The sequence below is a fragment of the Nonomuraea sp. GTA35 genome (genome assembly GCF_041950525.1).
Classification (GTDB): domain Bacteria; phylum Actinomycetota; class Actinomycetes; order Streptosporangiales; family Streptosporangiaceae; genus Nonomuraea.
The window spans coordinates 340,193-567,037 of record NZ_JBGNUV010000001.1 but is presented as its reverse complement, the minus strand read 5'-3'; the positions used below and the strand labels follow the sequence as shown (position 1 = coordinate 567,037).

202 protein-coding genes and 1 pseudogene (2 of these 203 only partly in view) are annotated in these 226,845 nt (G+C 73.3%); 110 read left to right on the top strand and 93 right to left on the bottom strand.

Annotated elements, in window-relative coordinates; translation table 11 throughout:
• The 4 genes from ACBJ32_RS02500 to ACBJ32_RS02485 all read left to right on the top strand — a co-directional run.
• On the top strand, positions 1–495 hold the 3' portion of the coding sequence (locus ACBJ32_RS02500) for an aldo/keto reductase (protein WP_375125209.1). Its footprint begins 480 nt before the window's first position; only the last 495 of its 975 coding nucleotides appear in the window; its start codon lies off the left edge, out of view; the stop codon is at positions 493–495.
• An 11-nt stretch (positions 496–506) separates the two neighbouring features.
• Complete coding sequence (locus ACBJ32_RS02495; protein ID WP_375125208.1) at positions 507–1,355, top strand: aldo/keto reductase; 849 nt, start codon at positions 507–509, stop codon at positions 1,353–1,355.
• 38 nt (positions 1,356–1,393) lie between these two features.
• Entirely contained in the window at positions 1,394–2,380 is a 987-nt protein-coding gene (locus tag ACBJ32_RS02490; protein ID WP_375125207.1) for an aldo/keto reductase, read from the top strand.
• Positions 2,381–2,551: 171 nt separating this feature from the next.
• A complete protein-coding gene (locus ACBJ32_RS02485; RefSeq protein WP_375125206.1) occupies positions 2,552–3,115 on the top strand; it encodes a DJ-1/PfpI family protein in 564 nt (187 codons plus the stop codon).
• Between the two features lie 95 nt (positions 3,116–3,210).
• Here the strand turns inward: ACBJ32_RS02485 and ACBJ32_RS02480 are convergent, their stop codons facing one another.
• Positions 3,211–3,936: an alpha/beta fold hydrolase gene (locus ACBJ32_RS02480; protein WP_375125205.1), complete on the bottom strand. Its 726-nt coding sequence runs from the start codon at positions 3,934–3,936 to the stop codon at positions 3,211–3,213.
• Positions 3,937–4,345: 409 nt separating this feature from the next.
• Between ACBJ32_RS02480 and ACBJ32_RS02475 the strand changes: the two genes are divergently transcribed.
• The 3 genes from ACBJ32_RS02475 to ACBJ32_RS02465 all read left to right on the top strand — a co-directional run bounded on the left by ACBJ32_RS02475 (position 4,346) and on the right by ACBJ32_RS02465 (position 9,916).
• The gene (locus ACBJ32_RS02475; protein ID WP_375125204.1) at positions 4,346–7,183 is read left to right on the top strand and encodes a BTAD domain-containing putative transcriptional regulator; all 2,838 of its coding nucleotides are present in this window, start codon (positions 4,346–4,348) and stop codon (positions 7,181–7,183) included.
• A gap of 146 nt (positions 7,184–7,329) precedes the next feature.
• Positions 7,330–8,349 carry a helix-turn-helix domain-containing protein gene (locus ACBJ32_RS02470; protein WP_375125203.1) on the top strand — a complete coding sequence of 340 codons (1,020 nt, stop codon included), beginning with the start codon at positions 7,330–7,332 and terminating at the stop codon, positions 8,347–8,349.
• Between the two features lie 613 nt (positions 8,350–8,962).
• Positions 8,963–9,916 carry an alpha/beta hydrolase gene (locus tag ACBJ32_RS02465; protein ID WP_375125202.1) on the top strand — a complete coding sequence of 318 codons (954 nt, stop codon included), beginning with the start codon at positions 8,963–8,965 and terminating at the stop codon, positions 9,914–9,916.
• A 102-nt stretch (positions 9,917–10,018) separates the two neighbouring features.
• Here the strand turns inward: ACBJ32_RS02465 and ACBJ32_RS02460 are convergent, their stop codons facing one another.
• Positions 10,019–10,864: a helix-turn-helix transcriptional regulator gene (locus tag ACBJ32_RS02460; protein WP_375125201.1), complete on the bottom strand. Its 846-nt coding sequence runs from the start codon at positions 10,862–10,864 to the stop codon at positions 10,019–10,021.
• Positions 10,865–10,952: 88 nt separating this feature from the next.
• Here ACBJ32_RS02460 and ACBJ32_RS02455 point away from each other — a divergent pair, with 88 nt between their 5' ends.
• Both ACBJ32_RS02455 and ACBJ32_RS02450 read left to right on the top strand, forming a co-directional pair.
• A complete protein-coding gene (locus tag ACBJ32_RS02455) occupies positions 10,953–11,726 on the top strand; it encodes an SDR family NAD(P)-dependent oxidoreductase (protein ID WP_375125200.1) in 774 nt (257 codons plus the stop codon).
• Between the two features lie 242 nt (positions 11,727–11,968).
• Positions 11,969–12,841 carry an aldo/keto reductase gene (locus ACBJ32_RS02450; RefSeq protein ID WP_375125199.1) on the top strand — a complete coding sequence of 291 codons (873 nt, stop codon included), beginning with the start codon at positions 11,969–11,971 and terminating at the stop codon, positions 12,839–12,841.
• A gap of 51 nt (positions 12,842–12,892) precedes the next feature.
• On the opposite strand, the gene ACBJ32_RS02445 is transcribed toward ACBJ32_RS02450, so the two are convergent.
• Positions 12,893–14,098 carry a serine/threonine-protein kinase gene (locus ACBJ32_RS02445; protein ID WP_375125198.1) on the bottom strand — a complete coding sequence of 402 codons (1,206 nt, stop codon included), beginning with the start codon at positions 14,096–14,098 and terminating at the stop codon, positions 12,893–12,895.
• Positions 14,099–14,321: 223 nt separating this feature from the next.
• Here ACBJ32_RS02445 and ACBJ32_RS02440 point away from each other — a divergent pair, with 223 nt between their 5' ends.
• The 5 genes from ACBJ32_RS02440 (at position 14,322) to ACBJ32_RS02420 (ending at position 18,204) form a co-directional block, all read left to right on the top strand.
• Positions 14,322–14,591 carry a winged helix-turn-helix transcriptional regulator gene (locus tag ACBJ32_RS02440; RefSeq protein ID WP_375125197.1) on the top strand — a complete coding sequence of 90 codons (270 nt, stop codon included), beginning with the start codon at positions 14,322–14,324 and terminating at the stop codon, positions 14,589–14,591.
• 422 nt (positions 14,592–15,013) lie between these two features.
• Complete coding sequence (locus ACBJ32_RS02435) at positions 15,014–15,577, top strand: NAD(P)H-dependent oxidoreductase (RefSeq protein ID WP_357883538.1); 564 nt, start codon at positions 15,014–15,016, stop codon at positions 15,575–15,577.
• A 129-nt stretch (positions 15,578–15,706) separates the two neighbouring features.
• Positions 15,707–16,783 (top strand): LLM class flavin-dependent oxidoreductase, encoded by a 1,077-nt coding sequence (locus ACBJ32_RS02430; RefSeq protein ID WP_375125196.1) that lies wholly within the window; start codon positions 15,707–15,709, stop codon positions 16,781–16,783.
• On the top strand, positions 16,780–17,475 hold the full coding sequence (locus ACBJ32_RS02425) for an NADPH-dependent F420 reductase (protein WP_375125195.1): 696 nt from the start codon (positions 16,780–16,782) through the stop codon (positions 17,473–17,475). The genes ACBJ32_RS02430 and ACBJ32_RS02425 overlap by 4 nt, the downstream gene beginning before the upstream one ends.
• A 42-nt stretch (positions 17,476–17,517) precedes the next feature.
• The gene (locus tag ACBJ32_RS02420) at positions 17,518–18,204 is read left to right on the top strand and encodes an SDR family oxidoreductase (protein WP_375125194.1); all 687 of its coding nucleotides are present in this window, start codon (positions 17,518–17,520) and stop codon (positions 18,202–18,204) included.
• Between the two features lie 30 nt (positions 18,205–18,234).
• Here the strand turns inward: ACBJ32_RS02420 and ACBJ32_RS02415 are convergent, their stop codons facing one another.
• Positions 18,235–18,822, bottom strand: a complete 588-nt coding sequence (locus tag ACBJ32_RS02415) for a TetR/AcrR family transcriptional regulator (RefSeq protein WP_375125193.1) — start codon at positions 18,820–18,822, stop codon at positions 18,235–18,237.
• Between the two features lie 169 nt (positions 18,823–18,991).
• On the opposite strand from ACBJ32_RS02415, the gene ACBJ32_RS02410 reads away from it, so the two are divergent.
• The 3 genes from ACBJ32_RS02410 (at position 18,992) to ACBJ32_RS02400 (ending at position 20,900) form a co-directional block, all read left to right on the top strand.
• Positions 18,992–19,621 carry a cysteine hydrolase gene (locus tag ACBJ32_RS02410; RefSeq protein ID WP_375125192.1) on the top strand — a complete coding sequence of 210 codons (630 nt, stop codon included), beginning with the start codon at positions 18,992–18,994 and terminating at the stop codon, positions 19,619–19,621.
• A gap of 183 nt (positions 19,622–19,804) precedes the next feature.
• Complete coding sequence (locus ACBJ32_RS02405; protein WP_375125191.1) at positions 19,805–20,602, top strand: MBL fold metallo-hydrolase; 798 nt, start codon at positions 19,805–19,807, stop codon at positions 20,600–20,602.
• A 157-nt stretch (positions 20,603–20,759) separates the two neighbouring features.
• Positions 20,760–20,900, top strand: a complete 141-nt coding sequence (locus ACBJ32_RS02400; protein WP_375125190.1) for a DUF664 domain-containing protein — start codon at positions 20,760–20,762, stop codon at positions 20,898–20,900.
• A gap of 76 nt (positions 20,901–20,976) precedes the next feature.
• Here ACBJ32_RS02400 and ACBJ32_RS02395 read toward each other — a convergent pair whose 3' ends face one another.
• A complete protein-coding gene (locus tag ACBJ32_RS02395; protein WP_375125189.1) occupies positions 20,977–21,471 on the bottom strand; it encodes a phospholipase A2 in 495 nt (164 codons plus the stop codon).
• A 197-nt stretch (positions 21,472–21,668) separates the two neighbouring features.
• Here ACBJ32_RS02395 and ACBJ32_RS02390 point away from each other — a divergent pair, with 197 nt between their 5' ends.
• Complete coding sequence (locus tag ACBJ32_RS02390; RefSeq protein WP_375125188.1) at positions 21,669–22,283, top strand: TetR/AcrR family transcriptional regulator; 615 nt, start codon at positions 21,669–21,671, stop codon at positions 22,281–22,283.
• Complete coding sequence (locus ACBJ32_RS02385) at positions 22,280–23,461, top strand: MFS transporter (RefSeq protein WP_375125187.1); 1,182 nt, start codon at positions 22,280–22,282, stop codon at positions 23,459–23,461. Before ACBJ32_RS02390 ends, ACBJ32_RS02385 begins: the two co-directional genes overlap by 4 nt.
• Here the strand turns inward: ACBJ32_RS02385 and ACBJ32_RS02380 are convergent.
• Entirely contained in the window at positions 23,448–24,176 is a 729-nt protein-coding gene (locus ACBJ32_RS02380) for a MerR family transcriptional regulator (protein WP_375125186.1), read from the bottom strand. The two genes, ACBJ32_RS02385 and ACBJ32_RS02380, sit on opposite strands and share 14 nt — an antisense overlap.
• Before the next feature lie 303 nt (positions 24,177–24,479).
• On the opposite strand from ACBJ32_RS02380, the gene ACBJ32_RS02375 reads away from it, so the two are divergent.
• From ACBJ32_RS02375 to ACBJ32_RS02335, 9 genes are all read left to right on the top strand, one after another.
• Positions 24,480–25,835 (top strand): extracellular solute-binding protein, encoded by a 1,356-nt coding sequence (locus ACBJ32_RS02375; RefSeq protein WP_375125185.1) that lies wholly within the window; start codon positions 24,480–24,482, stop codon positions 25,833–25,835.
• Positions 25,835–26,776, top strand: coding sequence for a carbohydrate ABC transporter permease (locus tag ACBJ32_RS02370; protein WP_375125184.1), 942 nt, complete (start codon positions 25,835–25,837; stop codon positions 26,774–26,776). The genes ACBJ32_RS02375 and ACBJ32_RS02370 overlap by 1 nt, the downstream gene beginning before the upstream one ends.
• Positions 26,773–27,600, top strand: a complete 828-nt coding sequence (locus ACBJ32_RS02365) for a carbohydrate ABC transporter permease (RefSeq protein WP_375125183.1) — start codon at positions 26,773–26,775, stop codon at positions 27,598–27,600. Before ACBJ32_RS02370 ends, ACBJ32_RS02365 begins: the two co-directional genes overlap by 4 nt.
• Positions 27,597–28,859: a 6-phospho-beta-glucosidase gene (locus ACBJ32_RS02360; protein WP_375125182.1), complete on the top strand. Its 1,263-nt coding sequence runs from the start codon at positions 27,597–27,599 to the stop codon at positions 28,857–28,859. Before ACBJ32_RS02365 ends, ACBJ32_RS02360 begins: the two co-directional genes overlap by 4 nt.
• The gene (locus tag ACBJ32_RS02355; protein ID WP_375125181.1) at positions 28,856–29,824 is read left to right on the top strand and encodes an N-acetylglucosamine kinase; all 969 of its coding nucleotides are present in this window, start codon (positions 28,856–28,858) and stop codon (positions 29,822–29,824) included. The genes ACBJ32_RS02360 and ACBJ32_RS02355 overlap by 4 nt, the downstream gene beginning before the upstream one ends.
• Entirely contained in the window at positions 29,821–31,677 is a 1,857-nt protein-coding gene (locus ACBJ32_RS02350; RefSeq protein ID WP_375125180.1) for a glycoside hydrolase family 9 protein, read from the top strand. The genes ACBJ32_RS02355 and ACBJ32_RS02350 overlap by 4 nt, the downstream gene beginning before the upstream one ends.
• Before the next feature lie 21 nt (positions 31,678–31,698).
• Positions 31,699–32,970: an ROK family protein gene (locus tag ACBJ32_RS02345; RefSeq protein WP_375125179.1), complete on the top strand. Its 1,272-nt coding sequence runs from the start codon at positions 31,699–31,701 to the stop codon at positions 32,968–32,970.
• A gap of 112 nt (positions 32,971–33,082) precedes the next feature.
• A complete protein-coding gene (locus ACBJ32_RS02340) occupies positions 33,083–33,829 on the top strand; it encodes a hypothetical protein (protein ID WP_375125178.1) in 747 nt (248 codons plus the stop codon).
• A 144-nt stretch (positions 33,830–33,973) separates the two neighbouring features.
• Positions 33,974–36,268 carry a protein kinase gene (locus ACBJ32_RS02335; RefSeq protein ID WP_375125177.1) on the top strand — a complete coding sequence of 765 codons (2,295 nt, stop codon included), beginning with the start codon at positions 33,974–33,976 and terminating at the stop codon, positions 36,266–36,268.
• A gap of 28 nt (positions 36,269–36,296) precedes the next feature.
• Here the strand turns inward: ACBJ32_RS02335 and ACBJ32_RS02330 are convergent, their stop codons facing one another.
• The 10 genes from ACBJ32_RS02330 to ACBJ32_RS02285 all read right to left on the bottom strand — a co-directional run bounded on the left by ACBJ32_RS02330 (position 36,297) and on the right by ACBJ32_RS02285 (position 51,344).
• Positions 36,297–37,412, bottom strand: coding sequence for a hypothetical protein (locus ACBJ32_RS02330; protein ID WP_375125176.1), 1,116 nt, complete (start codon positions 37,410–37,412; stop codon positions 36,297–36,299).
• Positions 37,413–37,509: 97 nt separating this feature from the next.
• The gene (locus ACBJ32_RS02325) at positions 37,510–38,637 is read right to left on the bottom strand and encodes a sensor histidine kinase (RefSeq protein ID WP_375125175.1); all 1,128 of its coding nucleotides are present in this window, start codon (positions 38,635–38,637) and stop codon (positions 37,510–37,512) included.
• A 196-nt stretch (positions 38,638–38,833) separates the two neighbouring features.
• On the bottom strand, positions 38,834–39,106 hold the full coding sequence (locus tag ACBJ32_RS02320) for a hypothetical protein (protein WP_375125174.1): 273 nt from the start codon (positions 39,104–39,106) through the stop codon (positions 38,834–38,836).
• Positions 39,107–39,513: 407 nt separating this feature from the next.
• Positions 39,514–41,433: a molybdopterin biosynthesis protein gene (locus ACBJ32_RS02315; RefSeq protein WP_375125173.1), complete on the bottom strand. Its 1,920-nt coding sequence runs from the start codon at positions 41,431–41,433 to the stop codon at positions 39,514–39,516.
• A gap of 67 nt (positions 41,434–41,500) precedes the next feature.
• Positions 41,501–42,721 carry a gephyrin-like molybdotransferase Glp gene (glp, locus tag ACBJ32_RS02310; protein ID WP_375125172.1) on the bottom strand — a complete coding sequence of 407 codons (1,221 nt, stop codon included), beginning with the start codon at positions 42,719–42,721 and terminating at the stop codon, positions 41,501–41,503.
• The gene (locus tag ACBJ32_RS02305) at positions 42,718–44,463 is read right to left on the bottom strand and encodes an NAD(P)H-dependent oxidoreductase subunit E (RefSeq protein WP_375125171.1); all 1,746 of its coding nucleotides are present in this window, start codon (positions 44,461–44,463) and stop codon (positions 42,718–42,720) included. The genes glp and ACBJ32_RS02305 overlap by 4 nt, the downstream gene beginning before the upstream one ends.
• A complete protein-coding gene (gene fdhF, locus ACBJ32_RS02300) occupies positions 44,460–47,381 on the bottom strand; it encodes a formate dehydrogenase subunit alpha (RefSeq protein WP_375125170.1) in 2,922 nt (973 codons plus the stop codon). Before fdhF ends, ACBJ32_RS02305 begins: the two co-directional genes overlap by 4 nt.
• Positions 47,382–47,475: 94 nt before the next feature.
• Positions 47,476–49,278 carry an aldehyde ferredoxin oxidoreductase family protein gene (locus ACBJ32_RS02295; protein WP_375125169.1) on the bottom strand — a complete coding sequence of 601 codons (1,803 nt, stop codon included), beginning with the start codon at positions 49,276–49,278 and terminating at the stop codon, positions 47,476–47,478.
• 30 nt (positions 49,279–49,308) lie between these two features.
• Complete coding sequence (locus tag ACBJ32_RS02290) at positions 49,309–50,154, bottom strand: NTP transferase domain-containing protein (protein ID WP_375125168.1); 846 nt, start codon at positions 50,152–50,154, stop codon at positions 49,309–49,311.
• An 83-nt stretch (positions 50,155–50,237) separates the two neighbouring features.
• Positions 50,238–51,344, bottom strand: coding sequence for an NAD(P)/FAD-dependent oxidoreductase (locus tag ACBJ32_RS02285; protein ID WP_375125167.1), 1,107 nt, complete (start codon positions 51,342–51,344; stop codon positions 50,238–50,240).
• Between the two features lie 209 nt (positions 51,345–51,553).
• On the opposite strand from ACBJ32_RS02285, the gene ACBJ32_RS02280 reads away from it, so the two are divergent.
• Positions 51,554–52,822 carry a cytochrome P450 gene (locus ACBJ32_RS02280; RefSeq protein WP_375125166.1) on the top strand — a complete coding sequence of 423 codons (1,269 nt, stop codon included), beginning with the start codon at positions 51,554–51,556 and terminating at the stop codon, positions 52,820–52,822.
• 5 nt (positions 52,823–52,827) lie between these two features.
• Here the strand turns inward: ACBJ32_RS02280 and ACBJ32_RS02275 are convergent, their stop codons facing one another.
• Positions 52,828–53,445 (bottom strand): TetR/AcrR family transcriptional regulator, encoded by a 618-nt coding sequence (locus tag ACBJ32_RS02275; protein ID WP_375125165.1) that lies wholly within the window; start codon positions 53,443–53,445, stop codon positions 52,828–52,830.
• A 297-nt stretch (positions 53,446–53,742) separates the two neighbouring features.
• On the opposite strand from ACBJ32_RS02275, the gene ACBJ32_RS02270 reads away from it, so the two are divergent.
• Positions 53,743–54,513 carry a siderophore-interacting protein gene (locus ACBJ32_RS02270; protein WP_375125957.1) on the top strand — a complete coding sequence of 257 codons (771 nt, stop codon included), beginning with the start codon at positions 53,743–53,745 and terminating at the stop codon, positions 54,511–54,513.
• A 64-nt stretch (positions 54,514–54,577) separates the two neighbouring features.
• Positions 54,578–55,408 carry a helix-turn-helix transcriptional regulator gene (locus ACBJ32_RS02265; protein WP_375125164.1) on the top strand — a complete coding sequence of 277 codons (831 nt, stop codon included), beginning with the start codon at positions 54,578–54,580 and terminating at the stop codon, positions 55,406–55,408.
• A gap of 6 nt (positions 55,409–55,414) precedes the next feature.
• On the opposite strand, the gene ACBJ32_RS02260 is transcribed toward ACBJ32_RS02265, so the two are convergent.
• A complete protein-coding gene (locus ACBJ32_RS02260; protein ID WP_375125163.1) occupies positions 55,415–56,323 on the bottom strand; it encodes an NADP-dependent oxidoreductase in 909 nt (302 codons plus the stop codon).
• Between the two features lie 118 nt (positions 56,324–56,441).
• On the bottom strand, positions 56,442–57,047 hold the full coding sequence (locus tag ACBJ32_RS02255; RefSeq protein WP_375125162.1) for a TetR/AcrR family transcriptional regulator: 606 nt from the start codon (positions 57,045–57,047) through the stop codon (positions 56,442–56,444).
• A 64-nt stretch (positions 57,048–57,111) separates the two neighbouring features.
• On the opposite strand from ACBJ32_RS02255, the gene ACBJ32_RS02250 reads away from it, so the two are divergent.
• Positions 57,112–57,519 (top strand): RidA family protein, encoded by a 408-nt coding sequence (locus ACBJ32_RS02250; protein WP_375125161.1) that lies wholly within the window; start codon positions 57,112–57,114, stop codon positions 57,517–57,519.
• 107 nt (positions 57,520–57,626) lie between these two features.
• On the opposite strand, the gene ACBJ32_RS02245 is transcribed toward ACBJ32_RS02250, so the two are convergent.
• Together ACBJ32_RS02245 and ACBJ32_RS02240 are read right to left on the bottom strand one after the other, a co-directional pair.
• Positions 57,627–58,808 (bottom strand): thiopeptide maturation pyridine synthase, encoded by a 1,182-nt coding sequence (locus ACBJ32_RS02245; protein ID WP_375125160.1) that lies wholly within the window; start codon positions 58,806–58,808, stop codon positions 57,627–57,629.
• Positions 58,796–59,839 (bottom strand): lantibiotic dehydratase C-terminal domain-containing protein, encoded by a 1,044-nt coding sequence (locus tag ACBJ32_RS02240; RefSeq protein WP_375125956.1) that lies wholly within the window; start codon positions 59,837–59,839, stop codon positions 58,796–58,798. The genes ACBJ32_RS02245 and ACBJ32_RS02240 overlap by 13 nt, the downstream gene beginning before the upstream one ends.
• A gap of 33 nt (positions 59,840–59,872) precedes the next feature.
• Between ACBJ32_RS02240 and ACBJ32_RS02235 the strand changes: the two genes are divergently transcribed.
• On the top strand, positions 59,873–60,190 hold the full coding sequence (locus ACBJ32_RS02235; protein ID WP_375125159.1) for a hypothetical protein: 318 nt from the start codon (positions 59,873–59,875) through the stop codon (positions 60,188–60,190).
• Here ACBJ32_RS02235 and ACBJ32_RS02230 read toward each other — a convergent pair.
• From ACBJ32_RS02230 to ACBJ32_RS02200, 7 genes are all read right to left on the bottom strand, one after another.
• The gene (locus ACBJ32_RS02230; RefSeq protein ID WP_375125158.1) at positions 60,109–62,895 is read right to left on the bottom strand and encodes a lantibiotic dehydratase; all 2,787 of its coding nucleotides are present in this window, start codon (positions 62,893–62,895) and stop codon (positions 60,109–60,111) included. The two genes, ACBJ32_RS02235 and ACBJ32_RS02230, sit on opposite strands and share 82 nt — an antisense overlap.
• Before the next feature lie 118 nt (positions 62,896–63,013).
• On the bottom strand, positions 63,014–63,193 hold the full coding sequence (locus tag ACBJ32_RS02225) for a hypothetical protein (RefSeq protein ID WP_185103968.1): 180 nt from the start codon (positions 63,191–63,193) through the stop codon (positions 63,014–63,016).
• Between the two features lie 45 nt (positions 63,194–63,238).
• Positions 63,239–65,167 carry a nitroreductase family protein gene (locus tag ACBJ32_RS02220; RefSeq protein WP_375125157.1) on the bottom strand — a complete coding sequence of 643 codons (1,929 nt, stop codon included), beginning with the start codon at positions 65,165–65,167 and terminating at the stop codon, positions 63,239–63,241.
• 33 nt (positions 65,168–65,200) lie between these two features.
• Complete coding sequence (locus ACBJ32_RS02215) at positions 65,201–67,168, bottom strand: TOMM precursor leader peptide-binding protein (protein ID WP_375125156.1); 1,968 nt, start codon at positions 67,166–67,168, stop codon at positions 65,201–65,203.
• Positions 67,161–69,257 carry a hypothetical protein gene (locus ACBJ32_RS02210; protein WP_375125155.1) on the bottom strand — a complete coding sequence of 699 codons (2,097 nt, stop codon included), beginning with the start codon at positions 69,255–69,257 and terminating at the stop codon, positions 67,161–67,163. The genes ACBJ32_RS02215 and ACBJ32_RS02210 overlap by 8 nt, the downstream gene beginning before the upstream one ends.
• Before the next feature lie 239 nt (positions 69,258–69,496).
• Positions 69,497–71,173 (bottom strand): multicopper oxidase domain-containing protein, encoded by a 1,677-nt coding sequence (locus tag ACBJ32_RS02205; protein WP_375125154.1) that lies wholly within the window; start codon positions 71,171–71,173, stop codon positions 69,497–69,499.
• The gene (locus ACBJ32_RS02200) at positions 71,157–71,624 is read right to left on the bottom strand and encodes a hypothetical protein (RefSeq protein ID WP_375125153.1); all 468 of its coding nucleotides are present in this window, start codon (positions 71,622–71,624) and stop codon (positions 71,157–71,159) included. Before ACBJ32_RS02200 ends, ACBJ32_RS02205 begins: the two co-directional genes overlap by 17 nt.
• 108 nt (positions 71,625–71,732) lie before the next feature.
• On the opposite strand from ACBJ32_RS02200, the gene ACBJ32_RS02195 reads away from it, so the two are divergent.
• On the top strand, positions 71,733–72,644 hold the full coding sequence (locus tag ACBJ32_RS02195) for a LysR family transcriptional regulator (protein WP_375125152.1): 912 nt from the start codon (positions 71,733–71,735) through the stop codon (positions 72,642–72,644).
• Positions 72,645–72,735: 91 nt separating this feature from the next.
• Here ACBJ32_RS02195 and ACBJ32_RS02190 read toward each other — a convergent pair whose 3' ends face one another.
• Positions 72,736–72,933 carry a hypothetical protein gene (locus ACBJ32_RS02190; protein WP_375125151.1) on the bottom strand — a complete coding sequence of 66 codons (198 nt, stop codon included), beginning with the start codon at positions 72,931–72,933 and terminating at the stop codon, positions 72,736–72,738.
• Positions 72,934–73,008: 75 nt separating this feature from the next.
• On the opposite strand from ACBJ32_RS02190, the gene ACBJ32_RS02185 reads away from it, so the two are divergent.
• Both ACBJ32_RS02185 and ACBJ32_RS02180 read left to right on the top strand, forming a co-directional pair.
• Complete coding sequence (locus tag ACBJ32_RS02185) at positions 73,009–73,368, top strand: hypothetical protein (protein ID WP_375125150.1); 360 nt, start codon at positions 73,009–73,011, stop codon at positions 73,366–73,368.
• A gap of 545 nt (positions 73,369–73,913) precedes the next feature.
• Entirely contained in the window at positions 73,914–77,249 is a 3,336-nt protein-coding gene (locus ACBJ32_RS02180; protein ID WP_375125149.1) for a family 16 glycoside hydrolase, read from the top strand.
• 82 nt (positions 77,250–77,331) lie between these two features.
• Here the strand turns inward: ACBJ32_RS02180 and ACBJ32_RS02175 are convergent, their stop codons facing one another.
• Entirely contained in the window at positions 77,332–78,753 is a 1,422-nt protein-coding gene (locus ACBJ32_RS02175; RefSeq protein WP_375125148.1) for a pyridoxal phosphate-dependent decarboxylase family protein, read from the bottom strand.
• 106 nt (positions 78,754–78,859) lie between these two features.
• Complete coding sequence (locus ACBJ32_RS02170; RefSeq protein ID WP_375125147.1) at positions 78,860–79,642, bottom strand: SDR family NAD(P)-dependent oxidoreductase; 783 nt, start codon at positions 79,640–79,642, stop codon at positions 78,860–78,862.
• 86 nt (positions 79,643–79,728) lie between these two features.
• Here ACBJ32_RS02170 and ACBJ32_RS02165 point away from each other — a divergent pair, with 86 nt between their 5' ends.
• On the top strand, positions 79,729–79,905 hold the full coding sequence (locus ACBJ32_RS02165; protein WP_375125146.1) for a hypothetical protein: 177 nt from the start codon (positions 79,729–79,731) through the stop codon (positions 79,903–79,905).
• Positions 79,902–80,396 carry a hypothetical protein gene (locus tag ACBJ32_RS02160; protein WP_375125145.1) on the top strand — a complete coding sequence of 165 codons (495 nt, stop codon included), beginning with the start codon at positions 79,902–79,904 and terminating at the stop codon, positions 80,394–80,396. The genes ACBJ32_RS02165 and ACBJ32_RS02160 overlap by 4 nt, the downstream gene beginning before the upstream one ends.
• Before the next feature lie 81 nt (positions 80,397–80,477).
• Here ACBJ32_RS02160 and sigJ read toward each other — a convergent pair whose 3' ends face one another.
• Together sigJ and ACBJ32_RS02150 are read right to left on the bottom strand one after the other, a co-directional pair.
• A complete protein-coding gene (gene sigJ, locus ACBJ32_RS02155; protein WP_375125144.1) occupies positions 80,478–81,440 on the bottom strand; it encodes an RNA polymerase sigma factor SigJ in 963 nt (320 codons plus the stop codon).
• A gap of 43 nt (positions 81,441–81,483) precedes the next feature.
• The gene (locus ACBJ32_RS02150) at positions 81,484–82,227 is read right to left on the bottom strand and encodes an SDR family NAD(P)-dependent oxidoreductase (protein WP_375125143.1); all 744 of its coding nucleotides are present in this window, start codon (positions 82,225–82,227) and stop codon (positions 81,484–81,486) included.
• Positions 82,228–82,369: 142 nt separating this feature from the next.
• On the opposite strand from ACBJ32_RS02150, the gene ACBJ32_RS02145 reads away from it, so the two are divergent.
• The gene (locus ACBJ32_RS02145) at positions 82,370–82,552 is read left to right on the top strand and encodes a hypothetical protein (protein ID WP_375125142.1); all 183 of its coding nucleotides are present in this window, start codon (positions 82,370–82,372) and stop codon (positions 82,550–82,552) included.
• 193 nt (positions 82,553–82,745) lie between these two features.
• On the opposite strand, the gene ACBJ32_RS02140 is transcribed toward ACBJ32_RS02145, so the two are convergent.
• The 4 genes from ACBJ32_RS02140 to ACBJ32_RS02125 are packed head-to-tail and all read right to left on the bottom strand — an operon-like array spanning position 82,746 to position 86,789.
• Complete coding sequence (locus ACBJ32_RS02140; protein WP_375125141.1) at positions 82,746–83,963, bottom strand: MFS transporter; 1,218 nt, start codon at positions 83,961–83,963, stop codon at positions 82,746–82,748.
• Positions 83,960–84,940 (bottom strand): ABC transporter substrate-binding protein, encoded by a 981-nt coding sequence (locus ACBJ32_RS02135; RefSeq protein WP_375125140.1) that lies wholly within the window; start codon positions 84,938–84,940, stop codon positions 83,960–83,962. The genes ACBJ32_RS02140 and ACBJ32_RS02135 overlap by 4 nt, the downstream gene beginning before the upstream one ends.
• The gene (locus ACBJ32_RS02130; RefSeq protein WP_375125139.1) at positions 84,937–85,734 is read right to left on the bottom strand and encodes an ABC transporter ATP-binding protein; all 798 of its coding nucleotides are present in this window, start codon (positions 85,732–85,734) and stop codon (positions 84,937–84,939) included. Before ACBJ32_RS02130 ends, ACBJ32_RS02135 begins: the two co-directional genes overlap by 4 nt.
• Positions 85,734–86,789 (bottom strand): FecCD family ABC transporter permease, encoded by a 1,056-nt coding sequence (locus tag ACBJ32_RS02125; RefSeq protein WP_375125955.1) that lies wholly within the window; start codon positions 86,787–86,789, stop codon positions 85,734–85,736. Before ACBJ32_RS02125 ends, ACBJ32_RS02130 begins: the two co-directional genes overlap by 1 nt.
• Before the next feature lie 138 nt (positions 86,790–86,927).
• Between ACBJ32_RS02125 and ACBJ32_RS02120 the strand changes: the two genes are divergently transcribed.
• Genes ACBJ32_RS02120 through ACBJ32_RS02110 form a run of 3 tightly spaced genes read left to right on the top strand, consistent with a single transcriptional unit; the run spans position 86,928 to position 90,225 of the window.
• A complete protein-coding gene (locus ACBJ32_RS02120) occupies positions 86,928–88,475 on the top strand; it encodes an ABC transporter substrate-binding protein (protein WP_375125138.1) in 1,548 nt (515 codons plus the stop codon).
• Positions 88,472–89,434 carry an ABC transporter permease gene (locus ACBJ32_RS02115; RefSeq protein ID WP_375125137.1) on the top strand — a complete coding sequence of 321 codons (963 nt, stop codon included), beginning with the start codon at positions 88,472–88,474 and terminating at the stop codon, positions 89,432–89,434. The genes ACBJ32_RS02120 and ACBJ32_RS02115 overlap by 4 nt, the downstream gene beginning before the upstream one ends.
• On the top strand, positions 89,431–90,225 hold the full coding sequence (locus ACBJ32_RS02110) for an ABC transporter permease (RefSeq protein ID WP_375125136.1): 795 nt from the start codon (positions 89,431–89,433) through the stop codon (positions 90,223–90,225). Before ACBJ32_RS02115 ends, ACBJ32_RS02110 begins: the two co-directional genes overlap by 4 nt.
• A gap of 4 nt (positions 90,226–90,229) precedes the next feature.
• Here the strand turns inward: ACBJ32_RS02110 and ACBJ32_RS02105 are convergent, their stop codons facing one another.
• Entirely contained in the window at positions 90,230–90,883 is a 654-nt protein-coding gene (locus ACBJ32_RS02105) for a TetR/AcrR family transcriptional regulator (RefSeq protein ID WP_375125135.1), read from the bottom strand.
• Between the two features lie 109 nt (positions 90,884–90,992).
• Here ACBJ32_RS02105 and ACBJ32_RS02100 point away from each other — a divergent pair, with 109 nt between their 5' ends.
• Positions 90,993–91,733 carry an SDR family NAD(P)-dependent oxidoreductase gene (locus ACBJ32_RS02100; protein ID WP_375125134.1) on the top strand — a complete coding sequence of 247 codons (741 nt, stop codon included), beginning with the start codon at positions 90,993–90,995 and terminating at the stop codon, positions 91,731–91,733.
• Positions 91,734–91,846: 113 nt separating this feature from the next.
• Positions 91,847–93,667, top strand: a complete 1,821-nt coding sequence (locus ACBJ32_RS02095; RefSeq protein WP_375125133.1) for a protein kinase — start codon at positions 91,847–91,849, stop codon at positions 93,665–93,667.
• Positions 93,668–93,676: 9 nt separating this feature from the next.
• On the opposite strand, the gene ACBJ32_RS02090 is transcribed toward ACBJ32_RS02095, so the two are convergent.
• Complete coding sequence (locus ACBJ32_RS02090) at positions 93,677–95,095, bottom strand: PLP-dependent aminotransferase family protein (protein WP_375125132.1); 1,419 nt, start codon at positions 95,093–95,095, stop codon at positions 93,677–93,679.
• A gap of 47 nt (positions 95,096–95,142) precedes the next feature.
• Between ACBJ32_RS02090 and ACBJ32_RS02085 the strand changes: the two genes are divergently transcribed.
• From ACBJ32_RS02085 to ACBJ32_RS02075, 3 genes are all read left to right on the top strand, one after another.
• Positions 95,143–96,447 carry an FAD-binding oxidoreductase gene (locus ACBJ32_RS02085; RefSeq protein ID WP_375125131.1) on the top strand — a complete coding sequence of 435 codons (1,305 nt, stop codon included), beginning with the start codon at positions 95,143–95,145 and terminating at the stop codon, positions 96,445–96,447.
• 172 nt (positions 96,448–96,619) lie between these two features.
• Entirely contained in the window at positions 96,620–99,592 is a 2,973-nt protein-coding gene (locus tag ACBJ32_RS02080; protein ID WP_375125130.1) for a BTAD domain-containing putative transcriptional regulator, read from the top strand.
• Between the two features lie 35 nt (positions 99,593–99,627).
• Entirely contained in the window at positions 99,628–100,824 is a 1,197-nt protein-coding gene (locus tag ACBJ32_RS02075) for an FAD-dependent monooxygenase (protein WP_375125129.1), read from the top strand.
• On the opposite strand, the gene ACBJ32_RS02070 is transcribed toward ACBJ32_RS02075, so the two are convergent.
• Entirely contained in the window at positions 100,817–101,482 is a 666-nt protein-coding gene (locus ACBJ32_RS02070) for a class I SAM-dependent methyltransferase (RefSeq protein WP_375125128.1), read from the bottom strand. The genes ACBJ32_RS02075 and ACBJ32_RS02070 overlap by 8 nt on opposite strands.
• A gap of 62 nt (positions 101,483–101,544) precedes the next feature.
• Here ACBJ32_RS02070 and ACBJ32_RS02065 point away from each other — a divergent pair, with 62 nt between their 5' ends.
• The 5 genes from ACBJ32_RS02065 to ACBJ32_RS02045 all read left to right on the top strand — a co-directional run bounded on the left by ACBJ32_RS02065 (position 101,545) and on the right by ACBJ32_RS02045 (position 105,021).
• On the top strand, positions 101,545–102,093 hold the full coding sequence (locus ACBJ32_RS02065; protein ID WP_375125127.1) for an NAD-dependent epimerase/dehydratase family protein: 549 nt from the start codon (positions 101,545–101,547) through the stop codon (positions 102,091–102,093).
• A 158-nt stretch (positions 102,094–102,251) separates the two neighbouring features.
• On the top strand, positions 102,252–103,232 hold the full coding sequence (locus ACBJ32_RS02060) for a patatin family protein (protein ID WP_375125126.1): 981 nt from the start codon (positions 102,252–102,254) through the stop codon (positions 103,230–103,232).
• A gap of 33 nt (positions 103,233–103,265) precedes the next feature.
• Positions 103,266–104,057, top strand: coding sequence for an SDR family NAD(P)-dependent oxidoreductase (locus ACBJ32_RS02055; RefSeq protein WP_375125125.1), 792 nt, complete (start codon positions 103,266–103,268; stop codon positions 104,055–104,057).
• On the top strand, positions 104,054–104,632 hold the full coding sequence (locus ACBJ32_RS02050) for a TetR/AcrR family transcriptional regulator (protein WP_375125124.1): 579 nt from the start codon (positions 104,054–104,056) through the stop codon (positions 104,630–104,632). Before ACBJ32_RS02055 ends, ACBJ32_RS02050 begins: the two co-directional genes overlap by 4 nt.
• Before the next feature lie 131 nt (positions 104,633–104,763).
• Positions 104,764–105,021 carry a hypothetical protein gene (locus tag ACBJ32_RS02045; protein WP_375125123.1) on the top strand — a complete coding sequence of 86 codons (258 nt, stop codon included), beginning with the start codon at positions 104,764–104,766 and terminating at the stop codon, positions 105,019–105,021.
• Between the two features lie 152 nt (positions 105,022–105,173).
• Here the strand turns inward: ACBJ32_RS02045 and ACBJ32_RS02040 are convergent, their stop codons facing one another.
• Complete coding sequence (locus tag ACBJ32_RS02040; protein ID WP_375125122.1) at positions 105,174–106,931, bottom strand: MFS transporter; 1,758 nt, start codon at positions 106,929–106,931, stop codon at positions 105,174–105,176.
• Between the two features lie 302 nt (positions 106,932–107,233).
• Between ACBJ32_RS02040 and rsgA the strand changes: the two genes are divergently transcribed.
• Both rsgA and ACBJ32_RS02030 read left to right on the top strand, forming a co-directional pair.
• Positions 107,234–108,316 (top strand): ribosome small subunit-dependent GTPase A, encoded by a 1,083-nt coding sequence (gene rsgA, locus ACBJ32_RS02035; RefSeq protein WP_375125121.1) that lies wholly within the window; start codon positions 107,234–107,236, stop codon positions 108,314–108,316.
• A gap of 121 nt (positions 108,317–108,437) precedes the next feature.
• On the top strand, positions 108,438–108,950 hold the full coding sequence (locus ACBJ32_RS02030) for a GNAT family N-acetyltransferase (RefSeq protein ID WP_375125120.1): 513 nt from the start codon (positions 108,438–108,440) through the stop codon (positions 108,948–108,950).
• A gap of 176 nt (positions 108,951–109,126) precedes the next feature.
• Here the strand turns inward: ACBJ32_RS02030 and ACBJ32_RS02025 are convergent, their stop codons facing one another.
• The 7 genes from ACBJ32_RS02025 to ACBJ32_RS01995 form a co-directional block, all read right to left on the bottom strand.
• The gene (locus ACBJ32_RS02025) at positions 109,127–109,987 is read right to left on the bottom strand and encodes a siderophore-interacting protein (protein ID WP_375125119.1); all 861 of its coding nucleotides are present in this window, start codon (positions 109,985–109,987) and stop codon (positions 109,127–109,129) included.
• A 29-nt stretch (positions 109,988–110,016) separates the two neighbouring features.
• Positions 110,017–111,456, bottom strand: coding sequence for an ATP-binding protein (locus ACBJ32_RS02020; protein ID WP_375125118.1), 1,440 nt, complete (start codon positions 111,454–111,456; stop codon positions 110,017–110,019).
• Positions 111,457–111,470: 14 nt separating this feature from the next.
• Positions 111,471–112,154 carry a response regulator transcription factor gene (locus ACBJ32_RS02015; protein WP_185103927.1) on the bottom strand — a complete coding sequence of 228 codons (684 nt, stop codon included), beginning with the start codon at positions 112,152–112,154 and terminating at the stop codon, positions 111,471–111,473.
• Positions 112,151–112,759 (bottom strand): hypothetical protein, encoded by a 609-nt coding sequence (locus ACBJ32_RS02010; RefSeq protein ID WP_375125117.1) that lies wholly within the window; start codon positions 112,757–112,759, stop codon positions 112,151–112,153. Before ACBJ32_RS02010 ends, ACBJ32_RS02015 begins: the two co-directional genes overlap by 4 nt.
• A gap of 221 nt (positions 112,760–112,980) precedes the next feature.
• A complete protein-coding gene (locus ACBJ32_RS02005) occupies positions 112,981–114,255 on the bottom strand; it encodes an acyltransferase family protein (protein ID WP_375125116.1) in 1,275 nt (424 codons plus the stop codon).
• The gene (locus ACBJ32_RS02000; protein ID WP_375125115.1) at positions 114,255–115,019 is read right to left on the bottom strand and encodes an SGNH hydrolase domain-containing protein; all 765 of its coding nucleotides are present in this window, start codon (positions 115,017–115,019) and stop codon (positions 114,255–114,257) included. Before ACBJ32_RS02000 ends, ACBJ32_RS02005 begins: the two co-directional genes overlap by 1 nt.
• Before the next feature lie 121 nt (positions 115,020–115,140).
• Positions 115,141–115,842 carry a GntR family transcriptional regulator gene (locus ACBJ32_RS01995; RefSeq protein WP_375125114.1) on the bottom strand — a complete coding sequence of 234 codons (702 nt, stop codon included), beginning with the start codon at positions 115,840–115,842 and terminating at the stop codon, positions 115,141–115,143.
• A gap of 291 nt (positions 115,843–116,133) precedes the next feature.
• Between ACBJ32_RS01995 and ACBJ32_RS01990 the strand changes: the two are divergent.
• The 6 genes and pseudogenes from ACBJ32_RS01990 to ACBJ32_RS01965 all read left to right on the top strand — a co-directional run.
• A pseudogene (locus ACBJ32_RS01990) lies at positions 116,134–116,631 on the top strand (protein kinase); the annotation flags it as partial.
• A 14-nt stretch (positions 116,632–116,645) separates the two neighbouring features.
• Complete coding sequence (locus ACBJ32_RS01985; RefSeq protein WP_375125113.1) at positions 116,646–117,218, top strand: dienelactone hydrolase family protein; 573 nt, start codon at positions 116,646–116,648, stop codon at positions 117,216–117,218.
• A gap of 105 nt (positions 117,219–117,323) precedes the next feature.
• Positions 117,324–118,409 carry a hypothetical protein gene (locus ACBJ32_RS01980; protein WP_375125112.1) on the top strand — a complete coding sequence of 362 codons (1,086 nt, stop codon included), beginning with the start codon at positions 117,324–117,326 and terminating at the stop codon, positions 118,407–118,409.
• 24 nt (positions 118,410–118,433) lie between these two features.
• Positions 118,434–119,393: a sensor histidine kinase gene (locus ACBJ32_RS01975; RefSeq protein ID WP_375125111.1), complete on the top strand. Its 960-nt coding sequence runs from the start codon at positions 118,434–118,436 to the stop codon at positions 119,391–119,393.
• A 28-nt stretch (positions 119,394–119,421) separates the two neighbouring features.
• Entirely contained in the window at positions 119,422–120,048 is a 627-nt protein-coding gene (locus ACBJ32_RS01970; RefSeq protein ID WP_357883804.1) for a response regulator transcription factor, read from the top strand.
• 35 nt (positions 120,049–120,083) lie between these two features.
• The gene (locus ACBJ32_RS01965) at positions 120,084–120,293 is read left to right on the top strand and encodes a hypothetical protein (protein ID WP_375125110.1); all 210 of its coding nucleotides are present in this window, start codon (positions 120,084–120,086) and stop codon (positions 120,291–120,293) included.
• Between the two features lie 6 nt (positions 120,294–120,299).
• Here ACBJ32_RS01965 and ACBJ32_RS01960 read toward each other — a convergent pair whose 3' ends face one another.
• The gene (locus ACBJ32_RS01960; RefSeq protein WP_375125109.1) at positions 120,300–121,301 is read right to left on the bottom strand and encodes a hypothetical protein; all 1,002 of its coding nucleotides are present in this window, start codon (positions 121,299–121,301) and stop codon (positions 120,300–120,302) included.
• Between the two features lie 144 nt (positions 121,302–121,445).
• On the opposite strand from ACBJ32_RS01960, the gene ACBJ32_RS01955 reads away from it, so the two are divergent.
• Genes ACBJ32_RS01955 through ACBJ32_RS01930 form a run of 6 tightly spaced genes read left to right on the top strand, consistent with a single transcriptional unit; the run spans position 121,446 to position 126,118 of the window.
• Entirely contained in the window at positions 121,446–122,033 is a 588-nt protein-coding gene (locus tag ACBJ32_RS01955) for a helix-turn-helix domain-containing protein (RefSeq protein WP_357883810.1), read from the top strand.
• A 13-nt stretch (positions 122,034–122,046) separates the two neighbouring features.
• Positions 122,047–123,237: a cytochrome P450 gene (locus ACBJ32_RS01950; protein ID WP_375125108.1), complete on the top strand. Its 1,191-nt coding sequence runs from the start codon at positions 122,047–122,049 to the stop codon at positions 123,235–123,237.
• Positions 123,238–123,250: 13 nt separating this feature from the next.
• Positions 123,251–124,027: an SDR family oxidoreductase gene (locus ACBJ32_RS01945; RefSeq protein ID WP_375125107.1), complete on the top strand. Its 777-nt coding sequence runs from the start codon at positions 123,251–123,253 to the stop codon at positions 124,025–124,027.
• Positions 124,024–125,361 (top strand): cytochrome P450, encoded by a 1,338-nt coding sequence (locus tag ACBJ32_RS01940; RefSeq protein WP_375125106.1) that lies wholly within the window; start codon positions 124,024–124,026, stop codon positions 125,359–125,361. Before ACBJ32_RS01945 ends, ACBJ32_RS01940 begins: the two co-directional genes overlap by 4 nt.
• Positions 125,358–125,549 (top strand): ferredoxin, encoded by a 192-nt coding sequence (locus ACBJ32_RS01935; RefSeq protein WP_357883822.1) that lies wholly within the window; start codon positions 125,358–125,360, stop codon positions 125,547–125,549. Before ACBJ32_RS01940 ends, ACBJ32_RS01935 begins: the two co-directional genes overlap by 4 nt.
• Before the next feature lie 2 nt (positions 125,550–125,551).
• Positions 125,552–126,118 carry a YybH family protein gene (locus ACBJ32_RS01930; protein ID WP_375125105.1) on the top strand — a complete coding sequence of 189 codons (567 nt, stop codon included), beginning with the start codon at positions 125,552–125,554 and terminating at the stop codon, positions 126,116–126,118.
• Here the strand turns inward: ACBJ32_RS01930 and hemC are convergent.
• The 3 genes from hemC to ACBJ32_RS01915 are packed head-to-tail and all read right to left on the bottom strand — an operon-like array spanning position 126,115 to position 128,168.
• A complete protein-coding gene (gene hemC, locus ACBJ32_RS01925; RefSeq protein ID WP_375125104.1) occupies positions 126,115–127,050 on the bottom strand; it encodes a hydroxymethylbilane synthase in 936 nt (311 codons plus the stop codon). The genes ACBJ32_RS01930 and hemC overlap by 4 nt on opposite strands.
• 49 nt (positions 127,051–127,099) lie before the next feature.
• A complete protein-coding gene (locus ACBJ32_RS01920) occupies positions 127,100–127,444 on the bottom strand; it encodes a VOC family protein (RefSeq protein ID WP_375125103.1) in 345 nt (114 codons plus the stop codon).
• 22 nt (positions 127,445–127,466) lie between these two features.
• Positions 127,467–128,168 carry a hypothetical protein gene (locus ACBJ32_RS01915; RefSeq protein ID WP_375125102.1) on the bottom strand — a complete coding sequence of 234 codons (702 nt, stop codon included), beginning with the start codon at positions 128,166–128,168 and terminating at the stop codon, positions 127,467–127,469.
• A gap of 55 nt (positions 128,169–128,223) precedes the next feature.
• Between ACBJ32_RS01915 and ACBJ32_RS01910 the strand changes: the two genes are divergently transcribed.
• The 4 genes from ACBJ32_RS01910 to ACBJ32_RS01895 are packed head-to-tail and all read left to right on the top strand — an operon-like array spanning position 128,224 to position 131,643.
• Positions 128,224–129,711 carry an aldehyde dehydrogenase gene (locus tag ACBJ32_RS01910; protein WP_375125101.1) on the top strand — a complete coding sequence of 496 codons (1,488 nt, stop codon included), beginning with the start codon at positions 128,224–128,226 and terminating at the stop codon, positions 129,709–129,711.
• Positions 129,708–130,445, top strand: coding sequence for an SDR family oxidoreductase (locus tag ACBJ32_RS01905; RefSeq protein ID WP_375125100.1), 738 nt, complete (start codon positions 129,708–129,710; stop codon positions 130,443–130,445). The genes ACBJ32_RS01910 and ACBJ32_RS01905 overlap by 4 nt, the downstream gene beginning before the upstream one ends.
• On the top strand, positions 130,442–131,272 hold the full coding sequence (locus ACBJ32_RS01900; protein WP_375125099.1) for an NAD(P)-dependent oxidoreductase: 831 nt from the start codon (positions 130,442–130,444) through the stop codon (positions 131,270–131,272). The genes ACBJ32_RS01905 and ACBJ32_RS01900 overlap by 4 nt, the downstream gene beginning before the upstream one ends.
• Positions 131,269–131,643: a carboxymuconolactone decarboxylase family protein gene (locus ACBJ32_RS01895; protein ID WP_375125098.1), complete on the top strand. Its 375-nt coding sequence runs from the start codon at positions 131,269–131,271 to the stop codon at positions 131,641–131,643. Before ACBJ32_RS01900 ends, ACBJ32_RS01895 begins: the two co-directional genes overlap by 4 nt.
• Here the strand turns inward: ACBJ32_RS01895 and ACBJ32_RS01890 are convergent.
• Both ACBJ32_RS01890 and ACBJ32_RS01885 read right to left on the bottom strand, forming a co-directional pair.
• Positions 131,630–132,865 carry an erythromycin esterase family protein gene (locus ACBJ32_RS01890; protein ID WP_375125097.1) on the bottom strand — a complete coding sequence of 412 codons (1,236 nt, stop codon included), beginning with the start codon at positions 132,863–132,865 and terminating at the stop codon, positions 131,630–131,632. The genes ACBJ32_RS01895 and ACBJ32_RS01890 overlap by 14 nt on opposite strands.
• 241 nt (positions 132,866–133,106) lie before the next feature.
• Positions 133,107–134,030, bottom strand: a complete 924-nt coding sequence (locus tag ACBJ32_RS01885; RefSeq protein ID WP_375125096.1) for a PaaX family transcriptional regulator C-terminal domain-containing protein — start codon at positions 134,028–134,030, stop codon at positions 133,107–133,109.
• Positions 134,031–134,785: 755 nt separating this feature from the next.
• Between ACBJ32_RS01885 and ACBJ32_RS01880 the strand changes: the two genes are divergently transcribed.
• The 8 genes from ACBJ32_RS01880 (at position 134,786) to ACBJ32_RS01845 (ending at position 143,547) form a co-directional block, all read left to right on the top strand.
• Positions 134,786–136,525, top strand: coding sequence for an ABC transporter family substrate-binding protein (locus tag ACBJ32_RS01880; protein ID WP_375125095.1), 1,740 nt, complete (start codon positions 134,786–134,788; stop codon positions 136,523–136,525).
• A gap of 96 nt (positions 136,526–136,621) precedes the next feature.
• Positions 136,622–138,130, top strand: a complete 1,509-nt coding sequence (locus ACBJ32_RS01875) for an ABC transporter permease (protein WP_375125094.1) — start codon at positions 136,622–136,624, stop codon at positions 138,128–138,130.
• A 32-nt stretch (positions 138,131–138,162) separates the two neighbouring features.
• Positions 138,163–139,131, top strand: a complete 969-nt coding sequence (locus ACBJ32_RS01870) for an ABC transporter permease (protein ID WP_375125093.1) — start codon at positions 138,163–138,165, stop codon at positions 139,129–139,131.
• A 1-nt stretch (position 139,132) separates the two neighbouring features.
• Positions 139,133–140,179: an ABC transporter ATP-binding protein gene (locus ACBJ32_RS01865; RefSeq protein WP_375125092.1), complete on the top strand. Its 1,047-nt coding sequence runs from the start codon at positions 139,133–139,135 to the stop codon at positions 140,177–140,179.
• The gene (locus ACBJ32_RS01860) at positions 140,176–141,183 is read left to right on the top strand and encodes an ABC transporter ATP-binding protein (protein ID WP_375125091.1); all 1,008 of its coding nucleotides are present in this window, start codon (positions 140,176–140,178) and stop codon (positions 141,181–141,183) included. The genes ACBJ32_RS01865 and ACBJ32_RS01860 overlap by 4 nt, the downstream gene beginning before the upstream one ends.
• 145 nt (positions 141,184–141,328) lie before the next feature.
• A complete protein-coding gene (locus ACBJ32_RS01855; protein WP_375125090.1) occupies positions 141,329–141,553 on the top strand; it encodes a hypothetical protein in 225 nt (74 codons plus the stop codon).
• 64 nt (positions 141,554–141,617) lie between these two features.
• Positions 141,618–142,433 carry a hypothetical protein gene (locus ACBJ32_RS01850; RefSeq protein ID WP_375125089.1) on the top strand — a complete coding sequence of 272 codons (816 nt, stop codon included), beginning with the start codon at positions 141,618–141,620 and terminating at the stop codon, positions 142,431–142,433.
• Positions 142,434–142,674: 241 nt separating this feature from the next.
• On the top strand, positions 142,675–143,547 hold the full coding sequence (locus tag ACBJ32_RS01845) for a M23 family metallopeptidase (protein WP_375125088.1): 873 nt from the start codon (positions 142,675–142,677) through the stop codon (positions 143,545–143,547).
• Here ACBJ32_RS01845 and ACBJ32_RS01840 read toward each other — a convergent pair.
• The 6 genes from ACBJ32_RS01840 to ACBJ32_RS01815 are packed head-to-tail and all read right to left on the bottom strand — an operon-like array spanning position 143,544 to position 149,386.
• Positions 143,544–144,482 (bottom strand): fumarylacetoacetate hydrolase family protein, encoded by a 939-nt coding sequence (locus ACBJ32_RS01840; protein ID WP_375125087.1) that lies wholly within the window; start codon positions 144,480–144,482, stop codon positions 143,544–143,546. The two genes, ACBJ32_RS01845 and ACBJ32_RS01840, sit on opposite strands and share 4 nt — an antisense overlap.
• On the bottom strand, positions 144,482–145,414 hold the full coding sequence (locus ACBJ32_RS01835) for a VOC family protein (protein ID WP_375125086.1): 933 nt from the start codon (positions 145,412–145,414) through the stop codon (positions 144,482–144,484). The genes ACBJ32_RS01840 and ACBJ32_RS01835 overlap by 1 nt, the downstream gene beginning before the upstream one ends.
• Positions 145,411–146,394 (bottom strand): amidohydrolase family protein, encoded by a 984-nt coding sequence (locus ACBJ32_RS01830; RefSeq protein WP_375125085.1) that lies wholly within the window; start codon positions 146,392–146,394, stop codon positions 145,411–145,413. Before ACBJ32_RS01830 ends, ACBJ32_RS01835 begins: the two co-directional genes overlap by 4 nt.
• Positions 146,391–147,503 carry an FAD-dependent monooxygenase gene (locus ACBJ32_RS01825; protein WP_375125084.1) on the bottom strand — a complete coding sequence of 371 codons (1,113 nt, stop codon included), beginning with the start codon at positions 147,501–147,503 and terminating at the stop codon, positions 146,391–146,393. The genes ACBJ32_RS01830 and ACBJ32_RS01825 overlap by 4 nt, the downstream gene beginning before the upstream one ends.
• A gap of 7 nt (positions 147,504–147,510) precedes the next feature.
• Positions 147,511–148,449, bottom strand: a complete 939-nt coding sequence (locus tag ACBJ32_RS01820) for a cyclase family protein (RefSeq protein WP_375125083.1) — start codon at positions 148,447–148,449, stop codon at positions 147,511–147,513.
• Positions 148,439–149,386: a fumarylacetoacetate hydrolase family protein gene (locus ACBJ32_RS01815; RefSeq protein WP_375125082.1), complete on the bottom strand. Its 948-nt coding sequence runs from the start codon at positions 149,384–149,386 to the stop codon at positions 148,439–148,441. Before ACBJ32_RS01815 ends, ACBJ32_RS01820 begins: the two co-directional genes overlap by 11 nt.
• An 87-nt stretch (positions 149,387–149,473) precedes the next feature.
• Here ACBJ32_RS01815 and ACBJ32_RS01810 point away from each other — a divergent pair, with 87 nt between their 5' ends.
• Positions 149,474–150,394 (top strand): LysR family transcriptional regulator, encoded by a 921-nt coding sequence (locus ACBJ32_RS01810; protein ID WP_375125081.1) that lies wholly within the window; start codon positions 149,474–149,476, stop codon positions 150,392–150,394.
• A gap of 10 nt (positions 150,395–150,404) precedes the next feature.
• Here the strand turns inward: ACBJ32_RS01810 and ACBJ32_RS01805 are convergent, their stop codons facing one another.
• Together ACBJ32_RS01805 and paaZ are read right to left on the bottom strand one after the other, a co-directional pair.
• Positions 150,405–151,196 carry an enoyl-CoA hydratase/isomerase family protein gene (locus tag ACBJ32_RS01805; protein ID WP_375125080.1) on the bottom strand — a complete coding sequence of 264 codons (792 nt, stop codon included), beginning with the start codon at positions 151,194–151,196 and terminating at the stop codon, positions 150,405–150,407.
• A complete protein-coding gene (gene paaZ / locus ACBJ32_RS01800; RefSeq protein ID WP_375125079.1) occupies positions 151,193–153,232 on the bottom strand; it encodes a phenylacetic acid degradation bifunctional protein PaaZ in 2,040 nt (679 codons plus the stop codon). The genes ACBJ32_RS01805 and paaZ overlap by 4 nt, the downstream gene beginning before the upstream one ends.
• 104 nt (positions 153,233–153,336) lie before the next feature.
• On the opposite strand from paaZ, the gene paaA reads away from it, so the two are divergent.
• The 8 genes from paaA to ACBJ32_RS01760 all read left to right on the top strand — a co-directional run bounded on the left by paaA (position 153,337) and on the right by ACBJ32_RS01760 (position 160,480).
• Positions 153,337–154,425 carry a 1,2-phenylacetyl-CoA epoxidase subunit PaaA gene (paaA, locus tag ACBJ32_RS01795; RefSeq protein ID WP_375125078.1) on the top strand — a complete coding sequence of 363 codons (1,089 nt, stop codon included), beginning with the start codon at positions 153,337–153,339 and terminating at the stop codon, positions 154,423–154,425.
• Positions 154,422–154,715, top strand: coding sequence for a 1,2-phenylacetyl-CoA epoxidase subunit PaaB (gene paaB, locus ACBJ32_RS01790; RefSeq protein WP_253742402.1), 294 nt, complete (start codon positions 154,422–154,424; stop codon positions 154,713–154,715). The genes paaA and paaB overlap by 4 nt, the downstream gene beginning before the upstream one ends.
• A gap of 17 nt (positions 154,716–154,732) precedes the next feature.
• Positions 154,733–155,650, top strand: coding sequence for a 1,2-phenylacetyl-CoA epoxidase subunit PaaC (paaC, locus tag ACBJ32_RS01785; RefSeq protein WP_357883911.1), 918 nt, complete (start codon positions 154,733–154,735; stop codon positions 155,648–155,650).
• A gap of 254 nt (positions 155,651–155,904) precedes the next feature.
• The gene (gene paaD / locus ACBJ32_RS01780; RefSeq protein ID WP_375125954.1) at positions 155,905–156,381 is read left to right on the top strand and encodes a 1,2-phenylacetyl-CoA epoxidase subunit PaaD; all 477 of its coding nucleotides are present in this window, start codon (positions 155,905–155,907) and stop codon (positions 156,379–156,381) included.
• 3 nt (positions 156,382–156,384) lie between these two features.
• Positions 156,385–157,467 (top strand): 1,2-phenylacetyl-CoA epoxidase subunit PaaE, encoded by a 1,083-nt coding sequence (gene paaE / locus ACBJ32_RS01775; protein WP_375125077.1) that lies wholly within the window; start codon positions 156,385–156,387, stop codon positions 157,465–157,467.
• Positions 157,468–157,617: 150 nt separating this feature from the next.
• Positions 157,618–158,826, top strand: coding sequence for a thiolase family protein (locus tag ACBJ32_RS01770; RefSeq protein ID WP_375125076.1), 1,209 nt, complete (start codon positions 157,618–157,620; stop codon positions 158,824–158,826).
• Positions 158,823–159,635, top strand: coding sequence for an enoyl-CoA hydratase/isomerase family protein (locus ACBJ32_RS01765; RefSeq protein ID WP_375125075.1), 813 nt, complete (start codon positions 158,823–158,825; stop codon positions 159,633–159,635). The genes ACBJ32_RS01770 and ACBJ32_RS01765 overlap by 4 nt, the downstream gene beginning before the upstream one ends.
• Positions 159,632–160,480, top strand: coding sequence for a 3-hydroxyacyl-CoA dehydrogenase family protein (locus ACBJ32_RS01760; RefSeq protein WP_375125074.1), 849 nt, complete (start codon positions 159,632–159,634; stop codon positions 160,478–160,480). Before ACBJ32_RS01765 ends, ACBJ32_RS01760 begins: the two co-directional genes overlap by 4 nt.
• Positions 160,481–160,498: 18 nt before the next feature.
• Here ACBJ32_RS01760 and ACBJ32_RS01755 read toward each other — a convergent pair whose 3' ends face one another.
• The 3 genes from ACBJ32_RS01755 to ACBJ32_RS01745 form a co-directional block, all read right to left on the bottom strand.
• The gene (locus tag ACBJ32_RS01755) at positions 160,499–161,128 is read right to left on the bottom strand and encodes a TetR/AcrR family transcriptional regulator (RefSeq protein WP_357883925.1); all 630 of its coding nucleotides are present in this window, start codon (positions 161,126–161,128) and stop codon (positions 160,499–160,501) included.
• A gap of 55 nt (positions 161,129–161,183) precedes the next feature.
• Positions 161,184–161,495, bottom strand: coding sequence for a hypothetical protein (locus ACBJ32_RS01750; RefSeq protein ID WP_375125073.1), 312 nt, complete (start codon positions 161,493–161,495; stop codon positions 161,184–161,186).
• Between the two features lie 110 nt (positions 161,496–161,605).
• Positions 161,606–164,122, bottom strand: coding sequence for a CBM35 domain-containing protein (locus tag ACBJ32_RS01745; protein WP_375125072.1), 2,517 nt, complete (start codon positions 164,120–164,122; stop codon positions 161,606–161,608).
• Positions 164,123–164,410: 288 nt separating this feature from the next.
• Here ACBJ32_RS01745 and ACBJ32_RS01740 point away from each other — a divergent pair, with 288 nt between their 5' ends.
• Entirely contained in the window at positions 164,411–166,666 is a 2,256-nt protein-coding gene (locus ACBJ32_RS01740) for an esterase-like activity of phytase family protein (RefSeq protein WP_375125071.1), read from the top strand.
• Here ACBJ32_RS01740 and ACBJ32_RS01735 read toward each other — a convergent pair.
• The 3 genes from ACBJ32_RS01735 to ACBJ32_RS01725 all read right to left on the bottom strand — a co-directional run bounded on the left by ACBJ32_RS01735 (position 166,638) and on the right by ACBJ32_RS01725 (position 171,792).
• On the bottom strand, positions 166,638–168,101 hold the full coding sequence (locus ACBJ32_RS01735; RefSeq protein WP_375125070.1) for a hypothetical protein: 1,464 nt from the start codon (positions 168,099–168,101) through the stop codon (positions 166,638–166,640). The genes ACBJ32_RS01740 and ACBJ32_RS01735 overlap by 29 nt on opposite strands.
• A gap of 179 nt (positions 168,102–168,280) precedes the next feature.
• Positions 168,281–169,555: a glycosyltransferase gene (locus ACBJ32_RS01730; RefSeq protein ID WP_375125069.1), complete on the bottom strand. Its 1,275-nt coding sequence runs from the start codon at positions 169,553–169,555 to the stop codon at positions 168,281–168,283.
• A complete protein-coding gene (locus tag ACBJ32_RS01725; RefSeq protein WP_375125953.1) occupies positions 169,552–171,792 on the bottom strand; it encodes a glycoside hydrolase domain-containing protein in 2,241 nt (746 codons plus the stop codon). Before ACBJ32_RS01725 ends, ACBJ32_RS01730 begins: the two co-directional genes overlap by 4 nt.
• Positions 171,793–172,014: 222 nt before the next feature.
• Here ACBJ32_RS01725 and ACBJ32_RS01720 point away from each other — a divergent pair, with 222 nt between their 5' ends.
• From ACBJ32_RS01720 to ACBJ32_RS01710, 3 genes are all read left to right on the top strand, one after another.
• A complete protein-coding gene (locus ACBJ32_RS01720; protein ID WP_375125068.1) occupies positions 172,015–173,484 on the top strand; it encodes an AMP-binding protein in 1,470 nt (489 codons plus the stop codon).
• 82 nt (positions 173,485–173,566) lie between these two features.
• Positions 173,567–174,169, top strand: a complete 603-nt coding sequence (locus ACBJ32_RS01715) for a TetR/AcrR family transcriptional regulator (RefSeq protein ID WP_375125067.1) — start codon at positions 173,567–173,569, stop codon at positions 174,167–174,169.
• A complete protein-coding gene (locus tag ACBJ32_RS01710) occupies positions 174,162–175,433 on the top strand; it encodes a glycosyltransferase (RefSeq protein ID WP_375125066.1) in 1,272 nt (423 codons plus the stop codon). The genes ACBJ32_RS01715 and ACBJ32_RS01710 overlap by 8 nt, the downstream gene beginning before the upstream one ends.
• Positions 175,434–175,441: 8 nt before the next feature.
• Here ACBJ32_RS01710 and ACBJ32_RS01705 read toward each other — a convergent pair whose 3' ends face one another.
• Positions 175,442–176,119, bottom strand: coding sequence for a S1 family peptidase (locus tag ACBJ32_RS01705; protein ID WP_375125065.1), 678 nt, complete (start codon positions 176,117–176,119; stop codon positions 175,442–175,444).
• A gap of 117 nt (positions 176,120–176,236) precedes the next feature.
• On the opposite strand from ACBJ32_RS01705, the gene ACBJ32_RS01700 reads away from it, so the two are divergent.
• A complete protein-coding gene (locus tag ACBJ32_RS01700; RefSeq protein WP_375125064.1) occupies positions 176,237–177,511 on the top strand; it encodes a PP2C family protein-serine/threonine phosphatase in 1,275 nt (424 codons plus the stop codon).
• 55 nt (positions 177,512–177,566) lie between these two features.
• On the opposite strand, the gene ACBJ32_RS01695 is transcribed toward ACBJ32_RS01700, so the two are convergent.
• The 5 genes from ACBJ32_RS01695 to ACBJ32_RS01675 are packed head-to-tail and all read right to left on the bottom strand — an operon-like array spanning position 177,567 to position 185,105.
• Positions 177,567–178,337 (bottom strand): ABC transporter permease, encoded by a 771-nt coding sequence (locus ACBJ32_RS01695; RefSeq protein ID WP_375125063.1) that lies wholly within the window; start codon positions 178,335–178,337, stop codon positions 177,567–177,569.
• 48 nt (positions 178,338–178,385) lie between these two features.
• Positions 178,386–182,084 (bottom strand): hypothetical protein, encoded by a 3,699-nt coding sequence (locus tag ACBJ32_RS01690; RefSeq protein ID WP_375125062.1) that lies wholly within the window; start codon positions 182,082–182,084, stop codon positions 178,386–178,388.
• Positions 182,081–182,893: a carbohydrate ABC transporter permease gene (locus tag ACBJ32_RS01685; protein ID WP_357883958.1), complete on the bottom strand. Its 813-nt coding sequence runs from the start codon at positions 182,891–182,893 to the stop codon at positions 182,081–182,083. Before ACBJ32_RS01685 ends, ACBJ32_RS01690 begins: the two co-directional genes overlap by 4 nt.
• The gene (locus tag ACBJ32_RS01680) at positions 182,890–183,801 is read right to left on the bottom strand and encodes a carbohydrate ABC transporter permease (RefSeq protein ID WP_375125061.1); all 912 of its coding nucleotides are present in this window, start codon (positions 183,799–183,801) and stop codon (positions 182,890–182,892) included. The genes ACBJ32_RS01685 and ACBJ32_RS01680 overlap by 4 nt, the downstream gene beginning before the upstream one ends.
• Positions 183,798–185,105, bottom strand: coding sequence for an extracellular solute-binding protein (locus ACBJ32_RS01675; RefSeq protein ID WP_375125060.1), 1,308 nt, complete (start codon positions 185,103–185,105; stop codon positions 183,798–183,800). The genes ACBJ32_RS01680 and ACBJ32_RS01675 overlap by 4 nt, the downstream gene beginning before the upstream one ends.
• A gap of 205 nt (positions 185,106–185,310) precedes the next feature.
• Here ACBJ32_RS01675 and ACBJ32_RS01670 point away from each other — a divergent pair, with 205 nt between their 5' ends.
• The 5 genes from ACBJ32_RS01670 to ACBJ32_RS01650 all read left to right on the top strand — a co-directional run bounded on the left by ACBJ32_RS01670 (position 185,311) and on the right by ACBJ32_RS01650 (position 190,677).
• On the top strand, positions 185,311–186,096 hold the full coding sequence (locus ACBJ32_RS01670; protein WP_375125059.1) for a DeoR/GlpR family DNA-binding transcription regulator: 786 nt from the start codon (positions 185,311–185,313) through the stop codon (positions 186,094–186,096).
• A gap of 92 nt (positions 186,097–186,188) precedes the next feature.
• A complete protein-coding gene (locus tag ACBJ32_RS01665; RefSeq protein WP_357883970.1) occupies positions 186,189–187,760 on the top strand; it encodes an alkaline phosphatase D family protein in 1,572 nt (523 codons plus the stop codon).
• A 13-nt stretch (positions 187,761–187,773) separates the two neighbouring features.
• Positions 187,774–188,664, top strand: a complete 891-nt coding sequence (locus ACBJ32_RS01660; protein WP_375125058.1) for a discoidin domain-containing protein — start codon at positions 187,774–187,776, stop codon at positions 188,662–188,664.
• Positions 188,665–188,683: 19 nt separating this feature from the next.
• Positions 188,684–190,108, top strand: coding sequence for an L-fucose/L-arabinose isomerase family protein (locus ACBJ32_RS01655; protein ID WP_357883974.1), 1,425 nt, complete (start codon positions 188,684–188,686; stop codon positions 190,106–190,108).
• A 77-nt stretch (positions 190,109–190,185) separates the two neighbouring features.
• Positions 190,186–190,677: a carboxymuconolactone decarboxylase family protein gene (locus tag ACBJ32_RS01650; RefSeq protein ID WP_357883976.1), complete on the top strand. Its 492-nt coding sequence runs from the start codon at positions 190,186–190,188 to the stop codon at positions 190,675–190,677.
• 87 nt (positions 190,678–190,764) lie between these two features.
• On the opposite strand, the gene ACBJ32_RS01645 is transcribed toward ACBJ32_RS01650, so the two are convergent.
• Positions 190,765–192,378: an ADP-ribosyltransferase domain-containing protein gene (locus tag ACBJ32_RS01645; protein WP_375125057.1), complete on the bottom strand. Its 1,614-nt coding sequence runs from the start codon at positions 192,376–192,378 to the stop codon at positions 190,765–190,767.
• 178 nt (positions 192,379–192,556) lie between these two features.
• On the opposite strand from ACBJ32_RS01645, the gene ACBJ32_RS01640 reads away from it, so the two are divergent.
• Positions 192,557–193,228 (top strand): macro domain-containing protein, encoded by a 672-nt coding sequence (locus ACBJ32_RS01640; RefSeq protein ID WP_357883980.1) that lies wholly within the window; start codon positions 192,557–192,559, stop codon positions 193,226–193,228.
• 41 nt (positions 193,229–193,269) lie between these two features.
• Here ACBJ32_RS01640 and ACBJ32_RS01635 read toward each other — a convergent pair whose 3' ends face one another.
• Both ACBJ32_RS01635 and ACBJ32_RS01630 read right to left on the bottom strand, forming a co-directional pair.
• The gene (locus tag ACBJ32_RS01635) at positions 193,270–194,109 is read right to left on the bottom strand and encodes a BTAD domain-containing putative transcriptional regulator (RefSeq protein ID WP_375125056.1); all 840 of its coding nucleotides are present in this window, start codon (positions 194,107–194,109) and stop codon (positions 193,270–193,272) included.
• Positions 194,110–194,186: 77 nt separating this feature from the next.
• Entirely contained in the window at positions 194,187–195,146 is a 960-nt protein-coding gene (locus tag ACBJ32_RS01630) for a hypothetical protein (protein WP_375125055.1), read from the bottom strand.
• Between the two features lie 160 nt (positions 195,147–195,306).
• Between ACBJ32_RS01630 and ACBJ32_RS01625 the strand changes: the two genes are divergently transcribed.
• On the top strand, positions 195,307–196,263 hold the full coding sequence (locus ACBJ32_RS01625) for a GlxA family transcriptional regulator (protein ID WP_375125054.1): 957 nt from the start codon (positions 195,307–195,309) through the stop codon (positions 196,261–196,263).
• A 42-nt stretch (positions 196,264–196,305) separates the two neighbouring features.
• Here ACBJ32_RS01625 and ACBJ32_RS01620 read toward each other — a convergent pair whose 3' ends face one another.
• The 4 genes from ACBJ32_RS01620 to ACBJ32_RS01605 form a co-directional block, all read right to left on the bottom strand.
• Positions 196,306–199,629: a CARDB domain-containing protein gene (locus tag ACBJ32_RS01620; RefSeq protein WP_375125053.1), complete on the bottom strand. Its 3,324-nt coding sequence runs from the start codon at positions 199,627–199,629 to the stop codon at positions 196,306–196,308.
• A 268-nt stretch (positions 199,630–199,897) separates the two neighbouring features.
• On the bottom strand, positions 199,898–201,334 hold the full coding sequence (locus tag ACBJ32_RS01615; protein WP_357896381.1) for a serine/threonine-protein kinase: 1,437 nt from the start codon (positions 201,332–201,334) through the stop codon (positions 199,898–199,900).
• A 156-nt stretch (positions 201,335–201,490) separates the two neighbouring features.
• Positions 201,491–204,943, bottom strand: coding sequence for a DNA-directed RNA polymerase subunit beta (gene rpoB, locus ACBJ32_RS01610; protein WP_375125052.1), 3,453 nt, complete (start codon positions 204,941–204,943; stop codon positions 201,491–201,493).
• A 101-nt stretch (positions 204,944–205,044) separates the two neighbouring features.
• A complete protein-coding gene (locus tag ACBJ32_RS01605; protein WP_375125051.1) occupies positions 205,045–205,236 on the bottom strand; it encodes a hypothetical protein in 192 nt (63 codons plus the stop codon).
• Between the two features lie 50 nt (positions 205,237–205,286).
• Here ACBJ32_RS01605 and ACBJ32_RS01600 point away from each other — a divergent pair, with 50 nt between their 5' ends.
• The 6 genes from ACBJ32_RS01600 to ACBJ32_RS01575 all read left to right on the top strand — a co-directional run bounded on the left by ACBJ32_RS01600 (position 205,287) and on the right by ACBJ32_RS01575 (position 210,162).
• Positions 205,287–205,433: a hypothetical protein gene (locus ACBJ32_RS01600; protein ID WP_375125050.1), complete on the top strand. Its 147-nt coding sequence runs from the start codon at positions 205,287–205,289 to the stop codon at positions 205,431–205,433.
• A 142-nt stretch (positions 205,434–205,575) separates the two neighbouring features.
• Entirely contained in the window at positions 205,576–206,586 is a 1,011-nt protein-coding gene (locus ACBJ32_RS01595; protein WP_375125049.1) for an ABC transporter substrate-binding protein, read from the top strand.
• The gene (locus ACBJ32_RS01590; protein ID WP_357886885.1) at positions 206,583–207,680 is read left to right on the top strand and encodes an iron ABC transporter permease; all 1,098 of its coding nucleotides are present in this window, start codon (positions 206,583–206,585) and stop codon (positions 207,678–207,680) included. Before ACBJ32_RS01595 ends, ACBJ32_RS01590 begins: the two co-directional genes overlap by 4 nt.
• Positions 207,677–208,432, top strand: a complete 756-nt coding sequence (locus ACBJ32_RS01585) for an ABC transporter ATP-binding protein (RefSeq protein ID WP_375125048.1) — start codon at positions 207,677–207,679, stop codon at positions 208,430–208,432. The genes ACBJ32_RS01590 and ACBJ32_RS01585 overlap by 4 nt, the downstream gene beginning before the upstream one ends.
• Before the next feature lie 54 nt (positions 208,433–208,486).
• A complete protein-coding gene (locus ACBJ32_RS01580; RefSeq protein ID WP_375125047.1) occupies positions 208,487–209,152 on the top strand; it encodes a hypothetical protein in 666 nt (221 codons plus the stop codon).
• Entirely contained in the window at positions 209,149–210,162 is a 1,014-nt protein-coding gene (locus ACBJ32_RS01575; protein ID WP_375125046.1) for a P1 family peptidase, read from the top strand. Before ACBJ32_RS01580 ends, ACBJ32_RS01575 begins: the two co-directional genes overlap by 4 nt.
• 79 nt (positions 210,163–210,241) lie before the next feature.
• Here the strand turns inward: ACBJ32_RS01575 and ACBJ32_RS01570 are convergent, their stop codons facing one another.
• Positions 210,242–211,057 carry a TIGR02452 family protein gene (locus ACBJ32_RS01570; RefSeq protein WP_375125045.1) on the bottom strand — a complete coding sequence of 272 codons (816 nt, stop codon included), beginning with the start codon at positions 211,055–211,057 and terminating at the stop codon, positions 210,242–210,244.
• 165 nt (positions 211,058–211,222) lie between these two features.
• Between ACBJ32_RS01570 and mqo the strand changes: the two genes are divergently transcribed.
• Together mqo and ACBJ32_RS01560 are read left to right on the top strand one after the other, a co-directional pair.
• Positions 211,223–212,710 carry a malate dehydrogenase (quinone) gene (gene mqo, locus ACBJ32_RS01565; RefSeq protein ID WP_375125044.1) on the top strand — a complete coding sequence of 496 codons (1,488 nt, stop codon included), beginning with the start codon at positions 211,223–211,225 and terminating at the stop codon, positions 212,708–212,710.
• Complete coding sequence (locus tag ACBJ32_RS01560) at positions 212,703–213,383, top strand: FadR/GntR family transcriptional regulator (protein ID WP_375125043.1); 681 nt, start codon at positions 212,703–212,705, stop codon at positions 213,381–213,383. Before mqo ends, ACBJ32_RS01560 begins: the two co-directional genes overlap by 8 nt.
• Before the next feature lie 15 nt (positions 213,384–213,398).
• Here ACBJ32_RS01560 and ACBJ32_RS01555 read toward each other — a convergent pair whose 3' ends face one another.
• Entirely contained in the window at positions 213,399–214,619 is a 1,221-nt protein-coding gene (locus ACBJ32_RS01555) for a benzoate/H(+) symporter BenE family transporter (RefSeq protein ID WP_375125042.1), read from the bottom strand.
• A 138-nt stretch (positions 214,620–214,757) separates the two neighbouring features.
• Between ACBJ32_RS01555 and ACBJ32_RS01550 the strand changes: the two genes are divergently transcribed.
• Positions 214,758–215,219 carry a GNAT family N-acetyltransferase gene (locus ACBJ32_RS01550; RefSeq protein ID WP_375125041.1) on the top strand — a complete coding sequence of 154 codons (462 nt, stop codon included), beginning with the start codon at positions 214,758–214,760 and terminating at the stop codon, positions 215,217–215,219.
• Positions 215,220–215,305: 86 nt separating this feature from the next.
• Here ACBJ32_RS01550 and ACBJ32_RS01545 read toward each other — a convergent pair whose 3' ends face one another.
• Positions 215,306–216,757, bottom strand: coding sequence for a Gfo/Idh/MocA family protein (locus tag ACBJ32_RS01545; RefSeq protein WP_375125040.1), 1,452 nt, complete (start codon positions 216,755–216,757; stop codon positions 215,306–215,308).
• A gap of 235 nt (positions 216,758–216,992) precedes the next feature.
• On the opposite strand from ACBJ32_RS01545, the gene ACBJ32_RS01540 reads away from it, so the two are divergent.
• Positions 216,993–218,009, top strand: coding sequence for a LacI family DNA-binding transcriptional regulator (locus tag ACBJ32_RS01540; RefSeq protein ID WP_357886913.1), 1,017 nt, complete (start codon positions 216,993–216,995; stop codon positions 218,007–218,009).
• A gap of 15 nt (positions 218,010–218,024) precedes the next feature.
• On the opposite strand, the gene ACBJ32_RS01535 is transcribed toward ACBJ32_RS01540, so the two are convergent.
• Positions 218,025–219,086 (bottom strand): hypothetical protein, encoded by a 1,062-nt coding sequence (locus ACBJ32_RS01535; protein ID WP_375125039.1) that lies wholly within the window; start codon positions 219,084–219,086, stop codon positions 218,025–218,027.
• Between the two features lie 39 nt (positions 219,087–219,125).
• On the opposite strand from ACBJ32_RS01535, the gene ACBJ32_RS01530 reads away from it, so the two are divergent.
• Positions 219,126–219,383 (top strand): hypothetical protein, encoded by a 258-nt coding sequence (locus ACBJ32_RS01530; protein WP_375125038.1) that lies wholly within the window; start codon positions 219,126–219,128, stop codon positions 219,381–219,383.
• Between the two features lie 79 nt (positions 219,384–219,462).
• Here ACBJ32_RS01530 and ACBJ32_RS01525 read toward each other — a convergent pair whose 3' ends face one another.
• The 8 genes from ACBJ32_RS01525 to ACBJ32_RS01490 form a co-directional block, all read right to left on the bottom strand.
• Positions 219,463–219,933, bottom strand: coding sequence for a DoxX family protein (locus tag ACBJ32_RS01525; RefSeq protein WP_357886919.1), 471 nt, complete (start codon positions 219,931–219,933; stop codon positions 219,463–219,465).
• Between the two features lie 208 nt (positions 219,934–220,141).
• A complete protein-coding gene (locus tag ACBJ32_RS01520) occupies positions 220,142–221,587 on the bottom strand; it encodes a glycoside hydrolase family 28 protein (protein ID WP_375125037.1) in 1,446 nt (481 codons plus the stop codon).
• 258 nt (positions 221,588–221,845) lie between these two features.
• A complete protein-coding gene (locus ACBJ32_RS01515) occupies positions 221,846–222,421 on the bottom strand; it encodes an alkylhydroperoxidase domain protein (protein ID WP_375125036.1) in 576 nt (191 codons plus the stop codon).
• Positions 222,418–223,005 carry a CMD domain protein gene (locus ACBJ32_RS01510; RefSeq protein WP_375125035.1) on the bottom strand — a complete coding sequence of 196 codons (588 nt, stop codon included), beginning with the start codon at positions 223,003–223,005 and terminating at the stop codon, positions 222,418–222,420. The genes ACBJ32_RS01515 and ACBJ32_RS01510 overlap by 4 nt, the downstream gene beginning before the upstream one ends.
• A complete protein-coding gene (locus ACBJ32_RS01505) occupies positions 223,002–224,006 on the bottom strand; it encodes a putative FMN-dependent luciferase-like monooxygenase (protein ID WP_375125034.1) in 1,005 nt (334 codons plus the stop codon). The genes ACBJ32_RS01510 and ACBJ32_RS01505 overlap by 4 nt, the downstream gene beginning before the upstream one ends.
• Complete coding sequence (locus ACBJ32_RS01500) at positions 224,003–225,550, bottom strand: dipeptide ABC transporter ATP-binding protein (RefSeq protein WP_375125033.1); 1,548 nt, start codon at positions 225,548–225,550, stop codon at positions 224,003–224,005. Before ACBJ32_RS01500 ends, ACBJ32_RS01505 begins: the two co-directional genes overlap by 4 nt.
• Positions 225,547–226,419: an ABC transporter permease gene (locus ACBJ32_RS01495; RefSeq protein WP_375125032.1), complete on the bottom strand. Its 873-nt coding sequence runs from the start codon at positions 226,417–226,419 to the stop codon at positions 225,547–225,549. Before ACBJ32_RS01495 ends, ACBJ32_RS01500 begins: the two co-directional genes overlap by 4 nt.
• Positions 226,416–226,845 carry the 3' end of an ABC transporter permease gene (locus ACBJ32_RS01490; protein ID WP_375125031.1) on the bottom strand. The gene runs 503 nt beyond the window's last position, so only the last 430 of its 933 coding nucleotides appear in the window; the start codon falls outside the window, past its right edge; its stop codon occupies positions 226,416–226,418. Before ACBJ32_RS01490 ends, ACBJ32_RS01495 begins: the two co-directional genes overlap by 4 nt.

Genomic DNA, 226,845 nt, shown 5'->3' with positions numbered 1-226,845 from the left:
ATCCGCCGCGCGCACGCCGTCCACCCGATCACCGCGCTGCAGTCGGAGTACTCGCTGTGGACCCGCGACCAGGAGCAGGTGCTGCCGCTGCTGCGCGAGCTGGGCATCGGGCTCGTCGCCTACTCCCCGCTCGGCCACGGCTTCCTCACCGGGAAGATCCGCTCCGAGAGCGACTTCGGCCCCGACGACTTCCGCGCCACCAACCCCCGCTTCACCGGCGAGAACTTCCAGCGCAACCTCGCCCTCGCCGACGAGGTGCAGGCCATCGCCGCCGAGGCCGGCGCCACGCCCGCGCAGGTCGCGATCGCCTGGCTGCTCAGCAAGGGCGACGACATCGCCCCCATCCCGGGCACCAAGCGGGTCTCGCGCCTGGAGGAGAACGCCGCCGCCGACGGCCTCGTCCTGACCGCCGGGCAGCTCGCCAAGCTCGACAGCCTGCCCCCGGCCGCCGGCGGCCACCACAACGAGGCCCAGATGCAGATGATCGAACGATGAACGGAGCCTCCATGCGGACCGTCACCCTGAACAACGGCGTCGAGATGCCCATCCTCGGCTTCGGCGTCTACCAGATCCCGCCCGAGCAGACCGAACAGGCCGTCACCGAAGCGCTCCAGGCCGGCTACCGGCTGCTCGACACCGCCGCCGCGTACCGCAACGAGGAAGCCGTCGGCCGGGCGATCAAGGGCAGCGGCATCCCGCGCGAGGAGCTGTTCGTCACCACCAAGCTGTGGGTCTCCGACGCCGGGGAGGACAGCGCCCGGCGCGCCTTCGACACCTCGCTGACCAGGCTCGGCCTGGACTACCTCGACCTGTACCTGATCCACCAGCCCTACGGCGACGTCTACGGCTCGTGGCGGGCGATGGAGAGGCTCAACCGTGAGGGTCGCGCCCGCGCCATCGGGGTGTCCAACTTCTACCCCGACCGGCTCGTCGATCTCATCGACCACAACGAGATCACGCCCGCCGTCAACCAGATCGAGACCCACCCGTTCTTCCAGCGCACCGCCGACCAGCAGGTCATGGTCGAGCGCGGGGTGCAGATCGAGTCGTGGGGTCCGTTCGCCGAGGGCCGCAACAACCTCTTCACCGACCCGGTCCTGAGCGACATCGCGCAGGCGCACGGCAAGTCGGTGCCGCAGGTCGTGCTGCGCTGGCTCATCCAGCGCGACGTCGTCGTGATCCCCAAGTCGGTCCGCGCCGACCGGATGGCCGAGAACTTCGACGTCTTCGACTTCCAGCTCACCGACGACCAGCTGAGCCGCATCGCCGGCCTGGACACCGGAGCCTCGCTGTTCCTCGACCACCGCGACCCGGTCGTAGCAGGCCAGCTCGGCAACTTCCGCCTCACGGACTGACCGGGCGGCGGCCACTCATTCCCACTCAGGAGGCAGCAGTGCACGTCAGGACGCTGGGACAGGGCCTGCAGGTGTCAGCCATCGGGCTGGGCTGCATGGGCATGTCGCAGAGCTACGGCCCGAACCCCGGCACCCGCCAGGACATGATCGGCGTGATCCGATCCGCCCTGGACGCCGGGGTGACCTTCCTCGACACCGCCGAGGTCTACGGCCCCTACGACAATGAGGAACTCGTGGGTGAGGCCATCGCCCCGATCCGGGACCAGGTGCAGCTCGCCACGAAGTTCGGCTGGGACATCCGCGACGGCAAGCCCATCGGCCTCGACTCCCGGCCCGAGCAGATCCGCAAGGTCGCCGACGCCTCCTTGCGGCGTCTGCGTACCGACGTGATCGACCTGTTCTACCAGCACCGCGTGGACCCGGACGTGCCCATCGAGGACGTGGCCGGCGCGGTGGGCGAGTTGGTGCGGGCCGGCAAGGTCAGGCACTTCGGCCTGTCCGAGGCGTCGGCCGCCACGATCCGCAAGGCCCACGCCGTGCACCCGGTTACCGCGGTGCAGTCGGAGTACTCGCTGTGGACCCGCGACCCCGAACCCGAGGTGCTGCCCACCTGCGCGGAGCTGGGCATCGGCTTCGTCCCGTTCAGCCCGCTCGGCAAGGGATTCCTGACCGGCACGGTCGCCTCGGGCACCTCCTTCGCCGAGGGGGACATCCGGGCCACGATCCCGCGCTTCGACGCCGAGCACCTGCCCGCCAACCAGGCCCTGGTTGATCACATACGCGCCTTGGCCGAGGCCAAGGGCGCCACACCCGGCCAGATCGCCCTGGCCTGGCTGCTGGCCCAGCAGCCCTGGATCGCGCCGATCCCCGGCACCCGCCGCCTGTCCCGCCTCCAGGAGAACGCCGCCGCCACCGTGGTGGGGCTGTCCGCCGACGAACGAGCGGACTTGGACGCCCTGGCGGCCCGCGTCGGCGTGGCCGGAGACCGGTACGGCGAGGCCCACATGAGGATGGTCGGCCGCTGACCTGCCGGACGATGGTCAAGGGTCCGTCTCATCGGTACGTCGTGGGCGAGGCGGAGAAGGCACGCGCGCTCGCGGAAGGCTGGACCCGTCAGAAGGTCGCCTTCTCCGGAGGGGTCTGCCATTCCCGTCCCGGGCGAACTAAGATCCATCGTGGGAGAACAGGAGTGAGTCATGGCCCGAGTGCTTGTTCTGACCGGCGACGCGGCGGAAGAGCTGGACTCCATGTACCCCGTCTTCCGGCTCCGGGAAGGGGGCCATGAGGCGATCGTGGCCGCCCCCACCACGCGTGCGGTGAAGCTGGTGGTGCACGACTTCGAGCCCGGCTGGGACGCCTACACGGAGAAGCCCGGCCATCAGCTGCCGGTGGATCTCGCGTTCGCCGACGTGCGCCCCGATGACTACCAGGCGCTGGTGATCCCGGGCGGGCGCGCGCCGGAGTACATCCGCACCGATCCCGACGTCGCCCGTATCGTGCGCCACTTCTTCGAGCACGGCCTGCCGGTGGGCACGATCTGTCACGGCCCGCAGGTGCCGGCCGCGCTCGGTCTGCTGCGCGGCCGTACCACGGCGGCGTTCCCGCCGTTGCGGGCCGACATGGAGATGGCCGGCGCGACCTTCGTGGACGCCCCCGACGTGGTGGACGGCGCGATGGTCTCCTGCCGTGGCTGGCCGGACCTGCCTGAATGGTCGCGGGCCTTCATGCGCGTGCTGGAGGGCGTGAAGGTGCCGTTGTGAGGTGGGCGGATGCCGGCGGGCGGCGATCGTGCGTGCCGCGATCGCCGGCCATCGGCTGGGTGTGATGCCGGCCGAGGCCGGGTGCGGCGGGCGGATCAGTGGGCGGTGGCCCGGACGGCGTCGAGGATCAGTTCGGCGACCCGTTCGGGATGAGCGAGCATCACGAGGTGCGAGGAGTCGACGTCGACGGTCGTCATGCCGGCTCGTTCGTAGCCGTAACGCTCGACGTCGGGGTTGATGGTGCGGTCGGCCGTGGCGACCAGGCCCCAGGACGGCTTGGTCTTCCAGGCCGCCGCGGGGGCCTTCTCGCTGAAGGCCCGCGCAGCCAGCGGGCGCTGGGAGACGGCGAGGACAGCGGCGAGGCCGGGGTCGACGCCGGCGGCGAAGACCGCAGGGAACCTGTCGATCTGGACCGACACGTCGGTTCCGGTCTCCGTGGAGCCCTCGATCGGGAACGGGGTGTGGACGAGCGCGCCGGCAAGGTCGGAGTCGGGGAAGCGGCCCTGCAGCTCGCCCAGGCTCTCGCCTTCCTCCAGGGCGTAGCCGGCCAGGAAGACCAGCGCCTTGACGTTGTCCTCCGTTCCGGCGACCGTGATGATCGCGCCGCCGTAGGAGTGGCCGACCAGGATCACCGGACCGGGCACCTGCCGGACGAACGAGGCGATGTAGGCGGAGTCGCCGAGCAGGCTGCGGTTGGGAACGGCAGGGGCCAGCACGTCGAGGCCGCGGGCGATCAGTTGGGGGATGACGCGGGCGAAGCTGGACGCGTCGGCGAACGCGCCGTGGACCAGGACGACGGTGGGGCTGTCAGGACGGGACATGGCACAACTCTCTCTGTGTGTCGAGGTGATTGGATCGGCCGGTGCCGGCCGGGGATCAAGGTTCGCTGCCGCTGGCGCGGACGGCTGCGCTCGGGCCGGCTCGTACGGGTAAGGAGTGCGATGCTGGTTCGCCTGGGTGGCGGACGCTTCGGCCGGTGCCGCGCTGGGCGTCACGCGGCCGTGAGGTACGACGCGCGGGACACGGGGATCGGGGGGGGAACACCACGGCCTGAACGAACAGTAGGGGTGATCGGGGAAGGTGTCTTGCCTGCCAGCGCCCTACTTCTGGCCTGTCAGTGCCTGGGCGGCGCCGGCGGGCGGCAAACCCGCGCCGACCTTCTGTTATGCGCGGTTGTACCCTGTGGTGCGGTGTCCGGGAGGCGGTGGCCGTATCGCAGGGCGGGGTGGTATGGAGCGGTCCAGTCGTGGCCTTCGTTTCGCGGTGCTCGGGCCCGTGCGGGCCTGGCGGAACGGGGCGGAACTAGAGCTCGGGCCGCCACAACAGCGGGCCTTGCTGGCGCTGCTGCTCGCAGGCTCGGGCAGGGCGGTGACCGTTGAGGAGATCGTGGACGTGCTCTGGCGCGACGATCCCCCGGCCAGTGCGGTCAACATCGCGCAGCGCTACGTCGGCAAACTGCGCAGGCTGCTCGACCCGGGGTTGCCGCCGCGTTCGGAGGGGACTCTCCTGGTGCGCAGCGGGGGCGGATACCGGCTGGAGACGTCGTCGGCCGAGGTGGACCTGCTGGTGTTCCGGAACGGTGTGGAGCGAGCCCTGGGCGCGGACGCGGCGGGAGACCCCGAGCTGCGCGTGCGCCTGCTGATGGAGGCGCTCGGCCTGTGGCGGGGGCCGGTGGCGGCCAACGTGGAGGCGGACGTCCGCATCCATCCGATGTTCGTCGCGCTGGAGCGGGAGTACGTGAGCGCGGTGCGCCAGGCGGCGGACCTGGCCCTGCGTGCCGGAGTGGCGGAGCGAGCGCTGGTGGTGGTGCAGCGGGCGGCCGAGGCGTACCCGCTGGACGAGTCGCTGCAGGCCAGGCTGATCCGGATACTCGCCGCCACCGGCCAGCAGGCGGCCGCGTTCGCCGTCTTCCACACCCTGCGTGACCGGCTCGTGGAGGAGCTGGGGGTCGATCCGGGTGCCGAGGTGTCGGCGGCGCACGCCGCCCTCCTGTCCGAGCCGGCCGCTCCCCCCGCACAGCCCGCACGGCCCGCACGGCCCGCTCCCTCCGCACAGTTCGCCCCGCCCGCGCCTCCCGCGGTGGTGCCGGCCCAGTTGCCGGTGGACCTGGCGTCCTTCACCGGCCGCCACGACCAGGTCGCGGAGCTGCTCGACCTGGTGCCCGGCGCGCCTCACACCGTCCTCATCAACGCGATCGGCGGCATGGCCGGGATCGGCAAGACCACGCTGGCGATCCACGTCGCGCACCGGCTCGCCGGCCGGTTCCCCGACGGCCAGCTCTACGTGAACCTGCGGGGCTTCGACCCCGCCGAGGCGCCGTTGGCCCCGGCCGACGCCCTGCACGGGTTTCTGGAAGCCCTCGACGTGCCGCCCGAGCGTGTCCCGTCGGCCCTGGACGCGCGCGCCGCGCTGTTCCGCAGCCTGCTGGCCGGGCGGCGGATGCTGATCGTGCTCGACAACGCCCGCGACACCGCGCAGGTGACGCCGCTGCTGCCGGGCACCCCGGGCGCGCTCGTGCTGGTCACCAGCAGAAATCACCTGCTCGGCCTCGTCGCCGCGCACGGCGCGCACGCGCTCGCTCTGGGCCTGCTCTCGGCCGAGGAGGCACGCGACCTCCTGACGCGGCGGCTGGGCGCCGCCCGGCTGGCGGCCGAACCGGACGCCGCCGAAGAGATCATCGCCCTGTGCGCGCGGCTGCCGCTGGCGCTGGCCATCGTCGCCGCCCGTGCCGCCGCCAACCGCGCCTTCACCCTGTCGTCCATCGCGGCCGAACTGCGCCGCGCGAACGGCAGCCTGCGCGCGTTCACCGGCCCCGAGGCGGCGGTCGACGCGAGGGCGATCTTCTCCTGGTCCTACAAGACCCTCAGCCACGGCGCGGCCCGGCTGTTCCGGATGCTCGCCATGCACCCCGGCAGCGGCGAGGCCGGTCTCGACGCGGCCACCGCGCTCACCGGCGCCCCTGCCGGGACGCTGCTGGCCGAGCTGGTCGCCGCCAATCTCCTCACCGAGACCTCACCCGGACGGTACGCCTTCCACGACCTCCTGCACGCCTACGCCACCGAACTCGCCGACGAGGACGCCGTCGAGGGCCGCGAGGCCCTGCGGCGGGTGCTCGACTACTACCTCCACACCGCTCATGCCGCCTACCGGCTGATCGCACCGTTGAGGAAGAGCATCGAGGTGGAGCCGCCCCTGCCCGGCGTCCCGGAGCCACACCTCGCCGACAAGGAGCAGGCCGAGGCCTGGCTGAGAACCGAGCATCGCGCTCTGCTGGCCGCGGTCGAGACGGCGGCGCGGTCGGGGTTCGACACGCACGCCTGGCAACTGGCCTGGGCGCTGACGGACTTCCTCGACGCCCGTGGCTATCAGGAGGAGGCGCTGGGCGTCCATCGGACGGCGGCCCGGGCCGCCGAACGGCTGAGCGATCCGTCCGCTCAGGCCCACGCGTATCACAGCCTCGGCAGCGCGGCGAGCAACCTGGGACGTACGGACGAAGCGCTCGAGTACACCTCCCACGCGGTCGAGCTGTTCGGCGAGGTGGGCGATCTTCACAACCAAGCGCATGCCATGCGCTTGGTCGCCTACGAGCTCAACAAGCAGGAACGGACCGCGGAAGCGCTGGTCCACGCCGAGCGGGCGCTCGAGCTGTTCAGCGCCGTGGGTGACGCCCGGGGGCAGGCGATCACGCTCAATTCGGTCGGCTGGTGCCACATGCAGCTCGGTCACTACGAGCGCGGCTTGGAGTACTGTCAGCGCGCGGTCGAGCGACTGGCGGGGACGGGATCCCGCCGCAGCGAGCCCGCGGCCTGGGACAGCATCGGGTACGCCAGGCACCGGCTCGGGCAGTTCCAGGAGGCCATCAGCGCCTATCGGCGCGCGGTGGAGCTGCGCAACCTCATGGGCCTGCGATATCTCGAGGCGTGCTCCCTGGAGCGGCTGGGCGCTGTGTACCGGGATGCCGGAGAGCACGAAGCCGCGCGTGAGGCGTGGCAGGCCGCCCTGGCCATCCTCACCGATCTGCGCCACCCCGCGGCAGGCGGCGTCAGGACCAACCTGGCAGCCCTCTGAACGGCACTGTCACAGATCTCGCACAGTCCTTACGCGGGGTCCTTCCTAGGCTCGGCCCGTCTAGGAAGGACCTACTTCATGTCTGCTCATGCGATGAGCCATGCCGGGCTGCGGGTGCGTGTCACTCTTGCTGAGGGGAGAGCAGGTTGAGCTTGCTGTTGACGACCGCTTCCGTTCCTGACCGTGACAAGGTCGCCTACTGGAATGACGCGGTGAGCAGGACCCTGGTGCCCATGACCGTCGTCCCGCAAGGCGACGGACCGTTCGAGGGCCGGATCGAGACCGACCGCCTCGGTTATCTCCAGGTCTCGACCATGGAGGCCGACGCGAACCGGATCAGCCGCACGCCGACGCTGATCGCACGCTCGCCGGCGGGATTCGTGGCGATCGGTGTTCAGGTGTCGGGCACGGCGACCCTGCTCCAGGACGGCAGGCGGGCGGAGGTGAGCGAGGGGGACCTGGTGGTGTACGACACGACGAGGCCGTACTTCCTCGACTATCCGCAACGGTTCTCCACCCATGTCTTCCAGTTGCCCCGCCGCGTGCTGGGCGTTCCGGAAGCCGACATCCGGCAGGTCACCGGAACCACCATCGGCACAGGGGACGGCCTCGGCTCGATGCTGGTGCCCTTCCTGGCCGCGCTGGCCACCTCGGCCCACGCCTACTCCCCTGCCGTGGCGACCCGGTTGGCGGGCAACGTCGTGGACCTGTTCTCCACGCTGGTGGCCGAGCGGACCAACCAGGTCGCCCTGGAGGCGGACAACGCCCGCGCCCACCTCGTCCTGCGGGTTCGCGGTCACATCAACGAGAACCTGGGCGATCCCGGTCTGTCGCCGGAGAGCATCGCGCGGGCGCTCCGGATTTCGGTCCGCTACCTGCACCGGGTCTTCGAGGGCGAGGGGATCACGGTCGGTCGGCTCATCCAGTACAGGCGTCTGGAGGAGTGCGGGCGCGAGCTCGCCCGCCGCGGCGGGACGGTGCCCACGGTGTCAGTCGTGGCCCAGCGATGGGGGTTCGTCAATCCCGCTCACTTCAGCCGTGCCTTCCGGGCCGTCTACGGGATGTCCCCTCGTGAATGGCGTGGCCTGCGCGCCGCCGGGGTCGAGGGCAGGCCGGCGCCGGACTCCTCCGCGCGGGCCCGCGTGCCCGGCGCCGATCAGTGGTGATCTCCGCGCCCGGCCGGAACCCTTCGCCCTCAGGGCTTCTTGGCAGGCGACCATGTGAGCGACACCACCCCACCGTCCGATCGGCCCCCCTGGCCGAGTTGCAGGGCGGAGACCGCCTTCCCGAGGACGCCGGCACGCGCAGGCGCCTGGTACCGACGAGGCGAGGCATGGGCGCATCGACACCCTCCACGCCGTCCTGCACCGCTACCGCGGCTGACATCACCGCACCTGGGTGCCTCCCGGTGACACTTCCCGGCAAGAAACAGTGCGCTCGAGGGCAACAGCCGGCCAGGGATCTCCCCTAACGTCATGGATGTCCCGGACCGCACCCGTCATGCAACACCCTGCCCCGGCCACCGGCGGGCCGATGCGGTCCGCGCGGCGCTCTTCCGTCCCGTGCGTGGTCGTGAGCGCGCACCACCGCCATCATTCGGATCCAAGGAGCAGGTCCATGCGTACATCACCGTGGGCCAGGAGAACTCCGCCTCCGTCAACCTCTACGACGAGGATCACCGAACCGGTCTTCCATCCCGACACCGTCGCCCGCCTGATCGAGCGCGCCGTCAACGGCCGCTGATCCGCGCGGGTTCCCTTCTCACCTTTGGAGCGATCCATGAACAAGCCCGTTCTCGAGCCTGCCGCGCGTGCCTTCGCCGAAGCCACCGCACGGCCTCCCTTCCTGTTCCAGCTGCTGCCGGGCGAGGGCCGCAAGGCCGTCGACGACGTGCAGTCCGGCCCGATCGACAAGCCGGCCGTGGACGAGGAGTGGGTGACGATCCCCGGCGGCCCGACCGGCCAGGTCAAGGCCCGCATCGTCCGCCCGGCGGGCAGCACCGATGACCTGCCCGTCGTCATCTACATCCACGGCGCGGGCTGGGTGTTCGGCAACGCCCACACCCACGACCGGCTGGTGCGCGAGCTGGCGACCGGCGCGGACGCCGCCGTGGTCTTCCCCGAGTACGACCTGTCGCCCGAGCACCGCTACCCGGTCGCGATCGAGCAGAACTGGACCGTGGCCCAGTGGATCGTCGCCGAGGGCGCGTCCAAGGGACTGGACGCCTCCAGGATCGCGGTGGCCGGCGACTCGGTCGGCGGCAACATGAGCGCCGCCCTGACGCTGATGGCCAAGCAGCGCGGCGGGCTGGAGCTGCGCCAGCAGGTGCTGTTCTACCCGGTGACCGACGCCTCCTTCGACACCGGCTCCTACCACCAGTTCGCCGAGGGCTACTTCCTGCGGCGCGACGGCATGCAGTGGTTCTGGGACCAGTACACCACCGACGAGGGCCAGCGGGCCGAGATCACCGCCTCCCCGCTGCGTGCCTCGCTGGAGGAGCTGGCCGGGCTGCCCCCGGCACTGATCATCACCGCGGAGGCGGACGTGCTGCGCGACGAGGGCGAGGCGTACGCCAACAAGCTGCGCTCCGCCGGGGTGCCGGTGACCGCGGTGCGCTACCTGGGCATCATCCACGACTTCGTCATGCTCAACGCACTGCGCGAGACCCACGCCGCCGACTCCGCGATCGAGCTGGCCACCGGCACGCTGCGCCGCGCCCTGGCCAAGCGCTGAGTCAGCGCGCGCGAGCCCGTCCACGCAGCGAATCGGCGCTGACCGTGGTCGGCGGCCGCGTCGCGTACGCTGCGGCGGAGTCCCGGAAGCCGATCGGCCGGTTCAGCCCGGCACGTTCATCCGCTGGGTGCCGATCACTGAAACCAACCGCAGCGCCTCCTCGGCAGGGGAGCCGGGGTCGGCCGTGTAGATCACCACCTGCTGGTCCCGGTCGGAGCTGTCCAGCACGTGGCAGTTCAGGGTGATGGGGCCGACCAGCGGGTGGTGCAGGGTCTTGCGCAGGCTCGGCCCTGGCGCCACGTCGTGCGAGGCCCACAGGCGGGCGAACTCGGCGCTGCCGTCCAGCAACTCCGACACCAGCTCCTGCACCTCGCGGGCGCCGGGGTAGCGGGCGGCGGCGGCGCGCAGCCGCCGGGCCGCCTCGTTGGCGAACGCGGCCCGGTCCGCCTCGGCCAGGACGGGCGGCCGGGACCCGTTCAGGAAGGCGTAGCGGATGAGGTTGCGCTCGCGCGGGGACAGCGCGGAGAAGTCCCCCATCAGTGCGGCCGCCAGGTCGTTCCAGGCGATCACCTCGTAGGTCGCGGACAGCACCGTCACGGCGGCCTGCGGCAGCCGGTCCAGCAGGTCGAGGATGTCGCGGTGCACCTCGCGGCGCGGGCCGGGCGGCGGGCCCGGCGGTGCGCCGGCCAGGTGGTGCAGGTGCCCGCGTTCGGCCTCCGACAGGCGCAGCGCCCGGGCCAGCCCGGCCAGCACCTCGCGGGACGGGCGCGGGGCGCGGGCCTGTTCCAGGCGGGTGTAGTACTCGGTCGAGATGTAGGCGAGCTGGGCCACCTCCTCGCGGCGCAACCCGGGGGTACGGCGCCGCCGCCCGGCCGGCAGGCCCACGTCGGCGGCGGAGATCCGCTCTCGCCTGCTGCGCAGGAAGGCGGCCAGTTCCTGTCTGTCCACGCTCCCACTATGCGGGGCCTGCGCCGCGCTCAGCCAGGTACAGCCGATGCCTGGCTGAGCACCGCGCGCCGGGGCCAGGCTCGATGCCATGACTGATCACACGAACAACGGCCTGCTGGCCGGCAAGGTCGCCTTCGTCACCGGCGCCGGGCGCGGCATCGGCGCCGCCGCGGCGCGGCTGTTCGCCCGGGAGGGCGCCACGGTGCTGCTCGCCGCCCGTACCGAGGAACAGCTCAAGGCCGTGACCGAGGAGATCCGCGCGGCGGGCGGCACCGCCGGCCACGTCGTGTGCGACCTGGCCGACCCGGCCGGCGTCCGCGCCGCGGTGGAGCGGGCGGTGGACCTGTACGGCAGGCTCGACGTCGCCTTCAACAACGGCGCGACGGCGGTGCCCCCGGCACCGATGGACCGGATGCCGGAGTCCGACTTCGACCTGATGTACACCGTGAACTTCAAGGGACAGTGGGTCGCCATGTCCGCGCAGGTGGCCGCGATCCGGGCCACCGCCGGGACCGGGGCGATCGTCAACACCTCCACCGTCGGCAGCTGGGGGCCCAACCCCTTGCTGCCCGCCTACGGCGCGATGAAGCGGGCGCTCAACAGCCTCACCGAGTCGGCCGCCGCCACGTACGGCCCGGAGGGCATCCGGGTCAACGGGATCGCCCCCGGCACCACGCTGACCGAGATGGTCGACGCCTGGGAGGCCGTCTCGCCCGGGATCGTCGAGCAGCTCAACGCGCGGACCTCGCTGCGCCGCGCCGCCGCGCCCGAGGAGGTCGCCGAGGCCGCCGCCTGGCTGCTCAGCGACCGCTCCTCCTACGTGACCGGGACGGTGCTGCGGGTGGACGGCGGCCTGAGCTGAGCGGGTGCGAGACGGTTCGGGAGGTGTCGCCATGTTCTCGCGGCCAGGGCATCTCACCCATGTGCGCAGGCGCGCGTACTGATCGCGCCCAGGTCGCCGAACAGCCGAACGCCTTGGAGACATGGCTTTGCCGGCTGTTGAGGTAGGGCGCGGGGCCGCTGGGCAGGCGCGGATGAGGTGCACGGAGCCGATGCGCGGCAGCATGCCCCGGCCTCGGCGGCAAGCAGAGAAGGGAAGCCGTGATGACTTCTGTGACGGCCGACGCATCCGGCCAATTCATGATCGACGGCGCTCTCCCCGTCAACCGCCTCGGCTACGGAACGATGCAACTGACCGGCCCCGGCGTGTGGGGGCCTCCGGCCGATCCGGACGAGGCCGTGCGAGTGCTGCGCCGGGCGGCGGAACTCGGGGTGACGCTCTTCGACACCGCCGACTCCTACGGCCCGTCGGTCGCCGAGCCGCTGCTGCGGCGCGCTCTCGCCCCGTACGACGAGGACATCGTCATCGCCACCAAGGCAGGGCTCACCCGCCAGGGCCCCGATACGTGGACGCCTGTCGGCAGGCCGGCCTACCTGCGGCAGCAGTGCGAGATGAGCCTGCGCATCCTCGGGGTGGAGCGGATCGCGCTGTTCCAGCTGCACCGCGTCGATCCGGACGTGCCCCTCGAAGACCAGGTCGGCGAGCTGAAAGCGCTGAAGGACGAGGGGAAGATCGCGCACATCGGCCTGTCGGAGGTGAGTGTCGAAGAGATCGAACAGGCCCGCGCCGTCGCCTCGATCGCCTCCGTGCAGAACCTGTACAACCTGGCCACCCGCACCGCCGAGAGCGTGCTCGACCACTGTGAACGCCACGACATCGCCTTCATCCCGTGGTTTCCGCTGGCCACCGGCGGCCTGGTGCGGTCCGGCGGGCCGCTTGAAACCATCGCCTCCCGGCTGTCGGCCACGCCGTCACAGCTCGCGCTCGCGTGGCTGCTCCACCGCTCACCGGTCATGCTGCCCATTCCCGGCACCTCGTCGATCGAGCATCTGGAGCAGAACGTGGCCGCCGCGGCCCTGCAGCTGACCGACGAGGACATGACCGAGCTGACCTCGGCCGTCACGGCGCCGAGCTGACCTCCGCGCCGGACCACCAGGCGCGCACCGGGGCGTCCGCCGCTGACGGGCCTACGTGGCCACGCACGCCGGCGACGTGGCGGAAGCGCGCGTCCCGCGATCCTGCGCGTCCGCCGGACCGCCGAACACCGATGACAACAGCAACGTGCCGACCGTCGCGGCCACCGCCACCACGGCAGCCACGACCGCGACACCGCGCCGACGGCGACCGGCCCTCCAGGACGCGGAAGCGGCCGGCGCCGTCGTCGCGAAGGCCCGCGGGACCGCCTTCACCGCATGCCTGCCCTGCACCCGGCCCCGCCCCTGGCCGTCGGCAGGCGCGGCAGCGTGATGCTCACGACAGTCCCCACGACGGTGCTCACGAGGGTACTCACGGCGGTGCCGATGCCGGCTGGCAGGCCGGACATCGCGCGCCGGCGCGGCGCCGCTGACGACGGCCGATGACGGCCCGCGGTCCCCGCCGACGAGATCGCACAGCACCTCCACGGCCGCCGGCCGAGCCGCCGCGTCCTTGGCCAGACAGGCCGCCACCAGCCGGCGCAGCGCGTCGGGCAAGCCGGACAGATCCGGCTCGGCATGCAGGACGGCGTTGAGCGTCGCCGGCACGGTGCCGCCGGCGAAGGCCGGCCGGCCGGTCGCCGCGAAGACCATCGTGCCCGCCCACGAGAACATGTCGGAGGCGGGGGTGAGCGGCTGGTCGTCGAACTGCTCCGGCGCCATGTACGCCGGCGTGCCCACCGGCTCGGTCGAGCCGGCGGCCGCGTCCAGCGCGAACGCGATCCCGAAGTCGATCACCACGGGCCCTTCCGGGCCCATGATCACGTTGCTCGGCTTGAAGTCGCGGTGCACGATCCCTGCCGCGTGGACAGAGGTCAGAGCGGTCAGCGTGGTGACCGCCAGCCGCTCCAGCCCGCTGCCGCTGCGCGGCCCGCCCTCCTTGACCAGCCTCTCCAGCGACGGCCCCGGGACGTACTCGCTGATGATGTACGGACGCTCGTCGGTGAAGCCGGTCTCCAGCACGCGGGCCGTGGAGAAGGTGGCCAGCCGCTGTGCGATCTCCGCTTCGCGGCGGAACCGTGCCCTGACGTGGGAGTCGGCCGCGAAGCACGGGTGCAGCATCTTGATCGCCACCTGCCGCCCGCCAGGCGACTCGCCGAGGAAGACCGCGCCCTGGCCGCCTTCGCCCAGCCGTCTCACCACGTGGTAGCCGCTGACACGTGCCGGGTCTCCGGGGCCCGGCGCGGGAAGATCCTGCATGGTTCCTCATCCCTCTCCTGATCGTGCCTCACTGCTGCGTCCCGGGCGGGCACCCGGTCAGCCGTGGCCGCCTGCACCGCGGCCACGCGGCTCGGCCACGTCTCCGGCACGGCCATGGCGGGGCTCTCCGCGAGTTACTTTTGGTTACTGATGTACTCTTCGATGACCGGTAACAGCAACGTGACCTGGTCACTTTCAGGTGACGGAGGACGCAGGGGCCGTGATGCGCTTCACCGAGTTGCTGCGGACGGCGCCCGGCATCTCCCGCCGCATGCTGACGCTGCGCAATCTGGAGCGGGACGGGCTGGTCAAGCGTGTGATCTTTCCGGAGATCCCGCCCCGGGTCGAGTACGAGGTCACCCCGTTCGGACGCACCCTGTCCGAACCCGTCCTGGCGCTCACCCGGTGGACGGCCGACAACCAGGACACGCTCCGCGACAACCGCCGCGCCTTCGACCAGGCCGCCGGCCACGACCCCGACGATCTCGACTGAGACCTGGACGGTTCACTCCATGTGACCACGGTTCCGTTGAAGTGACCGATCACCGGCGTGTATTCAGTACTCGGAAGTCACCGAGGCCGGCGGAAAGCCCTGCTCGAAGCCGTCGGCGCACGTACGGGAGATGATCAGCATGCCCTCGCCCACCCTCTGAGCCGACCGCTCTTCCCCGGCAGGGCGCCCATCGCCCACGGGACGGCGCTCACCACGGACCCCGAAGCACCCCGCCGCCCCGGTCGCAGTGCCGTGCCCGCACGCCTTGCCGCGTGATGCTCCCCCGCCCCGAACCTGACCCGAGCCTGGCCATGCCCTGGCCATGGCTGCCCAGAACTTCCTTGGCGACCCCGAACCACGGGTCACCCGCCATCCCCCACGGGTTCACCTCCGTGAGAAACCTCTGTTGAAAGGACCCCGCAATGACTCGTATCGGCATCATCCTCGGCAGCACCCGCCCCGGTCGCAACGGCGAACAGGTGGCGCAGTGGGTGCTGGAGCACGCCTCCCGGCGCACGGACGCCGTCTTCGAGCTCGTGGACCTGCTGGACTACCCGCTCCCGCACCTGGACGAGCCCCTGCCGCCGGCCTACGGCCAGTACCAGAACGAGCACACCAAGGCGTGGGCCGCCAAGATCGCCTCCTACGACGGTTTCGTCATGGTGACGCCCGAGTACAACCACTCCACCTCGGGTGTGCTGAAGAACGCGATCGACTACCTGTTCGCCGAGTGGAACCACAAGGCCTTCGGCATCGTGTCCTACGGGAGCGTCGGCGGCGCCCGGGCGGCGGAGCACCTGCGGCTGATCGGGGGCGAGCTGAAGCTCGCCGCCGTGCGCACCAACGTGGCCCTGTCGCTGTTCACCGACTTCCGCGACTTCAGCAAGCTCGCCGCCGGTGACCACCAGGTGGCGGCCCTGGCGACCATGTTCGACGAGGTCGTCGCCTGGAGCCGCGCCCTGGCCCCGCTGCGCCAGGCCGCCTGAGCCCCGTGCCGGCCGGACGGTCCCGCACACCCCGGCCGGCACGGCAACCACCGCCCGGAGAGATCCACCGCGACGCCCACGCCGGCGTCGGCATCGATCGCCAGGAACACCACAGAGCAGGAGGAAACCGTGAGCGTCGGCAGGATCGAACACCCGCGCTTCGAGGTGGGGCTCAACTCGTTCGGGGAGGTGGCGACGGATGGCGGGCGGGTGCTCGACGACGCCGAGACGCTGCGCCTGCTCGTGGAGGAGGCCCGGCTGGCCGAGGCGGTGGGGCTGGACGTCTTCAGCGTGGGAGAGCACTACCGCGAGGGGCACAACGACTCGGCGGCCCCGGTGCTGCTCGCCGCGATCGCCACCGCCACCCGGCGCATCGGGCTCGGCACGTCCGTGACGGTGTTGAGCACGAACGACCCGGTCCGGCTGTATCAGGAGTTCTCCACTCTCGACGCGGTGTCCGGCGGCCGTGCGCAGATCGTGCTGGGCCGCGCCTCCGCGGTGGAGTCGTTCGCGCTGTTCGGCTACGACCTGGCCGACTACGAGCGGTTGTTCGAGGAGAAGCTCGACCTGTTCCTGCGGCTGGAGCGCGAGGAGGAGGTGACCTGGTCCGGGACGGTGCGGACGCCGCTCACCGGGCAGCGGCTGCACCCGCGGATGCGGCCGGGCGGCATCCCGACGTGGATCGGCGTGGGCGGCAGCCCGGACTCCGTGCTGCGCGCCGCCCGTCACGGCCTGCCCCTCATGATGGCCATCATCGGCGGGCGGCCCCAGCGGTTCGCCAGGAACGTCCAGTTGTACCTCACGGCGCTGGAGCGTTTCGGCCGGCCCGCGCTGCCGATCGGCCAGCACTCGCTCGGCCTGGTCGCCGACACCGACGAGGAGGCCGTGGAGACCTGGTGGCGGTACTGGCAGCCGGTCGTCGAGGCGCTCGCGGCCGAGCGCGGCTTCTACGCGCCGGACCGGGAACGCTACGAGGCCGAGCTCGCGCACGGCGCGCTGTTCGTCGGCTCGCCCGAGACGGTCGCCCGGAAGATCGTCCAGGTGGCCCGCGATCTGCGGCTGAGCCGCTTCGATCTGAAGTACGACATCATGCACCTGCCGCGCGAGGCCCGGGCTCGCACGATCGAGCTGCTCGGCCGCGAGGTCGCCCCGCGGGTACGCGAGCTGCTCGCCGCCGGGCGCTCCGGTGACCTGGAGCGGGCATGAAGCCCGGCGACGTGCGCACCATCGGCATCCTCGGCGCCGGCAAGGTCGGCACCGTGCTGGCCCGCCTGGCGGTGGAGGCCGGCTACCGCGTCCTGATCGCGGGCTCCGGGGAGGCCGCGCGGATCTCCCTCATCGTCGAGGTCGTCACGCCCGGCGCGGTCGCGGTGAGCGCGGCGGAGGCCGCCGCCGGGGCGGACGTCGTGGTGCTGGCCCTGCCGCTCGGCAGGTATCGCCACGTGCCGGCCGAGGCGCTGCGGGGCAAGCTGGTGATCGACGCGATGAACCACTGGCAGGAGGTGGACGGGGTACGTGACGACCTCACCGACCCGCGGACGTCCTCCAGCGAGATCGTCCAGGCGTTCCTGGCCGGTGCCCGGGTCGTCAAGGCCTTCAACCACATGGGCTACCACGACCTGGAAGAGGGCGCCCGGCCCGCCGGCACGCCCGGCCGCCGCGCGATCGCCGTCGCCGGTGACGACCCGGACGACGTCGAGGTCGTCGCCTCGATCGTGGACGCGCTCGGCTTCGACCCGGTGATCGCCGGCCCGCTCGCCGAGGGCGTGCGCATGGAGCCGGGCACGGAACCGTTCGGCGCGAACGTGGCCGCGGCCGAGCTGCGCGCCATGCTCGGCCGGTTCCCCGAGTCGCGGCGCGGCCGGCAGGTGCTCGGCGCGCGGCGGGGAACGCCCTGAGGTGACGGCGCGCTGACATGTGTGCACGGTGAAGGAGGAAACATGGAGATCAAGGGATCGGTCGCCCTGGTGACGGGTGCGAACCGCGGTATCGGGCGCGCGTTCGCCCGAGCGTTGATCGACCACGGCGCGAAGAAGGTCTACGCCGGCGTCCGCGACCCGGCCGGCGTGTCGGACCCCGGCGTCGTCCCCGTCCGGCTGGACGTCACCGACGAGGAGAGCGTCGCCTCGGCCGCGTTCATCGCGAGCGACGTCTCCATCGTGGTCAACAATGCCGGGGTCGGCGGCGCGAGCACCAAGCTGCTGGAGGGCGCCTTCGACGGCGCCCGCCAGGCGATGGAGGTCAACTACTTCGGCACCTGGGCGGTGGCGCGGGCCTTCGCTCCCGTCCTGGCCCGCAACGGCGGTGGAGCCCTGGTGAACATGCTGTCGGTGGCGTCCTGGGTCGGCCAGCCCGAGTTCCCCGGGTACGCGGCCTCCAAGGCCGCGCAGTGGTCGCTGACGGACGCCCTGCGCAAGGCGCTGCGCGCGCAGGGAACGCTGGTGGTCGGGGTGCACGCGGGGTTCGTGGACACCGACCTCAGCGCCTGGACCGACGCGCCGAAGATCAGCGCCGGCACGGTGGCCGAGCTGACCATGGACGCCCTGCTCCGTGACCAGGCCGAAGTGCTGGCCGACGAGCAGAGCCGCAGCGTCAAGGCGGCACTGTCGGAGCCGGTCAGGCGCTGACGCGCCGCGTCGGCCGGGACGCCATTGGGGTCAGCCGGCGGTCACGGTTCCCGGGGCGGGTTCCTTGAGCCGCCGGGCGACTGTCGTGAGCAACTCGTCCGAGAGATCCTCGTCGGCCACGGCCCGGGACATGAGCACGGCGCCGACCAGGGCGCTGAGGGTGAGCATCGCCTCGGCCCTGGCGTCCTCGCTGTCGCCGTCCAGGCCCTCGATCAGCTCCAGGTACGCGCGGACCTGCTTCTCGTAGGCCTGCTTGACCTGCTCGTCGCCCCGTCCCGCGGCGGCTCCGAGGGTGACCAGCGCGCAGCCGGTGGCCGGCCTGTCGCGGTGCCGCTTGGCGAGATAGGCGTCGACGAGGCCGGCCCGCGCGCTCTGCTCGTTCCCGCGCGCGGCCCGCTCCATCTTCGCCGAGCCCTCGGCCAGGGCGACGGCGGCGGCCTGGGCGATCAGATCGTCCCGCGAGGCGAAGTGTTTGTAGAAGCCGCCGTGCGTGAGCCCGGCCTCCTTCATCAGCTCGGCGATGCCGGGACGGGTGACGCCTTCCGCGCGGATCTTGCGGGAGGTGATCCGCAGGACCCGCGCGCGGGTCGCCGCCTTGTCCGCCTGAGAATGGCCCATGCCGGCCCTCCCCCTCCTGCGGTGGAATCGCCGCGCCTCGTCGTCTGGATGACGTACATCATACACATCAACAGCAAAGCGCTATTTGACCGCAGTTTTCTTGACTCTGTGGATGATGGGAAACATCCTGTAACTTGGTGCGTCGACTGATCAGCAAGGAGCAGGTGCCATGTCCCAGGCGTATGACCCCCGCCACACGGCCGTGCTGCTGGTCGATCCGTACAACGATTTCCTGTCGGAGGGCGGCAAGATCTGGCCGCGCGTGCAGCCCGTGGCCGAGCAGGTCGGCCTGCTGGACCACCTGCGCTCCGTGGTCACCACCGCCCGGGAGGCGGGCGTCCGCGTGATGATCGTGCCGCACCGCCGCTGGGAACCCGGCGACTACGAGACGTGGGACCACCCCAATCCCACCCAGCGCGGCATCATGGAGCGGCACAGCTTCGCCCGCGGCACCTGGGGCGGGGAGTTCCACCCCGACTTCCAGCCGCGCCCCGGCGACATCGTGGCCCGGGAGCACTGGGCGCAGAGCGGCTTCGCCAACACCGACCTCGACTTCCAGCTCAAGCAGCACGGCATCACCCACGTCGTGCTCGTCGGCCTGCTGGCCAACACCTGCATCGAGTCCACCGGCCGGTTCGCCATGGAGCTCGGCTACCACGTCACGCTGGTGCGCGACGCCACCGCGGCGTTCCTGCCCGAGATGATGCACGCCGCCCACGAGCTGAACGGCCCCACCTTCGCCCACGCCATCACCACCACCGGCGACCTCACGGCCGCGTTCAAGGGAGCGCACGCGTGAGACCGCCGACCGGGGCGGCCCGGGTTTCCACCACCCCGGCGCCCGCGAAAGCGCTCCACCGGCTGCCGCGGCGCCGGCGGGCGCACGCCGGCCTCGGACGGCCAGCGAGTCCCCGACTCCAGGGGCAGAGCGCACGAATCCCATCGTGCCGGCCCTTCGACACGAGCGCAGGAGGCGCAGAGCATGGACATGCCCCGGCAGGAATGTGCGATCACCGTACTGGGCGGGCCCACGGCCGTCATCGACCTCGGCGGCCTGCGCATCGTCAGTGACCCGACCTTCGACGACGCCGGGCCGCACGGGTACCTGACGAAAACGGCGGGTCCGGCCGTCGCCGAGGACGCCCTGGGCGCGATCGACCTGGTCCTGGTCAGCCACGACGGCCACCCGGACAACCTCGACGAGCGTGGACGCGCATGCGCCAGGAGCGCCCCGATGGTCATCACCGGCCCGCTCTCCGCGGAACGGCTCGGTCCGCCCGCGATCGGCCTGGCTCCCTGGGACAGCTACCACGTGCCCCTGGGCGACGGCGGAGGCCGGCTCACCGTCCTGGCGGTCCCCGCCGTCCACGGCCCCGAGGACGGCGATCGCGACGCCGACGGGCACGTCAACTGCGAGGTCACCGGGTTCGTCCTGTCCGGTCCAGGACTTCCCACGATCTACATCAGCGGCGACAACGCCTCCATCCGTACCGTGGCGGAGATCTCCCGCCGCCTGCCGGACATCGACGTAGCCCTGCTCCACGCCGGAGCGGCCCGCGTACCCGCGAAGTTCGACGGGCGCCCGCTGACGTTCGACAGCCGACGAGCCGCGGCCGCCGCGGCGGTCCTGGGCGCGGGCCTCGTGATCCCGGCCCACTACGACGGCTGGGCCCATTTCTCCGAAGGGCTGGCCGACCTGGAGCTGGCCTTCGACGAAGCCGGGCTGTCCTCGCTCCTGCGGACGGCACCGCACGGCACCTGGACACACGTGCACCGCTGACCGACACGGCGGGTTCGTCAGGGTGCCGGGATGCCTTCTCAGCGCGCCTTACTGCCGCGGTCGGCCCCTGCCGCCTCGGGAACGTCGTCCCGCGCGGTCGCCGGCCGGACCCGCACGGCGGAAAATGTCGTGCGATGTCAGGACCAGCCCAGTAGCATTGGGCAAGCACCCCGGCTTCCGCTCGGCCGCGGCGAGCCTGCGCTGGATGCTCATCCACATGGTCGAGGAGACCGGCAGGCACGCCGGCCACCTGGACATCATCAGGGAGCTGGTGGACGGCGAGAAGGGCTACTGCTGACCGCCCGCGGGAGACCGTCCGCTGCCGGGGACGCCGCCGCAGTCGCGACCGCCTGCGTGCCGCGGCGGGGCGACTCCTAGGTGAGGCCGCCGAGGAGCCTGACGGCGTTGTAGTACTTCATCGCGATGTCGATGCAGTCGTTGATCTTCGAGCGTGACGACTGTTCGGAGCACACCCTCAGCATGTCCGTCCTGAAGGCCTCGTCCACCTTCTTGCGGTGGGTGTTCCTCCAGGACGCGGAACCGACCAGGTGCTTGACGTTCGCATACCCGAAGTCGTGCCGCGCGCAGGCGTTCTTGAAGTCGAAGCCGCTGGGCTTGTCCGGGCTCTTGTCGCAGTAGTCGGTCCGCCAGTTGAAGTTCATGTTCTTGATGTGGCCCTTCTTGTCGCGGTCGGCCCGCGCACGAAGCCACGCGTCGTAGCCGGCGGCCGTATCGGCCGTGAGCCTGAGCGCCGTGATGAGCTTCACGTTCTTGCTCGCCTTGGGAGGATCGGCGCTCGCCGCGGCGGGAACGGCGAGCACGGCGGCGGCCGCGCAAGCCGCCGCTGATAAGGCCAGGAACTTCGGCATGGTGACTCCAGGGGTGAGGAGGATGTCGCGCCCGTTGCCGGGCGGCCAGACGATGGTCGCGATCCGGCCCGCCGTACCGCAAGAAACCGCGGTGCACGGCGGCGCGGAACATACCTGCGGCATACCGGGCAGGACGCCCGGGCGCCCTCCCGCAACCGGCAGTTGCGCCGTTTTACATACATGTCAGCATGTATCCCATGAAGCGCACTGCCGAAGAAGCGGCGGCCACCCGTGCCCGGGTGCTGGAGGCCGCGATCCTCGTGTTCGCCGACAAGGGCTGGAAGGATGCGACCTTCCACGCCATCGGCGCACGCGCCGGCGTCACCCGCGGAGCCGTCCACCACCACTTCGGGGACAAGAAGCTGCTGCTGGAAGAGGCGATCGGCGCCGGTTGGCGGCGCCACGCCGCGCCGGCCCTGGAGGAGCTGGTCCGTCCGGAGCACGGCCCCGGCCGGCGACTCACCGGCTTCCTCACCCGCTACCTGCGGCTGCTCGCCGAGAACGAGTCCTTCCGCGCGCTGGCGGTCGCCTCGGTGCTCGTGGCCCCCCAGGTCCTCGACGTCGGGGAGGGCGTCAAGGAGAAGATCGAGGAGACCGACCAGTGGGCCGCCCTCATCCTCCCGCTCCTCGACACCCCCGGGCTGCGCCAGGGGCTGCGGGCCGAGGACGCCCTGTTCACGGTGATGGCCATGCTGCACGGGGTCACCGTCACCGCGGCCACGGCCCCCCACGAGCTGCCGGCCGCCGAGGCCGCCGCCGGCATCGCCCGCGCCGTCGTGGCGGGCCTGCTTCCCGGCCAGGAGGAGGGGTGAGCTCCCCACGTCCCGCCGGCTCCCCCAGGGTCGCCGTCACCGTGGCCAGTGCGGCGCTGTTCACCGACATGCTGGTCTACGGGCTGGCCGTACCCGTCCTGCCGCTGCTGCCCTCGGTGGCCGCCGCCGGGCCGGCCTCCGGCGGCGTCCTGTTCGCCGCCTACGCCGTGGCGATGGTCGCCGTGACCCCGCTGGCCGGCCGGCTGACCGACCGCAAGGGGGCGCGGACCCCCATGCTGGCCGGCCTGGCCGGTCTGGCGGCGGCGACGCTGCTGTTCAGCGTGGCCGAGCCGTTCTGGCTGCTGCTGCTCGCCCGCGCTCTGCAAGGAGCCGCCGGGGGCCTGTCCTGGGTGGCGAGCCTGTCGCTGATCGCGGCGTGCACTCCGATGCGCACCCGGGCGCGTTCCATGGGGATCGCACTGAGCGCCATCTCCCTCGGCACGCTCCTCGGGCCGCCCCTCGCCGGGATCATGGTCGAGCAGGCAGGGGTACGTTCCCCGTTCGTGCTGGCGGCCTGCCTCGCGCTCGCCGACGGCCTGGCCCGGATCCTGCTGGTCAGGAAGACCGGCGAGGTGACCGACGACACGGGCGGGCCGCTGACGGTCCTGCGCGTGCGAGGCTCGGTCACGATCGTGGTCGTCATCGCGCTGGGAGCGGCGGTGATGGCCGCGGTCGAACCGGTGCTCCCGGCCCGGCTGGCGGGCGCGCTCGGAGTCGGGCCGAGCGGGGTCGGTGCGTTGTTCGCGCTGGCGGTGCTCACCGCGATCGTGGCCAACCCCGTCGTCGGCGGGCTGTCCGCGCAGGTCCCCGCCCGGCGGCTGGTCACCGCCGGAGCCCTGATCGGTGCGGGGTCACTGGCCGGTCTGGGGTGGGCGGTGACGGTGTGGCAGGCGGCGCTGGCCATGGCCGGGCTGGGCGTCACCGTCGCTCTCCTCCTCGCCCCCGTCACCGCGCTGATCGGGGATCAGGGCCGGCGCAGCGACCCGCCTACCCTGGGCGGCACCTACGCGCTGTACAACCTCGCCTATGCGGCGGGGCTGGCGTCGGGGCCGCTGGCGGGCGGCGCGGCCACCGGCACGATGGGCTTCTCCGCGGGAATGGGCGCTGTCGCGCTGCTCGTCGCGGTGACGGGCCTGATCGTGGCCCGAGGCCTTCCGGTGCCTGCTAGCCCTGCATGAGCCGGGCGAGCCGGTCCCAGGCCGGGGACGAGGCTCCGGGCTGGGACTGCTCGGCCAGCCGGGCGATGGCCTCGTTGTGGACGGGGCGGGTCTCGGATCGGCTGTGGTGCCGGGCGTACCAGCCGCGGGTACGGTCCGCCAGGGCAGGCAGGCGGGGATCGTCCGGCGGCCAGTCGTAGGCGGCGTCATGGTCGAGGTAGAGGGCGCGGAACTCGGGGTCGCCGAGGAGCTCGCGTTTCTCGGCGATCCACACGGCGGCGTCGTCGGGTGAGGCCGTCTGCATCAGGATCCAGCCGTCGCGTTCCAGGTTCCGCTGGCGTTCGCTCACGCCGAGCCGGCGCAGCTCGTCGAGGTAGTCGGCCACCTCGGGGGAGACGAACAGCCGGTCACCGCCGCGCAGCTCGGCGAGTTGCTCGCGGGTTCGCCGTAGCTGCGTGATGCGGTCGTCGAGGTCGTGGTCGAGCTCGGCGATGGCCGCGGTGAGGGTGTCCGCGTCGGCGTCGAGCAGATCCTTGATGCGGGCCAGGGGCACGCCCGCCCGGGCCAGGGTTCTGATCTTGACGAGGTCGATCGCGTCCTTGGCGGTGTAGCGGCGGTAGCCGGAGGAGTCGCGGTCGGGCTCGGTGAGCAGGCCGCGCTGGTGGTAGTGGCGGATGGCCTTCGTGGTGACTCCGGCGTAGTGCGCGAGCTGGCCGATCGTGAGCATGCCGGACATCCTGGCACCCTTCGGATGGTCAGGCCTGGCGGACCAGGCGGCTCGGATGGTCAGGCCTGGCCGGCCAGGCGGCCGCCGCAGCTCGTCGGCCCGCGCGGCGAGCACGAGCGCGATCCGCCGGGACCGGCGACTTCTATGCCGCCGTTCCCGGACTTGGTTAACAGTCCTGCCGTCCAATCGTCCGGAAAGCGGCGTCACGAGTTGATTTCGAGGCTTGACCGCGCCGGGCCGCGCGCCTACCGTCCTTTCCAAGTTAGGAAACCTTACTAACGCTGGCGTCATCCCCGCTCATAGGAGACCCTCGTGCGCTTCGTCCCTCTCGCGGCGGCCGGGTTGCTGGCCCTGTCGCTGACCGCCTGCACCGCGGGCAAGCAGGCGCCGCCGTCGCTCGGCGCCCAGCCCAGACCCACCGCGAGCGGCACCGGCCCGGCCGCCGCCGCGCTGCCCGCCGCCACGCTGGAGCTGTGGCACGGCTTCTCCACGGACGTCGAGACGAAGGCGTTCGAGGAGGCGGTCGCGGGCTTCACGAAGAAGTTCCCGCAGATCAAGGTCACCATGAAGAAGGGCATCCAGGACGACCAGATCACCCAGGCGATCCGCGGCGGCAAGGCGCCCGACGTGGCGGCCTCGTTCACCACCGACAACGTCGCCCAGTGGTGCAAGAGCGGCGCCTTCCAGGATCTGACCCCGGTCATCCAGCAGGACGGCATCGACCTGAGCGTGCTGCCGGCCGCGTCCCGCGCGTACACCGAGTTCGAGGGCAAGCGGTGCACGATGCCGCTGCTCGCGGACGCGTACGGGCTGTACTACAACAAGGCGCTCATGAAGGGCGAGCAGCCGCCGAAGACGCTGTCGGAGCTGACCGAGCTGACCAAGAAGCTCACCGTCCGCGACGCCGACGGGACCATCAAGGTCGCCGGGTTCATCCCGAGCTTCCAGTACTACGAGAACTCCCCCAGCCACCTCGGGCCCATGGTGGGCGCGAAGTGGTACAACGACGACGGCACCTCGGCCATCGGCTCCGACCCGGCGTGGAAGCAGCTCCTGCGCTGGCAGAAGGAGCTGGTCGACTGGTACGGCTACGACAAGCTGGAGAAGTTCCGCAAGGGCCTGGGCGACGAGTGGGGCGCCGAGCACCCGTTCTTCGAGGGCAAGGTCGCAATGATCCTCGACGGCGAGTGGCGCAACGCCATGATCGCGGGCGACCCCGACGCCAAGGACATGGACTACGGCACCGCCCCGCTGCCCGTCGCCGACGACAAGCCCGACCTGTACGGCAGCGGCTTCACCGCCGGCACCGTGATCGGCGTGCCGAAGGGCGCCGCGCACCCGCAGCACGCCTGGGAGCTGGTCAAGCACCTGACGACCGACACCGAGTCGCTGGTGACGCTGTCGAACGCGCTGCGCAACGTGCCGACCACCAAGGCCGCCATGGAGCACCCGCGCCTGGCCAGGGACGACAACTTCGCCACCTTCCTCGGCATCTTCTCCCATCCCAAGACCTCGACGCTGCCGGCCAACGTCAACAGCGTCTTCAACCAGGACGCCTTCTCCACCTTCCTCACCCAGTGGGAGAAGGGCGCGGTCAAGGACCTCGACGCCGGGCTGGCCGAGGTGGACAAGCGGATCAACGACAAGCTGAAGCTCTCCGGGGGCTGATGATGGTCTCCACCCACGCGGCGCCGCCCCGCCGGCGGCGCGGCGAGGGCGCGCGCGCCCTCCTGTGGCTGTCGCCGTGGATCATCGGCGTCGCGGTCTTCTTCGTCTACCCGCTGCTGTCCACGGTGTACTTCTCCTTCCACCGCTACGACCTGTTCACCCTGGAGTTCGTCGGCCTGGACAACTACCGCTACGCCTTCTCCGACACCCGCGTGCTGCAGTCGGCCCTGAACACCCTCTGGCTCGTGGCGTTCATGGTCCCGGCCCAGGTCCTGTTCGCGCTCGGCGTGGCGCAACTGCTGACCAAGGTGAAGCGCGGCGGCGGGATCCTGCGGACGATCTTCTACCTGCCGTCGCTGGTGCCGACGGTGGCCGGCACGGTCGCCTTCGTGTACCTGCTCAACCCGGCGACCGGCCCGGTCAACCAGATGCTGGCGTGGTTCGGCATCACCGGGCCCGACTGGTTCGGCAGCGCCGCCTGGGCCAAGCCCAGCCTGACGCTGCTCGCCCTGTGGGGCGCGGGCAACCTCATCATGATCTTCCTGGCGGCGCTGCTGGACGTGCCCAGGCACCTGTACGAGGCCGCCGCGATCGACGGGGCGGGCGCCTGGCGGCAGTTCCGCAGCATCACGCTGCCGATGATCTCCCCCGTGCTGATGTTCTCGGCCGTCACCGGCGTGATCTACGCCGTGCAGTACTTCACCCAGGCGATGATCGCCTCCCGGGTGGCCTCCGGCGCGACCGACTCGGCCGGCTCCACGTTCACCCCCGGCTATCCGGACGGCTCGCTGCTCACCCTGCCCCAGCACCTGTTCCACACCGGGTTCCGTGACTGGTCGATGGGGCTGGCCTGCGTGCACGCGCTGCTGCTGTTCGCGGTCGCGATGCTGTTCACGCTGATCCTGCTCCGCCAGTTCAGCAAGGCGGAGGTGGCCTCGTGAGGCGCAGGCGCGGCCTGATGTGGGTCGCCCGGCACGCGCCGGCCATCGCGCTCGCGCTGATGTTCCTGGGCCCGATCGCGTTCGTGGCGCTGACCGCGCTCATGACCGACGAGCAGGCGCTCACCAGCGAGCTGTGGCCCGAGCGGTGGAACTGGGCCAACTTCGCCGACGTCTTCGCCCGCTCGGAGCTGCTCACCTGGACGGCCAACACGTTCGTCTACGCCTCGCTGGCGACGCTGTTCATGCTGGTGTCGTCCATCCCGGCGGCCTACGCGCTGTCCCGTTTCCGCTTCCGGGGGCGCAAGGCGGCGTTCCTCGTCGTGATCGCCACGATGATGCTGCCGCCCCAGGTCGTGGCGGTGCCGATCTACCTGGTGTGGGCGCGGCTGGACCTGACGGACTCGCTGTGGCCGCTGATCCTGCCGATGCTCTTCGGTGACGCCTTCTCGATCTTCCTGCTGCGCCAGTTCCTCATCACGATCCCGCGCGACTACACCGACGCGGCCAAGGTGGACGGCTGCTCGGACGTGAAGATCCTGTTCACCGTCATCCTGCCGATGGCCCGCCCCGCGATCGCGGCGGTGGCGCTGTTCTCGTTCTTCTACTGCTGGAACGACTACTACGGGCCGCTGCTGTACGCCGGGGTCGACCAGGAGGGCTGGACCCTGTCGCTGGGGCTGGCCACCTTCAAGGCCTTCCACAGCGTGCAGTGGAACCTCACCATGGCCGCCACCCTGCTGGTGACCGCCCCGGTGATCATCGTTTTCCTCTTCGCCCAGCGGGTCTTCATCGAGGGCGTGACATTGACGGGAGTGAAGGGTTGAAACTCGCCGTGGTCGGGGGCGGCTCGACGTACACGCCTGAGCTGGTCGACGGGTTCGCCCGGTTGCGGGAGGATCTGCCGCTGACCGAGCTCGTCCTGGTGGATCCGGCCGCGGAGCGGCTGGGGCCGGTCGCGGGCATGGCCCGCAGGATGTTGCGGGCGGCCGGGCACCCGGCCACCGTGACCGCGACCGGCGACCTGCGGGAAGGGGTCGCCGGGGCGGCGGTCGTCCTGCTGCAGCTCCGGGTGGGCGGGCAGGCGGCCCGCGAGGTGGACGAGACGCTGCCGCTGCGCTGCGGCTGCGTCGGCCAGGAGACGACGGGCGCGGGCGGCCTGGCCAAGGCGCTGCGGACGGTGCCGGTGGTGCTGGACATCGCCGAGGTGATCGCCGAGCACGCGCCCGAGGCGTGGATCGTCGACTTCACCAACCCGGTCGGCATCGTCACCCGCGCGCTGCTGGACGCCGGGCACCACGCGATCGGGCTGTGCAACGTGGCGATCGGCTTCCAGCGCCGCTTCGCGGCCATGCTGGGCGTCGCGCCGTCACGGGTGTCGCTCGGGCACGTAGGTCTCAACCACCTCACCTGGGTGCGGTCGGTCGGGCTCGACGGCGTGGACGTGCTGCCCGATCTGATCGGCGAGCACGCCGCGCAGATCGCCGCCGACGTGCGCCTGCCGGTCGAGCTGATCACCCGGCTCGGCGCCGTGCCGTCGTACTACCTGCGCTACTTCTACGCCCACAACCTGGTGGTGGCCGAGCAGCGGGCCGAGCCGTCACGCGCGGCGCAGGTGGCGGACATGGAGCGGCGGCTGCTCGCCATGTACGCCGATCCCGGCGTGACCGACAAGCCGGACCTGCTGGAACAGCGGGGAGGCGCGTTCTACTCCGAGGCGGCGGTGGCGCTCATCGCCTCGCTGCTCGGCGACCGGGGCGACACCCAGGTCGTCAACGTGCGCAACGGCGGCGTCCTGCCGTTCCTGCCGGACGAGGCGGTCGTCGAGGTCCCGGCCAGGATCACGGCCTCCGGCGCCGCGCCGCTGCCCGTCGCCCCCGTCGAGCCGCTCTACGCGGGGCTCATCGCGCACGTGTCGGCGTACGAGACGCTCGCCGTCGAAGCCGCGCTGCGCGGCGGGCGCGAGCGGGTCGCCGACGCGCTGCTCGCCCACCCGCTCGTCGGGCAGGAGCACCTGGCGGGCGAGCTGGCCGCGCTGCTGGTGGAGGCCAACCGCGCGCACCTGCCGTGGGCGGGAACGCGGTGAGGACGATCCTGGCGGTGGACGGCGGCAACAGCAAGACCGATCTCGCGCTGGTGGCCGAGGACGGGACCGTGCTCGCCACGGGCCGGGCCGGCCCGTTCGTGCCGCAGAGCGCCGGGGTGGCCGCCGCCGCCGACGTGGTGGAGCGCGGGGCCAGGGCGCTGCGCGACGGCATGGCCGCGCCGTACGCCGATGTGATGGCGGCCTACCTGGCCGGAGCCGACTTCCCCGCCGAGGAGGAGGCGCTGCGCGCGGAGTTCGAGGCGCGCGGGTGCGCGGGCGAGGTGACGGTGGCCAACGACACCTTCGCGGTGCTGCGCGCGGGCGCCTCCCTGCCGTGGGGCGTCGTCGTGGTGTGCGGGGCGGGCATGAACGCCGCCGGCGTCTCGCCGTCCGGAGAGGTGGCCCGCTTCCCCGCGGTCGGCAGGTGGAGCGGCGACTGGGGCGGCGGTGAGGACCTGGCCGCCTGGGTGCTCTGGCACGCCGCCCGCATGGAGGACGGGCGCGGCCCGGCCACCGCGCTGGCCGAGCTGGTCGTCACGCGGTTCGGCACGGCGAGCGTCGCGGAGGTGGTGCACGCCCTGCACTTCGGCGAGCTGGACCCGGCCCGGCTGCACGAGCTGGTGCCTGACCTGTTCGCGGTCGCGGCCGGCGGCGACGCCGTGGCCAGGGGCCTGGTGGACCGGCAGGCCGAGGAGGTGGCCGTGATGGCCAGGGTGTGCCTGGAGCGGCTCGGGCTGCTGGACACGCCCGCCGAGGTCGTGCTCGGCGGCAGCGTGCTGACCGCGCGGGACCCGTACCTGCACGGCCTGATCGAGGCCGCGATCGGCGCGAGCGCGCCGCTCGCGCGGGTCGTGGTCAGCTCGCTCCCCCCTGTCGCGGGCGCCGCCCTGGCCGGGCTGGACCTGCTCGGCGCGGCCGAGGCCGCGCGAACCGCAGTTCGCGATCATTTCAGGAGGAGCAGATGAGAAGGCTGATCCCCGCCGCGCTCGCGCTGGCGCTGCTGGCGGGCGTGAACACCCCCGCCCAGGCCGCCGCGCCCGGGCACATCCGGGTGGACCAGGTCGGTTTCCTGCCGGACGAGAGCAAGCACGCCTACCTGATGACCAGCGGCCGGGCGGGGCGCTTCACCGTGGTGGACCGCCGCGGCCGGGTGGTGCTCACCGGGCGGGCGGGCCCCGACCGGGGCGCCTGGAACAGCACGTACCCGCACGTCTACGACCTCGACCTGACCCGGCTGCGCACCCCCGGCAGCTACCGCATAAAGGCGGCCGGGGCGGCGCCGGCCGAGTTCGAGATCGCGCCGTCGCGGAATCCGGCGGCCGGGGTGCTGGGCTTCTTCGGCCTGCAGCGCGACGGCGCCGACGCGCCCCGCACGCCCAGCCACCTCAACGACCGGGCCGCCTCCGTCTACGACTGGCCCGAGTTCACCGGCCCCGACACCGACCAGATCAAGGGCGAGCTGAGGAGGATCGGCGGCCCGGTCGACGTCGAGGGCGGCTGGTTCGACGCGGGCGACTACCTCAAGTTCACCCACATCCTGGCGTACGTGGACACGCTCCTGTGGGCCGCCCAGCGGGACGGGAAGGCCCCCGGCCGCGCCCTGCGCAACGAAGCAGCCCATGGCCTGAAATATCTGGACAAGATGTGGGATGAGGAGTCGAAGACCCTCTACATCCAGGTCGGCATCGGCGCCGGCAACGTCGAGGGCACGTTCGTCGGCGACCACGACATCTGGCGCCTGCCCGAGGCCGACGACGGCGACGCCGCCGCAGGGCACCAGTTCATCCGCCATCGCCCGGTCTTCCGCGCCGCCGCCCCCGGCCAGCCGATCAGCCCGAACCTGGCCGGGCGCACCGCCGCCGCCTTCGCCCTGGCCGCGCAGGTCGAACCGTCCCCTCGCCGCGCCGCCCGCCTGCTCGACCAGGCCGCCTCCGTCTACGCGACCGCCAGGACCACCGGCGTGGCCCGGCTGGTCACCTCCCTGCCGCACGCGTTCTACCCCGAGAGCGTCTGGCGCGACGACATGCAGCTCGGCGCCGCCGAGCTGGCCCTGGCCGCGCAGCGCCTGCGCGACCCGCGCGCCGGGCGGTGGCTGGCGGACTCGGCCCGCTGGGCGCGCGGCTACCTCGACGAGGATCAGGGCGACACGCTCAACCTGTACGACGTGAGCGCCCTGGCCCACGCCGACCTCCTCAAGGCCATGCGGGCCGCCGGGGCCGGTGGAACAGGCGGTCCCGCCGTCACCCCCGGGACCGGCGCGACCGGCGGGCTCGCCGTCACCGAGGCGGACCTGATCGCGGGGCTCAAGGCCCAGCTCGACCTCGGCGCCCGCCGCGCCGCCGCGGACCCGTTCCGGGCCGGCGCGCGGTACGACACGTTCGACTCGGTCCCGCACGCGTTCGGCCTGGCCGCCACCGCCCGCCTCTACAGGTCGGTGACCGGCGACCGTGCCTACGACGCCTTCGGCACGCAGCAGCGCAACTGGGCGCTCGGCGCGAACCCGTGGGGCGTGTCCTTCGTCGCCGGGGCGGGCGAGAACTCGATCGCCTGCCCGCACCACCAGATCGCCAACATCACCGGCAGACCCGCCACCGGCGCGGTCGTCAACGGGCCCAACGGCGCGGAGCTGTTCGAGGGCGGCTTGGGCGGGCACTTCGAGGAGATGCCGCCCTGCCCGGCCGACGGCGTGGACCGCCATGCCGAGTTCACCGGGCACGGCAGCCGCTTCGTCGACGACGTGCGCTCCTGGCAGGCTTCCGAGCCGGCCGACGATTTCGCGGCGATCGCCCTGTACGCTCTCGTGCTGACGTCGACGTGACGCCCCTGACGCGGAGGTGACGTGAAGCCCCCTGTCCACGGGACGCCGAGGCTGATGCGCGCGATCAACGACCGCGCCGCGCTGCGCATCCTGCTGGAGAAAGGCCCGCTGACGCGGCCCGAGCTGAGCGAGCTGACCGGCCTGTCCAAGCCGACGGCGTTCCAGCTCCTGGCCCGGTTGCAGGAGGCGGGCCTGGTGGTCGGCGACGGCGTCCGGGCGGGGCAGCCCGGACGCACGGCCGAGGTCTACCGGGTCAACGGGGCGGCGGCGTACGTGGCGGCGCTGGACGTCACGCCCGAGCGGATCGCCGTGCAGGTGGCCGACCTCACCGGCGCCCTCGTCGGCGAGGCCACGTCACCCGAGCCCTCATCCGGCCCGTCACCCGAGCCCTCATCCGCTCCGGCGCCTGGCCCGTCCCCCGAGGGTGGCGGCCTGGTCGAGCGGCTGCGGGCGGCGATCGAAGCGGCGCGGCCACCCGGCCCGCTGCACCGCGTCGTCATCGGCGTGCAGGGCGCGGTCGACCCCACGACCGGCAGGCTCGACCACGCCACCGCCGACGACATGCCCGGCTGGCAGATCGCCGACCTGGTGCCCACGCTGAGCGCCGGGCTCGGCGTCACCGTCGACGTGGAGAACGACGTCAACCTCGTCGCCCTCGCCGAGCAGGCGCACGGCGCGGCGACCGGCTGCCAGGACTTCGTGCTGCTGTGGGCCGGCGAGGGCCTCGGCGCCGCTCTCGTGATCGGCGGGCGGCTGCACCGCGGCTTCTTCGGCGGCGCCGGCGAGGTGGGCTACATGCCGGTGCCCGGCGCCGCCACGGCCCGCGACGGCGGCCGGTTCGCCGAGCACGGCTACCAGGCGCTGGCCGGCGGGCCGGCCGTCCAGGACCTGCTGCGTTCGTACGGCGTGCACGGGGCCGACTTCCGCGAGTCGGTGGCGACCGCGGTGCGCCTGTCCGAGGGCGCCGGGAGGGCCGCCGAGGAGGCGGCCGCCGGCCTGCGCACGGTGGCCGCCCGGATCGCCCTCGGCCTGGCGACCATCGCCTCGGTCGTCGACCCGGGGCTCGTCGTGCTGGCCGGGAGCCTGGTGTCCGCCGGGGGCGAGCGGCTGCGCGACCTCGTCGAGCGGGAGCTGAGGGTGCTGGACGTGGATCGCCCGCTGGTGCGGCTGTCGGCCGTCCGAGGCAACCCGGTGCTGGTGGGCGCGATGGACCTGGCGCTCGCCCGCGTCAGGGACGAGGTGTTCGGCCAGGCCGCCCGCGACGGCGTCCCGGCCACCACGGCGGGCCGCTGACCGCGTCCGGGCCACCACAGCGGGCGGCTGACCGCGTCCGCGATCGACGGGTCCGGCGGCGCGTAGGTGGCCGTGCTCCGATCGTGATCCGCTTACGGCAAGATCACGGCTTGTGCAGAAGACGACGATCACGGCCCTGGTGGCCTGCGGCTGCCTGCTGGCGGCGGCCACACCCGCCCAGGCCGCCCCCAAGGATCCCGTACGCGCTCTCAAGAGCGAGCTCACCTCCGGGCGCGGCGTACGGTTCACCGAGACGACCATGCTGTCGGGCGACGGCAAGACCAAGATCCAGAGCCGCAAGGGGACCTTCCAGTTCAACGCCAAGGGCGTGGCGGCCTCCGACATCACCGCCACCCCCGTGGGCCGCCCCCGCGAGCGTACGATCAGCGTCGGCAAGGTCAGCTACACCTCGGGCGGCATGTGGCAGGACCGCCTGCCGGAGGGCAAGTCCTGGGTCAGGAGCAACGCCCTGCTCGGCGGCGGCAGCGGCTTCTACGGCCAGGTGATCAACCCCGCCGAGCCGAAGACCCTGGCCGCGCTGGTCAAGAAGGGCAGGCTGAGCGGGAGCACGCTCACCGGGAAGATCACCTTCAAGGAGCTGGAGAAGGTGTCACGCTGGTTCGGCGCCTCGATCCCGCTGCGCATGCACGACGACACGAAGGTGTCCTACACGCTCACGCTGACCTCGGCCGGGCTGGTGAGCAGGGTGAAGTCGTCGTACGCGGCCACGGGCGTGTTCGACACCAACCAGTTCGAAGGAAAGACGATCACGATCGACAGCCGCTTCACCGGCTGGGGCGCCAAGGTGTCCATCAAGGCGCCGGACCCCGAGACGGTGACCACCGACGTGGATGACTGACGGCCCCTCCCCCATCGCTCCGGCGGGTCGTCCCGCGCGGCGGCCGGAGGTGCGTCTCGACGGCCGCCGGCACCGCACGATCCCCGGAGACCGGCGAAGGGCTATCGTGTGGATCGCGCGTGGAAGCCCCGGGAAAGGAGCGGGATGCCGGAAATCCGCCCGCTCCGGCCGAGCGACCCCGAACGGGTCGGCCGCTGGCGGCTCATCGGCGTGCTCGGCTCCGGCGGCCAGGGGACGGTCTACAAGGCGGTGGGCGACGACGGGCGCGAGGGCGCCGTCAAGCTGCTGCACAGCCACCTGAGCGGCGACGACACCATCACCCGGGGCTTCCTGCGGGAGGCCGAGGCGGCGCGGCGGGTGGCGGCGTTCTGCACGGCGGCGGTGCTGGACGTCGGGACGGCCGGCGATCAGCCGTACATCGTGAGCGAGTACATCGCGGGTGAGACGCTGCAGCAGGTCGTCCGGTCGGCGGGGCCGCGCGCGGGCGGGGCGCTGGACCGGCTGGCGATCTCCACGCTGACCGCGCTGGCCGCCATCCACCAGGCCGGCATCGTGCACCGGGACTTCAAGCCGGGCAACGTGCTGATAGGGCCCGAGGGGCCGATCGTCATCGACTTCGGCATCGCCAAGGCACTGGACGCGACGACGATGACGTCCGGGGTGGTGGGGACGCCGACGTACATGTCACCTGAGCAGTTCGAGGGGCTGCGGGTGGGGCCGGCGTCGGACGTGTTCGGCTGGGCGGGGACCATGGTGTTCGCGGCCACGGGGCGGCCGCCCTTCCCCGGGGAGACGGTCCCGGCCATCCTGAACGCCGTGCTCACCGGCTCTCCCGAGCTGAGCGGGGTGCCCGCGCGGCTCGCGGAGGTGCTGCGGGACTGCTTCGCCAAGGATCCGGCGGCACGGCCGCTGCCCCTCGACCTGATGAAGCGGCTGACGAGCCGTCCTGGTGCGGCCACCACCGTACCGCCGCCGCACCTGTGGGCCCCTGACCCTGGAGGGACGGCCTCGCCTCCGCCCGACCTCGCACCGACGGGCTCGGCGACCGCGCCGCCCGGCCTCGCGTCAGCGGGCTCGGCAACCGCGCCGCCCGGTGCAGGTCAGCCCGCAGGCCACGCACCCGGCACAGGTCAGCCCGCAGATGGCAGGCTTGCACCGGCGGCGCCCGGCGGCCCGGGGTACCCGGGCTACCCGGGCCACTCGGGCGTGGTGCCGCCGCAGCAGGCCGGGATGGGAAACGTCGAGACGTCACCGGGTGGCGGCGGGAAGCGGGTGAGCCGCCGGGCCGTGCTCAGCGCGGGGACGGCGGCGCTGGCGACGGCGGCGGTGTCGGCGTTCGTCGCGCTCAGGCCGGACGGCGGCACCGGCCGGCAGGGCCTGACGCGGAACCAGCCGCCCTCACCCACCGGCACGGGGACGGCCACCGCCTCCATGTCGCCCTCTCCCGCGCGGACCCCGGCCGCCGAGCCGTTCGGGACGCTGATCGGGGAGCCGGTGCGGCTGCCCGCCGGTACGGGCACGCCCGCGGCGATGGCGGCGAGCGGGTCCGGGGTGGCCTGCGGCACGAGCAACGGGTCCATCCTCATCTGGGATCTCTCCACGGCCACGAGCTCCGAGCTGGGCGACGGCGGGGCGGGCACGACGGCGGTCGCCTACGGGCGACGCGGCGGCACGCCGGTGATCGTTTCCGGGCACACCGACGGCAGGATGCGGCTGTGGAGCCCCTCTGGCGAGAGCCTGGGCACGCGGAAGTCCGGCGATCCGATCGTCGCGGTGACGATCGCGGGCGGCCGGGTGGTCGCGGTGTCGCAGAAGTACGACAGCCTGCGGGACCTGCACGGCACCGTACGCCTGTGGGACGCCGGCACCGGCAGGCAGATCGGCCCCACGAGCACCGAGCACTTCCAGGGGATCAACGGCCTGGCCTTCGGCCGCCTGGACGGTGACGACGTGCTGGTGACGGGCGACGGCGCGAACCGCGTACGGGTGCGCCGCCTGGCCACGGGCGCGGTGACGCACACGTACAGGACGGGTGAGGTCGGCGGCATCGAGCGGCTGGCGTGCGGCGAGCTGGACGGCAAGCCGGTGCTCGTCTCCACCCATCTGGACGCCACCCTGCGCGTGTACGACCTGGCGACGGGCAAGCGCAGGAAGAAGTGGCAGTTCAGCGACCGCAGCCCGGACGACCGGGGCACCGCCGCGCTGGTGGCGGGCACGCTGGGCGGCGTGCCGGTCGCGGTCGTGGCGCACGCGCCGCACGGCGCGGACGCGTTCGTGGGGGTGCGGCGGCTGGACGACGGGGCGATCGTCGGCGAGTTCGGGCACGGCACGGGCGGCGGGATCCGCCTGCTGGCCCTGGCCGAGCAGGCCGGGCGCCCCGTCGTGGTGACGGTGGGCGAGGACCGGCTGCTGCGGGCATGGAGCCTCGGCCCGTCCTAGGGTACGTCCCCCGCCGCGCGCCGCGCTGTCAGCCGGCGGGCTGCCACTGGGCCTCCACCCAGACCGTGTCGCCGTGGGCCAGCGCCTCGACGCGCACGCCCTCCGTGGCCGGCACCGGCACGTCGAGCTCGCCGCAGTCGGCGACCACGCTGACCGACACCAGCGCGTCGCTGCCCACGACCGTGACACGCGCCCGGGTGGCCGAGGTGGCCAGGGCGGTGAGGACGGCCTCGGTGAGGTCCCGCCTGACCGCCAGCGGCGGCGTCGGCCACCGACCGCGGGCGTCCAGCTCGACCACGACGCCCTTGCGGTCCGCCACGTCGATGCAGTGGCGCAGCTCGTGCAGCAGGGGGTTGTCAACCCTGTCGGACTCGGCGAACAGCCTGCGCATGCGGGCCGCCTCGATGGCGCAGCTCCGCTGGACCAGCGGGTCCTCCGGGCGGAGCGAGCCGTCGGCGAGGCCCTCCAGCAGCGGCACCGTGGTCGCCGACAGCTCGGCGAAGCGCTGCTGCCTACGATGGTGCGACTCGGCGGCGACGGCTTCGGCGACGCGTACCCGCTCGATCTCCCTGCGCGCGGCCACCGCCGCCGCGCCGAGGCTGCGCAGCACGGTCGCCACCACCGCCACGCACAGCGGGAAGCCGACCACGGTCACCGACCCGGTGGCGAACCGGGCCAGCGCCCCGCGGCTGGCCCCTTCGAACACGAGCAGGTTGCACAGCGCGGTCAGCTCGTGGCCCAGCAGGAACAGCACCGCGGCACGCAGCGGGCGGTCCAGCACCACGACGAGGCCCGCCCAGTTGGCCGCGCCGAACATCCAGTCCGGGCCGGTCGAGGTGCGGCCGTCCGGCAGCGTGAGGTACGACAGCATGGACGCGCTGAGCACGACGGCGATGGCCACGCCGCGCAGCCGTCCCCACGACCGGCCGCGGACGAGCAGCACGGCCTCACCGATCAGCACGACACCGACCGCCGCGAAGGCGGCGAACTGCGCGAGCGGCGTCTCGTAGGAGTCGAGGTGGCGCAGCAGGGTGGAGAGCCCGAGCCCGAACACGACCACCAGGGCGACGACCAGCGTCGCGACCCGCAGGCCGCGCCGCAGCTGCGCCCGCGCCGACTCCTCGATGGCGTCAGCGTCCCTCACGGCGGGATCCTTCACAGCCGGATCCTTCACCGCAGGATCACGCACAGCCGGATCTCTCACAGCGGGATCAGGCACAGCGGGATCGTGCACCATGGCGTCACCCACCGGCGGCGCGCCATTCGAGCCGGACCCGGGTCCCCTCGCCTGCGGCGGAGGTGATCGTGGCCGTTCCGCCGACGCGCTCCATCCTGCCGCGGATGGACTCCCGCACCCCGCGCCGCGTCTCCGGCACCCCGTCCGGCGAGAACCCCCTCCCCCGGTCGGCGACCTCGACCCGGAGCGCCCCGGCGTCGCCGCTGAGCCGGACGGCCGCGCGGGTGGTGCCCGCATGGCGGCGCACGTTGGCGAGGGCCTCGCCCGCCGCGTCGGTGATCGCCCTGGCGACGCCGAACGGCAGGCGGAGCCGTTCGGGGCCGTCGAAGTCCACGCTCAGGTGGGTGACGGCGAGATCGGCGCGCAGCAGGCCGACCAGGTCGGCCTCCTCGGGTGTCCGCCCGCCGCCTGCGCGCAGCTTGTCCAGGTCGCGCCGCGCCTGCGGGGCCAGCCAGCCGGCGTCGGAGCGCACCTGCCCCAGGCCCACCATCAGCAGGGTCGTCGCCGCCGTGTCGTGCAGCGAGTTGACCTGCTCGCGTTCCTCGGCGCGCACGGCCGCGGCCACCTCGGCCTCGCCCCGCGCCCGCAGGGCCTCGGCCGCCATCAGGTCGGCCCGTTTCGCCGCACGCCAGACAAGGATCCAGGCCGCTCTGGAGAGCGCGGCGGCCGGCAGTGCCCACACCGTCCCGGTGACCAGGCTGGCGTCCACCTCCCACGCGCCCGCCGCCAGCAGGAGCGCCACCGCCCCGCCTCCGGCGGCGACCGCGGCCATCGCGCCCACCACCAGCGAGGTGTACCACTGGTAGGTCACACAGGCGAAGGTCACCAGCAGCCGCAGCCAGCCGGTGTTCCTGGCCTCCACGAGGTCGATCAAGAAGATGGTGCCGAACAGCCCCAGCAGGACGGCCACGTCGACGGTGACGAGCACGTTCCCCCGGCCCGCCCGCAGCCACCACGCGAACCCGCAGGTCCACAGCGCCGCCAGGCCGGCCACGACCACGGTGCCGGCCAGTTGCTCGTCCGGGGCCCGGAACAGGGCGATGGCGCAGCTCGGCACCAGAGTCGCCAGGCGCACCGCAGCGGCGTACCTGCGGCCGAAACGCACCAGCAGCCCCGCGGCCTCCCCTGCCAACCGCCACCTCTCGAAGCGCTCACGCCCTTGCCGTCACGGCAGCCTAACGTCTCCCCCACCAGGGAAGGCCACGACTTAGGAGAATTTGTCGGGCATTCGCCTGACATGCCGGCCAGCCCCCGGGGTCGAGCAGGCTCGCGCGGAGTCCAGGTCCGGAGCAACCCTGCGAGATCCCGCAGCGGATCCTGGCCGGGAGCTACTCCCCGAGGTCCCGCAGCGAGCCCTGCTCGTGGTCGCTCGTGCGGCGGGCGGCCCGCCGCTGGCCGTGGCGCGAGTGGATTAACCGGTCCGTCCCGGGCCGGTGCACGAAGTCGTTGATCGAGCGAAGGTTGAGCTGTCTGCCGGTGTTCTGCCCGGGCCCGTTGGCGGTGGCCTCCTTGGGTGCGTGACCGTCGAACGCGATCTCCAGGCGCCAGCCGTCACGCTGCAGGATGACTACGGGGCCGGAGGATCGCGGGACGGTCTGCACGTCCCAGCCTTGTCGGTGTGCCCGGTGGGCAAGTGCGCGCGGATTCACCGAGTCGTACTCCTTGTGTCGAACGGGGGTGGTCCAGCGGAATTCGGCCTGCGGGGTGTCACGGGACGGGTGCGGTAGGTAGGCGGTCGACAGATCCCTTCTATCCAAGGGACGGTCGTAAGTCCGGTTCGGGTTCCATGACGCGCCTTTCTGAGCGTCGCCATCCCGGCCGCGAATCTCTGAACGTGCGATCCAGACGGGCCGCTCGGCCGTCCACGGCACGACCCTGCGCTACCGTTCGGCCGGCTCCGGCCCCACTCCGGCCCCAGCGGTCGCGCTGCCGCACGGCGTGGCCCTGCCGTTCCTGGCCGGGGCGTTGGAGCCGCACCGGCGGCCAGGACGCGGCGACGTCAACGGGGTCAGCGGATCCGGCGCCCCGTCTCGGCGCAGGAGTAGCCGCCCAGCGCCTCCACCTCGGCGCGGAAGCCGGGCTGTTCCAGGAGCGCCCACAGCGGAGCCAGCAGTTCCTCGGCCTGCGTTCCGGTACGCAGCACCAGGTCGTACGGTTCCTGCGCCACCGGCACGAAGTCGAGCCCGAAGGCGCGGGCGGCGGCGAGGATGCCCAGGCCGCAGTCCGCCCGCCCGGCGGCCACGGCCGCGGCGACCGCCAGGTGGGTGTGCTCCTCGCGGGAGTAGCCCGGCACCTCGGCGGGGTCGATGCCGTGGCCGGCCAGCTCGTGGTCCAGCAGCGCCCGCGTGCCGGCGCCGCGCTGACGGTTCACGTAGCGCAGGCCGGGATGGGTCAGGTCCTTGATGCCGGTCAGGCCGAGCGGGTTGCCGGGGGCGACGATGAGGCCCTGGTCCCGGTGGACGAGCCTGATCACGGCGAGGTCGGCGTCCGCGCCCATCAGCCGGTCCACGTAGGGCAGCGTGTACTCGCCGGTGGCGGGGTCCAGCAGGTGGGAGCCGGCCAGGTGGCACAGGCCGTCGCGCAGCGCCACGAGGCCGCCGAGCGAGCCGACGTTCGACGAGGCCAGGGTGACGAGCGGGTCGGCGGCGCGCAGGGCGGAGGCCGCGAGGTCGAGCACCAGGTCGTGCGAGCCGATGGCGACGATGGTCCGGCCGATCTCCGACAGGCCGCGCAGCAGCTCGACCCGGACCTGCTCCCCGGCGTGGTGGCCCTCCACCCCCGCGGGGACGACGAGCAGGCCGTCGGCGCGGACCAGCGAGGTGAGCACGCCGGCGCCGCGGGGCAGCGGGGTGGCGACGAGCCGGTCCCGCACCCGGCCCAGGCGCACGCGTACCCAGTCGTCCATGCCGAGGGCGGACGGCAGCTTCCTGGCCAGGTGGGCGGTGGCCGCCGGGCGTTCGCGCGGCGCGGCGCCCTCCAGCTCGGCGAGCATCGGGGCCGCGAAGATGTCGAACGTCAGCGCCGCCGACACCGGGTACCCGGGCACGCCGATCACGGGCGTCCGCGCGACCGCGCCGAGCACGACGGGGTGGCCGGGCCGTACGGCGACCCCGTGGACCGCGACGACGCCGGCCTCGGCGACCACGCGGGCGGTGTAGTCGTCCCGGCCGGCGCTGGAGCCGGCGATGAGCAGGACCAGATCGGCGTCGCGGGTGGCCGCCGCGAGCGCCGCGGCGAGGGCCTCGGGGTCGTCGGGGACGATCTCCGTCACCCGGGCCTCGCAGCCGGCCTCCCGCGCCTGCGCGGCCAGCATCAGCGAGTTCGTGTCGAGGATGTCGCCGGGGGCGAGGTCGGCGCCGATCGGGCGGATCTCGTCGCCGGTCGGCACGATCACCACGCGCGGCGCGCGCCGCAGGCCGAGCTCGGCGACTCCCGCCGCGGCGCAGGCCGCGACGTCGACGGGGCGCAGCCGGTGGCCCTCGGGCAGCAGCAGCTCGCCGGCGCTGATGTCCTCCCCGATGGAGCGGACGTGCTGGTAGGGCGGGACGGCCGCGCGGAGCTCGGCCTCGCCTGCCGCGGTGCGGTGCACGTGCTCCCGCATGACCACGGCGTCGTACCCGTCGGGCAGCGGGTCGCCGGTGTCCACGACGGCGAAGTCGCCGGGGGCCAGGAGCACCGGGCTGGTCTCGGCCGCGCCGACGGTGTCGGCGGCGCGTACGGCGATGCCGTCCATGGCCGCGGAGTCGAAGGCGGGCGAGGACCGCACGGCCCAGACGGGCTCGGCCGTGACCCGTCCCACGGCGGCGGCGACCGGCGCCCGGAGCAGGCCGACCCGGGCGGGGCAGCCCGCCGCGGCGCGCGCCTCGCGCCAGACGGCGAGGGCCTGCGCCGCAGGGACGTCGGAGACAAAAGGACTTTCCGCGCTCATCACTACAGGATGACCTCTACTCAGGGACTTTCCGCACTCATCACGACGGGATGATCTCTTCGCGCGCTCATCGGTACAGGACGACCTCTACTTCGGTGCCCGCGTCCAGCCCGGTGGCCGGTTCCGGCACGATCACGTAGCCGTCGGCGCGGGTCAGCACCGACAGCAGCGCCGACGGGCCGAAGATCGGCTCGGCCAGGCCGTCCCGCACGCCGACCTGGACCACGTCGAGGCGGCCCGCCGCCGAGGCCAGGTCGCGTGACAGCCGCGCGCGCGTGCTCGGCTGCGGCGGCGGGGTCCGGCAACCGGCCAGGCGCCACAGCAGCGGCACGCCCACCTGCCCGAACACGACCAGCGCCGACAGCGGGTTGCCGGGCAGCCCGATGAGCGGGATGCCCGAGCACTCGGCCAGCAGCGTGGGCTTGCCCGGCTTGATGGCGATCCCGTGGCACCAGACCTCGCCGACGGCGGCCACCACGCCCGCCGTCTCGTCCCTCGTGCCGACGGACGAGCCCGCCGACACGATGACCAGGTCGGATTCGGGCAGCAGCGCGGTCAGCCGGTCCTTGAGCGCGCCGGGCTCGTCCGGGACGATGCCGGCGATCACCGGCTCGCCGCCCGCGTCGGCGACCAGCCCCGCCAGCGCGGAGGCGGTGGCGTCGCGTACCTGCCCGGGACCGAGCCGCGCGGTGCCGGGCGGCACCACCTCGTCGCCGGTGGAGACGATCGCCACCCGGGGGCGGCGGTGCACTTCGACCTCTGTCACGCCCGCGGCGGCGAGGAAGCCGAGGTCGGGGGCGCGCAGCGGCCGGCCGCCCGGCGCCAGCACGCCGCCCTGCGCGACGTCCTCGTCGGCACGGACGATGCCGCCGCCCGGCGCGACGGGCCGGGTCACCTCGATCGTGCCCGGCATCGTCTCTGCGGTGTACTCCACCATGACGACCGCGTCGGCGCCGGGCGGGAGCACGCCTCCGGTCGGCATGGCGACGCATCCGCCGGCCCGGACCGCCACGTCGGGTTCGGCGCCCATGCGTACCGCGCCGAGCAGGTCGAGGTAGGACGGGAGAGCGTCGGAGGCGCCGTAGGTGTCCATCGCGCGGACCGCGAAGCCGTCCACGGTGGACCGGGCGAAGCCGGGCAGGGCGGCGGGCGCGGTGATGTCGGCGGCGGGCACCCGGTGCAGCGCCTCGGACAGCGGGACACGTTCGGTCGGCGTGCGGTGCGCGGGCCGGAATCCGGCGCGGACCTCGGCGAGGGTCCGCGCCGTGAAGAACTCTCTGCCGCTCAACGGTCCGGCTGCTCCTTCGATCCTTCGGGGCGGGGCTGCAGGCGGGCCGCCGCGGCGCCCTTGTTCAGCCCGAGCACCGACACCACCGGCCCGAGCGCCACCTGCCCGAGCCCGCAGATGGAAGTCTTGCGCATGGTCTCCTCGAGCTGAAGGATCCGGCCCTGCTGCGTGTCGTCGAGGGTGGCGGACCCGGAGTCCAGCACCCCGCGCAGCACCTCGTGGGCCTTGGTGGAGCCGACCCGGCAGGGCACGCACTTGCCGCACGACTCGTTGCGGAAGAAGCGCAGCACGTTGGTGGCGGCGGCCAGCAGGTCGGTGCCCTCGGCGAGCACCACCAGGGCGCCGGAGCCGAGCATGGTCCCGGCCTCGGCGAGCGGGCCGAAGTCCAGCGGCAAGTCCAGCTGGTCGGGGCCGATGAAGTTGGACGAGGCGCCGCCCGGCTGCACGGCGCCGACCCGGGCGCCGCCGAGCACGCCGCCGGCCAGGTCGATCAGGGCGCGCACCGTGGTGCCCATGGGCACGCAGTACACGCCGGGGTTCTCGACGTGCCCGGAGACGGCGAAGAACTTCCAGCCGGCGCTGTCGCCCTCGCCCTGCCCGGCCCACCATTCGGCGCCGCGTTGCAGGATCACCGGCACGTCGGCGAAGGTCTCCACCGAGTTGATCAGCGTGGGGCGGCCGTGCAGGCCGTAGTTCCCGGGGAAGGGCGGCTTGTTGCGCGGCTCGCCGCGGTGGCCCTCCATGCACTCCAGCAGCGCGGTCTCCTCGCCGAGGATGTAGCCGCCCGGCGAGACGAAGATGTCGACGTCGAGGCGGCGGCCGCTGCCGCAGGCGTCCTCGCCGATCACGCCGACCTCGCGCAGCGCCGCGAGCTCCGCGCGCAGCACGCGCTCCTCGGGGCCGTACTCGTGCCGGATGAAGATCCAGCCCTGCTCGGCGCCGACCACGGCCATGCCGAGCAGGAGGCCCTCGATCACCAGGTGCGGCTGGTCGGTCAGGATCTGCCGGTCCTTGAACGTGCCGGGCTCGGACTCGTCGGCGTTGCAGATCGCGTACTTGACGCCGCCCGGCTCGGTGGCGGCGACCAGGCCCCACTTGCGGCCCGTGGGGAACCCGGCGCCGCCCATGCCGCGCAGCCCGGACGCCTCCAGCGTGGCCACCACGCTCTCGGCGCTCATCCGGCCGGCCAGCAGCGCGCGCAGGCTCGCGTACCGGGCCCGGACGTCCGAGCCGGCCGGGTACGGGTCGTTCGGCCAGGGTTCGGCGCGACCCGTCACGGTGGCCTCGGCCAGCTCCTCCTCCCGGGCGGCGGCCACGAGCGCGTCGAGGCCGGCGACCGGCGCCGGGTGCTCGTTGACGGCCAGGGCCGGGGCGCTGTCGCAGCGGCCCAGGCAGGACACCTCGGTGAGCTCGATCTCGGTGTCGTCGCCGTACCGGGCGCGGACCTCGGCGATGCGGTCGTCGGCCGAGCGCAGCCAGCACGACAGGTCGTGGCACACGCTGACGCTCACCTTGGCGGGCGGCGTCGTGCGGAAGTGCGGGTAGAACGAGATGAGCCCCTCGATCTCGTACAGCGGGCGCCGCATGGTGCGGCCCAGCTCCTCGAGCTCCTCCCGCGGCAGCCAGCCCACCCGCGCCTGGATGGCGTTGAGCGCCGGGATCAGCGACGGGCCGGGGAACTTGCCGGCTCGCGCCTCGACACCTGGAACCCGGCCGCGTCCCACATCGAAACTCAGGGTCATTCGGACACACTCCACGTGGGCTCGGCGCTCAGCGCCTCGACCTGGATCGCACAGAACTTGAACTCGGGGATCTTGCCGTAGGGGTCGATCTCGTCGATGGTGAGCAGGTTCGCCGCCGCCTCCCGGAAGTGGAACGGGATGAAGCAGTTGCCGAGCTGCTCGCGGTGGGAGATGCGGACCTGCAGCTCGATGGCGCCGCGCCGGGAGCGCACCCGGACCGGCTGGCCGTGCGACAGGCCGCGGTCGGCGGCGTCCTTGGGGTGCATGTACACCTCGGCGACCGGGGAGATCGTGTCCAGCGCGTACGACCGCCGCGTCATCGACCCGGTGTGCCAGTGTTCGAGCAGCCGGCCGGTGTTGAGCACCAGCGGGTACTCGGCGTCCGGCAGCTCCTTGGCCGGCAGCCACTGCGCGGGGACGAGGTGGGCCAGACCGTCGTCGGTGTTGAACCGCTCGTCGAACAGGACCACGGTCCCGTCGGAGTGCTCGGGGTCGGCGTTGGGGTAGAGCTTCCCGGTCAGCCCCAGGTTGTCGTGGCGCAGGTTCGCGTACGACGGCATGAGCTCGACCATCTCGTCGAACACCTCGCTGGGCGAGGCGTACGACCAGTCCAGCCCGATCCGCCGGGCGAGGTCCTGGATGATCTCCCAATCGACCCGGGCCTGGCCCGGCGGGTCCATCACCTTGCGGCCGAGCTGCACGCGCCGGTCGGTGTTGGTGTAGGTGCCGTCCTTCTCCAGGTACGACGACGCCGGGAGGATGACGTCGGCGAACTCGGCGGTCTCGGTCAGGAAGATGTCCTGCACGACCAGGAAGTCGAGCTGCGAGAGCGCCTTGCGCACCTTGTTGATGTTGGGGTCGGACAGGAACGGGTTCTCGCCGAGCATGTACATGCCGCGCACGCCGCCCGGCTTCAGCACCGACCCGATGATCTCGGTGACGGTGAGCCCGCGGTCGGGGTCGAGCTCGGTGCCCCAGGCCTGCTCGAACCGCCTGCGGGTGGCCTCCCGGTCGACGCCCTGGTAGTCGGGGTAGAACATGGGGATCAGCCCGGCGTCGGAGGCGCCCTGCACGTTGTTCTGCCCGCGCAGCGGGTGCAGGCCCGTGCCCGGCCTGCCCACGTTGCCGGTGATCGAGCAGAGCGCGATCAGGCAGCGGGCGTTGTCGGTGCCGGTGGTGTGCTGGGAGATGCCCATGCCCCAGTAGATGACGCCGGCCTTGGCCTCGCCCCAGACCCGCGCGACCTGGCGGATCAGGTCGGCGTCCACGCCGGTGATCTGGGCGGCGCGCTCGGGCGGGTAGTCGTTGACCGTGCGCACCAGCTCCTCGAAGCCGGAGACGCGGGCCTTGATGAACTCCCTGTCGATCAGACCGAGCCGGATCACCTCGTGCATGATCGCGTTGTAGAACGCCACGTCGGTGCCGGGCTTGACCTGGCAGTAGTAGTCGGCGTGCTCGGCCACGGTGCTGGCGCGCGGATCGACGTAGACGATCTTCGTGCCGCGGCGGCGGGCCTGCTTGAAGAAGGAGCTGGCGACGGGGTGGTTCGCCGTCGGGTTCGAGCCGGTGATGATCACGACCTCGGCGTTGGCGACGTCGCCGTACGTGGTCGAGACCGCGCCGGAGCCGACGCCCTCGAACAGCGCGGCCACCGACGAGGCGTGGCACAGCCGGGTGCAGTGGTCGACGTTGTTGGTGCCGAACCCGGCCCTGATCAGCTTCTGGAAGAGGTAGGCCTCCTCGTTGGAGCACTTCGCGGAGCCGAAACCGGCGATGGCGCCGGGGCCCAGCTCCGCGTGGATCTCCTTCAGCCGCCGGGCGACGAGGTCGAGCGCCTCCTCCCAGGTGGCCTCGCGGAAGTGCGGCAGCACCTCGTCGTAGTCGACGAGCCCGCCGGGCTTGCGCCGGCCGTCCTTGCCGTTCTTGCTCAGCCTGGCGCCGCGGCCCGCGCCTCCCCTGCCGTTGCCGGTGTCGCCGCGCACGTCGGCCGACAGCGGGCCCTTGGGGTAGGACGATTCCTTCCTGATCAGGGGCATGGTCAGGCGTTGCGGGGAGGCCGCGTAGTCCCAGCCGTACCGGCCCTTGACGCACAGCCGGCTCTTCGAGCCCGGCTGCTCGCGCCCCTCGGCGAAGGCGATCGCGCCGCGCGACCGGTCGACGTAGTAGGTGAGGGCGCAGCCGACGCCGCAGTACGGGCACACGGTGTCGACCGCGTCCAGCTCCTCGCGGGGCCGGATGGGGACGTCGTTGATCGCCTTGTTGGTCAGGGCGCCGGTGGGGCAGGCCTGCACGCACTCGCCGCAGGTCACGCAGGAGCTGGCGCCCATCGGGTCGTTGAGGTCGAAGGCGATCCTGGTCGAGTAGCCCTTGCCGGAGCGGCCGATGACGTCGTTGCCCTGGATGTCGTCGCAGGCGCGGACGCAGCGGTCGCACAGGATGCACGCGTCGTGGTTCACCGCGATCACCGGGTTGGAGATGTCCAGGCCGCGCCCCGAGCCGCACGGCAGGTCCGTCGTCTCCTTGGCCACGTCGAACCGGTCGGCGAGGTCGAGGAGCAGGTTGTCGCCGGTGGTGGTCTGCTTCGGGTCCTCCGCGCGCGCCGGCTGGTCGGACAGCAGCAGCTCGGTCAGCATCGCGCGGTTGCGCTCCACCTCCGGCGTGCTGGTCTTGACCTGCATGCCCTCCTCGCAGGGTCGCACGCAGGCGGCGGCGAAGGCCCGCCCGCCGGTGTCCACCACGCACATGCGGCACACCCCGACGGGGTCGTAACGCTCGTTGTGGCACAACACCGGAATGTCGATGTCCAGCAGTTTCGCGGCATCGTAAATGCTGGTGCCTTCCGGCACGGTCACGGCACGGCCGTCGATCTCGACGGTCACGGTCCGTACAGCGGTCGCCGGCTCCTCGAGCGTCGTCATCTCAACTCCACGCTGGCATACAGAATACGGCATACACCATGCGAGCAATCTACCCTCACGTGCGTCCGGTCTTCTACCCCCTACCCACGATCTTCTACCCGTTCAGCAGGAGATCCGGGAGGTCAGCCGCCGCGACGCGCCCCTCGGCGTCCAGGCCGCGGGCGGCGTAGTAGCCGGCGACCATCGCCCGCAGGCGGCCCGCGTCCAGCGCCGCGCGGCGGCCGGAGCCGAGCTCCAGCGGCGTTTCCAGCATGCGCGCCGGCAGCGTGTCGTCGGCCGCGGTGGCGCCCTCGCGCAGGTTGAACGCGCGCTTGGCCCGGACGATCCGCCTGGCGGTCTCCCGCAGCTCGGTGGCCTCCAGCCGCCATCCGGTGACCAGCGCGAGCAGCGCGGCCCACTCCGCGAAGGGGTCGTCGAAGACGCCGCGCAGGAACTTGCAGAGGATCATCGAGTCCATGACCGCGGCGCGGTCCTCGGTGTCGACGGCCGCGGCGACGTGGGCCGCGCCGCCGGCCAGCCGGTCGAGCTCGCCCGACAGGTCGGCCTCGTAGGCGCCGGACCGGTTGTGATCGGCTCCCCTGGCGTTCACCGCGAGGCCGAGCGCCATGGCCTGGAGGCTGCGCGGCTCGTAACCGGGCAGCTCCAGGCCCTTGACCTGCGGCGCGAAGTCGATCGAGGAGTGCCCCAGCACGCCGGCCGCGTGGCGCGAGCCCTGCGCGAGCAGCTCGCCCAGGCCCGGCGAGCGCTCCCCGATCGCGTCCAGCGCGCGCAGCAGGGCCGCGCCGTCGCCGAACCGCAGCCACGGCTCGTCGAGCAGGCCGCGTTCGACGCACTCCATGGCCCACGCGATCGTGCCGCCCGCCGAGATGGTGTCGATGCCCAGCTCGTCGCAGCGGGCGCTGGCGGCGAACACCTCGTCGGGGTCGGACACGCCGCACAGGGGGCCGAGCGCGAAGACGTTCTCGTACTCCATCCGCTGCTTGCCGCCGCCCTTGCGCGAGTAGATGTGCTCGCAGCCGATGGAGCAGGACGCGCAGCTGTTGCGCGCCACCCCGCGCAGCTCGTGCAGCTCCTCGGCGGCCAGCCGGGGCGCGCCCTCGAACGTGGCGGCGGTGAAGTTGCGGGTGGGCAGGGTGCTGACGGCGTTGAACGCCAGGAGGTTGGCCAGCGTGCCCAGCTCCCGGTACTTCGCGGTGGCCGGGCCGAAGCTGCGCCGGCGCAGGTCGCGGGCGGCGGCGAGCACCCCGGCCTGATCCGCCACCGACACCTTGGTCGCCGCCCTGACCAGCACGGCCTTGAGGTTCTTGGCGCCCATCACGGCGCCCAGGCCGCCCCGGCCGGCGTGGCGGCCGTCATGGCTGATGGTCGCGTACCGCACCTGGCGCTCGCCCGCCGGGCCGATGGCCGCGGTGCGCCAGGCGCGGCCGAACCGCGCCCGCGCCGCGCGCTCCGCCTCGGCCGCGGGCAGCCCGGCGAGCTCGGGCGCCGCTTCGAGCCGCACGCCGTCGCCGTCGATCAGCAGCACCGACAGCTCGTCGGCCCGGCCGCGGATCACGATCGCGTCGTGCCCGGTCAGCTTGCCGGCGATGGCGAACTGGCTGGAGGCCAGGGCGTCGGTCAGCAGGCCGGTCAGCGGGGACTTGGCCACCACCGCGAACTTCGCGCTGGTCGTCAGCGGGGTGCCGACCAGCGAGGAGAAGACGAAGGCCAGCGGCGCCGCCGGAGCGAGCGGATCGACCCCGGCGGGCGCCAGCCGGTGCAGCAGCCACGTGCCGAGGCCCACCCCGCCTAGGTAGGCGCGTAGCACCCGCTCGTCCAGCTCGTAGGGGACACCGCTCGCCGTACCGCCCGCGACGTCCACCAGCAACGCCCGTCCGAAGAACCCGCCAGGAGCCATGCCCCCGACTCTACGACGGAGCCGGACCTCTCAGCCGCCGGCGTCCGCCGAGAGGAAGGCGACGGTGTCCCCGGCCGCCAGGGGCAGGGCCGTGTCGCGGGTGACCTGGTCGCCGTTGAGCGCGGCCACCACGTGCCGGTCCAGCGCCAGCCCGACCGCGGCGGCCGCGGCTCCCAGCGTGGCGGCCCGGACGGCGTGCGGCCGGTGGCCGCCGTTCCTGGCGAGCGCGCCGAAACGCTCCACCACGACCTCCGGCGGCTGCCGGTCCCTGGCCTCCGCGTAGTCCTCCGGGGAGTTGACGTTCACCACGGACTCCAGCGCCGGGTCGTGCCGGGCGAGCTGCGCGTCCGCCAGCAGCTCCGCATCGCTGAGCTGGGTCACCTCGCAGTGCTTGAACAGCATGCCCGGCCGCAGGTCCCCCTCGGCCAGCAGGTCCGAGACCAGCCCGGCCAGGGCGGTCCGGTAGCCGGCGGCCAGCGGCTGCCGGAAGCCCCTGGCCACCGGCAACGCGACGTCCGTGCCGGGGGTCAGCGCGCGCAGGACCCGCCGTACGAAGGCCGGGTGCAGGAACGGCATGTCGGTGGAGCACACGAACGCCGTCTCGGCCCGGTCGGCCACCGCCGCGAGCCCCACGGCCAGCCCCTGCATGGGCCCCAGCCCCTCGACGGGGTCCTCGGCCACCGAGACCCCCGAGGGCAACGGGGGCAACTCCTGCCCGGGCGCGGCGACCACGACCACCGGGCCGTCGACCGTCCTGGCGAGGACCGCGGCGGCCCGGTAGAGCAGTGTCGAGCCGTGCCATTCCAGCCAGGCCTTCGGCCGTCCCATCCGGGTGGAGCGCCCACCCGCGAGCACCACGCCCGCAGCAGTCTGCATGCCCGCATGCTAGGCCACGCCGCCGATCGCGCACACGAGGCCCCACCGCGGGCGGCCTCCGTGCCACGATCGCGCCGCCCGGGTCAGGCCCGGCCGGGGGCGTCGAAGTGCCCGGTGCTGTGCTCGACCAGCATCGCCCGGCCCTTGATCTCGGCCGTGGCCTCGGGGCCGATGACGCCCTGCCCGGGGAGCTGGCCCGCGCCGCCGTCGGGGCCGAGCGGCACGAGGATCAGCGCGGGGCGGCGCTCGTAGGCCACCGCGTCGCCCTCGCCCGTGATCTGCGCGCGCAGGTTCGCGGCCAGCAGCTCGCCCTGCTGCCCGGCGAACCCGGCCATGTTCCGGTCGGCGTCGGAGATGTCGCCGATGGCGTAGACCCGCTCCTGCCCGAGCACCCGCAGGGAAGAGTCGACCCTGACGTATCCCTGCCCGTCCCGGGCCTCGGCGAGCTCTCCGCGCAGGTAGTCGGTGCGGGGCACGACCCCGAAGCAGCGGAACCAGACGTCGGCGGTCAGCTTCTCGCCCGCCTCCGTCGCGATCGCGATCGGGGCGGCCGTGGCGGGCGGCGCGCCGGGCAGCTCCCGCAGCGGGCTGCCGAGCTTGAGCTCGACGCCGAGCTCGTCGAGCTGCCTGCGCAGCTCGTCGCGCAGCTCCTGCTCGAACGGCCCCGGCAGGATGTCGGGGGCGACGTCGGCGAGCGTGACGTGCTTGCCGGGGAACGCGGCCTTGATCTCCCCCGCCAGCTCCAGCCCCACGGGACCCGCGCCCACCAGGAGCACCCGCTCGGCGCCGGCCAGCGCCTCGTGCGCGGCGCGCGCCTCGGCCTTGGCGAGCTCGGCGTCCGGCTTGCCGGCCTTGGCCGGGAACGGGTACGCCGAGCCCGTCGCCAGCACCAGGTGGTCCGGCTCCAGCGTGGCCCCGGAGGCGAGCGTCACCCGCGTGCCGTCCACGGCCACGGCGCGGTCGCGCACGAAACGCCCGTGCGTGAGCAGCCGCCGGTAGGGCACGAAGATCCGGTCCAGCCACTCCGGCTCGACCAGCGCCCGCCACGCGGCCACGTTGTGCATGAACGCGTCGGACGGATCGACCAGCGTCACCTCCGCCACGTCGTCGAGCAGCCTGGCCACCTTCGAGCCGCCGTATCCGCCGCCCAGCACCACGACGCTGGGACGCACGCGCGCGTTCTCACCCATCACAGTCTCCCTGCTAGTCATCGAGATGCGCCTAGGATATTCAGCACCACTACTAAAATCAAAGTGACCTTGTTTCTGCTAGTTCGGAGACATGACGCATCCGGCCGGGACCGCCTTCGCTTGAGAATCGGTTGCGTATCTTATTTCGGTGATCTACGGTGTCCTCCGTTAGATACGGGTCCGTACCCTAAGAGATCGAGGACACCCTGATGACCGACAGCAGCCCCACCGGGAAGGCCGCGGGCGTGAGCACCGCCGGGATGCGGCGGATCCTGCCGCCGGACGTGGTGGAGCGGGGCCGCAACCCGTTCGACCCGCCGCCCGGCCTGCGGGGAGGCAGCCCGGTCCGGCCGCTGGATCTGCTGAACGGCGCCAGGGCGTGGCTGGTGACCGGGTTCGAGGAGGCCCGTACGGTGCTGTCGGACGCGCGGTTCAGCGCCGACAAGCTGCGCCATCACGACGCCACGTCGCCGCGGCCCCCGCAGACGCAGGCGCAGACGCAGGCGCAGGCGCAGGTGGCGGAGCGCGAGGACGGGGCCTTCGTCTTCATGGACCCGCCGGAGCACACCCGGTTGCGGCGGGCGCTGACGGGCCAGTTCACGGTGCGGCGGATGCGGCAGCTCGAGTCGCGGGTGCGGGAGATCGCGGTCGAGCACATCGAGGCGATGCGGGCGGCGGGCACGCATGCCGACCTGGTGCCAGCGTTCGCGTTGCCGCTGCCGTCGCTGGTCATCTGCGAGCTGCTGGGCGTGGACTACGCCGACCGCGCGGAGTTCCAGGAGCGCACGGCGGTCGGGCTGAGCGCGAGCTCCGCCCCGCAGGAGCAGGCCGCGGCGCGCGCCGAGCTGCACGCGTTCATGCGGCGGCTGGTGTCGGCCAAGCGCTCGGACCCCGCCGACGACCTGCTGTCAGGGCTCGTCCACGACGCCGACCCGCCCCTGACGGAGGCGCAGCTCGTCGATGTCGCCCTCCTCCTGCTCACGGCGGGCCACGAGACCACGGCGAACATGCTGGGCCTGGGGACGTTCGCGCTGCTGGAGCATCCCGGCCAGCTCGCGGCGCTGCGGGCGGAGCCGGGCCTGATCGACGGCGCGGTGGAGGAGTTGCTGCGATTCCTGTCGATCATCCAGCTCGGGGTCAGCCGGGTCGCCACGGAGCCGGTGACGCTGGGCGGGGTGGACCTGCCGGCCGGCGCGACCGTCGTGATCGCCACGCCCGAGGTGAACCGGGACCCGAGGCACTGGCCCGACCCCGACGTGCTCGACGTGCGCCGCGCGCGCACGCCGCACCTGGCCTTCGGGCACGGCGTGCACCAGTGCCTGGGCCAGCAGCTCGCCCGGATCGAGCTGCGGATCGGGCTGGGCGAGCTGCTCTCCCGCCTGCCGGGCCTGCGCCTGGCGGTGCCGGCCGAGCAGGTGCCGGTACGCGACGAGATGCTGGTCTTCGGCGTGCGCTCGCTGCCGGTCACCTGGTCCTGAGCCGGTCAGCCCGCCGTCAGGTAGCGGGTGAACATCGCGACGAGCTCGTCCTCCAGGCGCTTCAGGTCGACGGGCTCGTGCTCGGCGACGACCTGGTGGACGACCAGCTCGATCGTGGCGTTGATGATCCGGGCGGCGGTGTGCACGTCCTGGACCCGCACCTCGGGGTAGCTGCGCAGCAGCTCGCGGGTGCGGGCGGTGCGCTCCTCCGTGTACCGGTGGACCTTGTCCAGCAGCTCCTGCGAGCGCGGCGTCCTCTCCAGCATGACCCGCAGCAGTTGCGGGTCCTCCAGGTGGTTGGCGATGGAGGCCTGGACGAAGGCGCGCATGGCGCCCTCGACGGTGCCGGGCGGCTCTCCGGCCTGGCGGCGGTCGGCCTCGGCGGCACCGCTCTCGAGGTGCCCGGCCGTCAGCTCCAGCAGGATCGCGTCCTTGTTCGGGTAGTACTGATACAACGATCCGATCGACACGCCGGCCCGCTCGGCGATCCGGTTGGTGGTGCCGGCGGCGTAGCCGTACTCGGCGAAAACCTGAGCAGCGGCCCTGAGGATGCGCCGGCGGGTGAGCTCGGCGCGGACCTGGCGGGGCTGTTTGCGCGGGTGGATCCGTGGGTCCCTCGGCACCGCCGACCTCCTGCTGAAGAGCGCTGAAAGCGAGTAGCGCCAGAACTGAATAATTGCTCATAATAGTGCCATGAGCAGGCAAAACATGCCACTCGCTGATCGTCCGCCGGCCTTTTCGGCGGCCTCGCGAGGTCTCCGTCGAACAGGTCCTCGCCGGGAAACGACGGGATCGGGCCGCTGTTCCTCATCCCCGGCTGCCGGCCGCCCGTGTCCCGCTCGCCGTCGTCCCGCCTTGTCATCGACCTGTGAGGAGAACACCAGGTGCTGCCGAAGGTACGCCTGCCGGAATCGCGGCACATGATCACCCTGGAGGTCGTCAGGAACACCAGGCTGAGCCCTCATTTCACGACCGTCACCCTCGGCGGCCCCGAGCTGGAGCGGTTGCGCCCGATGGGCTTCGACCAGACGGTACGGCTGTTCTTCCCCCGCGAGGGCCAGGCGGGGCTCAGGATGCCGACGCTGTCGAACGAGGCCTGGATGGCGCAGGTGCTCCTGCTGCCGAAGTCGCGCCGCCCCTGGGTGCGCAACTACACGATCCGGCGGATCCGCCCCGAGGCGAACGAGGTGGACATCGAGTTCGCCCTGCACGGCGACGAGAGCCCGGCCTCGGCGTGGGCCCTGCGGGCGCGTCCCGGCGAGCCGGCGGGCATCTTCGACATGGGCATCAGCTTCCTGCCACCGCCGGACGTCTCCTGGCATCTGCTCGTCGGCGACGAGAGCGCGCTGCCCGCCATCCTGGCGATCCTGGACAGCGCGCCCGCCTCGCTCGCCGCCGAGGTCTTCCTGGAGGTGCCCGAGAGTGCGGACATCCGTACGGACCTGACGCCTGGCGCGGGCGTGCGGATCCACTGGCTGCCCCGCGACGGCGCCGGCGGCACCCCCGGCGAGCTGGCACTGGAGACCGTCAGGCGGGCGGACCTGCCCGGCGGCCGCTTCTACACCTGGGTCGCGGGCGAGTCCCGCCTGCCCACCGGGCTGCGCCGGCACCTGGTGAACGAGCGCGGCACGCCCAAGGGCGACATCGCGTTCCTCGGCTACTGGCGGCGTGGCCGGTCCAGCCCCGGCTGATCCGGCCAGGGTGGTGACGGCGTCGCCTGCCTCCCGCGCGCACGGCCGGTACACAATGGTAACCATGCAGCTACGCGAGTTCGGCGAGTTCCTCAGGTCCCGCAGGGACCGCATCCGGCCCGGAGAGGTAGGGGTGCCGGTGGGCGCGCGGCGCCGGGTTCCCGGGCTGCGGCGGGACGAGGTGGCCGGGCTGGCCGGGCTGTCGGTCGACTACTACAACCAGCTCGAGCAGGGCCGCGGCGCGCAGCCGTCGGAGCAGATGGTGGCGGCGCTGGCCCGCGCGCTGCGGCTGACCGAGGACGAACGGTCGCACCTGTACTTCCTGGCCGGCCGCCCCGTCCCGGCGCGGCACGGCCTCGCCGCGCACGTGCACCCCGGCATGCTGGACCTCCTGGAGCGGCTGCCCGCGACCCCCGCCGCGGTGATCACCGACCTGCACGCCACGCTCGTCCAGAACCGCCTGGCCACCGCGCTGCTCGGGCCGATCAGCACGGCGCGGGGCCGCGAGGCAAGCTTCGTGTACCGCTGGTTCACCGATCCGGACGCCCGCTCCCGCTACCACCCGGACGAGCACGAGCACCAGTCCCGCGTCTTCGTCGCCGACCTGCGTGCCGTGGCGGCGCGGCGCGGCGGTGACGCGGAGGTGGCCGGCCTCGTCGGCGCGTTGCTGTCGTCCAGCGCCGAGTTCGCCGGCCTGTGGGCGCGCCAGGAGGTCGCCGTACGCCGGTCCGACCGCAAGCGGATCATGCATCCGGAGCTCGGCGCCATCGAGCTCGACTGCCTGAGCCTGCTCAGCGAGGACGGCACGCAGCGGCTGCTGTGGTTCACCGCACCGGCCGGGGGCGACGCGGCGGAGCAGCTCGCGCTGCTCGGCGTCCTGGGCGGGCATCGTTGAGCGCCGTCACGGCCGGACGATGACCTTGCCCTTGGCGTGGCCGCCGGCGAGGTGGCGGAAGGCCTCGGCGGCCCGCGCCAGCGGGACCGTACGGTCCGTCACGATCTCCAGCCCCGCGGCGGCGACCTTCGCGAGCCGGCCGGCGTCGGTGCGGTGGAACACGAACTCGGCGCGCACCCCGCGATCGGCGGCCCGCCCGAGGTCCGGCGGGGTGTTGAGGCTCACCAGCAGCCCGCCAGGACGGAGCACGTCCAGCGACGCCGCCTCGGTGTCGCCTCCGATCGGGTCGATCACCACGTCCGCGTGGCCGGCTTCGGCCCGGAAATCGGCCGTGGTGTAGTCGATCACCTGGGAGGCGCCGAGCTTCGTGGCGATCCCGGCGCCCGCCGACGAGACGGTGGTGATCACGCGGGCGCCGGCCTGGCGCGCGAGCTGGACGGCGAAGCCGCCGACCCCGCCGGCGCCGCCGTGCACCAGCACCGTCTGGCCGGCCCGCAGCTCCGCCACCTCGACCACCGCCTGCCACGCCGTCGCGGCGGCGGTGGCCAGTGCGGCGGCGAGGTGCAGCGGGATCGCGGCCGGAGCCGCGGCGAGGTTCGGGACGGGGACGGCGGCGTACTCGGCGACGGCTCCGCCGGAGATCGGATCGGTACGGGCGATCACCGGGTCCCCCGGGTTCCAGCCCGTGACGCCGGGCCCGATCCGCTCGACGGTGCCGGCGAGGTCGGTGCCCACCACGGAGGGGAAGGTGATCGGGAAATGGTCCCGGACATGGCCTGCGCCGATCTTGACGTCGAGCGGGTTCAGCGCCGCCCCGGCGACCCGGACCAGGACCTCGCCCGGGCCGGGGGCCGGCTCCGGGATCTCCTCGACGACCGGGTGCTCGCCGTACGCGGTGTGCCGCAGTGCCTTCATGGCTGTGCCTCTCTGTGCTCGGACCTTCCGGCAACCAACGATCGCCGGGGCCGATCGGCGCGGGAAGGCGGAGCTCACGCTGGTGACGGCGGCACCCCGCTGAGCCGTGCCGGGGTGGTCAGAAGCGCCAGCCGCGTTCGACCGATCGGCGGCACCGTCCCGGCTCGTCGCCGGCACCGGTGAACAGGGCGGTCAGGAGCGGCACGCCATGGGCCAGCGCCGGCTGGGGCAGGGGGCCGGTGGCGACCAGTGATGCCAGCCCGTGCCCGATGATCCAGCTCTGGGTGGCCAGCTCCAGCGGGTCGACGTCGTCGCGGAAGCGGCCGGCCGCGGTGGCCCGTTCGACGGTCCGTACCAGGTGGTGCAGCGTGTCGTCCGCGGCTGCGGCGTCCTCCAGCTCGAAGCCGGCGTCGAACATCACCCGGTAGAGGTCGGGGCCCGCCATGGCGTTGGCCAGGTAGGCGGCGCCGAGCGCGGCCAGATCCCGCACCGGATCGCGCGTCGGCGAGACCGTGGCGAGGCGGGCGGCCAGGCGGGTGAAGCCTTCCTGCCGCATCGCCGTCCACAGGCCGTCCATGCCGCCGAAGTAGGTGTAGACGGCCATGGTCGACACCCCCGTCCCGGCCACCAGCGAGCGGAGCGTGACCGGCTCCCGGGCCGCGAGCAGCTGCGCGGCGCGGTCGATGAGCAGGGAGCGGATCGCCGGGTCCTTCGTCCTCACCATGGCACCACAATACATAGCTTTGCTATGTTTACAGGAGATGCCGGACTTGCGCTGAGGAGTGGACATGACCGTGACGCTGGTCAACCCCGACGGGCTGCCGAAGCCCGAGGTCTACCGCCAGATGTCGATCGCCACCGGATCGAAGCTGGTGTTCCTGGCGGGCCAGGTGGCCCGCGACGCCCAGGGCCGCCCGGTGGGCGAGGGGGACCTGGCCGCCCAGGTCGAGCAGGCCTACCTCAACATCGGCACCGCCCTCGCCGCGGCCGGCGGATCCTTCGACGACGTGGCCAAGCTGACCGTCTACGTCGTCGACTGGACACCGGACAAGATGCCGCTGCTCGGCGAGGGGGTCGCGCGGGCGGCGGCGAAGCTGGGGGTCGACCCGGTCAAGCCGATCACGCTGCTGGGCGTCGCCGCGCTGGGAGAGCCGGACCTGCTGGTCGAGGTCGAGGCCACCGCCGTGCTCGACTGAGCGGGAACGTCCGCGCAGCTCACGTCCCGAACGCCGAGCATGATCACGCTTGCTTGCGGTGCCACGGTGCCCTCCAGTCGCGGTTGCGGCTCCCGCGCTTTCGGAGGTCACGCCAGGGGCTGGGCGCTCCGGTCCGCCTCTTCGATCCTGATCGGTCGCGCAGAGCTGAAGCGGCGCAGCGCGTCGAGCCCCGACAGGCCGTAGACGTCCTCCACCGCGTCGGCCAGCAGGTGGCAGGTCCTGAACCGGTCGAGCGGGGTGAGGCCGAGCCGGGTCAGGTGCAGGTACGTGTAGTTGAGCAGCACCCGGTAACGCCGGAAGGCCGGGTTCGCGAAGATCGCCGCGTGGTAGGCGGGGTTGTCGAAGACGAGGCGTTGCAGCTCGCTGGGCTCGCGGTGCGGCGCGGGCGGGTCGCCCGGCCGCGCCTGGAAGGCCTCTCCCGGCTCGATCGTCGGCTGGATCAGGCGGCCGTCGGCCATCATCTCCGCGATCCGGGGGCGGTACCGCTCCAGCAGGGCCGCCCACTCCCGGACGAACGGCACGGGCGGGGCGGTGACGTCGTCCAGGCAGGCGACGACGTCCCGCACGCGCTGCGTCAGGGCCGCGCGCCGCTCCCCGAAGTCGCGCTCGAAGGAGGCGCGGGCCTGCTCCGGGTCGGCCGCCCAGGTGAGGTAGCCCTCCGCGTGCATGCGGAACGACAGGTAGCTGCGGTCGATGCGCTGGGAGGTGTGCGCGATGGTCAGCATGAGGCTCAGCGCCAGCCCGAGCCTGCCGTCGCGGCCCGCGCGCAGGTGCTCCAGCATGCCGAACAGCAGCGGGGTGGCGTCGGTGTAGAACGCGGCGAGCAGGTCGGCCTCGTCGTCGCTGCCGAGCACGTGGCGGCGCGAGTCGTACGGCGCGTCGCGGATGGAGTTGTCCGGCGGCCACGGGGTGAGCGGGCCGCGCTCCTGCTCGCGCAGGGCGAGCAGGCGGTGCCTGTCCAGGCTGGCGGCCGGCTCGAGCGCGGCCGTCGAGGGGTGCTCGCGCAGGTAGGCGCCGACGATCTCGGTCACGCGGGGGCGCACGACCTGCTCCCAGACGGCCGGGGACGCCTTGACGTTGATCCGCAGGTGCGGGCCCTGCCGCCAGTGACGCAGCACGTACGCCGCCGCCACCTGGCCGTGCAACCCGTCGAACAGCGGGCGGACGGCGTCCAGCAGCAGGCCGTCCTTGTCGGGGGCGTGGTAGTAGACGTGCACGCAGTGCCAGGTGGGGGTGTCGGATGCGGGCGAGCGGGTCAGGGGGACCACCTCCGGGGGTCGGCGAGGCCGGCGACGGCGCGGGCCGCCAGGAAGGACGTGTGCTGCTCGGCTCCGGCGCGCAGTCCCAGCCGGTTGTGGAACAGGTGGACGCAGCGCATCAGGATCAGGGAGACCGTGCGGCGCTCGGGCGGCGCGGCCAGGGCGAGGAACGCGTGCGGGGAGCCCGGGTCGAGGGGGGCGCAGCGGCCTGCGGCGTGCAGGGCGTCGAGGTCGGCCCGTAGCGCGCGGATCGAGGACGCCCACGTGGCCAGCAGGCCGGTGCCGGTGTCGGGCGCTTCCCAGAGGGTTCGGGTCTGGGCGAGCAGGGCGGTTTCGCGGCGCCGCCAGTCCTCCTCCATGGCGGAGCGCGTCCCGGTGGACGCCGCCCCTGGAGGCACCGTCCCGGTGGACGCCGTCCCGAGAGACGGCGCCCCGAGAGACGGCGCCCCGGGAGACGCAGTCCCGGGAGACGCAGTCCCGGAGGGCGCGCCGGGAGACGCCGTACCGGACGGTGGTGCGTTCGTCTGGCGGGCGGCGATGGCCAGGCGGCGGGCGGCGGCGGGCAGGTCCGGCTCGCACGCGGCGATCGCGATCGTGAGCGCGGCCAGGCCGATGGCCGTGCGGCGGCCCATGTCGGTACCGGCGCGCAGCACGTCCAGCGCGAGCCGGCTCGACACCGCGAAGTGCCGTTCGGCGGCGGCCACGCAGGCGGCGTCGCCGTACGCCTCATGCTCGGGCCGGTAGCCGATGAACGCCACCGAGCCGGCCGGGTGGAGCTGCTCGTCGTAGCCGGTACGCCGCTCGCCCCTGGCCATGGCGGCGGCGAAGGCGCGGTAGGTCGCCGCGTCGACCTGAGGGGACGGGTGCTCGGCGAAGTGAGCCGCCGCCCGCTCGCGGATGAGGTCACGGACACGCGGTTGCCGGGCGGGGTCCGGCACCTCCAGCCGGAGCCGCACGTGCTGGCCGCCCTCCCAGTAGCGCAGGAAGAAGGCGCCGCGGGCCGTGCCGTCCGCCGCCAGCTCCCGCGTCACCGGGTCCACCACGCCGGTGATCAGCGGGTCGAGGTCGCCGAAATGGAACAGGTGCGCACCGACCCAGCGCCCCTCGGCATCGTCCCGGGTGTCGGCGGCACCTGCCAGGCGCTCCTCTGCACCACCCCGAGCACCGGCGGCGCCAGCCGGACGCTCCTCGGCACCACCCCGAGCACCGGCGGCCGGGCCTGGCAGGCGTTCCCCTCCATCGCCCCGGGCAGTCCCGGCACCGGGCCGGCGGGGGTGGGCGTCGCCGCTCGTGTCCGTACGGGCCGCCGTCATCGGCGGCCCGGCTTCGCGGAGAGCTGCACGACGTACTCGGTGACGCGGGCGTCCGCGCCGTACCGGGGTGCCTGGTAGGGGTCGGGCAGGGCCTCTTCGAGGACGAGCAGCGCGCCGGGGTCGCGCAGCGTGCGGACGAAGCCGGTCAGCAGCAGCAGGTCGGTGACGTCCACGTACATGGGCTTGCGGTCCTTGCTCAGCAGCCCCGCCAGCAGGCCGTTCCCCAGGTCCACCACCCGGGCGAAGAACCGGCGGGGCACCCCGTGCAGCGCCAGCCACCCGGCCAGCCTGGGCAGGTACGCCGCCTCGCTCTCGCCCTTGGCCGGCACCGGGAACGCGCCGGCCCGCAGCCGCCAGACCGCCCGCGCCACCGTCACCCGTCCGACGTCCATCCGCGGCCAGCGCTCCACCACGCCCTCGGCAGGCGGCTCGCTCCGGGTGCGGAACACCCAGCCGGGCACCATCGCCGTGGACGGCTCGCCGAACGCCCGTACCAGGAACTGCAGCCAGGGCGGCAGCCAGTACTGGGCGGTCATGCCCAGGTGGACCGGCCTGACCTGGCGGCCCGCGCGGTCGAACAGGGCCAGCCGGTCGCAGCCCGGGTCGTAGCCGACGGTGAGGTCCGCCGGGGCGACGCTCGGGAGGCGCGCGTCGGGGGCGGTGAAGGGGTGGTCGAGGGCCAGGTCGGCCGTGGCGGGGCGGACGTTGAGGCCGCCGCCGACGAGGCCGCGGCACTCGGCCACCATGACGTCCCCCTGCGCCGCCCGCAGGCCGTCGGCGGGTGGCGCGTCGCCGCCGGCCAGGGTGACCAGGCGGTGCAGCCGCGACAGGCCGCGCCCGTACCCGGCGGAGATCGAGTTGACGACCGCGCGCACCCCGCCGGGCCCCGGCACGGCCTGCAGGTAGCAGCAGATCGACCCCGGCGGACGGACGAAGCTCGGCCACTCCTGCGCCAGCGCCTTCAGCCGGGCCGCCGTGAGATCCACCGACTCCCGGGTTCCGAGGTCCGCGCTGTACGTGCCAGGACCCGCGCTGTGAGTTCCGGGGCTCGCGTTGTGAGTTCCTGGACCGGCGCCGATCCGTTCCCAGAAGCCTCGCCGCAGCTCCGTGAGCCGGGTGAGGCCCGGCGGCGGCTCGGCGTCCGGCAGCGCGCGGACGCCCGCGACCGGGTCGCGCAGCATGGCGCGCAGCAGCGCTCCGCCCGCGCCCGGCGCCTCGCGGTGGATCTCGCGGTAGAGGTCCACCGCGGGAATCCGGGCGCCGGGGCCGTGCCGGTCCAGGAAGAACGCGGTGGCGGCGATCTTGACGGGCAGGTCGGGGTCGAACAGGCCGAGCAGCCCGCGCAGCGCGTCGAGGTCGTCGCAGACCCCGCGCCAGGCCGTCGCGTTCAGCCGTCCCGCGACGCCGGGTATGACGGCGCTGTGCCACAGCAGGTTCTTGTCGGGCAGTGACGGCCCGGGCGGCAGCACCTCCCGCAACGCCGACCGGATGACCGCGGCCGCCTCAGCGCCGTCCCCGGCGACGCCGTCACGCCGCAGCACCGCATGAACGGCTCCGGCGGCCTCGCCACCGTCACGCGACACCGCAAGTACACCCCCGCCAGCCTTGTCGCCGCCACGCGACACCGCAAGTACGTCCCCGGCCGCCTCGCCGCGGTCACGCAGTGCCTCGGCGACCCGGCCCACGGCCCGCGCGTACGGGGTGGGCCCGTCCGCCGCGAGCCACGCCGCCAGCTCCCCCACCGGGTCGGGGCCCTGCTCGTCGTACGGCGGGACGTACTCCAGCAGCCCCGCCTCCGCCAGCGGCTCGATCCCGGGGGCCGCGGCGAGGGTGGCGCTCTCCCGCCCGCGCACCCAGTCGAGGGCCTGCCGGACCTCGGGGCTCGTCGGCACACCGGCCAGCGGCTCGCCGTGCCCGGGGCTGAGGAACCAGATCCTGTTCCCGTCGTCGGCGGCGGACGGGTTGACGCGCAGCCGGGCCCGCTCCCGTACGCGCCGGTGCCGGGTGAGCACCGCCCACAGCGGGCGCAGGACCGCCCGGTCGAGCTCGGCCATGAGCTGCCAGGACGGCTCGCCGCCCGTCCGCACCGCCGGCCCGTCCGGCTCCCACCGGCCCAGGCCGCTGAGCGTGAACGTGGCGTACGGGCTGGTCTTGACGCTCGCGCGGGCCAGGTAGCGGGCCAGCCGCAGCAGCTCCTGCCGTTCGGGCGGGCGGTCGGCGGGGCCGGCGAGCCAGGCTTCGAGCCTGCCGGCCAGCACCGCGCTGCCCTGGGCGAGGCCGTGGCGGAAGCCGGCGTCGGACACCGCCTCGCGCAGCACCGCCGTCTTCTCCCGCGACTCCGCCGCCAGCACGGCGGGCAGCGCCGCGCGCAGCTCCTCCGCCCGGCGCCACAGGGCGGTCCACGCGCCGATCCCGGCGGCCAGGCCCGCGGGCAGGGCCGCCAGCACCTCGGCGGACGCGGCCCGGCCGCTCGGGCGGCGTCCCGCGAACACCGCGCGCCGCAGCGCCACCAGGCCCGCTTTCAGCGGGCCCGCCGCCACGCCGCCGATCACCTCGTGCAGCGGATCGGACAGCTCCGCGCCCTCCCGCCGCAGCCGGGCCGAGACGTCCGCCAGCTCGCCCACCAGCCGCCACGTACGGGTGCAGCGCATCCGGTCCAGCCCGGCCACCGGCAGCCCCGCGACGCGGACGGCGAGGACGGGCGAGAGTGCATAATCGGGATCAGCGAGCCTTGCAGAGTCGCCGTCCCCCGCGACGGGGACGGCGTGCGCTACCTGGGTCAATGGAACGCGCTCCTCGAAGGGTTCGTCAGGGGCCGAGGGCGCCCACGGCACGGGCGCCCTCGACCCTGCTCGTCATCCCGGTGGCCGCGCGCGGCTCACCGGAGGGCCGACGCCGGCTCTACAGCTCCGGAGCCCAGCAGCTCATGGCCGTCAGGTACGACGAGCAGTAGCCCGGGGAGGAGGAGGCACCGGTCTCGATGGTGCCGTGGCCCTCCGCCACGATGGAGTCGGCCGAAACGACGTCGATCGAGTCGACCTCCAGGCCGCGCAGGTCGAGCTTGAGGTTCTCACTGGACATGTGTGTCTCCTTCTGAAGTGTTCTGTACGAAAGGGTCGAACAGGGTCACGTTGTCGTCGGGGCGGGCCTCACCTCCTCGTTGACCGGGGCCGGGATGGGGCGGGTCACCAGGGGCCCGCCGGTCGGTGGGGTGCCCATCGCCAGGAAGGACAGGCTCCGCAGCGGGGTTCCGGCGAGGCCGAGCGCCTCGTCGGTGGTCTCGTTCGCGCCGTCGGAGTGGATGCGGGCGGCCAGGCCCAGCGCGGTGGCGGCCAGCGCCGCCCGCTGGGCGATCAGGCCCGCCTCGATCTGCTGCATGCGGTACCAGCGGTCGCCGAACGTTCCCGCGCCCGCGACCGGGTCGCCCACGGGGATCAGCACGGCGGCGGCGCCGCGCAGCGCCACCCGCGTGTTGGCCAGCAGCGGGCCCGTGGCCACGGCCTCGACCCGGGCGGCGCCGGACAGCTCGTGAAGGGTGTGCCGGACGGGGTCGTACCAGTAGGCGCCGCGCGGCAGGCCGGCCACCCGCAGGGACAGCAGGCACAGCGCGGTCGCGGCGGGTCCCGTCGCGGCGCCGGGCAGGTCGGCCGGGTAACCGCCGCCGGCCGCCGCCAGCACCGCGCCGAGCGCTCCTCCGGGGAGCGGCACCGGGCGGTAGCCGGCCGTGGGGGACGCGCGGCGCGCCACCGCCTCGGCCGGGTTCGCGCCGGTGGTGGGCTCGGGAGCCGGAAGGGTCCGGCCCGCTCGCACGGGCAGCCGCTGCCGCAGCGCACGATCCCTTGAGCCTGCCCTGTCCGCAGATCCAGCCCCGTCCGCGGAGCCGGTTTCGTACGCGGAGCCGGTTTCGTACGCGGGGCCGGTTTCGTACGGGGCGGTGTCACCCGGGGACCCGGCCGCGTACGGAGCGCGCCCGTCCGGGGGCGAGCCGAGGGGAACGAGCGTGCAGGCCCGGTGCAGGGCGGCGGCGGGGCCGTCCGGCATGGGCCTGGGCAGCGGCCTGCTCTCCCCCGCCACCGGCCGCGACATCAGCTCCCCCGCCGGGGACGGCGTGGGCGGCTCATCGGCGAGCAACGCGGCAGGCCGCATCGGCGGAGCACCGGAGGAAGGGGCGGGCTGCGACCGCGGCTCGCCGGGACGGGACGGGGGCCGCGCGCCGCTGGGCGGCAGGGTGAGGGTGAGCACGGCCAGCGTGGCCTCGCGGGTGCCGTCGAGGCCGAGCAGCCGGTTCACCTCGCCGTCCGGGAACCGCAGGCCGGCCCGGGCCGCCAGGCCCAGCCGCTCGCCCACGGCCAGCGCCTGGGCGATGAGCACGCCGGTCTCCTGGCAGATCAGGCGGTAGCCGAAGTCGCCGTACTTGAACATCGACCGCCAGAACACCGCGGACAGGACGATCGCCAGGTCCGCCGGGGGGCCGTCGGTGAGCAGGCCGGTCAGCGCCGGGACGTGGTCGCCGTCGCGGAGGCGCTCCAGCACGTGGTGCACCGGGTCGTAGTGGTACAGCGCGGCGGGCAGGTGCGGCTCCCCGGCAGGCAGGTGCGGCTCGCCGGTGGGCAGGTGCGGCTCGCCGGTGGGCAGGTGCGGCTCGCCGGTGGGCAGGTATGGTTCTCCGGCGGGCCGGCACGACTCGCCGGCGTACAGGAGCGGCTCGCCGATGGCCACGTACGCCTCGATGGGGTAGAGCCCGCCGCCCGACGGCGCGGGCCGGCCGGTGAGCAGCATGGGAGGCCGCCCCGAAGGCTCGCCGCCGTCGTCGAGGTGGTGGGACCACACGATCCTGGTCATGCCGAGCAGGTCCCGCAGCAGCTCGCCGAGCAGGCCGATGCCCCGGTGCCGGCCGGCGGTCCAGGGCAGCCGGACGCGTTCGGCGCCGGGGTAGCGCTTGTGCCGGGTCGGCGCGGCCGACCAGTCGATGGACAGCGGGCCGCGGTCGCGCATGGCGGCCAGGTAGCGGCTCGTGGCCGCGCCGGGCGCGCTCGTCGCCGGGGTCGTGTGCACGCGGGGTCTGCCTCCTTCCTGCGGCGGGACCGGTCAGGGGAACGGGTGCGGGTACGGGTTCAGCTCCTCGGGCCGCAGGTCGCGGTCGCGGTGGCCGAGGATCCTCGGCAGGCTCGGCAGCCGGGGCAGGCCGTGCACGCGCCGGTAGCGGTGCCCGAACGTCATGGACAGGGTCCCTGGCACGATGACCTTCGCGGCGTGCATGCCGCACGCCCGCGCCTCGGGCGAGGTGATGTCGACGGCGATGACGTCGAGCCCGCCTGCCAGGTAGCGGCCCGCCAGCTCGGCCACGTCCGCGCAGAGGTCGTCGTGCTCCGGCCACGCCGTCCGGGCCGTCACCTCGGCCAACGTCAGCGCCGGCCCCTCCAGCGGCAGGAAGCCCAGCCTGCCGAACGCGTCCGGGTGGGCGTAGGTCAGGGGATGGTGCTCCAGCAGGCGCACCTGGTCGGAGTCCGCCACGAGCCGCGCCGAGTACGCCGGGTCGTAGCGTTCGAGGTGGCTGGCCAGCATGGGGCCGAGATCCTCCAGCGCCCTGCGCAGCGCGCGTTCCGGATCGAGGTGCGAGGCGGAGCCGCACAGCGCCCGCGGCCGGTCCGGCCGGTCCAGGGCGTCGACGGCCATCACCCAGAACACCGGAACCCGCTGCTCCAGCAGCGCGGCGAACGCGTGCACCTCGTAGCCGAGCCGGTCCCGAACCCGCTGGGCGAGCATCGGGATGCGGCGGTCGGACGCCGAGCCGAGGTCCACCCGCGGGACGGGCATGCGGGCGTACCAGGTGGCCAGGGCCGCGTCCCGCTCGGCCACCTCCAGCAGGCCGTACAGGATCGCCTCCGCCGGGTGGCCGCCCAGGGCGCAGCCGTTGGAGCACTCGTAGGCGAAGCCGAGGTCGTCGCGGGGGCGGGGGCCGAAGAAGGCGTAGCTCTCCGGTACCAGGACCGGGGCGTCGCGGCCGAACGAGTACGCCCACACCCAGGTCGTGGGGCGTTCTGGGGCGAAGCGGGTGAACAGGAAGCCGGGCTGGTCGTACCAGTCGTCGGGATAGAGGCCCAGCGTGCGGGGGTCGAGGGCATGGTCGGCGACGTCCGCGTACGCGGCGCGGACGGTCGTCCGCCGGCTGCGGGGGTGGATGCCGGCGATGCGCTCCAGGGCCTCGGCGACGGCGGTGGCTCGGGCCGAGGCGAAGTCGTCGCTGCGGCCGTAGCCGTGGTGGCTCTCGTGCTCGGTGCGGGCCGGGCTGAGCCGGGCGACCGCCATCGGGCCGCCGCCGCGTTCCTGCGCGACCAGGGCCTGCACGATGCCGGTCTCCGCGTCGACGAACCGCCGCTCCAGCTCCGCCTCCCGGCCGGTGATCCGGCCGACCCGGTACGTCCAGGGGTCCGGCTTGGGGGCCGGGCGCGGGACGTAGCGGCCCGCGTGCGGGCCGTCGTCCTGGCGGTCGCCGCAGTCGGGGCAGAGCGGGTCGGGCAGGAACGCGTGGCGGCGCACCGCGGCGGTGGGCAGGCGGACCTTCAGCAGCGCGCCGTCGGTACGGGCGGAGCCGGGGTCGTGCCGCAGCCGGCGCACCTCGTCGGCGACGAGCGCGGCCACCGTTCGGGAGACGAGCGGGGTGAGCAGGGCGGTGGGCCGCGAGTCCAGGTCTTCGGCCCACTTCGCGCGCAGCGCGTCACGGGCCTGCGCGTCCGGGCGGTTGCCCGCGCGCCTGCGCGCCACGCAGGTCGGGCAGCCGGGACGGGACGGGCGGACGACCGGGCCCACCAGCGCCCAGCCGGCCTCGACGCGCACCGGCAGCCACGGCACGTCCCGCTCGGCCGCACGTCGCGCCACCGCGGGGTACGGCCGCACGTCGTCGGCGTCGCTCGCGACGACGATCGCGCCGCCTCCCGGTCCGGCGGCGGTGGCGAGGGCCGCGCGGATGGCGGCGTGCAGGCGGCCCTCGCCGAGGACGGTCACCCGGTCGGGGTCCGCGCCGGACGGGACCGGGGTGATGGTGGCCTCAGTCATCGAGCAGGACGACTCGGATGACGAACGGCAGCAGCCGGGCCGCCTCTGGGTCGCCGTCGAGCGGCACCGCCACCGGCACCTTGCCCGCGCGGCGCAGCGCTCCGGCCATCGTCCGCACGGCCTCGGACGGGTCGCCGTCCGGTGGCCAGAGCGGACATGTGGCGGCGTACGCGGGTTGCCCGGCGGTACGGGACTGCCAGCGGAGCAGCAGCCGTTCCAGGCCGTCGCGCAGCGCGTCGGGGACGGTGGCAGCCACCGACACGACCGTCTCCAGTCCGGGGGTCGTCAGGGTGACGGCCGGCGCGCCGAAGGCCGCCGTGTGGTCGCGGACGCGCGGTGTCTCGCCGGCCAGGACGAGCTGTCGCAGCAACGCCTCCGCGGCCGGGTCCCCCCGGGGTTCCACCGGCGCGCCCGATGCGGCGTGGCCGGCGGGGGCGGCTGCCAGGCGGGTGGCCAGCAGGTGCTCGCAGTGGGCCCGCAACCCGGCAGCCAGCGCCTCCGGCCAGCTCAGCCCGGCACCGGTGCCGACCGGCGGCTGCATCGCGCCCGTGCCGGTGGCGGTGGTGGCCGTGCCGGCGCTGGCGGTGGTGACGGTGGTGAGCCGGAGGTCGGCCTTGGGCAGGTGGCGTGGCCGCCCGTCCGGCAGTTCCACGCCCCAGGCCGGGCCCTCCTCGCCGGGGTCGGATGCGAGCAGGCCGTACGTGGCGAGGGCGGCGAGCAGGCAGCGCAGCCGGGCCGTCCGCTGATCGGGGCCCCAGCCGAACGCCTGCGGCCTCGGCGCCCAGCCGGGCAACACGCTGAGCGGGTCGGAGACGACCGCCTGGCACACCGCCAGCGGGGACTGCACCAGCGCCTGCTCGTCCAGCATGCCGAGCACGCCCGACCGGGAGTCGACCAGTTCGGCGGTGAGAGCGAGCAGCCCGTCCGCGTGCGGGGAAGCCGCCTCCGCCACCACGACCGGCCCCGAAGCCGCCGCCTCCGCCACCACGACCGGCCCCGAAGCCGCCGTCACCGGTCCGGGCGTCGCCAGCGCCTTCGTCAGGCCCTCGACCGCCTCGGGGCCTCCGCCGGGGCGGGCGGCCGCACGCGGATGGGGCAGGAACCGGTGCGGGAGCGTGTCGAGAGTGCGCAGGTCGATCCGGGTGAGCGCGCGTTCAGAGGTCGTGTCGAGCCCGGTCACGTGGGAGAAGCAGGCGAGCGCCAGTACGGCGGCGACCACCGTGGGCACCGGCCCCGCCAGCAGGTCCTCGTCCGCAGTGACCGGGGCCGAGGCGGGCAGCCCGGCCAGGCGATGCCAGCCCGACTCCCCCGCGGTCTGCGCGGGCCGTCCCACCTGGCTGAGCCAGACCTCCGCCGGGCCGACCAGAGCCTGTCCCAGCACGACCCCGGCCGCCTCGCAGGCGCGGGCCGTCGCCACCAGGTCATCGAGGTCCGCACTGACCTGGAGCACGACGTCGGCGTCCCCGGCGATCGTCCGGCCGAGCACCTCCGCATCACGGGCGGAGGAGCCGTCCGGGCCGGAGGAGCCTGCCGTGTCGGAGGAGCCTGCCGTGTCGGACGGGAGCGCGTGGATCTCCTGGGCGGGGTCGCGGCGGGCGGCTTCGGCGGCCTGGACGACCCGCCCGGGATCGGGGCAGATCACCGTGACCCGCCGCCATCCCGCGCCGACGCACGCCCCCGCCAGTGCCTCCAGCAGCGGGCCCGAACCGGTCAGCACCAGGTGGGCGCGGCGGATGCGTTCGAAGCGCGACTCCGGCGAGTCCAGCGCGTAGCCGATGAAGGCGATCTCCTCCGCGTACGCCCGCAGCTCCGCCCCGCTGAGCCCGTGTGCCCGCGCCTGCCGGGCGTCCACCACGAACCGCTGCTCGGCGAGCCGCCCCACCAGTTGCTCGACCATGTCCCGCCGGTCGCCGGGAAGGTGCGCGGTGAGCTCGGCCAGCGTGTGGCGGCCGGTCAGCGCGGGCGCCAGCCTGGCGAGCCAGGCGTACGCCTGCCGCCCGCGCAGCGTGCACGCACCGTAGTCGCTGTGGACGTAGGCGCCGTCGGGGCTCTCGACGAACCGTACGTCATCCCGTAGCTGCGGTCTCATAGCCGGATCGGCTTTTGGGAGCGCTCCCATGAGTGGGATGTTACGAACGAGAAGCGTTTATGTAAACCCCAAATCACCCCTTTTAAGTGCATCCACTGACGGTTATAATCATGAAATTCCACATTTAATTACGGAATGTCACTTTCCCGATGAATGACATTTTGCTGCGCAGCACGCAGAACTCGTTCCCCACCCCAAGGCCACCTCGGCACCGGCCCAGGTGGCCGTCGCGGGCCTCGTCAGGTGATCTCGAGGTTGGCCATCATGCCCATGTCCTCGTGCTCGGCGTTGTGGCAGTGGAAGAGGTAGCGGCCCCGGTAGCCGTCGAAGCGGGTGATGATCTCCACCGATTCGCCTGGGCTCAGGGAGACGGTGTCCTTGAGGCCGGCGTCGTGGGGCAGGGGCGGCCGTCCGCTGCGCGAGAGCACGCGGAAACCGACCAGGTGCAGGTGGACGGGATGGTGGACGTCCGCGATCAGCCGCCACACCTCGACGTCGCCGAGCCGGGCGGTGACGTCGGTGCGGGCCGGGTCGAACGGCAGCCCGCCGATCAGCCAGCCATGTCCGCTGTGCATCCGCCCGGTGCGGAAGGCGAAGTCGCGCACCCTGACGGCGTCCGACCGGCGCCAGGACGGCAGATCGGTGGACAGCGTGCCGGGGACGCGGCTGTCGTCGGCGGCTTTGCGCGCCACGCGGAAGGCCATGACGTCACGCGTACGGCCGGAGCCCAGCCGGTTGAGCAGCCTGACGCGGCTCCCGACCGGGACGCCCGAGAAGTCGATGATCAGGTCGTAGCGTTCGGCCGGGGCGATCGGCAGCAGCCTGTGCGTGACCGGCGCCGCGAGCAGCCCCTGGTCGGCGCCGATCTGGACGAGGTCCAGCCGCCGCCCGTCGTCGCCGACCGCTTCGAGCTCGTAGTGGCGGGCGTTGGAGGCGTTCAGGACGCGCAGCCGGTAGCGGGCCGCGTCCACCTCGTGCACGGGCCACGGGGCGCCGTTGACCAGGATCACGTCGCCGAGCACCCCGGCCAGGTACGGCTCGCGCACGCCCGGCCGCTCCCGCAGGGCAGGGTCGAGGGCGGGATAGGCCAGGCCGCCGTCGGCGGCGAAGGCCCGGTCGGCGATCATGAGGGGCAGCTCGCGCGGCCCCGCGGGCAGGCCGAGCGCGTCCTCGGCGTCGTCGCGGACGATGTGCAGCCCGGCCAGGCCGCGCCAGATCGCGGGGGCGGTGAAGTCCATCCGGTGGTCGTGGTACCACAGCAGCGCCGGCCGCTGGTCGAGCGGGAAGGTGTAGTCGCGCGTCAGCTCGGTCACCACCGCCCGGGGGTCGTGCATGCCGTGCCCCGCCCCGCTCCCCGAGCTCTGCCCCGCCCCGTGCCCCGAGCTCTGCCCCGTCCCGTGCCCTGACCCGTATCCCGCCCCGTTCCCCGAACCGTGCCCGGCGTGGGTGGCGGCCCGCGCCCAGCCCCGGGGCAGGACGAGGTCGGTGGGGTACCCGTCGGAGGCCGCCGGCGTCCGGCCGCCGTGCAGGTGCACGACGGTCGGCACGGGCAGCTCGTTGCGGTGCGTGACGGTGACCTGGCGACCGCGGCGCGACTCGATCGTCGGCCCGGGGAAGGTGCCCTCGTACGTCCACAGCGGCGTCCGGACACCGGGCAGGATCTCCGCGACGGCCTCCCGCTGGACGATCTCGTACCGGTCGGCGCCGGCCGGCTCCAGCGTGCGCGGGATCGGCAGCGGCACCTGGTACGGAGGCGGCAGCGGCACGGCGCTGCGCAGCTCGGCACCGGTGATCGCCGGCCGGCGGGCCAGCGCGGCCGAGGTGGACAGGCCGGTGGCCGCCACCAGCCCGAGCGCCCCGCCGATGCCCAGCGCCCGCCGACGGCTCAGGCCGCGGCCCTCATCGTGCGCGCGCATCGCGAACCTCCCGCCGCAGGAGGGGCCGGCGCCAGACGGCGATGAACTGCACCACCAGCGCCACGACGGTCATCACGCCCAGCGGGATGTGCAGCCACAGCGCGCCTTCCAGCCCCGCGAAGTACTGCACGGTCTCGGCGGCCACCACCGCCGCCGTGGCCAGGAACGGCCCGGCCTGGCGCAGCCGTACCCAGACCACGATCGCCGCGATGACCTGCAGGTAGCCGATGGACGTGAGCACGTCGGCGCCGATCGCGTGCCAGCGCAGGCTGTCGTAGTCGCCGGTCAGATACACCCCGGCGAACACCGGCTGCCCGGCGATCGCCACGACGTGCGCGCTGACGACGACCCGCAGCGCCCACCCCGTCCATCCCATCGACGCCGTCGTCGCCGGCGTCCTCGGTGACGTCGTCGCCGGCGCCGGATGCGCCATGTCGGCCGCGGTGGCCATGAGGGGGCCCCTCCTCTTCGTTCCCGATTCACGAGCACCACCGACGATATGAAGAATGAGTTATCTTGTCTAAGATCAATATTGCTATGGTGTTATGTATCGGGAGTCATGATGGACCTGAACATGCTCAGGCAGTTCGTGGTGGTGGCCCGGCTGGAGCACCTCAGCCGCGCGGCCGACGAGCTCCGCGTCGCCCAGCCGTCGCTGAGCCGTACCATCAGCCGGCTGGAGAGCGAGCTGGGCGCCCCGCTGTTCGACCGGGCCGACCGGCTGCGGCTGAACGACACGGGCGCGCTCTTCCTGGGGTACGCCGAGCGCTGCCTCGGCGAGCTCGACGCGGGGCGGCGGGCCGTCGCCGACGCCGTCAGCCAGGGGGTGGGCAGCGTGCGGCTGGCCTCGGAGACGTTCCTCACCCTCACCGGGCCGCTGGCGGCCTTCAAGCGCGATCATCCCGGCGTCGAGTTCGTTCTGCACTGGACGGCGGCCGAGGAGATGGCCCGCCGCCTGCGGGCCCAGGACGTCGACCTGTGCGTCGCCTCGCAGCCCATCCACGCCGAAGGCCTGGCGTCCGAGCGGCTGTTCGACGAGGCCGTGGGGGTGGGCACGCCACTCGATCACCCGCTGGCGGGCCGCGCCCGGGTGAGCATCGGCGAGCTCGCCGGCCAGCCCTTCATCACCGCCCGCAAGGGGCACTGGATCCGCAGGCTGCTCGATCGCCTCTTCGCCGCACGCGGCCTCACCCCGAGGATCGTCTGCGAGAGCGACGAGCCCAGCGCCATCGCGGAGCTGATCAGCGCGGGGCTCGGCATCGGGCTCGTCCCCGCGTTCGCCCGCCGCGTCGCCACCCGCACCCCAGGCGCCTGGATCGCCGTCGACGAGCCCGACTGCCGCCGCACGGTCACCCTGTACTGGGGCGCCGACAGCCACCTGTCGGCCGCGGCCCGCCTGATGCGCGCCACGATCACCGGCTGGGACTGGAACGCCGGCGAGCCGCAGGGGCTCGGGGCCGCTCGCCCATGACCCGCTCATCCAGGCGAGCGCGCCGGCCAGACCACGGCCACGGCCCGGCCGCCCTCCAAACCAGCGGCCCGCCCTGACGAAAGGCCGCCGGTCAGGGGCCCAGGAGCGGGGCGAAGTATCCGCCGTGCCCTTCGGCGAACGCCGCGAGCATGGCGGCGGCGTTGGCGCGGTCGGCCTCGTCGGGGTCGTCGGCGGCCAGCTCGTGCGCCAGCACCCACATCTCCAGCATGATGGAGTACCCGACGAGCACGTCGGGGCCGCCCGCGGGGTCCAGCGCGGCGGCGGCCACGCGCCGGACGGCGGCCTGCAGCGGGGCCCCGATCGAGGCGGGATCCGCGCGGAGGTGCGCGGGGGGTGCGCGGGGGTGCCAGGGCTCGCGCTCGTGCTCTCGGAGCTACGCGCCATCGGCCGGGTCGTCGGAGAGGACGCCGACACGCTGCACGAGTGGGAGAACACCTACGTCGAACTCCGTTACCTCGCGGTCCACCTCGGCGGCGGCGAGGAGGACCTTCTCGCCGAGGCCGAGCGTCGGCTGAACCGCGGCGGCTGGCAGGTGCGGAACCGGGTGCCGCCCGAGAGCTTCCTGGAATCGGACAGCTGGCCGGGCGCCATCGTCTCGGTGGAGCCGCTTCGCGGGGCGGCCGTGCGTGGCGACCTGCGGCAGGAGATCGCGGCCACGGAGTTGCCCGTGGACAGGATCGCCTACGTGACCGTGCAGCAGTGAGCCCTGACCCACCGCCATGAGCCGTTGGACGTCGCGGACGAGGCGAGGGCGCGTGAGCCGTACCACCAGGTGAGGGCGGACGCGGCGAGCCCGGCTGCGATCGGCGGGAGCAGCGCGGCACCGGCGGCGTCGAGCGGGCCCCGGGTGCCGGCGACGAGGTGAGCCCGAGCACGACGACCGCGATGGCCCCGCCGCGGCGCTCGTCCCCGGCCCGGGCCGGGACGAGGGCCGCCGCGATCGCGGAGGCCGGTCAGGCAGGGACGGGAGCGCCGCCGCGGGCGGCCGGCTGATCACAACAGGCGTTCGACCTGGGAATCGGCAGCCGGAGGCACCCTTCTGCCCTGACATGTCAGGGCTTTCTTCGATATTCGGCGGAAGCCTATGGGCAAGACGAAGATCTCGTCTTATATTACGGCGCAGAGCAGCGTTATTCCCTTCACGTTCCAGCGTATGAGCCCCGGCATCCGCCGACGGATCTCCGCCTCCGGCGATGCCGCACCCCCACCCACGCCGAACGCGGCGCCCTCTCCGAGATGGGACAGGTCATGCGGACGTCACCCCTGTTATCCCTCTTACTCATCATCACCTGCCTGGTCGTGCCCGCCCCGGCACACGCCGAGGTTCCGCCGCAGGAGCCCGGCATCACCCTGCGCACCTACGACGTGCAGGTGGAGCTGTCCAAGCTGTGCACGCTCAAGCCCGGCCAGACCCCGAACGTGGACAAGCTGATGCCCACGATCGACTGGACCACCGACGCGGACTTCGGCCTGACCGACATGTTCGTCACCGAGGCCGTGGGCAACATCGCCATCCCCGCCGCCGGCACCTACGAGTTCCGCCTCACCAGCGACGACGGCTCCCGGCTGCGCATCGGCGACACCGTCGTGATCACCAACGACGGGCGGCACGGGCCGATCGCCGTGGACGGCACGATCACGCTGGCCGCCGGCTACCACGCGCTGCGCGTCGACCACTTCGAGCACCTGTACGGCCAGCAGCTCAAGCTGGAGTGGAAACCGCCAGGGGCCGCCGCGTTCTCCCTGGTGCCGGCCTCGGTGCTGAGCACCGACGCGGACGTGGTGAGGGTCACCGCCCCGGGGCGCAAGGAGTGCGAGAGCGGCGCCGACTCCCCCGGCGACGGGCTGCCCCTGACGTCCGTGCACCCGGATCTCACGCTCACCGACCTGCGCCCGGCCGGTTTCGAGCCGCAGGTGAGCGCGATGGACTGGCTGCCCGACGGCCGGCTGGCGATCGCCACGTGGGGCGGTTCGGAGACCAGGCTCGGCGAGGTCCACCTGCTCGGCAACGTCACCGGCCAGACCTCGCCCGAGCGGGTGACCACCAAGAAGATCGCCGGCGGGCTGCAGGAGCCCATGGGCATCAAGTACGTGGACGGCAAGCTCTACGTCTCGGAGAAGTCCCGGCTGGTGGAGCTGAACGACACCGACGGCGACGAGGTCGCCGACGATCTCAGGACCGTGGCGACCTGGCCGTTCGGCGGCAACTTCCACGAGTTCGCCTTCGGCCTGCTCTACCGCGACGGCCACTTCTACATCAACCTGTCCGTCGCCATCGACTACGGCGGCGCCACCACCGACCCGCAGCCCGCGCGGGACAGGGGCACGGCCATCAAGGTCAGCAAGGCCACCGGCAAGGTCGAGTACGTCGCCGGCGGCCTGCGCACGCCCAACGGGCTCGGCTGGGGTCCGGAGGGTGAGCTGTTCGTCATGGACAATCAGGGCGGCTGGCTGCCCGCCTCGAAACTCGTGCACGTCAAGCAGGACCGGTTCTTCAACCACTACACCAACCCGGACGGCCCGTTCGACGGCAACCCGGTCAGCCCGCCCGTGTTGTGGCTGCCGCACAACGAGATAGCCAACTCCCCCAGCAACCCGCTGGTCATGAAGCGGGGCAGGTTCGCCGGGCAAGTGCTGTTCGGCGACGTCACGTACGGCGGGATCCAGCGGGCCTACCTGGAGAAGGTCAACGGCGAGTACCAGGGCGCGGTCTTCCGCTTCACGCAGGGGCTGGAGGCGGGGGTCAACCGGATCAGCCTGGGCCCCGACGGCGCCATCTACGCCGGCGGCCTGGGCGCGGGCGGCAACTGGGGCCAGCCGGGCAAGCTCACCCACGGCCTGCAGAAGCTGACGCCGGGCGAGGGCAAGGCGTTCGACATCCTGCGGATGCGCGCGGTGGAGGGCGGCTTCGAGCTGGAGTACACCGAGCCGCTGTCGGCGGAGACCGCCGCGTCGCTGGCGGCCAGGTACCAGGCCACCCAGTGGCGGTACGTCGCGGCCTCCACCTACGGCGGCCCCAAGGTGGACGAGGAGCCGCTGACCGTCACCTCCGCGAGGCTGACGGCCGGCGGCAGGAAGGTCACGCTCAAGCTCGCCGGGCTGAAGCCGGGACGGGTGGTGCACCTGCGCTCACCGCGCCCGTTCACCTCGGCCTCGGGGCGGCCGCTGTGGAGCACCGAAGCCTGGTACACGCTCAACTCGCTGGTCGGCGGCCGGCCGGCGGACACCACCTACGAGGCGGAGAGCGCCTCGCCCGGCGGCGGCGCGAAGCTGAACACCGACCACCTGAGCTACTCGGGCAGCGGCTTCGTCGACGGCTTCTGGACGGCGGGGGCGTCCACGCGGTTCGCCGTGCGGGTCGCCGAGGCCGGCACGTACCACGTGAGCCTGCGCTACTCCAACGGCCCGCACCCCGCGCCCGGCGCCAAGTCGCTGAGCGTGTACGTCAACGGGACCAAGGTCAGGCAGGTGCCGCTGCCCACGACGGAGACGTGGGACCAGTGGGCCACCCGGGTCGAGCCGCTCGCGCTGAAGGCGGGCGCCAACACCATCGCCTACACCTACGACAGCGGCGACGCCGGCAACGTCAACCTGGACTCCATCACCGTGGCCGCGCGCCCGGTGCTCGAGGCGGAGCACGCCGCGCTACGCGGTGGCGCGGCGGTGAGCACAGAGCACCAGGGCTACACCGGCAAGGGTTTCGTCGGCGGCTACACGGCCGTGGGCGCGAGCACGTCGTTCTCCGTACGGGCGGACTCGCCCGGCCCGCACAACGTCGGGCTCCGCTACGCGGCGCCGGCCGGCACGTCGGTGAGCGTGTACGTCAACGGGACCAGGGTCAGGCAGGTCCGGCTGGCGGCCACCGGCGGCTGGGACGACTGGGCCGTCCAGACCGAGACGCTCGACCTCAAGCGGGGCTCGAACAGGATCGCCTACAGCTACGACTCCGGCGACGCGGGACAGCTCAGCCTCGACCATCTCACGGTGTCGCAGGCCGAGCGGATCACGCTGTTCGACGGGTCGAGCCTGGCGGCGTGGGAGAAGCGGGCGGGCGGGGCGGCGACCTGGCCGGTCGCGAACGGCTCCATGGAGTCGTACGGCGGCGACATCCGCACCCGGCGGACGTTCGGCGACTTCAGGCTCCACGTCGAGTGGTACGAGCCGGACTACCCGCCGGACGTGACCGGCCAGCAGCGCGGCAACAGCGGCGTCTTCCTGCAGGAACGCTACGAGGTGCAGGTCCTGGAGTCGTACGGTGACACCACGCCTGCCGCCGACGAGGCGGGCGCCATCTACTCCAAGCGCGCGCCCGGCCGCAACATGGCCACCGCCCCGGGCACGTGGCAGACCTACGACATCACCTTCCGCGCGGCCCGCCACACCAGCGCGGGAGTGAAGGTCGACGACGCGAGGGTGACGGTCGTCTGGAACGGGGTGGTGGTGCACGACGACGTGCCCGTCGACGGCGGCACGGGCGACAACATCCCGGAGAGCGCGGCGGCGGGCGGGATCCGCCTGCAGGATCACGGCGATGCCGGCGAGAACCCGCGCTTCCGCAACGTGTGGATCGAACCCGTCTCCTGACCGCCCGAGGCAGGCCGTCCCCTCCCGCGAGGGGGGCGGCCTGCCGTCACCAGGCGGCCGGGCGGTGTCTGCCCGGTGCGCCTTAATCCAGCTCCGCCCGCAGCTCGGCGCAGGCCTCGCGGATGTCGTCGAGGACCTCCTCGACCCGGTCCCGGTGGGTGCGGTGGCTGACGACGCACACCCGGATCATGTACCGGCCGCCGACGCGCGTGCTGGACAGCAGGGCGCGGCCGCGGGCCGTCACGCGGCGCAGCAGCTCGGCGTTGAAGGCGTCGGCGTCGCCGCGCCCGGGCACCCAGCGGAAGGCCACGGCGGTCAGAGTGGGCCGCCACGGCACCTCGAAGCCGTGCTCGCGCAGCGTCTCGTAGGCCAGCTCGGCCAGGTCCAGCTTCTCGTCCAGGGCCTGGCGGAAGGCGGCGAGGCCGTGCAGCTTGATCGGCAGCCACAGCCGCAGGCCGCGGAACTCGCGGGTCAGCTCGGGCGAGTACTCGGTGAAGTTCGGGATGTCCTCCTCCTCGCCGAGGTCCTGCAGGTAGGCGGCGCCCACGTGGTGGGCCTGGCGCAGCCGCGCGCCGTCGCGCACCAGCAGCGCGCCGGTCCCGTACGGCAGGAACATGGCCTTGTGCGGGTCGATGGTGATCGAGTCGGCCAGCTCGATGCCGCGCAGCCGGGCCCGGCCGCGTTCGGTGAGCTGGAACGGGCCGCCGTAGGCGGCGTCGACGTGGAACCACGCGCCGGCGTCGCGGGCGACGGCGGCGAGCTCGGGCAGCGGGTCGACGGCGCCGGTGTTCGTCGTCCCCGCGCTGCCGATCACGAGGAAGGGCCGCAGCCCGGCGCGCCGGTCGTCCTCGATCATCGCGGCCAGCGCGTGCGGGTCCATCGCCAGGCTGTCCTGCGCCGGCACGACGCGTACGCGGTCGCGCGGGACGCCGGCCAGCAGGGCGGCCTTGGCGCAGGAGGCGTGGGTCTGGTCGGTGACGTACGCGGTGCCGTCGAGGAAGCTCTCGCCGAGCAGGGTGGTGCGGGCGGTGACGACGGCCGAGAAGTTGGCCATCGAGCCGCCGGAGGTGAGGATGCCGCGCGCCTGCTCCGGGTAGCCGAACAGGTCGCGGAGCCAGCCGATGACCGTGGCCTCGATCTGGGCGCAGGCGGGGGCCAGCTGCCACACGGTGACGTACTTGTTCAGCGCGGCGGCCAGGAAGTCGGCGAGCGCGGCCGCGTACAGGCCGCCGCCCGGCACGTACGCGAGATAGCCGGGCCCGGCGCTGATGGCGCCGCTGCGGGCCGCCGCGTGCACCGTGGACAGCAGGCCGGGTAACGAGCTGCCGTGCTCGGGCGCCGGCTCGCGCAGCGCCGCGGCCAGGGGCGCGGCGCCGTCGAGGTCGAAGGCGGGCAGCTCGGGCAACTCGTCCAGGAAACGCTGGACCAGGGCCAGCACGGCCTCCCCCATGGCACGCGTCTGCGCGGGGCCCGGCTCCAGGGGGTACTGCTTGGCATCGGACATGATCCGTATCCTGGCACCGCGCGCCCGCGCTCCGGCACGCACCACTACGGCGGGTGTGCGGATGCGTGCCGCCGCCCCCGCTCTGGACATGGGCGGGGGCGCCGGGTCAGGCTCGGGCGCCGCCGTCCACCCTGAGCACGGTGCCGGTCACGTACGAGGCGCGGTCGCTGAGCAGCCAGGCGGCGGCCTGCGCGATCTCCTCGGGGTCGGCGGTGCGGCCCAGCGGGATGCGGGTCGTGAGCCGCTCGACGAGGCCGGGCGAGTGCTCCTCCCACGTGCGGATCATCTCGGTCAGCGTGCCGCCGGGGGCGATCGCGTTGACGCGGATCCCCTCCGGCCCGTACGTGATGGCGGCCGACTCCGTGAGGCTGTTGACGGCCCGCTTCATCGCCCCGTAGGCGGGCAGCTCGGGGTTGCCCATCAGGCTGCCGACGCTGGAGTTGTTGACGATGGCTCCGGTGCCGGCGGTGGCCCGGATGGCGGCGATCTCGGCGGTCATGGCCAGCCACGGACCCCGCAGGTTGACGGTGTAGAGGTGGTCGAAGTCGTCCTCGGTCACCTCGTCGACCGGGCCGGGCGGCGTGATGGTGGCGCCGTTGTTGAAGGCGACGTCGAGCCGGCCGTACAGCTCCACGACGCGATCGACGGCGGCGCGCACGGAACGCGCGTCGGCCAGGTCGCAGACCGTGTAGTCCGCGGTGCCGCCCGCCGCCCGCACCTCCTCGGTCACCGTCTTGAGCTGCTCCTCCGTACGGGCCGCGAGCAGCACCCTGGCGCCCTCCCTGGCGAACAGCCGCGCCGCGGCGGCACCGATGCCGCGCCCGGCGCCGGTGATGAAGGCGACCTTGCCTGCCAGCAGGCCCATGGACATGTCATCGGTGTTGTGCATGAGATCGAGCCTGCGGCACTCCCCCGTGCTCATCCAGGTATCAGCAGTACATGCCTGTCCTTTCCTGACTCGTGCAAGCTGGAGGTATGGACAGACGCGAACTGGCGGCCTTCCTGCGCAGCAGGCGCGAGCGGATCACCCCCGCCGACGTGGGGCTGCCTGCCGGGCCGCGCCGCCCGCCCCGGCGCCCGGTCCCTCGCGCGAGGTCCGCCAGAGCATCCTCGACCTGCTGCGACGGCTGCCGCAGGCCGCCGCGATCGTGACGTCCGCGACGATCGAGGTGATCGCCTGGAACGATCTGGCGGCGGCCCTCATGGAGGACTTCTCCGCCCTGCCGCGGCGCGAGCGCAACCTGGTGCGCCGCGCCTTCCTCGGCCCGCACCCGCAGGGACGGCGGCTGTACGGGGTGTCGGACGCCGACGAGTTCGCCCGCATGTCGGCCGGCCGCCTGCGCGCCGCCGCCGCCCGTTACCTCGGCGACCCGGAGGTGGCCGGGCTGGTGCGCGAGCTGCGCGAGGGCAGCGAGGAGTTCGCCCGGCTGTGGGACTCGCACGACGTGGCCGCCGCGCCCGTCATGACCAAGACCTTCCAGCATCCGCTGGTCGGCCCGGTCACCGTCAACTGCGACGTGCTCGACATCAGCGACCGGGACCAGCAGGTCGTCATCTACACCGCCGTCCCCGGCTCGCCGTCCGAGCAGGCGTTGCGCCTGCTGTCGGTCGTCGGCACGCAGCGCATGGACGTCCCGTCCTGAGCCGCGCCGGCCCGGCGGCAGGCCGGGGCGCAGGTGGGCGGCATGCCCGCCTCGCGCAGCCGCCGCACCGGACCGTGCGCGTCAGCTCCGCGGCAGGCGCCCCACATCGGACACCTCTCCGAGATGGCGAAGCTTGTCGGGATTGACCACCGAGTGGATCGCCTTGATCACGCCGCCGGCGATGTCGAGCCCGACCACGCCGGCCACGCGACCCTCCGCGTCGTACATGACGGCGCCCGGCCGGCCGTTGACCCGGGCCGGCTGGTAGGAGACGCCGAGCTCGGCGACCCGGCGGAGTCCTGCGACGAGCAGCCGCGCGACGCGCTGCGCGTCGGTCGCCGGTCTCGCGATCGCCTGCGCCTTGCCCCCGCCGTCCCCGTGGAGGACGACGTCGGGCGCGAGCATGCCGAGCAGCGCGTCCAGGTCGCCGCCCGCGGCGGCGTCGAAGAACCTGCGGGCCAGCTCCTCGCCGCGGGCGCGCCGGGCCGGGGGCGGCGGGCCGGCGGGCGCCCGCCCTCCCGCGGCGACGCGCTGCCGGGCGCGGGCGAAGATCTGCCGGCAGTTCACCTCGGTCTTGCCGGTGAGGCGCGCCACGTCCGGGTAGCCGTACCCGAACACCTCGCGCAGCATGAACACCGCCCGCTCGACCGGCGAGAGGGACTCCAGCAGCACCAGGAACGCCATCGACAGCGAGTCGGCCAGCTCGGCGTGCTCGGCCGGCCCGGGCCCGCCGGCAGGCGCGACGACCGGCTCGGGCAGCCAGTCCCCCACGTACGTCTCCCGCCGTACCCTCGCCGACCTCAGGTGGTCGATGCCGAGCCTCGTCACCGCCGTCGTCAGGTACGCCTTCTGGTCGGCGATCACGGTGCCCGCCTGGCGCGCCCTGGTCAGGCCGAGGAAGGCGTCCTGCACGATGTCCTCGGCGTCGCCCACGGATCCCGTCATCCCGTACGCGATGGAGAACAGCAGCGGCCGGTACGCGTTCGCGCCCGTCTCATCCCCCGCTCCGGACACGGGCTTCCACTCCTCGGCTCGCGTGCTCATCGGTGGGCGCCAGAGTATCGAAGGCGCCTCAGCCCCTCGCCGGTCACCAGGCGATGGGGCCGAGGCGGTCGACGAAGATCCCGGTCGGCCCGTCGGGGCCGAGCGTCGCGAGCCTGACGATCGAGTCGGTGCCCTCGGTGACCGTCAGCTCGCCGGTGTGGTTGTTCATGTCGGTGGCGGCGAACTTGTGGTTGGCGACCTCGCCGGGGGTGGCGAGGTTGAACTTGATGTCCGGGAGCGCCTGGGCGTACCGGAGGGTGATCATGTTCAGCGCCGTCTTCGAGGAGGTGTAGGCGAGCTCGTGGAACTTCGAGGCGGCCTGCTCGGGGTCGGTCACGACGGAGAAGGCGCCGACGGCGCTGGACACCATCACCACCCGCGGGTGGTCCGAGGCCCGCAGCAGGGGCAGGAACGCGTGCGTGACCCTGATCGGCCCGTACACGTTGGTGTCGTAGACGGCGTGGATCTCCTCGACCGTCGCCTGCGCGGGCGCGACGGCCCTGCCGGGCGCGCCGGCGTTGTTGATCAGCACGTCCAGCCGGTCGGTGTGCTCGCGGACGAGCCGTTCCGCGGCGGCCACCGACTCGTCGGAGGTCACGTCGAGCGGGACCATGACCACGTTCGCGCCACCGGCGGCCAGCTTGCCGGCGGCCGCCCGCCCGCGGCCCTCGTCCCGCGAGCCGAGAAAGATCGTCCAGCCCAGCTCGCCGAGCCGCCGGGCCGCCTCGAGGCCGAGACCCTTGTTGCCTCCGGTGATCAGCACCGAGGTCCGTTCCGTGTTCGTCATGCCCTCTGAAGACGGAACGCTCCCCCGGGGTGTGACACGGTGTGACCGACGACACACCACCGGCCGGTCGCCGCGGCTGCGGCACCGGCAGCGCCTTGACGCGATCCGCTCCCCCGGCCGCACCCGTCCGTCAGGCAGCGTCATGCGCAAGCTGGTCGAGGCCGGGCCCGCGCACCCGGACAGCCTCACGGTCAGCTCCACCGACATGCAGCCCCACTTCCACAACGGCACGGTCGCCTCGGTGCAGGACGGCTTCGGCGCGATGGCGGCCGCCGGCTGCGCGCATGATGCGACCGGCCGCGCCCTCGGCCCGCTCCGCTTATGATCACGGGGAGATCCCTGCCCGCGACGATGAGCCGGAGGCTTGCGATGGCAGTCAGCGGTTCCGGTGCGAGAGTGCCGGCGTTCCTCGGGGTGCTCGTCCTCGCGGCCGTCGCCGTCGTGGCGGTCGTGCAGGGCAGGCGCTGAGGAGCCGGGCGACCCATCGCGCGTCCGGCGTCCCACAGGCGGGAAGCGTCTCATCGGCGCGAGAAGCCGCGGCTGCTGGGCACCAGGGCCGCCGCGGCCGGCGCGAGGAAGCACACCAGCGCGCACCCGGCCAGGACCGGCTGCAGGCCGAAGGTGTCGATGGCCGGGGCGAGGAGGGCGAGGCCGACAGGGGCCAGGCCGTAGGAGACGAGGAAGTCGAGCGAGGAGACGCGGGCGAGCAGGCGCGGCTCCACCTCGCGCTGCGTGGCGGTGAACCAGGGCACGTTGAACAGCTCGATGCCCAGCCCGGCCAGCGCGTAGGCGGCGAACACCAGGGCCGGGTGCGCCGGCAGCAGCAGGCTGAGCGGCGCGAAGCCGTACAGGGCCAGGCCCGCCAGGGCGGCCCAGCCCTGAGCGCGCGGCGTCCAGCGGGCCACGAGCAGCGCGCCGGCCAGCGCGCCGAGGGTGTAGGCGGTGAGCGCCGCCGCCAGCACCGCCTCGGTGCCGTAGCGGTCGCGGCTGACCAGCGGGAGCGCCACGCCGGTGGCCGAGTAGCCGGTGAAGATGACGGCGGCCAGCGCGCCCAGGCCGGCCAGGAACCACGGGTGCCTGCGCGCTTCACGCACGCCCTCGCCGAACTCCCCGAAGAACCGCGCGCCCGCCGCCGCCCGTGCCGGGGCGCGCAGGCCCCGGGGCGGCAGCAGCGCCGCGACCACCCACAGCACCCCGGTGCCGACCAGCAACCACCAGGTGTCCAGGACGGCCGCCAGCAACGCCGTGCCCGCCGGCGCCACCAGCGTGGTGACGCGCACGGCCAGCGTCATGGCGGCGTTGGCCCGCCGGCGGCGGCCGGCGTCGACCACCTCCGCGGTGAGCGCCTGGAACGCGGGCCGGCACGCCCCCTGACCGGCCCCGGCCACCGCCGCCGCCACGGCCATGAGCGGCACCGAGCGGCCGAGCCCGAGCGCGATGAACGGGGTGGCGAGCGCGGCGGCCAGCCCGGCCCACAACACCACGGCCCGGCGCGAGTACCGGTCGGCCAGGACCCCGCTGATCGGCACCGCGGCGAGGAAGCCGATGGTGCGGGTGGCCAGCACGATGCCGAGTCCTGCGGCGGTGAGGGTGCGGTCCAGCACGGCGAGCCCCAGCACGAAGGGCAGCGCCCAGGTCGCCAGGCCCGAGGCGGTGGTGCCGCACCACAGCCGGACGAACCGCCTGTCGCGCAGGATCGGCCCCGCCCCGGCCGGCGACGTCTCCCTGCCGGTCATTTCTGCAGTTCACGCAGGTATTTCGCGAACCCTTCCAGGCCGTCGATGTTGCGCGGGCCGCTGATGCCCTCGTTGTAGTCGAGGATGTGGAAGCGGTCGTTGACGACGGCCGGCAGCTTGCTGGTGGTGGGGAACTCCTTCAGGAACTTGATCTTCTCCTCGGCGGGCTTGTCGCCGTAGTCGAGGATGATGATGACCTCCGGCTTGGCCTGCACGACGGCCTCCCAGGTGACCTCGCTCCAGCGGGCGTCCAGGTCACCGAAGATGTTGCGGCCGCCGGCGAAGCGGATGATGTCGCTGGGCGGCACCTGGCTGCCCGCGGTGAACGGCTTGTCCGTGCCCGAGTCGTAGAGGAAGACGGGGGTCGGGTCGCCCTTCGGGGCCTGGGCCTGGACCGCCTCGACGCGCTTGCGGTAGCCGGCGATCAGGGCCCGGGCCCTGTCCTCGACGCCGAAGATCCTGCCGAGGCGTTCGAGGTCGGTGTAGAGGGCTTCGAACGGTGTGACGCGTTCGGGGAAGCCGGGGTAGTTGAAGCACGACTCGGTGTGCATGAAGCTCTGGATCTTCAGGCCGTCGAGGATGGCCGGGGTGATGCCGCGCTGGTCGCTGAAGCCGGAGCGCCAGCCGGCGACCACGAAGTCGGCCTTGGCGTCCACGACCAGCTCCCGGTTGAGCAGGTCGTCGCTGAGGAACTTGACCTTGGCGTACTCGGCGGCCCAGGGGGATTCCCCGACCGGGGGGTTGGCCGGCGGCATGACGTAGCCGTGCACGTGCTGGGTGAGGCCGAGGGCGAACAGCTTGTCGGCGCTGCCGCCCTCGTAGACGACCGCGCGGCGGGGCGTGGTGTACCGGACGTCCTCGCCGCATCTCTTGACCGTCACCGTGCGCGCGGCGGCGGCGCCGCCCTCCACCTGCGCGCCGCATCCGGAGAGCAGGAGCGTGCCCGCCAGGAGCACGGCGAGGGTAGGTGTCTTCACTCGGGGGTTCCTTTCAACGTCGTGACCGTGCCCAGGCCGTAGAGCACCTGCGGAGTTCCGGTCAGCGGATGGGGGACGACGCTCGCCTCGACGCCGAACGCCTCGCGCAGCAGTTCCTCGGTGAGGACCTCCGCGGGCGGGCCGCACGCGACGAGGGTGCCGTGCGACAGCACCGCCAGCCGGTCGCAGGCGGAGGCGGCGAGGTTGAGGTCGTGCAGGGTGACCAGCACGCTCAGCCCGGAGCCTTTGAGCATCGACAGCAGGCGGATCTGGTGGTGCAGGTCGAGATGGTTGGTCGGCTCGTCGAGCACCAGCACCTGCGGCTCCTGGACGAGCGCCCGGGCGACCAGGACGCGCTGGCGTTCCCCGCCGGACAACGACAGCACGCCGCGCCCGGCCAGGTGCAGCACCTCCATCTGCGCCATGGCCTGACGGCACAGCTGGCGCTCGCGGGCGCTGAGCGCCTGGTTGCCGCGCAGGTGCGGGGCGCGGCCGAGGGCGACGACCTCCTCGACCGTGAAGTCCAGGTCCGCCCTCCCCTCCTGGGTGAGGGCGGCGATCCTGCGGGCGCTGTCGCGCAGCGGCATCCGCGACAGGTCCTCGCCGTCGATCCAGACCGCGCCGCCCGTCGGCCGCAGCGCCCGGTACACGCACCGCAGGGCCGTGGTCTTGCCCGAGCCGTTGGGCCCGATCAGCCCCACCACCTGTCCCGCCTCGACCGCGAGCGCCAGGTCCTTGACGATCGGGGCGCCGCCGATGGACACCGTCAGCTCCTCCAGCAGCAGCCGGGCCATCAGCGTCCGCCGAACAGGTAGCCGCGGCGGCGCAGCAGGACGACGAAGACCGGCACGCCCACCAGCGCGGTGATCACGCCCAGCGGCAGCTCGCGCGGCGCCACCAGGGTCCTGGCCACCAGGTCGGCCCACACCATGAAGATCGCCCCGGCCAGGGGCGCGATCGTCAGCACGCGTACGTGCGCCGCCCCCGTCCACAGCCGCACCAGGTGCGGCATCACCAGACCGACGAAGCCGATCGCGCCGCTGACCGCCACCATGGCGCCGGTGGCCAGCGACGTCAGCACGAACAGGCCCTTGCGGAGCCTGACCGTGTCCACGCCCAGGCTCACCGACGTCTCGTCGCCCAGGGCGAGCACGTCCAGGCTGCGCGCGAAGCGGCGCAGCGCCACGACGGTGACGGCGGTGACGACCGCCACGACGGGCAGCGCTCCCCACGTGGCCGCGCCGAAGCCGCCCATCGACCAGAACAGCACCGTGCTCGTCGACTCGCCGTCCGGGACGAAGTACACGATCAGGCTCATCACCGCCTGGAAACCGAAGGCCATCGCCACGCCGGTGAGCACCAGCCTCAGCGGCGTGAGGCCACCGGCGCCGCGCGAGGCCAGGTAGACCAGGGCGGAGACGAGCAGCGCGCCGAGGAACGCGCCGGCCGAGACCGCGTAGATCCCCAGGGCGGTCAGCGCGCCCGTGACGCTGACCAGCACCGCCCCGGCCGACGCCCCCGACGACACGCCCAGGACGTACGGATCGGCCAGCGCGTTGCGCACCATCGCCTGGATCGCCACGCCGACGACGCTGAGCCCGGCCCCCACCAGGACCGCCAGCAGCACGCGCGGCGTCCGCACCTGCCAGATGATCTGGTAGGCGGTGACCTCCTCGGCCGTGATCGAGCCGCCGGTCACGGCGGCCCACAGGAAGCGCAGCGTCTCCCCCGGCGGCACGGCGGCGGCGCCCAGGCCGATCGCCAGCAGCACCGACAGCGCGAGGACGCCGGCCAGCAGGGTGACGATCAGCGGCATCGCGAACGTCATGGCGGGCGGCGGCTCGGGCATCGTTCTCAAGGACCCTCCAGAAAATGAGAATCATTTCCGAAGGCAGACCGTATCACCACAAAAGCCCCATGATCTCCCCGAACGGCATGAAGACGGTTATCGTTTGCGTACGAGATCCGGATGTCGGCAGGAGATCAGGTGCGAAGACGAGCCGCGATGATCGTGATGGCACTTCTGGCGGCGGCCCTGTGGGGATGCGGCGGCCAGGAGCCCGGCGGGCAGGGCGGGAGCCGGCTCACCCTGGCCGCCCCGCGCGACCTCGTCGCGGGCCCCGAGGACCCGTACTACGCCCACCAGACGTTACGGATCTGGGAGCCGCTGGTGACCGTGGACGACAAGCTGCGGCCCGTCCCGGCCCTGGCCGCGTCCTGGGCCGCCGCCGACGAGGGGCGGCGCTGGACGTTCACGCTGCGCGAGGGCGTGCGGTTCAGCGACGGCACGCCGCTGACCGCCGAGTCGGTGGTGGCCAACGTCGAGCGGTTCCTGCGGATCGCGCCCCGGCAGTCGGCCTTCTTCAGCCTCGACGCGGGGATGGAGGCGGCGTACGGCAAGCTCGGCGACGTCCGCGCCGAGGGCGGCAAGGTGGTGTTCGTCCTGAAGGAGGGCGTGGCCGACCTGCCGGGCAGGCTGGCCGGCTTCTACAGCATGGTCCAGTCGCCGAAGGCGTTCGCCGCCTCGGGCGCCTTCGCCGGCAAGCCGATCGGCACGGGGCCGTACACGCTGGCGAGCTGGACCGAGGGGCAGCAGGCCGTGCTCGCCGCCAACCCGCACTACCACGGCGCCGCCCCCGCCTACGACACGATCGTGGTCAGGGTGATCCCGGACGCCAACGCCCGCGTCGCCGCGTTACGGGCCGGCGAGGTGGACGGGCTGATCGACAAGGGCGCGCTGCTGCCGGGCCAGGTCGCCGCGGTCGCCGCCGACAGCCGCTTCCAGGTGGTGCGCAGCCCTTCGGCGCTGACGCACTACCTGACCTTCAACGCCTCCCGCGAGCCGTTCTCCGACCCGCGCCTGCGCGAGGCGGCCGACCTGGCCGTCGACCGGCGGGCCATCGCCGGCACGCTGCTCGCCGGCACGGCCACGCCGGGCGCGGGCTTCCTGTCTCCGGTCTTCGGCGACCTCGCCGACCCGGGCATCGCCGCCGCGTACGACCCCGGCAGGGCCCGCGAGCTGGTGGCCGCCGCGGGGCCGCCGTCGGAGCCCGTCACCATCCTGATCTCCTCGGCCGAGACCGGCCAGTTCCCCTACACCGACGTCGCCGAGGTGCTGCGCGCCTCCTTCGAGCAGGCGGGCCTGCCGGCGAGGGTGACCGTGGCCGAGGCCACGAAGTCCGTGATGGAGGCCGGGGACTACGACGTCTTCCTCAGCGCGTACAGCGTGCCGAACGCCGACGCCGACTACCTGTTCCGCCGGTTCCTGCGCTCGGACGCGTCCTGGAACGTCGAGCGCCGGCTCGGCTACCGCAGCGCCGGGTTCGACGAGCTGGTGGACCGGGCCGCGACGCGAACGGACCCGGCCGACCGCCGCGACCTCTACCGCCGGATCCAGCGGCTGCTGGCGGCCGACCGGCCGATGATCGCGCTGGCCTACCAGGACAACCCCGTCGTCACGACCACCGAGGTCAGCGGCGTGACGCAGAACGTAGCCCACGTGACCGATCTGGGCAGGCTGGCGCCCAGGAAGTGACCGTCATCGTCCTGCGGCGCGTCGCCGAGCTCCTGCTCGTGCTCCTGGTGCTGTCGGTGCTCGTCTTCCTGCTGACCTCGCTCGCGCCCGGCGACCCCGCCGAGGAGATCCTGCGCCGCGGCGGCATCCAGCCGACGGCGGCCGGGGTCGCGGCGCTCCGCGCGGAGCTGGGGCTCGACCAGCCGCTGTTCAGCCGGTACCTGCGGTGGCTGCTGGGCGCGCTGCGCGGCGACCTGGGCCGGTCCTACGTCGACCGCTCCCCCGTGGCGGCCGAGATCCTGGCGCGGTTGCCGGCCACGCTGCGGCTGGCGGTCGCGGCGGCGGCGGTCGCGGCGGGGCTCGCGTTGCTCGCCGCCCTCATGGCCGCGTTCCGGCCGCGGGCCCTCGACAGCCGCGTCCTGGCGCTCGTGACGGTGGCGATCGGCGGCGTTCCTCCCTACATCGTGGGGATCCTGCTGATCAGCGTGGTGGCGGTGGGCCTGCGCCTGCTCCCCACAGGCGGCGACGGCGGCCCGGGCGCGGTGGTGCTGCCCGCGCTCACCCTCGGCCTGGCCGGCGCCGCCACGCTGCTGCGGCTGCTGCGGGCCGATCTGGTGCGGGCGCTGCGGCTGCCGTTCGCCAGGCTCGCCACCGTCAAGGGGCTGCGGCGCCGGCGTACGGTCGTCGTGCACGCGCTGCGCGTGGCCGCGCCGAACGCGGTCACCGCCGTGAGCCTGGTGCTGGCGGAGCTGCTGGCCGGCGCCGTGGTGGTGGAGACGCTGTTCGCCTGGCCCGGCGTGGGGCAGCTCGCCGTGGCGGCGATCAGGCAGCGGGACGTGCCGGTCGTGCAGGCGTACGTGCTGGTCGTCGCGGTCGCGACGGTCCTGCTCCTGGCGGTGACCGAGCTGTGCCTGTCGGCCCTGGACCCGCGGCTGGGCGCGCGTGGCCGGCCCGCCGCCTCGCCCGGGGGCCGCCGATGAGGGGCCGTGCCGGTGCCGGCGTCCTCGTGCTGGTCGTGCTGTTCTGCCTGTTCGCGCCGATGCTGACCGGGTACGACCCGTACCTGCCGGATCTGGGGCGCGCCCTGCTGCCGCCCGGCCCCGGGCACTGGCTGGGCACCGACCAGCTCGGCCGGGACCTCCTCACCAGGACGGCCGTGGCGGGCCGCACCTCCCTGCTGGTCGCGTTCGCCATCACCGCGGTCACCACGGCGCTCGGCACGGTCGCCGGGGCGGTGGCCGGGCTGGCGGGCGGGGTGACCGGCCGGCTGCTGCGCTTCGCCGCCACCGTGGCCCTCGCCCTGCCCGGGCTCACGCTGGCGCTCGCGCTGGCAGGCGTGCTGCGGCCCGGGTACGTCACCGTGCTGGCCGCGCTCGTGCCGCTCGGCTGGGTGAGCTGCGGCCTGGTCGCCCACACGGCGACCCGGCGGGTGGCCGGCGCCGATCACGTGCTGGCCGTACGGGCCATCGGCGCGTCCCCGCTCTACCTGCTGCGCCGCACCATCGGCCCGCACCTGGCCGGGCCCGTCCTGACCGTCGCCACCGCGGACTTCGCCCGGACGCTGATCGCCGTCACCTCGCTCGGCTTCCTCGGTGTCGGGCTGCCGCCCGGCGCCGACTGGGGCGGCATGGTGAGCGAGGCCACCGCCCTGCTGGTCACCGCGCCCCGCCTCGCGGTCGTGCCCGCCCTCGCCCTCGCCGTCACCGGGCTGGCCGCCGCGCTCGTGGCGGACCACCGCCAGGGCCTGGAGCGTCAGGGAGTGGAGCCGTAGCGCCTCAGGCTTCCTCCCCGGCTCCCTCACCGCCCTCGGCCAGGGGGAGGTGGCGTGGAGGCGGGTGCGGGAGCGCCCGCCCCGTGCCGGCGGTGATGCCGTCGATGGCCAGCTCCAGGTAGCGGCGCCACGCCTCGGGCTCGGCGCCGAGCAGCGGCTCCGCCGTGTGCTGGATGCCGCTCACCAGCAGGACGACGTCGATGCCGGTGATGTCAGGACGGACGGCGCCCTCCTGGCGGGCGCGGGCGGTGAGCGCCTCCGCGACCTCGCAGAGGCGATGGATGGCCTGCCGCACCTGCGCGTGCTGCAAGGACGGGCGCCCGACGGTCTCGCAGAACGCCCGGTCCCTGACGAAGGTCTCCACGCAGGCGGTCATGAACCGGCGCAGCGCCAGGCCGGCGTCGTCGGCCGCGAGCAGCGCGCCGCCGGTGTCGGCGAGCTCGCCGAGCAGGCCGAGCATGATCGCCGCCAGCAGCTCGTCCTTGGAGGAGAAGTGCCGGAAGACCGTGCCCTTCCCCACCCCTGCCCGCTGCGCGATCTCACCGATGGACACCTCGACGCCGCGCTCGGCGAACATCGCCGCCGCGGCGTCCAGCAGCAGCCGGCGGTTGCGCACCGCGTCGCTGCGCGACGAGCCTCCGGACGTCGTCCCAGCCATGCGTCTCCCTTCCGCCCTCAGCTTAGCGCAACATGACCGAGCGGTCCGTTTCTTGCGTTACGCTGAAGGTGACCGACCGGTCCGCTTAGTTGCTAGGGAGAACACACTCGTGAACACCACGTTGAAGGGCAAGGTCGCCCTCGTCACCGGAGCGTCCTCGGGCATCGGGGAGGCCACCGCGCTGACCCTGTCTGCGGCGGGGGCCCGCGTCGCGATCGGCGCCCGGCGCGCCGACCGGCTGAAGCTCCTGGCGGACCAGGCGCCCGGCGAGATGCTCGCCCTCGAGCTCGACGTGACCGACCAGGAGTCGGTACGGGCCGCCGTCGCGCAGACCGCCGAGCGCTTCGGCGCCCTGGACATCCTGGTGAACAACGCCGGGGTGATGCTCAGCGGCCCGATCGCGGGCGCGGACACCACGGAGTGGACGCGCATGGTGGAGACCAACCTGCTCGGGTCGATGTACACCGTCCACGCGGCCCTGCCGCACCTGCTGGAGAGCAGGGGCATCGTCCTGCAGGTCTCCTCGACCTCGGGCCGGACCGCCTCGGCCTACAGCGGCGTCTACGCCGCGACGAAGTTCGGCATCACCGCCTTCTCCGAGGCGCTGCGGCAGGAGGTGACCGCGCGGGGCGTGCGCGTCGTGGTCGTCGAGCCCGGCTTCGTCGCCACCGAGCTGGCCGGCCACAGCACCGATCCCGCGATGCGCGCCGCCGCGCGGGAGATGGCCGATTCCATGCGCACCCTGCGGCCCGAGGACATCGCCGCCGCCGTCCTGTACGCGGTCACCCAGCCGGAGCACGTCGCGGTCAACGAGCTGCTCATCCGGCCGACGGACCAGACCCGGGCCTGAACGGGAACGGCCGGGAACGGCCGGGACGGCCGGCTCGCCACTCGTGATCTTCCTGCCGTCCGGCCCGCCTGGCTATTGTTGATCTCCACATGGCGGAGGGGGGATCACCACTGATGGCTCAGGGCGGGTCCGAGTCGGCTCTGGGCAGCCGGTACGTGCTGCTGGAGGAGATCGGCGGCGGCGCGATGGGGACGGTGTGGCGGGCGCGGCAGCGCGACACGGGGGAGATCGTGGCGGTCAAGCTGCTGCGCGACGGGCTGGCCGGGGACCCCGACCTGGTCCTGCGGTTCGTGCAGGAGCGCAACGTGATGCGCACCCTGCGCCACCCCCACATCGTCACGGTCCGCGACTTCGTCATCGAGGGAGAGCGCCTCGCCCTGGTCATGGACCTCGTCGAGGGCGGGGACCTGCGCGGCCTGCTCCGGCAGCGCGGCACGCTGCCTCCCGGGGAGGCGGCCGGGCTGATGAGCCAGGTCGCCGACGCGCTGGCGGTCGCGCACGCGATCGGCGTCGTGCACCGGGACGTCAAGCCGGGCAACGTCCTGCTCGACGGGGTCACGGGCCAGGCGCGGCTGACGGACTTCGGCGTCGCCCGCATCGTCCACGGCCCCGGCCTCACCCAGACCAGCGCGGTCATCGGCACCCCCGCCTACCTGGCCCCCGAGGTGGCCGACGGCGCCGCCGCCGGCGCGGCCGTGGACGTGTACGCCCTCGGCCTGATCCTGTACGAGCTGCTCGCCGGGCGTCCCCCGTTCGTCGGCGACCACCCGATGGCGCTGCTGCGCCAGCACGCCGCGGCCGCGCCCCGCCGGCTCCCCGGCATGCCCGACCCCTTGTGGGCGCTCATCGCGGCCTGCGCCGCCAAGGACCCGGCCGTACGCCCCGGCGCCCCTGCGGTGGCGGCGGCGCTTAAGGAGGCGGCCCCGTCGCTGGCCGGCCTGCCCGCCCTGCCGCCGGTCCCCCGGTCCGAAGCCGTCTCCGCCACGTCCGAGCCCCTGCCCGCCACGAACCCGCACCCCACCCCGCCGTCACCCGCCTCGCCGTCACCCGCCTCGCCGTCACACCCAGCCCCGCCGTCGCCCGCCACGCCGTCGCTCGCCTCGCCGTCGCACCCTGCCCCTCCGCCGCCGCCCGCCCGGCCGCAGGGGACGGGCGCGGTTCCGTCCGACGGCGACGAGACGCGGACCTCGGCCAGGCGCGGCCGGTCGCGGCAGCGCCTGGTCATCGCCGCGACCGCCGCCGCGGCGCTGGTCCTCACCGGCACGGCGGTGGCCGTCGGCGCCCCGTGGCGGACACCGGACGCGGACGCGGCACCCGCCGCCGCGTCGGCGCAGCCCTCCGGTGAGGCGGCGAACCGGCCGGTCGTGACCCCCACCCCGGCCACCAGCACCCCGTCACCGAAGGACCTCGAGAAACGCGACGAGCCTGCGGACAAGCCGAAGACGGTCGACCCGGCCCCGTCCACCCCTCCGGTCTCGACCGCCCCGCCCACGCGCCGGGTTCGCACGCCCAAGCCGGTGAAGTCGTCCCCCACGGTGGAGACGCCGGACGACGGCGAGGCGCCGCCGTCCGAGGAGCCGGCGCCGGTCTGGCGCTGCCGGGACTGGCTCGCCTTGGCCGGCGGCGTCGAGATGTCGCCCTGCATGGCCGTGGCCGGCGACACCATCCACCTCAAGGGCCAGATCAGGGGGTCCGCCTCCGTACGGTCCGACATCCACGTGCAGCTCTACGACACCGACGCCGACACGAACCTCTCCCAGCCGTTCATCTGCACCGGCGTCGCCCCGCCGAGCACGGGAGGCGTGGCGGTGTGCGGCCCGTTCACGATGTCGCCCCCGCGCACCGGCGCCAAGACCGACGTCCGCCAGCGGTGGCGGGCGGCGGGCGGCTCGACCTGGGGCGGCGGCGCCGAGAGCCCCTGGGTCCGCTGGTGACCGCCGCGCTCAGGCGGGCGGGAGGACGCGGCACAGCGCTTCGAGCGCGGGCCCGTACCCGTGGTCGGGCGGGGTGGCGTAGCCGACGACCAGCCCGTCGAAGGCGGGCATGACGGCGGCCGGGTGGCGGTAGCCGGCGAGGCCGTCCAGGGCGATCGACTGCCGGGCCGCGGCCTCGACGACGGACCGCTCGGTCCCCGGCGGCAGGTGCAGCACCGCGTGCAGCCCGGCGGCGATGCCGGTCGTGGCGATGTGCGGGGCCCGGGCGGCAAGGGTGGCGACCAGGCGGTCGCGTCGGGCGCGGTAGCGCTGGCGCATGCGGCGGACGTGCCTGTCGTAGTGGCCGGAGTCGATGAAGTCGGCGAGCGTGAGCTGGTCCGTCACGCTCGCCCAGGCCTCCCGCTCGCCCTTGGCCGCGAGGACGGGGGCGAGCAGGCGCTCGGGCAGCACCATCCAGCCCAGCCGCAGCCCCGGTGAGAGGCTCTTGCTGGTCGAGCCCAGGTAGACGACCCGCTCGGGGTCGAGACCCTGGACCGCGCCGACGGGCTCGCGGTCGTAGCGGAACTCGCCGTCGTAGTCGTCCTCCAGGATCAGGCCACCGCAGGAGCGGGCCCAGTCCACCGCGGCGACGCGGCGCTCCGCGTGCAGGGGTCCCCCGGTCGGGAACTGGTGTGCCGGGGTGAGCAGTGCCGCCCGGACTCCCTGGAGGCCGCCCAGCTCGGCCGTACGGGCGCCGTGCTCGTCGAGCGTGAGCGGGACCGTGCGGACGGAGGCCGCCGCCAGGACGGAGCGGTGGAAGGCGAGCCCGTAGGACTCCACGGCCAGCGGGCCGCGCAGCACCCGGCCGCCGAAGAGCAGCCGCAGCGCGTGCGCGAAGCCGGAGCAGATCACGATCCGGTCCGGCGTGGCGCGCACGCCACGGGCCCGCGCCAGGTACTCGGCCAGCGCCCGGCGCAGCTCGGGGCGGCCTTGCGGGTCGCCGGGGCCGAAGGCCTCGTTCGGCGCGGCGTTCAGCGCGCGGCGGGCGGCGGCCAGCCAGTCCGAGCGGGGGAAGGAGGCGGCGTCGGGCTGGCCCTGCCTGAGGTCGTGGGCCGGCGGGGCCGGGCGCGCGGGGCGCTTCCCCGGCACGCGCGGCTGCCGGGCCGGCTCGGCACGGGACGCCACCCGGGTGCCGGAGCCCTGCTTGGCGACCAGCCAGCCCTCGGCGACCAGGTCCGCATAGGCGTCGGCGACGGTGTTGCGGGCGAGGCCGAGGTCGGCTGCCAGGGAGCGGTAGGGCGGCAGCCGGGTGCCGGGGGCCAGCCGCCCGTCCCGTACGGCCTCGCGCAGCGCGCGGGTGAGCACGGCGCGCCGGCTGCCGGGACCCGCCAGCTCCAGGTGCAGGTCACTGCCGAGCCGCTCCGCCAGATTGACCCACGAATCCGCCACAGAAATGCACCCTATATCTGGTCTTTTACTGCCATAGCGTTGGGGTCATGAACGCTATGAACACCTTGCGCTCCGCCGTCCGCGGCCGTGTCCTGCTGCCGGGCGACACCGGCTTCGACACCGCCCACCGCCCCTGGAACCTGGCCGTCGAGCAGCCCGTCGCGGCCGTGGTCGAGGCCGCCGACGCCGGCGACGTGGCCGCGCTCGTCCGTTACGCCCGCTCGGCCGGCCTGGGCGTCGCCGTCCAGCCGAACGGGCACGGCGCCTCCGGCCGCGCTGCGGGCACCATCCTGCTGCGCACCGGCCGGCTGGACACCTTGGAGATCGATGCGGCGGCCCGCCGGGCCAGGGTCGGCGCGGGCGTGCCGTCCGGACGCGTGCAGGCGGCCGCCGCCGCGCACGGCCTGACCGGGCTGCCTGGAAGCTCCCCGGTGGTCAGCGTGGCGGGGGTGGCGCTCGGCGGCGGGCTGAGCTGGTTCGGCCGCGCCCACGGCTGGGTGGCCGACGCGGTCACCGCGTTCGACGTGGTGGACGCGGAAGGGCGGCAGCGGCACGTCACCGCGGCCTCCGACCCCGACCTGTTCTGGGCGCTGCGCGGAGGGGGCGGCGACTTCGCCGTCGTCACCTCGCTCGAGCTGAGCCTGCATCCCGCGCCGCGCCTGTTCGGCGGCCGGGTCCTGTGGCAGGCGGAGCACGCCCCCGCGGTCATGGACGCCTACCGGCAGATCACCGCCGCCGCGCCTGAGGAGCTGACGGTCTGGCTGGACCTGCTGCACTTCCCCGGCTCGGCCCCCATGGTGGCCGTGGACGCCACGTACCTCGGCGGCCAGGACGCGGCCCGCGACCTGCTGGCCCCGCTGGACCGGCTGGCCCGGCCGCTGTCCGACAGCAGGCGGGTCATGGCGGTCTCCGAGCTCGGCGGCATCACCGCCGAGCCCACCGATCCCGGCCCCGGCCTCTCGCGGGCCGAGCTGCTGACCGAGCTGGACGACGCGGCGGCCAAGACCCTGCTCGCCGACCCGATCGCCCCGCTGCTCAGCGTGCAGGTCCGGCACCTGGGCGGCGCGTTCACCCGGCCGTCCGACACCCCGCAGGGGCCGCTGACCGAGCCGTACGCGCTCTACCTGTTCGGCATCCCCGCCGACCCGCGTACCGCCGCGGCCGTCGCCGCCAGGCAGCGCGGCCTCGCCGAGGCCCTGCCCGTCAGCGGGCGCAAGCCGTTCACCTTCCTCAACCCCGCCGAGACGGCGGCCGACGCCTTCGCCCCCGCCGCCCTGGCCCGGCTGCGCGCGATCAAGCACCACCATGACCCGCACAACGTCTTCCGCTCCAACTTTCCCGTGAGCGACTGAAGGCCACCCTCCCTCGGCGTACCTCGGCAGCCCTCCCGGCTGGGCGCACCCCGGCAAGGCACCCGGCTGGCCCACCTCGGCGACCCTCCCGGCTCGAAGCACCTCGGCGATCCTCCGGCTGGGCGCACCTCGGCGATCCTCCTGCTCGGGGCGCCGCGAGATAATCACCGGCATGCGGTTCGGGATCCTCGGCGAGACCAGGGCGTGGCGCGACGACGGGGCCGAGGTTCCGCTGGGCGGGCCGTCCCGCCGCGCGCTGCTCGCGCTGCTGCTGCTCCGCCCCGGCGAGGCCGTGCCGGCCGACCGGCTGGCGAACGAGCTCGGCCCGCACGGGGCACCGTCGGCGCACGCGCTGCAGTCGCAGGTGTCCAGGCTGCGCGCGGCCCTGGGCCCGGCGGCCGTGATCGAGCGGACCGGCACCGGTTACCGGATCGTGGTCGCGGACGACGACGTGGACGCCTGCCGGTTCGAGCGGCTCGCCGCCGAGGGGCGGGCCGCGCTGGGCGAGGGCGATGCCCGGCGGGCGGTGACGCTGCTGCGCGCGGCGCTCCGGCTGTGGCGCGGGCCGGCGCTGGCCGAGCTGCCCGAGAGCGAGACGGCGCGGGCCGCCGCCGTACGGCTGGAGGAGCTGCGGCTCGCCGCGCAGGAAGATCGCATCGAGGCGGAGCTCCGGCTCGGCGAGCACCACGCGACTGTGCCCGAGCCGGCGCTCGAACCGCACGAGCCGGCACCCGAACTGCCCGAGCCGCACGAGTCGGTGCCCGAGCCGCGGGAGCTGGTGCCTGAGCTGCGTGAGCTGGTGGGCCGCCACCCGCTGCGGGAGCGGCCGGCGGCGCTGCTGATGCGGGCGCTGGCCGCCTGCGGGGAGCAGGCCGAGGCGCTGGTGGTGTTCGAGGAGACGAGGCGGCGGCTGGCCGAGGAACTGGGGGCCGATCCGTCGGCCGAGCTGGCGGGGCTGCACCGGGAGTTGCTGAGCGCCGGCCCGTCCCCGTCGCCCGCCGCCCCGCCCGCGCAGCTCACCTCGTTCGTGGGCCGTGGCGCGGAGCTGGCCGAGGTCGGCGAGCTGCTGCGGACGGCGAGGCTGGTCACGCTGACCGGGCCGGGCGGGGTCGGCAAGACCCGGTTGTCGGTGGAAGCCGCCGCCGCCGAAACCGGTGAGGTGTGTTTCGCGGAGCTGGCCGCGCTGCGCGACGGCGCCGGCCTGGCTCAGGTGTTGCTGGGCGCCCTCGGCCTGCGCCAGAACGGGCTCCAGCTCGCGGGCGGCCCGCGCACGCCGGTCGAGCGCCTGGTCACGGCGCTGTCGGACCGGGCGCTCCTGCTCGTCCTCGACAACTGCGAGCACCTGGTCGAGGAGGTGGCCGCGCTGGTGGCGCGGCTTCTGGCGGCCTGCCCGCGGCTGCGGGTCCTGGCCACCAGCCGGGAGCCGCTCGGCATCGGCGGCGAGCACGTCCGGCAGGTGCGCCCGCTGGACGGCGAGGCGGCGGTACGCCTGTTCACCGACCGGGCGCGCGCCGCCCGGCGCGGCTTCGCCGCAGGCCCCGAGCTCGTCCGGCGGATCTGCGCGGCCCTCGACGACCTGCCGCTGGCCATCGAGCTGGCCGCGGCCCGGCTGCGCACCCTGGACGTGGACGACCTGGCGGGACGGCTGGACGACCTGCTCGCCGTCACCGCCCGCGGCAACCGAACCCCCGACCGGCGGCACCGGACGCTGCGCTCGGTGGTCGACTGGAGCTGGGCCCTGCTGTCGGAGAGCGAGCAGCGGGCCGCCCGCCGGTTCACGGTCTTCGCCGGCGGGGCGACGACCCGGGCCGCGCTGCGGGTGTGCGACACCGACGAGGACACGCTGGAGTCGCTGGTCGACAAGTCGCTCCTGGAGAGCGTGGGCGGCGGCCGACTGCGGATGCTGGAGACGGTCCGCGCGTACGGCGCCGAGCGGCTGGCGGCGGCCGGCGAGCGTGCCGACGCCCGGCGTGCCCACGCCCGGTACTTCCTGGACCTGGCGTTGACCGCCGACCCGCGGCTGCGGCGGGCCGAGCAGCTCGCCTGGCTGCCGGTCCTCGTGGCCGAGCACGACAACGTGCTGGCGGCGCTGCGCCGGTCGGTCGAGGCGCGGGAGGTGGACACGGCCTTGCGCCTGGTCGCGGCGGCGTCGGCGTACCTGTGGATCCGCGGCGTGGCCGCCTCGGCCGCGCCGCAGGCGATCGCGCTGCTCGACGCGGTCGGCGACGCTCCCCCGCGCGGGCTCGGCGAGGAGTACGCGACGTGCGTGCTCGTCGCCGCCTCCACCGCCGCCGGACGGCCGGCCTGGCAGCGGCATCGCGCGGCGGCGGGCAAGGCGCTGGCCGCCGCCTGGCCGGGCACCCTGGCCGGCAGGTATCCGGCCGCCCTGCTGCTGTGGATGATGCGCAACGCGAGCGAGGCCGAGTCGCACGGCGCGTACGAGCTCGTCCGCGCCCAGCGCGACAGCCCGGAACCGTGGGCGCGCGCGGCCGCCCTGTACGTGTCGGGCTTCGGCGAGCTCGGCACGGGTGACACCGCGGCGGCCGAGCGCGCCTTCGACCGGGCCGCCGACGGGTTCCGCGCGCTCGGCGACCGCTGGGGCGCCGCGCTCACCCTCGACGTCCTGGCCGGTCTCGCGTCGGGGCGCGGCGACCGCGCGCGGGCCGTCGAGCTGACCGACCGGGCACTCGCGCTCACCGACGAGCTCGGCGCTCTGGACGACTGCGCCGACCTGCTGGTGAACCGGGGCGACCAGCTCGCCGCCTGCGATCCCGAGGCGGCCCGCGCCGACTACGCCAGGGCCGCCGGCCTGGCCCGCCGTGCGGGCAGCCCCGCCGGCCTGGCCGCGGCCCTGCGTGGGCTCGGCGACCTCGCCCTCCTGGGCGACGACCTGGCCGAGGCCGAACGGCTCTACACCGACGCGCTGGAACGCATCGACCCGCACTGGGTCAAGAGCGTCGGCAACCGGGTACGCACCCTGGCCGGGTTGGGCCGGGTCGCCGAGGCACGCGGGGACCACGCCACCGCCCGCGCCCGCTACCGGCAGAGCGCCGCGTCCGCGTCCGCCATCGGCTCCTCCGTCCCGGACGCGCTGCGCATGCTCGGCCTGCCCGAGCCCGTCGTCAAGGCGGTGAGCGCGCGGTGAGCCTCCGGTGAGCCCCGCCCGGCAGGCTCACCGGCATGACCGACCGCGACGTCCTGATCTCCGGCGCCTCCGTCGCCGGCCCCGCCCTCGCGTACTGGCTGCACCGGTACGGCTTCCGCCCCACCGTCGTGGAGCGCGCCCCGGCGCTGCGCGACGGCGGCTACGCCGTCGACTTCCGCGGCGAGGCGCACCTGACGGTGCTGCGCCGCATGGGCGTGCTGCCCGCCGTCGAACGCGCCCGCACCGGCATGGGCGCCACGTGGTACGTCAACAGCGCGGGCAAGCCCCAGGCCAAGCTTCCGGCCGACCTGTTCGCCGGGGACATCGAGATCCTCCGCGGGGACCTGGCCCGCATCCTCCACGACGCCACCAGGCAGGGCACCGAGTACGTCTTCGGCGACTCCATCACCTCGCTCACCGAGGACGCCGACGGGGTGCGCGTCACCTTCGAACGCGCCGCGCCCCGCCGCTTCGGCCTGGTCATCGGCGCCGACGGCCTGCACTCCAACACCCGCCGCCTCGTGTTCGGCCCCGAGGAGCGCCACGTCAAGCACCTCGGCGTCCACTGCGCCATCTTCACCACGGCCAACCATCTCGGCCTCGACCACGCCGGCCACGCCTACCGCACCGCGGGCAGGCTCGTCGCGCTGTACAGCGTCCGCGGCAACGCCGAGGCCAGGGCCGCGTTCTACTTCGCCTCGCCGCTGCTGGACCTCGACCGCCGCGACGTGGCCGGGCAGCAGGCCGTCCTCGCCGAGCACTTCACGGGCAACGGCTGGGAGAGCGACCGCCTGCTGCGCGAGATGCGGCACGCGCCCGACTTCTACTTCGACTCGGTCGGCCAGGTGCGCATGGAGACCTGGACGCGCGGGCGGGTCGCCCTGGTCGGTGACGCCGCGTACAGTCCGTCCTCCCTGTCGGGCATGGGAACGGGGCTGGCCCTGGTGGGCGCGTACGTGCTGGCGGGCGAGCTGGCCGCCGCCCGCGGCGACCACCGCGTCGCGTTCGCCCGCTACGAGGAGGAGATGCGGGAGTACGCGGCGGGCTGCGTGAAGATGGGCGACGGCGTCGCCGGGTTCATGGTCCCCGGCAGCCGCTTCATGGCCGCGTTCCTCAACCGCTACTACAAGATCATGCCGTACCTGCCGGGCAAGAACCTGATGGCGAACATGGCCCGCAGGACCGCCGAGAACGTCACGCTGCGCGACTACGGGGACCTCGTCGTCAGGTGACGCGCGCCGATCCGCCGGGCGAGCGCGCGAAGAGAATCGCCCCCGGTACGCGTTCGCCGGGGTCGATCAGCAGCTGGGCCTCGACGGCGAATCCGGCGTCGCGCAGCCAGGCCGCCATCCGGTCGGGCCGGCGACGGTGGACGTGCACCCGCATGGGATGGCCGCCGTACCCCTGCGTCTTCAGGGACGACTCGTCGTCGCCCGCGTGGAAGCCGACCAGCAGCGTCCCGCCGGGCCGCAGCGCCCTGCGGAAGTGGCCGAGGACGGCGGGGATCTCGTCGTCGGGGACGTGGATCAACGACCAGAAGGCGAGCACGGCGGCGACCGAGGCGTCGGGGAGGTCGAGTTCGGTCATCGAGCCCACCTCGAACCGCAGCCGCGGGTGGTCGCGCCGGGCCAGGTCGATCATCGCCGGGGAGAGGTCGATGCCGAAGGCGTCGAGGCCCAGCTCGTGCAGGTGGGCCGTGACATGGCCCGGCCCGCAGCCCACGTCGGCCACCGGTCCGCCCCCGGCGGACCGGACCAGGTCCGCGAGCAGGGCCAGGGCCGCCCGGAGGTACGGGCGCTCGTCCAGCGCCTCGCGCAGCTGGGCGGCGTAGCTGTCGGCGACCGTGTCGTAGGAGGTCCGGGTGTCCTCCAGCCAGTTGTCCGTGTCCATGCGCCGACACCCTAGTGCGGTCGCGATCGGGAGTGTCGGTGGCCGCTGCCATACTGCGGCCCATGACGATGGAGACGGTCGTGCTCACCGGCGCCGCGGGGAGCGTCGGGTCCGTGCTGCGCGAGCCGCTGCGGCGCCGGCTGCGCCGGCTGATCTCGGTCGACCGGATGCCGCTGGCCGCGGCGGGGCCGGGCGAGGAGGTGCGCCAGGCCGAGCTGGGCGGCGTCGGCGACGTGCGGCCTGTCATCGAGGGCGCCGACGCGGTCGTGCACCTGGCCGGGGTGCCGGACGAGGCGCCGCTGCCCGACCTCCTGGAGGGCAACGTCCTGGGCACGCACCACGTGCTGGAGGCGGCGCGGCTGGCGGGGGTCAGGCGCGTGGTGCTGGCCAGCAGCAACCGGCTGACCGGCTGCTACCCGGCCGCGCGCACGGTCTCGGCGGACCTGCCGCCCAGGCCCGACGGCGTGTACGGCGTCAGCAAGGTCGCCGTGGAGGCGCTGGGAGCTCGACGGCCGGCTCGGCTACCAGCCCCTCGACGACGCGGAGGCCTACGCCGGTCGCATCCCCGGCGCGGCGGAGTTCTTCTCCGCCGACCAGCTCCAGGGTGGTGACTACGCCACCGCCGGCTACACGCTGCGGCACGCCCTGGGAGGGCAGCCGGGTGGGAGATCGTCCTGATCCCGGTGACGGCGCACCCTCGCACGAGCGCGGGCCGGCCGCGGCGTAATCTGTCGTGGTCCTGTTGATCGCGCGCCCCGAGGAGGCCGTTGTGGACGACGTCAGGAGCCGGCATCGGATGCTGGCGGTGCTCGCGCGCCGCGCCGCCGAGGGGAGCCGGCCGGGCGAGCGGACGGACGGTCACCGGGTGGCGCTGGCCATCGAGGGCGGCGGGATGCGCGGCACGGTGTCGGCGGGCATGGCCCTGGCGATCCAGCAGCTCGGTCTGCTGCCGCTGTTCGACGCCGTCTACGGCGCCTCAGCCGGGGCGATCTCGGGGGCCTGGCTGCTGAGCACGCGTCCGGAGGGGCTGCGCGGCTGGACCGACCCGGTGTTCGCCAAGGCGCTGATCCGCCGCGGCAACGTGCTGCGCGCCCGGCCCGTCGTGGACGTGCGCGGCCTGATCGAGACCGTCTACGTCCGCGACTTCCCGCTCGACTTCGCCTCCGTGCTGGCCTCCCCGATCGAGTTCCACCCCCTGGCCACCGACGTGCTGACGGGCGAGGCGGTGGACCTGCACCCGACGCTGACCTGCGAGCGTGACCTGCAGCTCGCCCTGCGGGCGAGCGCCGCCCTGCCGATGCTGGCCGGCCCGCCCGTGGCCATCGGCGACCGGCTCCTGTACGACGCGGGCGTGGCCGAGTCGATCCCGTTCCGCCGGGCGCTGCGCGACGGCGCCAGCCACGTGCTCGTCCTGCGCTCCCGCCGCCTGATCGACCGGGCCTCCGCCCGTACGGCGCCGTCGTGGGGGGCGCGGCTCGTCACCGGCGTCGGCCTGCGCCGCCACCCTCCGGCGCTGCGGACGGCGTTCCTGTCGCGGGACGCCCGGCTGGCCGCCGACGACCGCCTCCTGGCCGAGCACGACCTCGACGGCCCCTCGCTGAGCGGCGGCCCCGCGGTGCTGTCCATCAGGCCGCCGGACACCTCGCCGGGGATCGGCCGCCTGGAGAGCGACGCGGCGCTGCTGCACGCCGCCTTCGAGGTGGGTCACGCCGCCGCGACCGCGGTGCTGAAGGGTGTCCCCGCCCATTGAAATTAGAGCAATTCTTTAGAAAGATGCTCTGCCATGGCCTCTGTGATGGTGGTGACCGGCGGGAACCGCGGCATCGGGCACGCGGTGTGCGAGCGGCTGGCCGGCGACGGGCACCAGGTGTTGCTGGTCGCGCGGGATCCGGAAGGCGGACGGCGGGCCGCCGCGGAGGTCCGGGGGGACGTCGAGTTCGTGGCGGGCGACCTGACCACCACGGCGTCGGTGCGGCGGCTGGCCGATGAGCTGCGGGCCCGGTGCCCGCGCGTGGACGTGCTGGTGCACAACGCCGGCGTCTGGCCCAGCCGCCGGGTGCTGACGAGCGACGGGGTGGAGGAGTCGTTCGCGGTCAACCATCTGGCGCCGTTCCTGCTCAACCACCTGCTGGAGGATCGGCTCGGGCGGGTGGTGCAGGTCAGCGCGGGCCTGTACGTCAAGGGCAGGGCCGAGCCCGGGCGCACGTGCGTGGGGGCGGACTTCTCCTCGCTGCGGACGTACGCGGACACGAAGCTGTGCAACCTGCTGACCGTGCCGCTGTTCGCCGAGCGCTGGCGGGAGGCGGGCATCACCATCGACGCGGTGCACCCGGGCGTGATCCGCACCGGGCTCGGCGACCGCGGCGGCCCGCTGGGCTGGCTGCTGAAGGCCGTGAAACGCAGGTGGGCGACGGCCGAGGAGGGTGCCGCGCCGGTCGTGGCCCTGGCGGGCGGCACCGGCACCGGCCGCTACTTCGACCAGGCCGAGGAGGTCCCGTTGCAGGGGCCCGCCCTGGACGGGGAGCTGGCCCGGCGGATCTGGGACGAGGCCGAGGCGCTGACGGCGGTGCGATGACCCGGCACAAGCGCAGCGAGGAGACGGTCAGGAAGCTCCTCGACACGGCCCTGGAGATCTACCCGGACGACTTCACGCTCAGGGCCCTGACCACGCGCAGCGGCGTCAGCATGGGCAGCGTGTACCACCACTTCGGCAGCCTGGAGGGGCTGGCCGCCGCGCTCTACAGTCGGTGCATGGGGGCGCTGCTCGACGCGCTGGTGGCGGCCGTCGAGGAAGCCGCGGACGCCCGCGACGGCGTGCGCCGCGCGGTGACGGCCTACCTGGGCTTCACCGCCGGCCACGCCGACCAGGCGCGGTTCATCCACGCGGCGCCGTACGCGATCGACCTCGGCCCGTACGCCGAGCGGATCGCGGCGGACAAGGCGCCGCGGCTGGCGCGGCTGAACGGCTGGATCCTCGGCCACATGGACGCCGGCACGGTCGCCGGGCTGCCCGTGGCGCAGGTGGAGATGCTGCTGGTCGGGCCGGTCGCCGAGGTGACCAGGAGGTGGCTGGCGGGGGCGCCGGAGATCGACCTGCCGGAGGCGGCGCGGGTCCTGCCCGAGCGCATCTGGCGGTCCCTGAGCGCATGACCGTGGTGAATGCATTTATTGATCAGCACATCAATCGATCCGGACAATTGTCGCCGAGAATGTAATAGTGCATGGAGCGAAATCAATGACCTTCTTATCGTGAGAATCAGTCTCACGGAAAGGAAGGGATCATGCGTAAGCTCCTCGCGAGCGGCGTCCTCGCCGCCTCGTTGGCCCTTACCGGAATCGCCGCCACGGCTCCCGCCCAGGCGAGCGTCGCCACTGGCGTGACCGCGGCCAGTGCCACCGCCAAGTGCCCGCACGGCTACTACTGGCACAAGCACTCCTACAAGAAGTGGCACAAGGCCGGGCACCGGTGGAAGGGCCACTACCACAAGAAGGGCCACTATCACTACTACTACAAGTGGCACTGTCACAAGAAGGGCTGATCCGATAAAAGGGCCCGCCGGCATTCTGGCCGGCGGGCCTTTTCATGCGGGGCGGCATTCATGGAAAAACAAGGATCGTCGCCGTGGCCGGCGACACGCAGCCGGGACGCGATCGTCTCCCGGCCCGATCCCCGGTGGGGGAACAGGCCGGGTCAGCCCGTCCGGCCGGCCAGGTTCTGGACCCAGGCCGACAGGCCCTGCATGAGCACGTCGAGCTCTTTGCGCAGCTCGTCGCTCTCGGCTCGCAGCTCGTCGTTGGCGGTACGCAGCTCGGCGTTCTCCTCGCGCAGCGTGTTGTTCTCGGCGCGCAGCTCGGCGACCTCGGAGCGCGGGCTCGCCGGGTGCGCGGGCTCGTCCTCCGCCCGGCCGTTCCAGGCGGGTGCGGGCGGGCGGAACGCGTCCCGCCACGGGCCCAGCTCCTCGTGCCCGATCCGCACCGGAGCCGGCGGCCAGACCCGCGTGGCAGGTGGCTCGGCGGGCGACGCGGGCGCGGGCGCTGGGGGCGGCGCGGGCGCAGTGGCGTGCCGGGGCTTGGGCAGGGCCAGCGTCACCAGCGCGGCCACCAGGGCGACGCCGCAACCGACCAGCAGCGCCGTACGGAACCCCGACTCGGACGGCAGCGCGTGCCCGCCCATCGTCACCGTCATCTGCGACAGGATCACGCCGACCACCGCGGCCGACACCGAGGTGCCGATGGAGCGCATCAGCGTGTTGAAGCTGTTGGCGGAGGCGGTCTCGCTCTGCGGCACGGCGCTCATGATCAGCGCGGGCATCGCGCCGTAGGCCAGGCCGACGCCGATGTTGCCGACGCTGCTGGCGACCATCAGCCCCCACGACCACCCCATCAGGCCGAACGCGGCTCCGTACCCGAGCGCGATGATCAGCGCGCCGACGAACAGGCTCGTCCTGGGCCCTCGGGCGGCCGACAGCCGCGCGCCCAGCGAGGAGACCGCCATCATCATCAGCCCGGACGGCGCCAGCCACAGCCCCGCAGCGAGCATCGACTGGCCCAGGCCGTAGCCGGTCGCCTCGGGAAGCTGGAGGATCTGCATGACGACCAGCGACTGGGCGTACATGGCGAAGCCGACCAGGACGGAGGCGACGTTGGTGAGCAGGACCTGAGGCCGGGCGGTGGTGCGCAGGTCCACCAGCGGGTCACGGACGCGCAGCTCCCACAGTCCCCACAGCAGCAGCACCACGACGGCCGCGCCGAGCAGCCCGAGCGTGGTGCCGCTCCCCCAGCCCCAGTCGGCGCCCTTGGACACGCCCAGCAGCAGGCAGACCAGCGCGATCCCGAGGCCGACGGCGCCGGCGGCGTCGAGGCGGCCGCGGCCGTGGGCGGGCGTGGCCGGGACGAGCAGCCAGATCAGCACGGCGACCAGCACGCTCAGCGCGGCCGAGCCCCAGAACAGCATCCGCCAGTCGGCGTACTCGGCGACGGCCGCGGAGATCGGCAGGCCGAGCGCGCCGCCGATGCCCATGGACGAGCTCATCAGCGCGATCGCCGGGCCGACCCGCTGCGGCGGGAGCAGGTCGCGCAGCGCGCTGACGCCCAGCGGGATCATGCCGACGCCCAGCCCCTGCAGGCCGCGCCCGGCGATCATCGGGATCAGCGATCCGGCGAGGGCGCACACCACCGATCCGGCGATCAGCGGCACGGCGCAGGCGAGCATCATGCGGCGCTTGCCGTACAGGTCGCCGAGCTTGCCGACCACCGGGGTGGCGACCGCGCCGACCAGCAGGGTCACGGTGATCACCCAGGAGGTGTCGGCCGCGTCGGCGTCGAGCAGCCGGGGCAGCTCGCCGATCAGCGGCACCACCAGGGTCTGCATGAGGGAGCCGACGATGCCGGCCACGGCGAGCACGCTGACGATCCCGCCGCCGGAGCGCGAGGTAGGCGCGGAATGCACGTTATGTCCCCTTATTTCCCGTTAAGTCCGTTTGGACTATACACAGGATGTGTAGAGTGCACATTCACCGGCCCTTCTCCGAACGTGCTAGGCTGCCGGTCGTTCGGTGTTGGATCTCGGATGGAGAGGGAGGTGAGGTTGGATGACCGCGGTGAAGACCGCTGCCGTGTGCAGCGCCCGGACATTCCTCACGTCCCGGGCCCCGGTCTGACCCATTTCTCCCCGCCCGCCGTAGCCGGAAGGCTCAAGGCGAGGCTGGTGGCTGCGTCTCGTCGGGGCCCCTTCCCGCAAGGTGTCTCACGTTGTCCAACCTCTTCACGGATCCTTCCGACGCTCTGTCCCGGTACGGATGGACGGAATCACTCGACCACGCCTTCGCCGAACACCGCGAGGCCGGGCTCGAACCGGCCCGGATCGCCCGGGTCGATCGCGGCCTGTGCGAGGCGATCACCGGGTCCGGCCCTGTACGGGCCGCCTTCGCGGTGCCGCACGCGTCCGACCCGCTCCTGATGCCCTGCACCGGCGACTGGGCCGCGCTGCGCCCCGGCCGCGAGCCGCGGCTGGTGGCCCTGCTGCCACGCCGGGGCACGATCGTGCGCTCATCGGCGTCACGCACCTCCCACGGACAGGTGCTGGCCGCCAACGTCGACACCGTCGTCGTCGCCGTCTCGCTGGCCGCTCCCCTGGACGCGGCCCGGCTGGAGCGGCTGCTGGCCCTGGCGTGGGACAGCTCCGCCCGGCCGCTGGTCGTCCTGACCAAGGCGGACCTGGCCACCGACGCCGCCGCCGTGCACGCCGAGGCGAGCACGCTCGCTCCCGGTGTGGACGTCCTGGTCACCAGCGTCACCACCGGCGAGAACATCGACGTGCTGACCGCCCTGCTGGGCGGCGGCACCACGGTCCTGCTCGGGTCCTCGGGCGCGGGCAAGTCCAGCCTCGGCAACGCGCTGCTCGGTGACGAGCGGCTGGCCGTCGGCGAGGTACGGGCGCAGGACGGCAAGGGCCGCCACACCACCGTCCGCCGCGAGCTGGTGCCCCTGCCCGGCGGGGGCGTCCTCATCGACACGCCCGGCCTGCGCGCGATCAGCCTGTACGACGCCGCCGACGGTCTGGAGCAGGTCTTCGCCGAGATCGAGGAGCTGGCCGGGAACTGCCGGTTCGGCGACTGCGCACACGGCACCGAGCCCGGCTGCGCCGTCCAGGCGGCCATCCAGGCGGGCGAGCTGGCCGGGCGCCGCCTCGACAGCTACCGCAAGCTGCAACGGGAGAACGCGTGGGCGGCCGCGCGCACGGACGCCCGGCTGCGCGGCGAGCGTACCGACCGGCAGAAGGCCATCACCAGGCATCTGCGCGCCACCTACAGGTTCCGGGACCAGCAATCGTGAGCGCGGACTCCCGCGCCCAGGTCGCCGCCGCCGCGCGCGCACGGACGCCCGGCTCCGGCGAACCCCTCCATCAGCCATGCCCTGCCACCGCAGGCGAGCACAGAACGGACACCCACCAGCGATGACCAGTTCCTGGATCACCCGCCCCGAGACCGCCGCCGACCTCGGCCCGATCCGCGAGGTCAACCTCGCGGCCTTCCCCACCCCGCACGAGGCCGACCTGGTCGAGGCGCTGCGTGCCGACCCGGCGGCGTGGCTGCCCGGCCTTTCGTGGGTGGCGCAGCAGCCCGGCGGCCCCATCGCCGGGTTCTCGCTGCTCACCCGCTGCCACGTCGACGGCGTTCCGGCTCTCACGCTGGGGCCGTGCGCCGTACGGCCCGAGGCGCAGCGCAGCGGCGCCGGTTCGGCGGCCATCCGCGCCGGGCTGGACGCCGCCAGGCAGCAGGGCGAGAACCTCGTCCTGGTGCTCGGTCACGCCACGTACTACCCGCGCTTCGGCTTCGTCCCCGCTTCTCGCCATGGCATCAAGGCGCCCTTCGACGTCGAGGACCAGTACATGATGGCGCTCGTCTTCGACCCGGCGCGGCCGGTGCCGTCCGGCACCATCCGCTACCCGGCGGCGTTCGGCGTCTGAGCCGGGCGCGGCCGGTCACTGAGGCGGCGCACCGAGGAGGCGTCCTGCCGTCGGCGGAGAAACACCTTCGCCGGCGGCGGGACGTCCCTGTCATGCCGCCCGCTCCGATCGTGAACGGGCCGGGCGGGAGGTGACCGCCCGGCCCGCCGGAGGAGAGCGGCCGGACGGTCACCGGCTCATCCCGCGGGCGAGTCGCTCAGGACCTTCGCCTCTTCGGCCTCGATCTGCTGGTTCCACTCCCGCTTGGAGGACTGCCAGCCGTCCTCGTCCCGCCCGAGCCGCCAGTAGCCGGAGATGGAGAGCTGTTCCAGCGGCACGCCCCGCTCCACGCGCAGGTACCGCCGCAGCTCCTTGACGAACGTCGCCTCGCCGTGCACGAAGGCGTGCAGGGTGCCGTCCAGGAACTTGGCCTCCCGCACCGCCCGCACCAGGGCCTCGCCGACCTGGCCGCCCTCGCGGTGCAGCCACACGACCTCGGCGTCGCAGGCGGTCGGCAGCTCCTGCTCCTCGGCGGGGTCCGCCACCTCGACGAAGACCTTGGCGGGCGCTCCGGCGGGCACCCGCTCCAGCGCGGCGCCGATGGCCGGCAGGGCGCTCTCGTCGCCGGCGAGCAGATGCCAGCCTGCCTCGGGGCTGGGCGCGTACGCCCCGCCGGGCCCCATGAAGCGGATCACGTCGCCCGGCCTCGCCTGCATCGCCCATGGCCCCGCGAGGCCCTGCGCGCCGTGGCAGACGAAGTCGATGGCCAGCTCCCGTGCCTGCGGGTCCCAGGAGCGCACGGTGTAGGTCCGCATGACGGGCCACTGCTCGCGGGGCAGCTCGGCGCGGATCACCCCCATGTCGAACGGCTCCGGATACGTCACCCCCGGCACCGGGAACAGCAGCTTCACGTAGTGGTCGGTGAACTCTCCCGCGCTGAACCCGGCGAGCCCCTCGCCGCCCAGCACCACGCGGATCATGTGCGGGGTCAACTGCTCGGTACGCAGCACCACACCGGTGGTGCACCGAGGCGCACGCCGTGCCGATTCCGTCGCCATCGGACTCCTCCTCGCTAGATTAGGCAAGCCTAACTTAACTGGGCGGGTACTCCCGGCGGATCCGCAGGCAGGGTGAGGGTGAGGACGGCTCCCCCGTGGGGGGCGTTGCGCGCGGTGAGGGTGCCGCCGTGCAGGTGCGCGTTCTCGGTGGCGATGGCCAGGCCGAGGCCGCTGCCGTCGGACCGGGCGCGGGCGCCGTCGGCCTTGGTGAAGCGGTCGAAGACATGGGGCAGCAGGTCGGCGGGGATGCCGGGCCCGTCGTCGGAGACGGTGACGGTGAGGCGGCCGGCCTCGGCCCGCACCTGGACGAGCACCGACACCTCCGGGCCGCCGTGCCGCAGCGCGTTGCCGACGAGGTTGGCGAGGATGACGTCGGCGCGGCGCGGGTCGAGGCGGGCGCGCAGCCCCGGCGGGAGGTCGGTGCGGACCCGGTCCTGCCAGTGCCGCAGCGCGAGCGTCTTGGCGACGAACTGGGCCACGTCCACCTCGTCGAGGTTCAGCACGGCGGCGCCGGCGTCGAAGCGTGACACCTCGATCAGGTCCTCGACCAGGCGGGTGAGCTTGCGGGTCTCGCCGGAGACCAGGTGCAGGGCCTCGGCGGTGAGCGGCGCGAGGCGGCCTGAGGCGGCGTCGGCGTCCAGGACCTCGGTCACGGCGCTCATGGCCGCCAGCGGGGTGCGCAGCTCGTGGGAGACGTCGGCGGCGAACCGCCGTGCCCGCGCCTCCATGGCGCGCAGGGCCGCCGCGTCCGCCTGGAGCGTGGCCGCCATCGTGTTGAAGGTGCGGCCCAGGTCGGCCAGCTCGTCGTCGCCGGTGACGGTCACCCGCGTGTCCAGGCCGCCGCCCGCCATCCGCTCGGCGGCCGTGCGGAGCCTGCGTACCGGCCGGAGCAACCGGCGCGCGGCCAGCAGCGCGACGACGACGGAGGCCAGGACGACGGGCAGGGCGCCGGCGCGGGCCGCGGCAGCCAGGGCGTCCACGTCCTGCTGCTGGGAGGCCAGCGAGAAGGAGGCGTAGACGACGAGCGGCGGCGGGCCGTCCGGGGAGGCGGCGGCCGTGACGGGCAGCGCCACGGCCAGCCAGGGCGTCTCGCCGTGATGGAAGCGCTGGGCCAGCGCGGTGGTCGCCGAGGCCGCCTCGGCGCGCAGGCCCGCGGGCACCGGCGGCGCCTGCGTCCCCGCGGCGACGAGCGGGCCGCCGCGGTAGGACAGCGCGGTGTGCCGGCCGCGCGTGCCCGCCGCCCGGTCCAGCTGCAGCGCCAGCGTACGCAGGTCCGCCTCGCCGGGATCGGCGGGCAGGTCGGGGGCCAGGGAGGCGAGGTGGGCGCGCAGCTCCTGCAGGGCGTCGGCCTGGGCGCGCGCCACGATCGCGCTCTGGCCCTGGCGGAACGTGAACGCTGCGGCGGTCAGCGCGCTCAGCGCGGAGACCACCAGGAACACCAGGACGAGCTGGGCCCGCAGCCCCCTCACCAGCGACGGCCGGATCACAGCGGGCCGAACCGGTAGCCGAAGCCCCGCACGGTCTGGATGTAGCGGGGGTTGCGGGAGTCGTCCTCGATCTTGGCCCGCAGCCGCATCACGCACGCGTCGACGAGCCGGTAGTCGCCGTGGAAGCTGTGCTCCCACACCTGCTCCAGGAGTTGCTGGCGGCTGAAGGTCTGCTCGGGCGCGGCCGACAGGAACAGCAGCAGCTTCAGCTCCGCCGGCGCCAGCGCGAGCTGCGTGCCGTGCTTGAGCACGCGCAGGGAGACCCGGTCGACGAGCAGGTCGCCGTGGGTGGTGCGGGCCTGGGCGGAGGAGGCGGGGGCGGCGGTGCGGCGCAGCACGGCGCGCATGCGGGCCTCGATGACCTCGCTGCTGGCCGGTTTGATCACGTAGTCGTCGGCGCCCGCCTCCAGGCCCACGACGATGTCCACGTCGTCGTCGCGGGCGGACAGGATCACGATGGGCACCTGGCTGAACGCGCGGATGCGGCGGCAGGTCTCCAGGCCGCTCATGCCGGGCAGCATCAGGTCGAGCAGCACGATGTCGGGGGCGCTCGCGACCAGCTCGGCCAGCCCGTCCTCGCCGGTCGCGACGAGCAGCGTCTCGTGGCCGCGGTGGCGCAGGCCGAGGCTCACGCCCCGGCGCACGGCGGGGTCGTCCTCGATCACCAGCACCCGGGTCATGAGGAGCCTGCCGGGGCGGCGGGGACGGCCGATCCGCTCGCGTCACATCTGACCGGCCAGGGGTGGTCTGTCATGCCGGGCTCGAACACCTCGATGACGGTGGCGTCGCCGGCGCCCGCGGCGGCCGTGGGGGCGTCACCGGCGTCCGTGGGGGCCCCGGGAGTGTCGCCGGCGCCTGCCGCGGCCGTGCAGACGAGCTGGCTCACCGCCACCGGCCGCAGGTCGCGCACCAGCCACGGGAGACGGAGCTCGACCCGGCCGCCCGCCGTCCGCGCCCGCACCCGCCGGGACGCCGGGGGCAGCTCGGTGGCCAGCCCTCGCCCGCGTTCGGCCGCCGTGGGGCCGGCCAGCAGGGCGTCCATGGCGTGTTGCAGGCGGTCTCCGGCCGGCGCGGGGCGGGACACCGGCCAGGTGCCCTCCGGGGTGACGAAGTAGACCCGCAGCAGGCTGCTGCTGTCCGTGGTCAGGCCACCCCGGGCCGGCTCGCCCGCGGGCAGCACGCCGGTGTCGGCGATCCCGCAACCCGCCAGCGCCGCCACCGCGGCCAGTACGGCCACCACCACGCGACGCCGCACGGCCGGGCCGACCCCCGCTCGACCCGACACGGCCAAGGCGACCTCCCCTCGGCCTGACGCGGAGGCGGCCGGGGCGGCAGGAGCCTTCGCCGTGTGGCACAGAGCGGCCGGAGCGGGGGCCTTCACCATGTGGCAGGGAGCGGCGGAGGCGGCCGGGGCGGCGGCTTTCGCCGTGTGGCGCGGAGCGGACAGGGCGGGCCGGGGCGTCCCTGGCATGTGCTCGTTTCTCCTGTTCGGCATGATGTCTCCGGTCACGGCTGGCTGAGCCTGCTCACGTCGACCGTCCCCGCGCCCGGCTCCGGCCGTGGGATCGCGGCCCACAACCCGGCCGCCGTCACGGCGGTGACGGTCAGGGCCGCCCAGCCGCGCCGGCCGGTGGCCCAGCGGGCACGCAGCCGTACCGGGTCTTCGACGGCGGCCTTCGAGACTACCGCAGCGAGCAGCGACAGCCCGATCGCGGCGGACGTCCATCCCCAGGAGCCGGTCGCCGGCCGGGGCAGCAGCAGGTAGACGGGCCAGTGCCACAGGTACAGGCCGTACGACAGCTCGCCCAGCCGGCGGGGTACGGCGCTGCCGATCACCCGGCCCGCGAGCCCGTCCGGCCGGTGGGCCAGGAGCGCGATCAGCGCCGCGCAGGCCAGGGAGTGCGCGAACATCCCGCCCTGGAACAGGCCGGGCGCCTCGTCCCCGCCGGTCAGCAGCCACGCGGCCGACAGCCCGCACAGCAGCAGGGCGCGGAGCGTTTCCACTGCCGTGCGCGGCAGGGCGGCCACGGCGTCCCGGACGGGCGCGGTGGCGGCGGCCGCGCCGAGGAGCAGGGAGAAGGCCCGCGTGTCGGTGCCCTCGTAGGCGCGGGTCGTGTCCACGGCAGCGCCCAGCTTGATCATGAGCAGGAGCGAGACGACCGCCCCGGCGACCGCGACGAGCGCGACCCGCCGCTGCCCGCCCGGCCCCCGCCCGGCGAGCGCCACGATCAGGGGCCAGGCGAGGTAGAACTGCCATTCGACGCCGATGCTCCACAGGTGGGCGAACAGGCGGGTGCCCGAGGCGTTCCAGTATCCGATCCGCTCGCCGATGTAGTGCCAGTTCACGCTCTGGGCGGCGACCCACGGCGCGTCCCTCAGGGCGGGGCCGAGCAGGTCCGGCCTGGCGCACGCCCAGGCCAGCAGCAGCGCCGACAGGACCATGACGGTCAGCGCGGGCAGGAGCCGGCGGGCCCTGCGACCCCAGAAGGCCGCCAGGTCGGGACGGCCCCGCCCGCCGAGCTCCGCCAGCAGCAGGCCGGTGATCAGGAATCCGGACAGCACGAAGAACAGGTCGACGCCCAGGAACCCACCGCGCAGGTGCCCGGCGTGGAACAGCAGGACCGCGGCGACGGCGAGCCCGCGCAACCCGTCGAGCGCCCCGATGCGGACCTGACGGGAGGCCGGCTCCCGCGACCCGATGCGGACCGGACGGGAGGCCGGCTCCAGCGGCCCGTCGAGGGCGCCGTCGTCGGGCGTGCGGCGAGGGGAGGCGGGTTGCATCAGCCGCAGCCGAGCTTGACGTAGCGTTCGTCGCCGGTCCACGGACCGGTGGCCCAGGTGGCAGGGGCGGCCGGGGTGAAGCCGGCCAGCTCGCCGAGCCGCTTGGCGAACCAGGTGGCGAAGGCCGCCGCCCCCTGCTGGCAGGAGTGGATGCCGTCCTTGGCGCGCTGGGCCTTGGCGGCGGCGTGGTCGTCCCCCCACAGCTCGGCGGCGTCCAGGTAGCGGGCGTGAGCGGCCGCGGCGGCCTTGGCGGCCATCGCGGGGGCGCTCCTGATGGCCTTCTCGTGCGGCTCGAAGAACTCGTCGATCTTGAACGGCGGCGCGGACACCAGTACGAGCCGGGCGCCGGCGTCCTCGGCCGACCGGGCGAGCTTCCGGTAGGCCGACAGTTGCTGGGCGGGGGTGCCCCAGTCGTAGCCGGTGATCTGGTAGGCGACCACCGTCGGGCGGAAGGTGGCGAGGTTCTCGCGCAGCGCCTTCCAGGTGTCCTCGGCCGCCATGGCCGTCACCTCGTGGTCGCCCGCGACGACGTTGCCGCCGCCGTCGGACGTGGCGTTCCTGAACGCCACGCCGCCGGCCTCCAGCGCCGCCTCCAGGGCCGGGGCCTGCGCGCCCGCGATGGAGTCGCCCATCCACAACACCCTGACGCCGGTCCCGGGCGCCTCTTCCCGGTCCGCTGCAGAGGTGGGGGCGCCGCAGCCCGCGAGCGCGGCCACGGCCAGGAGGGCCAGGAGGATGCGGGGAGAGAGGTTCGTCGGTTGCATGGCACTCAGGCAATCAGGCGGATCACCCGCTCGGCCGCGTCGTCATCGTTTCATCACATGATGCGGGAGCGGCCGTCACGAACGGGCCTCCTCCTCGGAGTGCCTGCGAAGGCGGCGGCCGTCAGGGCTCGCCGTCGGTGTCCGGTCCGGGGTGCTGCTTGCGCAGGCGCGAGGCGGCCTGGGCGCCGAGGCTGGTGTCGATGTGCTCGCGCATGACGGCGGCAGCCGAGTCGGCCTCGCCCTTGATGACGTACTCCAGCAGGGCCTCATGCTCGGCGGCCTTGCGGTCGCGGGCCGCCTGGCCGCGCTCGGCCTCCAGGGCCAGGCGGCGGTAGCGGTCGGCCTTGTCCCACAGCCCGTCGAGGGTCTGGATGAGCAGGTCGTTGTGCGAGGCGGTGTACAGGGCCCGGTGGAACGTGCGGTGCGCGACGAGCTGCTCGTACGTGGGGTTGCCCGGCAGCGGTTCGAGACCGTCGAGGGCGGCGCGCATGGCGGCGATGTCGGCCTTGGTGCGGCGCTCGGCGGCCAGCGCGACGGCGAGCGGGTCGAGGGAGCGGCGCAGCTCCAGCAGGTCGCGGGCCTCCTCGGCGGCCAGGGGCGCGACGCGGGCGTCACGGTGGGCGTCGAGCTCGACCAGGCCCTCGCTCTTGAGCCGGCGCAGCGCCTCGCGCAGCGGGGTGGTGCTGATGCCGATCTCGCGGGCCAGCTGGGCCTGCGCGATGACGGAGCCGGGGTGCAGGGTGCCGGACAGGATCAGCTCCTTGACCCTGAGGTAGGCGTAGTCCGCCTTGGTCGTGTAGAGCTCCGCCGCTGATCCGCTCATCACTGTCCTGTCCCGTCGTCAGTTCATAGACTATAACGATCTTCAGCTTGCGCCGTGCTGTCCGGCAACCGGAGCTTCGGGGGCCGGGCTGGAGGTCCGCTCCGACCACCTGGCCTCGCCGCCGGCGCCGGCGCTCCTGCGCCTGAGCGCCTCGCCCCGCGCGATGCCGGACGCGCTGGGACGCGGTGCCGGACGCGTTTTGCCGGACGCGGTGCCCGACGCGGTGCCGGACGTCGGCCGTCGCCGAGGGTCTTCGGCACCTTCGTGCGATCGAGCGGCGTCTGACCCGCCGTGGACCCCTTGCTGGCGGGTGACCCGCCCCGGATCGGGGGCTACTGGCCGGCCGGGCGGCTGGGCTCGGGCGGTCAGGGCGTCGTCTACGAGGCCGACGACGGGGCGGGGACGCGGGTCGCCGTCAAGGTGCTGCACGCCGAGGCGCGCGATCGTTTCGCCAAGGAGGCCGAGGCGGCGCGCCGGGTGGCGTCGTTCTGCACAGCCAGGGTGCTGAACGCCGATCTCGACGGGGACAGTCCGTACCTCGTCAGCGAGTTCGTGCCGGGGCCGAGCCTGCGCCGTGCCGTACGGGACGGGCGCAGGTTCACCGGGGACGACCCGCACCGGCTCGCGACCGCGGTGGCGACGGCGCTGACCGCGATCCACGACGCCGGCGTGATCCACCGCGATCTCAAGCCGGACAACGTCCTGCTCGGCCCGGACGGGCCGCGGGTGATCGACTTCGGCATCGCGCGGACCGCGGACATGTCGCCCCGCGACGACTCGGCTCCACTGGCTAAGCTGCGCGCATGGCACGTGTTCTCCTCTTGCACTCGATGTACGGTCTCCGGCCCGCCGTCCACCAGGCGGCCGACAGGTTGCGGGCGGCCGGTCACGAGGTCCACGTCCCTGACCTGTACGGCGGACGGGTCGTGGACACCCCCGAGGAGGGGATCGCGATCAAGGAGGAGATCGGCCGGGACGAGCTGCTGAGGCGGGCCGTGGCCGCGGCGGCCCCGCTGTCGGACGAGCGCCTGGTCTACGCGGGCTTCTCGCTCGGCGCGGCGATCGCGCAGAACCTCGCCCTGGGCGACGAGCGTTCCCTCGGCCTGCTGCTCATGCACGGCACCTCCGACATGGCCGAGGGTGTCTCGGCCGACGACCTGCCCGTTCAGTTGCACGTCGCCGACCCCGACACCTACGAGCCCGCCGACTGGCTGAACAGCTGGTACCTCGCCATGCGCAAGGCCAGGGCCGACGTGGAGGTCTTCCGCTATCCCGGCGTGGGGCACCTGTTCACCGATCCGGACCTGCCCGACCACGACGCCGAGGCGGCCGAGCGCGCCTGGGCGATCGCGCTGGACTTCCTCGCCGGCCTGTGATCCGTCCTTCGGCCGAGGGGCGGCGGCCCGCACCGGGCGAGATCTGCCGAACGGCGGATGGGCACGGCTCCTGCCTGGTCCGAGGCTTGAGCCATGAAGACAATCATGGCGAGATGGCCCCGATGGGCCGGGTACGCGGCAGCCGCGTGGTCGCTGGGTTACGGGGCGCTCGGGCTGTTCTGGGCGCTCGGCGGCAGCGGGTTCCCGTTCGGCAGGACCGACCCCGACTGGGAGCCCGGGCTGTCGGTGCTCGGGGAGGCGACCAGGCAGGTGGCGGCGCCGCTGATCGCGGTGCTGGGCGCGCTGGGTGCGGTCGCCGGGCTGGCGACCGCGCGAGGGGTGCGGCGGGGCAGGCCGCTGCTGCTCGGGTTCGCGTGGGCGGCGGCGGCCGGGCTGACCGTGGTGGTGCCCGACAACCGGGTGCTGATGCTGGTGGCGTACGCGCCGCTGCTCGCGGTGTTCGCCTTCACCGGCGTGCCGGGCGGGCAGCCGATGGCGGAGCTGGTGCCGTGGTCGCGGGTCAACCTGTTCATCGTGCTGGCGGGCGGGCTGCTGTGGGCGCTGGCGGCCCTGGCCTACCAGCGGCGCACGGCGGGCAGGTGCGTGGCCTGCGGGCGGGGCGGGCACCGTACGGCGCGGTGGGCCGCACCGGTGGCGGCGCGGCGCTGGGGGCTGTGGGCGGTGGTGGTCGCGGCGGCCATCCCCGCCGCGTACGACGCCAGCCGCTTCGCCTGGGCGGCGGGCATCCCGCTGGGGATCACCGAGGAGTTCTGGCAGTGGCTGGACGAGTCGGGGCTGCGCTGGGCCGGGCTGTTCCTCAGCCTGATGGGGCTGGGAGGGGCGATACTCACGCTCGGGCTCGTGCAGCGCTGGGGCGAGGTCTACCCGCGGTGGATCTGGTTCAGGGCGGGCCGGCCGGTGCCGCCCATGCTGGCCGTCGTCCCGGCCTCGATCGTGTCGGTGATCGTGCTGTCGGGAGGGCTGACGTTCTGGCGGCTGCGCATGGTGCACGACTACGACTGGGACATGTGGGCGACGTGGGCGCCGTCGCTGGTGTGGCCGCTGTGGGGGGTGGCGCTGGCCGCCGCGACCCTGGCGTACCACCTGCGGCGCCGGGGCGCGTGCCGGTCGTGCGGGCGCGGCGGGCCGCTGGAGGCGCAGCCGGTGGCCGTGCGCGGCCATGCCGGGTAGGCGTACGTGGCTAGGCTCGCGACCGTGAAGCGGTACGGAGGGGCGAGGGTCCGGGTGGCCGGGGTGGCGGGGGCTGCCGGGGCGGCGTCCCTCGCCGTCACGCTGGCGCATCCGGCGGCCGGGTGGGCGAGCGCCGACGCCGTGGCGCTGGTGGCCGAGGTGTCGGTGCTCCTGGTCCTCACCGTCCTCACCGTCCGGCGCTCCCCCGCGCGCCGGGCGGCCGTCTCCGCGGTGCTGAGCGGCTCGGCGGTGGCGCTCATCCTGCTGCGCGCCGTGTGGCAGGGTCCGCCGCAGCTGGTGGTGGGCGCGTGCTCGGCCTGGGCGCTCGGCGCGGTGGCGGCCACCGGGATCGGGCTCTACCTGCGCAGGCTGGACGACGACCGGCGGCGCGCGGTCGAGGAGGCCGCCCGGGCGCAGCGGCTCGGGCTGGCCCGCGACCTGCACGACTTCGTCGCCCACGACGTCAACGGCATGCTGGTGCAGGCTCAGGCTGCCCAGGTGGTGGCGGGCTCGCTGCCGGAGCCGGTCGCCGACGCGCTGCGGCGCATCGAGGACGCCGGGCAGCGGGCGCTGGCCTCGCTCGACCGCACGGTGCACGCGCTGGGCGAGCGGGGGCCGGGGATCGAGGGGCTGGAGCGGCTGGCCGACGCGTTCTCGCCCGGCGTGCGGGTGGATCTGGCGGTCGAGCCGGGGCTGGCGCCGCGGCACGAGGTGTCGTCCCTGGCCTACCGTGTGGTGACCGAGGCGCTCACGAACGTGCGCCGGCACGCGCCGCGGGCCACGACCGTGGCGGTGGAGGTCCGTGAGAAGGGCGGTGTCCTGCGGGTGCGGGTGGCGGACGACGGCGGCGGCAGCTCGCCGAGCACCAGGATCGGCGGTTTCGGGCTCGCGGGCCTGGGCGACCTGCTGGAGGCGCGCGGCGGACGGCTGGCGGCGGGCCCGCACGGGAGCGGCTGGCGGGTCGACGCGGAGATCCCCGCATGACCGCCCGCGGACTCCCGGGGGATCCCGCATGACGACACGGATCCTGCTCGCCGACGACCAGGAGGACGTGCGGATCGGCTTCCGGCTGATCCTCGACGCGCAGCCGGACATGACCGTGGTGGGCGAGGCGGCCGACGGCACGCGGGCCGTCGAGCTGGCCCGCCACCTGCGCCCCGACGTGGTCCTCGCCGACGTCCGCATGCCGGGTCTGGACGGGCTGGAGGTCACCAGGCGGCTCGCGGCCGAGACCCGCGTGATCGTCGTGACGACGTTCGACCTGGACGAGTACGTCCACACCGCCCTGCGCGCGGGCGCCTGCGGCTTCCTGCTGAAACGGTCGGGCCCCGCCCTGCTGGTGGAGGCCGTCCGCGCGGCGATGGCGGGCGACACCCTGATCAGCCCCCAGGTGACCGTACGCCTCCTCCAGGGTTTGACCCGCCGGCCACCGCCGCCGCTGGAGGACCCGCTCACCGCCCGCGAGCTGGAGATCGCCCGCCTGGTGGCGCGCGGGCACACCAACGCCCGCATCGCCGGCGAGCTGACCATCAGCCCGGGCACCGTGAAGACGCACATCGCCCACATCCAGCGCAAGGTGGGCGCCGCCAACCGGGTCGGCATCGCCGCCTGGGCCTGGAGCAGCGGTCAGGTGACCTGACGAGAGGCATCGGCCTGACCGAGCCGGCGGCGGGCGTGCCCTTCCCCACGGTGCCCCTGGAGGTCATGCGCCACGCGGTCCCGCCCGACGTGTACGCCTTCGCCAAGCGCCGGCTCCACGCGCCCGCCCTCGAACGCGTCCGCGCCGCGCGGGCGTGGGACGATCCCGAGGTGCTGAAGATGTGGAGCTCCGAGCGGACGCGCTCGGTCCTGCGTGACTACCTCGGCTCCCTGCGCCGGGCCTGAACCGGCTCAGTACGCGATGAACCCGTACAGCGCCAGGTGGTTCGACTTGGTGCCGCTCACCGTGTGGTCGACGCTCGACGGCCGCACGGCGCCCTTGACGAACAGGTAGTCGATCTTCCTGGAGCCCATGGTCGCCTTCGCTCCGTAGCCGGTCATGCCGAGGCCGGCGAGGGCGGCGGGGGCGATGCCGGTGCGGTTCGCGTCGACGCCGATCACGCGGATCGCCGAGGCGTTCATCAGGCTCGTGGCGTCGGCGCCGACGTGGATGCCGGAGCCGGCGATGCCGGTGTCACCCGCGCCCGCGCAGGCGTGCTGCCCGTTCTGCTCGGGCAGGTGCATGGTCGCGGCGAAGACCGACGTGCCCGTTTCCTTGATCGTGAACCTGGCGGCGATGGCGCTGGTGCGCTTCCACTTGTACGCGTACGCGGCCCCGTCGTCGTTGCTCGGCGGCTTGTACAGCGTGCACCCGGCCCCGCCGTTGTAGGCGGTGCCGGGCTTCAGCCAGCCCGCGCTCCAGTACTTCGAGGTGTCCGCGAGGCTGAGCGTCCTGGTGTTGTAGACGATCGCGTTGGTCTGCTTCTTCTTCAGGTCGCCGAGCGACTGCTGGCTGCAGTGGTGGGAGCCGCCCCACGGCTCGGGGTCGTCCCAGGCCACGATCGCCCGGTAGGTGCCGGCCGGGTGGCCGAACTTGGCGGAGAGCTGGTCGGCGTAGGCCGTGGCCTGCCCGGTGCCGCGTACCTGCTGCACGATGAGGAGGTCGGGGGCCTGCACGCCGGAGGTGCCGGTCGCGCCGTTGTCGTCGACCAGCATCGAGCGGAGGTGGTCGGGACCCGAGATCCGGGTGCAGGTGCCGTCGGCGTTGTTCCGCACCAGGTTCTCGATGTTGTTGCTGTAGACCCTTAAGACGCGGTCCGCGGCGGCCGCGGGGGCCGCCTGCGTGATGGTGGTCGTGGCGAGCGCGGCGGCGGCGAGCGCCACCGCACCGGACGATCGAAGACTGAGTGACATTCTGGCAGGGTAACCATCACTCCGGCGCGGCCACAGGGGACGACGTGCGCCGTCCGGGCTCGCGCACCGGGCTCAGCGGAACCGCACGGCGACTCCTCACGGCCCTCTTGCGCCGGGCACCTACCTGAACTAGCGTCTGGACACATGTCCGGCGAAGCGATGACGGAGCCGACCCGCCGCCGGCTGTCGGGCCGGCAGGCCGACACCGTGCGCCGGCTCACCGACGCGGCCGTCGAGGAGGTCCGGGCGACCGGGTTCGACGGGTTCACCGTGCGCAACGTGGCCCGCCGCGCGGGGGTCGCGCCCGCCACCGCGTACACGTACTTCACCTCCAAGAACCACCTGATCACGGAGGTGTTCTGGCGGCGGCTGCGCGCCCTGCCGCCGATCCCGCCGTCGCCGCGGGAGCCGCGCGAGCGGGTGATCGCGGTGCTGCGGGAGATCGCGCTGCTGGTCTCCGACGAGCCGGAGCTCGCCGCCGCCTGCACGTCCGCGCTGCTCGGCACCGACCCGGACGTGCGGGAGCTGCGGCTGCGCATCGGCAGGACCATCCACCGCCGCCTGCTGGCGGCGCTCGACCCCGGCGCCGAACGCCCGGCGCCGGAGCAGGCGCGCGTGCTCAACGCGCTGGAGTTCGCGTACGCGGGCGCGCTGGTGCACGCCGGCATGGGTTACAGCTCTTACGCCGAGATGGCCGACCGGCTCGCCGAGGTGGCCGAGCTGCTCTTCTGAGGGGGTGGTCGCCGTGCAGGGCAGTCCGTCCTACGACCCGTACGACTACGCGATCCACGAGGACCCGTACCCCGCCTACCGGCGGCTGCGCGACCGGGCGCCGCTCTACCGCAACGACGAGCTCGACTTCTGGGCGATCTCGCGGCACGCCGACGTGTCGGCCGCCTTCCGCGACCACGAGCGGTACTCCAGCGCCAACGGCGTCTCCCTCGACCCGAGCGCGTGGGGCCCGGCCGCGCACCGGACCATGTCGTTCCTGGCCATGGACCCGCCCTCGCACACCAGGATGCGCACGCTGGTCTCGAAGGGCTTCACGCCGCGGCGGGTGCGCGAGCTGGAGGGCGACATCCTGCGGCTGACCCGCCGGCACCTGGAGCCGGCCGTGGCCGCGGGCGGGTTCGACGTGATCGCCGACTTCGCGGGCAAGCTGCCGATGGACGTCGTCTCCGAGCTGGTGGGCGTGCCGGAGGCCGACCGCGACGAGGTGCGGCGGCTCGCGGACCTCGTCGTGCACCGCGAGGAGGGGCTGAACGACATCCCGCGGGCCGGCATGGAGGCGGCGCTCGTGCTGGCCGGCTACTACCAGGACCTGGTCGCCGAGCGGCGCCGCAGGCCGGGCCCCGACCTCACCTCCGCGCTGCTCGCCGAAGGAGAGGGGCGGGACCGCATGACCGGCGAGGAGATCGTCGCCTTCCTGTTCCTCATGGTCGTGGCCGGCAACGAGACCACCACCAAGCTGCTGGCCAACGCCCTGTACTGGGGCTGGCGCCATCCGGAGCAGCTCGCCAAGGCGCTGGCCGATCCCGGCCGGGTGCCCGCGTGGGTGGAGGAGACGCTGCGCTACGACACCTCCAGCCAGCAGATCGCCCGCACCGTCACCCGGGACACCGAGCTGCACGGCACGCTCGTCCCCGCGGGCGCGCGCATGCTGCTGCTGGTCGGGTCGGCCAACCGCGACGAGCGGGTGTTCGCCGAGCCCGACCGCTACGACCTCGATCGCGACACCGCGCCGCTGATCAGCTTCGGCGGCGGCCGGCACTTCTGCCTCGGGGCGGGCCTGGCCCGCCTGGAGGCGCGGCTGGCCCTGACCGAGTTCGTCCGCCGGGTCCGGGCCTACGACGTGGACGCGGACAAGGCCGTACGCGTGCACTCCGTCAACGTCCGCGGCTTCGCCGCCTTGCCCATGACCGTCATCCCCCGATAGGAGGTCCGCCTCCATGCCCCGATTCGCCCCCCACCCCGGACGCCGCCCCGCGCTCGTCACCGGGGCCTCGTCCGGGATCGGCGCGGCCACCGCCACCCTGCTCGCCGCCGCGGGCCATCCCGTGGCCCTCGGCGCCCGCCGCGCGGACCGTTGCGAGCAGGTCGCCGCGACCATCCGCGAGCGCGGCGGGCAGGCGGTCGCCCTCCCGCTGGACGTCTCCGACTCCGACTCGGTCAAGGCCTTCGTGGCGGCGGCCACCGACGCGCACGGCGATCCGGAGATCGTCGTCTCGGGTGCCGGTGACCTGGCCGCCGCGCGCGTTCACGAGCTGGACCCCGAGGCCTTCGCCGCGCAGCTCCAGGTGCACCTGGTGGGCGCGCACCGGGTGGTCTCGCAGGTGGTGCCCGGCATGGTGGCCAGGGCGCGCGGCGACGTCGTCCTCGTCTCCTCCGACGTGGTGCCGTCGCCCCGGCCCCGGATGGGCGCGTACGTCGCGGCGAAGCACGGCGTCGAGGGCATGGCCCGCGCCATGCGGATGGAGCTGGAGGGCAGCGGCGTGCGGACCTCGCTGGTCAGGCCGGGCCCGACGCTGACGGGGATGGGCATGACGTGGGACGCGGAGACGACCGCCACGGTGCTGGAGGAGTGGGTGCACTGGGGGCTGGCGCGCCATCCGTACTTCCTGCAGCCGGAGCAGGTCGCCGCGGTGATCGTGACGGTGGCGACCGCGCCGCGCGGCGTGCACCTCACGCTGGTGGAGGTCCAGCCGGAACGGGCGGTCGAGTCGTGAGGGAGCCCGCCGTCGTCTCCGGCGGCCCCGACCACCTGGAAGAGCTGCGCGCCGACCCCATCGGGCTGATGCGCCGCGTGCGCGCGGAGTGCGGGGACGTCGGGCGGTTCCTGCTGGCGGGGCGGCCGGTCGTGCTGCTGTCGGGGGCCGAGGCGAACGAGTTCTTCTTCCGCGCCCCGGACGAGGACCTCGACCAGGCGGAGGCGTACCCGTTCATGACGCCGATCTTCGGGACCGGCGTGGTCTTCGACGCCACTCCCGAGCAGCGCCGGGAGGCCCTGCACAACCAGGCGCTGAAGGGCTCGTTCCTCAAGGGGCACGCGGCCACGATCGCCGCCGAGGTGGACCGGATGGTCGCGGGGTGGGGCGAGGAGGGCGAGCTCGACCTGCTCGACTGGTTCGCCGAGCTGACCATCTACACCTCCTCGGCCTGCCTGATCGGCAAGCGCTTCCGGGACCAGCTCGACCGCCGTTTCGCCGAGCTCTACCACGACCTGGAGCGGGGCACCGACGCGATCGCCTACGTCGACCCGTACGCCGACATCGAGAGCTTCCGCCGCCGCGACGCCGCCAGGGCGCGGCTCGTGGCGCTGGTGGAGGGCATCATGGACGGCCGGGCCGCCGCGCCCCGCCCGCCCCGGGAGGAGCGGGACCTGCTGGACGTGCTCATGTCGATCCGGGCGGACGACGGCACCCCGCGCTTCTCCGCGGACCAGATCACCGGCATGTTCATCTCGATGATGTTCGCCGGGCACCACACCAGCTCGGGCACGGCCGCGTGGACCCTGATCGAGCTGCTGCGCCACCCCGGCGTCCTGGACGGGGTGGTGGCGGAGCTGGACGAGCTGTACGCCGACGGCTCCGAGGTCAGCTTCCAGGCGCTGCGCGAGATCCCGCTGCTGGAGTCGGCGATCAAGGAGGCGCTGCGCCTGCATCCGCCGCTGATCCTGCTGCTGCGGGTGGCCAGGACGGAGCAGCGGGTGCTCGGCTACCGCATCCCGCCGCGGACCCTGGTCGGGTGCAGCCTGGCGGTCTCGAACCGGATCCCGGAGGACTTCCCGCGGCCCGACGCCTTCGACCCGTCCCGGTATGCCAAGCCGCGCGAGGAGGACCTGCTCAACCGGTGGACCTGGGTGCCGTTCGGCGCGGGCCGGCATCGCTGCGTGGGCGCGAACTTCGCGATGATCCAGCTCAAGGCGATCTTCTCGGTGCTGCTGCGGGACTGGGAGTTCGAGCCGGCCCAGCCGCCGGACTCCTACCGTGACGACCACTCCAAGATGGTCGTCCAGCTCGCCCGGCCGTGCCGGGTCCGCTACCGGAGGCGCGGATCGTGAGAGTGGAAGCCGACCTGGACCTCTGCCAGGGGCACGCGATGTGCGAGCTGGAGGCGCCGGACGTCTTCGAGGTCCCGCGCAAGGGCAAGGTCCGCGTGCTCGTCGAGGAGCCGGAGGAGTCGATGCGCGCCCAGGTGGAGGCCGCCGTCCGTTACTGCCCGACCCGGGCGCTGAAGTGGGGAGGCTGATCGTGTTCCCGCGTGACGAGCTGGAGGAGATGGTCCAGCGCTGGCTGGAGGCGAACCGGCGGTGCGAGGAACGGGGCGACTGGCGCCCGCTGGCGGAGCTCTACACCGAGGACGCCACGTACGGCTGGAACGTCGGCCCCGGCCAGGACTTCATGGCCGTCGGCAGGGACGAGATCCGCGAGCTCGCCCTCGGCTCGGAGATGGGCGGCCTGGACGGCTGGTCGTACCCCTACCAGAGCATCCTCATCGACGAGCGCCAGGGGCAGGTGGTCGGCTTCTGGAAGCAGGTCGCCGACGCCCGCCGCCCGGACGGCAGCCCGTACGAGGTGCCGGGGATCGGCGGGAGCTGGTTCCGGTACGGCGGCGGCTTCCGGTGGCGCTGGCAGCGCGACTGGTTCGACCTGGGCAACGTGACCGCGGTGTTCGTCGAGATGATGAAGGCGGGGTGCTGTCGGACGGCATGCGGCGACGCCTGGACCGCGCCGCGTCCGGCGCCCAGGTCCCCGGCTACTACCCGAGAGCGGAGACTCCCGTGCCGCTGTGGTGAGGGCCGCTGTGGTGACGGCTAGTGCGGGATGGCGTCGATGAGCTGGCGGGCGCCCTGCCGCAGCAGCGCGACGGCCACCGACGTGCCCAGCGTGGCCGGGTCCAGCGGGCCTGCCCACTCGTGGGCGTCCAGGACCGTCTTGCCGTCGGGGCTGAAGACGCGGGCGCGCAGCGACAGGCGCCCGTCGCGTCCGGCGCGGCCGTACCCGGCGATCGGGCTGTTGCAGTGGCCCTGCAGGACGTGCAGCAGCATGCGCTCAGCCGTCACCTCGCGCCACGTGTCGGGATCGCTCAGGCCCGCCACGGCCTCGATGGTCTGCGCGTCGTCCTCCCGGCACTGCAGGGCGAGCACGCCCGCGCCGATCGGCGGGCACATCGTCTCCAGCGACAGCGCCTCGGAGATGCGGTCGCGCATGCCGATGCGTTCCAGGCCCGACACGGCCAGCAGCAGCGCGTCGGCCTCGCCGGCGTCGAGTTTCTCCAGCCGCCGGTTGGCGTTGCCGCGCATCGGCACGCAGCGCAGGTGCGGGTGGGTGGAGGCGAGCTGCGCGATCCGCCGTACCGACGACGTGCCGATGCGGGTGCCCGGCGGCAGCTCGTCCAGGGTGCGGCCGCCCGGGTCCACGAGGGCGTCGCGCAGGTCGTCGCGCTTGAGGAAGGCCGCCCAGGTGGTGCCCGCGGGCAGCGGCCGGTCGGCCGGGACGTCCTTCACGCAGTGCACCGCGAGGTCGGCCTGCCCCGCCAGCAGGAGCGCGTCCACCTCCTTGGTGAACGCGCCCTTGCCGCCGAGCGCCGACAGCGCGCCCTGCCACCTGTCGCCCGACGTGGTGACCGGCACGACCTCCGTGCGGACATCCGGGTGCAGCGCGGCCAGCTCGTGGCGGACCCGCTCGACCTGGGCGAGCGCCATGGGTGACGAGCGGGTGGCGATGCGGATCAGCTGAGGGACGGCCATCCGTCGATGGTAGCCGCCGTGGCCGCCCGGTACGGCCGTCTTCTGGCCCTCACCCGGCGGGGGCCTGCGCGAGGGAGAGGCTGTTGCCGTCCGGGTCGAGGATCTCCACGTGGCGCACGCCGTTGCCGTAGGTCTCCACGGGCTCGTGCTCGATGCCGTGCGCGGCGAGCCGGGCCAGGATGTCGTCGAGGTCCGTGACGCCGAACGTGATCATGGTGCCGCCCACCCGGGAGGCCCGCACGTCCCGGTCGTCGAGGACGACCCAGGCGTTCTCACCGATCTGCCACAGGAGCTCCTCGCCGATGATCTCGTCAGCCGGCCGCCCGAAGAACACCTCGTACCACTTCTGCGAGATTGCCAGGTCACGCACGCACACCACGCTGTGCAGGTCCATGGGAGCCGCTCCTTCCGTCGTTTCAAGGGTGAGACCGCTCCCGCGGCGCGAACTCATCGGGAGGCACGTGCGGCGTGCCGTCGCTCATCGGCGGGAAGCGGAAGCGGGCCGCGGTGGTGGCGCGGGTCATCGCGGTGATCGGGGCCTCGCCGACCGGCTCGGTGCCGTCGTCGATGACGACCTCCCAGCGGCAGTGCGGCACCCTGCCGCCCGGGACGCGCGGCGGCCGGTGCACCGGGCGGATGCGCGCCCTGGGGTTGACCGCCTGGGCCGTCCAGTCGAACGTGCCGTCCTCGATGTGGTGGCACATGCCGCGCACCGCCCGCTCGCCGAACGGCTCCACGTCGAGCAGCGCCCCGCAGGTGCGGAGCTGGAAGAAGCCGTGCGACTCGTCGATCAGCTCGTACTCGACGTCCATGTAGTGCTGGGCGAAGCCGGGGTCGAGCTGCAGGCACTTGAAGATGGCCGAGACCCCGTCGCCCTCGATCCGCATGATCTCGCGGATCCGCTGGGTGTAGATCGGGCTGGCGCCGCGCCACTCCTGGACGGCGATCTCCTCCACGGCCTCCTGGCCGTACTTCATCCCGACCGCGATCAGCGAGGAGCGGTCGAGCAGGTGGACGATGAGCGCGTACTCCCTGACCAGGCGCACCAGCGCCGCCTTCGACAGGTCCTCGAAGCGGAAGCCGGGGTCGAACGCGCCGGAGTAGTCGTCACGGGACACTGGCCCTCCCTCGATCCCCCCTTGCACGGTGACACGTGAACTGTAGTCTGGACACGTGTCCATAACAACCGGTCGCTTGCTCGACGGCTGGGCGGAGCAGGGCTCTCCCCTCCTGGTCGACGGCAGGCTGGTCACGGGCGATCGGCACTTCGAGACGATCGACCCGGCCACCGAGGAGGTCATCGGCCCGGCGGCCGACGCCGCTCCCGGCCTGCTCGACACGGCGATCGCCGCCGCCCGCCGCGCGTTCGACGACTCCGGCTGGGCCGCCGACCTCGCCCTGCGCGTCCGCTGCCTGCGCCAGCTCCGGCAGGCCCTGGTACGGCACGGCGACGAGCTGCGCGCGCTCACCGTCAGGGAGGCCGGCGCGCCCCGGTTCCTGACGTTCGGCGCGCAGCTCGACGCGCCCGTGGCCGGTCTCGGCTGGGTCGCCGACCTCGCCGAGACCTACGCGTGGACGCGTGACCTGGGCCGGGCCGCACCGATGGGGATCCCCAGCGACCGGCGCGTGCTGCGCGAGCCGGTGGGCGTGGTCGGCGCGATCACCCCGGGGAACTTCCCGCACCAGATCAACCTGGCCAAGCTGGGCCCCGCGCTGGCCGCCGGCAACACGGTGGTGCTCAAGCCCGCCCCCGACACCCCCTGGTGCGCGGCGGCGCTCGGCCGGCTGCTCGCCGAGGAGACCGACATCCCGCCGGGCGTCGTCAACGTCGTCACCGGCCGCGATCACGCCCTCGGCGCGCGGCTGGCCGCCGACCCGCGCGTGGACCTGGTCTCCTTCACCGGCTCGACGGCGACGGGCCGCGCGGTGATGCACGCCGCCGCGCAGACGCTCAAGCGGGTGTTCCTGGAGCTGGGCGGCAAGTCGGCGTGCGTCGTGCTGGACGACGCCGACCTCGCCGGGGCGTGCGGGTACGCCGCCTTCGCCGCGATCTCCCACGCCGGGCAGGGCTGCGCGCTCACCACCCGGCTGCTGGTCCCCCGCGCCCGCCACGACGAGGCGGTCGAGATCACCGCCAGGACGATGGCGCGGATCGGCACCGGAGACCCGTCCGACGACCGCACCGTCTGCGGCCCGGTCATCTCCGCGCGCCAGCGCGACCGCGTCGAGAGGTACCTGAAGCTCGCGGTCGCGGAGGGCGGCTCGTTCGCCACCGGAGGGCGCCGGCCCGACCGGGACAGGGGCTTCTGGATCGAGCCCACGCTGATCATCGGCCTGTCCAACCAGGCCAGGGCCGCCCGCGAGGAGATCTTCGGCCCGGTGCTGGTGGTGCTCCCCCACGACGGCGACGACGACGCGGTGCGGATCGCCAACGACTCGCCCTACGGCCTGTCCGGCGCCGTGCACGCCGGCGACCCCGAGCGGGCGCGCGCGGTCGCGCGGCGGCTGCGCACCGGCACGGTCAGCGTGAACGGCGGCATCTGGTACGGCCCCGACGTGCCGTTCGGCGGCTACAAGCAGTCGGGCATCGGCCGCGAGATGGGCGTGGCGGGCTTCGAGGAGTACCTCGAGATCAAGTCGATCGCGGAGGGAGCGGGATGAGGCGCTTCGCCGGGAAGGTGGCGATCGTCACGGGCGCCGCCCAGGGCATCGGAGAGGCGTACGCGCGAGCGCTGGCCGCCGAGGGCGCGAGCGTCGTCGTGGCGGACGTGGACGAGCAGGGCGCGAAGGTCGCCGACGACATCGAGGGACTGTTCGTCAGGACCGACGTGGCCGATCCCGCGGCCACCGAGGCCATGGCGGCCGCGGCCGTGACGGCGTTCGGCGGGATCGACTACCTGGTCAACAACGCCGCCGTCTTCGGCACCATGAAGCTGGACTTCCTGTTCACCGTGGACTGGGACTACTACCGCAGGTTCATGTCCGTGAACCTGGACGGCGCGCTGCTGTGCGCCCGCGCCTGCCACGCCCGCATGGCCGAGCGCGGCGGCGGCGCGATCGTCAACCAGTCGTCCACCGCCGCCTGGCAGTACTCCGGCTACTACGGCCTGGCCAAGGCCGGGGTGAACAGCCTCACCCAGCAGCTCGCGCAGGAACTCGGCTCGCTGGGCATCCGCGTCAACGCCATCGCGCCGGGCCCGATCGACACCGCCGCCCACCGGGCGGTCGTGCCCGCCGGCATGTCCGCCAGGATCGTGCGCGACAAGCTCGCGCTGAAGCGGCTCGGCACGCCGGCCGACCTCGTCGGGATGTGCCTGTTCCTGCTGTCGGACGAGGCGTCGTGGGTCACGGGACAGATCTTCAACGTGGACGGGGGCGAGGTGTTCCGCGCATGATGTACGGATTCGTCGGGCTCGGTCAGATAGGCGCCCCCATGGCGGGACGCCTGGCGGGGCCCGGCCTGATCGTCTACGACGTCCGGGCCGCGGCGATGGCGCCCCTGGTCGAGCGGGGCGCACTGCCCGCCGCCGACCTGGCGGACGTGGCCCGCGCCGAGCTCATCTCGCTCATGGTCCGCGACGACGCGCAGGTCAACGAGGTCGCGGCCACGCTGATCCCGGCGAGCGCCGCCGGGACGGTCATCGCCGTGCACTCCACGATCCGCGCCGGCACCGCGGTCGAGCTGGCCGAGGCCGCGCGGCCGTACGGGGTCGAGGTGGTCGACGCCCCCGTCAGCGGCGGGTTCATGGGCGCCGCGGCGGGCACCCTCGCGGTCATGGTCGGCGCGAGCGAGGCGGCGTTCGCGCGGGTGAAGGAGGCGTTCGCCGCCTGGGCGGGGCTCGTCCTGCACATGGGCCCCGTCGGGGCCGGCACCCGCGCCAAGCTCGCCCGCAACCTGCTGCACTTCGTCTCCTTCGCCGCCGCGGCCGAGGCGCAGCGGCTGGCCGAGGCGGCCGGGGTCCCGCTCGGCGACCTCGGCCGGATCGTCCGCCACTCCGACGCCGTCACCGGCGGCCCCGGCGCTCTCATGCTCCGCGACACCACGGCACCCCTGCCTCCCGGCGACCCGCTGCGCGAGATCATGGCGCACGTGCTCGCGCTCGGCGACAAGGACCTGTCGCTGGCCCTCGGCCTGGCCGGCGAGCTCGGCGTCGACACCCCGCTCGCCCGGCTCGCCCACCAGCGGCTGGCCGCCGACCTCGGCCTCGAGGAGCTCTCATGACCGACGACAGGCGGCGGCGCGGGCTGGAGATGATGGGGCAGGTCTACGGGTGGGAGATGCGCGACGGTCCCGGCGACTTCTTCGGGATCACCGTGGACCACCTGTTCGCCGAGATCTGGTCCCGGCCGGGGCTGTCCATGCGTGACCGGCGGCTCCTCCTGATCGGCGTCCTGGCCGCCAAGGGCATGAACGACGTGCTCGACATCCAGCTCCCGGCGGCGCTGCGCAACCGCGAGCTCACCGCCGGCGAGCTGCGCGAGATCGCCATCTTCCTCACCCACTACGTCGGCTGGCCCCTCGGGGCCAGACTCAGCGTGCAGATCGACACGATCATCGCCCAGCACGAGAAGCGGCCCGTCACAGAGGAGTGACCGGGGTGGCCCGCGGCACGTACACCAGCGCGTCGTACGCCTTCGCCGGCACCATGGCCACCGTGTAGGTCCAGCTCAGGGCGCTGAAGAGGGACCGGTAGCCGTCGCCGACGCTGCCCATGCGCAGCTGCGAGCCGAGCAGCCGGCGGTTGGCGGGCGTGGCCGAGGCCTGCGCGAGGTTCACGTAGCCCAGGGGCTCGGCGCCGAACAGCCCGGCCAGGGGCGTGTCGTGGCTCACGGTGAACCGCGCGCGCTCGCCGGAGGAGTCGTCACGGCTGAGGAAGGTACTGGTGCCGAACTCGGTGCCGATGGCGAAGTAGTCGTCCCCGTACGTCCTGGCCAGGCGCCGCCCCATCGACTCGAAGGGGAACGCGGCCCCGCTCTTGTCGAGGTGCCCGTTGTGACCGGCCACGATGAGCTTCCGACGGCCGCGCCCGGCGATCCACTCGACGGCCTCGGCCATCCAGGCGTCCCGCTTGCGGGCGTAGCCGGCCCCGGAGAGCCGCAGCCGCGCGCCGCGGCCGATCGTCTCCGCGTGGTGCAGCGCGAGGGCGAACGACTCCGGGGAGCTGCGCTTGACGTACGCGTCCTCGTGGTCGCGCATGCGGGCGGCGATCCGCTCGGCGGCGGTGGCGCCGGCCTCGATCGTGGCCTCGTCCTGCCCGGACCTGGTGGCGTCGGTGAGGCCCGCCAGCGCCCGTTCGGCAGGCGCGGCCTGGGCCGGCTCGACCGTGGCGAGGTAGCGCAGCAGCCGCTCCTTGTTGCGGTCGTAGCGCTGCATGTCGAAGCCGTAGAGGCGCACCTTGTCGGCGTCGGCGGCCGTCGCGTTGTGGTCGTGGATCCAGCGCAGCAGGCTCGCCGTCTCGCGGGTGCGGTAGATGTCGAAGCCGAGCGCGGTGGCCGCCTGCTCCGCGGTGCCCTGCCCCTTGACGACGTAGTCGTCGGCGACGGCCGTGCCGCCGAAGTCGGCCTCCAGGGCGACGGTGCGGAAGCCGTGCTCCCGTACCAGCCGCTGGATGATCAACGTACGGGCCTGGACGAACTCCTTGTTGCCGTGCGTGGCCTCGCCGATGCCGACCACCCGCTTCCCCGCGGCGTCGGCGAGCGGGGCCCGGTCGAGCGGGACCACGGCGCCGGACGTCACCCCCGCGGTGTCCACGCCCCCGCACGCGGTCGCGAGCAGCGCGAGGCCCGCGAGGGCACGGGCGAGCCCGTGCCACATGTCAGCTCACGTCCTTGTCGAACTCGATCATGGGTCCAGTTCACCGGACCCGGGGTCGCCCGTCATCGGAGCCAGGTCGAGCGTGACGGGGCTCAGGGCCGGTGCGCCGGCCGCCGGTTGTAGACCTTGGGCCGCCCGGATGTGGACCTGGGTCTCCGGTCCTGGCCACAGATGACGCTCTGGTGGCCTCCGTCAACGAAGCCGAGACCAGCACCAGGCTGGGGCGGCGGCGGGCCACCGGCTAGCGAGGGGAAAGGATCAAACTGGTGCGGTGGTGGGCCACCAGCTCGGCCAGCCCGGGGTCGAACTCGGCGACGATCTGCTTGACGCGGAACTCGGCGAGCGCGCCCAGGGTGTCGTAGATCTCCACGAACACGTCCCTGGCCGCGCCCCTGGGCCAGCCGTCGGGCAGCAGCTCGGCGGGCAGGTCGGGGTCATGGTTGGGGAACGTGCGCCAGGTGTCCATGATCCCCGTACGCGCCACCAGGGCCTCGGACGCGCCCACGGTCCCGTTGCGCACGCGGGCCAGCAGCGGCGAGTACTGCGCCACGAACGCCTCGTAGGTGCGGCGGAGCCGGCCGAAGTCCCACGCCTCCTCCGGCGCCCGCATGCCGGCCAGGTCGAGGGCCTGGGCGCGGAAGATCGTGGCCGTGGGCACGTCCAGCTCGCCGAGCACGGCCGCGGCGTCGTCGGCGTCCGCCCGAGGGGAGACCCAGAGCCCGTCGTACAGCGGGGCGAAGCCGAGCCAGCGCAGCCGGGAACGCAGCGCGTGCCGCAGGTCGCGCTGCTCCTCCGAGATCGAGAACGCGGCGAGCACCCAGGTCCCGTCCCAGGCGCCCTGCTCCAGCCCGAAGGACATGATCCGTTGCCGGCCGTCGAGCAGCACGGCGGCGGCCCGGTCGGTGAGCCGGTAGTAGGTGCGCCGCCCCACCTTGGACGACTCCAGCAGGTCCCGCCGCGCCAGCCGCGACAGCGCCGCGCGGGCCGCCACCGCCGACACGCCGAACTCCTCGGCCAGCCGCACCAGCGCCGCCGACGGGAGCTGCTCGGACCGGCTGATCCAGTAGTCGCCGAGCAACGTGGTGATCAGATGCTGCGGAGGCGCGCCCACCTGGAAACGCGGGAGATCGACGCCGCCTGCCTCGGTCCATGCACCGTCAGTCACCGTAGGAGTATATGGATAACACTTACGCCTACGCACGCAATCGATTCGTCGCACATCTCGGGCCCAGGTAGAGCCACACAGGGACGGGAACCGCTCGCAGGCTCAGCGGAGACTTCTTGAACCTTGGACATTTGTCATTACGGGCGTCACGATCCCGCGCCGTGCCGCGCTCGCCTGGCAGCCGGACCGTCAGGTGACAACCAGGCGCTTCGGCGGCCGTGGCGATCAGGCCGTTACAGGCGGCCAAGAAAGGGCGGCTCAATTACGGAGCGGCACCACCTGAATTCCTCAATAGTGATCTTTTCTGGACGGCGCCGAAAGGGCCGGTCCGGAAGTGTACGAGGAGTGGGTTACGGCACCGGCGCGGGATCGCAGTCGCATACCCGGGACGCGAATGGCGGGCGGGCACAAGATGGCCCCGCCGGCGCCGCGCACGGAAAAGCCGCCTTATCAGGGCATGAAAGACCACGTTTCGCCCCATCCCTTTCAGGGATAAAAGCCCACGCTCTCAGGGGTTTCAGCCCTGCGACGGCTTTTGCGCAAACCCTGGCACAGAGGGCCCCCTCCTGTCTACAGTGTGGACACCGGAAAGTGGACTTCTCTGACATCTGATTACAGATCGGGCAGACGTCGATCTCAAGTTCGCAACAGTATGGACGCGGCTATTTGTCCGAAACGTTGGCCGATGATCCTGTTGCGCATTAACCAGCAGCCCTGCAGCGCTGACCCTAGTTCGGACACAAAGGAGAGCTGTCGTGACCCATAGGCGGAGACTTGGGACATTCCTCACGGCGGTGACAGCAGGCGCGCTTCTGCTGTCCGCTTGCGGGCAGAGCGGAAACGAGGCGAGCAAACCGACGGCGTCGAACACCGGAGGCGCCGCCTCGGGGCAGACCATCACCTACGCCGGTGAGCAGGAGTTCAACTCCTACAACAGCATCGCCGTGAACAACCTGGTCAACAGCACGGCCATGCAGCGGGTGCTGCTCGGCTTCTGGTACTACGGCGAGAAGGGCGTGGTGACCCCCGACAAGGACTTCGGCACCTACACGAAGACCTCGGACGACCCGCTGACCGTCGAGTACGAGTTCAACGCCAAGGGCGTCTGGTCCGACGGAAACCCCATCGACTGTGACGACGCCCTGCTGTACTGGGCGGCCAAGTCGGGCAAGATCAAGGGCTTCCAGGTCGACGGCACCACCGGTGTCGAGCTCGTCAAGGCCCCGGCGTGCAAGGCGGGCGAGAAGAAGTTCACCTTCGAGTACTCGGAGCCGTTCGCCGACTGGGAGAGCAACGGCCCCGGCGCCGCCGACGTGCTGCCGGCCCACGTGGCCTACAAGGCCGCGGGCATGAGCGAGGCGGACTTCATCGCCGCGGTGCAGGCGGCGGACGCCAAGAAGCTCGAAGCGGTGATCAAGTTCTACAACGAGGGCTGGGTCATCGAGGGCGGCATCAAGGACATGTCGCTCTTCCCCGCCTCAGGCCCCTACAAGATCTCCGCCATGGAGCCGGGCCAGTCGCTGACGCTCAGCACCAACGACAAGTGGTGGGGCGCCAAGCCGGCCACGCCGACCGTCGTCATGCGGGTGATCTCGCAGGAGGAGCAGGCCCAGGCGCTGCAGAACCGCGAGGTCAACCTGATCGAGCCGCAGCCGAACCCGGACCTGCTCGCCCAGCTCGAGGGCATGCAGGGCGTGACCGTGAAGACCGGTGACGCCTACACCTACGAGCACCTGGACTTCAACTTCGACTCCAGCGAGTTCAAGGACAAGACGCTGCGCGAGGCGTTCGCCAAGTGCGTGCCCCGCCAGCTCATCGTGGACAACCTGATCAAGCCGCTCGCGCCGCAGGCGCAGGTGCTGCAGGTCCGTAACACGCTGCCGTTCGAGGCGTCCTACGCCACCGTCTCCCAGGGCAGCGGATCGGAGGCCTACGCCCAGCCCGACATCGAGGGCGCCAAGGCGCTGCTGGAGAAGGCCGGCAAGGTCGGCATGGAAGTGAAGATCGGCCACAACCTGCCCAACCCGCGCCGTACGCAGGAGGTGCAGCTCATCGCGGACTCCTGCAACAAGGCAGGCTTCAAGATCACTGACGCCGGGGACGAGAAGTTCTTCGAGGCCGGCGGCCCCCTCGCCACCAACACCTACGACGTGGCGCTGTTCGCCTGGACCGGCTCGGCCGAGGTGAGCGGCTGGAGCTCGACGTACACCACGGTCAAGGAGTGCAGCGAGGCCGGCAAGGAGAACAACAACGGCTGCTACTCCAGCAAGGAGACCGACGACCTCATCAAGAAGCTCAACGCCGAGATCGACAAGACCAAGCACCCCGCCATCATCGCCCAGATCGAGAAGGTGCTCTGGCAGGACCTGGCCACGATCCCGCTGTTCGCCCACCCGAACATGCTGGCCTGGGACGAGAAGCTGCAGAACATCGTGCCCAACCCGGCGCAGTCGTCCGTGACCTGGAACATGGACAAGTGGGCCCTGGCCCAGTAGCCGTCCGATCACTCTGAACCACCCGGCGCGGAGCGGAGGACTCCCCGAGTCCTCCGCTCCGCGCCAGCACCACTCTCGAACCAAGGGGGATAACGAGTGATCGCCTTCATCGCGCGAAGACTGATCGTCTCCTTCTTCGTGCTCCTGGCGGCCACCATGGTCATCTACGGGCTGACGGCGCTTGCGGGCGACCCGCTGGAAGACCTCAGAGAGCTCCCGGGCCCGGACCGGGACAGGAAGATCGCCGACCGCGTCGAGCGGATGAACCTCGACGCTCCCCTCCCGCTCAGGTACCTGACCTGGCTCGGCAACCTGTTCCGCGGCGACCTCGGCGTCAACCGCGACGGCCAGGACGTGGCCGTGCTGCTCGGCAACGCCCTGTCGGCCACGCTCCAGCTCGTCGTGGCCGCCACCGTGCTCGCGGTCGTCATCGGCGTCATCGTGGGCATCGTCTCGGCGCTGCGGCAGTACAGCGCCTTCGACTACTCGGTCACCTTCACCGCCTTCGTCTGCTTCTCGCTCCCGCTCTTCTGGGTGGCGGTGATGCTCAAGCAGTACATCGCGATCGAGTTCAACGACTGGCTGCGCGATCCCGTCATCCCGCCCACCGTCATCGGCGTGGCCGCCCTGATCGGCGGGCTGCTCTGGGGCGCGCTCTGGGTCGGCGGCCGGCAGGCGCGGCTCGCCGCGTTCGGCCTCGGCGCCGCCGCCACCGCCCTGACGCTGACGCTGCTGTCGGCGACCCGCTGGTTCGCCGATCCGGGCATCGGCGTCGTCCTCCTGGCGGTCCTCGCGGGAGGCACGGCGGTCGGCATCACCGCGCTGGTCTCCGGGCTGCGTTACCGCGACCCTCTCTACGCCGCCCTCTCGGCCGCGGGGATCGGCGTGGTCCTGTCGCAGCTCCTGGATCCCGTCCTGGCCGATCCGAGCTGGCTGGAGATCTTCGGCCTGGCGCTGCTGACCGTGGCCGTCTGCGCGGGGCTCGGCTACGGCCTCGGCGGGCTGCTGCGCCGCCAGGCGATCATCGCCTCCGTCCTGACGGGGCTGATCACCGCCGGGCTGGTCTTCCTCGATCGCATGCTGCGCGGCTTCGCCGACTACAGCGAGTACGTACGCGGCCGCCCGATCGCCACGATCGGCTCCAGCACCCCGAACTTCGAGGGCGACTTCTGGCAGACCAACCTGGACGTGGCGGGCCACCTCCTGCTGCCGACCATGGCGCTGATCCTGATCTCGCTGGCCACCTACACGCGCTACAGCCGCTCCAGCATGCTCGAGGTGATGAACCTGGACTACGTGCGCACGGCGCGGGCCAAGGGGCTGCCCGAGCGCACCGTGGTCACCAAGCACGCCTTCCGCAACGGGATGATCCCGATCACCACGCTGATGGCCTTCGACTTCGCGGGCGTGATCGGCGGCGCGATCGTGACCGAGAACGTCTTCGGCTGGCAGGGCATGGGCAGCCTCTTCCTCAGAGGGCTGCAGCAGGTCGACCCGGCCCCGGTCATGGCGTTCTTCATCGTCTCCGGGAGCGCGATCGTGCTGTTCAACATGCTGGCCGACATCATCTACGCCTACCTCGACCCACGGATCAGGCTGTCATGAGCGGGCAGTACACACCCACAGGAGAACCACCCATGGCGATCAGCGCGCAGGTCCCGGGGGCCGCGCAGGGCATGACCGTCGTCGCCCGCACCCAGAGCCAGCTCGTCCGCCGCCGGTTCTTCCGGCATCGCGCGGCGCTGATCGGCATGCTGGTCTTCGGCTCCGTCGTGCTGCTCGCGTTCAGCTCCATCGGGTTCGGGCCCGTCCCCGGCTGGTGGGACAAGAGCTACCTGGCCACCGGATCGGTGCTCGACCAGGGCAGGCCGACGCTCAGCCTGGTGCCGCAGTTCCTGGGCGGCGAGGGCATCCGCTGGGGCGAGCATCCGTTCGGGCAGGACAACATCGGCATCGACTACTTCGCGCTCACCATGCGCGGCACCCAGCAGTCGATCATCGTCGCGTTCATCGTCGGCATCGTGGCCACGACGGTCGGCACGCTGGCCGGCGCCTTCGCCGGATATTTCAGGAAAAAGGTTGAAGCGATCCTCATGCGGCTCACCGACGTGATGATCACCATCCCGGTCCTGATCATCGCCGCCATCGTCGGCCGGTCGTTCGGTGACTCGGGCATCGTGATCCTGGCCGTCTGCATCGGCCTGGTGACCTGGCCCACGCTGGGCCGGCTGATCCGCGGCGAGTTCCTGTCGCTGCGCGAGAAGGAGTTCGTCGAGGCCGCGCGGGCGCTGGGCACCTCCTCCCGCCGCATCATCTTCCGGCACATCCTGCCGAACACGGTCGGCGTCATCATCGTCAGCGCGACCCTGGCGATCGCCAACGCGGTGCTGCTGGAGTCGGCGCTGTCCTTCCTCGGCGTCGGCGTGCAGCCGCCCGACGTCTCGCTCGGCCAGCTCATCGACACCTACCGCAGCGCGATGACGACCCGCCCGTGGTTGTTCTGGTGGCCCGGCGTGTTCATCATCGCGATCGCGCTGTCCATCAACTTCATCGGTGACGGTCTGCGCGACGCGTTCGACCCCCGACAGACCAGGGTGCGTGCCTGACATGACGGATTACCCCACCGAGATTCCCGGCGAGATCCTGCGCGTGGAGGACCTGGCCGTCGAGTTCCCCACCGAGGACGGCGTCGTCCAGGCCGTCCGCGGAGTCTCCTACTCCCTGCACGAGCGCGAGGTGCTCGGGATCGTCGGCGAGTCGGGCTCGGGCAAGTCGGTCTCGTCGCTGGCCGTGATGGGGCTGCTCCCCCGCGGCGCGCGCGTCCGGGGCAGGATCCTCTACCGCGGCGACGACGTGCTGAAGCTGCCCGCCCGCAGGCGGCGCGGCCTGCGCGGGCGCAAGATCGCCATGATCTTCCAGGACCCGATGACCGCGCTGAACCCCGTGCACACCATCGGCGACCAGCTCGCCGAGGCCGTGCTCGCCCACGACCTCGTGCCGCACAAGCAGGCGCTCGCCCGCGCCAGGGAGATGCTCGACCTGGTCGGCATCCCGCAGGCCGAGCAGCGGCTGCGCAGCTACCCGCACGAGTTCTCCGGCGGCATGCGGCAGCGCGCGATGATCGCCATGGCGGTCATCAACAACCCGGACGTCATCATCGCCGACGAGCCGACCACGGCGCTCGACGTGACCGTCCAGGCGCAGATCCTGGAGAAGCTCCTGGAGGTCAAGGACGCCGTCAACGCCGCGATCGTGCTCATCACGCACGACCTCGGCGTCGTCGCGGGCATCGCGCACCGGGTGCTCGTCATGTACGCCGGCAAGCCGGTCGAGGTCGGCGACACCGACACGATCTTCTACCGGCCGCGCATGCCGTACACCGCGGGGCTGCTCGGCTCGATGCCGTCCCTGGAGACCTCGGGCGGGCGGCTGCGCCCCATCAAGGGCGCTCCGCCCTCCCTGATCAACCTGCCGTCCGGCTGCCCGTTCTCGCCGCGCTGCCCGCTGGCCGACACCCGCTGCCACGGCGAGGAGCCCGCGCTCGTGGAGGTCGACGAGGGCGGGCACTACGCCGCCTGCCATCACTGGGACCAGCTGGCCGCGGTGGCCGATCCCACCGCGCTGTTCCGTACGGAGAGTGAGCCCGTCACATGAGCGTTCAGGTCACGCAGGAGCACCTCCTCGAGGTGGAGGACCTGGTGATGAGCTTCCCCGTACGCGGCGCGGGGTTCCTGCGCAAGGTGGCGGGCCACATCCAGGCGGTGAGCGGCGTGTCCATGCACGTCGACCAGGGCGAGACCCTCGGCGTCGTGGGCGAGTCGGGGTGCGGCAAGTCGACGACGGGCCGGGCCATCCTCCAGCTCCACAAGCCCACGTCGGGCTCGGTGCGCTTCGAGGGCACGGAGCTGACGACGCTGAACCCCAAGCGGCTGCGCGCCGTGCGGCGGGACATCCAGATCGTCTTCCAGGACCCCTACGCCTCGCTCAACCCGAAGCTGCCGGTGAACGACATCATCGCCGAGCCGCTGAAGGTCCACGACCGGTGGAAGGGCACCGGCTCCAAGAGGGTCGCGGAGCTGCTGGAGCTGGTCGGGCTCAACCCCGAGCACGGCAACCGGTACCCGCACGAGTTCTCCGGCGGCCAGCGCCAGCGCGTCGGCATCGCCCGCGCGCTCGCGCTGGAGCCCAAGCTGCTCGTGCTGGACGAGCCGGTGTCGGCACTGGACGTCTCGGTGCAGGCCGGGGTGATCAACCTGCTCGAGGACCTGCAGGACACCTTCGGCCTGTCCTACATCTTCATCGCGCACGACCTCTCCGTGGTCAGGCACATCTCCGACCGCGTCGCGGTGATGTACCTGGGCAAGATCGTCGAGACCGGCCCGCGTGACGACGTCTACGACCGTCCTGCCCACCCCTACACCCAGGCGCTGCTGTCGGCGGCGCCGACGGCCAATCCGGAGGAGGAGCGCCGCAGGCAGCGGATCATCCTCACCGGCGAGGTGCCGAGCCCGCTGGATCCGCCGAGCGGTTGCCGGTTCCGCACGCGCTGCTGGAAGGCGCAGGAGATCTGCGCCACCGAGGAGCCCGCCCTGATCGACCGGGGCACCGGGCATCCGGCCGCCTGCCACTTCCCGGAGGTGAACACCAAGGTGGTGTGAGCCGGGCCGGCGGCGCCCGCCGCCGGCCCGGCGGAATCCACGCCCGCGCCGCCCAGCAGAAGGAGCAAAACCCTTCTGGAGCCAGGTGCCGTGTCTACCGTGAACAGGGCAAGGCGGTTTCTGGGACTTCCGGGGGGATGATCCTGTGACGTTCTCGACGATTCTGGCGGCGTTCTTCGTGGTCGCGTTCGTGGTCATCATCGTGAGCATGCTCCGCTCGCTGCTGACCGGCCGGCCCTCCATGCGGCGGGGATCCGGCCGCCCCGGCATGCCGTACTCCGGCGGTTCCGGCTGGGGCGGCGGCGACAGCAGCAGCGACAGCGGTGGCTTCTCGGGGGGCGACGGCGGGGGTGGGGGTGGCGGCGACTGAGCCGGGACGGTAGTGATCCTGACCCGTGTTCCGGGCGTGATCCGGCCGCGGCATGATCGCCACCATGAGGGGGTTGATCGCGGCCCTGGCGGCTTGTGGCACGTTGCTGACGGCCGGCGTTCCCGCGCCGGCCGAGGCCAAGGACGCCGTCCGGGTGCTGGAGGCCGTCCTCGGACGAGGGCGGGGAGTTCACTTCACCGAGACGGCCACCGTCCTGGACGGAGCCGGCGAGCGGGCGGGACGTCGGCGCACAGGCGTCTTCGAGACCGGCGAGAAGGGCGGCGTCAAGGCGCTCGACGTCACCGTCACCGGGGGCGAGCACGGCCGTGAGCGCACCATCGGCTTCAACCATGACGTCGTCGGCGGCACCGCCTACCGATCCGGCGGCCTCGCCGCGACACTGCTGCCGAAGGGCAAGACCTGGTGGAAGAACTCGCACCAGATGCACCTCTTCCACACCGAGCTTCTCGGCTACGACCAGCAGCTCGTCAATCCGGCAGAGCCCGCGACCCTGGCCGCTCTGGTGAAGAATGGCCGGGTGAGTGGGAACACCGTGACCGGCTCGATCGCCTTCGAGGAGCTGGAGGAGGTCTCCACCTGGGTGGAGCACTCGAGCCCTGGCTGGGAGGACGGCACCAGGCTGTCCTACGTCCTCACCCTGACCCCGGCGGGCCTGGTCAGCAGGGTGCAGAGCACGTTCCAGGCCGACAGGAGCCCCGTCGCCCGGGAGGTTCTGGGTGAGGTGGCCGGCAGGACCGTGCGTGTCGACACCCGCTACAGCCGGTGGGGCGGCGAAGTGTCGATCAATGTGCCGGATCCCGGCACGACCACGACCGAGCTGTGTGCCGAGCGGATCTGCAAGCTACGCCTGCCGGGGTAACGGGCGAGGGGGTGACGGGCGAGGGCGGTGACGGCACCGAGGGCGGCGGTCACGCAGAGGTGGCGGGGCCGCCCTGGCGCGTCATCCTCCGGACATCAAGGAAGCCGGAAATTTTCACGTAATCAGGATTGATGAAGAGAACTTTCGAGGATATCTTCACGATCAAGCCGCCCCTCCTCCGGGGCGGAGAGATTGGGCGTTCGACCGTACCCCCCTCCACCCCCTGTTTCACGAGGTGAGCATGCCCAAGATCGGAAAATTCGTCCTGCCCACGGCCCTCGCCCTCGCGGCCGCGCTGTTCTCCCAGCCCGCGTCCGCGGACCCCGTCGAGGCCCTGGCCACCACCCACAAGAGCCCGTTCACCTGCGGCAAGACGTTCAACGCGAACAACTGGACCCCCGGCCACAGCCCCTCGGGCTCGCTCGACTGGCAGGACTACGGGGGCGACGACATCAACGGTGAGACCGTCCGTGCCACCGCCGCCGGCACCGCGTACTTCTACGACGCGGGCAACACCAGCTACGGCAAGTGGATCGAGATCCGTCACGGTGACGGCAGCAGGACCCGCTACGCCCACCTCGCCACCATGGCGCGGGCGGCCGGCGGCTCGATGAGCGTCGGCCAGGGCACCGTGATCGGCACGGTCGGCTCGACGGGCGGCTCCAGCGCCCCGCACCTGCACTACGAGCAGCGGACCTCGACCGGAGCGGTGGACACCAGCCCCACCGTGGACGGCGTGACCGTGTCCCTGGGCCAGAAGAAGGCCATCACCAGCACGAACGCGTGCGGCGGCAACCCGTACACGCCCGAGGAGGTCTGCGGCGGCGGCTACGCGGTCATCGACTCGGCCGCGCTCGTGGGCGGCCGCACCTACCTGCTCTACAACTCGGGCAACGGCAACAACTGCGTCGTGACGCTGAAGACCACGAACGTCGGCTCGCCCTCGTCGATGTCGGCCTTCCTCGAACCGGAGGGCTCCAGCAGGACGACGAACGCGGGCAGCTTCGGCTACTACGCGGGGCCTGTCGTACGGTCCGCTCCCGGGCAGTGCGTCAAGTGGGGCGGCTCCATCGGGAGCAGCACGTACACCAGCCCCTTCGAGCACTGCGGCTAGCCGGACCGGCGTGGACGGTGCCGCGGGCGGGGGCGGGCCCCCGGCAGCGGCACCGGGTCCACGCCGGCCACGACGGTGTTGCGGACGGCGCCGATGCCCTCGACCACGATCTCGACCACGTCGCCCGGCTCCAGCGGGGGCGGGTCCTGGCGGCCGCGGTTGCCCCACAGCTCGGCCAGGCAGCCGCCGTTGCCGCAGGTGCCGGAGCCGAGCACGTCACCCGGGCGGACCCAGGTGCCGCGCGAGGCGTAGGCGACGAGCTCCTCGAACGGCCAGCCCATGTTGGACAGCAGGTCCCGGCCGATCTCCGTGCCGTTGACGCTGACGGTGAGCGCCAGGCGCAGGAAACCGTCGGCGTCCCGGTACGGCTCCAGCTCGTCCGCGGTGACCAGCCACGGGCCGAGCGTGGTGGCGGTGTCCTTGCCCTTGGCCGGGCCCAGGTTGACCTGCATCTCGCGGCCCTGCAGGTCGCGGGCGGACCAGTCGTTCATGATCAGGTATCCGGCGATGTGGTCGCGGGCCCGCTCGGGGGTGAGGTCGCGGCCGGCCTCGCCGATGACGGCGGCGACCTCCAGCTCGAAGTCGAAGACCCGGCAGCCGGGCGGGATCGGCACGTCGTCGTGGGGGCCGATGACGGCGTAGGGGTTGGTGAAGTAGAAGGCGGGGGCGTCGTACCAGGCGTCGGGCACTCCGGCGCGGCCGTCGATGCTCTTGCGCACCCCCTCGACGTGCTCCTCGAAGGCGACGAAGTCGCGGACGGTGGGCGGCTGGAACGGCGCCAGCAGCCGCACCTCCGCCAGCGGGACCGGCTCGCCGGTCCGCACGTCCCGGGGCACGTCCAGGGGGCCGATCCCGTCCGGCAGCGGCCTGATCGTGTCGCCGTCCACGAGGCCGGAGCGGGTACGGCCGTCGTGGAGGTAGGTGGCGATGCGCATCAGACCGGCGGGGCGACGAACACGCCGCGGTCGACGTCGTTGAACGACTCCTTGGCGACCAGCTCGTTCATGGGGTTGGCGGTGCCCCACTGGTCGGTGACCTCGGGCCGCGAGAAGTCGTGGACGTGCGGGTGCCAGGCGTCCTCGTCCAGCTCCTCCAGCTCGGTGGTGTACTCGACGGTGTTGCCGTGCGGGTCCATGAAGTAGGAGAAGGTGTTGTCGCCGGCCAGGTGGCGGCCCGGGCCCCAGATCATGCGAACGCCGGCGCGCAGCAGCCTGCCGGTGCCGTACATGTACTCGTCCAGGCCGCGCAGCTCGAAGCTGATGTGGTGCAGGCTGGCGTGCGGGCCGCGGGCGATGGCCATGCTGTGGTGCTGGGGGTTGCAGCGCATGAAGTGCATGACCTGGCCCATGCGCGGGTGGGCGAGGGTGTCGGACAGGGCGAAGCCGAGGTGGGTCTCGTACCAGACGCGGGTGGCGTCGATGTCGGGGGCGTTGAGGACGACGTGCGACAGGCGCACCGGGACGGATTCCTTGGCCTCCAGCCTGCGGTGCCTGCGGACGGCCACGTCGGCGGAGACCTCGACGGTGCGGCCGTCGAGGTCGAAGAAGCGGAAGCCGTAGCCGCCGCCGGGGGTGTCGAGCTTGCCGGGCTCGGAGATGAGCCGGACCTCGGCGGCGCGCAGCCGCTCGGCCAGCGCGTCCACGTCCTGCGGTGTCGCCGCGCCGAAGGAGACCAGGTCCAGCCGCTTCTCGGCCGCCTTGCGCAGCCGGATGACGTACTGCTCGGGAGAGCCCTCGGCGGCCAGGAACGAGATCCCGCTGTCGCTCGCGACCTCGGTCAGGCCCCAGACGCCGGAGTAGAAGTCGCGCTGCTTGTCGTAGTCGGGCACGGCCAGATCGACGTGCCGCAGGTGCGTGATGAGTCTCATGAGGGATCCTTCAGGTCGAACAGTCGGACGGCGTTGCCGCCGCGGATGGCGGCGTCCTCCAGCCCGGCCGCGCGCAGGGCGGCGAGCGGGTCGGGGTCGCCCATGTCGAAGGGGAAGTCGGAGCCGAGCAGCACGCGCTCGGCCCCGGCCACCCGGACCAGCTCGCGCAGCGCGGCCGGGTCGTGGGTGAGGGAGTCGAAGTGCAGCTCGCGCAGGTAGGAGCTGGGCCGGCGGGCGCAGGTGCGGGCGTCGGGCCGCACCCGCCAGCCGTGGTCGGAGCGGCCAAGGTAGTACGGCAGGTAGCCGCCGCCGTGCGCGGCCAGCAGCTTCAGCCCGGGATGCCGGTCGAGCACGCCCGAGAAGATCAGGTGCGACAGCGCGACCGCGTTCTCCACCGGCTGGCCGACCAGGTTGGACAGGTACCAGCGGTCCAGGCGCTCGTCCAGCGTGCAGCCGAACGGGTGCAGGAACACCACCGCGCCGGTCTCGGCGGCGTGCGCCCAGAACGGCTCGTAGGCGGGGTCGGACAGCTCGCGGCCGGGGGCGTGCGAGGAGATCTCCACGCCCTTCAGCCCCAGGCCGAGCGCGTGGTCGAGGGCCTCGGGCAGCAGGTCAGGATGCTGGAGCGGGGCCAGCCCGAGCCCGTGGAGCCGCTCGGAGGCGCAGTGGGCGGCCACGCCCTCGTTCGCCAGCCGCCACACCGTGCGCGCCAGGCGCGGGCCGGCCCAGTAGTGGTAGTGGGAGGGGGACGGGCTGACGATCTGCGTGTCCACCCCGGCCGCGTCCATCGCCGCCAGCCGGTCGGCGGCCCGCGTGAGCAGGCCGATCCGCTCGCCGATCATCGCGCCGGACGCGGCGAGGGCGTCGGGGCCGTTGCGGCGGGCGTCCAGCTCCCGGTGGGCGTCCAGTCCCGGCTGTCCGGCCACGGCCTGGTCGAGCTCGGGCAGCAGGACGTGCGCGTGCACGTCAACGGTGATCATGGGCGCTCGGTCACCATCCCCGCGATCGCGCCCATCAGGCCGGGCACGTCCGCGTCGCGTACCCCGTCGAGCTGCCAGCGGGCGAGCCGCACCGACGCCTCGACGACGGCCTTGACCCGGCCGTGGCGGCGGTCCATGAACGCGTCGAACAGCTCCTGGCCGAGCCGGTCGGCGGCGAGCAGCAGCTCGGCGAGGACGGCGGCGTCCTCCAGGCACTGGGCGGCGCCCTGGGCGAGGGTGGGCGGGCAGGCGTGCGCGGCGTCACCGATGAGCACGACCCGGCCGCGGTTCCACGGGCGGTCCACGAGCAGCGACTCGAACCAGGTGTAGTTGATGCGGTCGGGGTCGGTGAGGTCGGCGCGGATCTCGTCCCAGGCGCCGCCGTAGCCTTCGGCGAGCGCGCGCATGTGCGCGGCCTTGTCGCCGACGGCCTCCCTCGGCCTGGCCTGCTCGACCAGGTACGCGTACATGGTGTCGGCGCTGGTCGGGCAGTAGCCGGCGATGAAGCAGGGGCCCCCGTAGATGAGGTCGGTGCGCTCGACGTCCTTGGGGCGGCGGGTGTGGATGCGCCAGATGCCCATGCCGACGGGCTCGGGCGCCGCGTCGATGCCGATCAGGCCGCGGACGTGCGAGCGGATGCCGTCCGCCCCGACGACCAGGTCGAACCGTCCGGTGGCGCCGTCGGAGAAGGTCACCTCGCCGGTGTCCGACACGGCGTCCACCGTCAGGCCGTACCTGATGCGCGCTCCGGCGTCGCGCACGGCGGCGGCCAGGATCGCGGCCAGTTCGGGGCGGTTCATGCCGAGCGTGGCAGGCAGGCCGGGGCCGCCGGTGCGGGCGTCGGGGATCTCGGCGAGCAGGTCGCCGCCGGGCGTGCGCAGCCCGAGCGAGTCGAACGCGAACCCGGCCGCGCTCACCTGCTCCCACACGCCGAGGTCGCGCAGCACCCGCAGCGCGTTGCCCTGCAGGGTGATGCCCGACCCGAGCGTCGTCGGGCCCGGTTCGATCTCCGCGAGGTCCACGGTGACACCGGCGCGGGCGAGCAGGACGGCCAGGGCGGAGCCGGCGGTGCCGCCCCCGACGATCAGGACGTTCTCGACTGCGGGCATGATCGCCTCACTTGATGGCCAGGGGGTTGACGGGGGAGCCCACCGCGCCGGTGACCGGCAGCGGCGGGGCGGTGAGGAAGAATTCGTACACGCCGTCGGCGGCGCAGTCGGCGGCCAGCGCGTCCAGGTCCCACATCTCGCCGACGAGCAGGCCGAGGTGCGGGATGACGACCTGGTGCAGCGGCTGGAACGCGTTGTCGAACTCGTTGGGCCGCACCTCGAAGCCCCACGTGTCGGTGGCGACGGCGGCGATCTCGGTGCGGTGCAGCCAGCCCGCGCTCCAGAACGACAGGCCGGGCGCCGGGCCGCCCGCGTAGTCGCCCCAGCCTTCCCGCCTGGCCCTGGCCAGCCGGCCGGTGCGCACGCACACCAGGTCGCCGCGCCCGACGCGGACGCCGTGCGCCTCGGCGGTGGCGGTCAGGTGCTCCCCGGTGATGGCGAAGCCGTCGGGCAGCTCCCCGTACACGGCCGCGACGTCCAGCAGCACGCCGCGGCCGGCCACCGGGGCGGCCAGGTGCTCGATGCCGGTGACCCGGTCGCCCTCGCTGGTGACGACCTTGTCGGCGGGGCGGCCGTTCCAGGCCCGGCCGTGGTCGAAGATGTGGCCGAGGCCGTCCCACTGGGTGGAGCACTGCAGCGGCATGGCGATCACGTCGTCCGCGCCGCCGAACCCGTGCGGGAAGCCCTGGTCGCCGTGCACGGCGTCGAGGCCGGTGTCGGTCATGGTGTGCACCGGGTTGGTGCGGCGGCGCCAGCCCTTCTGCGGGCCTTCGGCGTCGAAGCGCTGGGACAGCGAGAACGTCTCGCCCCGCCGGACCAGCGCGGCGGCGGTGCGGCGCTCGGCCGGGCCGATGAAGTTGACCGTGCCCAGCACGTCGTCCTCGCCCCAGCGGCCCCAGTTGGAGTACGTCGCCGCCGCCTCGGCGATGGCCTGCTCAGCGTTCATCGCGACACCTGTTCCGCTGGGTGCCCAGGCCGGTGATCGTGCCCTCCATGACGTCGCCGTCGCGCAGCAGGCGGCCGTGGTGCAGGCCGTTGCCCGCCGGGCTGCCGGTCAGCACCAGGTCGCCGGGCAGCAGCTCGACGGTCTGGGAGGCGTAGGACACCAGGCGCGCCACGTCGAAGATCATGTCCTTGGTGGACTCGTCCTGCATGACCTCGCCGTTCAGCTTGAGCGTCACCTGAAGGTCGCCGGGGTCGAGGAAGGCGGCCGGCACCAGGTACGGGCCGAGCGGGGTGAAGGTGGGGGCGTTCTTGGCGCGCAGCCAGTCGGTGCCGATCTCCGGCATGTCACGGCGGAACACCAGCTCGCGGGCGGTGACGTCGTTGGCGATCGTGTAGGCGGCGACGTGGGCGAGCGCCGCGTCCTGGCTGACGCGGAAGGCCGGGCGGCCGATCACCGCGGCCAGCTCCAGCTCCCAGTCCGGCTTCGTGCACCAGGACGGGATGACCACGTCGTCGTACGGGCCGGTGACCGAGGACGGCAGGCCGATGAACACGTACGGCTGGTCCTCGGCCGCGCGCCGGTCCATCATCGCCGCGACCTCGGCGCGCACCTGCTCGGCCGGGCGGCCGTTCGCGGGCTCGTGCGCCACGGCCAGGTCGATGACGTGGGTGCGGTAGTTGGCGCCGGACTGCAGGATCTGGCGCGGCTCGACCGGGGCGTGCACGCGCAGCTCGGCCAGCGGGCGCCACTCCCCCGCCGCCTCGTGCAGCAGCGGCAGGACGTCGTCCCAGCGCTCCAGCAGCGCGCGCGTGGTGGGGGCGTGAGCGCTCAGGTCGAGGACCCGATCGCCGGCGACCAGGCCGGGAAAGTGCGGGCCGGCGCCGGCCGAGAAGGTGCCGAGCGCGAAAGGGCCGGCGAGGTACGGGGATGTTTCCACGAGGTTTCCTCCGGATGCGGTGCCTTAACCTTGAGCCATCCGGAAGGATCTGGGAAATCGATTCTTTGGATCCCTACCATCGATGACATGGATAGGCGCGTGAACCTCGCCAACCTCGACCTCAACCTCGTGGTCGCCCTGCGTGCCCTGCTGGAGGAGCGCAACGTCACCCGGGCGGGCCTGCGTGTCGGGCTGAGCCAGCCCGCGATGAGCGCCGCCCTGGCCAGGTTGCGCCGCCACTTCTCCGACGAGCTCCTCGTCAGGCAGGGCAACCGCTACGAGCCGACCCCGCTCGGCACCGCGCTGCGCGACCCCGTCGCCAACGCCTGCGCGGTGCTGGAACGGCTCTTCACCAGCCGCGCCGGCTTCCAGCCCGGCGTCGGGCAGCGCGACTTCACGCTGCTCTCCTCCGACTACGCGATCGCCGTCTTCGGGGCACGACTGGCGCGCGTGCTGCACGAGGAGGCGCCGGGCGTGCGGCTGCACTTCCGGCACGTGCCGCGCGACCTCGTGGACAATCCCGATGCCCTGCTGTCCGGCGTGGACGGCATGCTCATGCCGCACGGCGTGATCTCCGACATGCCCGCGGTCGAGCTCTACCGCGACGAGTGGGTGTGCCTGGTCTCCGACGACCACCCCGGCGACGTCACCATGGACGACCTGGCGCGGCTGCCGTGGGTGGTCTACCAGCGCACCTTCGACGCCCCCGTCACCCGGCAGCTCACCATGCTGGGGCTGGAGCCGAACGTGGAGGTGTCGGTGCAGAGCTTCCAGCTCCTGCCCGCGCTGGTGGCGGGCACGCGGCGGGTCGCGCTCGTGCAGCGGCGGCTGGCCGGGCTGCTGCGCGGGCTGGCTCCCGTACGTGCGCTGCCGTGCCCCTTCGAGGCCGTGCCGCTGCAGGAGGCGTTGTGGTGGCACCCGGTGCACAGCCACGACGCCGCCCACATCTGGCTACGCGAGACGGCCGCCCGCGTGGCCGCCGAGCTCGACGACCTGCCCGCCGGATGACGTGCCGCGTTCAGCGGCCCTCGAAGACGGGTCTGCGCTTGGCCAGGAACGCCTCCACCGCGGCGGCGTGGTCGGCGGTCAGGCCCAGGCGCGCCTGGGCCCGGGCCTCGGCCGCCAGCGTGGCTGCGAGGTCCCGCTCCCACGCCTGCGCGATGAGCCGCTTGGACTCGGCGTAGGCGGCGGTCGGCCCGGCCGCGAGCCTGGCCGCTAGCGCCCGGCCCTCCGCGCCGACCTCGTCACGCGGCACCACGCGCCCCGAGATGCCCCACGCGACCGCCTGCTGCGCGCCGAACGGCTCGGCGAGCAGGACGAGCTCCCTGGCCCGCGCCTCGCCGACCGCCCGCGTGAGCGTCGCCGACAGCCCGGAGTCGCAGGTCAGGCCGATCGCGCTGAACGCCGTGCCGAGGACGGCGTCCTCGGCGAGCACCCGCAGGTCGCAGGCCAGCGCGAGGGCCAGCCCCGCGCCCACGCAGGTGCCGCCGACGGCCGCGACGACCGGCTTGCCCATCGTGGCCAGCAGCCGGACGACGGGCGCGTAGTCCTCCTCGACGGTGTCGAATGCGTGCGCGGGATCGCCGCGCAGCGCCGCCGCGTGCTCCGCCAGGTCCTGCCCGGCGCAGAACGAGCCGCCCGCCCCGGTCAGCAGCACGGCCCGGACGGCGGCGTCGGCGGCGACGTCCTCCAGCGCGCCGCGCAGTGCCGCCTTGGTCTTGCCGTCCAGCGCGTTGCGCCGCTCGGGACGGTTCAGCGTCACGACCGCCACGGCGCCGTCGCGTTCGACGACGACCGGAGCCCCGTTCACCGCGCGTCCCAGGTCTTGGCCACCAGGGTGAGCACGTCGTAGGTGGCGACCGGCTGGTCCTCCTGGTTGGTCACGACGGCGTCCCAGCGGACCTCGCCGTAGTCGGCGTTGCTGCGCGGGGTGATCTGCTTGACGGTCAGCGTCACGGCGATGGTGTCGCCTGCCTTGACCGGGGTGAGGAAGCGCAGCGAGTCGACGCCGAAGTTCGCCAGCACGGGCCCGGGCGCCGGATCGACGAAGAGCCCGGCGGCCAGCGACACGACCAGGTAGCCGTGCGCGACGATGCCGCCGAACAGCGGGTTGCGCGCGGCGGCCTCGGGGTCGGTGTGCGCGTAGAACGTGTCGCCGGTGAACTCGGCGAAGTGGTCGATGTCGGCGAGCGACACCGTGCGCGGCGCGGAGGCGATCGTGTCGCCGATCCGCAGCTCGGCCAGCGACTTGCGGAACGGGTGCACGCCGGACTCGGCGCGCGCCGAACCCGTCGTCCACCGCCCCGTGATGGCGGTGAGCTGGTCGGGCGACGCCTGGACGGCGGTGCGCTGCATGTGGTGCAGCACCCCGCGGATCCCGCCGAGCTCCTCGCCCCCGCCGGCCCTGCCGGGGCCGCCGTGCACGAGGACGGGCAGCGGGGAGCCGTGCCCGGTGGACTCCTTGGCGTCGTCCCTGTCGAGGACGAGCACGCGGCCGTGCCACGGCGCGAGCCCGAGCACGACGGAGCGGGCCACGCCGGGGTCATGGGTGGCGACGGAGGCCACGAGGCTGCCCTTGCCCCTGGCGGCGAGCGCGATCGCCTCGCCGAGGCCGTCGTAGCCGATCACCGTGCTGACCGGCCCGAACGGCTCCACGTCGTGCGGCTCGACGGCTCCCGGCCGCGCGCGCAGCACGAGCGGGGTCATGAACGCGCCGCGCTCGGGGTCGCCGTCGAGCAGGCCCGCGCCCTGGGGGTCGCCGAAGACCACCTCGGCGTTCGCGAGCAGCGCCTCGACGGCCTTGCGTACCTCCTCGCGCTGGCCGAGGCTGGCCAGCGCGCCCATCCGCACGTCGGGGTTGCGCGGATCGCCGACGCTCACCTTGCCGAGGCGGTCGGCGAGCGCGTCGATCACCTGGCCGGCCATCGCCGCGGGGACGAGCACCCGGCGGATGGCCGTGCACTTCTGCCCGGCCTTGACCGTCATCTCGGTGACGACGCCCTTGACGAACAGGTCGAACTCGGGATCGTCCGGCCGCACGTCGGGGCCGAGGATCGAGCAGTTGAGGGAGTCGGCCTCGACGTTGAGCGCCACGCCGTCGTCGAGCACGTTGGGGTGGCGGCGCAGGATGCCCGCCGTGTGCGCCGAGCCGGTGAAGGCCACGGAGTCCTGGATCGTCAGCTCGTCGAGCAGCCCGCCCGCCGAGCCGGCGAGCAGCTGCAGCGTGCCCTCGGGCAGGATCCCCGACTCGATGATCTGCCGGACGGCCAGCTCGGTGAGGTAGGCGGTCTGGCTCGCGGGCTTGACGATCGTGGGCAGGCCGGCGAGGAAGGCGGGCGCGAGCTTCTCCAGCATGCCCCAGACGGGGAAGTTGAAGGCGTTGATCTGGACGGCCACGCCCGGCCGGGAGGTGTAGAGGTGCTGGCCGACGAACGTGCCGCCCCTGCCCAGGCGCTCCAGGCCGCCGTCGAGGACGACGGTGTCGTTCGGCAGCTCCCTGACGCCCTTGCTCCCGTAGCTGAACAGGGTGCCGATGCCGCCGTCGACGTCGACCGCGGTGTCACGGGCGGTGGCGCCGGTGCGCACGGACAGCGCGTACAACTCCTCCTTGCGCTCCAGCAGGTGCTTGGCCAGTGCCTTGAGCAGGGCCGCCCGCTCGTGGAAGGTCAGGGCTCGCAGCGCCGGCCCGCCGGTGTCCCTGGCGTGCCTGACCATGGCCGCGACGTCCAGCCCCCGGCTCGAGATCCGCGCGACCTCCTCGCCCGTGGCGGCGTCGAGCAGCGGTTCACCGTCGTCTGCCGCGCGGAACCATCGTCCGGCGGCGTAACTCTCCAGCAGCGCGCTCACGCTGTCTCCTTTCCCCAGGACCTGTTGCGCGAAGACCCCGACCCGTGTCACGGTATTACTGACCGAGCGATAAGTAAATAAGAGCGATGTGTCTCGGAGGGAAGATGACGACGATCCCGGCGGAGCCGGAGCTGCAGGCCGCGTTCGACGCGACCATCGACCGCCATGACCGGATCGAGCCCCGGGACTGGATGCCGGACGCCTACCGCAGGACGCTCATCCGCCAGATCGCCCAGCACGCGCACTCCGAGATCATCGGCATGCAGCCCGAGGGCCACTGGATCGGCCGCGCGCCGTCGCTGCGGCGCAAGGCGATCCTGCTGGCCAAGGTGCAGGACGAGGCGGGGCACGGGCTCTATCTGTACTCGGCGTGCGAGACCCTGGGCGTCTCCCGCGCCGAGCTGACCGAGCTGCTGCTCACCGGCAGGCAGAAATATTCCTCGATCTTCAACTACCCGACGCTGTCGTACGCCGACGTCGGCACGATCGGGTGGCTCGTGGACGGGGCCGCGATCTGCAACCAGGTGCCGCTCTGCCGCACCTCCTACGGCCCGTACGGCCGCGCCATGATCCGTATCTGCAAGGAGGAGTCCTTCCACCAGCGACAGGGGTACGAGCTGCTCATGACCATGATGCGCGGGACCGTCGAGCAGCGGGCCATGGTGCAGGAGTCCGTCGACAGGTTCTGGTGGCCGGCGCTGATGATGTTCGGGCCGCCGGACGCGCAGTCGCCCAACAGCGAGCGGTCGATGGCGTGGGGCATCAAGCGCAACTCCAACGACGAGCTGCGCCAGAAGTTCGTGGACATGACCGTCCCGCAGGCCGAGGCGCTCGGCGTGACGCTGCCGGACCCCGGCCTGCGCTGGAACGAGGAGCGCGGGCACTACGACTTCGGCGAGCCCGACTGGCAGGAGCTCGCCGCCGTCATCCGGGGTGACGGGCCGTGCAACGCGCAGCGGCTGGCGCACCGCAGGGCCGCCCACGAGGAGGGCGCCTGGGTCCGCGAGGCCGCCACCGCCTTCGCCGCCCGCGAAGCCGCGGCTCGCGAAGCCGCGGCTCGCGAGGACGCCGCTCGCGAGGTCGCCGCACGCCAAGACGCTGCCCGTCAGGGCGCCGCTCGCGAGGACGCCGCACGCGAAGGCGCCGGTCGTGAAGGCGCCGACGCCTCCGTCGCGCGCGGAGGCGGCCGATGAGCGCCGACCGGCGGGAATGGCCGCTCTACGAGGTGTTCGTCCGCGGCAAGCGCGGCCTCAACCACGTGCACGTCGGTTCGCTGCACGCCCCGGACGACACGATGGCCCTGCGGCACGCCCGCGACGTCTACACCCGCCGCAACGAGGGCGTCAGCATCTGGGTCGTCCGCGCCGACGCCATCACCGCCTCCAGCCCGGACGAGAAGGACCCGCTGTTCGGGCCGAACGGCGACAAGGTCTACCGGCACCCCACGTTCTACGACATCCCCGCCGACGTCCCGCACATGTGAGAAACGGATCGAACACCATGAGCGACGAACACGGCAGCGTCTTCGACGGCCTGCTCGGCGGCGACTCCTCCCAGTGGGCCTTCGGCACCGACTTCGAGGACCCGCTGGCCGGCGTCGACACCACGACGCCCGGCGGCGTGGACCCCGCCGAGCTGGCCGCGTACTGCCTGATGCTCGGCGACGACGCGCTGATCATGTCGCAGCGCCTGTCGGAGTGGTGCAGCCGCGCGCCCGACCTGGAAGAGGACATCGCGCTGGCGAACATGGCCCTCGACCTGCTCGGGCAGGCCCGCCTGCTCCTGGCCCGCGCGGCCGCCGCCGATCCCGGCGTCGTGCCCGCCCTGCCCGAGGGCTCGCCGGTGCCGCCGGAGGACGCGCTCGCCTTCTTCCGCGACGACCGCGACTTCAGGAACGTGCGGCTGGCCGAGGTGGCCAACGGGGACTTCGCGCACGTCGTGGTCCGGCTGCTGCTGTTCTCCACGGCCCGGCTGGCGCTGCTGGAGCGGTTGCGGACGAGCCGTGACCAGGTGCTGGCGGCGGTGGCGGCCAAGGGCGTCAAGGAGGTCGCCTACCACCGGGACTGGGCCGGGCGCTGGTTCCTCACGCTGGCACGCGGCACCGAGGAGTCGCACCGCAGGCTCCTCGCCGCCCTCGACGCCCTGTGGCCGCTGCAGGGCGAGCTGGTCGCCGCGCACCCGCTCGAACGCTCCCTGGCGGGGGCGGGCGTCGGCGTGGATCCCGCGTCGCTGCGCGAGGAGGTGGAGGCCGTCCTCGACCAGGTGCTCACCGTCAGCGGCGTCCCCCGCCCCGAGCGCGCGCCCCTGGCGGGCGTCGGCGGGCGGACGGGCCGCGACGGCCTGCACACCGAGGCCATGAGCCGCCTGCTCGCCGAGATGCAGGTGGTGGCCCGTGCCCACCCGAGGGGGCGCTGGTGAACGCCGACCGGCGCGCCACCGAGGTTCCCAGGCAGACCCGCGGCCCCGAGGCGGCGGACGCCGACCTGCACGCCGCCGGAGCCCCCGGGCAGGCCCGCGGCCCCGAGGCGGCGGACGCCGACCTGCACGCCGCCGGAGTCCCCGGGCAGGCCCGCAGCCCCGAGGCGGCGGACGCCGGCCCGCACGCCGCCTCCCAGGCGAGCGACGCCGGGAGGCCGGACGCCAGGCGGCGGGCGGCCGAGGCCGCCGGGGAGGTGCGCGATCCCGAGATGCCGATGCTCACCCTCGCCGACCTGGGCGTGCTGCGCGGGGTCGAGGTGGAGCGGGACGCGGCCGGCGGCGAGGTCGTCATCGCCTCGATCACGCCGACCTACACCGGCTGCCCCGCCATGGCGACCATGCGCGACGACCTCGTCCACCGGCTCAACGACGCCGGGTTCGGCCGGGTCGAGGTGCGGGTCGTGCTGGACCCGCCCTGGTCCAGCGACTGGATCTCCGAACGGGGCCGCCACGCCCTGCGCGCCGCCGGGCTTTCGGCGCCCGGCCCCGCCCCCAGGCGGGAAGGCCCGGTGCTGCTCACGCTGAGCGGCCCGCCCCGGCCCGCCCCGCCCTGTCCCCGGTGCGGCTCGGCGGCCACCCGCCTCACCTCGGAGTTCGGCGCCACCGCCTGCAAGGCCCTCTACCGCTGCACCGACTGCCTCGAACCGTTCGAGCACGTCAAGGAGATCTGAACGATGACCACGCTCGCGCCCGCCCCGTCCAGGGCCGCCGTCTTCCACCCGCTGACCGTGGCGGCCGTGGACCGGCTGTGCGAGGACGCCGCCGCGATCACCTTCGCCGTCCCCGACGAGCTGCGCGACGCGTACGCCTTCAGGGCCGGCCAGTCGCTCACCCTGCGCCGCGTCATCGACGGCCGCGAGCACCGCCGCTCGTACTCGATCTGCGCCCCCGCCGGCGCCGCGCCGCGCATCGGCGTCAGGGAGATCCCCGGCGGCCTGTTCTCCTCCTGGCTCGTGCACGAGGTGCGGCCCGGCGCCCGGATCGAGGCGCAGCCGCCCACCGGCTCCTGGCGCGCCGATCCCGAGCTGGGCGAGCGGCACCTGTGCGTCGCCGCCGGCTCGGGCATCACGCCGATGTTGTCGGTCGCCTCGACGGTGCTCACCCACCCCGGCGCCCAGGTCTCGCTCCTGTACGGCAACCGCACGAGCCGCACCGTCATGTTCGCCGAGGAGCTCGGCGACCTGAAGAACCGCTACGGCCCGCGGCTGCAGGTCGTGCACACGCTCTCGCGGGAGCCGCGCGACGTCGAGCTGCTGTCGGGGCGGCTCGACGGTGACCGGCTGCGCCGGCTGCTGACCGGTCTCGTCCCGGTGGAGGTGTTCGACCACGTCTGGTTGTGCGGGCCGCTCCAGATGGTAGAGGAGGCTCGCACGGTGCTCGCCGGGCTGGGCGTGCCGCGGGACCGGGTGCACGTCGAGCTCTTCTACGCCGACGCCCCTCCCCCGCCGCCCCGCCGCGCCGGGAACGAGCTCACCGGCGCCACGACAGAGCTGACCACCGTGCTCGACGGCCTGCGGACCACCTCCACGGTCTCCCGCGGGACGACGCTGCTCGACGGCGCCCAGGCCGGTCGCGGTGACCTGCCGTTCGCCTGCAAGGGCGGGGTCTGCGGGACGTGCCGCGCCGTCGTGCGGGAAGGAGAGGTGGACATGCGCCGCAACTACGCACTCGAACCGGCCGAGGTCGCCGCCGGGTTCGTGCTGACCTGCCAGACGTACCCGGTCGGCGAACAGGTGACCGTCGACTACGACGCCTGACCCGTCCGACGCCCTGACCTCTACGACGCTCGACCTGTACGACACCTGACCTGGACGACACCTGACCTGGACGACACCTGACCTGGACGACGCCGCCCATCCGCCTGACCCACGACCACCGCACCGTTCACCGATCACAGGGAGCTGCACGTGCCCGAATCCTTCGTCGTCTCCGGCGTGCGGACGCCGATAGGCCGTTACGGCGGCGCGCTCGCCCACGTCCGCCCCGACGACCTGGCCGCCCTCGTCGTGCGGGAGGCCGTGGCCCGCGCCGGGATCGCGCCCGACCTGGTGGACGAGGTGGTGCTGGGCGCGGCCAACCAGGCCGGCGAGGACAACCGCAACGTGGCCCGCATGGCCGCCCTCCTGGCGGGCCTGCCCGACTCGGTGCCCGGCTTCACCGTCAACCGGCTCTGCGCCTCCGGGCTCACCGCGGTCACCACCGCCCGTGCCCTCATCGCCGCCGGGGACGCCGACGTCGTCGTCGCGGGCGGCGTGGAGTCGATGACCCGGGCGCCGTGGGTGACGGAGAAGCCGGCCAAGGCGTTCGCCAAGCCGGGCGCGTCCTTCGACACCTCCATCGGCTGGCGTTTCACCAACCCGCGCTTCGACGCCGCCACGACCGCCTCGATGCCGCAGACCGCCGAGACCGTGGCCGAGCGGTGGGGGCTGACCCGTGACGAGCTGGACGCGTTCGCGCTCCGCTCCCACCAGCGGGCGGTCGCGGCGGCCAAGGAGGGCCGGTTCGCGGACGAGATCGTCGCGGTGCCGGTCGGCACGGGCGCCGCCGGGAGGGGCCCGGCCGGCGAGGACGTGGTCGAGGCCGACGAGGGGCCCCGGGCGGACACGAGCATGGAGCGGCTGGCCCGCCTGCGCCCGATCCACGGCCCCGGCGGCGTCATCACCGCCGGCAACTCCAGCTCGCTCAACGACGGCGCCGCGGCCGTCGTCGTGGTGAGTGAACGCGTCCTGGAGCGGCACGGCCTGACGCCGCGGGCACGGCTCGTGGCCGCCGCGCACGCCGGGGTGCCGCCCGAGATCATGGGGATCGGTCCCGTCCCCGCGACCCGCAAGGTGCTCGAACGCGCCGGCTGGCGCGTCGGCGACCTGGACGCCGTCGAGCTCAACGAGGCGTTCGCCGCCCAGTCGCTGGCCTGTGTCCGCGACCTCGGGCTCGACCTCGAACGGGTCAACGCCGACGGCGGCGCCATCGCCCTCGGCCACCCGCTCGGCGCCTCCGGCGCCCGCATCCTCGTCACCCTGCTCGGCCGCCTGGAGCGCACCGGCGGCCGGCGCGGCCTGGCCACCCTGTGCGTGGGCGTCGGACAGGGCAGCGCGCTCCTGGTGGAGCGGCCATGAGCGGCGGGCCGGAGATGAACGGCGGGCCGGGCGAGAGCGGCGGGCGGGAGACGAACGGCTGGCCGGGCCTGCGCGTCGAGGAGGGCGAGGACCGGGTCGTGTGGCGGCTCAACCGCCCCGAGGTCCGCAACGCGATCGACCACGAGCTGGTACGCGCCCTGCACGACGCGTGCGCCGCCGTCGAACACGAGCCGAAGATCGTCCTGATCATCGGCGAGGGCACCACCTTCGCCGCCGGCGCGGACATCGCCCAGCTCCGCGAGCGAGGCCGCGACGACGCGCTGCGCGGCATCAACTCCAAGATCTTCGACCGGATCCACAAGCTGCCGATGCCCACCATCGGCCTGCTCGACGGTTACGCCCTCGGCGGCGGCGCCGAGCTCGCCTACGCCTGCGACTTCAGGATCGGCACCCCGCGCACCCGCATCGGCAACCCCGAGACGGGCCTGGGCATCCTCGCCGCCGCCGGCGCCGCCTGGCGGCTCGCCGAGCTGGTCGGGGAGCCGCTGGCCAAGGAGATCCTGCTCGCGGGCCGCGTGCTGACGGCCGAGGAGGCGCAGTCCGTACACCTGCTCAACGAGATCGTGCAGCCGGACGACCTGCTCGCCACCGGCCACCTGCTGGCCGACCGGATCGCGGCGCAGGCGCCGCTGGCGACGCGGCTGATGAAGGCCGTCTTCCACGCCCCGCGCGGCGCTCACCCGTTCGTGGACGACGTGGCGCAGGCGGTGCTGTTCGAGACCGAGGAGAAGCAGGCGCGCATGACGGCGTTCCTGGAACGACGCAACCGGAAGGAAGGCAATCGATGAACGCTGACCTGCCCAGGGCCGTGGGAGTCGTCGGTGGCGGGCGGATGGGGGCCGGCATCGCGCACGCGTTCCTCGTCGCGGGCGGCCACGTGGTCATCGTGGAGAGCTCCGCCGAGACGGCCGCCGCGGCGCGCGACAGGGTCGGTGACAGCCTGGCCAAGGCCGCCGCGAAGGGCACGCTCGCCGAGCCGGCGCAGGCGGCGGCCTCCCGGCTGCGGACCACCGCCGATCCTGCCGGGCTGGCCGGCTGCGAGCTGGTGATCGAGGCCGTCCCCGAGGACGCGGCGCTGAAGGCCGGGGTGCTGGCCGTCGCCGAGAAGCAGGCTCCCGGCGCGGTGCTCGCCACCAACACCAGCAGCCTGTCCCTGGCCGGGCTCGCCGCCGGGCTGTCGGCGCCTGGACGCTTCCTCGGCCTGCACTTCTTCAACCCCGTCCCGGTGAGCGAGCTGGTGGAGATCGTCGCGGGGCCGCGTACGGAGACCGGGCTGCTGGCGCGGGCGCAGGGCTGGGTGGCGGCGCTCGGCAAGACGCCGATCACCGTGACGGACTCGCCGGGGTTCGCCAGCAGCCGGCTCGGGGTGTGCCTGGCGCTGGAGGCGATGCGGATGCTGGAGGAGGGGGTCGCCGGCGCGGCCGACATCGACACCGCGATGACGCTCGGCTACCGCCACCCGGTCGGGCCGCTGCGTACCACGGACATCGTCGGCCTGGACGTGCGCCTGGCCATCGCCGAGCATCTGGCCCGCGAGCTCGGCCCCCGCTTCGAACCGCCGCGCATCCTGCGCGACCTCGTCGCCGCCGGTCACCTGGGCCGCAAGACGGGGCAGGGCTTCTACACCTGGTGAGCGCCGGGCCGTGGCGGGTCAGGGCTCGTGGCGGGCGAGGCCGTCGAAGGCGATGGAGGTGATCGCGTCGGCCACCATCGCCTGGTCGTACGCGCCGTCCGGCCGGTACCACTCCACCAGCGAGTTCACCATGCCGAACAGCAGCCGGCTCACCAGCGCGGGCGGCACGTCGTCGCGCAGCGCGCCCTCGGCGACGGCGTCCGCCACGAGCGCGGCCAGCCGGTCGTCGAGCCAGCGCCGCCGCTCCAGCGCGGCCAGCTCGATCTCGCTGTTGCCGCGCACCCGCAGCAGGAGCGTGACGGACGGCTGGTGCGCGACCAGCACCTCCACGCTGCGCCGCACCACCTCGCGCAGCCGCTGGTAGGCGCCGGCCCCGGGCTGCTCGCGCGACGCCTCGGTCACGACGGTGGTGAGCTCGTCGAGCGCGTCGTCGAGCGCCTGGCCGAGCAGCTGCTCCTTGCTGGTGACGTGGTGGTAGATGGCCGGCTTGGTCAGCCCGAGCTCCTTGGCCAGGTCGCCCATGCTCGTGGCGTCGTACCCACGCCGGTTGAACAGCTCGACAGCGGCGCGCAGGATCGCCGACTGGTCATGGCCTGGACGGCCCCGCCTGCGGCGGGGGGCCGGTTCGGCATGTTCAGTCGTGGTCATCCTCGCAGCATCTCACGCGCGCCGGACCGCCCCGACCGCGCGGGTGGCGGTCAGCTCATACTCCGGTGGCCGTGAGGACGTCGTGGTGCGTGACGGTGGTGTCGTAGGTCAGCAGGACGGCCCGGGCCTCCGGCTCGACGACCGCTGTGCCGGGGTCGTCCCCGGCGAAACCCCTGATCGAGTCGAGGGAGTCCCAGAGGGTGATGACCTGCAGCTCGACGTGGTCATCAGTGACCCGCTGGAGCACGTAGGCGCCTCGATGTCCGTCGGTCCCGCGCAGCTCCGGGAGGACGGCGCCGGTGAAGTGGCGCCGGTAGGCGTCGGCGCCGTCCTGGGTGGCGGTCGCGTGCCAGATCCTGGCGATCATCGTGACTCCTGCGGGCTCGGAGGTGCCAACAGGATGGCGATCGACCACGCCGGCGCGCCAGGGGGCGGCCCGCCGGGGAGAGCGGTTCCCCGCGGCGGGCCGCGCCAGGCTCAGGCCTGGTTGTCCACTTCGAGCACGAACCGGGCGAGCTCCAGCCGGTCGATGTTGGGGCCGAAGGCGCCGGCGTTGCCGAGGACGAGGGCGCCGTTCGCGGTGGTGAGGGTGAGCGGGGTGGCCTGGGGCCAGAAGTTGTCCCACGCGTAGTTGTGCCGGAACACGCCGCGGGTCGTCGCGCCGCCGGTCTCGGTGATGTCGAGGAAGCGGCTGATGACGTCGGTGTTGTAGGCGTGCCCGGTGTTCCTGTCGGCGTTGGCGTAGTGCGTCACCAGGACGTACTGGCCGGGGCCGAACCCGGCCGGCCGGGTGAGGGTGAGCGTGTTGGCCGCGCCGTTGCCGAGGTCGCCCACGTACGCGCCGGCGGAGGCGTTCGAGCCGCCGCCCGCGCCGACCACGCGGGCCGTGCCGGCCAGGCGGGCCTGCTCGGCCTCGACCCGGTGCACCGCCGCGTCCGCCTGCTCGGCCCGTACGGTGACCAGCTCGCGCAGGTGCAGCCCCGCCGGGCCGCCGACCTCGACCTTCGAGATCCCGGCCGGCAGGTGGACCCGCAGGCGCGAGGCGCCGTCACCGGGCCGTGCCGCCCGCACGCCGGGGACCGCGCGCCCGTCGACGCGCACGTCGAGGTCGCCGGCCCTGTCAGAGCGGTACGACAGGGTCAGGTCGTGGTAGCCGTCCTCGCCGGCGGCGACGAAGAACGTGGCGCGGGCGCCGCCGCCGAGGGCGATGGCGGGGCCGGCGCCGGAGCGGGTGAGGCTCGCGCCGCCGGTGAGCCTGGCCTCGTCGGCCGGGTAGGCCGCCCGCTCGGGCCCGGTGACCTCGGTGAGGTCGAACCTGTCGAGGGTGATGTCGCTGCCGGGCAGCAGGGTCGTGCCGTCTGCGCTGGTGCGCAGCGACAGCCGGTGGGTGCCGGCGGTCAGCTCGACCTCGACGTCGGTGCGGCCGCGGTAGGTCCAGCCGAGGGTGGCCGAGTACTGCACGAGCTGGTCGAGGGCGCCGTCCACGAACAGCGCGTGCCTGCCGGGCGCCTTGTTCGCGCCGTGGTAGACGCCGAGGCGGTAGCGGCCGTCGCGCGGGACGGTGACGGGGAACGTCACGGCCGAGTCCGGCCGGTTCATGGCGCCGACGTCGCGCTTGCCGGAGGTGGCGTACTTCTGGGGGTCCGCCGTGGTGTCCTGGTCGTAGGCCTGGGCCGAGGTGAGGGTGGCGGACTCGGCCTCGACCGACGCCGTCCACGGCGCGTCGGCGGCGGGGGCCCGGCCGCTCGACGGGACGATGGTCACCCGGTAGGCGGCCATGACGTCGCCGCCGGGCAGGTCGATGCGCAGTTTTCCGCCGGGCGCGGTGGTGCGGCGCGCCGCGACGACGGACGGCTTGAGCGCGTCGCCCTCGTACCCCGTCCAGGCCGTCCTCGACACGACGACGTCGACCTGCCCGCCGAAGAGGGCCGGGTCCAGCCCGGTGACGTCGAGGCGGACCGGCTGGGCGCCGCCGCCGACCAGGACGGTGCCGCGCCGCGCGGACGCGTCGATGGCCGCGACGGCCTGCACGGTGTCGGGGACGTTCAGTCGCGGCGGGGTCGCCTTGACGGTCTCCCCGGTCAGGTCGGCGTACCACTTGAGCAGCCACCAGCCGCCGTTGGCCTGGCGGGTGCGCACGGCGTGGTCGTCGAGGTTGCCGGCGTAGGTCCAGTACGCCATGTCGGCGTCGACCTTGGTGTCCTCGAACATGGAGATCCACTGGATCAGCTGGCCGGGGACGGACATGTCGCGCCGGTTGCCGTACTCGTCGATGTTGACGGGCAGCGGGCCGATGCCCAGCTCGCGCTCCAGGGCGCGGTAGTGCTCGTGGTGGCCGCGGTAGCCGGCCAGGCTGTCGCGCGACAGCTCGTGCCAGGCCATGATGTCGGGCAGGCAGTCGCCGCCGCCGCAGGTGGCGTCCCTGGCCCAGGTGAGGAAGTCGCGCAGGCGGCCGGGGTTGTACCGGGCCTCGTTCGGGCCGACGATCCTGGCCTGGGGGTCGATGGACCGGATGCGCTCGACGACCGCCTTCCAGTCGCTGAAGAACTTCTCCTTGAGCGTGTCCCAGTCCTGGTACCAGATGTAGTCGGGCTCGTTGAACGGCACCCAGACGAACCTGCCCTTGTCCGACGGCCGCTCGCGGACGACCTTGCGCACCATCGTGTCGACCTTGGCGAGGTAGTCGTCGATGCCCAGGTTCTCGTACGGCCAGCGGCTGTAGACGTCCTGCATGTAGACGACGATCTCCTCGCCGCCGGCGCCCAGGAAGCCGTCCGCGATCACCAGCGCGTCCCCGTTGGGGTGCTGGTCGCCGTCCGGGGCCTTCTGCGCGACGGTACGGGGGCGGGCGCCGGCGAGCAGCGCGTCTCCCGGCACGCCCGGGTCGGACAGGCCGTACAGCATGCCGGTCGCGCCGCCGTGGACGGGGCCCGTGCGCTGGGCGAAGTCCACGGTGACCACGTCCGGGGCGGCCTCGGCGCGGGCTGGGGTCATGGTAAGGGAGGCTAAGGCCAGGACGGCGGCCACGGTGACGGCTCGCCCGGTCAGCCGGTGTCGGCGCATGGGAGTCCTCTCGGGTCGTGTGACCGGTCACACACTCGCCTTACTGTGACCGGTCACACAGTTCAGGGGAAGCCCTCGTCATCGGATCGTTACGCGGAGGTTCCGGGCACTGATACGGATACAGCCGCTGTTCACGAGAAGTTCGGGGCCCCGTTCTACACTGGCGGGCTGCGAGCACTTCGATCATCCGGGAACCCTTACAGACCTCCGGAGGTACTTGTGCGCAGCACACGGCGGCCCGCGCAGGCCATCGCGGCCGCGGCGGCCATCGCCCTGTTCGGCGTGGCCGCCCCCGCGGCCGGCGCGGTCACGTCAGAGCAGTCCCCGGCCGGGGCCCCCTGCTCGGCCGACGTCTCCCTGCTCGGCTTCACCGACAGCCTGGACAAGACGACGTTCGAGGGCACGGCCGTCGGCGGGCTGTCCGCCCTCGCGCTCACCCGCTCGTCGCGGGCGCTGGCGCTGGTGGACAACGTCGGGACCACTCCCGCCCGCCTGTACGACCTCGAGCTCTCCACCGGCCGGGGCAAGGCCCTGTCGGCCGGGATCCGCGGCATGACGACGCTGCGGCGGGCGGACGGCACGCCGTACACCGGGGCCGACTTCGACGGCGAGGGGCTCGTCGCGGAGCGCGGCGGGCGCAGCGTGCTGGCCGGTTCCGAGACCGAGCCGTCGATCCGGCGCTTCCGGCTCTCCGACGGCCGCCAGGTCGCCGAGCTGGAGGTGCCGCAGCGGTTCCGGGTGGCCCCGGCCGGCCAGGCCGCGACCAACCAGACCTTCGAGGCGCTGGCCGCCACGCCGGACGGCCGCGTGCTGTACGCCGGCATGGAGGGGCCGCTGTCCGCCGACGGCCGCGACGCCGAGGGCCGCGGCCTGCAGCGGATCCTGCGCTACGAGGGCAGGCCGGGCGGCGGCTACGCGCCCGCCGCCCAGCACGCCTACCGCACCGACCCGGGGCTCGGGCTCGTCGAGCTGGTCGCGCTCGCAGACGGACAGCTGCTGTCGCTGGAGCGCGGCTTCACCGCCGGGGTCGGCAACACCGTGCGGGTGTACCGGGTCTCCGCCACCGGCGCCGCCGACGTGTCCGGCTTCGAGTCCCTGTCCACCCTCACCGACCAGCGCGCCTGGCTCGGCAAGCAACTGCTCGCGGACGTCGCCGACTGCCCGCCGTCCGGGGCCACCGCCGAGCAGCCGCAGCCCAACCCGCTGCTGGACAACATCGAGGGCATGGCGCTGGGCGGCCGGCTGTCCGGCGACCGCCGCACGCTCTACCTGGTCTCCGACAACAACAACAACGCCGCGCAGACCACCCGCCTGTACGCGCTGAGCGTCCGCCTGCCGGACGAGGCCCGGCTGACGGGGCGGGCGCTGCTGTCCGCCACCGCCTACCAGCCCGGCCCCACGTCCGGGACACAGCTCCCGCCGGCGACCGTCAACGGGGTCACGCCGCCGTTCGCCGGCCAGCCGATCCCCGGCTTCTCCGCGGTGATCCCGGCCACGCCGCGCTCCCGGTCCGCAAGCCGGCTGCTCGCCATGCCGGACAACGGGTTCGGCGCCAAGAACAACTCGGCCGACTTCCTGCTGCGGGCCTACATCGTCGAGCCCGGCTACCGCTCCGGCGAGATCGAGGTGCGCTCGCGCCTCGGCTTCCGCGACCCGGACCGCAAGGTGCCGTTCCCCATCGTCAACCAGGACACCGCCGACCGGCTGCTGACCGGGGCTGACTTCGACATCGAGTCGCTGGCCTGGGACGCGCGCGGCGACCTGTGGATCGGCGAGGAGTTCGGGCCGTACCTGGTGCGCACCGACCGCACCGGCAAGGTGCTGCAGGCGCCGATCCCGCTCCCGGACGGCACCAAGTCCCCGCAGTCGCCCGACCTGGCCGCCGGCGAGAGCCCCACGCTGCCGGCCAGCCGCGGCTTCGAGGCCATGGCCGCCGCCGCGGACGGCTGGACGCTGTACCCGATCCTGGAGGGCGCCAAGAACGGCGACCCCGACCAGCGGCGGCGCGTGGTCTACGAGTTCGACGTACGCAAGGCCGCCTACACCGGCCGGACCTGGACCTTCCGGGTGGACGAGCCCGGCCTGCTCGTCGGCGACGCGGCGGTGCTGGACGGCCGGCGGCTGCTGCTGATCGAGCGGGACAACGAGATGGGGCCGGCCTCCCGGGTCAAGCGGCTGGTCGTCACCGACCTCGACGCCGCCGGGCAGGACGGGGTGCTGCCCCGCCGTACCGCCGTGGACCTGCTGCGCCTCGCCGACCCGAAGGGCGTCTCCACGCCGGCCAGGCCCGGAGAGTACGGGGTCGGGCCGCTGTTCTCCTTTCCCCTGCAGTCGGTGGAGTCGGTGCTGCCGCTGGGCGGTGACCGGGTGGTGGTGGCCAACGACAACAACTTCCCGGGGAACGACGGCCGCATCCCGGGCCGGGCCGACGACACGGAGCTGATCGTCATCGACGTGCCCGGCCTGCGGGGCTGATCCTGGGGTTCGCGTCCTCACGGCTGAGGAGCCCGCCGAGGGCGGCGGCGAGCAGGGGCAGCGCGGCGGCCATGGCCGCGATCAGTGCCCATCGGGTCTCGAAGGGTACCCGGTCGGGCTCCTCCCACGTGGTCGTCCACACCCAGATCAGCGACATCCCGATGGGGATCCCGGCGACCGCGCCCAGCACCGTCCCGCAGAGCGCGGCGAGCCCGGTGCGGGAGGCCGCGAACCACCGGAAGGCCGATCGCCTGCCTGTCACGTGCCGGAGCACCCGGGCCGGGCGAGGGCTCACGGTCCTGCCCCGGCCGGTGGCCAGCGCGCCGCCGGCGGCGACGAGGAACGCCGCCGCGACGACGGGTACCCAGCCCGTCGCCGGCTGGAACCCGCGCTCCACGTAGGTGTCCGCGACCTCGTCGCCCAGGCGGCCGTCGAGCCGCTCCTGCTCGTCCACCGAGACCCGGCGCAGTGTGGGATCGACGATCAGCTCGTCCGGTTCGAGCCGGAAGCCGAGGTCACGGACGATCTTCGAGGGGACGAAGACGGTCTCCATGGTGGGGTCGGCGGTTCTGGCGACACGCGCCGGAACGATCCTGACCGTCGGCCGATCGCCGTCCCTCTTGTCCACGGCATGGACGATCTCGACCGCATCCGCCTGCACGTCGGCGTTCGTGACCACCACGACCGTGTTCTCGTCGTACGGCGTCGACTGATGGCCCGTGAGATAGCGCAACATCGCCCCGTCGCCGATGACATGCGGCCAGTGGACGACCTCTTGCGGCTGGTCGTAGTCCTCCGCACGTATCTGGAAGAACCGGGATGCGTCGGAGAGCCTCTCGCTCTGGGCGACGGGCACTCCGGGTAACTCCCGCTCGATCGCCGCCCTCACGGTGCCGGCGTCGGCGGCCGAGAAGTGCCCCACGAGGAGGGCGCCGGGCCGCGCCTGGGGAAGGTAGCCAGCCCTGCTCTGCCCCGTCACGCCGACCGCGATGATCGTCAGCGCGATGCCGAACGCCGTCGCGATCATCGTCACCGCGACCGCGGGCGCCGTGGACCTGCGACGCCCCGCCAGGTCGCGGGCCGCCAGCCGGGCGGGCAGCGGCAGCCGGGCCGCGTGCCGGTCGAAGATCCCAAGCAGCCACGAGCTGGACGGTCCTAGACCGGACACCAGCAGGCCCGCGCCCACCAACCCCAGCAGCAGCATCCCCAGGAACGGGAAGGCGCCGAGGCCGGAGTCCTCGCGCCCGAGCCACGCGCTGAGCGCCACCAGCCAGGCGCCGGCGAACGACACGAACAGTCCCCCTACCAGGTAGACCCGGCCGACACGCCCGTGGCGGTCGTGCGGGGCGGACAGCGCCGCGGCCGTGACAGCCGCGGACGCGATCCCCAGAGGAATCGCCAGGAGCACGGCTATCGCGACAAGATCGGCGAGCATGGCCGCATCGTACTGAGCCGTCCTGACGCGGGCACCCGCCTTCGCACCACCGGACGCCCGGTGACGGCGGCGCACACGTCCCGGTGACGCCCCTGCACACGGGCGCCCTCCACGCCGGCCACCTCCCCTGGGCGCACGCCCGGCCGGGCCGTCCCACAGGCGTGCCGCCAGGCCGGGTGTCAGGCGGCGCCGAGCGCGGTCGGTTCCTGGGGGAACAGCCCGTCGAACACCGCGGCCCGGTCGAAGGCCATCGCCCGGGTGCGGGCCCGCAGCTCCAGGTCGTGGCGCTCGGCGGCGGACAGCTCCATGACCACCCGGTCCACGGCCCGCGCCAGGGCGGCGGCGTCGCCGGGCGGGACGATGACGGCGGTGTCGCCGACCGCCTCCAGCGTGCCGCCCGTCGGGGTGGTGACGATGGGCCCGCCGCCGGCCAGCATCTTCTCGGCCAGGGCGATGCCGAACGTCTCGACGAAGTCGGGCTCGGGCTTGGTGGGCAGCACGTACGCCGCGCAGCCCCGCATGAGCAGCGCCTTCTCGCGGTCGTCGACGTCGGTGAGGAAGGTCACCCGGTCGTCCTGGCCGGCCATGGCCCGCGCCTGCTCCAGCATGGGCCCGGTGCCGGCGACGACCAGCCTCACCCGCGACCGGCAGCGCATCCGGCGGTAGGCGGCGAGCAGGTCGTCGATCCCCTTGGCCCTGGTCACCCGCGACAGGAACAGGATGTACCCGTCAGGCTCCAGGCCGCGCCGGGCGAGCGCGGCCCGCGTCGACTCCGGGTCCAGGTCGAGGAAGGCGGAGGAGTCGATCGGCGGGTAGCTGACGCTGACGCGGCGCCGGCACTGCTCGGCGAAGGCGGTGCCGCAGCGGTCGTCCACCTGCTCGGCCGAGGCGACGATCTCCTGCCTGGTGTACTCGGAGACGGCGACGACCTCGTCGTTGGCCAGGAACGTGGTGAACAGCACGGTCGCCGCGCCGAACCGGCCCTCGCGCAGGCAGGATTTGATCACGTTGGTCACGTCGGAGCCGACCGCCTTGGCGACGGTGCGCACGCCGGGCGCGAACCCGGCCGCGCGGGCGGCGGCGACCGCGTCCACGACGACCGCCGTGTGCGGGGCCAGGTACATGGACAGGCAGGTGGTGGAGTACGGCTCGGCCAGCAACTCGACGAGGCGGCCGGTGAGCCCGGCCTGGTAGCGCCCGTCGGGCACCCGGTAGTCGCCGACCGGCTCCGGCCGCTCCACGGTGATGCCCTCGCTGTACGGCAGCAGCCGGTCCAGCGGCTTGAGCGGCAGCCCCGCCGCCCGCAGCGCAGGGATGGGCCAGGTCAGCAGCCGTACGTCGGCGAACCCGCGGGTCAGCGCGACCTCGGCGAGGTTGCGCGCTTCGCCGGAATGGCCGCAGATGACCGGGTCGGCCCTGACCACGATGACGAGACGGCGGGGGAGGTGAGTCATCGCGTTTCCTCCGGTGTCGGGAGCGGATGGGACAGGGACGGCGGGCGGAGGCCGCGCCCCCACGCGGACGGCTCCGGGCCCAGCCGCAGGCGCAGCAGCCCGCCCCGGTGCACGGTGGTGGCGCTGAGGTGCGCCGCGTGCAGGGGTTTGCCGTTGAGCGTGGCCTCCTGGACGTACTGCGCCGGCGGGTCACGGTCGAGGCCCTCGGCACCGATGGGGGTCTCGCGGTGCCCGCTGGTCTCGATGACGAACTCGTTGCCGCCCGCCCGGAGCACGGCGCGGGCGAAGGCGGGCGCGTTGAGGAGGAACAGGTTCTGTCCCGCGACGGGGAACAGCCCCAGCGACGCCCAGACGTACCAGGAGCTGAGGCCGCCGGAGTCGTCGTTGCCGGGCAGGCCGCCGGGGCCGGTGCCGAACTGCCAGGTCAGCGCGGCGTGCACCACCTCGGCCGTGCGGTCGGGCCGGCCGGCGTAGTGGTAGGCCCACGGCGCCTCCATGTCGGGCTCGTTGTTGAGTCCCTCGAAGCGGTTGAGCGCGTAGCCGGCGGCCATCTCCGCCGGCCGCGGGCGGCGGCCGGGCCGCTCCACCGGTTCGGCGCCGTAGCCGAAGAACCGGTCGAGCCTGCCGACGAAGGCGCCGTCGCCGCCGGCCAGGGCGATGCGCGCGGCCATGTCGTGCAGCAGCCGGAAGGAGTAGTTCCACTTGCCGCCCTCGTAGAACTCCGAGTCGCGCAGCAGCCCGGTGCCGGGGTCGAAGGCGTTGCGCCACTGCCGGCCGCGTTCCTCCAGGTCGTCGGCCAGCCCGCCGTCGTTGAGCGCGCGGGCGACCTGGGCGGTGCAGTGGTGGGCGTAGGCGAGGTCGAGGGTGTGGGTGATCGGGTGCACCACGCCGCGCTCGTAGAAGTCCTCGCCGTACCCGCGGCGCAGGTCGCCGACCATGTGCACGAGCGCCCAGCTCCAGTCGAGGTCCGCCGTGCCGAGCGCGTGGGCGTCGGCGAGCGCGGTGTGCGCGAGCGCGCTGGCCTGGCGGAAGAACCGGTCGGCGCCGCGCGACATGCGGTAGCCGATGGGGAAGTTGCCCTCCTCCTCGCAGACCCTGATCAGCGACTCCAGCAGGTCCGCGGCCCGGTCGGGGGCGATGGCGGCCAGCAGCGGGAGCTGGGTCTTGTAGATGTCCCACATGGTGCACACGTCGAACGCGAACGGGCCCGGGGTCGGCCAGAACGGGCTCTCGTCGTCGGCGAAGCACGGCTTGATCAGCGCGTGGTAGAGGGACGTGGCCAGCACCGTACGGCGGGCGGGCGTGCCGCCCTCGACCTGGACGCGGCCGAGGTGGTCGGCCCAGCGCGAGCGGGTACGGGCGAGCACCTCGTCGAAGGCCTGCCCGCTGTGCCCGCACTCGCGCTCCAGGTTCCGGCGGGCCTGGTCGCAGCCGCGCAGCGAGAAGCCCATCCGCACCTCGACGGCCTGTCCGGGCGCCGCGGGGCCCATGAAGAGCATGCCGAAGGGCCGCAGCGTGGTGTGCCGGATGCTGTCGAAGTCGAGCCGGGTGCCGCCGTCGATGAGGCGGCGGTCGTACCAGAGCATCTGCCGCCAGCCGGGGCTGTCGACCTCGACGTAGACCGACAGCGGGACGCCCTCCATCACCACAGTGCCCTGGACGCGGCCGTGGCCCATGCTCTCGACCTGGGCGCGCACCGGCACGGTCCGGCCGAGCTCGATGGCCAGGCCGCCGCAGGACAGGTCGATCACCACGCGGGCGCTGCTGTGCTCGGGGAAGGTGTAGCGGTGCACGGCGACCTTGGTGCCGACCGTGAGCTCGCAGCGGATCCCGGTGTCGAGGGTGGCGGCGTAGTAGCCGGCCCTGGCGACCTCGTCGTACAGCGGCCAGGACTCGCCGAGCACGTCGAGCGGCTGCACCATCGGGGTGACGCGGACGTAGTTGTAGTACTTGCGGATGGCGCCGGTGCCGGACTGCTGGAAGTGGGTGAAGCCGGAGGCCTGCAGCCGCTCGAACATCTCCTCGGGCACGCCCTCGGTGTTCTTGGCGTACCGGCCGTACCCCGTGGGGTACGCGCCGGAGTAGGCGCAGGCGGACACCATGCCGAGCGGCGACGTGGCGCCCGGGTGGGTGTTGCCCACCTGCGGTTTCGGCCACCACCAAGTGGCGGCCAGACCGCGCGCGCGTGGCAGGTCCGTCGCCGCCGTACCGATGAAGGGATCAACGTTGTCGAGGATGGCGGGACTCTACCCAGCGCGGCGCCCTCGTAGGTTTCGGCGAGGTGAACTCCTTGCACGGCGAGCCCGTCCCTTGACCGTTTCCATGGGTTGACCGGGGCAAGGGGGTGTGCTGTCATGTGCCTGTCGATGTGGATCTCTGCCGCGGTCGGGGGGACCTTTCGCGAATCACCAGGTCGATCGACGTGGCGGCACGCATTCTCGCCTTGGGGGCTTTGACCGATGCCCAGGAAGATCGCGCTGTGGGATGACTACGACGAGGTGGCCTTCCAGGTCGTGATCAACGCCCGCGGGCGGCAGTCCACCTGGCCGGTGACCGCTCCGCTGCCGCCCGGCTGGACCGCGAAGGACTTCACGGGGTCGCGGCGCGCGTGCCTGGAGGAGATCGGCGCCAGGTGGCAGGACCCGCCGCTCGACGACGGGTGGCAGGGCGGCTCGGGCGGCGGCAGGGCGACGGGCGCCAGCGCGCTGCGCGGGCCCTTGCGCGCGGTGCCTGACACGTCCGTCACCGCGCTGATCAGGGCGCAGGACCTGCCGCGCGACCGGCTGGCGGCGCGGTGCGGCACCGTGCGGGTGACGCGGGGAGAGCTGCTGGACGCCGCCGCCGCGTGGGCGCGCGTCCTGGTGGAGGCCGGGTGCGTGCCGGAGGCGCCGGTCGCGGTGCTCCTGCCGCGCGGGGTCGAGGCGCTGGTCGCGATCCTGGCCGTGCTGGAGGCGGGCGGCGCGTACGTCCCGCTCTCGTGCGACGACCCGCCGCGGCTCCTCCAGGCGATCCTGGCCGACTGCGGCGCCGCCGTCACCGTCACCACCGACGAGCTGGCGGAGCGGGTACGCGGGCACGGCGGCACCGTGCTGACGCTGTCGGCCCTGAGGAAGCGGGCCGGCTCCGCCACGGCGACGCCGCACGGGGCGTCGGCCGGGAGCCTCGCCTACGTCCTCTACCCCTCCGGCGCGGCCGGCGAGCCGAGGGGCGTCGAGGGCACGCACCGGCAGCTCGTCAACTACGCCCTCTGGTGCCGTACGGCCTTCGCCCACCACCCGGGCGAGGTCACCTTCCTCAGCACCTCGCTGTTCCTCCTCGGCTCCCTGACCACGATCTTCACCCCGCTGCTGGCCGGCTGGCCCATCGTCATCGCCCCGGACGGCGCGACGGCCGACGCGCTGCTGGAGCTGTCGGGCACGGCAGCGGGCGGGCTGCTCGACCTGACGCCCGCGCACGTGCGCCTGATGGCGGCACGCGGCGTCCCGGGCGGCGGCCTGGCCCGGCAGCTCATGGTGGGCAGCGAGCCGCTGGCCTTCGGCCCCGAGCTGCGCGAGTGGATGCGGGCCGACCCCGAGCGCGTGGTGGTCAACCACTACGGGCCGGCCGGGACGCACGGCTGCTTCTGCCACTGGCTGACGGGCGGCGAGGAGCTGGGCAGCAACGTTCCGGTCGGCAGGCCGATCGACAACGTCGAGGCCTACATCGTGGACCGTGACTGCGCGCTCGTCGGCGTGGGCGAGGTGGGCGAGCTGCTCGTCGGCGGGCCGTCGATCGGGCGCGGCTACCGCGGCAGGCCGCGGCTGACCGCCGAGCGCTGGATCCCGCACCCGTGGGGCGACGGGGCCGTGCTGCTGCGGACCGGCGACCTGGCGCGACTGGAGCCCGACGGTGTCGTGACCGTGCTGGGCCGCGCCGGCCGGCAGGGGTAGCTGCGCGCACTTGTCGGCGCCATGGGCCAGGGGGCCTCAATTTCCTTTGACCAATGAATCAATTGAATGTAGACATGACTCCATGGAAAATGAGGCAAGGCGCCCGTACCGCATGGGGGCGCGCGCCGCGGCCGTGGAGGTGACCCGCGCCCGCGTGCTGGAGGCGGCGGCGGGGCTGTGGACGCGCCGGTGGTACGACGACGTCACGCTGCAGGACATCGCCGACGAGGCCGGCGTGTCGGTGCAGACGATCGTCAACCACTTCGGCGGCAAGGAAGGGGTCGCCGACGCCGCCGCCGAAGTGGCGGCGGCTCAGGCGGAGCTCGCCCGCCAGGCGCCGGCCGGTGACGTCGAGGCCATCGTGGGCGTGCTCTTCGAGGAGTACGAGCGTCAGGGCGACGCGAACGTGTTGTGGACCGCGCAGATCGACCGGGTCCCGGCGATCGCCCGCGCCGCGGCCCACGCCCGCGGCCAGCACCGGGCGTGGCTGGAGCGCGTCTTCGCCGACCGCCTGCCGGCTTCCGGGCCCGCCCGCGAGCATGCGCTGAACCTGCACTACGCCGCCACGGACGTGTACCTGTGGAAGCTGTGGCGACGCGACCTGGGCCTGTCCCGCGAGGACGCCGAGCGTGCCATGCGTGACCTGGTGACCTCGATCGACCCGCGAAGGGGGCACGATGCCTAGGACGTTCCTGTTCGCCACCTGGAACGGCGGCGGAGCCGTGCCGCCCGTCCTGTCGGTCGCCCGCGCCCTGCGCGAGCGCGGCCACAGCGTCCGGGTGCTGGCCGACAGCTCGCTGCACGCGGAGGTCACCGCCCTGGGCCTGGAACCGGTCGCCTGGACCACCGCGCCCCAGGGCGACCCCGCCGATCCGGCCAAGGACGTCATCAGGGATTTCGAGGCCCGCACGCCGATCGGCGCGTTCGCGCGGCTGCGGGACCGCATCGTCTGCGGTCCCGCGGCCGACTACGCCAGGGACACGGCGGCCGAGCTGCGCGCCCGCCCCGCCGACGTGCTGGTCGCCGAGTTCATGCTGCTCGGCGCGCTCATCGCCGGTGAGGGGGCCGGCATCCCCGTGGCCTCGTTGGCCACCACCATCTACACCTTCCCCACTCCCGGGGCGCCGCCGCCCGGCCTGGGCCTCAGCCCCGCGTCGGGAGCGCTGGGGCGCCTGCGCGACCGGTTACTGACCCGGATGATGCTGAAGCCCTGGGACAAGGGGCTCCCGCCGCTGAACGCCGCCCGCGCCGCGCACGGCCTGCCGCCGGTGGGCTCGGTGGTCGACGCGTTCGCCCAGGTCGACCGGCTGCTCGTGCTGTCCCCGCGCGCGCTGGACCACCCGAGCCGCAGGTTCCCCGGCTACGTGCGGCACGTCGGGCCGCGGCTGGACGATCCGGCCTGGGCCGAGGAGCTGAAACTGCCGGAAGGCGACGCGCCGCTGGTGCTGGCCGGCATGAGCTCGTCGTTCATGAAGCAGCACCGGCAACTCGAGCGCATCGCCGAGGCCCTCGGCACCCTGCCGGTGCGCGGGCTGCTGACCACCGGCCCGGCCGTGGACCCCGCGACGGTCCGCGCGCCGGGCAACGTCCTGGTCACCGCCGCCGCCCCGCACACCGCGGCGCTGCGCCACGCCGCCGTGACGATCACGCACGCCGGACACGGGACGGCCGTCAAGTCCCTGGCCGCCGCCGTGCCCCTGGTCTGCATGCCCCAGGGCCGGGACCAGCCCGAGGTGGCCCGGCACGTCGAGCTCGCCGGCGCCGGGATCACGGTGGGCAAGAACGCCTCGGCCCGCACGATCGCCCGTGCGGTCGAACGGATCCTCCGGGAGCCCTCCTACCAGCGTGAAGCGCGGCGGATGGCCGCCGAGATCGCCGCCGAGACGGCCACCGACCGGGCCGTGGCCGAGCTGGAAGCCCTCGCGGAACGGACCACCGGCGGTCGGTAGCCCGCGGCTCAGCCCGTGACCAGCGTGAGCCCGTAGGCGGACAGCGCCTCCCCCACCGGCTGGAAGTAGGTGGACCCGCCGGTGGCGCAGTTGCCCGTGCCGCCGGACGTGATGCCCTGCGCCTGGTCGCCGGAGAGGAACGGCGCGCCCCACGTGCCGGGCTCCGCGCACACGCTGGTGCGTACCAGGCCGGTGACGGTGCCGTCGGGGTAGGTGACGGTGACGTTGCGCTGCTGGACAGTGCCGCAGTGCCAGCCGGTGACCGGGCTCGCCAGGCAGACGGGCGAGCCGACGGCGGCGGGCGCCGAGCCGCGCACGGGGCGTTCGCCGCCTTGGGCGGCCACGGTGCCGCGCGGTGTCCAGCCGGGGTGGAGCGACACCCAGGCGTAGTCGTCGCCCGGGTAGGAGGATGCCTCGAAGACGCCGATCGGCGTGCCGCCGTAACCGGTCAGGGCGATGTCGCCCCGCTCACCGCAGCGCCCGGCGGTGAGGAACCCGCCGGTGGTGCCGCGCCGCACGGTGAACGCGACGGTGCAGCGTCCCTTGCCCTGCACCACGAAGGTGTCGCCGCCGCGGATGTCGCCGTACGCGGGGGGCGAGGGGTCGGCCCGCACGGCGGCGGGCGGCGTGCCGAGGACGAGGGCGGCGGTCAGGGCGAGCGCGGCGGCAGGACGGACGAACCTCATGAGAACCTCCCGCGACCACCGTAACCGCCCAGGGGCCGTCGCCGCCCCTACTACTTGAGCCGGGGGCACGGCGATATGACCGTACGGGCGACGACCTCGGAACGTTACGTTAGGTACATGACCGCTCACGATTGCGGCTCGGCGGCGGCGCGTGCGGCGATGTTCGGCGCGCTGATCTCCGCGAGCCACACGTCCACGCTGGAGCAGATCCCGGGCCTGGTGGCCGAGCAGGCCGCCCGGGTGGGGCTGTCCGACGTGGTGATCTATCTGGCGGATCTGCAGCAGGAGGTGCTGTCGCCGCTGATCTCCAGGCCGGCACCGGCCGGGGCGCGCGAGAGCGGGGAGATCTGCATCGAGGGGACGGTGGCCGGCCGCGCGTTCCAGCACGGCCGGATCCTGCCGGTCTCGGTACGCGACCCGCGCCAGTGGTGGGTGCCGCTGGTGGACGGCACCGACCGGCTCGGCGTCCTGCGGATCGGCGCCCCGGAAGCCGACGCCGAGACCCTGCGGGACATGGAGCGCCTGGCCGGGCTGGTGGCCCTGCTCGTGGTCTCCAAGCGGCCCCTCAGCGACACCTACGCCAGGCTGGTGCGGCGCAGGCGGATGAGCGTGTCGGCGGAGATGGAGTGGCGGCTCATGCCGCAGCGGACGTTCGCCACCGACCGGTTCGTGATCAGCGCGGTGATGGAGCCCGCGTACGACGTCAGCGGCGACGTGTACGACTACGCCCTCGAGGGCAGTATCGCCCATCTGGCCATCTTCGACGCGATGGGGCACGACACGGCCGCCGGGCTGACCGCCAACCTCGCCCTGACGACCCTGCGCAACAGCCGCCACGAGGGCGAGGGGCTGGTCCGGGCGGCGAAGAGGATCGACGAGGCGCTCATGGGGCAGTTCGGCGGCGAACGGTTCGCCACCGGCATCCTGGCCACGCTGGACATCCCCAACGGCGAGCTGGCCTGGGTCAGCTGCGGCCACCACCCGCCCGTGATCGTCCGCAGGCGCGCCACCATCGAGCTCGACTGCGACCCCGCGCCGCCGGCGGGCACGGGCCTGCACCTGCCGGTGACGGCGTGTCACACCCAGCTCCAGCCCGGGGACCGGCTCCTGCTCTACACCGACGGCATCACCGAGGCGCGCAACCGCCACGGCGAGGAGTTCGGCATGGAGCGGTTCGCCGACTTCCTCATCCGGCACCAGGCGGACGAGCTGCCGGTGCCCGAGACGTTGCGGCGGCTGATCCACCATCACCTCGACTACCACGAGCGCCGGCTCCACGACGACGCCACCGTCCTGCTCGTCGAATGGCCCGGCACCCCCTACACCAGGAAGGAGGCCGAAGCCCTGACCGGCGTGCCCGAGGGGTCCGGCACCCCGTTCCCCGGCTCCTGAACCGGCAGCGTCACTGCTGCCGCCCGGCCGGCGGGGTGAGCGAGGGCGGACGGCGTCACTGCTGCCGCCCGGCCGGCGGGGTGAAGCGGCCGCGGGCGACGAGCTCCACCGTGACCACGGTCGCGACGGCCTCGGCGGCCAGCAGCGCCACCAGCACCACGAGCTGCACGACGCCCGCCTCGATCGGGCTGGCCCCGCCGAGCAGCACCCCCACGAACGCCCCGGGCAGCGTGACCAGCCCCACGGTCCTCGTCTGGTCCAGGGCCGGCACCAGCGCCCCCGCGGCGGACGGCCGGCAGATCTCCATGGCCGCGTCCCGTGGCATGAACCCCAGCGCCAGGGCCGCCTCCACCTCTCCCCTGCGCTGCCGCAGCTCCTCCACGGCACGCCGGCCCGCGAGCGCGGTGGCGGTCAGGCAGCCGCCCAGCAGGATCCCCGCGATCGGGATGATCACGATCCCGGACACGGGCGTCACGCCGCTGCCGGCCAGGATCGCCAGCACGGGGGCGGTGCCCGCCGCGATCGGCAGGCCCGCCCACCACCATCCAGGTCCGCCGCCGGTGATGCGCCGGCCCGCGGTGAAGGCGGCGACGCCGTACATGAGCAGGATGAAGCCCGTCACCGCCGCGGAGTACGCGACGACCCAGGCGATCACCAGGGACACGACGCCGAGCTGCAGCGCGGCCCGCAGGCACGCCGTCACCACGGCCCTGCCGTGCCCCAGCCGCCCCAGCCATGCCACCGCGCCGCCCAGCGCGGTCAGCAGGAGGACGATCACGGGCAGCAGCGGGGTGACGGCGATCATGGACGAGGAGGACGAAGACACGGCAGCAGTCTGGCGGAATGCCCCGGGGCCACGCGGCCCCGGGGCCCGCTAGCCGATCATCCGCAGGCGGACGGGGCCGAACAGGCCGGTGGTGCGCTGGCCGGGGAAGACGAAGTGGGTGGGGCTGACCTCGTCCAGGTAGGGGGCCAGGGTGCCGAGGACGAGGATCTCGACGAGGTTGTCACCGTCGTCCAGCTCGACGTCGAACACGTACGGGGAGCAGACGCGCACGCCGCAGTGCCGGCCGTTGACGCTCACCTCGGCGCTGCCCCTGACCCGGCCCAGGTCGAGCAGGCTCGCCCCGGCGGCGGCGGTCACCGTGGTCCGGTAGCGCACGCCGCCGCTGTACCCGGCCAGCCCCTGCTCCTCCCAGTCGCCCAGCCGCATCCGGCCGGGCCCACAGGTGAACCGGACGGGCCCGGCGAGGGCCGCGCCGCCCTGCGCGCCGGGCGTGGTGTGCACGACGAGCTCGACCGGCGCGGTGCGCGGCGTGGACCCGACCGGCGCCGTGCGCGCCGCGGGCTCGACGAGCGCGGGCTCGACGAGCGCGGGCTCGGCCGGCGCGGGCTCGGCCGGCGCCGCGGGTTCGGCCGGCCACCGCAGGTCGTACCGGGCCAGGGCGTTCACCTCGACGCCGGTCGCTCCGGGTGGCGGGTCGAGCAGGAACCGCTCGGTGCGCGGGCGGGCGCCGGGGACCGCGAACCCGGCGGGCAGGGCGACGGGGCCGCCGTCCAGCCAGCCCGCCTCCGGCAGCGGATGCGGGCGGGGCAGCAGCCACAGGGCAGCGGGGTCCCCGTGCTGGCGCCGCCGTACGCGGGGCGCCGGCGACCAGCCGGGACCGGAGACCACCAGGCCGTCCACCAGGACCCAGCCGCCGGACTCGACGCGTACGGTGTTGGGCCCCTCGCGCAGGAGGTGGGTGACGTCGTAGCGGCGCACGCGCGGGATGTCCGCCTCCGCGTACGGATCGAAACCGCCCTGCCTGCCCGCTTCGACACCGTTCACCAGCACCCGGCAGAACGCGGTGGACGCCACCTGCAGCAACGCGGGCCGTCCCGCCTCACGCGGGTGAACGCCCGGCCGGGCGCTCTCGCTCACGTGGACGACCGTCTCCAGCGGCGTGCCCGCGATCCATTCCGGGCGGATCGCGTCGGCCGGGTCTGCCACCAGGCACGCGTACGCCCGCAGGTCGAGCTCCTCGTCCGGCACCAGCAGCAGCTCCAGCAGGTGCTCGCCGGCCGGGAGGGGCGAGCGCGCGACGGCGCAGTAGCCGCGGTCGTCGAGCGGTTGTTCCGCCCCGCCGATCCAGAGCGTCTTGGCCGCGCCCGCGCCAAGGGCGAGCCAGGCGCCGCCCGGCGGGACGGTGATCACCGTGCGGAAGCGGGCCTCCGCCCCCGCCGCGACCCGCCCGAACGCCAGGAACTCGACCGGCACCCGCCCCTTGGGCCCGAGCGTCTCCCGGTGCACGGCGTCCTTGCGCAGCCCGCGCGAGGCCGACCAGACGGAAGGCGTCCACGGCCCGTCGCCGGCCCGCTGCTCGCCGCGCGGCCCGAACGTCACGTCCACCGGTTCCCCGTCCGGTGTCCGCAACGTCCAGCACTCGACGCCCCCGCCACCGGTCCCGAAGTCGGACCAGGTGTCGTCCAGGGTGGGGACCAGCTCGACGTCCCACGCGTCGCCGAGGTCCCGCTCCACCGGGTACGCGGGCCGCGGCGCGGGCTCGGCCTCGGTTCCGTCGAACACCACCAGCGCGGCGGGCCCGTCGTCGAACGGCACGATCACCCGTACGGCGTCGCCCTCCCGGGTGTGCGGCAGCGGCACGGGGTCGCCACCGGCGAAGGGGCGCAGCAGCAGCGGCGTGCCGGTGACGCCTCTCACGGTGACCGGCATCTCGCGGGCGTACCGGGAGGGCTCGAAGTCGATGACCGCGTCCAGCCAGCCCAGGTCCACGCCGCGCTCCTCGGGCCGGCCGACGCGGATGCGGCTGGCCATGGGGAAGGCCGCGGGCAGGAACACCAGCGTGGTCTCGCCGACCTCCCGCACCAGCGCGGGCACGGGCGCCTCGACCCGCCGCTCCAGCCCCTCCAGCGCCTCCCCCACCCGATCGGCGGAGGCCACGAAGCGGCCACCCCACGCGGCAACGACCGCGCCCAGCCCCGGCGCACCGGAACCGGACGACGCATCCACGCCCGGCACCGGAGCGCTGGACGACGCCGCCGCGCCCGGAGCCGGCGCACCGGACGACACATCCGCACCCAACGCCGGAACGCCGGACGACACATCCGCGCCCGGTTCCGGCGCGCCGACCGCGACGAGCAGCCCGCCGTGCCCGGCGAACTCCGCGAGCCGGGCGGCGACGTCCTCGTCCAGGGTCGTGACGGCGGGCAGGATGATCGCCCGGTAGGCCTCGGTGGCGACCGTCAGCCGCCCGTCCTTGACGACCGCGCGCCGCACCGAGTCCTCGTCGATGACGTCCGCGTCGAGCCCGAGCCGGTCCAGCACCCCGGGCGAGGTGTCGAACCAGGCCATGTCGCCCACAAGCTCCCGGTACACCTCCTGGGCGCGCACCGCCGCCGCATCGGCCGCCCCGTCCGGCCCGACGCCGGCCTGGGCGGTGGCGGTGGGCAGGAGGACGGCCACGTCGCAGGCGTGCCGGCCGAGCGACAGCGCCGCGCACAGCCGCGTGACCGCAGCGGCGAAGATCTGGTAGTGCCGCCAGTACGGCTGCCGCCAGTCGGTGGACGGCGGCGCCCACTCCCACCAGCCGCGCTTGGTCGTGTAGTAGACCGCGTGCGGGTTGTAGAGGGTGGCCCCGGCCCGCAGCCACGGCAGCAGCCAGTCGAACGTCTCCTCCAGCGTGCCGCCCCACCCGCTGGAGTGGAACGCCTCGATCCAGGTGCGCGGGCGCCCGTATAGGTGGGCGAGGGAGGAGTGCAGGCGGGCGTCACCGTGGTGGTCGGAGCCGGGCGCGCCGAACCAGCGGTGCGTACGCGGGTAGTCGGCGTACAGCCGCACCCCGTCCACGGGATGCCCGCCACGGGCCGGATCCTGCTGGTCGCAGCCGTGCACCAGCCCGTGGCGTTCGTGCCACTCGGCCAGCGGCCGGAAGAACGCCTCCTCGGCCAGCTCGGCCCGGGTGAGCTGGTACGCCCGCCGGTCCTCCGGCGAGTACGGCCGTCCCCTGCGGGCCAGGTGCTCCTCGGCGAAGCGGGCGGACCAGGTGGGCAGCGTCGGCAGCTCGTCCTGGAACGACCCGGCGATCACCTTGCCGAACCAGTGCCCGGCCCGCCGTTCGAACTCGCCGTGCACGCGGTCCAGCAGCACCGCGCACGCCTCGCGGGACAGGTAGTCAAAGCCCCGGGTGGTGACGGTCCCGTCAGGGGACAGCCACTGCCCGGCGAACTCCGGCCGCTCCTGCACCAGCCGCGCCTGCAGGTCGGCGCCGGAGAAGCCGAGCTGGTCGTAGAACCACAGGTACGCGCCCAGCTCGTACGCGTCGGCGCACACCCCGTCCAGCAGCTCCCACCACGCCTCGGACAGGAAGGGCGGGTCGTCGGCGCCGGCCCCGAACATCGGCCCGGAGGGGGCGAGGTTGAGGATGACCAGGTTGTGCACTCCTCCGGCGACCAGCCGCTCCATCTGCCAGCGCAGCCGGTCGCGGCGCAGCGGCTCGCCGCTCCACCACCAGATGGCGGCCGGGGAGAACGTCCGCGGCGGCACGCGGAAGACGTCGAAGATCTCGCTCATCCCTTGAGTCCGCTCGCGAAGCCCTTGATGACGTAGCGCTGCAGCACCAGGAACACCAGCACGATGGGCAGCGCGCCGAGCACGAGCCCGGCGAAGACCAGGCCGTGCTGCGAGACGTACTGGCCGACGTAGGCGAACACGCTGACCGGGACCGTCTCGTAGCCGGACCCGCCGAGGTAGACCAGCGGCGTGAAGAAGTCGTTCCAGATGAAGACGGCGTTGAGGATCAGCACGGTGCCGGTGATGGGCCGCAGCAGCGGGAAGACCACGCGGGTGAACGCCGTCAGGTGCGAGGCGCCGTCGATCTGGGCGGCGCTGGCGTACTCGCGGGGCAGCGCCCGGATGAAGCCGGTGTAGAGGAAGACGGTGAACGGGAGCTGGATGCCGGTGTAGAAGAGGATCATCCCGGCGTGGGTGCCGATCAGGCCCAGGTCGTTGACCAGCTCGTACAGGGGGATCATGCCGAGCTGGAAGGGCAGCACGATGCCCAGCAGGAACAGCACGTACAGGCCGTAGCCGAGGCGGGTCTGGACGCGGGCCAGGAAGTAGGCGGCGAACGAGCCGAGCGCGATGAGCGCCACCAGGCTGGCCGCGGTGATCACCGTGCTGTTGACCAGCGAGGGGCCGAGCGCCGCCGCCGACCAGGCGCTGGCGAAGTTGTCGAAGGTGGGCGGGTCCGGCGGGGCGAGCGGCGAGCGCGCTATCTGCCCGGGGTCCTTGAGCGCGAGCGAGATCAGCGTGTAGACGGGGAACAGGAACGCCACCGCCACCGCGATCATGACGATCTCGAGCACGAACGTCCTTCTCACACCGCCACCTCCCGGCTGCGCAGGTAGTAGACCTGGACGAGGGACACCGCGGCCACGAACAGCGCCAGCACCAGGGCGACGGCGGTGCTGTAGCCGAACTTGCCGAAGACGAACGCCTGCTTGTACAGCACCGTGGACAGCGTCTCGGTGGCGTATCCGGGGCCGCCGTTGGTGGCGGCGAAGACCTGGTCGAACAGCTTCAGTCCGCCGATCGTGGAGAGCATCAGGTTGATCGTCAGGGCGGGGGCCAGCAGCGGCCAGGTGACGTAGCGGAAGCGCTGCCCGGTGCCCGCGCCGTCGATCATGGCGGCCTCGTGCAGCTCGCGCGGCACGCCTTCGAGCCCGGCCAGGAAGATGACCATGGAGTAGCCGGCGTTCTGCCACACGACCATGCCGGCGATCGACCACAGCGCGATCGACGGGTCGCCGAGCCAGTCCACCTCCAGGCCCAGCAGCCCGTTGAGGCCGGCCGACGGGTCGGGGTTGTAGATGTACTTCCACAGGAAGGCCACCATGACGGGGCTGACGACGACGGGCGCGAAGAAGACGACGCGCAGCACGGCGCGGCTCCTGAGCTTGACGTGCACGCCGAGCGCGAGCAGCAGGCCGACGCCGTTCTGCACCACCACGATGGCCACGGTGAGCAGCAGCGTGTTGCCGATCGAGCCCATGGCCTGCTCGTCGCCCAGCAGGGTGCGGAAGTTCTCCAGGCCGACGAACGACATGTCGCGGCCGATGCCGCTCCAGTCGGTGAAGGCGTAGATCACGCCGGCCACGGCCGGGTACAGCACGATCAGCGCGTACACGGCCAGGGCGGGCGCGGCGAACAGCCAGGAGGGGGAGGCCGCGGAGAAGCGCCGCCGCCGGACGGGCGCGGGCCGGGCTCGGCCCGCGGTTACGGGAGTCACTTGCGGTATGCCTCGTCCATCTTCTTCAGCGCCTCGTCGATCGTGGAGTCGCCGGCCAGCAGCTCCTGGACGACCGCGAAGTGCACGGGCTGGACCTCGGCGTTCGGCCAGCGCTGGTCCATGAACGGCACGGCGCGGTCCTTGGTGAAGGGCAGGAACGCCTGGACGGCCGGGTCGATCGTCGAGCCGGCGTCCTGGGTGAGCGGGATGGCGGCGATGGCCTTGGCCCAGGCGTTGAGGTTCTCCTGGCGGCCGAGGAAGTCGATGAACGCCTTGGCCTGCTCGACGTTGCGGCCCTTGGCCGACGCGCCGAGCCCGACGACGACACCGGCCGGGATCCACACCTGGGCGGCGTCGTCGGCGCCGGGCAGGGGGAACATCGACAGGTCGTCGGGCGAGGAGGCGGCCTTGCGGAAGTCGGGCAGGACGGCGGAGACCTGGATGGCCATGGCCGCCTTGCCGGTGGCCACCATGGAGGTCTGCTGCTCGAACGTGGTGCCGTTCGGCTTGTCGTTGAAGTAGCCGCGTTTCTGCAGCTCCAGGTACATTTCCATGGCCTGGCGCCAGCCGGAGTCGGCGAAGGTGGCCTGTCCGGCGAGCTGCTTGTCGTCGAAGGTGGGGTCCTTGGCGTACACGGTGGAGGGCACCAGCGCGTACGTGATGAGCTGGGTGACCCACGGCGTCTGGGCGCCCAGCGCGATCGGCGTCACCCCGGCCTTCTTCAGCTTGTCGCACACCGCGAGGAACTCGCTCCACGTGGTGGGCGGCGCGTCGATCCCGGCCTGCTGGAAGACCTTCTTGTTGTAGACGGCGCCGATGACGGACGAGCCGGCCGAGAACAGGTAGGTCTTGCCGTCGAGCTGGAAGGCGGGCTTGAACCCGGCGGGGATCGTCTGCGTCCAGGACTGCGCCGACAGGTCGGTCAGCAGCCCGGCCTGGGCGATCTGGGTCATCGACATCGCGCTGCCGTTGCCGGGGTAGACGACGTGCAGGTCGGGGGCGTTGCCGGCGCCGAGCTGGGTGCGCAGGGAGGTCTGCACCTGGTCGGTGGGCGCGTAGGACGCGGTGATGCGGACGGTGGGCGTGGCCTTGGCGTAGGCGGCGGCCAGCTCGTCCATCGGCGTCTTCTGGTCGGCCACGCCGATGAACTTGAGCTCGGTGGTGGCCCCGCCGCCGCCGGTGGAGGCGGTGGTCTCCGGTCTGGTGGAGCAGGCCGTGGTGGCGAGGGTGGCCGCGGCCAGACCGCCCATCATGCGCAGGAACTGGCCGCGGCTGACCCTGGCGTGGTGCAGCAGGTCGGTCATGTCGCTGTCTCCTCGGTCGTGCGAAGTGCTGAGATCCCCCGAGAGCGCCCGGCGATCACGGGGCCGGGCGGCAATGCGAACGTTTTAATGATTGTTAAATTAACAGTCAATCGTGTTAAAACTAGCGGTGGGTGGAGGGTACGAGTCGCCCGAGCGGGGTGTCAAGGGTAGGATGCGCAGCCGTCCGAACAGGGTGGAGACATTGGTGAATTCGCGTCAGCACACCTCCAGCAGGTCCACGCGATGGCAGGGCATGGCCGAGCACATCGTGCGCCAGGGCTCCGCCTCCGTGACCGAGCTCGCCGAGAGCTTCGGCGTGAGCCTGATGACCGTCCACCGCGACCTCGACGAGCTGGAGCGCCAGGGCATGGTGCGCAAGGTCAGGGGCGGTGCGACCGCCCAGGCCAGCAACGTCTGGGAGAGCAACATCGCCTACCGGCTCAAGGCCCACACGGCGGAGAAGGACGCGATCGCCAGGGTCGTGGCCGGCCTGATCGAGCCGGGCAGCTCGGTGATGCTCGACGACTCGACGACGGCCCTGGCGGTCGCCCGCCACCTGGGCGAGCTGGCCCCGCTGACCGTCGTGACGAACTTCCTGGAGGCGATCAGGCTGCTGGCCGCCGAGCGCGACATCCGTCTCATCGCGCTGGGCGGTGAATATCACGCCACCCATGACTCGTTCCTCGGGCTCGGCTGCGTGGACGCGGTCGAGGCGATGAACGTCGACCTGGTGGTGGTGTCGACCTCGGCGGTCACCGAGCAGTACGCCTACCACCAGGAGCAGGAGATCGTGCTGGTCAAGCGGGCGATGCTGCGTTCGGGATCCCGGCGGGTGCTGGCCGTGGACGGCTCCAAGCTGGCCCGCGTGGCGCTGCACCGGGTGGCGCCGCTGGACGACTTCGACGTGGTGGTGGTGGACGCCAACGCCCCCGCAGAGCTCCTCCAGCGGCTGCGCGACCACCACGGGGACGTCCGGGTGGCAGAGATGTAACGCCCAGATGCGTTATTTGTAACTTGTATCTTGTTAAGAGCGTGCCTGCTTGCTAGAAAGTGAGGGCTTCGTCCCCCAGCTTAGGAAGCAGCATGCCGCACCCTTCACGCCGGGGCTTCCTCGGTTTAGGCAGCGCCGCCTTCGCCCTGGCCTTCACGACCGACCTGGCCGATCCGTGGACCGCGCCGGCCGCGGCCAGGACGGCCGACTACCCCTTCCAGCTCGGCGTCGCCTCCGGTGACCCGCTCCCCGACCGGGTGATCCTCTGGACGCGCCTGGCCCCCAAGCCGCTGGAGCCGCTCGGCGGGCTGCCGTTCAACAGGATCCGGGTCGACTGGGAGGTCGCCGAGGACGAGGGCTTCACGCGCCGCGTCCGCTCCGGCTCGGCCTGGGCCACGCCCGAGTACGGCCACTCGGTGCACGTGGACGCCAAGGGCCTGCGCCCCGGCCGCGAGTACTTCTACCGTTTCCGCTCCGGGGGCGAGCTCAGCCCCGTCGGGCGCACCAAGACGGCGCCGGCGCCGCGCAGCAGCCCGGAGGCGCTGCGCCTGGCGTTCGCGTCGTGCGCCTCCTGGCAGGACGGCTACTACACCGCCTACCGCCACCTCGCCGACGAGAACCCCGACGTGGTCTTCCACCTGGGCGACTACATCTACGAGTACGGCATCGTGCCGATGGGCGGCAACCGCAACACCCCGGTCCCCGAACAGTTCCGGGTGCAGTGCGACACCCTCGACCGCTACCGCGTGCAGTACGGCCTCTACAAGAGCGATCCCGACCTGCAGGCCGCACACCAGCGCGCGCCGTGGATCGTCACCTGGGACGACCACGAGGTGCTCGACAACTGGGCCGGCCGCTTCGGCCCCGGCGGGGAGGTGACCGAGCAGGACTACCTGGTGATCCGCGCCAACGCCTTCCGCGCCTTCTGGGAGAACATGCCGGTCCGCGTCCCGTCGATGGAGGGCCCCGACGCGCGCATCTACCGCCGGTTCACCTTCGGCGACCTGGCCGAGTTCAACGTGCTCGACACCCGGCAGTACCGCGACGACCAGGTCTGCGGCGACGGCCAGCAGGTGGACTGCGCCGACCGGCTGGACCCGGCGCGGCAGATGCTCGGCGCCGAGCAGGAGGCGTGGCTGCTCGACGGCCTCGGCGCCTCCCGCGCCAAGTGGAACGTGCTGGCCCAGCAGATCGCCATGATGCAGCTCGACTACGACCCCGGCCCGGCGCAGCGGCTCAGCATGGACCTGTGGGACGGCTACAAGTCCGCCAAGGACCGCCTGCTCACCGGCATGGTCGAGCGCCAGGTGAGCAACCCCGTGGTGCTGACCGGCGACATCCACTACAACCTCGCCGGCGACCTCAGGACGAACTTCGACGACCCCGCCTCCCCCGCCGTCGGCGTCGAGTTCGTCTGCACCTCGATCAGCAGCGGCGGCAACGGCAATCCCAGCACGGGCGTGCCGCCGGGCGGCTCCGACCCGGTCAACCCGCACCTGCGCTTCTCCAGCTACCAGCGCGGCTACGTCTCCTGCGAGGTCACCCGCGGCCAGTGGCGCTCGGACTTCAAGGTCGTCCCGTACGTGGACCGTCCCGGCGCTCCCGTCTCCACCCGCGCCAGCCTGGTCGCCCTCGACGGCGCGCCCGGCCTCCAGGTGCTCTAGGAAGGAGCCGATCATGCGTGTACTCGCCGCCGCCCTGGCCGTCGCCGCCACCGTGACCACCACAGCGGGCGCCTACGACCCCGAGCCGCCCCCGCAGACGGCGTCGGTCAAGGTCGAGCCGGGCGTCTCCAAGGGCACCGGCAGGCTCACCCCGGTCGCCGGCGCGGACAAGCTCGTCGCGCCGCTCGGGGTGGACCCGGCCTGCCCCGCCAAGCTCAGGATCGGCATGCGCAGCGACGCCCGCAAGGCCGCGTACGCCACGATGCGGGTGGAGCTGGACCCGCCGCTGACGGCCTCCCGCCCGATGCTGACCAGCTACCTCCCGCCCGGCTACCAGGTCGGCGCGAACCTGCTGGTCGCCGTCCCGCCCGGCACCCCGCAGGGCACGTACGGCCTGCGCCTGCGCACGCCGGACCGCACGCTGGAGGTGCCGGTCGAGGTGGTGCCCGTGGACGGCCTCGACAACGGCGGCAACCTCGCGCTGCGCCGTCCCGTCACCGCCTCCTCCCAGCACGTCAACGCCAACTACCCGCCGTGCAGCGTCGCCGACGGCGACCGCTCCTCCAACGGCTGGGCCGGCGGCAACGGCTGGAACGACGCGACCGCCAGGGCCTGGCCCGACACGCTGGCCATCGCGCTGGGCGGAGCGCGGCAGGTCTCCCGCGTGGACCTCTACACGCTGGACACCGAGCGTTATCCCGCCTCCAGGTACGGGCTGCGCGACTGGGACGTGCAGGCGCAGGTGGGCGGGCAGTGGCAGACGGTCGCGCAGGTGCGCGGCAACACCGCGGGAACGGCCCGCTCGGACTTCGCCCCGGTCACCGCGGACGCCGTCCGCATCGTCGCGCTGGCCTCGAACGGCGCGAACGACTACACGCGCGTCATCGAGGTCGAAGTGCGCTGAAACTGATGAGGAGAAACCCGTGAACACCTTGCCCCGCATCACCCCGCCCCGCGTCAAGGTGGGCCTGGTCGCCGGCGGGCTGGGCGCCTACTGGCCGCAGTTCCCCGACCTGCTGCCCCAGCTCCAGCGGTCCGCGGAGCGGGTCTCGGAGCGCATGCGCGGCTTCGACGCGGAGATCGTGGACGTCGGCTTCATCTCCGACGCCCGCGAGGGGGATGAGGCGGCCGAGAAGCTGCGGGCCGCCGGCTGCGACCTGATCGTCGGGTTCCTGACGACGTACATGACGGCCACCATGCTCGTCCCGATCGCCCAGCGCAGCGGCGCGCCGGTGCTGCTGATCAACCTGCAGCCCACGGAGTCGATGGACCACGCCACCTTCGACACCGGCCAGTGGCTGGCCTACTGCGGCGCCTGCCCGCTGCCCGAGATGGCCAACGCCTTCGCCCGCTGCGGCATCCCGTTCCGCTCGGTCTCCGGCTACCTGGAGGACGAGCGGGCGTGGGAGCGGATCGGCCGCTGGATCCGGGCGGCGGGCGTGCGCGCGGCGCTGCGCCACGGGCGGCACGGCCTGATGGGGCACCTCTACCCCGGCATGCTGGACGTGGCCACCGACCTGACGCTGGTCAGCGCGAACTTCGGCGGTCACGTGGAGGTGCTGGAGTTCGACGACCTGCGCGTGCGCACGGAGAAGGTCACCGACGCCGAGGCCGGCGAGCGGGTGGCGCTGGCGCGGGAGGTGTTCGAGCTGGCCGACTCGGTGAACGAGGAGGACCTGGCGTGGGCGGCCCGCGTGTCGGTGGGCCTGGACCGGCTGGTCGAGGACTTCGGGCTGGACAGCCTGGCCTACTACCACCGCGGCCTGGACGGCGAGGTGCACGAGCGCCTGGGCGCGGGCATGATCCTCGGCGCGTCCCTGCTCACGGCCCGGGGCGTGCCGGCCGCCGGGGAGTACGAGCTGCGCACGTCGCTGGCCATGCTCATCATGGACCGGCTGGGCGGCGGCGGCTCGTTCACCGAGCTGCAGGCGCTCGACTTCGCCCGCGGCCACGTGGAGATGGGTCACGACGGCCCCGCCCACCTGGCGATCAGCTCCCACCGGCCGCTGCTGCGCGGGCTGGGCGTCTACCACGGCAAGCGCGGCTGGGGCGTGTCGGTGGAGTTCGACGTCAAGCGCGGCCCGGTGACCGCGTTCGGGCTGCGCCAGGCCAGGGACGGGAGCTTCGGCTTCGTCGTGTCGGAGGGAGAGGTCGTGGCGGGGCCGCTGCTGCAGATCGGGAACACGACGTCCCGGGTGGACTTCGGCTGCGACCCCGGCGAGTGGACGGACGCGTGGAGCGCCAGCGGCATCTCCCACCACTGGGCCCTGGGCACCGGGCACCGCCTGGCCGACCTGCGGGCGGTGGCCGACCTGCTGGGGGCCGAGGTGACGCACGTCCAGCCCTAGAACCGCGGTCACCTTCCTTCCGCGCGATCCGTCAGTGAGACGACACACCGACGGAGAAACCGGAAGGAAGCCCCGATATGACCACGACGACCAGCAACCAGTCGCGCCTGCCCAACCCCGGCAAGCTCGTGCCCGAGCTCGGCCAGGTGGGCGCGGCGCTGTTCAAGGCCGCCGGCAACGGCTCGATCCCGCAGACCACGATCAGCCTCGTGCAGCTGCGCGCCGGTCAGATCGTCGCCAACACGTACCTGACCGTGCTGCACACCGGCAACCTGCGCAAGGCCGGGGAGCCGGAGGAGCGCATCACCGCCGTGGCGTCCTGGCGCGACGCGCCGTACTTCACCGGCGCGGAGCGGGCCGCGCTGGCGCTGGTGGACGCCGTCCTGACGCCGAGCACGTCCGGCGAGCGCGTCCCGGACGAGCTGTACGCCGAGGCGTCCGCGCACTACGACGACAAGGCGCTCGCCACCCTCTGCATGGCGATCGGCCAGGTCTGCTTCTTCATCCCCCTGGCCCTCATCGGCAGGCCGCTCCCCGGCGTGGCGCCCACCGAGCAGTGGCGGGACTGAACGCCCGGGTGACGCCGCGGGCCCCGTCCGGGACGAACCGGACGGGGCCCGAGCCGGACGGGACCCGCGCCGGACGGGGCTGGGCGTTCACGCCACCAGGGGCTGCTCGTCCAGCTCCGTCAGCGTCACGGTGCACAGCCCGCCGCGCTCGGCCCGCACATCGGTCACCTCCAGCTGCGTGCCGGGCGCGAGGATGAACTCCTCCTCGCCGGTGAACGCGGAGAACCTGCGGATCCCCACGGCCCTCCTCGGACGCACCTCGAACAGCGTCCGCTTGCCGCGCCGCCCGAGGAACGCCTGCGCCACGCTCAGCTTCGACGTGCACGAGGACACGCCCCACCACGTCACCGTCCGGCCGGGCGGGTACTGCGCCCGCAGGTCCAGCGACACCCCGCGCCACAGCGGCTCCGTACGGGCCGGCAGGTGCGACACGGCCGAGAACAGCAGCCGCAGGTACGGCAGGTAGGGCACGATCCGGCTGCGGTCGGGGCTGCGCAGGGTGGCGTTGATCTGGCGGTAGAAGGCCGACTCGCAGGTGTAGAGGTACAGGGCCGCGATCTCGTCGGCGGACAGGCCGGAGGTCTCGGCGGCGGGCAGGTTCTCGCCGAACCGGTACGACTGCTCCACGTGCCAGTCGAGCCCCGACAGCAGCTTGGCCACCGGGGCGACGGACTCGCGGAAGGGCATGAGCGGGCTGCCGAACACGCCGCTGATCGCCGGCAGCTCCAGGCCCTCGTCCTTGACGCCGGCGAGCCGTTCCAGGTAGAGCTTGTGCAGCTCCATCGTGGAGGCGATGAACGCGCCCATGCGGTCGGCCGTGCCGGCGTCCGCGCCGCCGTCCCGGCCGGCGTCGTTCCAGCCCTTGCTGGGCAGCCAGTCGATCCCGTCGGCGCCGAGCGCGTTCAGCGCCGCGTTCACCTGGGCGAAGTGGTCGCCGTCGCAGAAGATGTCGCCCTGCGCCGCGGGGTTGGGGTGGTCGATGTGCCGGACCTCGACCTCGGGATACTTGCGCTGGAGCCGGAGCACGACCTCCTTGAGGCTGCGCGCGTGCACGCCCCACCACGCGAACACCACGCCGCGGTCCTGCTCGCCGGCGCCCTGCTTGGCCCGCAGGATCTCCTCGACGATCCGCTCGACGACCGGCCGCCAGAACGCCGTGTGCTGGTCGGTGGCCATGGCCCTGTCGCTGCTGGCGGTGAGCGCCGCGTTCAGGAGCAGCACGCCCTGCGTGAGCATCGCCTGGAACCACTCCGGCGGCTGCACGGTGTCGTGCTGCTTCAGCAGCGCGCGGATGTCGGCGATCGGCGTCTTCTTGGGGATGCCGTGCTTCCACATCGCCGCCGCCTTGATGATGCAGCGGATCGACACGGTCTTGCCGAACTGGCTGTCGGCCCAGTCGTGGAAGGTGTTGTCGAACATCGCGATGCCGGTCGCGCTCTCGGCCCGCGGGTACGGGTTCTGGCCGAAGACGACGACCTTCCACTTGTGCGGCGGGTTGGGCTTGAGCGCCTGGAAGGTCAGCTCCCGCACGGGCACGACGTTCGGCCCGCGGTTCGCGCCGATGAACGTGGCCGCGGCCGGGTGCGCCTCGATGACCGGCTTCAGCCGCGGCAGCCAGGGCTCCCCGCCGCCGTCGAAGAGCTCGGCCAGGGCCAGCGGGTCGTCCGGGTCGGCGGGGGTGGGGGCGTTGTCGTCGCTCATGGTCGGCTTTCGGGTCGGGCACAAGATCGGATTGGGGGGAATTGTGCCGCATGTGGTCCGCGGATGCGACGTCGCCGGGGTAGCTCGTCCGGGCGTCCCGGCAAGATCCGGAATTGTCGGCGCGGCACGGTATCTTCGTGGCCTCTTGGAAGATCCGTACCACGCCCGGAGTGAGTTCATGACCGTCAAGCATGCGCAGCCGCCTCTCAAGGTCGTCCTGGTCGACGTCAACCCGAAGGTGGTGCAGGAGTGGCTGGCGGCCTTCGCCGACACCCCCGAGGTCGAGATCCACAAGGGCTCGCTCCTCGACCAGCGCGTCGACGCCTGGGTCAGCCCCACCAACGCGCGCGGCCGGATGGACGGCGGGGTCGACGCGGCCATCAAGCGCCACCTCGGGGCGGGCATCCAGCTCCGCGTCCAGCGGGCGATCCGTGATCAGTTCGGCGGGTCGCTGCCGGTGGGCAGCGCCGTGTGCGTGCCGTCGGGGGCGACCAACCCGCGGTTCCTGATCTCCACGCCGACCATGGTGCAGTCGGCGCAGGACGTCAGCGAGACGCTGAACGTGGCGATGGCGTGCGCCGCCGCGTTCCAGGCCATCCACATGCAGAACGAGCGGGAGGCGGGCAGCATCGGGTCGGTCGCGCTGGTGGGCATGGGCGCGGCGACGGGCAAGGTGCCGCCGCGGGTGTGCGCCAACCTGATGTGGACCGGCTACACGCTGTTCAACGACTACTCCTTCGGCGACTACGACGAGCTGCGCGCCACGATCCGCGAGCAGCTCGACGACATCGACGACCGCCCGCAGGAGCGCGTCCGCATCAAGCCCCCGGCCACCCGCGCCCGCGCCTGACGGCACGAGGTCGAGCTGCCGCACGACACCGGCGACGCGCGCTACCTGCTGGGCAGGCCGAACGAGTTCGGCCTGCCCAGCTCGTACGGGCCGGGCCGGTGGTGCCACCAGCCCTGGCTGGTGGCGGGGGTGGCGCCAGGAAGGTCGAGCGGGCGGCCGGCGAGCAGGTCCGCGTGCGCCCGCCGCAGGTCCCGATTCGGCTCCACGCCCAGCTCGCGGGCGATGACGGCGCGGACGCGGCCGTACCAGCGCAGCGCCTCGGCCTGGCGCCCGCACCGGTCGAGCGCGACGAGCAGGCGCAGGCTCAGGGATTCGCGCAGCGGGTGACGGGTGACCTGCTCGCCCAGCTCCGCCACCGCCTCGCCCGCGCGGCCGGCGAGGATGTCCAGCTCGGCGCGCCGTTCCAGGGCGGTGAGGTGACGCTCGGTCAGGCGGGGCGCCTGGATCTCCTCCAGCCAGCGGGAGCTCACGCCGTCGAACGGCCGGCCCCGCCACAGCGCCAGGGCATCCTGGATCAGCTCGCGCTCGCGCGGGGAGCCCCGCCCGGCGGCGGCGCGGTCCAGCGCCCGCTCGAAGCGCAGCGCGTCGACGGCGTCGGGGGCGGCGCGGAGCAGGAGCCCGTCCTGGCGGGTCTCGATCCACTCCCGCCCGAGCGCCTCGCGCAGCCGGGCCGCGTAGATCTGCAGGCAGCGGCGGCTGTAGCGGGGCTGCGCGTCCGACCAGACCGCTTCGGCCAGCCGTTTCATGGACACGGTGGCCGAGGCGGACATGGCCAGCACGACCAGCAGCGTCCGCAGCTTGCCGGTGGTCAGCGGCACCGGCCGCCCGTCCACGGCCACCTCCAGCACCCCGAGCACCCCGACCGTCAGCCCCCGGCGCACGGCAGCCTCCTGCTCCGGCGGCGGCTCGTGCCCGGCCGGTGTCGCCGGTTCCCCGGCGGGTCGCTCGCCTGGGCCGGTCATCGCGTCACCGGGCGGCCGGGGCGGGCCGTGACGAGCACGGCCGCCGCCGCGGCCAGGACGAGGGCCGCCAGGATCCCGGCGACCGCCAGCGTGAGCCCGTCCGGGCGGATCAGCGGCTGGCCGCGCAGCGCCTGCCAGAGCGTCAGGCCGGTGAAGGCGGCGTACCCGGCGGCGGCCACGAGGACGAGCCGCGTCCTGACCCGCTCCCCGCGCAGCAGGGGCACCCGCCCGGCCAGCGCCGCCAGCAGCACGGCCAGCAGCGGCAGCGCCTGCAGCGCGTGGATGCCGACGAAGTGCGCGACCCGCAGGTCACCCCCGGTGGTGCTCCAGCCCGTGACCGGCATGATCGGCCCGCCGTCCGCCACGCCCACGCTGTGCCTGCCGACGATCCCGCCGAACCCGCCCTCGCGCATCGCGGCCCGCTGCGCCTCGGTCGGCCGGGTCATCAGGAACGCCATCCCGATGCCGAACAGGGAGATGGCGGCGCCCGACCGGACCGCCCAGGTGAGCGTCCTGCCGCCGATCTCGCAGCGGATCAGGAAGACGGCGACCACGATGTTGGCGAGCCAGAGCACGGTGATCGAGGTGCCCATGACGCCCCACAGGATCCCGTCCAGCGGGGTGGCGACGTTGAAGTGGCTCTGGCGGCCCCTGATCACCTGGGCGACGATGATCGCGTACTCGATCGCCAGGGCGGCCGCGATGACCGTCGCCGGCCACCGGACGAGCCGGCGGTGCGGCAGGTGGGCCACCAGCCACGACCAGGTCACCGCGTACAGCACGATCGACACCGCGAACTTCAACGGTTTGCCCCAGATCGGCGCGCCCACCAGCACGCGGCCGTCGAGCGCGACGCCGGCGAGCGAGATCGCCACGAACGGCGCGGTGACGGCCGCGACCAGCAGCAGTGGCCGGTGCCAGGTCCCCGGTCCCGGCCAGGTGGTTCGCTCGTGCATCGTGGTCACCCCCTGGTGTCGTGGTCCGCCGAGCGCGACGGGCATGCCAGCAGCATCGGTGCCCGGCCGGGCGAGGTGGCCGGGGTGACGGGCGGCTCGTCCGTTCCGCTGGGGATCCTGTCCGTACCGCTCGGCTCCGGCCGGGCCTTACGGTGGTGCCATGGTGCAGCCGCTGATCGTCGTGGTGGCCTATGACGGCATCGAGCTCGTCGACGTCGCGTCCGTGACGTCCGCGTTCGACTATGCGAACCGGCTGGGGGCGAGCCCGGCGTACCGGGTGATGCTGGTGACCCCGCTCGGGCGGCCGGTGCGCTGCGACTCGGGGCTGGAGCTGCGCGGGCAGGGCCGTCTCGACGGCGTGGAAGGCCCGATCGACACGCTGATCGTCTCGGGCGGGCAGGGGCACGAGTCCGCCGCCGCCAACCCCCGGCTGGTCGGCCAGGTCATGAGGCTGGCCGGGCTGTCGCGGCGGGTGGCGTCGGTGTGCACCGGGGCGACCGTGCTGGCCGCCGCCGGGCTGCTCGACAACCGCCGGGCCACCACCCACTGGTACGAGGCCGCCCGGTTCGCCGCGCGTTTCCCGAAGGTGAACGTCGATCCGGCGTCGATCTTCGTCAGGGACGGCGACGTCTCGACGTCGGGCGGGGTCACGGCGGCCCTCGACCTCACCCTGTCCTTCGTCGAGGAGGACCACGGGCCCGAGATCGCCCGCCGGGTGGCCATGGGCATGGTCACGTACCTGCAGCGGCCCGGCGGGCAGACGCAGCTCAGCCTGTTCACCAACCTGCCGCGCTCCGACCAGGCCGTGGTGCGGCGGGTCATCGACCACGTCATCGGCAACCTGGACGGCGATCTCGGCGTGGGCCGGCTGGCCGCGCTGGCAGGGGTGAGCGAGCGGCACCTCAACAGGCTGTTCGCCGAGCACGTCGGCAGGACCCCGTCGCGGCTGGTCCGCGACATGCGCATGGAGGTGGCCTCGCACCTGCTGACCAGGACGAGCGAGCCGCTCGCCGCCATCGCGCGCCGCTGCGGCTTCGCCTCCGCCGAGACCTTCCGCCAGGCGTTCGTGGCCTGGGCCGGCGTCCCGCCGTCGCGGTTCCGCGCGGCCGAACGATGAAAGCGCGTGCGGCTCCCGGGCCCGGAGCCGCACGCGCGGAGCTCAGTCTCCTGTGATCACGAAGGTCGAGCCCGGCTCCCTGACGATGTCGCCGGTGGCCGAGTTCGTGATGGTGACGCCGGTCAGGGTCGCGCTGCCGCGGGCGCTGCCCTGCGCCAGGATGCCGGCGCCGTTGTTGGACCTGTCGATGCGGACGTTGGTGATGGCGACGTTCGGCATGTTGCCGCCACCGCCCTTGAACTGGATGCCGTCGTAGGTCGAGTCGTGGATGTCGGTGTCACGGATGGTCACGCCGGTGATGTCCCGGTTCTGGGCGAAGAGCGTGATGGCGCCGAACTTCTGCGCCTCGCCCCAGAAGACGCCGCCGCAGCGGTACAGCGCGTTGCCCGCGATCAGCGTCTGGCCGGAGAACGGCAGGGGGTTGTGGTCGGTGGCGAGCATGATGCCGGGGTAGTTCATCGTGTCGTAGATCAGGTTGTTCTCGATCTTGTTGTTGTAGCCGCCGTAGATCGCGATGCCGTTGGCCCGCCACGGAAGCTGCACGGTGTTGTTGACGAACTGGTTGTCGTGGGCGATGTCCACCGACGGGTCCTTCACGTACGGGTTCGCCCAGACGGCCAGCGAGTCGTCACCCGTCGTGCGGAAGGAGGAGTTGAAGACGCGCGAGTTCCGGGTGCCGTTGCTGAAGTTGATGCCGTCGGCGTAGGTGTTGCGGATGCGCATGCCGCTGAACTGCAACCCGTCGGCCGGCCCCCACAGCTCGGGGATGTTGTCGTAGTCGCGGCCGACCCAGACGCCCACGTTGGCGTGCTCGATCCAGACGTTCGAGATCTTCGTGTTCTGGCCGAAGCGCCCGTTCAGCCCGACCCCGCCCTCGGCGCCGCCGGGGCCGCCGCGGATGCGGCCGGAGCCGAAGATGGCCAGGTCGGAGATCTGCACGTTGTCGTCGATGTCGAAGCCGAAGTTGCCCTCGTGGGGGTGGTTGATGCCGCCCGTCGCCAGGTGCGGCTCGGTCAGGGTGTAGAGCTGGGAGTGCCACATGCCCGCACCGCGGATCGTGACGTCGCTGATGCCGACCTGGTTGTACGGGCCGCGGTTCAGCGGGTCGTCGGTCAGGATCTTCTTCTCCTGCCGCCACTGGCCCGGCGGGATCCACACGCAGTCGATGACGCCGTTCTGGTCGTCGGTGACCGCCCGCTGGATGGCGGCCGTGTCGTCGTTGCCGTCGCCGGGCACGGCGCCGTACTCGGTGATCGAGGTGCACGCGGCCGGTTTGGCGGCCGGTGGCGCCACGTCCTCCAGGTCGATCAGGTCGATGATGTAGAAGGCGGCGCTGTCGCCGGCGTCCCGCTGGAGGCGGAACTTGGTGCCGGCCGGGTACGAGCGCGACAGCAGCGCGTGCGACTCGTCGAACAGCCTCCTGGCGTCGGCCTGCGGCGTGTTGGTCAGCGCCTCCGGGTCGTCGCTGGTGCCGTACAGCCAGCTGTGCTTGGAGGAGAGGGTGAGCTTGCGGGCGAAGGTCCCGTCGACGTAGAGGCTGATCGTGGCGTCGATGCCGCCGCCGCCCGGCGCGTCCGGGATCGAGTTGCGCACGACGATCGAGTTGGCGGGGTTGGTCGAGGTGAACTCGACGTACTGGCCGGTGCTGTCGAGCCGCACCGACTTCCTGCCCGAGGACTCGGTGGCGAAGTTCGTGTGGCCGAACGTGCGCAGCGGGTCCGTCTGGAGCAGGGTGCCCTGGTAGGCGGCGGATTCGGCCTCATACTCGATGTACGGCACCGAGGCGCCGCGGCCGACGGTGATCGCCTGCGAGAGCGTGTTGTTGCTCTCGTCGGTCTCGGTGACGGCGCCGGTCGCGTCGGCGGTGGCGGTGATCGTGGCGCCGCCGGTGGTGGCGGTCCAGCCGCCGGTGACGGCCACGGTGGCCGTCGCGCCCGCGGCGATCGGCGCCGTGCCGGTGTCGAGCGTGGTGCCGCCCACCGCCACGCGGGTGACCGTGGTCGCGCCGGTCGTGGTCGTGCCGCGGTTCTTCACGGCCACGGTGAAGGTGACCCGCGTGCCGGCGGCGGGGTTCGGCGGGGTGGCGCTGATGCTCAGCACCTGGAGGTCGGGGCCGGGGGCTTCGGCGATCTCCAGGGAGGTGGGCGCGGTGTAGGCGTTGTTGGCCTCGTTCTGCTCGGGGACCTCGCCCTCCTCGTCCACCTTGGCCGAGACCTGGTACGCCCCAGCCTTCCTTGTCCCGATATTTGCGGACACGGTGGTGGATGCTCCGGCGGCCAGCGCGCCCACGCCGGCGCTGCCCGCCTTGGTGGTGCCCGCGTAGAGGTTCACCGAGGTGGCGGCGGAGGCGGCGGTGCCGGCGTTCCTGACCGTGGCCGACAGCGTGATCGCGGTCGTCGCGGTGGGTGAGGCAGGCGTCCAGGTGAGGCCGGTGACGACGAGGTCGGGGTTGGGCGCGGGGGTGCCGAAGATCTGGAACTCGGCCACCTGCCCGCTGGGGGCGCCGGAGTTGGCGGTGAACTGCAGCCGCACGTCGGCGGCCCTGCCGGTGACCGGGATGGTCACGGTGTTGCCCGTGGCCGGGTCGAACGTGTAGGTGGCCTGGGCGACCAGGGTGGTGAAGGCGGTGGCGCTCTGCTCGCGGCCGAGGACCTGGAGGGTCTGGGTGCGGCGGCCCCAGGCGCCGTCGGGGTTGAGCCTGAGCACGATGGAGGCCAGCTCGGCGTTGGCGCCGAGCGGGGCGGTCAGGGTGGCCGGGTAGGCGCCGCCCTCCCAGTAGGTGGCCACGTTGTCGTCATTGGCGTTGGCGGCGGCGTAGGTGTGGGTGTGGCCGGACTCGGTCAGCGTCTTGCCGAGGGCCAGGTTGGTGCCGGGGTTGCCGGGGTTGTCCGGAGCGCTGCCCCAGACTTCCAGCTCCGAGAGCTGGCCGGCGGGCCAGCCGGAGTTGGCGGTGATCTGCACCCTGACGTAGCGGGTGGTGGTGGCGGCGAAGGTGATGGTGGCGGCCGGGCTGATGGTGTGGGTGGCCGGGGCGGCGATGGTGGTGAAGCTGGAGCCGTTCGTGCTGCCCTGGACGCTCAGCGTCTGGGTGCGGCCGGGCCAGCCGGCGGGCAGCTTGAGCACCACCCTGGTCACGCTCGCGGCGGCGCCGAGGTCGACCTGGATCCACTGCGGGAAGGCGTTGCTGGCCGATTCCCAGTAGGTGGCCTGGTTGCCGTCGGTGACGTTGGCGGCGCGGTAGACGTCGGCGAAGCTGCTGGCGGTCGCGGCCTTGCCGGCGGCGAGGTTGGTGTCGGCCGCGGCGTGCGCGGGCGGCGCGGCGAGGAATCCGATGAGTAACGCAAGGGCGGCTAACAGTGCTCTCATGGGGGTGGCCCTTCGGGTAAGGCGGATGGCCGAACCATAAGATGTCGCGCAGATGGCCGCAATATTTCGACGAGATTGCGCAAAGAAATAACTTTGGCATTCCGGCGGATGAGGGATCTTCGCCCTGGTGACGCCCCCGGGCAGCGTTGCCGAAGACTCGGGGCGGAGCGCAAGCGGCTACGTCGGACGAGCGTAAGAAGGACGCAAGACTTGCGCTCCGCGGCGGGTCAGCTTGCGGAGCCGGACGTCAGACCGTGCAAGGGACGCGCTACAGCCCCACGAGCGCGATGATCACGGACGTCAGCGCGACCGGCCCCATCACGGCCACCGTCACCACCGTCGCGGTGTGGCCGGGCAGGAGGCGGGCCAGGATGCCCGAGGCGGCCCGCCGTACCGCTCCGGCGCCGGGCAGCACGAACAGCCCCAGCGTGAACGCGCCGGCGGCCAGCGACTCCGCGTGGCTGGTGCTCAGCCGCCCGGCCAGGTGCAGCAGGCCCGCCGCGGCGATGCCGAAGGCCAGCGACAGGAGCAGGTGCCCCATCGCCACCAGCGCGGCCCTGGTCAGCTCCGGGCGCTCCTCGGCGAAGTAGTGGTCGCCGGCGCGCAGCGCCAGCGACAGCGCCGCCACCAGCAGACCCACCACGACCGGCATGACGACAGTCAGCGCCACCAGCGTGACCAGCGCGAGCACCCCGACGAACCCGCTGCTCTTCAGGAACCGCCGCAGCTCGAACGGCTCCGCGGGCTTGGGCGGCGGCGACGGGCGGCGCTCCTGCGGCCGCTCGGCGTGCAGGGTGGGCGCCGGCGCCTCCTGCTCGCGCCTGCGGGCGTACTCGACCGGCGGGAGCAGGTCGGAGATGGTGTTCATGGCCACCGTACGGCCGCCCCGCGCCTGTGGCCTGCGGCCGCCGGGGTCGAGCGCTCCGGCCGTCCGCAGCAGCTCGCCCGCGCTGGGGCGGGCCGACGGATCGACCTGCAGCGCCCTGCTCAGCCAGTCGCGCAGCCAGGCCGGCGCCTTGTCGATCTGCGAGCGCCCCTCCATCGTGTTGAAGCAGACCGCCTCGAACGTCCCCGTGCCGAACGGCGGCAGGCCCGTGGCGGCGAAGAACACCGTCGAGGCCAGCGCGTGCACGTCGGCCGCCTGCGTGATCTGCGAGCCCCGGATGATCTCCGGCGCCAGGTAGCCAGGCGTGCCGACGAACATCCCGCTCTGCGTCAGCCTGGCCGCGTCCACCAGGTGCGCGATGCCGAAGTCGATGACCAGGGGCCGCCCGTCGACCATCATGACGTTGGACGGCTTGAGGTCGCGGTGGATCACGCCGGCCGCGTGGATGTCCACCAGCGCCTGGCACAGCCCCTGCGCGAGCCTGATGACCTCGTGCGGCTGCAGCGGGCCCCCGGACAGCACGGTGTCCTCCAGCGTGCGGCCGGGCGCGAACCGGGTCACGACGTACGGCCGGGCGCCGGACAGCTCGGCGTCGAGCACCTCGGCGACGTACGAGCTGCGCACCCGGCGCATGGTCTCCACCTCGCGGAACAGCCGGTCGCGCGCCTTGAGGTCGGCGGCCACGTGCGGGTGCAGCACCTTGATCGCGACTTCTCGGCCCGCGCCGTCGAGACCGAGGTGGGCGACCCCCATGCCGCCCTCACCGATCTTCCTGACCACCCGGTAAGGGCCTAGATGCTCGTACGTCTGAGTGCTCATTCCCGACGTCATCCTCCGTTTTCCCCCGTGTGCCGCGCTTTTCGTGTGCACCGGCCCGGACATTCTCCCGCAGCACGTCCCCCAAAATGCACAGTAAGCGAAGATCTGTCCGAGTGCGGCGCCTGCCGGGTATGCAGGCGCCGCACCCGGCGCACGTCAGATCTCCTCGACGCTGCTCGGCTCGCGCCGGGACAGGTCGATGCCCAGCTCCTCCGCGGCGCGGAAGACGTCCTCGTCGGTGTCGCGCATCTCGATGGACATGCCGTCGCTGGAGAGCGCCTCGACGTTGAGGCACAGCGACTGCATCTCCTTGATGAGCACCTTGAAGGACTCGGGGATGCCCGGCTCGGGGATGTTCTCGCCCTTGACGATGGCCTCGTAGACCTTCACCCGGCCGACGACGTCGTCGGACTTGATGGTCAGCAGCTCCTGCAGCGCGTACGCGGCACCGTACGCCTCCATGGCCCACACCTCCATCTCACCGAAGCGCTGGCCACCGAACTGGGCCTTACCGCCGAGCGGCTGCTGGGTGATCATGGAGTACGGACCGGTCGACCGGGCGTGGATCTTGTCGTCGACCAGGTGCAGCAGCTTGAGGATGTAGATGTAGCCGACCGCGATCGGGTACGGGAACGGCTCGCCGGAGCGCCCGTCGAACAGCCGCGCCTTCCCGCTGCGCTGCACGAGCCGATCCCCGTCGTGGCCCGGGACGGTGCTGCCGAGGAGCCCGATGATCTCCTCCTCGGTCGCGCCGTCGAAGACCGGGGTGGCCATGTTGGTGCGCGGGGCGACCTGCTCGAAGCCCTTCTCGCGCAGCCGCTCGGCCCAGGCCTCCTGGATGCCCGAGATGTCCCACCCGCGGGCGGCGATCCACCCCAGATGGGTCTCCAGCACCTGGCCGACGTTCATCCGGCCCGGCACGCCGAGAGGGTTGAGGATGATGTCGACCGGGGTGCCGTCCTCCAGGAACGGCATGTCCTCGACCGGCAGGATCTTGGAGATGACACCCTTGTTGCCGTGCCGGCCGGCCAGCTTGTCACCGTCGGTGATCTTACGCTTCTGCGCCACGAGGACGCGGACCAGCACGTTCACCCCTGGCGGCAGCTCGTCCCCCTCGTCCCGGCTGAACACCTGCGTGTGGATCACCCTGCCGGACTCGCCGTGGGGCACCTTCAGCGAGGTGTCACGGACCTCGCGCGCCTTCTCACCGAAGATCGCGCGCAGCAGCCGCTCCTCCGGGGTCAGCTCGGTCTCACCCTTCGGGGTGACCTTGCCGACCAGGATGTCGCCGGGCACGACCTCGGCGCCGATCCGGATGATGCCGCGCTCGTCGAGGTCGGCCAGGACCTCCTCGGAGACGTTCGGGATGTCCCGGGTGATCTCCTCCGGGCCCAGCTTGGTGTCACGGGCGTCGACCTCGTGCTCCTCGATGTGGATCGAGGACAGGACGTCGTCCTGGACCAGCCGCTGGGACAGGATGATCGCGTCCTCGTAGTTGTGACCCTCCCACGGCATGAACGCCACGAGCAGGTTCTTGCCCAGCGCCATCTCACCGTTGTCGGTGCACGGGCCGTCGGCGATGACCTGGTTGACCTCGACCCGGTCGCCCTCGGCCACGATCGGCTTCTGGTTGAAGCTGGTGCCCTGGTTGGAGCGCTTGAACTTGGCCACCCGGTACGTCGTCCGGGTGCCGTCGTCGTTCATGACCGTGATGTAGTCGGCGGAGACCTCTTCCACCACACCGGCCTTCTCGGCGCTGATCACGTCGCCCGTGTCGGTCGCGGCACGGTACTCCATGCCGGTGCCGACCAGCGGCGCCTCGCTCCTGAGCAGCGGAACCGACTGACGCTGCATGTTCGCGCCCATCAAGGCCCGGTTGGCGTCGTCGTGCTCCAGGAAGGGGATCATCGCGGTGGCCACCGACACCATCTGGCGCGGCGACACGTCGATGTAGTCGACCTCGCCCGAGCGTACGTACTCGAACTCGCCGCCCTTGGTGCGGACCAGCACGCGATGGTCGGCGAAGCCGCCGTCCGCCGTCAGCGGCGAGTTCGCCTGCGCGATGACGTACTGGTCCTCCTCGTCGGCCGTGAGGTAGTCGATCTGCTCCGTCACCCTGCCGTCGACGACCTTGCGGTACGGCGTCTCGACGAAGCCGAAGGCGTTGAGCCGGCCGAAGCAGGCGAGGTAACCGATGAGGCCGATGTTGGGGCCTTCGGGGGTCTCGATCGGGCACATCCGGCCGTAGTGGGACGGGTGCACGTCACGGACCTCCATGCCGGCCCGCTCGCGGGACAGGCCGCCGGGGCCGAGCGCGGACAGGCGCCGCTTGTTCGTCAGGCCGGCCAGCGGGTTGGTCTGGTCCATGAACTGCGACAGCTGCGAGGTGCCGTAGAACTCCTTGATCGACGCCACGACCGGGCGGATGTTGATCAGGGTCTGCGGCGTGATCGCCTCGACGTCCTGCGTGGTCATGCGCTCGCGCACGACGCGCTCCATGCGGGCCAGGCCCAGGCGGACCTGGTTCTGGACGAGCTCGCCGACGCTGCGCACCCGCCGGTTGCCGAAGTGGTCGATGTCGTCGACCTCCAGGGGCAGGCCCGTCGGCTCGTCGCCGGCGTGCAGCCGCACCAGGTACTCGACGGCCGCGACGATGTCGTCCTCGGTCAGGACGGTGACGTCGATGTCGAGGCCGAGGCCGAGCTTCTTGTTGACCTTGTAGCGGCCGACCTTGGCGAGGTCGTAGCGCTTGGGGTTGAAGTAGAGGTTCTCCAGCAGGGTCTGCGCCGACTCCTTGGTCGGCGGCTCGCCCGGCCGCAGCTTGCGGTAGATGTCGAGCAGGGCGTCATCCTGGCCGGCGGTGTGGTCCTTCTCCAGGGTGGCCCGCATCGACTCGTACCGGCCGAAGCGCTCGAGGATGCGCTCGCTGGTCCAGCCGAGCGCCTTGAGCAGCACGGTGACGGGCTGCTTGCGCTTGCGGTCGATGCGCACACCGACGCTGTCGCGCTTGTCGATCTCGAACTCCAGCCAGGCACCCCTCGACGGGATGACCTTGCAGCCGTACAGGTCCTTGTCGGACGTCTTGTCGACGTTGCGCTCGTAGTAGACGCCGGGCGAGCGAATGAGCTGCGACGTCACGACCCGCTCGGTGCCGTTGACGATGAAGCTGCCCTTCGGCGTCATGAGCGGGAAGTCTCCCATGAACACCGTCTGGCTCTTGATCTCGCCCGTGGTGTTGTTGATGAACTCCGCCGTGACGAACATCGGGGCGGAGAAGGTCATGTCCTTCTCCTTGCATTCGTCCACGGAGTACTTCGGCGGCTCGAACCGGTGGTCGCGGAACGACAGGGACATGGATCCCGAGAAGTCCTCGATCGGACTGATCTCTTCGAAGATCTCCTGGAGGCCCGACTGGGCCGGGACGTCCCTGCGCCCGGCCTGGCGAGCCGCCTCGACCCGGGCCTTCCACCGCTCGTTCCCGAGCAGCCAGTCGAACGACTCGGTCTGCAGGGCGAGAAGGTCAGGAACTTCGAGAGGCTCCTGGATGCGCGCGAAGGAGACGCGGCGGGGGCCGGCGGGAATGGGAGAGGCGTTGCGCGAGGCTGCCAACAGATGTCCTTCCGGAGGTACGAAGGCGAGGGAGGGCAGCATAACGCAACAGGCAAACGGAAGTCCACACCTATTAGTAGTGTCAACCTCATGTGCCGCCATCAATATCCCACACACCCCGCACCTTCGTCAATTCGGCGGCCGTGAAGCAGGATCGTGTCATGCGAGCGCTGGTACTGACGGGCCCTCCCGCGGCGGGCAAGAGCACGATCGGCCGCCTGGTCGCCCAGGACCGGCCGCGCGCCGCCTTCATCGACATCGACGACGTCCGCCACCTGGTCGTCAGCGGCCACGCCGCGCCCTGGGAGGGCGAGGAGGGCCGGCGCCAGCGGCGGCCCGCCCCGTGCACCTCACGCCGGCGGAGTTCCGCGAGCTGCACGCCCGGCAGGCCGCCTTCACGGCGGGCGACATCCGGCTGGACACCACCCGCCTGCCCGTCCGGACCGCCGCCGCCCGCGTGCGGGACCTCTGGCACCGGCCGGACACTTAATGCAAGTTGCTGGCAATTGCGGCATATGTGCACAATGGCCACGATCGCCCAACCTTCACCACCGGAGACCTAGCCACATGAGCCGCCCGCTCCGCACCGCCCCAGCCCTGCCGATCATCAGCGAGAAGGCGGTAGCCGGATCATGAGAAGGTTGCTCGCCCTGGTGGCGGCGCTGACGCTGACCGCGTGCGGTCAGGCCCCCGCCGCCCAGCAGCAGGCGGAGACCGCCGCCGCGCCGCAGGCGGGCTTCCCGGTCACGGTCGAGAACTGCGGGCGCAAGCTCACCTTCGACAAGCCGCCGTCCAAGGTGGTGACCGGCTACCACCCCTCGCTGGAGACCCTGCTCGCCCTCGGGCTGGGCGACCGGATCGCCGGCCGCACCTACTTCGGCGAGAGCGCGTTCCTGCCCGGCCAGAAGGAGCAGTACGACGAGATCCCGCAGATCTCCGAAACGATCATGCTGCCGCAGAAGGAGGTCATGCTGGCCCAGGGCGCGGACTTCGTCCTGGACAACGCGATGGCCGGCTTCGACGCCGCCGGCGGCTACGCCACCGTGGAGGAGCTGGACGCGGCCGGCAGCCCGGTCTACATCCTCGGCGGGTGGTGCAGCCCCGAGGAGGTGCTCCAGTTCACCATCGACGACACCTTCACCGACCTGCGCAACCTCGGCAAGATCTTCGGCGTCTCCGACCGCGCCGAGAAGCTCGTCGGCGAGCTGCAGGGCCGGCTGGCCGACGTGAAGAAGCGCGTCGCGGGCCGGACCCCGGTCAAGGTGCTGGCCACCGACGGCGGCAAGGGCCCGGTGAACGCCTACGGCGGCTCCGGCATCACCAACCAGATGATCACCGCGGCCGGTGGCGAGAACGTCCTCAAGGACGTCAAGGGCGACTACACCGAGGTCAGCGTCGAGAAGGTGAGCGCCTCCCAGCCCGAGGCGGTGCTCGTCAGCGACTACGCCACGCTGCGCGGCGAGGACATGCCGAGCTCGTCCGCCAAGGCCGAGGAGGCGTTCGCGATCGCCAGGAACAGCCCGGCCGCCGAGGACAGGCGCTACCTGGCCCTGCCCGTGGCCGCCCAGCACCCCGGCTACCGCAACATCCTGGCGGTCACCGACATCGCCCGGTTCCTGCACCCGGACGCCTTCGCGCAATGACCACCCAGGACGTGGCGCCCACCATGGCGGTGAGCGCCGGACCGGCCCGCCGGCGCGGCCGCCGCTTCGTACCGCTCGTCGTCGCCCTCGCCGTGGCCGCGCTCGCCTCGACCTGGCTGGCGGTGAGCATCGGCGCGGTGCACGTCGCGCTGCCCGAGGCGTGGGGCATCGTCGCCGACCGTCTCGTCCCCGGCCTGGTGCCGCGCACGTGGACGCCGGTGCAGGAGCAGATCGTGTGGGAGTTCCGGCTGCCGCGGGCGCTGCTGGCGCTGCTCGTCGGGGCCGGGCTGGCGGTGGTCGGAGCGGTGCTGCAGGCACTGGTACGCAACCCGCTGGCCGACCCGTTCCTGCTCGGGATCTCCTCCGGCGCCTCGTTCGGCGCGGTGTGCGTGTTCATCCTGGGCGCCTCGGCGCTGGGCGGGCTGTCGCTGTCGGCCGCCGCCTTCGCCGGCTCGCTGCTCGCCCTCGGCCTGGTGTACGCGCTGGCGCAGCGGTCCGGCCGGCTCACTCCGTCCCGGCTGGTGCTGGCCGGGGTGGCGCTGGCCTACCTGTTCCAGGCCGGCTACAGCTTCGTCCTGCAACTGGCCCAGAGCGGGCGGGCCGCCCAGCAGGTGCTGTTCTGGCTGATGGGCAGCCTCGGCGGGGCCCGGTGGCACATGCTGCCGCTGCCGGCCGTCGTCCTGGCCGCCGGGGTGACGTACCTGCTGCTGCAGCACCGCCCGCTGAACGCGATCGCCGCCGGGGAGGAGACGGCCGTCTCGCTCGGGGTGAACGTCAACCGCTTCCGGCTGATCCTGTTCGTGCTGACCTCGCTGCTGGTCGGCGTGCTGGTGGCCACCAGCGGGGCGATCGCGTTCGTCGGCCTGATCGTGCCGCACGCCGCCCGGCTGCTCGTCGGCGCCGACCACCGCCGGGTGCTGCCCGTCACCGCCCTGCTCGGCGCCGTCTTCCTGCAACTGGTGGACATCGCCGCCCGCACCGTCAACGCCCCGCAGGAGCTGGCGCTGAGCATCGTCACCGCGCTGTTCGGGGTGCCGTTCTTCCTGTGGCTGCTGCGCCGGCGCTCCGTGGACCGGGCGGTGAGTGTCACGTGAGGCTCGACCTGCGAGGGGTGTCCGTCGGCGTCGACGGCTACCCCATCGTGCACGAGGCCGACCTGCTGGTGGACGACGGCGAGTTCGTGGCCCTCGTCGGGCCGAACGGCTGCGGCAAGTCGACGCTGCTGCGCACGATCTACCGGGCGCTGCGCCCCGGCGCCGGGCTCATCTCCGTGGACGGCGACGACGTGCACCGGCTGCCCGCCCGCCAGGCCGCCCAGCGCACCGCCGTCGTCGCCCAGGAGATCCCGGCTGACCTCGACTTCACCGTGACCGAGATCGTCTCCATGGGCCGCACCCCGTACAGGCCCGATGCCGCCGCCGACGAGGAGCGGTACGCGCGGGCGCTGGACCGCGTCGGCCTGGCGGGCGCCGCCGACCGCGTCTTCGCCACCCTGTCCGGCGGCGAGAAGCAGCGGGTCCTGCTCGCCCGCGCGCTGGTCCAGGAGACCCGCCTGCTCCTGCTGGACGAGCCCACGTCCCACCTCGACATCCGCCACCAGCTCGAGATCCTGCACCTGGTGCGCGAGCTGGGTGCCGAGCTGGGTATCGCCACGCTGGCCGTGCTGCACGACCTCAACCAGGCCGCCGCCTTCTGCGACCGGCTCTACGTGATGAACGCCGGCCGCATCGTGGCCGGCGGCCCGCCCGACGACGTCCTCACCCCCGAGCTCATCTCCCGGGTGTACGGGGTGCGCGCCGTCCAGCGCACCCAGCTCGTCTTCGAACGGCTCAAGGAAGAGGGGTGACGGTCGCTACCGTGTGAAGATCACCACTCGCGGTACGACGAGGAGAACGCCCCTGTGACCTGGGACCCCTTCGGCACGCTGAGCCGCACGCTGTGGATCGGCGGCGGGCAGTGGGCCGGCAAGTCCACCGTGGCGCGGCTGCTGGCGCTGCGCCACGGGCTGACCGCCTACCACTACGACTACCACGACGCCCGCGGCCACGACGACCGCCGCGTGGCCCGCCGCGTCAGGCTCGGCGAGCCTCCCGGCGGTCCGGACGCCGACACCATGTGGGTGCGCGGCACGCCGGCGGACCTGGCCGCCGAAACGCTGGCCGGCTTCCCGGTCCGGTTCGAGTGGGCCCTGGACGACCTGAGGGGGCTCGTCTCGTGGCGGCCGATCATCGCCGAGGGCTGGGGGCTGCGGCCCGAGCTGGTCGCGCCGATCGTCGACTCGCCCCGGCGGATGGTCGTCATGGTGCCCACCGCGGCGTTCCGCGACCGGCAGGCGCGCGAGCTGAGCCGGGCCGCCGCCGTCGGGGCCGGGGTGAGCGACCCGGAGCGGGCCCAGCGCAACCGGCTCGAACGCGACCGCCTCGTCGCCGACGACGCCGTCCGCTCCGCGCGCCGCCTGGGCATCCGCGTGCTCGAGATCGACGGGACGCTCGACGCCGGCGCCGTCGCGGGCCTCGTGGCCGACCACTTCCGCCCGTACCTGCCGCCCGCCGAGGAAGGCCCTTGAACGGGCGCTCGCGGGCGCGCTCCCTCGGCGTCGTCGTCGGCCCGCTGCCGACCGGGCCGCTGAACGCGATCACCGACGTCGAGGGTGTCCTGGTGGGGCACACCACGATCGACGACGGGGCCGCCCTCCGCACCGGGGTCACCGCGATCGTTCCCCGGCCCGTGCGGCCACTGCCCGCGGCCGTATTCACCGGCAACGGGTACGGCAAGCTGGTCGGCTCGACCCAGGTGGACGAGCTGGGCGTGCTGGAGTCGCCGATCGTGCTGACCGGCACGCTGTCGGTGTTCAGGGCGGCCGACGCGGTGCTGACGTACCTGATGGGGCTGCACCCCGGCGGGCTGTCCTTCAACCCGCTCGTCGGGGAGACCAACGACGGTTTCCTGTCCGACATCCGGCGCCGCCCGATCACCGAGCGCCACGTCCTCGACGCGCTGGAGGGCGCCTCGGGCGGCCTGCCCGCGGAGGGATGCGTGGGCGCGGGCACGGGGACGACGGCCCTGGGGTTCAAGGCCGGGATCGGCACCTCGTCCAGGCGGCAGGTGGTGGACGGCGTCCCTGTCACGGTGGGGGCGCTGGTGCAGGCCAACTTCGGCGGGGTGCTGACCGTCCGGGGCGTCCCGATGCCGGTCGAGGAGCTCGTCCCGGGGGCGGGCCGCCCGGAGCCGCCGGGCAACTCGTGCATGATCGTGGTGGCCACGGACGCGCCGCTCGACGCCCGGCAGCTCGGCCGGCTCGCCCGGCGGGCGATCTTCGCGATGGGGCGGGTGGGGGCGTCGTACTCGCACGGGAGCGGTGACTACGCGATCGCGTTCAGCACGGCCTCCCGGTCGCCGGTCCTGCCCGATGCCGCGCTGGACCCGGTGTTCGCGGCCGTCCTGGACGCGGTGGAGGAGGCGCTGCTCAACTCCCTGTTCATGGCGACGACCACGACGGGGATCCACGGGCACACGAGCCACGCGGTGCCCTACGACGCCGTGACGCGCTCGGCACCGCCAGGGCCACGGGCATGACCGTGGCCCTGGCCCGCCGGCTGCTCCGGGCCGCGCATGCTCGACCGGGGCGAGTTCTTCAGGGGCGGCAGCGCCCGGCTCACAGGAAGCGCCCGGCGAACGCGGCCCGGTTCGCCGAGTCCGGGTCGCGATCGCGCACGGCGAACGCCACCCGTTCGAACGTCCCCGCGAAGTCGCCGGTCAGGTGGGTGTGGAAGGCGCCGGCGACCTCGCGCGGATCGTTGCGGAACACGCCGCACCCCCACGCGCCCAGCACCAGCGTGCGGGCGCCGTGATGCGCGGCGACGGCCAGGACGCGCCCCGCCCGCTCGGCCAGCGCCCGCCGGATCCGCTCGCCCGCGCCGGGGTCGCGGCGCAGCACCTGCCCGGCGTTGGGCGCCGGCGAGGTGAGGAACGAGACGAGGTACGGCTCGGCCAGCAGCCGGCCGTCCTCGCCGCGGTGCACCGGCACGCCGGGCGACCAGATGACGCGGTGGCTGTAGAGCAGGTCGGCCGAGGCCCGGTGGGCGGCGTAGTAGTCGGGCGCCCGCAGGAGGCAGGAGTACAGCAGGGAGTGCCTGCACAGGTCCTCCTCCTGCGCCTTCGCGCCGCCGAGGTAGCCGCCTCCCGGGTTGCGGGCGGAGGCGAAGTTCAGCACCGCGATCCCTGCCGCGCCGTCCAGGTGCAGCCGCCGCGCCGCGCCCAGGCTGCCCTCGCCGGTGACCTCGAAGGCCGTCGCGTACGTGCCGGCGCCCTCCCAGGCGATGGGGCCGTCCGGCGGGTGGCTCACGGTGCCGGCGACGGCGTCCCGCAGCGCGGGACCGACCTCCACGGTCGTGCCGCCGGCTGCCGGATAGCGGCCGCCGGCGGCGATCCGCTCGTTGTCCGCCGCGATCTGGCGCAACCTTCCGCTCACGCGTCCTGATCGTAAGCGGTGATCGCCGGGTGAAAGAAGCGATTTTCCCTTCACCCGGCCCCGCCCGCACCTGACCCGGCCTTCAGGGCACCCTCCGGCGCGACCACGTGACACGACCTGTTATACAAGACATGGATTTGTCATACAGGTTATGGAGGACAACACGTGATCGCCCAGGCCGGACGGGCCGACTACGACGTGGTGCTGGTGGGTGGCGGCATCATGAGCGCCACCCTCGGCGCGCTGCTGCGCCGCGTGCGGCCGGACTGGTCGGTCCTGGTGCTCGAACGGCTGGACGGCCTCGGCCTGGAGAGCTCGTCGGCCTGGAACAACGCGGGCACCGGCCACGCCGGGCTCTGCGAGTTCAACTACACGCCGCTGACCGGCGCCGGCTCGATCGACGTGAGCGGCGCCATCACGGTCAACGAGCAGTTCCAGCTCTCCCGGCAGCTCTGGGCGCGCCTGGTCGAGGAGGGCACGCTCGGCGACCCAGCGGGCTTCATCCGGCCGGTCCCCCACTACGCCTTCGCGCACGGCGCCGCCGGGGTGGAGCACCTGCGGCTGCGCCACGCGGCGTTGCGCGCGCATCCGCTGTTCGAGGGGATGGAGCTCACCACCGACCGGGACGTCATGGCGCGGTGGCTCCCGCTGATGTTCGCCGGCCGCCCCGGGCGCGGGCCGATGGCGGTCTGCCGCACCCGTGGCGGCACGGACGTGGACTACGGGGTGCTCACCCGGCGACTGTTCGCCGCCCTGGCGGGTGACGGCGCCGACGTGCGGACCGGTCACGAGGTGCGGTCGCTGCGGCGGGACGGGCGGTCCTGGCGGCTGCGGGTGCGCGACCTGCACGGCGCCCGCGACTACCTCGTACGCGCCCCGTTCGTGTTCCTCGGCGCCGGCGGCGGGACGTTGCCGCTGCTCCAGAGCGCCGGCGTGCCGGAGACGCGGGGGTACGGCGGCTTCCCCATCAGCGGCCGGTTCCTCCGCTCGGCCGACCCCGGGCTGCTGGCCCGCCACCACGCCAAGGTCTACAGCCACGCCGAGCCGGGCGCGCCGTCGCTGTCGGTGCCGCACCTCGACACCCGCGTCGTGGACGGCCGCGCGTACCTCATGTTCGGGCCCTTCGCCGCGTTCTCGCCGCGTTTCCTCAGACGCGGCCGCCTGTCCGACCTGCCGCGGTCGGTGACCCCGCGCAACGCCGGCACGCTGCTGGGCGCGGCCCGCGACAACCGCGACCTCCTGCGCTACCTCGTCGGGCAGCTCGCGCAGACCCGCGGCGGCCGGTTGCGGGCGCTGCGCCGGTTCGTCCCCGACGCGCGGCCGCAGGACTGGGAGCTCGTCACGGCCGGCCAGCGGGTGCAGGTGGTCAAGCGGGTGAACGGCCGGGGCTCGATCGCCGGCTTCGGCACCGAGGTCGTGACGTCGTCCCATGGCGGCCTCGCCGCCCTGCTCGGCGCCTCCCCCGGCGCCTCCGCCTCCGTGGCGATCATGCTCGACGTGCTCGAACGCGCCTTCCCCGGCCACCTGCGTGACTGGCGCCCCGTGCTGCGCGACCTCCTCCCCTCCTACGGCGTCTCCCTCTCCGAGGAGCCTGACCTGCTCCGGGAGCTCACCGTGCGCACCGCCGGAGCCCTGGGCCTGGACCATGGCTGACGAGCACGGCGCGAGCCTCGCCGACCGGGTGGAGGGCGAGCTGCGGCGCGGCATCGGGAGCGGGGAATGGCAGCCCGGCGCGCTGCTGCCGTCGGAGGGCGAGCTCGCCGTCCGGTTCGACGTCAGCCGCACCGTCGTACGCGAGGCCATCTCGCGGCTGCGCGCGGCGGGGCTGGTGGAGACGCGGCGCGGGCGCGGCTCGTCCGTCCTGGCCAGACCGGCGGCGCAGGACTTCACCCACTCGCTCGGCACGGTGCGCACCCCGCAGGACCGGCTGTACCTCCTGGAGCTGCGGCGCGGCATCGAGGTGGAGGCCGCCGCGCTCGCCGCCGTCCGCCGCACGCCGGCCACGCTGGCCGCCGTGGACGCCGCGCTGCGCCGCACGGCCACGGTCCGGGGCGGCGCCAGCGACGCGGTCGAGGCCGACTTCGCCTTCCACCGCGCCATCGCCGCCGCCACCGCCAACCGCTTCTACCTCGACCTGCTCGACACGCTGGGCGCCGGCGCGATCACCCGCCCGTACGCCGGTCCCGAGCCCGACCCCGGCCATCTCGACCAGGTGCTCGGCGAGCACCGCCGGATCCGCGACGCGATCGCGTCGGGGGACGCCGTGGGGGCCGCCGCCGCCATGCGCACCCACCTCGACGCCTCCATGGCGCGGCTCACGGGCTGAGCGCACGGCCTTCCCCTACGGACGCTGGCCGGCCGGCACGCCGGCGATGGGATGCTCCTCCCCCGCTTCCCCGGCCGAGGTCTCCGACGGCGCCCGCCTGTGCAGCAGGAGTGCCGTCAGACCGCCCGCGACCAGGCCCCAGAACGCCGCTCCGATGCTCAGGATCGTCATCCCCGACGCGGTGACCACGAAGGTGACCACCGCGGCCTCCCGTCCCTCCGGCTCGGTCACCGCGCCGGCCAGCGAGGAGCCGAGCGCCGACAGCAACGCGAGGCCGGCCACCGCGGTGACCAGCACGGGCGGGGACAGCAGCACCAGGGCCATGGCCAGGCCCGCGCCGAGGCCGAGCGCCAACTGCCCGGCGCCGAGGGCCACCGTCGCGATCCACCGGCGGCCGGGGTCGGGGTGGGTGTCCGGGCCGGCGGTCAGCGCGGCGGTGATCGCGGCCAGGTTGACGGCGTGACCGCCGAACGGCGCCGCCGCCGCGCTCGCCAGCCCGGTCGCGACGAGGACCGGGCGCAGGGGCGGCGCGTACCCGTAGGTCGCCATGACCGCCATGCCGGGGACGTTCTGCGCGGCCATGGTGACGAGGAACAGCGGGAGGGCGATGCTCACCACCGCGGGCAGGCTCAGCGCCGGGGCGGTCAGCTCGACCGCGGGCCGCAGCGCCGCGCCGGACAGGCCGTCGCCGGGCCCGTGCACCGCGATGGCGATGACCGCCACGGCGAGCGCGCCGGGAACGGCCCACCGCCGCAGGTAGCGCTGCAACACCGCCCAGGTCAGGACGACGGGCACGGCCAGCAGCGGGACGTCCACGACGGCGCGGACCGGTGCGGTGCACAGGCTGAGGATGACGCCCGCCAGCATGGCGCCGGCGATCGGGCGCGGGATGGCGGCGATCGCCCGGGCAGGCCAGGGCGACAGCCCGGCGAGGACGAGCAGCCCGGCGCAGACGATGAACGCGCCGACCGCGGCCGGGAACCCGCCGGGCACGGGGCCGGTGGCCACCAGCAGTGCCGCGCCGGGGGTGGACCAGGCGATGCTGATCGGCATGCGGTACCGCAGCCCGAGGAAGATCGCCGCCGCCCCGATGCCGCAGCAGAGGGCGAGCAGCCCGGACGCGGCCTGCCCCGGTGTCGCCCCGACGGCACGCAGCCCGGCGAGCACGACGGTGAACGAACTGGCGTAGCCGACCACCGCGCTGACCAGCCCCGCCATGACCGCCTGAACGCGCACGCCCACTCCCCCGATGCCGCCGGACTCCCCGTCGTTCCACATACGGAACGAACCCTAGCCACGCGGGCACCACGGGACAAGCCCGGCGGGGGTCGGGCCCATGGGGCGTCGGAGGAGGGGATGACATGCTGAGGCCCCATGAACGTCCAGATTCGACCCGTTCGGGAAGAGGACCGCGACGCCGTCATGGAGCTCGCCTCCCAGCTCACCGAGGGAGTGGCCGAATGGCGCGACCCCGGCGCCGTTGCGGAAGCGGCCCGGCAGTGGCTCGCCGGCTTCTTCGCCCCCTCGCCGGAGCAGCGTGGGGCCGTGTTCGTGGCCACGGCCGACGGCGAGGTCGTCGGCATGGTCTCCGTCAACACCCACCGGCACTTCACCGGGCCGGTGGAGGCTTACATCGGCGAGCTGGCCGTCGCGCCGCACGCCGTCCGCATGGGGGTGGGCCGGCGGCTCCTGAGCACGGCGGAGGACTGGGCACGCCGGCAGGGACTGCGCCACCTGACGCTGGAGACGGCGGCGGGCAACACGACCGCCCGGCGCTTCTACGCTGCCGTGGGCTATCGGGAAGAGGCGATCCGGTTCACCCGCGTGCTCGATTAGGCGCCTTCACGAGGAGCCGGCCACCGTGGCGCATGGCGCACGGCCGGCGCCTGACCGCGGGGGCCGCTGCCAGGCGCGGGCCGGCGTCAGAGGTCCGCGCCGAGACCGAGCTCGTCGACGGCGACGGGCCCGCCGGTGAGGAGCGACTGGTTGGCGGCGATGCCGACGGCGACCGCCCGCAGGCCGTCGCGGTAGTCGGCGGCCCGCGCGAGGGGGTCGGGGCCGATGCGCAGGTCGCGGCGGAAGACGTCCTTGAGGAGGATGGCGTCGCCGCCGCCGTGGCCGCCGATGCCGGCGGGGATCGGGACCTCCTCGGGCCGCTGCCAGTGCCGCTGGACGATGAGGCGCTCGCCCTCGGCGCGCAGGGGGTCGTGCGCCCCGAGCGGGGTGGCCGACGGGTCGAGGACGGCGTTGCCGTCGGCGTCGAGCTCGATGAAGCCGCGCTCGACGACCTCCAGCTCGGCGCGGCCTGCGGTGCCGTTGACCGTGACGCGGTAGCCCTCCCACGGGCTGTGCGCGTTGAGCGAGTAGCTCAGCCGCGCGCCCCGGCGGTAGTCGACGAGGACCGCCATGTTGTCCTCGATCGTGATGCCCGGCGCGAACGGGTCCTGGTCGCGGCGGTAGCCGTCGTGCTGCTCGGCCTGCAGGTAGAGGGCGTCCAGGCGGGGGTCGGCGCGCAGGTCGAGGGAGAACGGGTCGCCGTGGGCGCCGGTGCCGCGTTCGGGCCGCTCGCCCATGCCGCGCTCGGCGGCGTTCTTGTCGCCGTAGAAGCGCAGCGCCCCGGAGGCGTAGACCCTGGCGGGGGTGTCGCCGAGCCACCAGTTGACCAGGTCGAAGTGGTGGCTGGCCTTGTGGATCAGGAGGCCGCCCGAGTTGGCCTTGTCGCGGTGCCAGCGGCGGAAGTAGTCGGCGCCGTGCACGGTGTCCAGCGCCCACTCGAAGTGCACGCTGGTCACCTCGCCGATCGTGCCGGAGGCGATGACCTGGCGCAGCGTGGAGTTGCGGGGCGCGTAGCGGTAGTTGAACGTCATCACGACGTCGCGGCCGGTGTCGGCGACGGCACTGGTGATGCGCCGGCAGCCGTCCGCGTCGATCGTCAGGGGCTTCTCCACCACGACGTCCGCGCCGGCCCGCAGCGCCCGGTCGACCAGCTCGGCGTGGGTGCGGTCCAGGCTGGTGACGATCACGACGTCCACGCGCTGCTCGGCGACCATCCGCTCCAGGCCGTCGGGGGCGTGACGGGGCAGGCCGGCGGGGCCGCCGAGGCCCAGCTCGGCGCCCACCTGGGCGTCGTAGTAGTCGATGCGGGCCGGGTTCGGGTCCAGCCAGGCGACGAGCTCGCCCACGTCGGCGTGCTCGCCGGTCAGCGCGGCGACGTACATGCCGGCCCGGTGCCCGGTGCCGGCCACCGCGTAGCGGCGGCGGGCGCGCGACGGGGGCGGGGCGGCGAACTGCGGCACCACACCGGCGCCCGGCTCGGTGCTGATGTGGGACGCGGGGGCGGGGGCGGTGGGGTTCTGATCCACGGGGTGGGTCACGAAGGTCCTTCTCGCTGGGGACGGGCGTCGCTCGTCACGGGTGAGCGGGGTGAAAGTGAACGTTCATCCCAGCACGCTAGTGAACGAACACGCTGAGGGTCAAGAAGGGCGGCCTCCCCCACCGGTCTGGAGCCGGGCAGTGAAAGTGAACGTTCATGACAGGTGCCGGGTGAACGAACACTTCCCGGACCGCCGGTACGCTGAACCCGCGTACCGGCCGAGCGAGGAGCACCACGTGAGCAAGGCAGCGGCGGCGAAGCGGCCGACCATCATGGAGGTCGCGAGGCTCGCCGGCGTCTCCCACCAGACGGTGTCGCGCTTCCTCAAGTTCAACGGCGACGGCATGAAGCCGGCGACCAGCGAGCGCATCCGGACGGCGATCGAGCAGCTCGACTACCGTCCCAACCTCGTCGCCCGCGCCATGCGCAACCGCCGCACCGGCCGGCTGGCGATGCTCCTGCCCGCGGGCACCGCCGTCAGCGCCCTGGAGCTGCTGGCCGGCGCCACCGCGGCGGCCCACGAGGCGGGCTACGTGGTCGAGGTCGTCACGCTCGGCGGAGCCCCGCAGACGTGGTCGCAGCGCGCCCTCGAACTGTCCGACTCCGGGCTGTTCGAGGGCATCCTGTCGCTGACCCGGATGTCGCTCCCCACCCAGCGCCCGGGGAGCGTGCCGATCGTCGTCTCCCCCGACTACGACGACCGCATGCGCGGGGTCGGGGAGCTCGCGGACGCCTCGCACATGGCCGAGATCGTCGAGGGCCTGGCCGCGTACGGGCACCGGCGGTTCCTGCACGTGGCGGGCGACTACGCGCACGCTTCGGCGCGCCAGCGCAGGCAGGTCTATCTCGACACGCTCGGCCGATTGGGGCTGGAGTCCCACGGGGTCGCCGACTGCGCCTGGTCGGCGGAGGCGGCGCGGCAGGCGGTGCTGGGCCTGCCGCCCGGCAGCGGCGTCACCGCGGTCATCGGCGCCAACGACCTGGTGGCCGCGGGGGCGATGCGGGGGGCTTGGGAGCGCGGCTGGAAGGTGCCGGAGGACCTGAGCGTCACGGGGTGGGACAACAACCCCGTGACCGCGTTCCTCCCGCCGTCGCTCACGACCGTCGACGTCGATCACGAGAGGCTGGGGCGTCGCGTGCTGGCCCGGCTGCTGGCCGCGCTCCGCGGCGAGCCCGCGCCCGAGGAGGACGAGCCGATCACCCAGGTGATCTGGCGCGAGTCGACCGGGCCGGCTCCCGAGCGGGCGCGCTGAGCGAGGCCGCCGCGCTCAGACGGGCACAGTCGCGGCCAGCGGTGCGCCGATCTGGATGTCGAGGTACGCCACGAGATCGTCTCCTTCGGCGGCGCCCCGCCTCGCGTCGATGATCACGATCGTCCCGGCCACGATGCCGGCGAAGCTGGTTCCCGACCGGCGGGCCTGCTCGATGCGCTCGGTGACCGGACGGCGTACCGCCTCGGCCAGGAAGGTCAGCCCGTGCGGGAACTCCTCGGACAGTGGATGCCGCTGCCGCCCCGACTCGATCAGGCTCCCGATGCCGAACCGCGCCGACACGATCTGGTCGTCGCGGAGCGTCACGTCGAAGTAGCCGTTCGACCGCACGCGGGTGCACGACCTCTGAGGCGGGTAGAAGCAGTCGTATCCGCCGGCCCGGAGGTCGTCCACGGCGGAACTCATCGTGGTCGCGTAGTGCTCGGCGCCGAGCGGCCAGCGCCGCACGGAGACGTCCCTGGCGGTCACGAGCAGGCCGTGGAGGTCGGAGAAGCGGTAGTCCGCGTGCTCGTCACGCCACGCGGTCGCGGGGATCTCGTCGCTGCGTCTCACCATCGGGTCGCCGAGGTCGCGGGCGAAGTCGTCGATCTCCCGCCGTACGCGGTCACCGGCGCCGGGCCACACGGCGGCGAGCGCGGGTGCCGCGGCGTCCGCGACCTGAGGATCTTCCCCCTGCTGGTACGTGCCCTGCCCGGCGGGCGGGAACCACGCCCAGGCGAGCCGATCGTCGTGGTCCAGCAGGAACTGCGCGACCTGGGGGTGCACGGTGTCCGTGTCGTCGAGGTGAGCGATCCGGCACCACAGGACGCGGCCGTCCGCGTTGCTCCGGGCCTGCGCGCAGAACCATCCTGCGTCCGTCAACGGCCGGGTGAGGGCTGCGGCCGTGCCGCCGACCGGGATGGGCACGGCCGCCGAGTTCTCGGCCGCTTCGGCGTGCTCGTACACCGTGGCCGGGGGCAGCGAGGCCGGCTCCGCGAACTGAGCGCAGCCGGTCAGCACCCACGAGCCGAGGATCGCGGCCAAGGAGGCGGTCCCGATCGCGCCTTTGATGTCGAACACGGAGGAGAAGTCTACGAGGGACCGCCCGTCGGCACGGCCGTGGACGTCGCGGGCGCCGCCCGCTCCCCCTCGGTGAAGAACGGCGTCCCGCGCCAGGTGACCACGTTGTGCAGCCGCTCGTCGGTCTCCCCCTGCTTCCTCGCCGCGTGGATCGCCCTGCGCGAGGACGGCACCCCGCTGTCGGTCCTGGCCTTCACCGTCGCCGGCGGCCGGATCGCCCGCATCATGGCCGTGGTCGATCCTGCCAGGCTCGCGTCGATGGACCTGCCGGACGCGGACCTGCCGGACGCGGGGTGAGGCGCCGGCCGGGAGTGCCGCGGAAACGGCGGACGGCCGCCGAGGTCGGGCCCCGTCGGCCGTCCGCGTCCTGTCCCGTTCACGCCATCCGGTCCCGGGCCGGGACCAGGCGGGCGCCGAGGGCGCGGGCGCCGATCACCATGGCCGCCGCCGCCAGGACGATGTCCTTGAAGATGTACTGCGCCTCGAGCGTCGGCGCGCCCGGGAACAGGTTCGTGAAGAAGAACACGTACGGCGCGAAGAAGCCCGCCAGCGCGCCCGTCATCACCACCAGCCCGGTCTTCAGCAGCTTGCCGGTCACCAGGGTGAGGCCGATGAAGACCTCCATCGCGGCGATCACGGCCTGCGCCGCGTAACCCGACAGCAGGCCCAGGGACAGCTTCTCCAGCGTGGCCACCGACAGCGCCTCCGCCGGGCTCACCCCCGGGAAGAACTTGAGCGTGCCGAAGGCCACGAAGACCAGCCCGAGGCTGACCCGGAGGACGTCGATGCTGTGCCGGGCCAGCCAGCCGGACAGTCTGGAGATCATGGTCTCGATGGTGGCGGTCATGTCGTGCTCCCTCGTCGAGGATGTCGTTTCCGTCTGCGTTCAGACTCGCGAACTCGGCGGCCGGGAGCGTCGGGCCGGGGGAGACACCTGGGGTACGTCGTAGCACGTACACCGGGGTCCGCACGTACTGCCGGAGGCCTCAGGGGTTCGCCCTAGGGGGAGGCGATCTCCAGGTCGGTGCGTACGCCGGCGGTGGTATCACGGTCGTTCAGGGGATGATCAGCGGTTCGCCGTTCGCCAGGACGTTCTCGAGGACGAGGTTCTCGACGTGCTCGACGACGCTCGGCGTCGCGATGGCGCCGAAGTCCACGTCGGTCAGCCTGACGCCGTGGATCGGCGCGTCGGCGTATCCGCGCAGGTTGAGCGCCCGGTTTGCGGTCCGTACGGTCATGTCGCGCACGTCGATCCCGCCCACCACGGGGTTGAAGCCGTGCCCCGGCCCCTCCTCGTAGTTGAAGTTGATGTCGATGACCGAGCCGCCGACCTGGCCGATCTCCAGGTTCCTGGCGTGGAGGCCCTCGACGAAGCCGCCCCGCACGGAGTTGGTCTTGAAGCGCAGCGCGATGTCGAGGTTCGGGCTGGACATCGTGCAGTCCCTGATGAAGACCTCGCGCACGCCGCCCGACATCTCGCTGCCGACCGTCATGCCGCCGTGCCCCTCGCGGAACGTGCAGCCCTCGACCAGGATGTGCTCGCTAGGCACGTTGACGCGGCGGCCGTCGGCGTTGCGGCCCGACTTGATCGCGATGCAGTCGTCGCCGGTGTCGAACGTGCAGTCCCGGATCACCACCATCCGGCTGGACTCGGGGTTGCAGCCGTCGTTGTTCGGGCCGTGGGTGCGGACGGTGACGCCGCGCACGAGCACGTTCTCCGACAGCGTGGGGTGGATCTCCCACATCGGCGAGTTGACGATGGTGACGCCCTCGATGAGCACGTTCCGGCAGCGGTAGGGCTGGACGAAGGACGGGCGCAGGTAGCCACCCTCGCCGTACACCCGGCGCTCGACCGGCACGCCCTGCTCGGCCTGGGCGAACAGGGCCGCCTTGGCCTCGGCCTGGCGCGGCTCCCCCGGCTCCCAGCCGTGGTCTCCTGAGCCCTTCCACGGCCACCAGTGGTCGTCGCCGGCCTGCCCGTCGAGCACGCCCGCCCCGGTCACCGCGATGTCGCGCTGCCCGTAGGCGTAGATCAGCGGCGAGTAGTTGAGCAGCTCGACGCCCTCGAACCTGGTCAGCACCAGCGGCAGGTACGCCTTGGGGTCGGTGCTGAACAGCAGCGTGGCGCCCTCGGCCACGTGCAGGTCCACGTTGCTCAGCAGGTGCACGGCACCGGTCAGGAACCGCCCTTCGGGCACGTCCACATGCCCGCCGCCCGCCGCGTGACAGGCCCTGATCGCGGTACGGATGGCGGCCGTGCAGTCCGTCACCCCATCCCCTACGGCACCATATTTCCGGATATCGAAGCGCCGGTGCGGGAACCTCGGCCCGCGCACCTTCGCCGCGATGCGGTTGGCCCGCGCCCACGGATCGGATAACGCCTGCGCGGCCGGCGCGTCGAGGCCCATCGGCACGGCGAAGGCCGACACGGCGGCGGACGCGGCCATGGCGCGCATGGCGTCACGGCGGCTCCAGGAATGATCTCGGGAACGCTTCGGCATGGACTGGCCCTCCCTCGCCGGTACCTGCGCCGGACACCCCGGATGCTATGTCAACCCCTTGCACTGATCCAGACGAAAGGAGCACATCACCCCAGGATCCAGGGTGCAACCGCTTGCAGGATCCGGTCAGCGCGAGGATCACCTGCCCCCTCGGGGTGCCGATGACGGCGCGCAACGCCGGCTCCGGCCCGTCGGCGACGTCGAGCCGGACGCCGAGCGCGGCCAGGTCGCGCCGGAGCGCGCCGGGGCGGGGGTGCTTCACCTCTCCTCCCGCGTGGGCTCGCCGAGCGAGAGCATCAGCCGGTTCGCCCAGCCGAAGAACGCGCCGGCGTGCACGGCGTCGCTGATCGCCAGGTCGTCGAGCCCCGCCGCGCGCAGCGCCGCGATGTGCTCCGCGCCGAGCCGGGACGGGGTGTCGGCCAGCGCCACGGCGGCGTCGATGATCGCCCGCCACCGGTCGTCCTGCCGCGCGCGCACCCCCTCCTCCAGCAGGCGGCGCACGTCGGCGGGCCGCTTGGAGTAGTGATCGGCGAAGCGCGCGTGCACCGAGGCGCAGAAGACGCACCCGTTGTGGCGGGAGGTGGCGGTGGCGGCCAGCTCGCGTTCGGCGCGCGGCAGGCCGCCGTCGGGGTTGTAGAAGATGTCCTGATCGGTCTTGGTGCGGGCGTGCAGGATGTCGGGGTCGCGCGCGAGCAGCAGGAAGTACGGGGAGGCGGCGCGGGCCCTGTCCACCAGCGCCTCGTGGTGCGCGTCGGTCAGCTCCTCCTCCGTCAGGGGCGCGAGCCACGGCCGCCAGCCGAGCCGCTCCGTGGTGAAGCCGGTCATGCCGGTCATGCCGTGACCCCTTCCTGGTTGAGCAGCCGCAGGCCGGTGATCACCCGTACCTGGAAGCTGAGGAACGCGACGAGCTGCGACAGCGTGACGATCCCCGTCTCGCTCCAGCCCGCGCGGCCCAGCGCCGCCAGCGCGTCCCTGCCCGCCTCGCGCGGCCGGAACACGAGCAGGTGGGCGTGCTCGAACGCGGCGGCGAGCCGGACCCCGAGCGCGGCCGGGTCGCTCACCCGGTAACGCGGCCCCTCCTGGCTCTCCGCCGCCAGGGCGCCCGCGTACACGCCGTAGGGCCCGGTGGCGCGGCCGGCCTCGATCTCGGCCTCGACGGCCTTGAGCAGGCCGGGCGAGAGCTCGGCGAGGCGGCCGGCGTAGAAGCCGGCGACCGTGAGGTCCTGGTGCAGGCCGGTGACGAAGGCCGCGACCGCGTCGCGCTCGACGAGCGTGACCTCGCCCTCGTCGTCGGGGGCGAAGAGCGCGTCGTAGCTGCGCTGGGCGTGCTCGCGGGCGTCGGGGCGCCGGTCGCGCAGCCGGTCGAGGGAGGAGCCGGGGGCGATCCCGGCCAGGTGGTCGATGACGTCAGTGATCATTTCTTGCTCGATTCCGTGATGGGACGCCGGCCGAACGCGGGCGCGACCTCGGTCGCCAGCAACTCGATGGAGCGCAGGACGAGGGGGTGCGGCGGGTCGACCGAGTGCACCTGGAAGACCAGGTCGGTCGCCCACTGCAGGGTGGGGTCGGCACACAGGCTCTCGATGACGTCCTGCGGCGTGCCCAGGTGCACGTCGTAGGCGGTGATCCGGCTGTCGAGGTCGCTGCCGGGCAGCTCGAAGGGCAGGGTGCGCCGGCCGAGGCCGATCTCGGCGTACCGCAGCGCCTCGGCGCGGCTGTCGGCCACGAACGCGGTCCGCGACGCCATGATCCGCGGCGCGGCACCGGGCGGCAGGCTCTCGTGGTAGGCCTCGACGATGGGGAGCTGCAGGTCCGCCAGCGTGGCCTGCGGGCGCTCGGCGGGCCGCGGCTGGGTGCGCGACAACATCAGCCCGTGGCCCGCCCGCCCGGCCCTGGCCCCGCCGGCGACCGAGAACGTGGCCTCCCACACGGCGTCGAGCAGCCGGGGCGCGGGCGGGTAGAGCCGGCTGCCGCCGCCGAGGTCCTCGCCCGCCCAGGCGCGCCGCAGCACCCACAGGTGCTCGGCGTACAGGGCCGCGCGGTCGGCGGGGTCGTGCCCGAAGGGCGCGAACGCCGACGGCGTGCCGCCGCCGCCCACGCCCACCTCCAGCCGGCCGCCGGTCAGCAGGTCGAGCACGGCGGTGTCCTCCGCCACCCGCAGCGGCTGCTCCAGCGGCAGCGTGATGATGCCGGTGCCGAGCCTGATGCGCTCGGTGCGGGCCGCGACGTGGGCGAGGAACACCAGGGGCGCGGGCAGCCCGCCCTCCTCGCCGTCGAAGTGGTGCTGCGCCACCCACGCGGTGTCGAACCCGTACGCCTCGGCGTGCCGGATCTGCTCGGCGGCCAGCCGGTAACGCTCGCCCGGAGGGACGTCGTCGAGCAGGCGGGTGAAGAAGCCCAGCCTGATGGGATGCCTCATCGCACCCGCTCCGGGATCGCGGCCAGCAGCTCGCGGGTGTAGTCGTGCCGGGAGTCGCTGAAGACCTGGCGGGTGGTTCCGGTTTCCACGATGCGTCCTTTGCTCATGACGGAGACGGTGTGGGAGATCTGGCGCACCACGGCCAGATCGTGCGAGATGAACAGGTAGGTCAGGCCCAGCTCGCGCTGGAGCCGTTCGAGCAGGTCGAGGATCTGCGCCTGCACGGTGACGTCGAGTGCCGAGACCGCCTCGTCGAGCACGAGCACCTCGGGCTCGACGGCCAGCGCGCGGGCGATGGCCACCCGCTGCCGCTGCCCGCCGGACAGCTCGCGGGGGCGGCGTCCGCGTACCTCGCCCGGCAGCGACACTCGCTCCAGCAGGTCGGCGACGCGGGCCCGGCGCGCCTGGCGGTCGCCGAGCCCGAAGTTGCGCAGCGGCTCCTCGATGATCTCTCCGATGGACTGGCGAGGGTCGAGCGACCCGTACGGGTTCTGGTAGACGAGCTGCACGTGACGGCGGAAGCGGCGGCCGTCCGGCGCCCCCGCGATGCTGACCGTTCCCGACGTGGGGGTGGCGAACCGCGCGACCATCCTGGCCGTGGTGGTCTTGCCCGAGCCGGACTCGCCGACGAGCGCGTGCGTGGTGCCACGGGTCACCTCGAAGCGGACGCCGTCCACGGCGCGGAACGGGCGGCGCCGCACGCGGAACTCCTTGACCAGGTCGCGCACCACGATGGCGGGCTCCCCGGCGGGAGGGTCGCGGAAGGGCCGCTCCGACAGCGCGGGGGCGTCGCTCAGCAGCCGCTCGGTGTAGCCCTCCTGGGGCGCGGCCAGCACCGCGGGCGTCGGGCCCTGCTCCACGACGCGGCCGTCCCTCATCACGACCAGGCGGTCCGAGCGGCCGGCGGCGACGCCCAGGTCGTGGGTCACCAGCAGGACGGCGGTGCCGTACTCGGCCCGCAGGTCGTCGATGAGGTCGAGGACGCGCCGCTGCACGGTGACGTCCAGGGCGCTGGTGGGCTCGTCGGCGATGATCAGGCGCGGTCGCAGGGCGATCGCGGCGGCGATGAGCACGCGCTGGCGCATGCCGCCCGACAGCTCGTGCGGGTACTGGCGGGCCCGCGTCTGCGGGTCGGGCAGGCCGACGCGGGCCAGCAGGTCGAGGACCCGGGCGCGGATCGTGCGGCGGTCGCGCTCGCCGTGGATCCGCAGCACCTCGCCGAGCTGAGCGCCGATGGTTTTGACCGGGTCCAGGGAGTTCGCCGGGTCCTGCGGGATGAGGCCGATCCGGCTGCCGCGTACGGAACGCAGGCGGCGCTGCGACCACCCGGCCAGGTCGGCCTCACCGAACAGGATCCGGCCCGCGTCCAGGGTGGCGTTGCCCGGCAGCAGGCCGATGAGGGCGTGGGCCGTGGTGGACTTGCCCGACCCGGACTCGCCGACGACGGCCACGACCTCGCCCGGCTCGACCGAGAAGGACACGCCGTGCAGCGCGCGGCGGCCGTCGTACGAGACCGCGAGGTCGCGCACCTCCAGCAGGCTCATGCGCGTTCCCTTCCGATCGAGCGGCTGATGCGTCCGGCGGCCAGCACCACGGCGACCACGACGGCGCCGGGCAGCGTGGTCAGCCACCACGAGGTGGCCAGGTAGTTGCGTCCCTCGGCGATGAGCAGCCCCCACTCGGGGGTGGGGGGTTCGGCGCCGTAGCCGAGGAAGCCGAGCGTCGAGATGGCCAGGATGGCCGCGCCGAACTGCAGGGCGGCCAGCGCGATGACGGGGCCGAGGGAGTTGGGCAGCACGTGGCGCCACAACACGGCGGGGTACCGGCCGCCGCTGCCGAACGCGGCCTCCACGTAGTCGGTGCGGCGCACCCGCACGACCTCGGCGCGGGCCAGCCGGGCGAAGGCCGCCACCGAGCCGACGCCGACCGCGATCGCCACGTTCACCGTGCCGGGGCCGAGCAGGATGATCACTGTCAGGGCCAGCAGCAGTCCGGGGACCGACAGCAGCACGTCCACGACCCGCATGACCGCCGCGTCCGCCACCCCGCCCGCGGCGCCGGCCAGCAGCCCGAGCAGCGTGCCGAGCAGCAGGCCGACCCCGACGGCGACGAGCGCCCCGGACAGCGAGTGCACCGAGCCGTGCACCACCCGGGCGAAGACGTCCCGCCCGACCGCGTCGGTGCCGAACAGGTGCTCCGCCCCCGGCGGCCGGAGCTTCTCGGCGGGCACGCCGGCGATCGGGTCGTAGGCGGTGAACGCGCCCGGCACGGCCGCCCAGAGCAGCACGAGCCCGACGACCGCCCAGGCCAGGACCGGCCCGATCGGCACGCGGCCGGGCACCACCCTGGCCAGAGCCGGCCCGAGCCGCGCCCGGGCCTGGCCTCCTCCGGCCGGAGCCGGGGCGCCGCTCATGCCGCCGCTCCCTTCAGCCGCGGGTCGAGGATCGGGAACAGCACGTCCACCACCAGGTTGACCAGCACGAACACGGCTGCCGCGAGCACCACGACGGCGAGCATGACCGGCGTGTCCTGCGCGTTGACGGCCTGCTCGGTGAGCCGGCCGATCCCGGCCCGGCCGAAGACGGTCTCGGTCACGACCGAGCCCGCGATCAGCTCGCCGAACGTCAGCCCGGCCACGGTGAGCGTCGGCAGCACGGCGTTGCGGGCCACGTGCCGCCACAGGATCCACCAGCGGGTGGCGCCCCTGGCCGCGATCACCGGCACGAACGGCTGCGCGTACACCTGGTCGATGGCGCGCGCGAGCACCTGCGCGATCGGCGCCGAGATCGGCACGGCCAGCGTCAGCACGGGCAGGACGAGCTGCTGCAGCTCGCTCCCG

Excerpts from the sequence above, each read along its gene's own strand:
- ACBJ32_RS02145 (WP_375125142.1), top strand. The coding sequence starts at position 82,370 with ATGCGCAAGCTGGTCGAGGCCGGGCCCGCGCACCCGGACAGCCTCACG.
- ACBJ32_RS01705 (WP_375125065.1), bottom strand. The coding sequence starts at position 176,119 with ATGAGGTTCGTCCGTCCTGCCGCCGCGCTCGCCCTGACCGCCGCCCTC.
- ACBJ32_RS02000 (WP_375125115.1), bottom strand. The coding sequence starts at position 115,019 with ATGCAACCGACGAACCTCTCTCCCCGCATCCTCCTGGCCCTCCTGGCC.
- ACBJ32_RS02250 (WP_375125161.1), top strand. The coding sequence starts at position 57,112 with ATGACCGTGACGCTGGTCAACCCCGACGGGCTGCCGAAGCCCGAGGTC.
- ACBJ32_RS02280 (WP_375125166.1), top strand. The coding sequence starts at position 51,554 with ATGACCGACAGCAGCCCCACCGGGAAGGCCGCGGGCGTGAGCACCGCC.
- ACBJ32_RS02405 (WP_375125191.1), top strand. The coding sequence starts at position 19,805 with ATGGACATGCCCCGGCAGGAATGTGCGATCACCGTACTGGGCGGGCCC.
- paaE (WP_375125077.1), top strand. The coding sequence starts at position 156,385 with ATGACCACGCTCGCGCCCGCCCCGTCCAGGGCCGCCGTCTTCCACCCG.
- ACBJ32_RS01955 (WP_357883810.1), top strand. The coding sequence starts at position 121,446 with ATGTCCGGCGAAGCGATGACGGAGCCGACCCGCCGCCGGCTGTCGGGC.
- fdhF (WP_375125170.1), bottom strand. The coding sequence starts at position 47,381 with ATGACGACGCTCGAGGAGCCGGCGACCGCTGTACGGACCGTGACCGTC.
- ACBJ32_RS02445 (WP_375125198.1), bottom strand. The coding sequence starts at position 14,098 with ATGCAGGATCTTCCCGCGCCGGGCCCCGGAGACCCGGCACGTGTCAGC.
- ACBJ32_RS02095 (WP_375125133.1), top strand. The coding sequence starts at position 91,847 with ATGGCTCAGGGCGGGTCCGAGTCGGCTCTGGGCAGCCGGTACGTGCTG.
- ACBJ32_RS02495 (WP_375125208.1), top strand. The coding sequence starts at position 507 with ATGCGGACCGTCACCCTGAACAACGGCGTCGAGATGCCCATCCTCGGC.
- ACBJ32_RS01835 (WP_375125086.1), bottom strand. The coding sequence starts at position 145,414 with ATGAGACTCATCACGCACCTGCGGCACGTCGATCTGGCCGTGCCCGAC.
- ACBJ32_RS01735 (WP_375125070.1), bottom strand. The coding sequence starts at position 168,101 with ATGCTCGCCGATCTTGTCGCGATAGCCGTGCTCCTGGCGATTCCTCTG.
- ACBJ32_RS01675 (WP_375125060.1), bottom strand. The coding sequence starts at position 185,105 with ATGACCGACCTGCTGCACCACGCCAGGGTCAGCCGCGGCCAGTTCCTG.
- ACBJ32_RS02425 (WP_375125195.1), top strand. The coding sequence starts at position 16,780 with ATGAAGCCCGGCGACGTGCGCACCATCGGCATCCTCGGCGCCGGCAAG.
- ACBJ32_RS01495 (WP_375125032.1), bottom strand. The coding sequence starts at position 226,419 with ATGAGCGGCGCCCCGGCTCCGGCCGGAGGAGGCCAGGCCCGGGCGCGG.
- paaC (WP_357883911.1), top strand. The coding sequence starts at position 154,733 with ATGAGCGACGAACACGGCAGCGTCTTCGACGGCCTGCTCGGCGGCGAC.
- ACBJ32_RS02005 (WP_375125116.1), bottom strand. The coding sequence starts at position 114,255 with ATGCAACCCGCCTCCCCTCGCCGCACGCCCGACGACGGCGCCCTCGAC.
- ACBJ32_RS01840 (WP_375125087.1), bottom strand. The coding sequence starts at position 144,482 with ATGCGCATCGCCACCTACCTCCACGACGGCCGTACCCGCTCCGGCCTC.
- ACBJ32_RS02350 (WP_375125180.1), top strand. The coding sequence starts at position 29,821 with ATGAGAAGGCTGATCCCCGCCGCGCTCGCGCTGGCGCTGCTGGCGGGC.
- ACBJ32_RS02180 (WP_375125149.1), top strand. The coding sequence starts at position 73,914 with ATGCGGACGTCACCCCTGTTATCCCTCTTACTCATCATCACCTGCCTG.
- ACBJ32_RS02165 (WP_375125146.1), top strand. The coding sequence starts at position 79,729 with ATGGACAGACGCGAACTGGCGGCCTTCCTGCGCAGCAGGCGCGAGCGG.
- ACBJ32_RS02415 (WP_375125193.1), bottom strand. The coding sequence starts at position 18,822 with ATGGGCCATTCTCAGGCGGACAAGGCGGCGACCCGCGCGCGGGTCCTG.
- ACBJ32_RS02440 (WP_375125197.1), top strand. The coding sequence starts at position 14,322 with ATGCGCTTCACCGAGTTGCTGCGGACGGCGCCCGGCATCTCCCGCCGC.
- sigJ (WP_375125144.1), bottom strand. The coding sequence starts at position 81,440 with ATGAGCACGCGAGCCGAGGAGTGGAAGCCCGTGTCCGGAGCGGGGGAT.
- ACBJ32_RS02455 (WP_375125200.1), top strand. The coding sequence starts at position 10,953 with ATGACTGATCACACGAACAACGGCCTGCTGGCCGGCAAGGTCGCCTTC.
- ACBJ32_RS01850 (WP_375125089.1), top strand. The coding sequence starts at position 141,618 with ATGAGGGGGTTGATCGCGGCCCTGGCGGCTTGTGGCACGTTGCTGACG.
- ACBJ32_RS01745 (WP_375125072.1), bottom strand. The coding sequence starts at position 164,122 with ATGACCCCAGCCCGCGCCGAGGCCGCCCCGGACGTGGTCACCGTGGAC.
- ACBJ32_RS02450 (WP_375125199.1), top strand. The coding sequence starts at position 11,969 with ATGACTTCTGTGACGGCCGACGCATCCGGCCAATTCATGATCGACGGC.
- ACBJ32_RS01905 (WP_375125100.1), top strand. The coding sequence starts at position 129,708 with ATGAGGCGCTTCGCCGGGAAGGTGGCGATCGTCACGGGCGCCGCCCAG.
- ACBJ32_RS02335 (WP_375125177.1), top strand. The coding sequence starts at position 33,974 with ATGCCGGAAATCCGCCCGCTCCGGCCGAGCGACCCCGAACGGGTCGGC.
- ACBJ32_RS01690 (WP_375125062.1), bottom strand. The coding sequence starts at position 182,084 with ATGAGCGAGATCTTCGACGTCTTCCGCGTGCCGCCGCGGACGTTCTCC.
- ACBJ32_RS02050 (WP_375125124.1), top strand. The coding sequence starts at position 104,054 with ATGACCCGGCACAAGCGCAGCGAGGAGACGGTCAGGAAGCTCCTCGAC.
- ACBJ32_RS02235 (WP_375125159.1), top strand. The coding sequence starts at position 59,873 with ATGGAACAGGTGCGCACCGACCCAGCGCCCCTCGGCATCGTCCCGGGT.
- ACBJ32_RS01895 (WP_375125098.1), top strand. The coding sequence starts at position 131,269 with ATGACCGACGACAGGCGGCGGCGCGGGCTGGAGATGATGGGGCAGGTC.
- hemC (WP_375125104.1), bottom strand. The coding sequence starts at position 127,050 with ATGGCCGTCCCTCAGCTGATCCGCATCGCCACCCGCTCGTCACCCATG.
- ACBJ32_RS02270 (WP_375125957.1), top strand. The coding sequence starts at position 53,743 with ATGATCACCCTGGAGGTCGTCAGGAACACCAGGCTGAGCCCTCATTTC.
- ACBJ32_RS01890 (WP_375125097.1), bottom strand. The coding sequence starts at position 132,865 with ATGTGGCACGGGCTCGCCCGTGCCCTCGCGGGCCTCGCGCTGCTCGCG.
- ACBJ32_RS01510 (WP_375125035.1), bottom strand. The coding sequence starts at position 223,005 with ATGATCACTGACGTCATCGACCACCTGGCCGGGATCGCCCCCGGCTCC.
- ACBJ32_RS01865 (WP_375125092.1), top strand. The coding sequence starts at position 139,133 with ATGACGGATTACCCCACCGAGATTCCCGGCGAGATCCTGCGCGTGGAG.
- ACBJ32_RS02295 (WP_375125169.1), bottom strand. The coding sequence starts at position 49,278 with ATGGCTCCTGGCGGGTTCTTCGGACGGGCGTTGCTGGTGGACGTCGCG.
- ACBJ32_RS01920 (WP_375125103.1), bottom strand. The coding sequence starts at position 127,444 with ATGGACCTGCACAGCGTGGTGTGCGTGCGTGACCTGGCAATCTCGCAG.
- ACBJ32_RS01970 (WP_357883804.1), top strand. The coding sequence starts at position 119,422 with ATGACGACACGGATCCTGCTCGCCGACGACCAGGAGGACGTGCGGATC.
- ACBJ32_RS02435 (WP_357883538.1), top strand. The coding sequence starts at position 15,014 with ATGACTCGTATCGGCATCATCCTCGGCAGCACCCGCCCCGGTCGCAAC.
- ACBJ32_RS02315 (WP_375125173.1), bottom strand. The coding sequence starts at position 41,433 with ATGAGCGCGGAAAGTCCTTTTGTCTCCGACGTCCCTGCGGCGCAGGCC.
- ACBJ32_RS02030 (WP_375125120.1), top strand. The coding sequence starts at position 108,438 with ATGACCAGTTCCTGGATCACCCGCCCCGAGACCGCCGCCGACCTCGGC.
- ACBJ32_RS01550 (WP_375125041.1), top strand. The coding sequence starts at position 214,758 with ATGAACGTCCAGATTCGACCCGTTCGGGAAGAGGACCGCGACGCCGTC.
- ACBJ32_RS01500 (WP_375125033.1), bottom strand. The coding sequence starts at position 225,550 with ATGAGCCTGCTGGAGGTGCGCGACCTCGCGGTCTCGTACGACGGCCGC.
- ACBJ32_RS01945 (WP_375125107.1), top strand. The coding sequence starts at position 123,251 with ATGCCCCGATTCGCCCCCCACCCCGGACGCCGCCCCGCGCTCGTCACC.
- ACBJ32_RS01515 (WP_375125036.1), bottom strand. The coding sequence starts at position 222,421 with ATGACCGGCATGACCGGCTTCACCACGGAGCGGCTCGGCTGGCGGCCG.
- ACBJ32_RS02080 (WP_375125130.1), top strand. The coding sequence starts at position 96,620 with ATGCGGTTCGGGATCCTCGGCGAGACCAGGGCGTGGCGCGACGACGGG.
- ACBJ32_RS01650 (WP_357883976.1), top strand. The coding sequence starts at position 190,186 with ATGACCACGACGACCAGCAACCAGTCGCGCCTGCCCAACCCCGGCAAG.
- paaB (WP_253742402.1), top strand. The coding sequence starts at position 154,422 with ATGAGCGCCGACCGGCGGGAATGGCCGCTCTACGAGGTGTTCGTCCGC.
- ACBJ32_RS02225 (WP_185103968.1), bottom strand. The coding sequence starts at position 63,193 with ATGTCCAGTGAGAACCTCAAGCTCGACCTGCGCGGCCTGGAGGTCGAC.
- ACBJ32_RS02480 (WP_375125205.1), bottom strand. The coding sequence starts at position 3,936 with ATGTCCCGTCCTGACAGCCCCACCGTCGTCCTGGTCCACGGCGCGTTC.
- ACBJ32_RS02305 (WP_375125171.1), bottom strand. The coding sequence starts at position 44,463 with ATGACCCTGAGTTTCGATGTGGGACGCGGCCGGGTTCCAGGTGTCGAG.
- ACBJ32_RS02110 (WP_375125136.1), top strand. The coding sequence starts at position 89,431 with ATGAGGGGCCGTGCCGGTGCCGGCGTCCTCGTGCTGGTCGTGCTGTTC.
- ACBJ32_RS02025 (WP_375125119.1), bottom strand. The coding sequence starts at position 109,987 with ATGGCGACGGAATCGGCACGGCGTGCGCCTCGGTGCACCACCGGTGTG.
- ACBJ32_RS01560 (WP_375125043.1), top strand. The coding sequence starts at position 212,703 with ATGGCTGACGAGCACGGCGCGAGCCTCGCCGACCGGGTGGAGGGCGAG.
- ACBJ32_RS01665 (WP_357883970.1), top strand. The coding sequence starts at position 186,189 with ATGCCGCACCCTTCACGCCGGGGCTTCCTCGGTTTAGGCAGCGCCGCC.
- ACBJ32_RS02170 (WP_375125147.1), bottom strand. The coding sequence starts at position 79,642 with ATGCACAACACCGATGACATGTCCATGGGCCTGCTGGCAGGCAAGGTC.
- ACBJ32_RS01640 (WP_357883980.1), top strand. The coding sequence starts at position 192,557 with ATGACCGTCAAGCATGCGCAGCCGCCTCTCAAGGTCGTCCTGGTCGAC.
- paaA (WP_375125078.1), top strand. The coding sequence starts at position 153,337 with ATGACGACGATCCCGGCGGAGCCGGAGCTGCAGGCCGCGTTCGACGCG.
- ACBJ32_RS01620 (WP_375125053.1), bottom strand. The coding sequence starts at position 199,629 with ATGAGAGCACTGTTAGCCGCCCTTGCGTTACTCATCGGATTCCTCGCC.
- ACBJ32_RS02465 (WP_375125202.1), top strand. The coding sequence starts at position 8,963 with ATGAACAAGCCCGTTCTCGAGCCTGCCGCGCGTGCCTTCGCCGAAGCC.
- ACBJ32_RS01845 (WP_375125088.1), top strand. The coding sequence starts at position 142,675 with ATGCCCAAGATCGGAAAATTCGTCCTGCCCACGGCCCTCGCCCTCGCG.
- ACBJ32_RS02390 (WP_375125188.1), top strand. The coding sequence starts at position 21,669 with ATGAAGCGCACTGCCGAAGAAGCGGCGGCCACCCGTGCCCGGGTGCTG.
- ACBJ32_RS02290 (WP_375125168.1), bottom strand. The coding sequence starts at position 50,154 with ATGCAGACTGCTGCGGGCGTGGTGCTCGCGGGTGGGCGCTCCACCCGG.
- ACBJ32_RS02485 (WP_375125206.1), top strand. The coding sequence starts at position 2,552 with ATGGCCCGAGTGCTTGTTCTGACCGGCGACGCGGCGGAAGAGCTGGAC.
- ACBJ32_RS02075 (WP_375125129.1), top strand. The coding sequence starts at position 99,628 with ATGACCGACCGCGACGTCCTGATCTCCGGCGCCTCCGTCGCCGGCCCC.
- ACBJ32_RS01830 (WP_375125085.1), bottom strand. The coding sequence starts at position 146,394 with ATGATCACCGTTGACGTGCACGCGCACGTCCTGCTGCCCGAGCTCGAC.
- ACBJ32_RS01960 (WP_375125109.1), bottom strand. The coding sequence starts at position 121,301 with ATGTCACTCAGTCTTCGATCGTCCGGTGCGGTGGCGCTCGCCGCCGCC.
- ACBJ32_RS01730 (WP_375125069.1), bottom strand. The coding sequence starts at position 169,555 with ATGACTCACCTCCCCCGCCGTCTCGTCATCGTGGTCAGGGCCGACCCG.
- ACBJ32_RS01825 (WP_375125084.1), bottom strand. The coding sequence starts at position 147,503 with ATGCCCGCAGTCGAGAACGTCCTGATCGTCGGGGGCGGCACCGCCGGC.
- ACBJ32_RS02200 (WP_375125153.1), bottom strand. The coding sequence starts at position 71,624 with ATGGCCACCGCGGCCGACATGGCGCATCCGGCGCCGGCGACGACGTCA.
- ACBJ32_RS01630 (WP_375125055.1), bottom strand. The coding sequence starts at position 195,146 with ATGCACGAGCGAACCACCTGGCCGGGACCGGGGACCTGGCACCGGCCA.
- ACBJ32_RS02085 (WP_375125131.1), top strand. The coding sequence starts at position 95,143 with ATGAACGCTATGAACACCTTGCGCTCCGCCGTCCGCGGCCGTGTCCTG.
- ACBJ32_RS02370 (WP_375125184.1), top strand. The coding sequence starts at position 25,835 with ATGATGGTCTCCACCCACGCGGCGCCGCCCCGCCGGCGGCGCGGCGAG.
- ACBJ32_RS02125 (WP_375125955.1), bottom strand. The coding sequence starts at position 86,789 with ATGCCCGAGCCGCCGCCCGCCATGACGTTCGCGATGCCGCTGATCGTC.
- ACBJ32_RS01900 (WP_375125099.1), top strand. The coding sequence starts at position 130,442 with ATGATGTACGGATTCGTCGGGCTCGGTCAGATAGGCGCCCCCATGGCG.
- ACBJ32_RS02285 (WP_375125167.1), bottom strand. The coding sequence starts at position 51,344 with ATGGGTGAGAACGCGCGCGTGCGTCCCAGCGTCGTGGTGCTGGGCGGC.
- ACBJ32_RS01715 (WP_375125067.1), top strand. The coding sequence starts at position 173,567 with ATGGAAAATGAGGCAAGGCGCCCGTACCGCATGGGGGCGCGCGCCGCG.
- ACBJ32_RS02210 (WP_375125155.1), bottom strand. The coding sequence starts at position 69,257 with ATGAGACCGCAGCTACGGGATGACGTACGGTTCGTCGAGAGCCCCGAC.
- ACBJ32_RS01660 (WP_375125058.1), top strand. The coding sequence starts at position 187,774 with ATGCGTGTACTCGCCGCCGCCCTGGCCGTCGCCGCCACCGTGACCACC.
- ACBJ32_RS02420 (WP_375125194.1), top strand. The coding sequence starts at position 17,518 with ATGGAGATCAAGGGATCGGTCGCCCTGGTGACGGGTGCGAACCGCGGT.
- ACBJ32_RS01615 (WP_357896381.1), bottom strand. The coding sequence starts at position 201,334 with ATGAGCACTCAGACGTACGAGCATCTAGGCCCTTACCGGGTGGTCAGG.
- ACBJ32_RS01505 (WP_375125034.1), bottom strand. The coding sequence starts at position 224,006 with ATGAGGCATCCCATCAGGCTGGGCTTCTTCACCCGCCTGCTCGACGAC.
- ACBJ32_RS01590 (WP_357886885.1), top strand. The coding sequence starts at position 206,583 with ATGACCACCCAGGACGTGGCGCCCACCATGGCGGTGAGCGCCGGACCG.
- ACBJ32_RS01760 (WP_375125074.1), top strand. The coding sequence starts at position 159,632 with ATGAACGCTGACCTGCCCAGGGCCGTGGGAGTCGTCGGTGGCGGGCGG.
- ACBJ32_RS01525 (WP_357886919.1), bottom strand. The coding sequence starts at position 219,933 with ATGACCGCCACCATCGAGACCATGATCTCCAGACTGTCCGGCTGGCTG.
- ACBJ32_RS02015 (WP_185103927.1), bottom strand. The coding sequence starts at position 112,154 with ATGACCCGGGTGCTGGTGATCGAGGACGACCCCGCCGTGCGCCGGGGC.
- ACBJ32_RS02195 (WP_375125152.1), top strand. The coding sequence starts at position 71,733 with ATGATGGACCTGAACATGCTCAGGCAGTTCGTGGTGGTGGCCCGGCTG.
- ACBJ32_RS02255 (WP_375125162.1), bottom strand. The coding sequence starts at position 57,047 with ATGGTGAGGACGAAGGACCCGGCGATCCGCTCCCTGCTCATCGACCGC.
- ACBJ32_RS02045 (WP_375125123.1), top strand. The coding sequence starts at position 104,764 with ATGCGTAAGCTCCTCGCGAGCGGCGTCCTCGCCGCCTCGTTGGCCCTT.
- ACBJ32_RS01755 (WP_357883925.1), bottom strand. The coding sequence starts at position 161,128 with ATGACCACGACTGAACATGCCGAACCGGCCCCCCGCCGCAGGCGGGGC.
- ACBJ32_RS02140 (WP_375125141.1), bottom strand. The coding sequence starts at position 83,963 with ATGACCGGCAGGGAGACGTCGCCGGCCGGGGCGGGGCCGATCCTGCGC.
- ACBJ32_RS01980 (WP_375125112.1), top strand. The coding sequence starts at position 117,324 with ATGGCGAGATGGCCCCGATGGGCCGGGTACGCGGCAGCCGCGTGGTCG.
- ACBJ32_RS02215 (WP_375125156.1), bottom strand. The coding sequence starts at position 67,168 with ATGACTGAGGCCACCATCACCCCGGTCCCGTCCGGCGCGGACCCCGAC.
- ACBJ32_RS02055 (WP_375125125.1), top strand. The coding sequence starts at position 103,266 with ATGGCCTCTGTGATGGTGGTGACCGGCGGGAACCGCGGCATCGGGCAC.
- ACBJ32_RS01750 (WP_375125073.1), bottom strand. The coding sequence starts at position 161,495 with ATGATCGCCAGGATCTGGCACGCGACCGCCACCCAGGACGGCGCCGAC.
- ACBJ32_RS01985 (WP_375125113.1), top strand. The coding sequence starts at position 116,646 with ATGGCACGTGTTCTCCTCTTGCACTCGATGTACGGTCTCCGGCCCGCC.
- ACBJ32_RS01645 (WP_375125057.1), bottom strand. The coding sequence starts at position 192,378 with ATGAGCGACGACAACGCCCCCACCCCCGCCGACCCGGACGACCCGCTG.
- ACBJ32_RS02105 (WP_375125135.1), bottom strand. The coding sequence starts at position 90,883 with ATGGCTGGGACGACGTCCGGAGGCTCGTCGCGCAGCGACGCGGTGCGC.
- ACBJ32_RS01765 (WP_375125075.1), top strand. The coding sequence starts at position 158,823 with ATGAGCGGCGGGCCGGAGATGAACGGCGGGCCGGGCGAGAGCGGCGGG.
- ACBJ32_RS01820 (WP_375125083.1), bottom strand. The coding sequence starts at position 148,449 with ATGAACGCTGAGCAGGCCATCGCCGAGGCGGCGGCGACGTACTCCAAC.
- ACBJ32_RS01720 (WP_375125068.1), top strand. The coding sequence starts at position 172,015 with ATGCCCAGGAAGATCGCGCTGTGGGATGACTACGACGAGGTGGCCTTC.
- ACBJ32_RS02205 (WP_375125154.1), bottom strand. The coding sequence starts at position 71,173 with ATGCGCGCGCACGATGAGGGCCGCGGCCTGAGCCGTCGGCGGGCGCTG.
- ACBJ32_RS02260 (WP_375125163.1), bottom strand. The coding sequence starts at position 56,323 with ATGAAGGCACTGCGGCACACCGCGTACGGCGAGCACCCGGTCGTCGAG.
- ACBJ32_RS02070 (WP_375125128.1), bottom strand. The coding sequence starts at position 101,482 with ATGGACACGGACAACTGGCTGGAGGACACCCGGACCTCCTACGACACG.
- ACBJ32_RS01860 (WP_375125091.1), top strand. The coding sequence starts at position 140,176 with ATGAGCGTTCAGGTCACGCAGGAGCACCTCCTCGAGGTGGAGGACCTG.
- ACBJ32_RS02395 (WP_375125189.1), bottom strand. The coding sequence starts at position 21,471 with ATGCCGAAGTTCCTGGCCTTATCAGCGGCGGCTTGCGCGGCCGCCGCC.
- ACBJ32_RS02175 (WP_375125148.1), bottom strand. The coding sequence starts at position 78,753 with ATGTCCGATGCCAAGCAGTACCCCCTGGAGCCGGGCCCCGCGCAGACG.
- ACBJ32_RS01520 (WP_375125037.1), bottom strand. The coding sequence starts at position 221,587 with ATGCCGAAGCGTTCCCGAGATCATTCCTGGAGCCGCCGTGACGCCATG.
- ACBJ32_RS01595 (WP_375125049.1), top strand. The coding sequence starts at position 205,576 with ATGAGAAGGTTGCTCGCCCTGGTGGCGGCGCTGACGCTGACCGCGTGC.
- ACBJ32_RS02475 (WP_375125204.1), top strand. The coding sequence starts at position 4,346 with ATGGAGCGGTCCAGTCGTGGCCTTCGTTTCGCGGTGCTCGGGCCCGTG.
- ACBJ32_RS02265 (WP_375125164.1), top strand. The coding sequence starts at position 54,578 with ATGCAGCTACGCGAGTTCGGCGAGTTCCTCAGGTCCCGCAGGGACCGC.
- ACBJ32_RS02410 (WP_375125192.1), top strand. The coding sequence starts at position 18,992 with ATGTCCCAGGCGTATGACCCCCGCCACACGGCCGTGCTGCTGGTCGAT.
- ACBJ32_RS01995 (WP_375125114.1), bottom strand. The coding sequence starts at position 115,842 with ATGAGCGGATCAGCGGCGGAGCTCTACACGACCAAGGCGGACTACGCC.
- ACBJ32_RS01625 (WP_375125054.1), top strand. The coding sequence starts at position 195,307 with ATGGTGCAGCCGCTGATCGTCGTGGTGGCCTATGACGGCATCGAGCTC.
- ACBJ32_RS02130 (WP_375125139.1), bottom strand. The coding sequence starts at position 85,734 with ATGGCCCGGCTGCTGCTGGAGGAGCTGACGGTGTCCATCGGCGGCGCC.
- ACBJ32_RS02380 (WP_375125186.1), bottom strand. The coding sequence starts at position 24,176 with ATGTCCGGCATGCTCACGATCGGCCAGCTCGCGCACTACGCCGGAGTC.
- ACBJ32_RS02065 (WP_375125127.1), top strand. The coding sequence starts at position 101,545 with ATGACGATGGAGACGGTCGTGCTCACCGGCGCCGCGGGGAGCGTCGGG.
- ACBJ32_RS01710 (WP_375125066.1), top strand. The coding sequence starts at position 174,162 with ATGCCTAGGACGTTCCTGTTCGCCACCTGGAACGGCGGCGGAGCCGTG.
- ACBJ32_RS01870 (WP_375125093.1), top strand. The coding sequence starts at position 138,163 with ATGGCGATCAGCGCGCAGGTCCCGGGGGCCGCGCAGGGCATGACCGTC.
- ACBJ32_RS02150 (WP_375125143.1), bottom strand. The coding sequence starts at position 82,227 with ATGACGAACACGGAACGGACCTCGGTGCTGATCACCGGAGGCAACAAG.
- ACBJ32_RS01700 (WP_375125064.1), top strand. The coding sequence starts at position 176,237 with ATGACCGCTCACGATTGCGGCTCGGCGGCGGCGCGTGCGGCGATGTTC.
- ACBJ32_RS01810 (WP_375125081.1), top strand. The coding sequence starts at position 149,474 with ATGGATAGGCGCGTGAACCTCGCCAACCTCGACCTCAACCTCGTGGTC.